The following is a 230,686-nucleotide window of genomic DNA, read 5'->3' as shown; positions in this document are numbered from 1 at the left end:
CGCGCGCGATGGGCTGACCAGTACTCGGCCCGCGGTGGTGTCGACGATGCTCATGCCCACTTCTGTGCTGGCATGCCGGCCGTCGTGGTGAGAGCCGGCCACGATTTCCACGTAGCTGCGCGGTCCGGTGAAGACCGATTCGACCACAGCGCGCGCGGACTTCGGAATGCCAAGGTAGTCAAGGACTTCGGTGAGCGATGCGCCGTTACGCAGTCGCTCGTCGGCCCGCGCGCCGACTTGGGCGGGCAAGCTGAATTCGTCGAACCGGGCCGGTGCGCGCTGCGCCAGCCCGACGCCGAGCACCGGCACCAGGGCGCGGGCGTCGTGGATGTCCATCACCGTGAACGTCACCAGCTGCGCGTTGCGCAGGGCGACAATTGTTTTGCCGCCACGCTGCGCGACGATGCCGCGCAACAGTTCGTCGCTACCGCCGGCGGCAGCCGGCCCCACGAAGCGCAGGTCCAGCCACCGCTCCGGGAAACACACCACCCGGATCCAGTCGGCCACTGCCGCGTTGACCGCGCCGTCGGCCGAGATCATGCCCATCCGAGCCAGTTCGGCGTTCTGGCGATCGAGGAACGCGCCCCGCTCCGCGGCATCACTGTATGGCGTGGTGATCGCCAAAACCCATGGGAACGTTCCCGCTCCCACGGTTTCGGCGATGAACCACGCCTGATCGACAGTGAGCTCGACGGCGTTGGGCTTGGCAGTCATCTAGCGCGAAACAATCCGTCCTGCGACCCATGCCGTGGAGCGAGCTAGCCGCCCCACTTGGCGCCTTCGGCCTGGTCGCGAGCCAGCATCGAGGTGGTGTTGTTCTCGTGCGTGCCGGCCATCGCGCGATACGACAGCACCAACTGCTCCATCGCCTGATTCCACTGCGCCTGCCACGCCTGATAACTCATCCCGGTATCACCCTGCCAACCGGCCTGCAACGCAGCCTGCTCACTGGAGATATCGGCACCCAAACTCTGCAACGTGCCCGCATACCCGGCCATATCGGCCGCATGGGCCATCATCGCCGGATAGTTGTACATGATCTGCGACATCACACAACCCTTTCGTCGAACTCAGAAGCCCGGATAGCTGCTCGCCGCAGCACTGTCGGCAGCCACATACGTGCCCGCCGCATCACCAAGATTGGCCTGCGCGATATCCAACAACGCATTCACCTTCGCCGCCGCCGCCACAAACCGCGCATGCGCAGCCTGAAACGCCGCCGCACCATCACCAGCGAAATACGCCTGCGACGCCATCGCCTCCTGCTCAGCCTGACCGATCGTCGACCGCATCAACCCCGCCTTGGCACCAAACGCCGACTGCGACGCCACCAACTGCGGAATATGCGCATCCAACATGCTCATCCCTGAAATCCTTTCGTCGATTGATTACCGTTGCGACACGAACACACTCAGCTGTCGTCCCCCTCTCCTTCCAGTGCGTCGGGCCCCCATGTGCCCGGCACCATCGGCATCGTCGGTCCACTACCAAAACCGTTGCCGTTCAACGTCGCCAGTCCGGTCGCCGCGGCGACGGCCTCTTTGTCCACCGTGCCGGTGAAGCCCAGCGGCCCCGCGCCGCGATCCGAGGCGACGGCCGCGGCGACCGGCTCTTTGTCGGCCTGCGCGCTCCAATCCGGATCGACCTCGACATTCATGTCGGCGAATTCGTCTGCGTGATCGTGTATTTCGGTGCGGCGCCGTCGCCGAGTCCGCGTCTTGTCGCGGCTCACCGCACTGACCGCGGCCGCTGCGGCGATGGAACTCGCCGGCGCCTTGCTCTCGTCGCGATCGATCAACGTGGGGCCGGGCCCGTCGTCCGGGCCGATGCCACCCACCACATAGCCGAAGCCCGCGGTCGCCGGCGCGGCGGCCGGGGCGGCCGCGGCAGTCCCCACCGGAGAGCTCGACGGTGCCATCGCACCCGATGCGACGGTCGTCGGCGTCACGGCGGCCGCCGGCAGCCCGGCGTTCTGTCCGCCCGGCATGCCGGGCACCGCGACGGCGGGCAGCTCGACAGGTTGCTGCGCCGGGAAAGCCGGAATGCCGAGCGCCAGGCCGAGGATGAGCGGTATCAGCGCCGGGGAACTCAGTAGCACCGACCAGAACGTAGTACCGAACGGGATGAAGAACGCCTCGTAGGCGATAAAGAACAGCAGCGGGAACCACTGCGCCGGGTTGGCCAGGATCGAGCTGATCGTCCCGCTCGGGTCCTGGATGAGTTGCAGCAGTTGGTTGAAGATATCGGTGAGGAAGTTCCCCGACGACGGCGGATTGGCCGCGGCCGCCGCTGCATTGTTCGTCTTGAGCACCGGCGGCGCTGCGTCGGTGCGCGGAGCCGATGCGAGCGCCGTCCCGGACACCACCTGATAGGTGACCATCGTGGTCGCCGCCTGAACCCACATCCGGGCGTAGTCGGCCTCGTTGAGCGCGATCGGAATCGTATTGATGCCGAAGAAGTTCGTCGCGATCAACACCCCGTGGATGGCGTGGTTGGCGACCAGTTCGGCAAGCGTCGGCATCGCGGCGAGCGCGCTGGTGTAGGCGGCCGCCGCAACCTCGTGCTGGGCGGCCGCACTGGCACTGTTTGCGCTGGCTTCGGTCAGCCAAGCCAGATACGGCACGTGTGCGCTCACATATTGCTCGGCACTGGGTCCTTCCCACGCACCTGCCTGCACCGCGCCCAGGAGTGAGGTGAGTTCACTTGCCGCTGAGGCATATACAGCACTCAGCGACGTCCAAGCCCCGGCGGCCGCCAACAGCGACCCGGGTCCAGGACCGCTGCTGAGGAGCACTGAGTGCACCTCAGGCGGCGAAGCCATCCACACCGGCGCGGTCACTGTCAGGAGCCGGCCAGGTAGGTCGATGCGGCGGCCGCGTCACCCGCGGCGTAACTCACGCCGGATTCACCGACACCCACTCCCGCGCGGCCGAGTTCCTCGACCCCTTCGGCGGCCACGGCGGCGTGCTCACTGCCCTGGGCGCTGAAGCCGGCGGCGGTCTGCAGTGAGACCGGGTCGGCTGCCGACGGCACGACGGCGGTGATCGCCGGGGCCGCACTCGCCTGCGCGGCAGCCAACCGCGCGGTGATCGCGTCGACCGCGGCGCTGGCCGAGGCCAGACCTTCGGGGACTACTCGTAGTGTCATGACAGATACCCCTTTCGATGTGACTCACCGACCATCGACAGCCACGCTTTCGTCGACGAGCGGATTGACCAATTGCACGTAAGTCGGTGTGTCGCTGTCGGTGAGCAGGATGGCCCGACCGGCGGGCAGCCGGTCGAAACGCTGACCGCGCACCTTGCCGCCGTCGACCGGATTGCCCGACAACATCAGCGTCGTCGCCTGAAGGTCGTTGAAACGACGCAGCAGTTGGCTGGTCATCAGCGCGTGAGCGGCGCCGGTCGCACGCGCGGTGACGATGACCCGCAAGCCGAGATCACCTGCCTGCGCGAGCAATCCGATGAGCGGAGTCCAGGGACGCTGCCCGACGTACGGGCCCGTCATCGCCGGAGTGTCCGGGATCTGGTCGACGTCGTCGATGATCAGGTAGTGCGTGTGACCCTCGAGTGACCAGCCGCTGAGCTGTGCCGTGGTGAAACCGGCCGGTGGGCGGCGCTGCTCGATGAGTGCCGCCAGCCCGAGCATCGCCGGTGTCACCCGGTCGATGTTGGCGGTGTATTCGTTGTCGGGGAACAGCGGCTCATCCACGAGATGCAGCCTGCGGTCCAGCACGGTGAACGCCACCCGGTCGGGGGTCGAGTTGTCCCGAATGGTCCGGATGATGTGGCGCAACAGCGTGGTCTTGCCGGACCTGGTGTCGCCCAACACCATCAGCAGCGGGTTCTCGGCGAAGTTGAGTTCGACCGCGGCCAAGTCTTCTTCGCGCTGGCCGATGACGATCCGGTCGTCGCCGCCGTAGGCCGGGCCGAGAGCGAGGGGCGCGAGGTTGGTCGGCAGCAGCCGCACCGGCGGTGCGCTGAGCCCCGAGTGGCGCTCGTTGATGGCCGGAATCTGGTCCAGCTCGGGCGCCGCGAACAGGAAGTGTTCGGCCGCCATTGTCAAACCACGACCCGGCTGGTCGGCGGGCACCGCCTCGGCCGGCCGGTGCAGTGCGCCGACCACCCGGACGTTGCTGTCGCGTGCGTCGTGCAGCTTGAGTTCCAGCCGCAGCCCCAGGCCGTCCCGCATCGCGAGCGGGACCTCGAGCCAGCTGGGCGTGGTGACGACGACGTGGATGCCGTAGGCCAGTCCGACGTTCACCAGCTCGGTCACCTTGCTCAGCAACGGGTTCCGGGTGTTGAACTGGTCGGTGTTGTCGCGGCTGAACGCATACAGGTTGTCGATGACCAGGAACACCTGGCCCAACCCGTCGTCGGGCCCCTGCTTGTCGCGGAACACCTCGCGCTGCTGACGAGACCGCAGCAGCTGCTCGAGTTCTCCGAAGGTCCGGCGGATGCGCTCGGGTTCCAGCGACGACGCAACGCTGCCGACGTGCGCCAAGTCTTCCAGCGCCCGCAGCTGCCCACCGCCGTAGTCGAGGCAGTAGAAGCTCACCTCGCGCGGCGAATGCAGGCTCGCCGCGGACAAGATGAACGTCTGCAGGGCAGTCGATTTCCCGGACTTCGCTCCACCGTGGATGACCAGGTTGCCCGCCGCCGACCTCGCGTCGAACACCAGCGAGTCGCGACGCATCTGGAACGGTTTGTCGATTTCACCCAGTGGCCAACGCCATTCGCCGCGCGGCACAGCGGCGCGCGCCAGCGCCTTGCTCAGCGGGATGACCTCGTCGAGCGGCGGCAGCCACAGCTCTGGCGCGCGCGGGCCGTAACGCGCGAGCTGGTCACCGATCGTCGCGATCAGCTTGCGCGAAGGGGCGACCGGTTCGTCGTGACCGTTCTTGGCGATGATCGTGGTCTGGTCGGGCTCGACCCGGGCCGCGCTGAACAGCTTCGGCTCGGGAACCGAATACACCACAAGTGTTTTCGGCGCTTGCGGAGCGTCGTAGATGCCGTCGACGTAGGTGCTGCGGAACTTGATCGGAGCAGCACCGGGAGCTGGTACCAGGAAGCCCACGCCTTTGTGTTCCTTGCCGGCCTCGATGTGGTAGGCATCCTCCACACCGATGATCGAGCGCGACACCGCGGGGCTGGCCACCTTCAGACCGATTCGGTACGAGGTGTTCTTGTCGATGTCCTTGATCTTGCCCACGTCCAGGGTCTGCGAGGCGAACAGGATGTGGATGCGGAACGAGCGGCCTTTACGCGCAACGTAGTCGAACAGCTCCGCGTACTCGGGGTGATCGGCCAGCATCAACGTGAATTCGTCGGCGACGACGAACAGTGTCGGGATCGGCGCCAAGTCGTGCCCCGCGGCGATGGCGTTCTCGTATTCGGTGACCGAGTTGAATGCGCTGCCCTGAACCTGGCGCCCGGCCTCGCGCAGGATCATCTCCCGCCGGGCAACCTCGCCGCGAAGCGTGTCGGCGAACCGGTCGGCCAGCGACTTCTTCTCGGCCATGTTGGAGATCACCGCGACGACCTGCGGGAAGTTGCGGAAGATGTCGGCGCCGGCCTCACCCTTGAAGTCGGCATAGATCACGATCAGCCGCTCGGCGGAGTGAGTTGTCAACAGCGACAGGAGGATCGACATCAACGTCTGCGACTTGCCGGCACCGGTCATACCGATCATCAGGCCGTGCGGCCCCATGCCGCCCTCAGCCTCGTCCTTGAGGTCGAAGATCAGCGGTTCGCCGGTCGCGGTCACACCGATCGGCACCCGCAACTCGTCCTCGCGGCGTCGCGGCGCCCACAACGTCGGGACGTCGAGCCGCGACGCGTCCGGTATTCCCAGCAGCGTGGAGAACGTGGCGCCGCGGGTGGCGGTCGACTGCAGTCCGCTGTGCGTCGGGTTGGAATCCCACCGGGACAGCCGTCGAGCCAGATGCACCGCCTCTTCCGATCGCAACTGATCGGCGCTGTCGATGTAGCGCTGCCAGCCGCCGGTCTGCCACCGGTCGATCGCGCCGTCGGCGATGCGCAGGATCGGTCGCTCAGGGTCGGAATACTGTTCGCGATGCGGCGCGTTGGTCGACCGGTAGATGACCGTGACACCGGCCCGGCCCGCGGCCAGCGGCGAGCCGCCCAGGTCGAAGTCCGGGTCGTCGACGACGATCACCAAGTGCCGCAACGCATCAGAAGGTCCGCCGGTGAATGCGGGCCGATCGGTCAGCGCCGGCCCCAGCAGTGCGATCAGCTCGTCAGGCTTGCTGGACAAGTAGCGAGCCGGTCCAACACCGTCCATCTCGGCCGGGATGTCCACGTGCGGCAGCCATTTCAGCCACGACCAATCGGGCGACTCGAGATTCGGCGTGGCCACCGCCACGCCGAGCACGGTCGGGTCGTGCCAGGTCACCGCCTGAGCGACCCAGGCACGCAAAGCGGGGCGCACCTCTTCGTCGTCGCCGAGCACGGTGATCCGCGACACCTTGGTCAGATCGATACCCGTCGGCACATCGTGAACGGTGCGCTGGGTGTCCAGCAGGCTGCGTAATGCGCTGTGCGACACCGGTTCCAGGTCGACCTCGTCGGCGATGTCATTGACCCGCAGCGCGGTGTCCAGCGTCGCGGTGTGGACGCCCGCCCGCACCACCAGGAAGTCGCCGTCGCGCGGGTCACGCTCCCACTGCCGGCGCGATCCCGGAATCGCGGCCAACTCCGCGGGGTCGGGGTGCGACCATTCGGCCGCGGCGCGTTGCGCGGCTGCCTGGCCGCGAATGTTGTCCCGCACCACCGACAGGTAACGCAGGTAGTCGGCACGTTCGGCGTCGACTTCTTCGGTACGCGACTTGTTGTCTCCGCCGCGGAAGAACGCGGTGGCGGCCAGCAGCAACACGAACGGGAAGAACAGGGTCTGCGGCGAGATCAGTCGCATCCCGGTGGCCACCATCGCGACGATCATTCCGACGATCAGCAAGACGATCACGACCGGCAGCGCCCGCTTCAGCAGCGACGGCGGGATAACCCGGGGCAATTCGGGCGGCGCTTCGATGTTGATGCTGCCCTTGCGGGTCACCGGCGAGGGCAGCCTGCGGCGGGCCTCGAAGATCAAGCGGCTCATCGGGTTTGCCCTTCGGCTGAGGTGCGGCCAGGTCGAGAGTCGGGGGCCAGTCCATCGTGAGCGAGCAGCGCGTCGGCACGCGACAGCGTCGGTCCGGGCGCGTACAGCGACAGGATGGACCACGGAATGGGTGTCGGCGGCGAGCTCAGGCCAAGTGCCTCAACCGTTTTCGACTGCCCGGTGGGCCCGGCCTGCGCGGCTTCGTTGTCGATGCCGTACCGGACCCCGGTATCGGAGACCCAGAACAGCGAGCCGGCGGCCGGTGACGACGAACCCTGCCCGACGGTTTGGGTGAAGTATCCCTGGCCAGGGGTCATCGCGACCCGGCTTGCCGTGCCGCCATTGCCCGCGCCGACGAGGTCCTCGGTGTGCACCGCGTCCGGAATCGGCAGTGCCGAACCCGTCAGCAACGTCAACGAATTCGTGCTTGCTCCGGCCACCTTGTTCCAGTGCGCGCAGGTGACCGGATCGTGCGAGGCGTCGACGAGAGTGATCCGCTGCTCGGGGTACCGGCTGGTGTCCAGCGCCTTCGACACCGGCAGCTTGGCGATTTTGTCTGCGCCGAGCCGCGGTGGCTGGTCCAGGCCGTAGGAGTTCGAATTGCGCAGGATCGCCGCCAGAACGGGCGAGATCGGCTGCAGGCCGTCGGGCAGCACCGCATAGTACAGCGCGCTGTTGCCCGAAACGCTTTCCAGCCCATGAGATTCGACGACTGCACCGATCGGCGCGGGAACGGGGAAGCGAGCGGGGCTGCCGGCGTCCGGGATGACGGGCACGGTCAGCGGCGGCGCCTCCGGGATCGCGTTGAACAAGCCGACGGCGACCGGCCTCGGCGCGGGGATGTTCGAGCCCAGACCCAGCGCGTTGGTCACCGCGTGGTCGGCCAGGTCGATCCGGCTGCGCCGGCCGTCCCACAGCAGCCAGCCGCCGGCGGCGTTGCTGACCAGCACGCCGTTGCCGCCGGCCAGAGTCTTCGCGCGGGCACCGGAGCTGTCGAGGGCGCCGGCGATCACCGTCACACCGCTGGCGGCGGCGTCGCACACCGTCCAGTCGGCGTCCTTGCGGGTGTTCTGCACCATCCGCTGCGGTGCGCCTGGGATGCCGATCAGGTTGCCGAGCGGAAACTTGTCCAGCTCAGCACTTTTCACCGTTGTCGGATTGTCCGGTCGGCCGGCGATCAGTCGGGCCGAGGCCAGGTTCAGCACCGGGTGCAGCTGATCGCCCACCCGTACGTACAGCGCCGAGGTCGAACGGTCGGCCAGCACCGCTTTGCTGGCGGCTGATCCGTTCGGCCGGATCAGCGAGAAGACGAAGCAGCCGACCAGCGCGGTGATCAGCACGATGACGCCCATCAGGATCGCACGCGTCTGGGTGCGCAGCGGGTCGACGAGCATCCGGGTGTCGTGCAACGCGACGCCGGAAGCGATGCGGCGCATGACAAATCGCCATCCGGTCACCTGGTGACGGGTGACGAACCCGCGGCGGTAGACGACCTTGTCGGGGTTGTCGTTGACGGGAGTGCGCGACGCGAACGAGCGGCGGTCGTCGCCTTCGGGGGCGGTCATGCCGGCGTCTCCAGCCGCAGGCCTTCAAGCAGCGGCGGCACCGTGTTGGCGACGTCGGCGGCGGTGATCGTCATGAGCTCCTCGTCGGTGAATTCACCGGTTTTCGCGTGTTCGGAGTGGTCCAACCGGAATTCCCGTTCCTCTTCCGACTTTTCGACGACGTTGCGGACGAATCGACCGTTGCCGGCGATGTCCAGACCGCGCCGTTCGACACCGGTCGAATCGGCTTTGGTCATGCTCGCCAGGTGAGCGAACAGCGATTCCAGGTCGTCGAGTGCCGCCTGCTCGAATGTGCTGTCGCGCCTGGTGGCCATGAAGTTCGCGATCTCGATCAACTCGGGGGGCTGATACGACGGGAAGTCGATGGTGCGGGTGAACCGCGATCGCAGACCTTGGTTGGTGTCCAGGAATCGGTCCAGGTCGGCGCGGTAACCGGCGATGATCACCACCAGCCGATCGCGGTCGTTTTCCATTCGGGCCAGCAGCGTGTCGATGGCCACCAGACCGAAGTCGTTCTTGGCCCCGGTGGCCACCAGCGCGTAGGCCTCGTCGAGGAACAGCACGCCGTCCAGGGCGCTGTCGATGATCGCGTTGGTCTTGGCTTCGGTCTCACCGATGTGCTGACCGATCAAGTCGGCGCGGTGCACCTCTTTGATGTTTTCTTTCTTCAAAAGGCCTAAGCCGCAATAGATTTTGGCCACCACGCGGGCGATGGTGGTTTTGCCGGTTCCGGGCGGACCGGTGAACACCAAGTGGTGGGTCCGCTGTGCGACCTCCAGGCCGCGTTCTCGTCGCACCAACTCCATCGCCACCGCACTCTTCAGCCGGGCAACCTGGTCCTTGACCTTCTCCAGGCCGATGAACTCGTCGAGTTCGCGCTCGGCCTCGGCCAGCAGCACGGCCTTACGTTCCTGGGCGCCGGGATCCACGAAATCACCGGGCTTGGGCTCGGTGGCCGGATCCCACGGGTCGACGCGGGCGTCGATGCGGTCCGCGGTGGTCGGCACGATGCCGAAGCTGGTGTCGGTGAGCGCCTCTTCGACCTCAGCGTGCTCCGGGTTGGCCGCGTAGAGGTCCTGCAGCACCTCGCGGGCGGTGTCTTCGTCGCCGTCGGCACGTAGTGACAGCGCCCTGGCGAGCCCGCCGTCGACCGCGGCGACGGCGATCGGGCCGTCCGGCTCTTCAAGATAGGCCAGCGCCGCAGCAAACATCCCCAGCCGGGCCAGCGACACCCCGAGGGCGATCTTGACGGCGTGCGCGTAGTGGTCGTCGAGGTCGGGGTCGTTGACGATCGGCGACAGCAGCTTGACGACGTCAGCCCATCGCTCTGCGCGGTACTGAACGGTCGCCGCGACCCAACGCGCCTCCCGCGAGCTCGGCCGGCGCTGGCTGACTTCGCTGACCAGTTGGTGGGCCTCAGCAAATCGTCCGTCGGCGGCCAGGGCCGCGGCGTAGGCGAGGTGGAAGTCGTCCGGCTCGCTCGCGCGGAACCGCAGGTACAGGCCGGTGTCGTAGTGGAATCCCAACACGCCCGGCGCCAGTTCCACGTGCCGCTGCAGCAGTCCGGCCGTCGCCGTGTTCTGCGAAATCGCTTCCAGCACACGGGTCGACGTGTCGCCGGCGGCAGCCAGCCCGACCCAGGCGTCGCACTGGTCGTGGGCGATGCGGACCAGGCCGGTGAACCCGGAGCGGGCAGCGGCCAAGTCTGCTGGGCGGGTGCGGTCGTAGACGGTCAGCCCGAGCGCACGGCAGCACGTCGCGAATCGGCTCGCGGTGTCACCGTCCACCCGGACCGCGACCGGCCGGGTGGCGACGATGCCGGTCTCCACGGTTTCCACGCCTCTGACTCCCCTTCGGACGTAGTGTTGCCTAAGCTAACTTCGGGCGAAGTTAGCATTGCACAAGCTAAGTGTCGAGACGCACCTATCGCCGCGACGGACGGCTTCGGTCACACAGGCACGAAAGCCCAACCGTCGCAGGTCAGTCCGCATGACAACCTGTGGGCGACTGCTTTTGGATACGAGGCGACGAACCGGTTTCTCGCAACGCTCACGCCTCGGCTTGTTGAAAATGAATGTCATTAGCGCTTACTCTACGGCATCGGCGCTGCCGCCGACCGCACGACAGAAGATCTCGGCGTAGGGGTCGTCAGCCAGCGGGTCGGGCTTCTGCGCCTCCAATGCTCGGGCGGTGGCCACGAATAACGCGGTCGAACCGACGCTCGTGGTGATGTCCCAGTTGTCGTCATGTGTACGCACAAAAACCGACCCTACGCCCGCTCAACGTTGCCGAATTCCGCCACGGACGGCAGTCAATACGACGTCATGTCGTAGGACAAGACCCGGTTCGGGTAGGGGGTATTCGCTTGCGCCGCTAGACCAATGGCCGGCCGGCCTTGATCCGGCGGTCCAGGTCCCACAGCAGCACGTTGAACGGGAATCGCCGGATGAACCGCGGCATCGCGTTGTTCACCGTCCGCAGCACCGCGATCAGCCGGTCGAAGCGCCGCTGCCTGGCGGCATCCCACTCGAAGTGCATCTCGTCGCGAAAGCGTTGCGGCAGAAAGCCAGTGGTGATCAGCAAGCTCAGACTCTCCGGCAGCCGGCGCAGCCACGCGGGCGCCGGCAGTCCCCGGATGCGGCCGACGGCGATCGGGTAGAGGTACTCGCGAACGGCGTCATCGATGTGAACCTTGTCGAGCTGTTCCTGCCAATAGCGGTCGAACGCGGCTCGATTGGGCGGCCACATCTCCGGGGGCACCTGCAAGGTGGTGCCAAGCACCATGCCTTCGCGGTAGCGCTCCTCGGCGTCCTGCTCATCGATCTCGCCGACGAAGGTGCGATAAAAGTCGACGCCGCCCTTGTAGAGGCAGGCGGCGACCCACAACTGCAGATCGAGGTCGAACGCGTTGTACTGCACCGGGCTGTCCGGGGTCGAGTACACCTGGGCGTGCGCACCGTTGACCGCGCGGCGGAACGCCTCCTTCTGCGTGTCGGTCCCCGCCATCGCCACCGCCAGATAGGTGAACGTAGTACGTGCCCGCTTGATCGGATGCAGGTCGATGCGGCCGCCCTCGACGCGGCTTTCCATCACGCCGTAACCGACACCTGGTAGCGCCAGTTCCATGATCACGTTGGCCGGGCCGAGGAGCAGCGCCATCCCCATCAGCTGATCGTCGAGGCGTCCGCCCGGCCGCGGCCGACGTATCGGCGGATCGCTCAGCGTGCGATCGACATGGCTGATTGGCTCACTGACCGTCATCGCACCCCTGACCCTAAATCTGAGAACGCCTGTTTCCTGATATTGCCAGGCGGCGGCCGCGGGTGTCAAGATGATCTTCATGGCCAATGCCCCGACGACGAGCGCGCGGCCCTATGGCGGCGTCGACGCCGCCGACCGTCTGGCCGCACGCCGGGCACGGCTGCTGGAAGCCGGCCTCGATCTGCTAGGAGCCGACCGGGCGGACGCCGCGGAGCTGACGGTGCGCGGGGTCTGTCGGCAGGCAGGCGTGGCCGCACGCTATTTCTACGAAAGCTTCGCCGACAAAGACGAATTCGTCGCGGCGGTGTTCGACTGGGTGATTGCCGACCTGGCTGCGACGACGCAGGCCGCGGTGGCGGCCGCACCGCCGGCGGAGCAGACCCGTGCCCTCATCACCGACATCCTCCGGACCATCGGCGGGGACCCGCGAGTGGGACGCCTGCTGTTCAGTGCGCACCTGACCAACGCCGTCATCGTCCGCAAGCGCGTCGAATCCAGCGCGCTGTTCGCGATGCTGTCCGGCCGCCACGTCGAAAACGCCCTACGGATGCCGGAGAACGACCGGATCAAGGCCGCCGCGCACTTCGTGGTCGGCGGAGTGGCGCAGACGATCGGGGCCTGGCTGACCGGCGAAGTGCGACTCGACGCCGATCAGCTGGTCGACCAGCTCGCGTCTCTACTTGACGAGCTCGCCGACCCGGGCCTGTATCGCGACTGAGCCGTTGCGCGGCTAGCGGGGGGCCGGGATACGGCGGTCGGCCGATGTCTTCGGCACGGCTCGAGTGTCGCTCTCACCGAATTCTTTTGTCCAGCAAGCGAATTCCAGGGTGATTCCGTCGGGGTCCTGGAAGTAGAACGACCGAACGTAGACACCGGGGTGCACGGCCGCCGCGACCTGCCGCTCGCTCTCATCGTGATTGAGCACCGGGCCGACCCGCACACCCTTTTCCTTGAGCCGCTGACGGTAGGCGTCGAACTTCTCGGCGGGTACGTGAAACGCCAGGTGGTTCATCGTGCTGACCGCGCTGACGATTTCACCGATCCCGGGTATGGCGGCCGGCGACGAAAGGCCGGGCACCCGGTCGGGCGCGTCGGCGAACCAGAAGAACGCCACGCAATCTCCGTTGCCGGCGTCGAAGAAGAAGTGCTGTCCGAGTCCCCCGGGCAGATCCAGCGATTTGATCAACGGCATGCCGAGCACGTTGCTGTAGAAGTCCACCGTCCGCGCCATGTCCGAACAGACCAGCGCGACGTGGTTGATCCCGCCGAGCTCGAACTCGGAATTGCGATTGTGCGGCTTGATCATCCGCGGGCTCTCGTCATGTGCGCCGCTTCTCTTCCTCGCTTCGCTCGGCATCGTCGTCGGCTGCCGTCATGAGCGCCGCTCCTCTTCCTCGCTTCGCTCGGCATCGTCGTCGGCTGCCGTCATGAGCGCCGCTCCTCTTCCTCGCTTCGCTCGGCATCGTCGTCGGCGCGCGTTCCGTGGCGCAGATCAGGATCTGAATCTAACATCAGGTTCAGGTTCGTTCCAGAAAATGCGCCGCTACGAGGGAGGGTCGTCGGTGTCCACGGTGTCCGATCCGCCTGCCCGGCGGGCGCCGCTGCCGACGAACCGTGGCCGCCGTACCCGGGCGGCCATCGACACCGCGGCACGCAGCGTGATCGCCCGCAAAGGCATCCTGGCCGCCACCATCGCCGACATCGCCGCCGAGGCAGGGCGGTCGACGGCGTCGTTCTACAACTACTACGACTCCAAAGAGGCGATGGTCCGCGAGTGGGCGTTGCGGTTCCGCGACGACGTCAACGAGCGGGCGCAAACGGTCACCCGGCACGGGCTGTCGAATCAAGAGCGCGTCCAGTTGGCCGCGGCAGCACATTGGCACACCTATAAGGACCTCTTGGCGGAGATGGTCAGCGTGTCGCAGCTGGCAATGGTCAACGACGACTTTGCCGGGTATTGGGCTGAAATCTGTTCTATACCAACATCGTTCATCACCGAGATGGTGCGGCGCGCACAATCTGACGGGTATTGTCCCAGCGACGACCCGCAGCTGATTGCGGTCGCGATCGTGGCGATGCTGAACCAGTTCTGCTACCTGCAGCTGACCGGCCCCGGAACGCCGGACGACGAAGCCTGCATCACGACGCTGGCCAATATCTTCTACCGAGCCATTTACTACAAGGAGGACCACTGAGTGAGTCGTGCCGCAGGTACCCCCGGGGTTGTCCGTGAATTCATCGGCCTAGCGTCGCCGACCGGGCGGCGCGCCGGTGCGGGCGGCCATCCCTGCCAGGGGCTCTATCACCGCGGAGTGGGGCGCAAACCCAAGGTCGCGGTGATCGCCACGCACTACCAAATCGACTTCTCCGAGCACTATCTCGCGGACTACCTTGCGACTCGCGGCATCGGATTCCTCGGCTGGAACACCCGATTCCGCGGGTTCGAGAACAGCTTTCTGCTCGACCATGCGCTGGTCGACATCGGCGTCGGGGTTCACTGGTTGCGAGACACGCAATCAGTGGAAACCGTTGTGCTGCTGGGTAATTCTGGGGGTGGTTCGTTGATGGCCGCCTACCAGGCACAGGCCGTCGATCCACACGTGACCGCGGTCGCCGGCATGCGGCCCGCGGCGGGGCTCACCGATCTGCTGCCAGCCGACGGCTACGTGGCCAGCGCAGCGCATCCGGGCCGTCCGGACGTGTTGACCGCCTGGATGGACGCCGCCGTCGTCGACGAGAACGATCCGGTCGCCTCCGATCCCGACCTCGACCTGTTCATCGAACGCAACGGGCCGCCGTACTCGCCGGACTTCCTGAAGCGATACCGGGCAGCGCAGGTCGCCCGTAACAACGCCATCACCGATTGGGTCGAAACGGAGTTGAAACGTGTTCGGGCGGCTGGGTTTTCCGATCGCCCATTCTCCGTGATGAGGACGTGGGCCGATCCGCGGATGGTCGATCCGACCATCGAGCCCACCACCCGGCAGCCGAACCTCTGTTACGCGGGTCTGCCGGCCAAGGCCAACCGTTCGGCGCACGGCATCGCCGCAGCCTGCACGCTGCGCAGTTGGCTGGCGATGTGGAGCCTGCGGACCGCCCAGACCCGGGCCGAGCCGCACCTGACCCGAATCACCTGCCCTGCCTTGGTGATCAACGCCGAAGCCGACACCGGTGTGTTCCCGTCGGACGCCCAGCGCATCTACGACGCGCTGGCCTCCACCGACAAATCGCTGTGCTCGATCAACACCGACCACTACTTCACCACCCCGGGTGCGCGCAGCGAGCAGGCTGACACAATCGCCAAATGGATTGCCAAACGGTGGCGCTGAGAGTCCTCGCCCATTTCGTTCCCGGTCCCAAGGTGCTGGATTTTGTTGCAGCCGAATCTGATTGGCTCGATATCCGCTGGTGCGCCGACGACGACACTGTCGAGTCGCAAGACGCATTTCACCGGGAGCTGCCTCAGACCGACGTCATCTGGCATGTGCTGCGGCCCCTTTCCGGCGCCGACCTCGCACGGGCGCCTCGACTGCGGCTGGTCCACAAGTTCGGCGCCGGGGTCAACACCATCGACGTCGACACGGCCACCGAGCGCGGCATCGCCGTCGCCAACATGCCCGGCGCCAACGCGCCGTCGGTGGCCGAAGGGACGGTGCTGCTGATGCTGGCCGCGCTGCGCCGGCTGCCGGCGCTGGACCGCGCCACCCGCGAAGGCCGCGGCTGGCCGTCCGACCCACAACTCGGCGAGACCGTCCGCGACATCGGTGCCTGCACCGTGGGATTGGTCGGCTACGGCAACGTTGCCAAGCACGTCGCGGGCATCGTCGCCGCGATGGGCGCCACGGTGTTGCACACCAGCACACGAGACGACGGCCTGCCCGGCTGGCGGCCGTTGCCGGCACTGCTGGCCGGCAGCGACATCGTGTCGCTGCATCTGCCACTGACCGAGGACACGCACGGGCTGCTCGGTGAGGTCGCGCTGGCCGGCATGAAACCCGGTGCGGTACTCGTCAACACCTCGCGTGGCGCGATCGTCGACGAGGGCGCTCTGGTCGATGCGTTGCGCGCCGGCCGGCTGGCCGCCGCCGGCCTCGACGTGTTCGACGTCGAACCGGTGTCACCGGACAACCCGCTGCTCAGGCTCGACAACGTGGTGCTGACGCCGCACGTCACCTGGTACACCGTCGACACCATGCGGCGCTATCTCGTCGAAGCCGTCGCCAACTGCCGACGGCTCAGGGACGGCGAGTCGCTGGCCCATGTGGTCAACCAACCCACCGGTTATTAGATTGAGGAGATTGGGCCGAACCTGGCCCGAGGCAGAACCAAGGAAGGCGACCAATGCCGATCGCTATCAATTCTGAGCATCAAGACCTGGCCGATTCGGTTCGGTCCCTGGTGGCGCGGGTGGCGCCGTCGGAGGTCCTGCACGCTGCGCTGGAAACACCGATCGACAATCCGCCGCCGTATTGGCGGGCCGCCGCCGAACAGGGTCTGCCTGGTGTGCACCTGGCCGAATCCGTTGGTGGGCAAGGCTTTGGCATCCTCGAGCTCGCCGTCGTGCTCGCTGAATTCGGCTACGGTGCGGTGCCCGGCCCGTTCGTCCCGTCCGCGATCGCCAGTGCGCTGATCTCCGCGCACGACCCCGACACCAAGGTGCTCGCCGAGCTCGCATCGGGTGAGGCCATCGCCGCCTACGCGCTGGACTCCACGCTGACGGCGACGCGGCAAGGTGACGCGTTGGTGGTCCGGGGCGAGGTCCGGGCGGTGCCCGCCGCCGGTGAGGCGTCGCTGCTGGTGTTGCCGGTGGCGATCGACAGCGGCGAAGAGTGGGTCGTGTTGCGCGCCGATCAGCTCGAGATCGAGCCGGTCGTCAGCGTCGACCCGCTGCGACCGATCGCCCATGTGCGGGCCAATGCGATCGAGGTCGCAGACGACGTCGTATTGAGCAACCTCAGCATGGTCAGGGCGCAGGCGTTGATCACCACGCTGTTGTCGGCCGAGGCGATCGGCGTCGCCCGGTGGGCCACCGACACCGCCGCTGACTACGCCAAGATCCGCGAACAGTTCGGCAGGCCGATTGGGCAGTTCCAGGCCGTCAAACACAAGTGTGCCGAGATGATCGCCGACACCGAACGGGCCACCGCCGCCGTGTGGGACGCCGCCCGCGCCATCGACGACGACTGCGAGCACGTCGAATTCGCTGCGGCAGTGGCGGCCACGCTGGCCCCCGCCGCGGCCCAGCGTTGTACCCAGGACTGCATTCAGGTGCACGGTGGTATCGGATTCACCTGGGAGCACGACACGAATGTGTACTACCGCCGCGCGTTGATCCTGGCCGCCGGGTTCGGGCGCGCTTCCGAATACCCGCAGAAGGTGGTGCACACCGCGACCACCACCGGGATGCGCCCGATCGACATCGACCTGGACCCCGACACCGAAAAGCTCAGGGCCGAAATCCGTTCCGAGGTCACCGCACTCAAGGAGATGGACCGCGAGCACCGTACGGTCGCACTCGCCGAAGGCGGATGGGTATTGCCGCACCTGCCGAAGCCGTGGGGCCGGGCCTCCAGCCCGGTCGAGCAGGTGATCATCGCTCAGGAGTTCGCCGGCGGGCGGGTCAAGCGACCGCAGGTCGGCATCGCGGCGTGGATCGTCCCGTCGATCGTGGCGTTCGGCACGGACGAACAGAAACAACGTTTCCTGCCGCCGACGTTCCGCGGCGAGATGATCTGGTGCCAGTTGTTTTCCGAGCCCGGCGCCGGTTCGGACCTCGCCGGCCTGACCACCAAGGCCACCCGCGTGGACGGCGGATGGCGGATCAGCGGGCAGAAGATCTGGACGACGGCCGCGCAGTTCTCCCAATGGGGCGCGCTGCTGGCCCGCACCGACCCGTCCGCGCCGAAACACAATGGGATCACGTACTTCCTGCTCGATATGAAGAGCGAGGGCGTGACGGTCAAGCCGCTACGCGAACTCACCGGGCAGGAGTTCTTCAACACCGTCTACATCGACGACGTGTTCGTGCCCGACGAGTACGTGCTCGGTGAGGTGAACCGTGGCTGGGAGGTCAGCCGCAACACGTTGACGGCAGAACGGGTTTCGATCGGCGGTAGCGATCTGAACTTCCTGGCCAGCCTGCCGCAGCTCGTCGAGTTCGTCCGCGATGGGCACTTCGACCAGGTCGCGCGCCACCGGGCCGGGCAGCTGATCGCCGAAGGACATGCGGCCAAACTGCTGAATCTGCGCTCCACATTGTTGACGCTGGCCGGGGGTGACGCCATGCCATCGGCGGCGATTTCCAAGCTGTTGTCGATGCGGACCGGACAGGGCTACGCCGAGTTCGCGGTGTCCTCGTTCGGGTCCGATGCGGCGATCGGCGACAAGGACACGCCGCCGGGCAAGTGGGACGACTTCCTGCTGTCCAGTCGGGCCACCACCATTTACGGCGGCACGTCAGAGGTACAGCTCAACATCATCGCCGAGCGACTGCTCGGGTTGCCCCGCGATCCGTAGACCTGGCGACAGCACACAAAAATCCACGCCGACCCGGCAGGCTTTCGGATCGGCGTGGATTGCTTTGAGGAGAGGGCGGCTAGCCCCGTCATGCGCAAGAGGCGGGGCTAGCCTGTCCCCTCAGTCGGCTGGGTTCATCGCCACCAGCCGTTTGGACCCCAACCCGGGCCTCCGAAGCCCCAGGGCCGATAACCCAGTCCTGGCGGGCCGAAACCACCATTGCCCCAACCTGGGTGGCCGCCGTAGCCCCACCAACCGCGGTTACCCCCGCCCCAGCCGCCGCGGCCATAGCCCCCGCGGCCCCAGCCGGCGCGGCCGTAGCCGCCAGGGCCCCAGCCCCCTCGGCGGATGCCTCCGCCGTGACCACCGAATCCTCCGTTATGGCCACCAACGCCGCCGCCGTGGCCGCCAGGGCCGCCAGGGCCCGGGCGATCGGGCAGTGGCGCGATGGGGGTGATGGCGGGCGACGCATTGGCCGCAGGGGCCGAAGGAGTGGCACCGAACAGAATTGCGCCGGCCACCGCGCTCGCGCCGATGGCGCCTACGGCGACCCGGCGGGCTGAAGACAGTGAACTCAACATCGTCGAAGCTCCTTCGTCATCTGGTGGCTGAACAACATAAACGCTAAATGGCGATACTTAGCAAATGATAAATTGCCCTGCTGATAACACTGAGAATACCGTATTTCACTAGTCATAGCGAACCCATAGATTTAAATCTATATGTCGACGAGTTGCTTACTCGCGCACCATTTCACGTAATTAAGGATGTCCAAATATACGGATATCAGTAGACACGGAACCTCGATCAATACAGCTTAAAGGTAGTCTCACCGTCTACTGATATCAGTATCTCCGCAGTTACGCAAATAAGGATCAGCGTCTTTCGCCACCGCGCTGATTTACTCGATACGGCGAATGATTGAACGGGCAGAACACCTAGTGTTTCGTGTCGCTTTATCGCACCTATCGGCAACTACGGAAAATCGCCGATCGAGCTGGCCCGCCCCGGCGCGACGCCAACGACGCCGGAAGCCCGAGGACACGCCGTCCGGCAGACACGCGATGCACGAGACGGCGTGGCCGGGACATACTTAAGTCCTGATCTACTGAAACCTCGCCAACCGGAGGTCGTCCAGGCCCATGGAACCAAGCTCGCCGTCGTTCCGGTCCACACCGCCGACGCGCGCCGACGCCTCGGCGGAGACCGAACGCTTCTCGAGCATCCGGCAGAACGTCGAGCACAAGCCGGGAAAGCAGCCGCGCGGCCAACGCATCAGGCGCACCGTCGACCTGTCCCCGGCCACCCACCGGGCCCTCGATATCTGGCAGCGCGAGGCCGCCGACCGGCTCGGATTCGCCCGCGTCACCGGACAAGAAGTCATCTCCGCGCTCATCGAGCTGCTGCTTACCGACCCGAAGCTGTCCGCGGAGATAACCCGGAGCATCCGCAACGGGCGTTGATCGCCCGGAAGGCTCGCGGTGCTAGCTTCGCGGACATGTCAGACACGCAGAGTCCCGATCGTCGCCATCAGCAGCCCTCCGACGAGCGCGCCACCCTGGATGCTTTCCTCGACGACTACCGAGACATCGTGGTGCGCAAGGTATCTGGGCTTTCCGACGCCGATGCCCGTCGTCCGATGGTCGCGTCCGGTACATCGGTGGGCGGGCTGGTCAAGCACATGCGTTGGGCGGAATACGGCTGGTTCTACCAGCTTCTGCAGGGAAAGCGCAACCACAACCATCGCCCGCACGAGCGGTCCTGGGAATTCGCGTTCCTGCCCGACGAATCGCTGTCCACACTGGTCGCCGAGTACCAGAGCCAGTGCGAGGAGTCCCGGCGCATCGCCGCGCGCTATCCACTCGATCACGGGGTGCCGCATGTCAACTTCGGCAGCGTCTCGCTTCGCTGGATCTACGTTCACATGATCGAGGAGACCGCCCGGCACACCGGGCAACTCGACATCCTGCGCGAACAGCTGGACGGCGCAACAGGATTCGACGGGTGAGGGGACACACTTACCGCGAAACAGAAGTCCAGGCTGCGATACTCACCAAACAGCAACCGTGGCTTCTGATTCGCGGGCGCGTGCGCTAGTCGGCGTCGATCTCGCGCAGTTCTCGTTTCAGGATCTTGCCGGTTGGGTTGCGCGGCAGTTCGTCGAGGAAGATCACTTCGCGCGGCACCTTGTACTTGGCCAGTTGGTCTTTCACGTGCTTCTTGACGGTGTCCTCGTCGAGGTCCGTGTTGTCCTTCTTGACGACGAAGGCACGCAGTCGGTGGCCCCACTCCTTGTCCTCGACACCGATCGCGGTGGCTTCGACCACGTCGGGATGTCCGCTGATGCAGTCCTCGACCTCGGCGGGAAAGACGTTCTCGCCACCGGACACGATCATCTCGTCGTCACGGCCGCTGATATAGAGCAGGCCACGATCATCGAAGTATCCGACGTCGCCCGAGGACAGCAACCCGTCGATGATCTGCTTGTTGCCGCCGCCGGTGTACCCCTCGAACGGGAAGCTGGTGCCGACGAAGATCCGGCCCACCTCGCCCTGCGGCAACTCATTGCCGTTGTCGTCGTAGATCCGGACCTTGACGCCTTTGACGACGGGACCCGCAGTCGTCGAGTTGTATTCCAGATGCTCAGGCCCGGCGATGGTGGCGAACGCGATCTCGGTGGAGCCGTACATGTTGTAGACCACCGGACCGAGGTCCTTGAGTGCCCGCTCGGCCACGTCGGCGCCGAGCGCCGAGCCGGACACAAAGATGATCCGCAGGCTGGACAGATCGGGCTTGCTGTCCAGCTTCTCCAGTGCGTCGAGCATCCGCGACAGCATCACCGGAACCACGACAACCGCCGTCACCTTGTGCTTTTCGATGTCTTCGAAGACCTGGGCCGGCTTGAACTTGTTGTGCAGTACCAGCGTCGAGCCCAGGAACATTCCGATGGTGGCGTGCAGGAACCCCAGGGCGTGGAACATCGGCGCCGGCAGGGACGTCACCTCGTTGGCCTTGAACGGCACATGGGCCAGGATCCCGCCGATCGGCGCCAAGGTCGGCGGCAGGCTGCGGTTCGCGCCCTTCGGGGTGCCGGTGGTGCCACTGGTCAGGATGATGATCGAGGAGTGCTTGCTGGCCTTGGGGGCCGGCGATGTGCTGTTGGCCTTGACGACGTCGGCCAGTGTTTCGTCGGTGCTGCCCGAATCCTCGCCATCGGGGTTGGTGCCCAGTGCGCGTAGCTTGCCCAGCTCCGGATCGGCTTTGCTGACGTCGTCGGTGTATTCGTCGTCGTAGATGATCAGCTTGGCGCCTTCGCGCTCGCAGACCTCCTTGATCTGCGGGCCGGAGAACGAACTGTTGAGCAGGATGATGCGGGCACCGACCCGCGCGCACCCGTACTGCGCAACGGCGAACCAGCGATTGTTGCGCGCCAGGATCGCGACGCCGTCGCCGCCGCGCACACCCTTGTCCAGCAGCCCGTGCGCGACAGCGTTCGCGGCGTCGTCGAGTTGCTGGTAGGTGAACGAACCTTCGTCGTCGATGATCGCCGCGCGGTCGGGGGTGCGCCTGGCGTTGAACGCCGGAAGCATCCCGATCTCGCCCCATTTCGCGATGTCAGCGGCCATCGCGGCATAGTTCAGCGGGTTCTCCAACCGGAACGCGCCCGATTCGATGATTTTGCGGAGGTAGTGCAACTCAGATGCGCCGCGCTCGGCATACTGCGCAACCTTGGCCACTGCCTGCCCGGGTAGGTCGAAAAGATTAGGCATGACTTCACCCTATGTGACGGACGTCGCACCGCGGTTGGGAAGTTCTGCGGAATTACCATCGACTCATGGGGCCGGTGTCGCTGGAGGTGGGCGGACGTCAGGTCACGGTCACCCATCCGGACAAGGTGATCTTCCCCGGTCATGACGGCCAATCCGGTCACACCAAGCTGGACCTGATCCGGTACTACCTGGCCGTCGCCGACGGTGCGCTGCGCGGTGTGGCTGGCCGTCCGATGATCCTGAAGCGATTCGTCAAGGGCATCGAGCAGGAAGCGGTCTTCCAGAAGCGTGCGCCGGAGAAGCGGCCCGACTGGGTCGAGGTCGCCGAACTACGCTACGCGCGCGGCACGTCCGCCAAAGAAGCCGTCATCTATGACGCCGCCGGTCTGGCCTGGGCGATCAACCTGGGCTGCGTCGACTTGAACCCGCATCCGGTGCGGGCCGACGATCTCGACCACCCCGACGAGCTACGGGTCGACTTGGACCCGATGCCAGGTGTGACGTGGTCACAGATCCTCGAGGTCGCGCAGGTCGCCCGCGAGGTGCTCGAGGACCACGGGCTGACCGCGTGGCCCAAGACGTCTGGGTCACGCGGGTTCCATATCTACGCGCGAATCGAGCCGAGCTGGTCGTTTCGACAGGTGCGGCTGGCGGCCCAGACGGTGGCGCGGGAGGTGGAGCGACGCGCACCCGAGCTGGCCACCAGCCGGTGGTGGAAGGAAGAACGCGAAGGGGTGTTCGTCGACTTCAACCAGAACGCCAAGGACCGCACGGTCGCGTCGGCGTATTCGGTGCGCGCCACCCCGGATGCGCGGGTGTCGACGCCGCTGCGGTGGGACGAGGTCGCCGGTTGCGACCCCGCCGCGTTCACGGTGACGACGGTGCCGCAGCGATTCGCCGACGTCGGCGACCCGTGGGAGGACATGGACTCCTCGGCAGGCGGGCTCGACCGGCTACTCACGCTCGCCGAGGAACTCGGCCCCGCGGAGAAGGCGCCCACGGGTGCGCGTCGCGGCGACGGCACCGGCCGGCGCCAGTCCGTGATGCCGCTGATCGAGATCGCCCGCACCAAGACCAAGGACGAGGCGATGGCCGCGTTGGACACCTGGCGCACCCGGCATCCCGCCGCTGCCGATCGGCTGCAGCCGGCCGACATTCTGGTCGACGGCATGCGCGGACCGAGCTCGATCTGGTACCGCATCCGGATCAACCTGCAGCATGTGCCCGACGATCAGCGCCCGCCGCAGGAGGAGCTGATCGCCGACTACAGCCCCTGGCAGACCCGCTGAACGCGCTGCACGAAAGCGCTACGCTCACGCGGTGGACCAGCAACGGAGTCGGCGCGCGTTCCTTCGCGCCGGCGCGGCTACCGGCCTGCTCGCGCTGGCGGCCTGCTCGGCACGCAAACCGCCGTCGGCCGCCACCGGCCCCGGTGGGTCGGTCACCATCACCCACGCATTCGGTGAGACGACCATCCCCGGCCCGCCCAAGCGGGTGGTCAGCGCCGGTTTCACCGGGCAGGACGACCTGCTGGCACTCGGAGTCGTCCCGGTCGCGGTGACCAACTGGTTCGGCGATCAGCCGTTCGGTGTGTGGCCGTGGGCCACGGCCAAGCTCGGTAACGCCAAGCCAGTAGTGCTGAACTTGGACAACGGAATTCAGGTTCAGCAAATCGCGGCTCTGAAACCCGATCTGATCGTCGCGACCGACGCCGGACTCGACCAGGACACCTACCAGAAGCTGACCGCGATCGCGCCGACGCTCCCGCAGTCCGGCGGCGACGCGTTCTTCGAGCCGTGGAAAGACCAGGCGACGGCTATCGGGCAGGCCGTGTTCCAGTCCGATCAGATGAAGTCGTTGATCAGCGGCGTCGACAAGGGTTTCGCCGCGGTCGCCGACAAGTATCCGCAGTTCAAGAACAAGCGGGTGCTGTTGCTGCAGGGCACATTTCACGATGACAATGTGGTTGTGACGACGGGTTGGCGCACCGACTTCCTGACGCAGATGGGACTGGCCGTCCCCGAGAGCGTCGTCACCATGGCCGATGGCCAGCAGCGCGCGCTGGTTGCGCACGACAAGATCAGATCGGTGCTCGACGGCGCCGACGTGCTGATCTGGACGACCGAGAGCGACAAGGACCAGGCTGCGCTGCTGGCCAATCCCGATGTGGCATCTGCTCGCTCGCGAAGCGTGTTCACCACAAAGGACCAGGCCGGTGCGATCGCGTACGCCTCGCCGCTGAGCTACCCGCTGGTGACCGATCAGTTGCCGCCGCTGATCGCCAATATCCTGCACTAGTGACGGTCTTGGACTACGGCGACCGTGCGCTGTTGGTGCAATTCGACAGCACCGCTGAGGTTTTGGCGTGGTCAGCTGCGGTGCGCGACGCCGCGATACCCGGGATTGTCGACATCGTTCCGGCCGCCCGCACGGTGTTGCTCACACTCGACGACCCGCAACGGCAGAGCGCCGTACGCCGTCAACTGAGCGCGTTGCGAGTGGTTCCCGACGCGGTGTCGGACGCATCGACCGAGCCGACGGTGATCGACGTCGTCTACGACGGCGCCGATCTGGCCGAGGTGGCGCAGCGCACCGAATTGACCACGGCTCAGGTCATCGAGGCCCACACCGCTCACCCGTGGCAGGTCGGGTTCTGCGGCTTCGCACCGGGTTTCGCCTATCTGGTCGGCGGCGACCCGCGGCTGACGGTGCCGCGGCGGGCCGAGCCGCGGGCCGCCGTACCGGCCGGCGCAGTCGGCCTGGCCGGCGAATTCACCGGGATCTATCCGCGTCGCTCCCCCGGCGGATGGCAGCTGATCGGCCGCACCGATGCGGTGCTGTGGGATATCGACCGGCCGAATCCGGCGCTGCTGACGCCGGGCATCTGGGTCCAGTTCCGGGCCGTGACATGACGACCGTGGAGATCCTGCAAACCGGGCCGCTGGCTCTGATCCAAGATCTCGGCCGGCCCGGACTCGCCCACCTCGGCGTCACCCGCTCGGGTGCCGCCGACCGACGTTCGCACGCGCTGGCCAACCGACTCGTCGCCAACCCCGACGACCGCGCCACCATCGAGGTGACGATGGGCGGGTTCGCCGCGCGAGTCCGCGGCGGCGATGTCGACGTCGCAGTGACAGGCGCCGATCCGAGCTCCCGTATCGATGGAATCGCGTTCGGGTCCAACAGCATTCAACATGTTCGCGACGGTCAGGTGATCTCGTTCGGCATCCCGCGATCCGGGCTGCGCAGCTATCTGGCGGTGCGCGGCGGCATTGAGGTGCCACCGGTGCTGGGCTCGCGCAGCTACGACGTGCTGTCGGCGATCGGTCCGTCGCCGCTGCAACCGGGCGACGTCGTGCCGATCGGAGAGCCCGCCGAGGAGTATCCCGAACTCGATCAGGCGCCGGTGGCGCCGATCTCCGGACAGCCGGTATACCTTCGGGTGATACCCGGCCCGCGTGACGACTGGCTCAGCAAGCCCGATGCCCTCGTACATACCGTGTGGACGGCCTCCGACCGCAGCGACCGAGTCGGCATGCGACTGCAGGGAACGCCGCTGCAACACCGTAGTCCCGATCGGCAACTCCCGAGCGAAGGCGCCGTTCGCGGCGCTATTCAGGTGCCGCCCAACGGTTTACCGGTTGTTCTCGGTCCCGATCACCCGGTGACCGGGGGGTATCCGGTGGTCGGCGTGGTCGCGGACCGCGACATCGATACCCTCGCCCAGCTGCGACCGGGCCAGCAGGTGCGGCTGCACTGGGCGCGGCCCAGTTCGGTAGCGGAAGACCGGCCCAGCTGGTAGACCAACAGTGTGCACACCCAGGTCCACACCGCTCGCCTGGTCCACACCGCCGACCTGGAAAGCGACGCGCGACAGCGCGCCCACGAGATGGTCAACGACGCCTTCGCCGGCGACTTCACCGACACCGACTGGGACCATGCGCTCGGCGGAATGCATGCGATGATCTGGCATCGCGGCGCGATCATCGCGCACGGCGCCGTCATCCAACGACGCCTGCTGTACCGGGGCATCTCGCTGCGCTGCGGATACGTAGAAGCCGTTGCGGTACGCGAAGATTGGCGCGGCCAGGGCTTGGCCATCGCGATACTCGACGCATGCGAGCAAGTGATCCGCGGCAGCTACCAACTCGGCGCGCTCAGTTCGTCGGATCTGGGTAGACGGCTCTACACCACACGCGGTTGGCTGCCCTGGACCGGCCCGACGTCGGTGTTGGCGCCCACCGGCCCCACCCGGACTCCGGACGCCGACGGCTCGGTGTTTGTCTTCCCCCTCGGCCTCGAGTTGGATGCGGCGGCGGGGCTGATGTGCGATTGGCGCGACGGGGACGTCTGGTAACACCTGAGCGCCGTCTGAGCTGCACCTGAGAGAGCAACGACACAGCAATTGGTCGGTAACTCGACTGAAATTTGTCGGGCATAGAAAATTCATATGAATCACCCGACCGCGCCGGCACTGTCCGGCTATCGGGTGGCCGTAACCTCGGCGCGACGGGCCCGCGAGCTGTGCACGCTGCTGACTCGCCACGGCGCCAGCGTCACCAGCGCCGCGGCGATCACCATGGTCGCACTGGCCGACGATGACGAATTGCGCCGCAACACAGAAACATTGGCGGCCCGACCGCCCGACATCGTGATCGCGACGACCGGCATCGGGTTCCGAGGCTGGGTCGACGCCGCCGCAAATTGGGGGCTGAAGGACCTACTGATCGCGGGACTGTCCACCTCCCGCGTGGTGGCCCGCGGACCGAAAGCCGCCGGCGCACTGCGCGCCGCGGGACTGCGTGAAGAGTGGTCACCGGAATCCGAATCGTCGCGGGAGGTCTCGCAATACCTGCGCGAGTCCGACATCAGCGGCTGTCGGATCGCGGTGCAGTTACACGGCGCAAGCGACAACTGGGATCCGTTTCCGGAATTTCTCGACGAGCTCCGTTCAGCCGGCGCCGAGATCATCCCGATCCGGGTGTACCGATGGAAGCCGGCACCGCCCGGCGGCGAGTTCGACCAGCTCATCAAACAGATCGCCCATCGTGAGTTCGACGCCGTGAGCTTCACATCCGCGCCCGCCGTCGCGGCGACCCTGATGCGCGCCGCCGACCTTCGCATCTCCGGCCAGCTGCTTGATGCTCTGCGCTCGGATGTCCAGGCGATGTGTGTCGGCCCTGTGACCGCGCAGCCACTGGTCCGACTGGGAGTTCCGGCCTCGTGGCCGCAGCGGATGCGGTTGGGCGCGCTGGCCCGGCACATCGTCGAGCAGCTGCCGGTGCTGCGGTCGCGGACGATGCAGGCGGCCGGCCACCGGATCGAGATGCGCGGTTCCTGCGTCATGATCGACGACGCGGTGCAGTCGTTGTCGCCGGCAACGATGGCGGTGCTGCGCGCACTGGCCCAGCGCCCGGGCGCCGTCGTCGCCCGCAGCGAACTCCTCCGTGCCTTGCCGGGCGGCGCCAGCGATCCCCATGCAGTCGACACCGCGGTGCTGCGGCTACGAAAATCGCTGGGCGACAGGAAGATCATCGCGACGGTGGTCAAACGCGGTTACCGGCTGGCCATCGACGAGAACTTCGACGCGGCGTTCGCTCGCAGCGAACACCATAGCGGAACTTAAGCGTGGTCGGCTCAAGTTTATAGGTGTAGAGCCGACAGGGCGTCGGAGGATCACCAAGCACCAAAAGAACAAGGAGACAGCAATGAGCAACCTGACACTGTGGTCACGGCCCGCGGACCGCTGGGTACGCGACTTCTTTGGCCCCGCCGCGGCGGCCGACTGGATGAAGCCGGTGGCCAATGGCTTCAGCCCTGCCGCCGAGGTAGTCAAGGACGGCGACGACGCCGTGGTTCGCCTGGAGTTACCGGGGGTGGACGTCGATAAGGACGTCAACGTCGAGATCGAGCACGGCCGTTTGGTCATCCACGGCGAGCGCCGCGACGAGCACGCCGAAGAGAAGGACGGCCGCACGCTGCGCGAGGTCCGCTACGGATCTTTCCGCCGGTCGTTCCAGCTGCCTGCGCACATCACCAGCGAGGCCGTCACGGCGTCCTACGACGCCGGCGTGCTGACCGTGCGGGTTGCCGGCACCTACGCCGGAACGCAGCCGCAGCGCATCGCGATCACGAAGTAAGTCCGCGGAAAGCGTCGATTCCGGTGGGGCTCAACGGCTCCACCGGAACCGTCGCGTCCGATCAGGCGAACGCCTCCTCGACCTCGACCCCCGCGACGCGAAGCAGGTTGACGACCTTACGGTCAAGTCCCTCACCGACTTTGGACACCTCGTCGATGCCCAGACTGTCGAACGCCGGGCCGGGCTGGTCCATGGTGAAGACGGCATTGCCGTCGCCGTCGCTGTGCACCAACATCCGTAGCGGGGCGTACAACAGCGCCTTGGGATCGTGGCGGAACATCGTCTCGGCGATGACGTGGTTGCCGATCAGATACTCGATCGCCCGGGTGTGATGTCCTGCGACGCTGAACAACTCGGTCGCGTCGATCTTGCCGTAGACCATCAATTCGTTCGGTGCGTTCTCGGCTGCGGCCGCCAGAACATCATTCCAGTCGCCGCCAGACTCGGCGATCTTCGCGAAGACCGCTCGGTCGACCGGTGGCGCCGCCTTCTCCAAGGCGGTGACGAATTGATCGAAGGGCACCCCGGTAAAGATGTCGATACGAGTCATCTCGTGCTGCTCACGGTAAAACATCGGATCCGCTTCCTCTTGGTTCGTTGACCGAACTTTCCACTTCGCGAGTATATGGTTCGGTGAACGAACCTGCAAGGGTAGGATGTGTCCGTGGCCCTGCCCCGCCAATACACCGCAGAGAGTTGCCCCATCGCTCGATCGCTCGAGATCGTCGGCGAGCGCTGGACGTTGCTGGTGGTCCGGGACGCGTTCTACGGTGTGCGCCGATTCAGTGACTTCCGCGCCCACCTGGGCATCCCGAAAGCGGTTCTCTCCGATCGGCTTTCACTACTGGTCGACGAGGGTGTGTTCGCAAAGGCTGCCGGCGGCGCCGGCCGCGATGAATATGTGTTGACCCCCAAGGGCCGCAGACTCTGGCCGACGATCTGGTCACTGATCAGCTGGGGCAACGACAACTACGTCGAGCAGTCACGTCGGCGCGGCTATCGGCACGCGGACTGCGGCGGCGCCATCGGGCCCGACCGGGTCTGCGCGGAGTGCGGACAGCTTCCCGACGTCACCGACCTCGTCGTGCACCCGCCCCGGCGGCCGCGCGACCGCGGCACGCGCGACGATGCGGTGAGCGCGACGCTGCGTCGGCCGCACCGGATGCTCGAGCCGATCCGCCCGTGATGGGTCGCGCGTGCGGCCGTGGCGCCGGACAGTGCCGCCGTCGGCTTGTGATCGACGACACCGTCGTTTCGAAAGAGATCTCAACTGCCCGAGCTCAACGGTGGTCGGCGACGGAGTGTGAGTTTGCTCATGTCGCAGTGCGAGAGCACGGCAATGCGTCACACCGTGATCGACGCCGACCCGACATTCGGCGACGCCGAAATAGCTGACACCGATGTTTCCGAATTGGACTTGATGCGCGTTACGGTGCAGCAATCCAGCAAAAAGGTCGCCATTCCCGACACCGATTGCGACCGCGGTTTCTGGCGCGGTGTCGAACATGAACGAGTCGGGGGTCACAGCAGCTCCCGACAATTCAAGCCCCGCTGAGAATCTTTGCGGTGGCTCTGGGTACTCTTCGACCAACAGCCCGTTCGAAGAGGAACATTTGATGAGCGCACCCACGGCGAACCATCCTGCGTCCGGCGTCTTTTCACCTACACGCGCCCACATCCAGCAACGGACGCTACGCACCGACCGGTGGTGGTTGTCACCGCTCCGAATCGACTTGGGCTTCGCTGCATTCGTCATCTACGCGACGGCACGTGCGTTCCAGCAGAACTACTTCTTCGTCCCGCAGTACCACTACCTGACACCGTTCTACTCACCCTGCCTCAGCAAGGCCTGCGGTGAGGCTGGCGACTTCTGGCCGCAGATCCTGCCGGACGTGTGGTGGCTGCCGTACGCGGCGCTGTCGCTGCCGTTCCTGCTGCTGTTCCGGTTGACGTGCTACTACTACCGCGGCGCCTACTACCGCACGGTGTGGCAGTCGCCGACCGCATGCGGGGTGGCCGAGCCGCGTGTCCACTACTCCGGCGAGACCAAGTTCCCGCTGATCGTGCAGAACACCCACCGGTACTTCTTCTACATCGCCGGCATAATCTCGGTGATCAACAGCTACGACGCGATCGTGGCGTTCCACTCCGACCACGGGCCAGGCGGATTCGGCTTCGGCTTGGGCAACGTGATCCTGGTCGGCAACGTGATCATGCTGTGGATCTACACGCTGTCCTGCCACTCGTGCCGCCACGTCACCGGCGGACGACTCAAGCACTTCTCCAAACATCCGGTGCGGTACTGGATCTGGACTCAGGTGAGTCACCTCAACACTCGGCACAAGTTGTACGCCTGGATCACGCTGGGGACGTTGATGTTGACCGACTTCTACATTGCGCTGGTTGCCAGCGGCACCATTTCCGACCTGAGATTTATTGGCTGAAAAGCCATTTGACGAATTTCCGAGATAGCTGAGCGAGGATTTCATGGCTGAGGTCGAACGGCACTCCTACGATGTCGTCGTCATCGGTGCGGGCGGCGCGGGTTTGCGCGCGGTAATCGAGGCGCGGGAACGCGGCCTGAAGGTTGCCGTGGTCTCCAAGTCGCTGTTCGGCAAGGCGCACACGGTGATGGCGGAGGGCGGCTGCGCCGCGGCGATGGGTAACACCAACCCGAAAGACAACTGGAAGACCCACTTCGGCGACACCATGCGTGGTGGCAAGTTCCTGAACAACTGGCGGATGGCCGAGCTGCACGCCAAGGAGGCCCCGGACCGGGTCTGGGAGCTGGAGACCTACGGCGCACTGTTCGACCGTCTCAAGGACGGCAAGATCAGCCAGCGCAACTTCGGTGGGCACACCTACCCGCGGCTGGCGCACGTCGGTGACCGCACCGGCCTGGAGCTGATCCGCACCATGCAGCAGAAGATCGTCTCGCTGCAGCAGGAAGACCACGCCGAGCTGGGTGACTACGAGGCCCGGATCAAGGTGTTCGCCGAGACCACGATCACCGAGTTATTGAAAGACGGCGACGCGATCTCCGGAGCGTTCGGATATATCCGCGAGAGCGGCAAGTTCATCTTGTTCGAGGCCCCCGCGGTGGTGCTGGCCACCGGCGGCATCGGCAAGTCCTTCAAGGTCACCTCGAACTCCTGGGAGTACACCGGTGACGGCCACGCTTTGGCGCTGCGCGCCGGCGCGACGCTGATCAACATGGAGTTCGTCCAATTCCACCCGACCGGCATGGTCTGGCCGCCCAGCGTCAAGGGCATCCTGGTCACCGAGGGCGTACGCGGCGACGGCGGAGTCTTGAAGAACTCCGACAACAACCGGTTCATGTTCGGCTACATCCCGCCGGTGTTCAAAGGCCAGTACGCCGAGAGCGAGGACGAAGCCGACCAGTGGCTCAAGGACAACGACTCGGCTCGTCGCACCCCTGACCTGTTGCCCCGCGACGAGGTCGCGCGCGCGATCAACTCCGAAGTCAAGGCCGGTCGCGGGACTCCGCACGGTGGTGTCTACCTCGACATCGCCTCCCGGCTGACACCCGAGCAGATCAAGAAGCGGCTCCCCTCGATGTACCACCAGTTCAAGGAGCTGGCCGGGGTCGACATCACCAAGGAACCGATGGAAGTCGGACCCACCTGTCACTACGTGATGGGCGGTGTGGAGGTGGACGCCGACACCGGCGCCGCCACCGTGCCCGGGCTGTTCGCCGCCGGCGAATGCTCCGGTGGCATGCACGGCTCCAACCGGCTGGGCGGTAACTCGCTGAGCGACCTGCTGGTGTTCGGCCGTCGGGCCGGACTTGGCGCCGCCGACTACGTGCGGGCGCTGAGCAGCCGTCCGACGGTGGCTGACGACGCCGTCGAGACCGCCGCGAAGCGGGCACTGGCTCCCTTCGAGACACCGACGAACGGCGCCGCCGCGGAGAACCCCTACACGCTGCAGCTGGAGTTGCAGCAGTCGATGAACGACCTGGTGGGCATCATCCGCAAGGAAGAGGAGATCACCGAGGCGCTCGGTCGGCTCGACCAGCTCCGCGAGCGGTTCAAGCACATCCACGTCGAGGGTGACCGGCAGTACAACCCCGGCTGGAACTTGGCCCTCGACCTGCGCAACCTGTTGCTGGTCAGCGAATGTGTCGCCAAGGCGGCGCTGGAACGCACCGAGAGCCGGGGCGGCCACACCCGCGACGATCACCCGGGGATGGACTCGTCTTGGCGCAAGGTGTTGCTGGTCTGTAAGGCCGCCGGCGGCGACGAGATCGTTCCCGACATCTCGGTGACGCGCAAAGACCAGATACCGATGCGGCCCGACCTGCTCGAGGCTTTCGAGATCTCCGAGCTGGAGAAGTACTACACCGACGAAGAGCTGGCCGACCACCCAGGACGGAGAGGCTGATGAGCCGCGTCCACAACGATGCAGAGCGAAGCGATGGGGAGGAGTGGCGCTCATGACATATGACGCGACCTTGCGGGTATGGCGTGGCGACGAGGCCGGCGGTGGATTGCAGGACTTCACCGTGGAGGTCAACGAGGGCGAGGTGGTGCTCGACATCATCCACCGCCTGCAGCAGACCCAGACGCCGGACCTGGCGGTCCGGTGGAACTGTAAAGCCGGCAAGTGCGGATCGTGCTCGGCCGAGGTCAACGGCAAACCGCGGCTGATGTGTATGACGCGGATGTCGACCTTCGCCGAAGACGAGGTCGTCACTGTGACGCCGATCCGGACCTTCCCGGTGATCCGCGACCTGGTGACCGACGTGTCGTTCAACTACGAAAAGGCCCGGGAGATCCCGTCGTTCGCGCCGCCGAAAGACCTCCAGCCCGGTGAGTACCGGATGGCGCAGGAAGATGTGGAGCGCTCCCAGGAGTTCCGTAAGTGCATCGAATGCTTCCTGTGCAACAACGTCTGTCACGTGATCCGTGACCACGAGGACAACAAAGAGGCGTTCGCCGGCCCGCGTTACCTGATGCGGATAGCCGAGTTGGAAATGCATCCGCTCGACACCCGCGACCGGCGCAACGAGGCCCAGGAGGAGCACGGCCTCGGGTACTGCAACATCACCAAGTGCTGCACCGAGGTCTGCCCCGAGAGCATCAAGATCACCGACAACGCGCTGATCCCGATGAAAGAACGCGTCGCCGACCGCAAATACGATCCAGTCGTGTGGTTGGGCAACAAGCTTTTCCGCCGCTGAGCCGATTCGCGCGTAGCCTCGACGCGAGTGGGGTTTTAGTTCACCCCGCCGTTTCAACGGGTAAGGCGGTGATCATGGCCATTCGACGACCTCTGAGCATCAACAACATTCGCACGGCGATTCGCGAGCTCTCGGCGCGTGCGCATCTCGCGCATCAAGAAGGCCGGGAACAGGACGCCACCGAGATCGAGCATCGAGTCGAGGGCTACCGCAAGGAACTGGGCAAGCGGCGCTAAACGCCCAGCCGCCGGAAAACGCTGCGGTGGAACACGATCGGCGCGACATCGGCGTCGACTCGGACATCGTTGACCCTCAGCACGACGATCATGTGATCCCCGGCGGGCACCATCTGCTCGATCGCGGTCTCCAGCCACACCCCGGTGCCCTGGATGAAAACCGCGCCGCTGTCGTAGGACACCGTTTCCAGATCGGCGAACCGGTCGCCTGTCTTGGCGGCCAGAGCACGCGCGGCCGCGTCGTGTGACTCGCCCAAGACGCTGATTCCCAGGGCGCGCGCATCCCTGAGTTTCGGCCACGTCGTCGAGGTGTGCTGCACGCAGAACGACACCAACGGCGGGTCCAGCGAAACCGGTACAAATGTGCTGGCCGCCAACCCCTCACGGACACCGTCGATTTCGGCTGCAATGGCGATCACGCCGGATGGGAAATGGCCAAAGGCTTCGCGGAGGGAAGAAGGCGTCAGCTTCTCAGGGGTGTTCACCGGGCTTCATTCGCGTCGACGGGCTTTTTCGTAAAACGACCCTACTCGCCCGGCGTTACATCTTGCGCGGCACCCGTTACGTAGCCGTGCGCGGCGGCGACGTCGGGATGGGCCCGCAGCCTGCTCTTCCAGGCGTTGCGGCCGTATACCGCGAAGATCGGGTCGGCGGGGTCGGCGCGCGCGCCGGCGTGCTGTGCGAGTTCGGCGGGCAGCGTCAGGGTCGGGATCTGCGCGTCCAGTCGCGGGTTGAAGAAGTACGGCACCGAGATCCGGTCGGCCGAGCGCTGCAGATTGACCCGGTGCTCGGTGGCCCGCAGGTAACCGTTGGTCGCCACCTCCAGCAGCTCGCCGATGTTGACGATGAACGCTCCCTCCCGTCCGGGCACGTCGACCCAGGCGCCGTCGCGGGCGACCCGCACTTGCAGGCCGTCGACGCCCGGCTCGGCCAGCAGCAGCGTCAGCACCCCGGAATCTCGATGCGCTCCCACACCTTGCGAGCTGGCCGCGGTCGACGGATAGTGCACGATCTTGATCAGGGTGGCGGGGGCCTCGGCGAACGCGGCGTCGAAGACATCCGGCGCGCTGCCCAGCGAGGCCGCCCAGTGCCGCAGCAGGGTCCGGCCGACCGCACTGAGCGCGGCGTCCCACTCGCCGATGAGTCGCGGCAGCTCGGGCAGCGCGGCGGGCCACTGGTTGGGGCCCTGCAGCCACAGATAGTCCGGCTTGCCCGGGCCGCCTATTGGGGCGCGCTCCGGGCCGATGTCGATCTGCTCGCGCCAATCCACCGCACCGCGGGTCAGCTCACCGCCGAGCCGGGTGTAGCCACGGAAATGCGGGCTCCGGACCATCGCGACGGCGTCCTTCTCCGACTGCGTCAGGGCGAACAGTCGTCGCGCGGCCGTCATCAGCCGGCGGGTCAGCTCCGCGGGCACACCGTGGCCGATCAGGTAGAAGAAGCCGACCTCGTGGGCGACCTCGCGCAGGCGTTCCCGCAGTTGGCCAGGACTGTTGCGCAGGTCCACTTCTGGGAGCTTCGTGACGCTTGACACAGATGCCACGTACCTATCATTGTCGCAGGTGAACTGGTGTGCCAGGGTCCTGATCAGGGCGAATCCAACTGGTTGGTTGATTAGCCAATGAAATTTAGCTCACAGTCGGTTGCGCCGGGTTTCTGATGGGTATAACTTAAGCGTGTTACTGGTGGGTAACTTAGTCCTAGTACCCAACCTGATGTGGCGTTCTCATCGAGGAGGAACCAAGTGAGCCACTACAAGAGCAATGTCCGCGACCAGGTATTCAACCTGTTTGAAGTGCTGGGCATTGACAAGGCATTCGGCGAAGGCGACTACACCGACCTTGACGCCGACACCGCCCGCGAAATGCTTACCGAAATGAGCCGGCTGGCCGAGGGCCCCGTCGCGGACTCATTCGTCGAAGGTGACCGCAACCCGCCGGTATTTGACCCCGAGACTCACTCCGTGGCTCTGCCCGAGGCGTTCAAGAAGTCCGTGCACGCGGTCATCGAGGGCGGCTGGGACAAGGTAGGCCTGGACGAAGAACTCGGCGGCATGCCGATGCCCAAGGTGTTGCTGTGGGCGTTGCACGAGCACCTGCTCGGCGCCAACCCGGCGGTGTGGATGTACGCCGGCGGCGCGGGCTTCGCGCAGATCTTTTACAACCTGGCGACCGAAGAGCAGAAGAAGTGGGCCATCATCGCCGCCGAGCGTGGCTGGGGTTCCACCATGGTGCTCACCGAGCCGGACGCCGGTTCGGACGTCGGCGCCGGCCGCACCAAGGCCATCCAGCAGGACGACGGCTCCTGGCACATCGACGGCGTGAAGCGGTTCATCACTTCAGGGGACTCGGACGACATGTTCGAGAACATCTTCCACCTGGTGCTGGCCCGCCCCGAGGGTGCCGGACCCGGCACCAAGGGCCTGTCGCTGTTCTTCGTGCCGAAGTTCCTGTTCGACTTCGAGACCGGTGAGCCGGGCGAGCGCAACGGCGTCTTCGTCACCAACGTTGAGCACAAGATGGGCCTGAAGGTCTCCGCGACGTGTGAGCTCACCTTCGGTCAGCACGATGTGCCCGCCAAGGGGTGGCTGGTCGGCGAGGTGCACAACGGCATCGCGCAGATGTTCGAGGTGATCGAAAACGCCCGCATGCTGGTCGGTACCAAGGCCATCGCGACGCTGTCCACCGGCTACCTGAACGCGCTGGCCTACGCCAAGGAGCGTGTGCAGGGCGCCGACCTGACCCAGATGACCGACAAGACCGCGCCGCGGGTGACCATCACGCACCACCCCGACGTGCGTCGCAGCCTGATGACCCAGAAGGCCTACGCCGAGGGACTGCGCGCGCTGTACCTCTACACCGCGACCTACCAGGACGCGGCGGTTGCCAAGGCGCTGCACGATGTGGACGCCGACTTGGCGGTCAGGGTCAACGACCTGATGCTGCCGATCGTCAAGGGTGTCGGCTCGGAGCAGGCATACGCCAAGCTCACCGAGAGCCTGCAGACCTTCGGCGGGTCCGGCTTCTTGCAGGACTACCCGATCGAGCAGTACATCCGTGACGCCAAGATCGACTCGCTCTACGAGGGCACCACTGCCATTCAGGCGCAGGACTTCTTCTTCCGCAAGATCGTCCGCGACAAGGGTGTGGCGTTGGGTCACGTGTCGGGCCAGATCGAGGAGTTCATCAAGAACGAGTCCGGCAACGGTCGCCTCAAGGCCGAGCGGGCGCTGTTATCCACCGCGCTGGCCGACGTGCAGGCGATGGCCGCGACGCTGACCGGTTACCTGATGGCCGCGCAGGACGAGATCTCCAGCATCTACAAGGTCGGCACCGGTTCGGTGCGCTTCCTGATGAGCGTTGGTGACCTGGTCATCGGCTGGCTCCTGCAGCGTCAGGCAGCCGTGGCGCTCGAGGCGCTCGACGCCGGCGGTGTCAGCGAAGCCGATAAGGCCTACTACGAAGGCAAGATCGCCGTGGCCTCGTTCTTCGCGAAGAACTTCCTGCCGCTGTTGACCAGCACCCGCCAGGTGTTGGAGACCATCGACAACGACATCATGGAGCTCGACGAAGCCAGCTTCTGATCCACAGAACAGCGAAATCCCCCGCTCTCCTCGGAGACGGGGGATTTTGCTATGTCCGGTGCCGGGCGCCTCTCCGCGGCACTGTTTTTCAAAGCGACGCGCATGCGATATCACCCACTGGATGTGCCGCGCACGGAGATGTTGCTGCGGTCCGGCTGGGACGCCAGCCAACTCAAGACGAGGGGAGGGGCCGCCGCCGGAATCCCCTCATGCCGTCGGCGGCCCCGGTGATGGCTCGACACCTGTTACCAGGCCGAAGCCGTTTCGGGGACGCTCCGCGTGCCATCGGGTCGGGGCTCGGACGGCAACACGGAGCTATCCAGCCGATGGCTACCCCGCGCTACCGGGTCGCTAAACGCGGGGCCGATGTTGCTTGTTTCACGCCTCCAGAATGGCGGCGACGCCCTGCCCGCCCGCCGCGCAGATGGAAATCAGGCCACGCACCGGCTTCCCGCCGTTCTGGGCCTTGGCCTCGTGCAGCTGCTTGGCCAGCTGGGCGAGAATGCGCCCGCCCGTCGCAGCGAACGGGTGGCCGGCGGCCAACGACGAGCCGTTGACGTTGAGCTTGGACCGGTCGATGGATCCCAGCGCCGCATCGAGGCCGAGCCGCTCCTTGCAGTACTCCTCGGACTCCCAGGCCTGCAAGTGTGCGAGCACCACCGACGCGAACGCCTCGTGGATCTCGTAGAAGTCGAAGTCCTGCAACGTCAGACCGTTGCGGGCCAGCAGGCGCGGCACCGCGTAGGTCGGCGCCATCAGCAGTCCGTCGGCGCCATTGACGTAATCGACCGAAGCCGTCTCGGCGTCCACGAAGAACGCCAGTGGGGTCAGTGAGTGCTCGGCGGCCCACTCTTCGGTGGACAGCAGCGCGACCGACGCGCCGTCGGTCAACGGCGTCGAGTTGCCCGCCGTCATCGTGGCGTCGCCGGCTTTCACGCCGAACACAGGCTTGAGTTTGGCCAGCTTTTCCGCCGACGAGTCGGCGCGCAGGTTGTCGTCGCGGTACAGGCCCAGAAACGGGGTGACCAGGTCGTCGAAGAATCCGCGGTCGTACGCCGCCGCCATGTTGCGGTGGCTGGCGGCGGCCAGCTCATCCTGGTCGACGCGCTTGATGCCCATCTGCTTGGCGGTGATGGCCTGGTGCTCACCCATCGACAGCCCGGTGCGCGGCTCGCTGTTCACCGGGATCTCGACGCCGAGGCTGGCGGGAAGCTTGCCGACCAGCTTCAGCCGCTCGACGTTGGACTTCGACCGGCGCAGCCCGAGCAGGGTGTGACGCAGGTTGTTGCCGAGTGCGATCGGGGCATCGGAGGTGGTGTCCACCCCGCCCGCGGCGGCCGCCTCGTAGCGCCCCGCGGCGATACCGTCGGCCGCGGCAATCGCCGCTTGCAGACCGGTGCCGCAGGCTTGCTGCAGGTCGAACGCCGGCGTGTAGGACGACAGCGCGGATCCGAGCACGCTTTCGCGCATCAGGTTGAAGTCGCGGCTGTGCTTGAGCACCGCGCCGCCGATCACCGCGCCCAACCGCTCGCCCGCCAGGCCGAACCGGTCGACCAGGCCGCCCAGCGCGGCGGTGAACATGTCTTGATTCGACGCCTGGGCGTAGGCGCGATCCGAGCGCGCGAAGGGGATTCGATTGCCGCCCAGCACCGCGACGCGTCGCTTGGGGGCGGTCGCTTGGGCACTTGCAGACGAGCTTTCAGCTGATGTGCTTTGAGAAGGCAACGCTTATCTCCGTCGGTTGATGGTTATCCACGGCTGGGAGCCATACTACTCACTGTTCTTACTCTGGAGTAAGTTAGCTCTCGACTACGGTACTGGTACCCCACAGCATGGAAGGCAACTCAGTGGCACCCGATCTATTCTCCCAAGTCGTCAACTCCGGGCCCGGCTCGTTCCTTGCCAAGCAGCTTGGTATCCCGCAGCCCGAGACGCTGCGGCGCTATCGGGCCGGTGATCCGCCGCTGGCCGGGTCGCTGCTGATCGGCGGCGAGGGACGGGTGGTCGAGCCGCTCCGGGCGGCGCTGGCCGACGACTACGACGTGGTGGGTGCCAATCTCGGTGGCCGCTGGGCGGACTCGTTCGGCGGCCTGGTGTTCGACGCGACCGGCATCACGACGCCGGCCGGGCTGACGGCTCTGCATGAGTTCTTCACGCCGCTGATGCGCAACATCGGCCACTCGGGCCGCGTGGTCGTCGTCGGTACCACGCCCGATGAAGCCAAGAGCGCCGACGAGCGGATCGCACAGCGGGCACTGGAGGGCTTCACCCGCTCGCTGGGCAAGGAACTGCAACACGGCGCCACCGCGGCACTGGTGTACCTGTCCCCCGACGCCAAGCCGGCGGCCACCGGCGCGGAATCCACCCTGCGGTTCATCCTGTCGGCCAAGTCGGCCTACGTGGACGGCCAGGTGTTCTACGTGGGAGCCGCCGACGCCACGCCGCCCGCCGATTGGGACAAGCCGCTGGACGGCAAGGTCGGCATCGTGACTGGTGCCGCCCGAGGCATCGGCGCGACCATCGCCGAGGTCTTCGCCCGCGACGGGGCCCGCGTGGTGGCGATCGACGTCGAGTCCGCCGCCGAGGCTCTGGCCGAGACGGTCACCCGCATCGGTGGCACCGCGCTGGCACTCGACGTGACCGCCGACGACGCCGTCGACCAGATCACCGCGCACCTGAACGAGCACTACGCCAGGCGGGCCGACATCCTGGTCAACAACGCCGGGATCACCCGCGACAAGTTGCTCGCGAACATGGACGACGCGCGGTGGAACTCCGTTTTGGCCGTGAATCTGCTTGCGCCGCAACGCCTCACCGAGGGGCTGGTTGACAACGGCAGCATCGGCGAGGGTGGCCGGGTGATCGGCTTGTCGTCGATGGCCGGCATCTCGGGCAACCGCGGGCAGACCAACTACGCCACCACCAAGGCCGGCATGATCGGGTTGACTCAGGCGCTGGCACCGCAGCTCGCCGAGAAGGGCGTCACGATCAACGCCGTCGCGCCGGGCTTCATCGAAACCAAGATGACCGCGGCCATCCCGTTGGCCACCCGCGAGGTGGGCCGTCGACTCAACTCGCTGTATCAGGGCGGCCAGCCGGTCGACGTGGCCGAGGCCATCGCCTACTTCGCCAGTCCCGCGTCGAATGCGGTGACGGGTAACGTCATCCGCGTCTGCGGCCAAGCGATGCTGGGCGCTTAGTCCGGCTGAGGAGAACCAGTGACGCAACCAAGCGGTCTGAAGAACATGCTGCGCGCGGCGGCCGGCGCGTTGCCGTTCGTGCCACGCAGCGACACTCTGCCCACCCGCACCCTGAACGTCTACGAGTTACCCGTCGATCGGGCCAACGTGGCCGACTACGCCGAGGTCACCGGCCTGCGGTACGGCGACGCGGTGCCGCTGACCTACCCGTTCGCGTTGACCTTCCCGACGGTGATGTCGCTGGTGACCGGATTCGACTTCCCTTTCGCTGCAATGGGATCCGTTCACATCGAGAACCACATCACCCGGTATCGGCCGATCAAGGTGACCGACACCGTCAACATCGCGGTCCACGCGGAGAACCTGCGCGAACACCGCAAAGGCCTGCTGGTCGACCTGATCAGCGATGTCAGCATCGGCAACGAGGTGGCATGGCATCAGGTCACCACCTTTCTGCACCAGCAGCGGACCAGCCTGTCCGACGAGCCCAAGCCGCCGCCGGAGAAGCAGCCCAAATTGCCGGCACCGAAGGCGATCGTGCGGATATCGCCGGGTCAGATCCGCCGCTACGCGTCTATCGGTGGCGACCACAACCCCATCCACACCAACCCGGTCGGAGCCAAGCTGTTCGGCTTCCCGACCGTGATTGCGCACGGGATGTTCAGCGCGGCAGCGGTATTGGCGAACCTGGAAGCTTCACTACCCGATGCGGTGACGTATTCGGTGCGGTTCGGCAAACCGGTGCTGCTGCCTGCGAGCGCCGGACTGTATGTCGAACAGGTGCCAGACGGCTGGGACATCAGCTTGCGCAATATCGCCAAGGGCTACCCGCACCTGACCGGCACGCTACGGGCGCACTAGCCCGCGGAATCGGTTGACCAAGAGCTCCAACCCGTGCGCGCCAAGGGCAGCGACCAGGAAAACCAGCAGCAACCACAGCGGGGGCCTGGCGAGTTCCCAGACGAAGATCGCGGCCCAATATGGCGCACGTTGAGTGATGGCCAACACTCCTGCTGCGCCGGCCATTGAGACTGCCGGAACATGATATTGAGTTCCTGCCAGCGCGTTGACGGTCAGCACCAACAGCGTGCCTGCCGCGGCGCCGGTGGCCAGCGCGGGGGTGAGCATCCCGCCCCTCGCGCCGGCGCGCAAAAACACCGCCGTCAGAACTGGTTTCAGAACCAGAACTACCGCCGCCGTTTCCAGGGTCATGCCGCCGGCGAGGGTTGCGCTCAGGATCGATTTCCCGTTGCCGGGTAGTTCGGGCCACCAGCGTGAGCAGACACCGATCAGCAATCCCGCTCCGGCGAGCGCCGGGATCAGCAGCCACGATCGAGTCAGCGCTGCGTGACGTGCCGATGCCATGAGACGGTTGAAGGCGAGCCCCAAGCCAAGAGTCAGCGGGGCTAACAGCAGTGCATAACCGATCAGCCGATACGACACGTGCAGGCTGGGCCAGTTCAGGATCGGCTGATCATGGGTGGCAAACGAGGAAACCGCGACCGCCAGGCTGGAAGTGATCAATGCGGCACCCAGCGCCCGAGGATGCCAGGTTTTCAACATGATCCGCACTGCGAACAGTGCGCCACCGAGCGGTACCGCATACACCGCACCGAGTCCGGCGCCGGCCGCACAGGCCAGCAGGATCTCGCGATCGTGCGCCGACAGCCGCTTCAGCCACCCTGTGGCGAAATCCCCTAGAGCCATGGCGAATTGGCGAGGGGCGACTTCACGGCCCAGCGACGCACCAGAGCCGACGACCAACACCTGCAGCGCCGCGTCGACACCGAATGGCAGCAAGCGAATGCGCGACCGGTCTGCGATAGCATCGGACAGCGACGGGATATCGGCCCGGCGCCGCAGTCGCCACCACCCCAGCCCCGCAAGAGCTCCGCCGACCATCGGCCCCATGGCGCGACGGACCGGGCTGCTACCAGCGACGCCTTCCAGTAACGATCCGAATGTGTAGTGATAGGTGAGATGTTCAAGGAAGCGCAGCAACAGCATCGTTGACAACCCGGCCACCCCGGCCAGAAGTCCGACAATGATTACCGCACAAAAGAAGTCAGCGTTGCGTCGTCCCATCACCCGTCAACCGGATTCGATCGAGGATTCCGCCGCGTCCTTGTCGACCGGCTTACCTTTGAGGCCACGCCAGAACAGGTTGATCATCACTTCGGCAGCGCCGTCGACGTCGGTGTCACCGGTGCTGAGCCGGGTCGCGATCGCTTCGCCGGCGCCCACCAGCGCGACCGCGATCATCTCGAAGTCGGCGTCGGGTTCGGGATTCCGGGTGCCCGCCTGCAACACCCGCACCACCAGGGCGATGATTCGCTCGCGTCCCTCCCGCACGGTGTGGGCGAATGCCTGCGAGTTGGTGGCCTGCGCGTACATCACGATCCAGGACGCACGGTTGGCGTCGATGTAGCGCATAAACGCGACAATCGTGTTGTGCAGCAAGTCTCTCGGACTCTGGTCGAGGTTGATGTCCTCGCGCACGGCGTCGATGAATCGCGCCAACTCGCGGTCGAGGCACGCGCCGAACAACTCCTCCTTGGACCCGTAATACAGGTACAGCATCGGCTTGGAGATCTCGGCCTTGGCGGCGATCGCATCCATTGAGGTGTCGTGATAGCCGTTGATAGAGAACATTTCCACCGCGGCGTCCAGCATCTGCTGTTCACGGACAGCACGCGGTAACCGCTTGGTACCACCTGCCATGCTGTCTCCCTTTAGCGGACCACTACGCAGATCAGCGTAGGCAATTCGCGCTCCGGACGCCGCATTACGGGCCGCAGTCCGACTTGGGCCCCTTGAACTTCGCGACCCGCCGGACCGAGTCGTCGACGTCGGAGATCTTCAATTCCTTGGCGTCCAAAGCCTTCTGTAACCGGTCGAGAACCGCGGGCACTTCGTCGGTGGTGATCCACAGCGCGACGTCGGTGCCCGCCTGCAGGGTGCGCAACACCGCCTCGGGCACGGTGTAGTGGTCCTTGATCGCCGCCATGCTGGACAGATCGTCGCTGAAGATCGGGCCGTCGAAGGCCGGGCCGTGATAGCCGACGCCGGTCCGCAGCATCTGCACCGCGGCGCGGCTGACGCTCGCCGGCTCGTTGCCGGTGAGTTCGGGCACCTGCAAGTGGCCGACCATCGCGCCCTGCGGTGCGACAGCGTTCAGCAGTTCGCGGTAGGGCACCAAGTCGTCGTTCTGCAACTGCTGCAGCGGCGGCGTGACGATCACGGATCCGGTGTGCGAGTCGCCGGACCCATGTCCGTGGCCGGGGAAATGCTTGAGCACTGGAAGGACACCGGCGTCGTGCAGACCTCGGGCGTACTGCCGGGCGTACTCGACGACCTTCGCCGGGTCGGAGCTGAACGACCGGTCGCCGATGACGGTGTCGTCGGGGGCGTTGGTGACATCCACATCGGGCGCGAAGTCGACGGTGATGCCGAGGCCGCGCATCCGGTGGCCCCGGTCGAGCGCCAGGCCGTAGACCTGGTCGGGGGTGTGAGTCTGCGCCAACTCCCGCGCCGACGGTGCCGGCCCGATCAGCTTGGACAGCCGGGCCACCCGGCCGCCTTCCTCGTCGACGCTGACCGCCACCGGCAGCGCCGTCACGGTCGAGAGGTCCTTGACCAGGTTGGGTCCCAGCATCTTCATGTCAGTCCAGCTGCCGATGAAGATGCCGCCGACGTGAAATTTCGTCACCACCGCTGTGGCGTCGTCGCCGTCGCGGACGCCGACCATCAACAGCTGGGCCAGCTTCTCCCGCACCGGCAGGGCCGCCGGGTCCCCGCACGCCGCCTTCGCCGGGGGTATCGCCTTGGCCGCCGACGAGGTGGCCGGTGCAGATTTCGGTGCTTGTGAGGTGTGGCCGCACCCCGCGATCAGCGCCGTCGCGGCAGCGAGAACGGCCAGAACCCGTGGCAAACCCATCAGGCCATGCTGTCATGGGCTGACCGGCTCGCGGCTACCGGCCGCGACCTCATCCTCTACGTCCTCTGTTAGGTTGCAGCTATGAATCGCTTTGTCGCGCCCGCCGCCGCCAGCGTCGTGGTCGGTCTGCTGCTGGGCGCCGCCGCGATTTTCGGGATCACGTTGATGGTGCAGCAAGACACCAAGCCGCCACTGCCCGGCGGCGACCCGCAGTCCTCGGTGCTCAACCGGGTCGAGTACGGCAACCGCAGCTAACCTGGCGCACCCCACGATGCGGGCCGTGCCGGGGCCCGACGAGGCCGTGCCGCTGTCGCGGCGGTGGCTGTGGCTGGTCGCTGCGGTCGCCCTGGCACTGAGCCTGGCGTCGTCGCCCGGTGAGATCTCGCCGGACACCAAGCTCGACCTCACCGCCAACCCGCTGCGCTTCCTGGCCCGGGCGACCAACCTGTGGAACAGCGACCTGCCGTTCGGCCAGGCCCAGAACCAGGCGTACGGCTACCTGTTCCCGCACGGCGCCTTCTTTGTGGCCGGTCACCTGCTGGGGCTGCCGGGTTGGCTCACCCAGCGGCTGTGGTGGGCGCTGTTGCTGACCGCCGGCTTCTGGGGGCTGCTGCGTGTCGCCGAGGCGCTGGGTATCGGCAGCCCCTCGTCGCGGGTGATCGCCGCGACGGCGTTTGCACTGTCGCCCCGGGTGTTGGCCACGCTGGGGTCGATCTCGTCGGAGACGCTGCCGATCATGCTGGCGCCGTGGGTGCTACTGCCGACGATCCTGGCGCTGCGCGGCGGCGACAGGTCGGTGCGCCGGCTGGCCGGTCAGGCCGGGGTGGCGGTGGCGCTGATGGGGGCGGTCAACGCGATCGCGACGCTGGCCGGCTGCCTGCCCGCGGTGATCTGGTGGGCCAGCCATCGACCCAACCGGCGGTGGTGGCGCTTCACAGCGTGGTGGGCGTTGGCGTTGGCCTTGGCGACGTCGTGGTGGCTGGTGGCGTTGATCCTGATGGCGCGGATCAGCCCACCGTTCCTGGATTTCATCGAATCCTCCGGCGTGACGACGCAGTGGTCGTCGCTGGTCGAGGTGCTGCGCGGCACCGGCAGCTGGACACCGTTCGTCGCACCCAATGCGACCGCGGGCGCACCGCTGGTCACCGGACCGGTCGCCATTCTGGCCACCAGCCTGGTGGCAGCCGCCGGGCTGGCCGGCCTCGCGATGGCCGGCATGGCGGCCCGGGGCCGACTGGTGACGATGCTGCTGGTCGGCGTGGTGCTGCTGGGCGTCGGCTATAGCGGCGGGCTGGGTTCGCCGCTGGCCCACCAGGTGCAGGCTTTCCTGGACGCCGGTGGCGCCCCGCTGCGCAATGTGCACAAGCTGGAGCCCCTGATCCGCATCCCGGTCGTGCTGGGTCTGGCCCAGCTGCTGGGCCGGATTCCGCTGCCGGGCAGCGCGCCCAGATCGGTATGGGTGCACGCTTTCGCCCACCCCGAGCGCGACAGACGGGTCGCGGCCGGGATCGTCGCGCTGACCGCGCTGATCGCCGGGACGTCCTTGGCATGGACGGGCCGGATCGCCCCGCCCGGCACGTTCACCGAGATACCGCGGTATTGGCATGAAACCGCCGACTGGCTCACCGCACACGACACCGGCACGCCGACGCCGGGCCGCGTGCTGGTGGTTCCCGGTGCACCGTTCGCCACCCAACTGTGGGGCACCAGCCACGACGAACCGCTGCAGGTGCTCGGCGACAGCCCGTGGGGCGTTCGTGACTCGATTCCACTGACACCGCCGCAGACCATCCGCGCGCTGGATTCGGTCCAGCGGTTGTTCGCCGCCGGACGGCCCTCTGCTGGGCTCGCCGATACGCTTGCCCGCCAAAGGATTTCGTATGTCGTGGTGCGCAACGATCTGGACCCGGACACCTCACGATCGGCCCGCCCGATCCTGGTGCACCGGGCGATCACCGGGTCGCCGCGACTGCAGAAGGTGGCCCAGTTCGGCGCGCCGGTCGGACCGGGCCCGGTGTCCGGTTTCGTCGCCGACAGCGGGTTGCGGCCCCGGTACCCCGCCGTCGAGATCTACCGCGTCGCCGCAGCTAACCCGGCTGCGCCCTACCTCGCCGACGTCGACCAGCTGGCCCGCGTCGACGGCGGGCCCGAGGTGTTGCTGCGACTCGACGAGCGACGCCGGCTCACCGGGCAGCCCCCGCTGGGTCCGGTGCTGCTGACCGCCGACGCCGAGCGTGCGCGGCTGCCGGTCCCGGTGGTGACGGTGACCGACACACCGCTGGCCCGCGAGACCGACTACGGCCGCGTCGACGACCACTCGTCGGCGATTCGCGCCGACGGCGATGCGCGGCACACGTTCAACCGGGTGCCGGACTATCCGAGCCCGGGCGCGGACACGGTCTACGGCGGATGGAGCGGAGGACGGCTGACGGCATCCAGTTCGTCGTCGGACTCCACCGCGCTGCCCGATGTCGCCACCGCCGCCTCCCCGGCCGCCGCGATCGACGGCGATTCCGCGACGGCGTGGGTGTCGAACAGTCTGCAGTCGGCTGTCGGCCAATGGCTGCGCATCGACTTCGACCATCCGATCACCAACAGCGTCATCGCGATCACCCCCAGCGCCACCACCGTCGGGGCGCAGGTCCGCCGCGTAGAAGTTGAAACTGCTACCGGCACAACGACATTGCGTTTCGACGAGTCCGGTAAACCCGTCACAGCCGCGCTGCCATACGGAGAGACCCCGTGGGTGCGGATCACCGCGATCGGCACCAGCGACGGCTCCCCCGGCGTGCAGTTCGCGATCACCGACCTGTCCATCACTCAGTTCGACGCCGCCGGGTTCGCCCATCCGGTCGACCTGCGACACACCGCGCTGGTCCCCGCTCCGCCAACGAATTCGGTTGTCGCCCAATGGGATCTGGGATCCGAGCCACTGGACAGGCCCGGCTGCGCGATGGGCCCGACCGATGTCCGGTGCGCGCCGTCGATGGCGCTGGCACCGGAATCGCCCGCCACCTTCAGCCGCATGCTGAGTGTGCCGCAGCCCACGCAGGTAAAGCCCATGGTCTGGGTGCGGGCGCGTTCGGGACCACAACTGGCCGACCTGGTCGCCGAACCGGGCGCCGTCCGGGCCCGCGGCGACTCGGATCTGGTCGACGTGCTCGGCTCGGCCTACGCCGCCACGGACGGCGACCCCGCCACCGCCTGGACGGCGCCGCAGCGCGTGGTGCAACACAAGACCGCCCCGACGCTGACCCTCACCCTGCCGGAGCCCACCGAGGTGGGCGGCCTGCGACTGACGCCGAGCGCGTCGCCGCTGCCGGTGCACCCGACCATGGTGGCCATCGACCTCGGTGACGGCCCGCAGGTACGCCGTCTGACCGGATCCGGTCCGCAGAGCGTGCCGCTGCAACCCAGGGTCACCGACACCGTGACGGTCAGCCTGCTCGACTGGGACGACGTGATCGACCGCACCGCACTGGGATTCGACCAACTCAAACCGCCGGGGCTCGCCGAGATCACGGCGCTCGGCAAAGACGGCACACCGATTGCCCCGGCCGATGCCACCCGCAATCGGGCCCGAGACGTCACCGTCGACTGCGACCGCGGGCCGGTCATCGCCATCGCAGGCCGATTCGTGCACACCTCGATTCATGCATCGGCAGGCGCATTGCTGGACGGCACGCCGATCGCTGCGGAACTTTGCGACCCGCAGCCGATCATGTTACCGACCGGACAGCAGGAGTTATTGATCAGCCCGGGACCGCAATTCGTCGTTGACGGCGCGACATTGTCTGGGCCGCAGGCGATTCCGTCGACCGCATCAGTCACTCCGGCATCCACCGAGGCGTGGGGTCCGGCCCGTCGCGAAGTACGCGTCGCGGACTCGCCGGCGCCGCGGGTGTTGGTCGTGCCGGAAAGCATCAATGCGGGCTGGGTGGCGCGAACGGGCACCGGGACTCGGCTGACGCCGATCGTGGTCAACGGGTGGCAGCAGGGTTGGGTGGTGCCGCCGGGAACGTCGGGCACCGTAACGCTGACGTTCGCGCCGAACTCGCTGTACCGCGCCGGCCTGGCCGTTGGTCTGACGCTGCTACCGCTGGTGGCCCTGATGGCGTGGTGGCCGCGGCGCCGAGAACCTTCCGACGATCCGGCGGCGCGCCCGTGGACACCCGGGTCGTGGGCGGTCGGCGCGGTGTTCGCGACGACGGCGGTGATCGCCGGCCTCGCGGGCGTTGCGGTGTTCGCCGCGGCGCTCGGTCTGCGGTGGGTATTGCGCGGTGACCCGCGACGACGCGACGCCGTGACGCTGGGGCTGAGTGCCGGCGGTCTGATCCTGGCCGGCGCGACGCTCGCCCGGCACCCCTGGCGGGCCGTCGACGGTTACGCCGGCCATTCGCCCTGGGTGCAACTACTCGCGCTGATATCGCTTGCGGCAGTGGCGGCCTCGGTGGTGACGCGGCCGTCGGCTGGGCGTTAACGCACAACTGTGCATAGCACACCCGTCGGGCCCCCAGGTGAGTTGCCGGCCATCTGGGCCGCTGTTACGGCTATGGCATGTATCGAGTCGACTTGGCGGCATTGGCCGCCTCGGCAGCGCGCATCGCCGGAGTCGGCGAGGACGTGGCAACCGCCCACCTGACATCGGACAACCGGATTGCCGCAGCCCAGTCGGGCTGGGTGGGCCTCTCCGCCACAGCGCTGAATATCGCAGTGGCGGAATGGTTGCAGGCATCGCGTCGAATGCTCACCCGACTCGGCGATCACGCCTTGGAGTTGACCGACGACGGGATGCGCCTCGCTGCCGAGGAGAACGAGCGCGCCGAAAAGCTGGGTGCGGTCTGACCGGTGTCGTTGACGGTGGCCGACATCGATCGGTGGAGCGTCGACGCGGTCCGCGAGGTGCACCTGGCGGCCGGCGCGCGTGGCCGGGCCACCCTGGACGCAGCGGACGACATGGCGCTGGACGACACCTGGGTCGGCGCCAAAGCTGAAGTCCGCCAACACACCAACGCGATAATCCGCGCCGAACTCGACGCGCACGGCGTCGAGTCGCTGACAGTCGCGCGGGCGGCCGGCGTCGCAGCCGACCGCATCGCACGGCTGCAGGCGAACCTGGCCGCACTGCGCCACGATGCCGACGAGCTCGACATGGCGATCGACCCGCTGACCAACACAGTGCTCCCTGGTAACAATGACCTGCGAAATCGGCTGAATCTGATTGTCGTAGAGGCGAACTCGATCGACCAGGATTTGGCCGCCGCCATCGGCACGGTCGGCCGCGAACGACAGGACCGTCGACCACAGCTCCGACGTGCGCTGTCCGACCCGCTGCCCGACGACCCGAGACAGTTCAACGAGCTGTGGAATCGGCTCACCCCCGACGAGAAAGACGAGCTTTTCCGCAGGGATCACAGCATCGGCAACCGGGACGGGATGCCGTGGGATCCGCCGGACCACTTGGGCAAGGACCACTACAACCGGCTGCACCTGACCGAACTCGAGCAGCGTACCCAGGCCGACCTCGACCGAATGCGGCTCAGCATCGACGAGCTGCTCACCGGACATCTCGTCGACGACGGCATCCTCTACGCGCTGCAGTCGCAATTCGACGCTGCCAGAAAACAACTCGATGCTTACCGGGCCGTCGACGCGCAGTTGAGCCTCGACAATGGGCCGAAGCGCTACCTGGGCCTGCTCGACGAGTTCGGCCACGGCGCATTGTCGATCGGCAATCCGGACACCGCGGCCCGCAACGCGATCTTTCTGCCCGGCACCGGCCAAGACCTGTCTCGGCTGTCGTTCAGCGACCGGATCGCGTCGGCCATGCGCACCGCCGCACTGGCCGCCGGCACCGGCCTGAAACCGGACGACGTCGCGGTGACGACGTGGATGGGCTACGACCGTCCGATGGATCTCAGCCGCGCGGCCCTTCCGGGGCCCGCACAGCGCGGCGCGGATCGTCTGGACGTGTTCGAGAACGGGCTGCGGGCCTCGCACGTCGGGCATCGGTCGATCGACACCGTGATCGGCCACAGCTACGGATCGACCGTGCTCGGGGCGGCGGCTTCCGGCGGACACCACCTCGACGCCGACAACGTCATTGCGGTCGGGAGCCCCGGCATGCTGGTCGAGCGTGCCGACCGCCTGAGCCTGACCCCCGGCGCCCACGTTTATGCGATGCGCGCCGGCAACGACATCATCGGCTTCGGCGGCGTCGTCACCGAATGGACGCTGGGCGCCGAACCGACCGCGCCCGGGTTCGGCGCCACCCGACTGGCCGCCGATCCCGGGCCCACCGGCCCGCTCGGCCTGCCCAGCGTCGACGCGCACAGCAGCTACTGGTCCGACGGCAACACGGCGCTCCGGAATTTCGGTGCTGTCATCGCGGGCATGCCGCCGCCGTACATCGTCGGGCGACGCTAGTTTTCCCGCCAGCCGGAGGGGTACGCGCGACAATGAAACTTTGACTCCTCGCCGGGAGCTGCGGAGATGAACTGGTTGAACGCACCGGAGTATTGGTTGGGCAGACTGATACTCGAGCGTGGCATCGCAGCCGTCTACCTTCTCGCATTCGTCGCGGCAGCACGGCAATTCCGGGCGCTGATCGGTGAGCACGGGCTGCTGCCGGTACCGCGATTTGTGGCCCGTCGGTCCTTCAAACAGTCACCGAGCATCTTCCACGTGCACTACTCCGATCGGTTCTTCGCGGCGGTCGCATGGTCGGGGGCGGCGCTGTCGGCGGCCATGGCGGGTGGCCTGTCCGGTGTGGTGCCGCTCGGGTTGACGGTGCTGCTGTGGTCGCTGCTGTGGGTGCTGTACTTGTCGATCGTCAACGTCGGCCAGGCGTGGTACTCGTTCGGCTGGGAATCGCTACTCCTCGAAGTAGGTTTCCTGGCAATCTTTCTCGGCAACGACCACGTCGCGCCGCCGGTGCTGGCGATGTGGTTGGCGCGGTTGCTGCTGTTCCGGCTGGAATTCGGAGCGGGGCTGATCAAGCTGCGCGGCGACTCCTGCTGGCGCGATCTGACCTGCCTGTACTACCACCACGAGACGCAGCCGATGCCCGGACCGTTGAGCTGGTTCTTCCACCATCTGCCCAAGCCTCTGCACCGAATCGAGGCTGCGGGCAACCATTTTGCGCAGCTCATCGTCCCGTTCGGCCTGCTCGCACCGCAGCCGGTGGCGGGCGTCGCCGGCGCGATCATCGTCGTCACGCAGCTCTGGCTGGTGCTGTCCGGTAACTTCGCCTGGCTCAACTGGTTGACAATCCTGCTGGGCTGCAGCGTCATTGAACTACCTACGCCACGAAGGCCACAGCTCGTCGAAGCGCCACGCTGGTTCGCCGCGCTGGTGATCGCGTTCGCCGTGCTGACGCTGCTGCTCAGCTATTGGCCGGTGCGCAACATGATCTCGCGACGCCAACGGATGAACATGTCCTTCAACCCTTTTCATCTGGTCAACACTTACGGGGCGTTCGGCAGCGTCGGCCGTATCCGACGGGAAGTGGTAATCGAGGGGACCGACGAAGCGAGTATCACCGACCAGACGGTCTGGAAGGAATACGAGTTCAAAGGCAAGCCCGGACCGGTGCGACGGCTGCCGCGGCAGTGGGCGCCATATCACCTGCGGCTGGATTGGCTGATGTGGTTCGCCGCCATCTCCCCGCAGTATGCCCAATCATGGTTTAGGCCATTCATGCTGCGGCTCTTGCGAAATGATCCGGCGACGCTGCGCCTGCTACACGGCAATCCCTTCCCGGACGGCCCGCCGCACTATGTGCGGGCCCAGCTCTACCGTTACCGCTTCACCAGTCCGGCTGAACTGCGGCGAGAGCACGCCTGGTGGCATCGCACGCTGGAAGCCAGCTATCTGCGGCCGATCTCACTACCCGACTAGACGGCGCTAGAGCGTCTCGTCGAGTTCACCAAGCCGGTCGGTCAACCGCAGGTTGTCGGAGTAGTCGACCGGGCAGCAGATCAACGACACCCCGTCATCGTCCAAGGCGGCCTGCAGCGTCGGCAGCAGTTCGTCGGCGCTGTTGATGCGATATCCCTTGGCCCCAAAGCTTTCCGCGAACTTCACGATGTCCGGGTTGCCGAACTTCACGTAGTGGTGTTCGCCGAGCTCGAGGTCCATCTTCCACTCGATGAGGCCGTAGCCGCCGTCTTCCCAGATCAGCACGACCAGCGGGATCTTCTCCCGGACAGCGGTTTCGATCTCCTGGGCGTTCATCAGGAACGCCCCGTCACCCGCCACGGCCAACACCTTCGCCTCGGGTTTCGCCAACTTGACCCCGAGGGCACCGGGCAGCGCAAAGCTCATGGTGGACAGTCCATTTGAGATCAGACAGGTGTTCGGCTCATACGTCGGGTAGAGCCGGGCCATCCACATCTTCGTGGCACCGGTGTCGACCAGCACAACGTCAGCGCGGTCCAGCGCCGCCCTGGTGTCGGCGACCACCCGCGCGGGTGCGAGCGGGAAGCGCGAATCCTGTTGTCCGCGTTCGAATTCTTCGGCGAGCAGACCTGACCCGGGGATCTCCGGGTCGGCGGTGAAGACGTGGTCGTCGAGCGCCTCAGTGAGCGCGTCCAGCGACTCGCTGATGTCGCCGATGATCCCGACGTCGACCGAGTAATGCGCGTCGACCTCGGCGGGGAACCGGTGAATGTGGATGATCTTCTTGTCGGCTTGGGGATTGATCCGAACGGGATCGAACTCCTGCAACTCGTAACCCACAGCGATGACGGCGTCGGCGTTGTCGAAACCGAAGTTGACGTAGTCGTGCCGCATGAACCCGAGCGCCCCGATGCTGTTGGGGTGATCGTCGGGCATCACGCCTTTGCCGTGGAAGGTGTTGGCCACCGGAATGCCGAACTTCTCGGAGAACCGCACCAGGGCAGCGGTCGCGCCGGAGCGCGCCGCGCCGTGTCCGGCCAGCACCACCGGGCGCTTGGCCTTACGCAGGATATCGACCGCGCGCGCCACTTGCCGAACCGCGGGCGCGTCCGCGCGAACAACGTTGCGCGGCAATGGCCCCAGGTCGGGATAGTCGTCGGCATCGGCGTCGATGTGCTCAGGCACCGCCAGGTACACCGCGGCCGGTCGTTCGGTCTCGGCGAGCTTGAACGCTTTGCGGACCATCTCCGGTATGGCATGCGCGGTCGGAATATCGGCGGACCACCGGGTGATCGGCGCGAACATCGACACCAGGTCCACGTACTGGTGCGACTCCTTGTACTCGCGGTCCTGGCCGACCTGAGCGGAGATCGCCACCAACGGCGTGCTGTTGGTGGTGGCATCCGCGACGCCCAGCTGCATGTTGATCGCCCCCGGGCCGAGCGTTGCGGACACCACCGCCGCGCGGCCGGTGACCCGGCCGTACATCTCGGCCATGAACGATGCGCCCTGCTCGTGCCGAGTCAGCACGTAACGAATGCTGGACGACGCGAGAGCCTGCACGAAGCGGATGTTCTCCTCACCCGGCAGCCCGAAGACCACCTCGACGCCTTCGTTTTCCAGGCACTTGACTATCAGCTCGGCGGCTTTGCTCATCGGCCCTCCCTTGTTGGGAACGTTAGTGGCAGGCTAGGTGTTGAAATTTTCAACAACTATCGCAATCGAAGGATGTCAGCGTGCCCATCGCCACCATCAACCCGGCCACCGGCGAGACGGTCAAAACCTTCACCGCCGCCACGGACAGCGAAGTCGACGCCGCAATCGCCCGCGCTCACGAGCGCTTCCTCGATTACCACCATTCCACTACCTTTGCCCAGCGCGCCGAGTGGGCAAACGCCACCGCCGACCTTCTCGAGAAGGAAGCCGACGAAGTCGGCGCGATGATGACCCTTGAGATGGGCAAGACCCTCAAGTCCGCCAAGGGTGAAGCGCTCAAGTGCGCCAAGGGTTTTCGCTACTACGCCGAGAACGCCGAGAAGCTGCTGGCCGACGAGCCGGCCGAGGCGTCCAAGGTCGGAGCGAAAAGGGCGTACACCCGCTGGCAGCCGCTCGGCGTGGTGCTAGCGGTGATGCCGTGGAACTTCCCGCTCTGGCAGGCCGTCCGGTTCGCCGCCCCTGCGCTGATGGCCGGCAACGTCGGGCTGCTCAAGCACGCCTCCAACGTTCCGCAGTCAGCGCTGTACCTGTCCGACGTCATCGCACGGGGCGGATTCCCCGCGGACTGTTTCCAGACGTTGCTGGTGTCGTCCAGCGCCGTCGAGGCCATCCTGCGCGATCCGCGGGTCAAAGCAGCCACGCTGACCGGCAGCGAACCGGCCGGGCAGTCGGTCGCCGCGATCTGCGGCGACGAGATCAAACCCACCGTGATGGAACTGGGAGGCAGCGACCCGTTCATCGTGATGCCGTCAGTCGACCTCGACGAGGCCGTCAAAACGGCGGTCACCGCCCGGGTGCAGAACAACGGCCAATCCTGTATCGCCGCCAAGCGATTCATCGTGCACACCGACATCTACGACGCGTTCGTCGACAAGTTCGTCGAGAAGATGCAGGCGTTGAAGGTGGGCGACCCGACCGACCCGGACACCGATGTGGGTCCGCTGGCCACCGAGTCCGGCCGTGACGAGATCGCCAAGCAGGTCGACGATGCCGTCGCCGCGGGCGCGAAGGTTCGCCTCGGCGGCAAGAAGCCCGATCAGCCCGGCTGGTTCTACCCGCCGACCGTGGTCACCGACATCACCAAGGACATGGCGCTGTACACCGAAGAGGTTTTCGGTCCGGTCGCCTCGATGTACCGCGCCGCCGACATCGACGAAGCCATCGAGATCGCGAACGCGACCACGTTCGGGTTGGGGTCCAACGCCTGGACCAACGACGAAGCCGAGCAGGAGCGCTTCATCGCCGACATCGAGGCCGGGCAGGTCTTCATCAACGGGATGACGGTGTCCTACCCCGAGCTCGGGTTCGGCGGCGTCAAGCGATCCGGCTACGGTCGCGAGCTCGCCGGCCTCGGCATCCGGGCGTTCTGCAACGCCAAGACCGTCTGGGTGGGCTAGCGGCGAGTGCCGAAATCGACGCCAGCGTGGATGCTTCTCGACCTTTCCCGCGCTAGTGTCGATCTCGACGAATGTCGGGCTGGCTGAATTCTCTTGTCGTCGAGTGTGTTTCAGCAAACGCTGCGGCCAACACGGCGACGAGTCTGCGTACCGCTAGTGCCGGCTGCTCTGGGGTGGGTTCGTCGAGGCCCAGTACCGGGTCCATGCCGCGCATGTAGGGGGCCAGTGCCAGATGCGGAAAGATCAGCATCAGCAGCGACAACATCGCCTCGATGTCGGCGTCTGTGCGGAAGTCGCCGCGAACTTGCGCATCGCGGACCAACGGCCGCAGCACTTCCAGGTAGTGGCGGTGGATGACGCTGCGCACGCTGATGCGGGCGTCGGTGTCGACCTCCAGGGTCGCCGCCGCGTGCAGGGCGCGCTCGTGCGGATGGTCGGCGAAGTAGGCCACCCACACGTCCAGCCAGTCGGTCAGGAAGTCGAAGAAGGGGCGGCTCGGATCGAGCTGGCGGATCCGCTCTTCCATGTACGTCCGCACCCGCTGGCTGACCACGTCGGCGATGAAGCCGTAGAGGTCGCGCTTGTCGGCAAAGTATTGAAACAGACTGCCTTTGGCGACGCCTGCACGCCGCGCGATCACGTTCAGGCTGCCGCCCGAGAAGCCGTGCGCCCCGAATTCCGCCTCGGCGGCCTCGATCACCGCCGCGCGCCGCGCCGGGTCGACGCGGGCCCATGTCACCGTTGGCATCAGGCCTCCTCCGCTGGATGACCACGGGTCACCTTAGTGTGAGCCACATCACTTCTCAAGGGATTGAGGTTACCGAATCCGAACGAACTCACACCTTCGGAGTCATAGCATCGGCTACGTGTCGTTACTGAATACCGCTCAGGGACCTATCAATACCGCTGACATCGGCGTCACGCTCATGCATGAGCACGTGTTCATCATGACCACCGAGATCGCGCTGAACTACCCAGAGGCGTGGGGCGACGAAGACAAGCGGGTCAACGACGCCATCGCCCGGCTCAACGAGCTGAAGTCGCGCGGCGTGGACACCATCGTCGACCTCACCGTGATCGGGTTGGGCCGCTACATCCCGCGCATCGCCCGCGTCGCCGCGGGAACCGACCTGAAGATCGTCGTCGCCACCGGGCTCTACACCTACAATGACGTGCCGTTCGCTTTCCACTACCTCGGCCCCGGCGCGGAGCTGGGTGGCCCGGAAGTGATGACCGACATGTTCGTCCGCGACATCGAAGAAGGCATCGCCGACACCGGCATCAAGGCCGGGATCCTCAAGTGCGCCACCGACGCTCCCGGCGTCACGCCGGGAGTCGAGCGGGTGCTGCGGGCGGTCGCCCAGGCGCATAAGCGCACCGGCGTACCGATCTCGACGCACACCCACGCCGGTTTGCGGCGCGGGCTGGAGCAGCAGCGCATCTTCGAAGAGGAGGGTGTCGACCTCAGCCGGGTGGTCATCGGGCACTCCGGCGACAGCACCGACATCGGCTACCTCGAGGAGCTCATCGCCGCCGGCTCCTACCTCGGGATGGATCGGTTCGGCATCGACGCGATCTCGCCGTTCGAAGACCGGGTGAACATCGTCGCGCAGATGTGTGAGCGCGGGCACGCCGACAAGATGGTGTTGTCCCACGACGCCAACTGTTATTTCGACGCGCTGCCCGACGAGTTGGTGTCGCAGGTCATGCCGAACTGGAATTACCTGCACATCCACAACGACGTCATCCCCGCGCTCAAGCAGCGCGGCGTGACCGACGAGCAGCTGCACACCATGCTGGTCGACAACCCGCGCCGCATCTTCGAGCGACAGGGCGCCTACTCGTGACCGAACCGATTCCACCGATCGGCACTCAGATCTCCGCGCTGGCCGCGCTCGCGCCCGACGAGCCCGCGGTCACATGCGACGGACGCACGCTGACCCGCGCCGAACTCGACCGGTCCACCAACCGGCTGGCGCGGGCCTACGCCGCGCTCGGCGTGGGCGTCGGCGACTACGTCACCATGGTGCTGCCGAATTCGATTGAATGGATCCAGGCCGCGGTTGCGTGCTGGAAACTGGGCGCGGTGCCCCAGCCGCTGTCCGCGCGGCTGCCCGACGCGGAGTTGCAGGGCCTGCTTGATCTACGGCCGCCAGCCTTGCTGGTGGGGCGTCAGCATGCCGAAATACCCGCCGTGCCTGCTGGTTTCATTCCCGATCCGGAGTTGTCCGACGAGCCGTTGCCCGAGGCGGTGTCGCCGGTGTGGAAAGCGATGGGCTCCGGCGGCAGCACCGGCAGGCCCAAGCTGATCGAGTCCGGTGGCGACAGCCGCATCCCCGCCGCGATCGGCTATCCGCTGGGGGCCCAAGAGGGTGACACCACCTTGATGCCGGTTCCGCTGTCGCACAACACCGGCTTCACCACCGCGACCATCGCGCTGCTGATGCGCCACCACCTGGTGTTGATGAGCCGATTCGACCCGCACCAGTTTCTCCGCTTGATCACCGAGCACGGCGTCACCTTCTTGACGACGGTGCCGACCATCATGCAGCGGACGCTGCCGGTCTATCACGCCGAGCCGGATTCCTATGATCTGTCGTCGATTCGGCGGTTCTGGCACCTCGGCGCGCCGTGCCCGCCCGCCGTCAAGCAAGCCTGGATCGACCTGCTGGGCCCCGAGGTGGTGTGGGAGCTGTACGGCGGCACCGAATTACAGGCGTTGACGTTCATCTCCGGCGACCAGTGGCTGGCCCACCGTGGGTCGGTCGGCATCGTGGTCGCCGGCGAGATGAAGGTGCTCGACGATGACGGCAACCCGTGCGAACCCGGTGAGGTCGGCGAGATCTACATGCGGCCCAGCCCGGGTAGTGCGCCGACGTATCGCTACGTCGGCGCCACCGCGAAGTCGCGCGACGGCTGGGATTCGCTGGGTGATCTCGGCTACTTCGACGCCGACGGATTTCTGTACATCTCCGACCGCCGGGTCGACATGTTCACTGTCGGCGGCCGCAACGTGTACCCGGCCGAAATCGAGAGCGCCCTGGCTGAGCATCCGGATGTGTTGTCCTGCTTGGTTGTTGGGGTGCCCCACGAGGATTTGGGGCAGGTGCCGTACGCCCTCGTGCACGCCGGATCGCCGCTGGACGAGCAGGCGGTGCAGGATTTCCTGCGCGGCCGCATCGCCGGCTACAAGGTGCCGGTCACCGTCGAGTTCGTCGACACCCCGCTGCGCGATGACGCCGGTAAGGCGCGCCGCTCAGCGGTCCGCGAGGAGATCATGGCGCGATTGCGTCTTCTTGACGCAGGGTAGCGGCGGGCTGTTTCTTCTCGCGTTTTTCCCAGCGCCGCAACGCTTCCCGGCATGGTGATTCGACGAGTGCGTAGCTGACCGCGGCGATCGCGATGCTGAAGAGCACCGTCAACGTCAGAACCTCGACCATGTGTCCGTTGAACGAGAACTGGCCGATCACCGGGAACACCATCGTCATTGCGGCAAGATGCCAGATGAAGATCCCGTAGGACCAGCGTCCCAACGTCACCATCGGGGCACTGCCCAACAGCCGGTAGCTGCTGTCGGGGCGGTCCAACACCAGCGGGGCGACCAGGCCCAGCGCCACCAGAGCGCCCATCGCGGTCTTGACGGTGAACTGAGCGGCGCTGCTGGGCACCAGACCGGGCGGCCCGGCCAGCGGTGAAGCGGCCACCAGATATGCCGCCACCACGACCACGGCCATCAAGACCCGGTGTCGCGCCAACCGATGCGGCCAACCGATCGGGCTGTGCACCCATTCGGCCAGCAGCATCCCTGCTGCGAACCAGGAGAAGAACGCCGGCGGCCAGGTCAGCGGATTCAACCCGGGCGGTGCGCCGAACGGAATCCAGCCCCACAACAAGCTCGCGACAGCCAGCGCGGCGATCGCCGGCACTCGGCCGCGTACCGGCAGCCGGGTGGCCAGCATCGCCAGGATCGGCAACGCGAGATAGAAACTGACCTCCACCGACAGGCTCCACATCTGCGTCAGGCCCGCGGTCAACGTCAGCGGCACGTACACCTGGGTGAGCGTCAGATTCGCCAGCCACACCGTCAGACTCGCGTGATTGCCGTCGGGCAGCAGGGTCAGGATCACCACGACCGCCACCAGGTAGGCCGGCATGATGCGGACCACCCGGGAACGCAGATAATGTCCGGTGGCCGGCCGCGGAGCCAGGCCGCGCGCCGCCGCCGCGTGGCTGCGCCACAACAGGAAGCCCGACAGCGCGAAGAACACCGCAACGGCCAGATCGAACCGGCCGAACAACCGGCCGTCGACGCCGGCGGAGTGCCCGGTCTCGAAAGCCACGTGGGTGACCACGACCCCGAGGGCCGCGCAGGCCCGCATACCTTCCACGGCGGGCAGGAAGCTACGTGTCCCTCCCACCTGCTCGTCCATCCCAAACAGTCTGCCCGTCACGGGCGGTCCGGCAAATCGGGTACGGCCGATTTGCCCACCCGAGGACATAAAACGCGACCTTAAATAATGCTGTTAGGGTCGAACGAGTTTTGCTTCGCTGCGGCATCGCGGTGGCTAGAACCGCAGGTCGCGACGGTTCGGAGCGGAACGGGGTCGGTGGCCTGAACCGAAAGAGACCAGAAGGAGGTCACGGCAACGTGAACCGAGCAGTCATGTTGCGGATGGCCGCGTGCGGGATCATGGGGCTCGGAGCTGCGTTGTTGATCGCCGCGCTGCTGTTGTGGACCTACACCGGCAGCAGGATCACCAAGATTCCGCTCAATCTGGACTCCACACTGATCAGTGAGGGCACCGGCACCGCGATGGACCCCGGTTCGATGGCCACCATGAAATTGGTGGTCAACAAGAACGTGCCGCTGGTGTCTCAGCAGCAGATCGACGTCGAGTCCCCCGCCAACGCAGACGTCGTCACCCTTCAGGTAGGCACCTCGGTTCGGCGCAGCGACAAGCAGAAGGACTCCGGCCTGCTGCTGGCGCTGGTGGACACCGTCTCCCTGAACCGCAAAACGGCATCGGCGGTGTCCGACGACACCCATCCGGGCGGCGCCGTGCAGAAGCCGCGCACATTCAACGACGAGAACCCGGCCACCAACATCGCGCTGCCACACGACGGGCTGTCCTATCGGTTCCCGTTCCACGCCGAGAAGCGCAGCTATCCCTACTTCGACCCGATCGCGCAAAAAGCCTTCGACGCCAACTACACCGGTGAGGAAGACGTCAACGGACTGACCGCGTACAAGTTCACCCAGGACGTGGGCTACGACGCCGACGGCAAGCTGACCGAGCCGATCAGATACCCGTCGCTGTACGCCAACGACGAGGACAGCAAGGTCACCGAAACCGCGTCGAAGTGGGATGTGCCGGGCGATCCGGAAGAGAAGATCACCATGACCCGCTACTACGCGGCGCAACGGACGTTCTGGGTCGACCCGGAATCGGGCACGATCGTCAAGCAGCAAGAGCGGGTCAACCAGTACTTCGCCCGCGATGCGCTGAAGCCCGAGGTGACGGTGGTCGACTACAAGATCACCTCCAATGAGGAGAGTGTCGAATCGCAGGTGAACGCGGCGCGCAACGAGCGCGACCGGTTGGCGTTGTGGTCGCGGGTGCTGCCGATCACGTTCACCGCGGCCGGCGTGGTCGCGCTGATCGGCGGCCTGCTGCTCGGCTCGTTCAGTCTGCGCACCGAGACGGCGTTGTCCGAACCGGGCTCGGTGGACGGCGACCACGGTTTCTTCGGTCGCGGTGAGCCACCGGTCGAGCGTGAGCGGGTGCCCGGCGCCGAAGCCGTCACCGAGAAACTTCCGACACCGCCCAAGGACGTTCAACGCGAGTCCGGCGAGGGCTCGTCGGGTTCAGAGTCTTAGCTAGCCAGTCACGTGCGGTGGTCCCGCCCCGGCTACGCGCTGGCGCTGGCGCTGCTGGTGATCGGGCCATTGCTCGCGCCCGGTTATCTGTTGCTGCGCGACGCGGTGTCGACGCCGCGGTCGTACCTCTCAGATAGCGCCCTCGGGCTGATTTCGGCTCCCCGGGCCACACCACAGGATTTCGCGGTAGCGGTGGCTTCGCGCTGCATCGACGGCGGCATCGTGGTGAAAGCCCTGCTCGTCGCCGGGCTGTGGCTGGCCGGTTGGGGCGCGGCCCGGCTGGTCGCGACGGTCGTACCGGAATCCGGCGTGGGCGGCCAGTTGGTGGCGACCACGCTGGCGGTCTGGAATCCCTATGTCGGCGAACGCCTGCTGCAGGGACATTGGAGTCTGCTGCTCGGCTACGGCTGCCTGCCGTGGGTGGCGACGACGATGCTGACGTTGCGATCGGCTGAAAGTGGCTCCTGGAGTGGCTTTTTCGGTTTGGCGTTCTGGATCGCACTGGCCGGGCTGACACCGACGGGGTTACTCCTGGCCGCGACCGTCGCGGTGGTGTGCGTAGCGGTGCCGGGTGACGGGGTTTCGCGTCGGATGTGCGCCATTGCCGCGTCGGGTATCGCCGTCGCGGCGGCGCTGCCGTGGCTGACCTCGGCGATGCTGGGCTTGTCGTCGGTCGATCACATCTGGGCGCACGTTCCGGACGTCGCCGCATTCGCGGCCCGCGCCGAGCCCGGCCTGGGCACGCTGGGCAGCCTGGCCAGCCTCGGTGGAATCTGGAACGGCGATGCCGTACTGGGTTCGCGGGCAACGCTTTTCGCCGTCATGTCAGCTTCGGTGCTACTGACCGCGGTCTTTCTTGGGGCATTTCCGCTATCGCGGTATCGGGCGGCCTGGCCGTTGTTGGCGCTGGCGGGCGTGTCCGTCGTGCTCACCGCCGCGATGGCGACCGGCCCCGGATTGGCCGTCCTGCATGCTGCTGTGCATGCCGCGCCCGGTCTGGGCGTGCTTCGCGACGGGCAGAAGTGGGTGGCCCTGGCGATGCCCGGTTATGCCCTGGCCGGCGCCGGTGCGGTGCTGATGCTACGGCGCTGGTTGCGGCCCGCGGCAGCAGCGGCGGTGTGCTGCGTCGCGTTGATACTGTCGCTTCCCGACTTGGCTTGGGGCGCAGCGGGAAAGGTCGAGCCGGTGCGTTATCCGGCGGACTGGGCGACGGTGGCGGCGGCGATCAATCGCGACCCCGCTGAGGTTGCGGTGCTGCCGGCCGACACCATGCGGCGCTTTGCTTGGTCGGGGCCGGCACCGGTGCTGGACCCGCTGCCGCGATGGCTGCGCGCCGACGTGCTGAGCACCGGTGACTTGACGATCGCAGGCACCACCGTTCTCGGCGAGGGCAACCACGCCCGCGCCGTGCAGCGGCTGCTGCTGACGGGCGCTGAGCCGCAGGCCGTTCGGGACGCGGGCGTGGGTTGGGTGGTGGTCGAGCTGGGCACTCCCGGCGAGATGGGTATGGCCGCAACGACATTGGACCGTCTCCCGGTCGCCTCTCGCGGTCGGGACCTGGCGCTGTACCGGGTCGGCGGCGCGACGGCGGGGGCGACGGCCGGTAAGCGGCGGGCTGCCGTCATCGCGCATCTGACGTGGCTGACCATGCTGGCCGGCGGCGCCGTGGGCATGGCCGTCGCCGTTAGGCGTCAGCGTGGCGTCCACTCGGGAGAGCGGCCAAGATGAGTCAGGATTCGATCGAAGTCGGCACCCGATTCCGTCGCCTGGATCGCCTGGTCGAAGAAGCCCGTACGGAAATCTCCGTCGGGCACCGCGAAGGCCAGCGGTAGCGCGGCGGCGATCACGTCGTCTGGAAGATCGACGGGCCGGCCCACCGTGCGTGCGACATCCCAGGTGTGCACCACGTAATCGATGAAGTGGAAGCCGATCGCCATCGACCCCGGGAAGGTCGCTCCCGGCCCGAAATCCGGCAGCGCGAAGTTCGCGTCGAGCACACCGTCGTGGGCGAACGCCTCGAGCACGGCAGCGGCGGCCGCGGCATAGGTTGCCGCGGGATCCGAGGCGACGGCGGCGGCGACGGTAACGGGTTGCCACACCGCCAGATCGGCGCCCTGACCGCGTGCGGCGGCGGTGAAGCCGCGGTGCTGCGCCGTCATGTGGGCGAGCAGGTCGGCGAGATTCCAGCCGGCACAAGGCGTCGACCTGGACAGATCGTCGGGCGTGACGGACGAGACCACGTCCACGGAAGTGAGTACGGCAATTCGATGATGGGCGCGAAGGTCTATATTAGTATGCATGAGCGTATCATCTGCATACGCATACGATATGTCAAGCACTATTATCGCGACATGGCGCGGAGGCCCCGAAGACCGGATCTCGCGGCGATGCTTGCGCAGCTGACCCGGGAGACGGTGGCCGCCGAGCAGCCGGTGCTGGACGCGCACGGGCTGTCGATGTGGGCCTACATCGTGTTGAGCGCCCTCGACAATTCGCCGATTCGCACCCAGGCGACCCTGGCCGAATCGATCGGCGCCGACAAGACGCGCATCATCCCCGTCCTCGACGAGTTGCAGAAGCACCGCTACATCGAACGGGTTCCCGATCCCGACGACCGTCGGGCACGCTTGCTGACGATCACCGAGTCGGGTCGTTCGATCAAAAACGCGGTGCAGGCCGATATCCAGCGCGGCGAGGAGCGTTGGCTCGCCCATTTGTCCACCGAGGACCGAAGCGTCTTCCTGCGGGTGCTGCAGCAGCTGACGTTCGGTTGAGCGCTACACCACTCCGCTCACGCGCTCGCCGGTCATCACCGACTCCAACACGGTCCGCATCGCTTCCGCCGTTTGCCGCCAAGAGAATTCGGCGCTGCGCGCTTGCGCTTTCGTGCCGAGTTGTTCGCGCAGCACCGGATCGGCCAGCAACTGCCGCAGCCGATTCACCAAGTCATCGCGGCTGTCGACCAGCACACCGGTCACGCCGTCGATGATCGAATCGGCCAGCCCGCCAGAGGACCGGTAACCGATGGTGGGCACCGCGTGCTGCGCGGCCTCGATGACGGCCAGACCCCAGCCCTCTTTGCGCGATGGCAGCACGTGCACCCAAGCCTGTTGCACGACACGGTGTTTGGCGGCGTCATCGATATGACCGTGGAAAGCCACCGCATCGCTGATGCCGAGCCGCGCCGCGTGATCGAGCAGGCGTTGACGCCACCATCCGCCACCGACGACGTCGAGGTGCACATCGGGAATTTCCGGCCGGAGTTGCGCCACTGCCGTCAGCGCGTCCTCGATCTGCTTGTGCGGCACCAGCCGGGACAACACCAGCACCCGCGGCGAAGCCGATCGCGGACCTGCCAGCGACGGCGCGGGAACCTCGTCGAGGCCGTTGCGCACCACCGCAATTCGCTCGTTGTCGACACCGAGGCAGTCCAGGTCGCGGGCTGACGGCAGCGACACCGTCACATATTGACTGCCGCGATGCAGCCGCGGCGACAACCAGGATTCGATGAACCAGCCAATCCGGCTCAACACCGGGCCGGCCACCGGCCACTGCTCACGGTGACAGTGGTGTACCAGCAGCACGGCTCGGGCGCCGTAGATCAGCCTGGCCAGAAAGGGGATGCCGTTTTGGGTGTCGACCACCACATCCGGCCGAACGCTCCGCAGCGGTCCGATACCCAGGCGAGCGGCCGTCATCGCCAGCATCGCCCAGACATAGACCGAGTAGCGTCCGCCCGCGCGCATGATCTGCACACCGTCGACGACTTCGCGGCGCGCAGCACCGGGGTAGCGCGCCGTGCGCAAGGTGACCTCGACGCCGGATGCGGCCAGTTGGGCGCCGATGCGTTGCAGGTAGGTCTCGCTGCCGCCGCCCTGGGGGTGGCCGGTGTCGCGCCAGCACAGCAGCAGCACCGAGCGCAGACCAGGCATCGTGACAGCCTAGCGATGCCCCCGCTTTAGGGTTGGCCGGTGGCCGTGACGGAAGTGTTCGCGCAGCGGGCAACGCTGTCCCGTTCGCTGCGGCTGCTGTGGGAGTTCCGCTACGAGCAGCCTGATCCGACCCGGTTCTACAGCGGGCTGGCGTCCGACACTGCCGCGATGGTCGGCGACCTGTGGCGAGGAATCCACGGCGACTCGATGGCCGGCCGCGCCGTGCTCGATGTCGGCGGCGGGCCGGGATACTTCGCGACCGCATTCGCCGACGCCGGCGTGCACTATCTGGGGGTCGAACCGGATCCGGCCGAAATGCACAGCAGCGGAGTTGTTTTCGAGCGGAATGCCGGGACGTTCGTTCGAGCCTCGGGCATGGCACTGCCGTTCGCCGACGACAGTGTGGACATCTGCCTGTCCTCCAACGTCGCCGAGCATGTGCCGCGACCCTGGCGGCTCGGTGCCGAAATGTTGCGGGTCACCCGGCCCGGCGGCTTGGTGGTGTTGTCCTACACGGTGTGGCTGGGCCCGTTCGGCGGCCACGAGATGGGGCTGACCCACTATCTCGGCGGGGCCCGCGCCGCCGACCGTTACGCCCGCAGGCACGGCCACCGGGCGAAAAACGACTACGGCTCGTCGTTGTTCGCGGTGTCGGTGGCCGAGGGCCTGGACTGGGCCGCCAGCACCGGCGCGCTGGTCGACGCGTTTCCCCGCTACCACCCGCGATGGGCGTGGTGGCTGACGTCAGTGCCGGTGCTACGCGAGTTTTTGGTGAGCAATCTGGTGCTGGTGCTACGGCCTTAGTCCGACGCCGTCAGCTCTTGACTGAAACGTGTTCTCGTTCTGCGATTGCTTGGGTAGGGTGGCGGCCATGACCGCCGGCGACGATGCAGAGCGGAGCGATGAGGAGGAGCGGCGCTTATGAGCGATGAGGCCAAGACCGAATACGACAAGCTTTTCATCGGCGGCAAGTGGACCGAGCCGTCGACGTCCGACGTCATCGAGGTGCACTGCCCGGCCACCGGCGAGTACGTCGGCAAGGTGCCCCTGGCGGCGCCGGCCGACGTCAACGCCGCGGTCGCCGCGGCCCGCGCGGCATTCGACAACGGCCCGTGGCCCTCGACACCGCCGAAGGAGCGGGCGGCCGTCATCGGCAACGCGCTCAAGCTGCTGGAAGAGCGTAAGGACGCATTCGTCAAGCTGCTCGGACTCGAGACCGGCCAGCCGCCGCTCAGCGTCGAGACGATGCAGTGGATGAGCGGAATCGGGTGCCTGAACTTCTTCGCCGGCCCGGCCGTCGACCAGGTCAAGTGGCAGGAGATCCGGACCGGCGGCTACGGGCAGACCATCGTTCATCGTGAGCCGATCGGTGTGGTCGGCGCGATAGTTGCGTGGAACGTGCCGCTGTTCCTGGCGATCAACAAGCTGGGCCCGGCGCTGCTGGCCGGTTGCACGGTGGTGCTCAAGCCGGCTGCCGAAACACCGCTGAGCGCAAACGCTTTGGCGGAGGCGTTCGCCGAGGCCGGCCTGCCCGAAGGTGTGCTGTCGATCGTCCCGGGCGGCGTCGAGACCGGGCAGGCACTGACCTCCAACCCCGACATCGACATCTTCTCGTTCACCGGCAGCTCGGCCGTCGGCAAGGAGATCGGCAAGCGCGCCGCGGACATGCTCAAGCCGTGCACCTTGGAGCTGGGCGGCAAGTCGGCGGCCATCCTGCTCGACGACGTCGACTTGGCCGCCTCGGTCCCGATGCTGGTGTTCTCCGGGATCATGAACACCGGCCAGGCATGTGTCGCGCAGACCCGCATCCTGGCGCCCCGCTCGCGCTACGACGAAATCGTCGATGCCATCAGCGCTTTCGCCCAGTCGTTGCCGGTGGGGCTGCCGTCGGACCCGGGCGCCCAGGTCGGGTCGCTGATCTCGGCGAAGCAGCGGGAGCGGGTCGAGGGCTACATCGCCAAAGGCGTCGAGGAGGGCGCTCGGCTGGTGTGCGGCGGCGGACGCCCCGAAGGACTGGACTCCGGTTTCTTCGTGCAGCCGACGGTGTTCGCCGACGTCGACAACAAGATGACGATCGCCCAGGAGGAGATCTTCGGGCCGGTGCTCAGCGTCATTCCCTACGACACCGAAGACGAGGCGATCAAGATCGCCAACGACTCGGCGTACGGCCTGGCCGGCAGTGTGTGGACCGCCGACGTGCCGCGCGGCATCAAGGTGTCCGAGCAGATCCGCACCGGCACGTACGGCATCAACTGGTACGCCTTCGACCCGTGCTGTCCGTTCGGCGGCTACAAGAACTCCGGGATCGGCCGCGAGAACGGGCCGGAGGGCGTCGAGCACTTCACTCAGCAGAAGAGCGTGCTAATGCCGATGGGCTACACCCTGGATGCGTAAGCGCTAGAAGGCTTCTTCGCGCAGCTGCATGACCGCGAGATCGACATTGGCCGCGATCTCGCGGTCGGCGCTCAGTCGTGGCAGCACGTTCTTGACGAAAAAGTTTGCGGTAGCGACCTTTCCGGCATAAAACGCGCTATCGGCGGGCCCGGGATTGTTGTCGAGCGCTGTCAGCGCGATCTCCGCCTGCCGCAGCAGCAGCCAGCCGATGAGCAGGTCGCCGACCGCGAGCAGGAATGCCACCGACTCGAGACCGACCCGGTAGAGTTCCCGGGCGTCTTCCTGCGAAGCGAACAGGTAACCGGTCATCGTGGCGACCCAGGCTTGCAGATCGTCGACGGCGGTGGCGAGTTGCTTTCGGGCGTCGGCGAGTTCGGGCCGGGCCTCGGTGCTGTCGATGAACGACTCGATCTGAGTGACCAAATGGTTCAGTGCGACGCCGTGGTCGCGGATGATCTTGCGAAAGAAGAAGTCCTGCGCCTGAATTGCGGTAGTGCCTTCATAGAGGCTGTCGATCTTGGCGTCGCGGATGTACTGCTCCATCGGATAGTCCTGCAGGAAGCCGGACCCGCCCAGGGTCTGCAGCGACTCGGTCAGACATTGGTAAGCCCGTTCGGAGCCAACCCCTTTGACGATCGGCAACAGCAGATCGTTGACCTTGTCCGCCAGTTCGGCGTCGGCACCGGACACGACGGAGGCGACCGACGGGTCCTGGTGTGCCGCGGTGTACAGATACAGCGCGCGCAGACCTTCGGCGTAAGCCTTCTGGGTCACCAGGGCACGGCGCACGTCGGGATGATGGATGATGGTGACCCGCGGCGCGGTCTTGTCGGTCATCTGAGTCAGGTCGGCACCCTGGACGCGGGTCTTCGCGTAGTCCAATGCGTTCAGGTAACCCGTCGACAGTGTCCCGATGGCCTTGGTGCCCACCATCATTCGCGCATACTCGATGATCTTGAACATCTGCGCGATGCCGTTGTGGCGGTCGCCGACCAGCCAGCCCGTCGCCGGGACGCCGTGCTGACCGAAGGTCAATTCGCACGTGGCCGAGACCTTGAGGCCCATCTTGTGCTCTACCCCAGTGACGAAGACCCCGTTGCGCTCCCCCGGCTCGCCGGTCTCGGGATCGAGCAGGAACTTCGGCACCAGAAACAGGCTCAGCCCCTTGGTGCCCGGACCTGCGCCCTCCGGCCGGGCCAGCACCATGTGCAGGATGTTCTCGAACACGTCGTCGCTGTCGCCACTGGTGATGAACCGCTTGACGCCGTCGATGTGCCAGGTGCCGTCGCCCTGATCGATCGCCTTGGTCCGTCCGGCGCCAACGTCGGAGCCGGCGTCGGGTTCGGTGAGCACCATGGTGGCGCCCCAGTTGCGGTCGATCGCCATGGCTGCCCAATGCCGTTGCTGCTCATTGCCGATCCCATAGAGGATGTTCGCGAGAATCGGCCCCGCCATGTACATGAACACCGCGGGGTTCGCGCCGAGCACCAACTCGTTGACGGCCCACTGCACCATCGACGGCGCGGGCACACCGCCGACATCCTCGGCGAGCCCGACGCGGAACCACTCGCCCTCCCGCCATGCCTGCAGCGACTTCTTAAACGGGTCCGGCAGAGTCACGACATGGGTGTCGGGATCAAACGTCGGCGGGTGACGATCGCTTTCGGCGAACGACTCGGCTACCGGCCCCTCGGCCAACCGGGCGGCCTCGGCGAGCATCTGCTGCACCGATTCACCGTCCAAGTCGCCGAATGCGTCGTCGGCGAGCACCTCGTCCAAAGCCAGCACCTCGAACAGGTTGAACTCCAGATCGCGGACATTGCTGCGGTAATGGCCCATGGCTACGCCTCCCGATCGGCTCCGTCGGAAAAGCGTAACGCGGTTCAGCGCCCTTGGAATTGTGCTTGGCGGCGCTCGATGAACGACTGCACTCCTTCGGCGGCATCGGCGGTCGCGAACAGCGCAGCGACGTCGGGGCGTAACCGCTCGATCGCCGCCGCATCGCCGCGTTCGCGGGCCAGGTGAGCCGACGCCAGCGTGGCCTGCACGCCCAGCGGCGCCGACCGCTCGGCGATGGTGCGGGCGATCCCGCGGGCGCGCGCCAGCCCGGCGTCGGCGTCGTCGGCGACTTCTTGCACCAGACCGATTCGGTGCGCCTCGACGGCGTCGAACTCATCACCGGTGAGCAGCCAGCGCATCGCGTTACCCCAACCGCCCTCCCGGGGCAGCCGTAAGGTCGCGCCGCCGAACGGATAGATGCCGCGCCGCACCTCGAGTTGAGCGAACCGGGTTCCCGTCGCCGCGATGCGGATGTCGGCGGCCAGCAGCAGCTCGATTCCCAACGTCATGCACCAGCCGTGCGCGACCGCGACCAGCGGCGTGATCCACGAACCGTCGAGCCGCCACGGGTCCCGCCCGTCGGACGGCAACGAAAAGTCACCGGATGCGATGTTGGGTCCTACGTCGACGAGGTCAAGCCCGCCGGTGAAATGGTCTCCGTGCGCGAACAACACGCCCGCGCGCACCGATGGGTCCGACTCCAGCAACCCGTAGGCGCTGGACAGATCGGTGAGCATCGCTCGGTTGAAGGCGTTGCGCTTGTCCGGCCGGTTCAGGCCGATCAGCAGGACGTGACCGTCGCGCTCGAGGGTCACGGTGTCCAGCGCGGGTAGTGCACGTGAAATGCCAGTCATTCCGCGAGTGAAGCGCATATCAAGAGAATATGCAATAGGGCATAATTCAGATTCCCACCACGCCTACTAATGGGCCGAGATTGATTAGCTGTGCGATACGTCACTCTTGACGTGCTGGGAGGCCGCACCGGTTGCGTGCTAGACGCGAGTCTTATATGTTCTCATACATAATCCTCAGCTCAGGAGCTAATCATGCTGGTAGTCGAGCTCAATGTCGCCGGATTCCGGTTCAGCGGGCGGATGTTCGAACTGCGCCGCAAGCCGCTGCGTTCCATGCGGTTCAATCCGCGAGCGATGCATTGGTGGATGCCGCAGCCCCGTGACACGCGCGCGGCCTGACACCCGGGCTCGACGCTTATGACGGTGACGACGCATGCCCGCAAGAAGCGGAGCGATACCCGAATCAAGATGCTGATCAGTGCCGCCGAGGTGATGCGGGAACGCGGCGCCGCCGGCGTCACCATCGACGAGGTCCTGGCCCGCAGCGGCGCACCCCGCGGCTCGGTTTACTACCACTTCCCGGACGGTCGCAATCAGATCCTCGCCGAGGCGCTGCACTACGCCGGCGAGGCGATCACCGCTGACATCGACAAAGCCGCCGCTCGGGGCGCGAAGGTGCTGATGCGGCAATTCGTCGAATTCTGGGAACGCGTCCTCGCCGACAGCGATTTCAGCGCCGGCTGTCCGGTGGTGGCTGCGGCGATCGGTTCGGCCGAGGACGACGTCCCCCTGGCCGCCGAGGCGGCGCGGATCTTCGCGCACTGGCGCACCGCGATGACGCGGGCCTTCGTGGCAGACGGGTTCCCGGAGCCCGACGCCGATTCGCTGGCGGTGATGTCGATCGCGGCGCTGGAAGGCGCCGTGGTGCTGTGCCGGTCAAGCCGGAGCAGCGACCCGCTGCACAAGGTCTACGGCCAGCTTGAATTCCTGGTCAAGGCAAGGGAATTCGTCTGCCGTAACGACCTGACCAAGGGTTAGTCGCTGGCCGGCAGCGGCTTGGCCTCTTTGAGGCTCAGCGCGGTCTGACCCACGGCCAAAGTCCCGGCGCCGGCCTTGGTCACCAACACCTCGGCACCGGTCTCGTCCACGTACCGCTTGCCCATCACGCTGCCGTCGGCGAATGCCGGATCGAGTTCACCCGAACGCTCGGCGTCCAACTCCACCATCGGGGCGCCTCCGCAGCGCAGGTCGTCAAGGCTGTCCGCGCTGCGCACGACGATGACTTGGGTGTCGCACACCTGGCTGGCCAGACGGGTTCCGTTCTTGATCATGATTTCGGTCCTCGGTTCGATCACTGCTCGGCCGGTGCGGCGCGAAGCTCTTCGACGATGTCGCGGCGAAGCACTTTGCCCGTCGCGTTGGTGGGCAGCTCGTCGCGAAAGACTACCCGGTCGGGGGTGCGTGACCCCCGCAAACTCTTGCGCACGTGTTCGCGCAATTCCTCGGGGTCGGGGTCGATTCCGGCTGCCGGCACAATCACCGCGACGATCGCCTGTCCCCATTGCGGATCCTCGACGCCGACCACGGCGACGTCACGCACATGAGAGTGCTCGATCAGCACGTCCTCCAACTCGGCGGGCGCGATGTTCTCGCCACCCCGGATGATGGTGTCGTCGCTGCGGCCGCCGATGAACAGATAGCCGTCGTGGTCGAGCATGGCGATGTCCCGGGTGGGGAACCAACCGTTCTCGTCGAGCACGGAGCCGATACCGGTGTAGCGGCCAGAGACCTGCTCGCCGCGAACGAACAATTCGCCGGTCTCCCCCGGCCCGAGCACCGCGCCGTTCTCGTCGCGGACCTGGACCTCGATGCTGGGCACCGGCTGACCGACCGAAGCCAACCGTTTGACCACGGCCGGATCCGAAGCGGCATGGGCGTCGCGGTGGTCGTCCGGGGTGAGCACGGCGATGGTCGAACTGGTTTCGGTCAGGCCGTAGGCGTTGACGAAACCGACGTGCGGTAGCAACTCGAGCGCAGCGCGCACCAGCGGCAACGGCACCTTCGATCCGCCGTAGGCCAGGTTGCGCAGCGACGGCAGCTGGTGACCGCCCTGCTGCAGCACGGTGACGATGCGGTCGAGCATGGTCGGCACCACGGTCGCGCTGGTCACGTGCTCGCTGTCGACCAGGGCGACCCATTCTTCGGGATCGAAGACGGGCAGGTAGACCATCTTGCGTCCGGCGTACAGGTTGGACAGCGCCGCGCTGACCCCGGCGATGTGGTACGGCGGCACGCAGATCAGCGCCGCATCGGTCGGCTCGGCCGACGCGAATTCGACGGTGCCGGTGACATAGCTGGTCAGGTTGTTGTGGGTGAGTTCGACGGCCTTCGGTTGCGACGTCGTGCCAGAGGTGAACAAGACGATGCCGACCGAGTCCGGGTCGGCGAACTCCGCGGCCGGCTCGGCGTCGCGGGCCTGCGCCAGGAAGTCGTCGGACACCAGGACCTGCTTGGTGATACCGGCCAGACCGTCCGGTCCGCCCAGCTCATCGAGGTATCGGCTATCCACCACCACCAGCGGGTCGGGCAGCCGGGCGATCAGCGCCGTGATGCCGTCGGCGGACAGCCGGTAGTTGATCGGCGTGAAGGCCACTCCGGCGCGCGCCGAGGCGAAGATCAGCAGCGGCAGCATCGCGCCGCCGAGGCCGACGTAAGCGACGTGAGACGCCTCCGAGCGGGCGATGAGCCCGGCGCCGCCGTCGGCGAGATCGCTGAGCTGCTGAGTCGTCAGCCGGACGTCCCCCGAGACGACGGCGGTCCGGTCGGGATCGTTCGACGTCGCCATCTCGAGAAGAAGCGAAATACTCACGCTCGCACTTTCTGTGGGGTCAATACGTTACAAAGCTTGCCAAAAGTGTCATGCCGCGCCAAGGCCCATAGTTTAGATGATGCAACTATCCCACCGCTGGGCGTGGTGGACGCCACACCCGCTTGGGCGTTTACCTGAAAATCGATCGGCTACCCGGACGCGAGGCCGCAAGAAGTAGACCAACCAACTACAAATGAGTTCGGGGATCCCACCTTGACGACCTTCACAGTTCAAACGCCCTTCACCGCTACCAGACTGACCAGGATGCGTGCCGGCATCGCAGGCGCGATGCTGGCCGAGTTCTTCGGCACCTTCGTGTTGTTGCTACTCGGCCTGGGAACCTGCGCGGTCAACGTCGTCGGCCTGCCCGGTTCCGGCAGGCAGACCGTCCCGTTCGGCCCAGATAACTGGCTGATCAACATCTTCGGCTGGGCGTTCGCCGTAATGCTGGCCGCATATGTCTCCGGCGGTATCAGCGGTGCACATTTCAATCCCGCGGTGACGCTGGCCTTCGCAGTGGCACGGAAGTTCGAGTGGCGCAACGTGATTCCCTATTGGGTGTCGCAGCTCGCGGGCGCCTTCTGCGGTGCCGCCATGGTTTACGTCGTCTACCGGCCTGCGATAGACAGCTTCAACGCCGCCAGCCATCTGTCGCGGGCTGATTCGATGGACACCTATGGGATTTTCGCCACCTCCCCCGCCTCGTATTTCCACGGCGGCTACCTCGGACCGGTCGTCGACCAACTTGTCGGTACGGCGATTCTCGTGCTGCTGATCGCGGCGTTGATCGACAACCGCAACCAGGCGCCGGCCGGCAACTTGGCGCCATTGCTCATCGGCTTCATCATCGCGGTGATCGGCTGCTCCTACGGAACCAATGCCGGCTACGCGCTCAACCCGGCCCGCGAACTCGGTCCGCGGCTGTTCGCGTGGTTAGAGGGTTGGGGGAAGCTGGCGTTGCCGGGCGACTACGGGCCGACGACCAACTACTGGTGGATTCCGGTGTTCGTACCGCTGTTCGGCGCGGTCGCCGGCATCCTGCTCTACGACTTCTTCATCGGCAACGTGCTGGAAGCCCGAGCCGCGATGATGCGCACCCCGGAACCGGGTCTGGCGCCGGTACCCACCACCGACGCGTCGGCGGGGGTGGCCGGTCCGGTCACCGCCGAGGACAGCGCCGAGGCCGAGCAACTCGAGGACGATCGGGCCGCCTGAGATCAGGTGCCGGTCCACTGGGCCGGCCGCTTCTCGGCGAACGCGATGGCGCCCTCCTTGGCGTCATTCGACGAGAACACCGGCATCAGGATCTTGTTCTGCTCGGCGAACTGCGTGTCGGGACTCCAACCGCGGGATTCGACGATGATCCGCTTGGTGGCGGCCACGGCCAGCGGACCGTTGACGGTGATCCGCTCGGCCAAGTCGATCGCAGCGTCCAGCGCACCGCCGGGCTCGGCCAGCACGTTGACCATGCCGAGCGCGTGCGCGCGCTCGGCGGTGAAGGCCTCGCCCGTGAGCGCCAACTCCATCGCGATCGCGGGCGGGATGCGCTGCGGCAGTCGCAGCAGTCCCCCGCCGCCGGCCACCAGGCCGCGCTTGACCTCGGGGATACCGAACGACGCGTCCTTGGACGCCACGATCAGGTCGGTGGCCAGCGCCAACTCGGTGCCGCCGGCCAGTGCGTAGCCCTCGACCGCGGCGATCAGCGGCTTGTCCGGTCCGCGCTCGGTGAAGCCCATGCCACGGCCTTCGACGATGGGCACCTCGCCGCGGGCGAACGCCTTGAGATCCATGCCCGCGCAGAATGTTCCGCCCGCCCCGGTCACGATGCCGACCGAAAGCCCGGGGTCGCGGTCGAGCCTGTCGACCGCGTCGGCCAAACCATGGGCGACCGCGGAGTTGACCGCGTTCTTGGCCTTGGGCCGGTTGATGGTGATGATCAGGATCCGGTCCCGCTGCTCGACGAGGACTTCGGGTTCGGTGGCTTCTTCAGTGCTCACGACGGCGTGACGCTCCTTGTTCGATGTGTAACGGGCTTTCGAGGAGATGGTATCCAGCCTCTGCGGCTCGGCTAGCATCACAGCCAAACCCGCGCTGAAACCCCAGGGGAATGCGTTGACCGCAACCGATATCGAATCCAGCGAGCTGTCCAAATGGGATCCCGGGCTCACCGAACGTGTGATGGGCTGGATCCGCCCGATCATCAAGGGCTATCACCGAGCCGAGATACGTGGCCTGGAGTCTTTCCCGCCGGGTGGCGCGCTGGTGGTGTCGAACCATTCCGGCGGGCTCTTCGCCATGGACGTACCGGTGTTCGCCACCGGGTTCTACGAGCAGTTCGGCTACGGCCGGCCGGTCTACACGCTCAGCCACGACATCATCTTCACCGGACCGACCGGCGAGTTCTTCCGCCGCACCGGCTTCATCCGTGCCAACCACGAGAACGCCGACGAGGCACTGCGATCCGGCGGAGTCGTCGTGGTGTTCCCGGGCGGTGACTACGACGTCTATCGACCGACGCTGTCGGAGAACACCATCGACTTCGACGGCCGCACCGGGTACGTGCGGGCGGCGCTGAACGCCGGCGTTCCGATCGTGCCGGCGGTGTCCATCGGCGGTCAGGAAAGTCAGCTCTATCTGACCCGCGGCATGGGACTGGCCAAGGCGTTGCGACTGGACAAGCTGATGCGGGTGAAGATCCTGCCCATCTCGGTGGGCTTCCCGTTCGGCCTGTCCGCAGTTCTGCCGGTGAACATGCCGCTGCCGACCAAGATCGTGATGCAGGTGCTCGAGCCGATCGACATCACGGCGCAGTTCGGCGAGGAGCCCGATATCGCCGCGGTCGACGCCCATGTCCGTCGCGTCATGCAGAAAGCGCTCGACGGGTTGGCCAAGCAGCGCCGGCTTCCGGTCATCGGCTAGTGGCTTTCGGTCTGCTCGGTACCCTGGTCCGCGCGGGAATCATCGCCCCCCTGCGGCCCGACAAATACGTCCGGATGGCGGCCGCGATTCGTCGCGAAGGTCTGTCGTTCACCATGGGATTCGCGTTGGCGGCGCAACGCTGCCCGAATCGTGCCGCACTGATCGACGAGCTCGGCTCGCTGACGTTCCGCGAGCTCGACCAGCGTGCAGACGCGTTGGCTTCAGCGCTGCAGAGCCTGCCCGGTGGCACCCCGACGGTGGTGGCGATCATGTGCCGCAATCATCGCGGGTTCGTCGAAGCGTTGATCGCCGCCAACCGGATCGGCGCCGACGTGCTGCTGCTGAACACCTCGTTCGCCGGGCCGGCGCTGGCCGACGTGGTCGAACGCGAGGGCGCCGACGCGGTGATCTACGACGAGGAATTCACCGAATCGGTGGACCGCGCGCTGGCCGACAGACCCGAAACCACCCGCGTCGTCGCATGGACCGACCATCCGGACAGCCACGCGACCACCGTCGAGAAGCTGATCACCAGCCACCGTGGCGAGCGGCCAGCCCGCACCGAACACACCGGCAGGTTGATTCTGCTGACCTCTGGCACCACCGGTAATCCCAAGGGCGCCAAGCATTCCGGCGGCGGTGCAACCGAACTGAAGGCGATCCTCGACCGCGTCCCGTGGCACACCGAGGAGACGACGGTGGTGGTGGCGCCGATGTTTCACGCCTGGGGCTTTTCCCAACTGGTGTTCGCCGCGTCGCTGGGCTGCACGATCGCGACCAGGCGCAAGTTCGACCCGGAAGCCACCCTCGACCTCGTCGACCGGTATCAGGCCACCGGGCTGTGCGTCGTCCCGGTGATGTTCGACCGGATCATGGATCTGCCCGACGACGTGCGCCGCCGCTACAGCGGTCGGTCGCTGAAATTCGCCACCGCATCGGGATCCCGGATGCGCCCCGACGTCGTCACGCGTTTCATGGACGAATTCGGCGACATCATCTACAACAACTACAACGCCACCGAGGCCGGCATGATCGCCACCGCGACGCCGGAAGACCTGCGGGCCGCGCCCGACACCGCCGGAAAACCCGCTGTCGGCACCGAGATTCGCATCCTGGATGGCGATCACCGACCGGTGCCCACCGGCGAGGTCGGCCAGATCTTCGTGCGCAACTCCAACCGTTTCGACGGCTACACCTCGGGGGCGGGCAAGGATTTTCACGACGGCTTCATGGCATCCGGTGACGTCGGCCGCCTCGACGAGGCCGGCCGACTGTACGTGGTCGGACGTGATGACGAGATGATCGTCTCCGGCGGCGAGAACGTCTACCCGATCGAGGTGGAGAAAACACTGGCCTTGCACCCGGGCGTCGCCGAGGCCACCGTGATGGGCGTCGACGACGAGCAGTACGGGCAGCGGTTGGCGGCCTTCGTCGTTCTGACGCAAGGTGATTCGGCCACGGTTGACGACCTCAAGCAACACGTCCGGGAAAACCTGGCCAACTACAAGGTGCCTCGCGAGATCATTGTCCTCGACGAGTTGCCGCGCGGCAGCACCGGCAAGATCTCCCGCCGCGACTTGTTGAGCCACATCGACACTCAGGCCTGAGCCATCGCGCCTTCGACAACCGTCAACGTGTCGGAAAGCCCTGCAGCACGGCGTATTTCGACGAACTCGTCGATGATCGCTGAGGTCACCTCGTGCGGGTCGTCGACAGTGGCGCCGTCGGCGAGCACCGAAACATTCAGCTGGTCAACGTAACTCCACACCGTGATGTTCAAGCCGCTGCCGGTGGTGAGCGGACCGACAGAGTAGATCTCGGTCACCAGCGCTCCGCCGACCCGGCCATGCTCACGAGGACCCGGAACGTTGGAGATCGGCAGGTTGAGTACCTTGTTCTGACCGTCGCGGCTGGCCAGCCAACGGAAAAGCGACTCCGACGGGCCCGGCGGAAAGTAGGCCGCCCACCGGCTGACCAACTCCGGGCCGAGCAAGTGGTGGCTCTCCTTGGCCTCGACGGCGTAGTCGTGTGCGCGCCGTACCCGCTCCACCGGATCGTCGACGTCGGCGGGCAGCGCGACCATCATTCCGGTGAACAGGTTTCCCGACACCCGATCCGGCGAGAAGTCGAAGCTCACCGGCACCGACGCCAGCAGCGGGTGATCGGAGTCGCCGTCGTAGCGCAGTCGCAGCTTGCGTAACGCGCCCGCGGACAGCGCCAACACCATGTCGTTGATCGTGACGCCGAGCGCCTTGCTGGTTTCCTTGATGTCGCTCAACGCCAAAGTTGCTGTCGCGAAGCGTCGTTCGGGCGTGAGCATGTGGTTCATGAAGGTCGGCGGTGGGGTGAACGGCATCGTCAACTCCGGCGACAGCTTGCGGCTGCTGCGTCGCACCCGGTTGAGGCCCTTCGCGGTGTAGCCGATGGTCGCGGGGATCCGGCCGATATGCCGCATGTGATCGGCGAACGCCGACCGCACCAGCTCGCCGGTCGACGGCGCCGGGTCGGGTGCGTGCCGGACCTCCCCACTCTGCGGCCCGGGCGCCAGATCCATTCCGCGGGCCAGGAGATTCGCCGCCGCGACTCCGTCGGCCAGCGCATGGTGGATCTTGCCGACCACCGCGATTCGGTTGTCGGCCAGCCCCTCGACGAAATACATCTCCCACAGCGGATAATCGCGGTCCAGCGGCGTGCTGGCGATCTCGCCGATCGCCTCGTCCAGTTCACGACGGCCACCCGGCGCGGGCAGCCGCCACGGCCGCACGTGATACGTCAGATCGACGTCGACGTTCTCCCGCCACATTGGGTGGTGCATTTTGAGCGGGACGTCAATCAGCTGATAGCAGAACGGCTCCAGCTTGTACAACCGGCTGTGGATCACCCGGCGGAATGCGTCGATGTCGAAGTCACGACGGTCTTCGGCCAACTCGATCACCGCGACCTTGAGCGTGTGCATGTGCACATTCGGTGTTTCGCTGTACAGCAGTACCGCGTCCCAACCGCTCAGCCGTTTCATGGGAGGGACCCTACAGTCGGCCGGCGGCTAAATAACTTCTTTGGCAGCGATCATCCGATTGCGATGAATCTGCCCGAGAAACAGCCCGATCGCCGTCGACATCGCGCCGGTGCGTGCACCGTCGATCATGTCGAATCCGTGTCCGGCGCCGGGCAACTCCACGTAGCTCACCAACGAACGGGATACCGACCTGAGCCGCTCGACGAAGCTGCGCGCCTGCTCGACCGGGATGACTTTGTCGCTGCTGCCGTGAATGACCAAGAACGGCGGCGCATCCGGGTGTATCCGGGCGATCGGCGAGGCGTCGCGGAAAACGTGTGGGTGGCGACTAATCCTGCGCTTGACCACCACGCGCTCGAGGAAATCGACGAACTGCTCACGCTCGGGGGTCGACCGGTCCTCCCAGTCGTACCGTCCGTAGATACCCACCACGGCGTCCACCGAGGTGTCCGAGCCGGCCGGCAGGTCGGTCTGCATCTCCGGGTCGTTGGCGGTGAGCCCGGCCAGCGCCGACAGATGGCCGCCGGCCGAACACCCCGCCACCGCAATGAAATTGCGGTCGCCGCCGAACTTGTCCACGTTGGCCCGCGCCCACGCGATCGCGGTCTTGACGTCGGTGATGTGCGATGGCCAGCGGTGGTGCGGCGACACCCGGTATTGGGCCGACAGGCACACCCATCCCATTTCGGCCAGGTGCGACATCAGCGCATAGCCCTGAAGTTGGCGGCCACCGTGCACCCATGCGCCGCCCGGGACAAAGATCAGCACGGGCGCCGGCCGGACCGGCAGGTCCCTGCGACGCCACACGTCCAGCAACTGCGCCGGTTGCCGGCCGTACCTGACCGACGTGCGGTGCAAATGGCGACGGTGATGCTTGGCGCGCCAGAACGGCGGCGTCCGCTCCGGTGCCGGCCACTCGATGTCCAGGTCTTTCGCCGACACCACGCCGCGCAGCGCCGCGTCGGACACCGCCTGAGTTTGGTCGCGTTCGGCTTTCTTGAGCTCGCCGATGCCCGGGGTTAGCCACGACTTTGCCGACGACGACATCATCGCGGGCGCCAACCGGGAACCCCAGATGCCCATCGCGGTGACTCCGCCCAGCGGTTCCAGGTGCCGACCGATCACCGGTAGCGACGCGATCGCGTCGCTGGCTGCCAGCATGTAGTCCCCGGGACGGGCCCGTAGCAACCATTTGGCCCTGGAGATCATGGTGCGCCCAGGGAAGCGCGGTGCCGGTCGTACCGTCATCGGGGGAGCGTACCCCGCGGTCCGGCGGCCAAACCGGAAACTCGTTGAGTTCGTTCATGGCAGCGCCAGCCGCGCCTATCGACGCGAATCGGCGTACCGTCGAGGTATCGGGCAGCTCAGTTACGGGCAAAATGCCCGCTTGAAAAGGACAAACCGATGGCTTCACCGACCACGTTCCGCTCGCCCTATGTCATTCGTCTCGAACTGGTCAGAGACACGATCAAAGCTCACTCCAAGCTCAAGGACGAGGACGCCGCCGAATTGGCGAAACATGTTCTGCACGCGTTGAATTCGATTCCGGAGAAGATGCGCTGAGTTCGGGTCCACGGCGATCCCCACTTCCCGACCACACGGTCTCGGCCAAACGAGGCCCCGGGGCCGATTCACTTGCGAGACAGACGGTTTGAGTCGTGAACTCGTCCTGATCCGATCACCGAAGGTCTGCAGACGACTAGAGTCCACGAAGGCCGATGCCAAGCAGAACACGCCGCAGCAGAGGGTCCTCATCGGCGGTGCGCTGCTCGGGATTGTTGGTGCGCTGGTGGCCATTCCGATCGCAGCGGCCCTGCTGTTACTCACCCAGGAAGTGCTGTATCCGCGACTCGACGAGGTCTGAGGGCATCTGACGAGCCCGGAGGGTGTGCTAGCCAGGCAGATCCACCCGCAACGCCAGGTGCTCGTCCAGAATCCGGCGCAGCGCGGCGTCCATTGGATGGGCGGATGCAAGGTCGCGGTCAAATTGGCTGTCTACCACGACTACCGCGCCCTCACGCAGTTCGACGCTGTCCACCTGGTCGACGAACGGTTCGAACAACGCGGACGGCGTGGCCAAGTAACACAGCGCCCGACGCGACTCGTTCGACCCGGCGGCATACATCAGTCCGTGCTGGGTGATCACAAAGATTTCCGAGGTGATCCTGGCGTTCGGAGTCTCGGCTTCGGCCCACGCCGTTGCGGCGCACCGAGTCTGTGCCAATTTGTCGGGGATGTCGTCCGTCAGCGTGAGTAACCGGTCGACGAGTGCGCCACCCATTCGCGGATACGCGTCGATGGCCGGTCCGAAGTACCGCCGGAAGATCTCGCCGAAGAAGTCGTACCTTTGCTCGCTCATCGCAGCTCCCCGGGTTTCAGGCGGACACATCAATTGTGCGCCTGCACCGTCGGCTTAGCACGAATTTGGCCAGGACGGCCGCCTCTCCGAGCGCCAACACGGCGTCCAGCACGTCGGTCTCCGGCCTGACGGGTTGCAATGATGGGTACATGCGGTCGGCAGCGAGCTTCACGGCGCGGGTGCTGGGGGCGCGGTCGATGCTGTTGTCCTCACTGCACGGCTACCGATCGTCGTGGGTGATTGGCGACCTGGTCGCAGCGCTGACGTTGCTGGCGATCGCGGTGCCTGAGCAATTAGCCACCGCCCGGCTGGCCGGCATGCCGCCGATCACCGGCTTCTACGCGTTTGTCGCGGGCAGCGTGATGTTCGCGCTGTTGGGCTCCAACCCGCAGATGTCGGTCGGCGCCGATTCGACCATCGCCCCGCTATTTGCCGTCGGCATCGCCGCCGTGGTGTCGGCCGTCGCCCCTGGCTACGTGTGGTTGATCGGAATCCTCGCGGTGACAGTCGGTGTGGTGGTGGCTCTGGTTGGACTACTGCGGCTCGGGTGGGTCGCCGAGTTTCTGTCGGCGCCGATCATCAGCGGATTCCTTGGCGGGGTTGCGATCATCATCGTGGTACACCAGCTACCTGATCTGCTCGGCCTGCCCGGCGCCAGCGGCAGCACACTGCACCGGGTGGGTGTCACGCTCAGCGGCCTGCATTCGATCAACGGGTGGGCGCTGGGCATCGGGGTCGGCGTGTTCATCATCGTGGTCGTCGCCGAACGCATCGATCGCCGGCTTCCGGGGGCGTTCGTCGGGCTGATCGGCTCGACGATCCTCGTCGCCGCGATGAAGCTGCACGCCCATGGGGTAATGGTGTTGGGTGCGGTGGCCCACGGCGCGCCGCACCTCGGGCTGCACGGGCTGTCCTGGTCGGCGTTGGGTCCGGTGGCGCCGATCGCCGGCGTGGTCGCCCTGGTGATTGTCAGCCAGACGGCGGCGACGACCCGCGCGTTCGCCGACCAGGGTGCATATGAGGTGGACGTCAATCGCGACTTCCTCGGCGTCGGAGCCGGCAATATCGTCGCCGGCCTGGTCGGCGCCTTTCCCGTGAACGCAAGCCCGCCGCGAACCGCCGCCGTGGTCTCGGCCGCCGGGCGGACCCAGGTGGCCGAACTGGCTGCTGCCGGGGCCCTGGTCCTGTTGATCCCTGCCGTCGCGCTGCTCGAGGACCTGCCCTTGGCCACTCTGGCGGCGATCCTGATCTTCATCGCAACCCGCATCGTGCCCATTCGCGATCTCGTCGACATCGCCCGCTACGACCGTTTCGAATTCGGACTGGCTCTGATCACTCTGCTCACGGTCGCACTCGTCGGCGTCGAGCAGGGCATCACCGTCGCGGTCGCGCTGGCCATCCTCGACCGCACCCGCCTCACCGCCCGCCCGCACCTGCACGTGCTGGGCCGCATCCCCTCGACCACCAGTTGGGCCCCGCTCGACGGCAGCGAACACGCCATCGCGATTCCCGGGGTCCTCGTGGTGCTGTTCTCGACACCCCTCTGGTATGCCAACGCCGGTCGTTTCAGAACCGACTTGACTGCAGCGGTCGACCACGCAGGTCACTCACTTGGGCTCGTCGTACTCGACGCGATGGGAATGACTGACCTCGATTACACCGGAGCCCGGACATTACGCGAGATGCTCGAACACCTGGACCACAGTGAGGTGTCTTTTGCGATGGCAAGGACCAATAAGACGGTCCGCGCCGCCTTGGCTCGGAGCGGCCTGCTGGCGCGGATCGGCGAGGACCACTTGTTCGCCTCCGTCGGCGAAGCAGTCAACGCTTTGCACCCCTGAGCCGCCAGCGCTAACGCGGTACCGACAAGAACTCCAGCGATCGGCTGAGGTTGTGTTGCGCAGGGCTGGTCAGTCCCAGCTGGAGTTCCCACTCGTAGCCGCGGATCGCCAGCAGGTAGGCCTCCGGAAGGTGTTCGAAGCACTGCTGGGTGGTCGCGAGGATCGCCGGCACTGAGAGTGCGTGCGAGGTGAAGCTGAAGTCCAGTCTCGGCTCCGGAAGGCTCAGGTTAAACGATTCGACCCCAGGGTCTTTGGTGGCATCCACGAACAGAACTCGGGTGTATCGGCTGATCAGATCCGCGTCTTCGAGACTCAGCTGATAGGTACGGCGCAGGCGTGCGCGAGGCCGAGGATGGATCTGCTCGAGCCGGTCGATGAAGGCCCAGCCCAATCCGTCGTCCTGACGTCCGTCGTTACCGATGCCATAGATCAGCGACGTGGAGTTGTCGAAGAGCCCGAACGTGACACGGTGCGGTTCAGCGCGCACGCTCATCGAGCACCCGCCCCTTTGCGTCCACAACGGTAACTATCAACGGCATCTGCCCGAGGGCGTGGGTGGCGCAGCTCAGGCAGGGATCATAGGCGCGGATGCCCACCTCGATGGCGTTCATCATGCCCTCGGTGATCTCAGCCTGGCCGCCGAGATAGTCCTCGGCGACGCTGCGTACCGTCCGGTTGAGCACCTGGTTGTTCTGCGTAGTCGCCACGATCAGGTTGGCAAAGGTGATATTGCCTTCGCGATCGGCGCGATAGTGGTGCAGAAGGGTCCCCCGGGGGGCTTCCACCACACCGACCCCGTCCCCGGTCCAGGCATCGGCGCCGGGCGACACCACCAGGTCATCCTTTTGCAGGTCGGGGTCGTTGAGTAGATCCCTGACAACCTCTGCGGCGTGGATGATTTCGATGGTGCGCGCCCAATTGGTGTGCAGCGTAATGTTATTGGCGCGCCCGCCGGTGTAAGCGTGGAACTTCTCCAGCGCTTCGGCGGCGATGGGAGTGGACAGGCTCCGGGTGACGTTGAGGCGGGCCAGTGGGCCGACCCGCACCGAGCCCGCGTCGCGGCCAAGATCGGTGAGGAACGGGAACTTCATATAGGTCCACTTCTCGACCCCCTCGGAGAAGTGGTCGAGATAGTCGCGGTAGTCGAACTCGCGTACGAGCTTCTTCTGCTCGTCGACGACCCTGAGTCGCCCGTCGTAATAATCGACGTTGCCGTCATCGTCCACCAGACACATGTTCAGCGCCGACACGTTGGCGAAGCCGTCGACTTGGGCACGATGCTCGTCGTGGAAGTCGTAGAACATCTGCAGACCCAACTGAGCGTCGTCGATGACCTCGTCGATGGAGGACAATCCGTCATCGCCGCGCAGGAATCGGTCGACGTCGGCGGCCGTGAGGCTTTTGTTGACACCGCCGGGCACCGCGGAGAGGCCGTGCATGCGTTTTCCGAAGACGGCGGCGATGACCTCTTGGCCCCACTTACGCAGCCGGACAACGCGTTTGACGAGACCAGGATTGGCCTCGATCAGTCCGATGAAGTTGCGCTGCTCGGGTGCGGCGTCGATCCCGAACATCATCTCCGGCACCACCAAGTAGAAGTAGGCGGTGACGTGTGATTGCAGCATTTGTGCGTAGTGACCCAGCCGGCGCATCTTGATTGCGGTCGGGGTGAGATAAGTGCCCGACGCCGGCCCGACGCCGATCATCTCGTCGAGGGCCTTGGCCCCGCCAAGGTGGTGGCTGACGAAGCAGATCCCGCAGATCCGCTGCATGAGAACTGGCGCTTCCCAGTACGGGTGGCCCTGGATGAACTTCTCATAGCCGCGGAACTCCACCACGTGCAGCTTGGCGTCGATCACGTTGCGGTCGTCGTCAAGTTCGATGACCACCTTTCCGTGTCCTTCGATTCGGGTGACCGGATCGATCACGAGCGTTGTTGCCACAGCGGCCATTCCCCGATCAGTCGAAATGGTTGAGAGACTTGGGCAGATTCACCGGACGCCCGTTGACAAGGTCTTCCAAAACGTCGAGGATCGCGTCCGCCCCCGGGGGGCAGCCCGGGATGAAGTAGTCCATCTGCACGACCTCGTGGCACGGGTACACGTTGTTGGTGAGGACGGGGATCCGATTGTGATAGGGGACAACCGGGCTCGCGGCAGGCGGCGCCGTCGGGGAGTTTGTATAAGCCTCCGCTAGACAATCCTTGAGCCCCACCAGATTACGCAACGCCGGGACACCACCCCAAATCGCGCAGGCGCCGACCGAGATCAGAACATCGCAGTTGTCCCTGAAATGCCGCAGCGTCTCGATATTGTCCTCGTTGGCGACCCCGCCCTCGATGAATCCGATCGCGCACCGCTCCGGAATGCGCTTGATGTCGGTGAACGACGACCGCAGGATGGTGATCTTGTCCAACAGGGCGATCATCCGCTCGTCGATGTCGAGCAACGACAAGCTACATCCCCAACAGCCGCACAGGCTGATCATCGAGACCTTGATCTTCCCGGCGCGCTTGGCGGCCAGTTCCGGGTCGAGCGGGGTGGCCGGAAGTTCGTGCGAGGCAAACTCGTTGGGGTTCGACGAGGTCACGTTTCATGCCTCCGCGATGGTTCGAGCGCTCGGTCTTTCACCGATTCGACGTCGTAGCGCCGCTCGCCGATAGGCTCGTCATACCCCACCCCTTTTTCGAGAATCGTTCCAACCGGGCAGATGTCGACCGCCTCACGGACCTGCTCGGGGGGCATCTGGTTGGCCAGTTCGACGTCGATCTCAATGCGGGCATCAGCTCCGCGACCGCTGATGCTGAAGATCTTCTTGCCTGTCGCGCGATCCCGGACGAACTCCACGCAACGCTGGCAGAAGATGCAGCGGTCGCGCTCCAGCCAGATCCTGTCCGCCGCATGGTCGGCAACCCGCTCGGGGAACTGGTATGGGAAGCGGGACACCATCATGTCCACCTCGTAGCCGACCGCCTGCAGCGTGCACCGGCCGGCCTTTTCACAGCTGGGGCAGTTGTGGTTGCCCTCGGAGAACAGCAACTCCACCAACGCTTTACGCGCATCGGTGGTCTCCGGGTCGTTGACCTCCACCCGCATCCCATCGCTGACCTGGACCGCACAGGCGGGGGCGACCGCGCCGTTGACCTTGACCGAGCACACTCGGCAGGTGCCCAGGACAGGATGCTCGGGCAGATAGCACAAGGTCGGGATGTAGACGCCCGCCTCCGCGGCGACGTCGACGAGCGTCCTGCCCTCCTCGCAGGTGACGGTCTTGCCGTCGATCTCGATCCGGATGGTCACGGCGACTCCCGGGGTGCCAGCGCGGCAACAGCTTGGGCGTAGCCAGTCAGCTCAGCCTCTGGGTCGAAGGACGGCAGCAGGTCGCCGTTGCGCTCACGAAGTCGGGCCGAATAGATTTCCGGGAACTTGTTCAGCGTGCTCAGGATGGGGTTGGGCGAGGTGGCGCCGAGCCCGCACCGGCTGGTGTGCGCGACGATCCCACCCCAGGCAACCATGTCGTCGAGATCAGATCGGACCGCCCGACCCGCGGCCACCAGCCCGATCTTCTGCCGCAGCATCACGTTGCCCGCACGACACGGCACACAGATGCCGCAGGACTCGTCGACGAAGAACTGCATGAAGTCCCCGACGATGTCGATCAGATCGCGGTCGTGATTGAACACCATGAAAGAGCCGTTGCAGGACAGATCGTCGTAGGCAAGCCTGCGGTCAGCGTCGGCGGCCACCGAGAGCATCTCCCCAGACGGGCCGCTGATCTGTACGGCCCGCGGGTTGTCGGCGCCGACCATGTCGAGCACCTGACGCAACGTCACCCCCCACTCCGCCTCGTAGATCCCGGGAGCGGCGCAGTCGCCGGCGACGCTGAGCAGCCGGGTGCCGGTTGATCCCGGCACACCCATTGCCGCGAACCACTCGGCACCCTCCTGCATGATCCGGGTCACCGCGGCGAAGGTCTCGACGTTGTTCACCACCGTTGGCTTGCCCAGGAACCCGTGCTCGACCGGGAAAGGCGGCTTGAGTCGCGGCGTTCCCCGCTTACCCTCGCAGGACTCGAGGAGCGCGGTCTCGTCGCCGCAGATGTAGGCACCGGCACCCAACTGGATGCGGATCTCGAACCCGTCGCCGAGCACTCCATCCTCGCGTAGTTCCACCAGCTGCCGGGCGAGGTAATCGCGCAGATACGCATACTCTGCGCGAAGGTAGAGGATGCCGTTGCGGGCCCCAACGCCGTGGGCCGCGATCGCCATGCCCACGAATACCTGCTTGGGCGCATACGTCAGCAGCGCCCGGTCCTTGAAGGTCCCGGGCTCGCCTTCGTCGGCGTTGCAGATGATGTATTTCTCGTCGCCGGTGGCCGCACGGCAGAACTTCCACTTGGTGCCGGTCGGGAAACCCGCGCCGCCCAGCCCCCGCAGGCCGGACTCGGCGACGGTGGCGATCACGCGCTCGGGGGTCATCGCCAGGCAGCGGTGTCGCAAAGCGCTGTAATCGGTGTCGCCGCAGAAGAACACCGGCCCCGCGGTATGCACGGTGGTGCGTGTCAGCGCGTCGACGTATGCCACATCGTCGCGTGACAGCCCAGCCGGATTGGCGATCTGCGCCGCAGACTCACCTCTCTTCAGTCCCTCGATGATCTCGCCGACCGAAGCCGGTGACAGGTCTGTGAAGGCGACACCGTCGATGAGCATCGCCGGTTCGTGGTCGCTCAACCCGATGCACGCGGTTTCGAACAACCCGAAGTCGTCCGACCCGGGGCCGCCGAATCGTGTCCCGGTCTCGACTTCCAGGGCCTGATACACCTCGCGGTGGCCCTGCATCTTCGCAATGACGTTGTTGCTCAGATAAATTCGGTGACGGCCCGACGGCGTGGTGTGGAAGAAATGGTAGAACGTCGCAGTCTCCAGAACATCCTCGACGGACAGCCCGAGCCAATCGGCGATCCCGGCGGCGGATTCGCCTGAGATGTAGCCGGATTCGCGTTGCACATCCCACAAGATGTCGATGAGCCCAGCACGGTCACGGACGTGCCGATTGAGAATCGTCGCGATACCGGAAGTCATCGTTGCTGCACCACCCTGTCACTCAGAGTATCGGGCTGCCGGTGCTGTTGGCTTGTTGTAGCGCGCTGACGTAGTCCCAGCGTTCGCGGGAGCTTTCGTCGGCGTCAAGGGATACCGCGACCAGCCCACGCAGTTCCTCGACGGTGGTGTATCCCTTGCGCCTCATCCAGTCACGCAAGCCGTCGAGCAGTACCGCCGCGTGTTCCGGTCCGTGGCGCAGCAGTGCCGACGCGGTCATCACCACATCCGCACCGGCGAGCAGGTACTTGATCAGCTCCGTGGCGCTCTCGACGCCGGTGGTCGCGGCCAGCGACGCACCGACCCGTCCACGCAGTAACGCAATCCAGGTCAGCGGCAATCGAATCTCTGCCGGAGTCGACAATGACACCGCGCGCACCACGGTGAGAGTCTCGGGGTCGATGTCGGGCTGCAGGAATCGATTGAACAGAACGAGCGCGTCCGCACCGGCCTCGTCCAGGCGCCGTGCCATTTCCCCGGTCGCGCTGAAGTACGGGCTGAGCTTCACCGCCACCGGGACGGTCACCGCGTCCTTGACCCGCGCCAAGATGTCGAGGTGACGCTGCTCGACATCGCGGCCCTGGACGTGCGGATCGCCGGGCAGGTAGTAGATGTTCAATTCGATTGCGGCCGCACCACAATCCTGCATTGACCGGGCGTACCGGGCCCAACTGCCGGGCGTGCTGCCGTTGAGGCTGCCGATCACCGGAACCGAGACCGTGCCGGCCGCGCGTTCGAGCAGGCTCAGGTAGCGGCGCGGACCGTGGTCCTCGTCAGCGGCCTGCGGGAAGTAGCTCAGCGCTTCGGCGAAGCCTTCTGCGCCTGCATTGGCAAGACGTGAGTTCTGCTCGGCCTCGCGGCGCAGTTGCTCTTCGAACAGCGAGTAGAGCACGACCGCACCGACACCGGCGTCGTCGAGGCGCCGGATGCCGTCCACGGTCTGCGACAGCGGAGATGCCGCCGCCACCAAGGGATTACGCAATATCAAGCCCATGTAGCGAGTCGACAGGTCCATCAGCGTTCCCTGCGGGCGTCGGCGTGGAAGCGTTCGGGACCGCGGGAGGCCATCTCCTCGTAGACATTCCAGCGCTGGGAGTTGGCCTGTTCGGCTAGGCTCAGCAGCCGGTCATACTCGGCCGGATCAGCGTTGGCCAGTGAGCGGTACCGCAGTTCCCGGGTGCGGTAGTCGGCGAGCGGGATCCGCGGCCGGTGCGAATCGAGCAGGAACGGGTTCGCTCCGGCCGCCCGCAGCACCGGGTCATAGCGGAACAGCGGCCAGTGCCCGCTGGCCACGGCACGGTACTGCTGATCCATCCCCTGACGCATTTCGATGCCGTGCGCAATGCACTGGCTGTAGGCGATCACCAGCGAAGGTCCGTCGTACGCCTCCGCTTCGCGGAATGCCTGCAACGTCTGTTGCGGATCGGCGCCCATCGCGACCCTGGCGACGTAGATGTTTCCGTAGGCGATCGCCTGGAGAGCGAGATCCTTCAACGGCACTGTCTTGCCGGCGGCGGCAAACTTGGCCACCGCGCCCAGGGGGGTCGCCTTCGACATCTGGCCGCCGGTGTTGGAATACACCTCGGTGTCGAGCACCAGCACGTTGACGTTGCGCCCGCTGGCCAGGACGTGGTCGAGCCCGCCGGACCCGATGTCATACGCCCAGCCGTCACCGCCGACGATCCACACGCTGCGCCGGACCAGGTGATCGACCACGCTGCGCAGGTCACTGGTGATGGCGGGATCGAGGCTGTCCAGGCGACGCTGTAGCTCGGCCAACCGCTGCCGCTGCGCGTGCAACTCGGACTCCCGCAGCTGTGGGGCTTCGAGGATGGCGTCGACGAGTTCGGCGCCGACGGCGTCGCGCAATTCGGACAGCCGCCGTGCAGCCAGCCGCGTGTGCACGTCGGTGGCCAACCGGAAGCCGAGCCCGAATTCCGCGTTGTCCTCGAACAGCGAGTTGGACCACGCCGGCCCCCGGCCGTCGGCGTTGGTGGTCCACGGCGTGGTGGGCAGGTTGCCGCCGTAGATCGACGAGCAGCCGGTCGCGTTGGCAATCATCAGGCGGTCGCCGAAGAGCTGGGAGAGCAGCTTTAGGTAGGGCGTCTCGCCGCACCCCGCGCAGGCGCCGGAGAACTCGAATAGCGGCTCGAGGAACTGCGATCCGCGCACGGTGCCGAAGTCCACCCGGGACCGGTCGTTGGTCGGCAGGGTCTCGAAGAAGGCGATGTTGTCTCGCTCGGTGGCCAACCGCGGCTCGCCGGGAGCGAGATTGATCGCCTTGGTTCCGGTGGTGCCTGGAATGACCACCGGGCAAGCCTCCACACACAGCCCGCACCCCGTGCAGTCCTCGACGTACACCTGCAGCGAGTACCGGGCGTTGGGCAGCCCGACGGCGTCCAGCGGCGCCGAGTCGAATGTCTCTGGCGCGCTCGCCAGTTGGGACTGGTCGTAGTACTTCGACCGGATCACGCTGTGCGGGCAGACGAAGCTGCAGTTGCCGCACTGAATACAGCTCCCGGCATCCCAGACCGCGACCAGCTCGGAAATGTTGCGCTTCTCGTATGCGGTCGTGCCACTCGGGTAGCTGCCATCTACCGGAAGTGCGCTGACCGGCAGAGCATTTCCGCGTCCAGCCATCATCTCCGCGGTAACACTGCGGACGAATTCCGGCGCCGAGTCGGGCACGGTCGGTGCCGGTGTGCGCGTGGAGGTCACCTGGGCCGGCAACTCGATCCGGTGCAACCCGTCCAGCGCGGCGTCCACCGCGGCCAGCTCGCGCCGCAGCACGTCGGCGCCGCGGTCGCCGTACATCTTTTCGACCGATTCCTTGATGCGGGCGATGGCCTGCTCGCGGGGGAGCACCGCAGAGATCGCGAAGAAGCACGTCTGCAGCACGATGTTGATGCGTCCGGCAAGCCCGACATCCCGGGCGATCCGGCCGGCGTCGACGATGTACAGCGTCATTCGCTTGTCCAGGAGCTGTTGCTGGATGCTGCGCGGCAGTGCGTCCCATACCTTGTCCGGCTGATGCCGGCAGTTCAGCAGCAGTGTTGCGCCCGGCGCGGCTCGGCCCAGCACGTCGACCGTGTCGAGAAACCGGAATTGGTGGCAGCCAATGACATTGGCGCGAGTCACCAGATAAGGGGCCCGGATCGGGGCCGGCCCGAAGCGGAGATGCGACTCGGTCTGGGAACCCGACTTCTTCGAGTCGTAGACGAAATAGCCCTGGGCGTTCAACCCCTCTTCGGAACCCAGAATCTTGATCGTGTTCTTATTCGCGCTGACGGTTCCGTCCGAACCCAACCCGAAGAAGATCGCCCGCACTGTGTCAGGCGATTCGATGTCGAACGATGGGTCATAGTCGACACTCGTACCCGAGACGTCGTCGTCGATTCCGACGGTGAATCGTGGGCGCGGCTGCTCACGAGCGAGTTCGGCGAACACCCCGGCGACCATGGCGGGCGTGAATTCCTTGGAGGACAGTCCGTAACGTCCTCCCGTCACGCGCGGCATGACCAGACGCTCCCCGTCGGCACACGCCTCGGCCAGCGCCGCGAGAACGTCCAGATACAACGGCTCGCCGATCGACCCCGGCTCCTTGGTGCGGTCCAGAACGCCGACTGTACGCACCGTCGTCGGCAGCGCATCGAGGAACGCGCGGGTGGGAAACGGGCGATACAGCCGCATTTGCACCACCCCGACGCGCTCGCCACGTTCGGCGAGAGCGGCTACGGTTTGCACGACGGTCTGTCCGCCCGAGCCCATCACCACCAGCACCCGCTGCGCCTCCGGGTGCCCGGTGTAGTCGACGATGTGCGTCGTTCTGCCGGTGCGTTCGCCCAGACGCACCATCAGGTCCTCGACCACACCGGGAACCCTTGCGTAGAAGGGATTTACCGTTTCACGTGCCTGAAAGTAGATGTCCGGGTTCTGCGCGGTGCCGCGAATGAACGGGCGCTCCGGAGACAGCGCCCGTCCGCGATGTGCCCAGACCAACTCTTCGGGCACCAGCGCCCGCAGGTCGTCGTCCGACAGCGTCTCGATCGTGTTGAGTTCGTGCGAGGTTCGGAATCCGTCGAAGAAGTGCACGAACGGTACCCGGGTCATCAGCGTGGCCGCCTGCGCCACGAGGGCCAGGTCGTGTGCTTCCTGCACAGAGGCCGATGCGAGCAGCGCGAATCCGGTCTGCCGAACGGCCATCACGTCAGAATGGTCGCCGAAGATTGACAATCCCTGGGCGGCAATCGATCTGGCTGCCACGTTGATGACGGCTGCCGTCAGTTCACCGGCGATCTTGTACATGTTCGGGATCATCAGCAGTAGACCCTGCGACGAGGTGAAGGTCGTGGTCAACGCGCCGCTCTGCAGGGCGCCGTGCAGAGCGCCGGCCGCTCCGCCCTCGCTTTGCATCTCGACCACCGTCGGAACGGCGCCCCACACATTGGCCCGCCCCGCGCTGGACCATTGGTCGGCCAACTCGGCCATCGGCGATGACGGTGTGATCGGGTAGATGCAACACACTTCGTTGAGTCGGTAGGCGACCGAAACGGCGGCCTCGTTGCCATCCACCGTGGCGCGTGTCATTTCGGCTCCGGGAACATCTCGATGGCATGCACCGGGCACTGATCGAAGCAGACGGCGCAGCCCGTGCACCGGTCGTAGTCGAACTTGTAGCGGTGCCCGACGCCGAGTTTGATTACCGCGTCCTCCGGGCAGGCGCCCAGGCAGCCGTCGCATTCGAAGCAGTTGCCGCACGAAAGGCAACGTCCCGCCTCGTAGGTCGCCTCGCCGGCGGACAAACCGCCGACAACTTCCTCGAAAGTCTTTACGCGCCTATCGGGCTCGAGTTCGGGCTGCTGACGCCGCGCGGCATCGCCGAAGAACCAGAGGTGCAGCGAGTCGAACGTCGCCGTCGGGTGTTTGGCCGAGGGTGCGCCCGTCGCGTTGTGCAACCAGGCGTCGATGTGGTGCGCCGCCTTCTTCCCATGCCCGACACCGACTGTGACGGTGCGCTCACTGGGCACCATGTCGCCGCCGGCGAACACGCCCGGGCAGCCCGTCATCAATGATTCCGAGACGCGCACGCTGCCGTCGTTGTCGAACTCAACTCCCGGCAATGTCCGCATGAACGCCGATTCCGTCTCCTGGCCGAGCGCCATGATCAGTGTGTCGGCGGCCAGCGTCTCGAAGCGTCCGGTCGGTCGTGGATAGCCCGAGGCGTCGAGTTCCATTACCTCAACTTGTAATTCGGGACCGTCGAAGGCGCTGATGGTGCGCAGCCAGTTGATGCGAACGCCCTCGCGTTCGGCGTCCTGGGCTTCTTCCTCGTGGGCGGGCATCTGCTCGCGAGTGCGGCGGTAGACGATGACCGCGTCCTCGGCACCGAGGCGGCGGGCCACGCGGGCGGCGTCCATCGCGGTGTTGCCGCCGCCGTAGACGGCCACGTGGCGGCCGATCGCCGGCTTCTCCCCGGAGGCGACGTTGCGCAGAAAGGACACCGCGTCCACCATCGTGCCGGCGTCGCGGGCGGGAATGTCGACCCGTTTGGCCAGATGCGCACCGACGGCGACGAACACCGCGTCGAAGCCGCCCTCGTCCCGTTCGGCCGCAAGGTCATCGACCCGGTGATCGCTGGTCAACCGGACACCCATCGCCGCGATCCGGTTCAACTCGATATCCAGCACGTCACGGGGCAGTCGGTAGCCCGGGATGCCGTAGCGCATCATGCCGCCGGGCGCGGCACCGGCGTCGCGGATCTCCACCTCGTGGCCGAGGCGGGTCAGATGGTAGGCGGCGGACAGTCCGCTGGGCCCCGCGCCGATGACCAGGACTCGCCGGCCGGTGCGGGCAGCCGGCGGTTCGAAGGTCCAACCGCGCTCGGCAGCAAGGTCACCGAGGAACCGCTCTACCGAATGGATCGATACGGAGCTGTCGAGATGGGCACGGTTGCAGACGGTTTCACACGGGTGGTAGCACACCCGTCCGTGGATCGCCGCGAATGGGTTGTCCGCGACGAGTTGACGCCAAGCCTGCTCGTGCCGGCCGGCGGTGGCGTGGGCAAGCCAAGCTTGGATGTTCTCGCCGGCAGGACAACCGGCATTGCAGGGGGGTAGCAAATCGACGTAAACAGGTCGGCGCTGGCGCACCGGTCCGGCCCGAGGCTGGCCGTGCGCCAAGTCCGCAAGCGGCGTGAGGTCACCGGAGGTCGCCGCCGCGGGCCAATGGAATCCGCCGCTCGTCATTGCGCTGATACGAGCTGTTTCTCCACTTGGAGGACCTGACGGGTGGTCTTGATCACCGTGTCGGGGTTGAGGCTCATCGACTCGATGCCGACCCGGACCAAGAACTCGGCCATGTCCGGGTAGTCCGAAGGCGCTTGTCCACACAGGCCCGAGTGAATTCCGTTGCGGCGACAGCCCTCAACGGCCATGCGAATCATCTCCTTGACGCCCTCGTCGCGTTCGTCGTAGTCGAACGCCACGATCTCGCTGTCACGATCGACGCCCAGGGTGAGCTGAGTCAGATCGTTGGAGCCGATGGAGAAGCCGTCGAAACGCTTGGCGAATTCGTCGATGAGGATCACGTTGTTGGGTATCTCGCACATCGCGTACACCTTGAGTCCGTTCTCGCCACGGCGCAGACCGAGGTCGGCCATCGTCTGCAGGACGAGGTCCGCCTCAGCGATTCGGCGCACGAACGGGAGCATGAGGATGACGTTCGTCAGACCCATGTCTTCGCGTACCCGCCGCATCGCGCGGCATTCCAGCGCGAAGCCCTCGGCGTAGGCGGGATGCGCGTAACGCGACGCGCCTCGGAAACCGAGCATCGGGTTGCTTTCGGTCGGCTCGAAGGCCGCTCCGCCGACCAGGCTTGCGTACTCGTTGGTCTTGAAGTCCGACATCCGTACCACCACGGGCTTGGGCCAGAAGGCGGCAGCGATGGTGCCGATTCCTTCCGATAGACGCTGCACGAAAAAGGCGCTCCCGTCGGGATAGTCGCGCGTGAGCCGATCGATCGTCTTGCGCGCCTCGGGGTCGTCAACCTTCTCGGGGTGCAGCAGGGCCTGCGGGTGGACGCGGATGTCCTCGCTGATGATGAACTCCATCCGGGCCAGTCCCACGCCGTCGTTCGGCAGGAACGACGTCTTGAAGGCCAGCGCGGGGTTCCCGAGGTTGATCATGATCTGGGTGCGCGGGCGCGCCAGATCCGCCACCTCACTGCGGTCCACGTGGAAGCCGAGTTCGCCCCGGTACACGCGACCCGATTCGCCGTCGGCACAGGACACCGTCACGGTTTCGCCGTCGGGCACGCACGTGGTTCCGTCGCCGGTGCCGACCACGGCGGGGATGCCGAGCTCGCGAGCGATGATCGACGCGTGGCAGGTGCGACCGCCGCGGTTGGTGATGATCGCCGCGGCCGACTTCATGATCGGCTCCCAGTCGGGGGTGGTGGTGTCGGCGACGAGTACCTCGCCGGGCCTGAACTCGGATAGGTGCTCGGGGTTATGGATTCGTCTTGCGACGCCCGTGGCGATCCGGTCGCCGACCGCGCGGCCCTCAGTGATCAGCTCACCGCGACCCTCGAGCACGTAGGTTTCCAGCGTCGTTGCGGTGTGCTGGGAGGCCACCGTCTCAGGGCGGGCTTGAACGATGTAGAGCTTTCCGTCCAGACCGTCCTTGGCCCACTCCATGTCCATCGGCCGCCCGTAGTGCGCCTCGATGGTGCACGCGTAGCCGGCCAGTTCCAGGACGTCCTCATCGGTGATGCAGAACCGGGCACGGTCGGACTTCGGTGTCGGGACGTTTCGCACCGTGCTCTTCGTGTCACCCTCGACGAGGATCATCTTCACCGCCTTGTCGCCGACGCGACGGCGCAACACGGCGCGGTGGCCGGCTAGATAGGTCGGCTTGTGGACGTAGAACTCGTCGGGGTCGACGGCGCCCTGAACCACATTCTCGCCGAGGCCGTAGTCGCCCGTCACCAAGACTGCATCGCGAAACCCCGACTCGGTGTCGATGGAGAACATCACGCCGGACGAAGCGATATCGGAGCGCACCATCTTCATCACGCCGATCGACAGGGACACCTTGAATTGATCGAAGCCCTGATCGAGTCGGTAATGGATGGCGCGATCGGTGAACAGGCTGGCGAAACAACGCCGACACGTGTCGAGCAGACTCTGCTCGCCTTTGATGTTGAGATACGAATCCTGTTGGCCGGCGAAGCTCGCCGTCGGCAGGTCCTCAGCGGTCGCCGAGCTCCGCACAGCGAGGCTCACCTCCTCGCCGTACTCCTCTTGGAGCTTGCGATAGGCATCCAGAATCTCGGCGGCCAGATCGTCGGGGAGCCCGGCGCCGTAGACGATCTCACGCGCGCGCTTGCCTTTACGCGCCAGCGCGGCGACGTCGGCGGGGTCCAGCTCGTCGAGCTCGGCATGCAAGCGGTCCCAGGCGCCGGCCTCGTCCAACATGTAGCGATAAGCCTCGGCGGTGATCGCGAATCCGTGCGGGACGCGGACGCCCTGCCCGGACAGCTTCTGGAACATCTCGCCCAGCGACGCGTTCTTTCCGCCGACGAGCGGCACGTCGTCGATGCCGAACTCCTCAAAAAAGCGGACGTACCGGGATGTGGTCATGACTTGTCCTCTCGTAGCGCATTAAGCTTTCGTCCGCATTCGTTGCCCGACAACGCCATTCGTCGTGGCGGCACAGAAACGATCGATACGTTCGGTGTGGCGGTTCGTTGCCGTATGGCCGATAACGCCACAACTGCCAAGCTCCCACGACGGCACGTGCCATGCCAGGGCCGAAGGTCACTGGACTGGGTAACCGCGCTGCGGCAGCTGGCATTGGACATCCGGTCAGCCTGGAAATCGGACCGTGGTCCCGGGCATGAGTCGCACCACCCGACCATGGCATTCCACGTCGACGCCGGCAGCATCGCGCGGATCGACACTGATCATCACGCCCTTCCCGCTGACGCGCAGGTGCAGGTGCAGACCGCGGTAGTGGATCGGGAATGCCAGCACGCCAAGCGTTTCCGGCCAGTACGGGGAGAGGATGATGCGGCCGGACCGGGTCTCCATTCCGGTGAAGCATCGCTGCATGAGGTCGACGGTGCCCGCCATGGCCGCCAGGTGGATGCCTTCGGACGTGGTGCCGCCCTGGATGTCGGAGACGTCGGATTTGAGCGCTTGCTGGAAGAACTCCATGGCACGATCACGATTGGCCCGGGCGAGCACCCAGGTGTGCACCACACCGCTCAGCGTCGACCCATGCGATGTGCGAGCCAGGTAGTAGTCCACCATTTCCGGGATCTTGTCGGGCATGAAGCGGTAGCCGAGCCGTTCGAGCAACTCACACAACTCCGTTGCCGACATCAGGTAGAGCAGCATGAGGACGTCGGCCTGCTTGGAAGCCTTGTATCGGTTCACGTCGTCGTTCTCCGCCTCGAGGATGCGGTCGAGGCGCTGGATATTGCCGTACCGCTGCCGGTAAGCGTCCCAATCCAGGTCTTCCAGGTTGCTGTATCCCTCGAACTGGCTGATGAGTCCGTCGTGGAACGGGACGAACATCCGTCGACTCACTTCTTCCCAGTGCGCCAGTTCGTCATTGCGCAGTCCGAGCGTCTCCATCAAGTCGAGTCGGTTCGGCAGCGGTAGCAGTTTCAGTGCGTCGAGGGCACGCATGATCACCCAGACCGCCATCACATTCGTGTATGCGTTGTTGTCGATGCCGTCGTAAGGAGCGTCGGGGTAGCCCGAGTGGAATTCGTCGGGCCCGATGACGCCTCGGATGCTGTAGCGTTCGCGTTCCTCGTCGTAGCTCGCCCTGCTCACCCAGAAGCGCGCGATCTCGGCCAGCATCTCCGCGCCGTAGTCGATCAGGTAGGCAAGGTCGCCGGTGACCTGATAGAACTTCCACGAGCTGTAGGCGACGGCAATGCCGATGTGGTGCGCCCGCGCACTCGAGTCGGGATTCCACCGGCCGCTGCGCGGATTGAGGTGCAGGCGTTGGCTTTCCTCGCGTCCGTCGCTGCCGGATTGCCAGGGGTACATCGCACCGCGGTAGCCCGCCGCCTTGGCGGCCTGACGCGCCTCGGCCAGACGGCGGTAGCGGTATCCCAGGAGCGACCGGGTGACCATGGGCAGCCGCAAGTTGAGGACCGGGAAGATGAACAACTCGTCCCAGAAGATGTGCCCGCGATACGCCTCACCGTGCAGTCCGCGCGCGGGCACCCCGACATCGAGGTCTGCACTGTTGGGTGAGACCGTTTGCAGCAGGTGCAGGAGATGCAATCGCAGGATGCGCGATTCGTCGGTGAAATCCTCGAACTCGATGGACAGGCGCTCCCACAGATGTGCCCATTCATTCAGGTGCCCATCGCGCAACTCGGCGAACCGACCGAGCCGGCTCAGCCAACGCTGGGCATCGACAGCGGGTTCGGACGTTGCGACATCGCGCCCGGTGAACAGGGTCACGATCTTCTCCACCGTCACCGCGTCCCCGATTGAGAGCCGGACTGCGATGTCGTGACCGATTTCCGTGTCCTGGTCGAATAGGCGATAAGTCGCCGGGACTGGGGAGCCGTCGCGCCACGCGGTGCTGCGCGCCGCCATCGCAATGGGAATGCGCGACTGAGTCGTCTGTACCAACAGCAGTACAGAGTGGTCATCGATCTCCCGCTTTTCCTCTAACCGAAGATGATCGTTGGCCAAATCGCGATACCGCTCGACGAGCGAGTTCGTGACGTTGCCGTCGAGCGTCGATCGAATCTCGATCGTCCCCGACCAATCCTCGGCGACGATCGTCGTCTGCAGTGCAGCGACGTGGGGCATGTGCATCGCGGCGAATCGTTGCTGGGTAAGTGAACTGGTGCGTCCGGCGTCATCACGGAAACGCACCTGTCTCGTCAGTACCGCGCCGCGAAGGTCGAAGCTCTGCCGGTAGGACAGCACGCTGACCGCGTCGATGTCGAACCAGCTCCCGCCGTCGACCCGGAAGGTCAGGGCAAGCCAGTTAGGCAGGTTGACCAAACTCTCGTTGTCGATTGCCGTGCCCGATACGTCGTCGACGAGTCGGTTGTAAACCCCCGCCGCATAGGTGCCCGGATAGTGCACCTGGTCGGCCTTCGATTCGGGCGCCGCGCCCCGAGTGGCGAAGTAGCCATTTCCCACCGTGCACAACGACTCATGAAGTTTCTCGCTCTGCGGGTCATACCCGTCAAGGGTGAAATCCCAGGCCTTGTTCGACGTCTGATGCTTGTTCGCCAGCCAATTCGACCCGCGCTGGACGAACTCGCGCACCTGATCGGGACTCTGCAGAGCGAAACGGGCGGCCGTCTTGCGGTCGCTGTCCTCGTCGTGGCGTACGACAATCCCGATGCCGTCGAATTGAACTGCGTCGAAAGCGTCTTCGTCGGTGAGGTCGTCGCCGATGTAGATCGGCAGCAGGCAACCCTCGGCGTCGATGCGATCCCGAATCCAGGCCAGCGTGGTTCCCTTGTCCCAGTCGATGTCGGGCCGCAACTCGACGAGCATGCGCCCGTTGGTCACGCGCAGGCCATCGCGCTGTCCGAGTTTATGTGTGGCAGAGACGATCTCGCTGATGTTCTCCGGTGCGACCTGGCGGTAGTGAACCGCGACCGCGAAGCGCTTGTGTTCCACGCGTACTCCGGGAATATCCGCCAGGATCTGGCTCAACTCGGCCGCCGCGCACTCGAGGACGTCGATGGCGGCAGCGGCGGCTTCGTTTCGGTGATACGTGCCGTCCGGTCCCGTCAACTCAAAGCCGTGGCTGCCTGCGTACCAGATGCCCGGTATCGCTACCCGAGCTTGGATGTCGGCGAGGTCGCGACCGCTCAGGATCGCGACGGGGCACTGCGACGCCAGACTCTGCAGCGCTTCGGCCGCTCCGTCGACGAGGGTGGCGGCGTCGGGTTCGGCGACGATGGGTGACAGCGTTCCGTCGTAGTCGAGAAACAACATCGGCTCACGGGCGCCCAGCACACCGATGATCTGGCCGTATGACTCCACCGCATCGGGCAGCGCAGAGATCCGTCTGTCGCCCACCCGCACAGCGACGTCCTCCAGGTCAGCAACCACCACGTCGGCGCCGCATCCGAGTAGTCGGTCGCGATTCCCGGCGCTGTCGACACCGATCACAAGCGCGAAACCGTCGTGCTGGGCCGCCGCTATCCCGGCACCGGCGCCGTCGACGACGACAGACCGTTGCGGCCGCACACCGAGTTGGCGTGCGGCTGTTACGAGGGCGGCGGCAGCGATGTCGTCGACGAAGACACCGAAAAGGTCATCAATCCCTGCGGATTTCACCAGCTGCCGACCGTCCGGGCGCGCCGCGTAGCCGGCCGTCGCAACGCCGACGTCAAGCAACTTTCGCACCAGGTTGACCGTCGACTCGAGCAGAGCACCATCAGTCTCGGTCAACACAGCGTCGAGGTTGAAGATGACGGCGTCGTGGTAGCGCGGGTCGACGGTGACCGGCAGCGTCATGGCGATGTCTTTCCTTGAACGGACAACCGCTTATCGCGGTCGAGATCTATAGGGTCGGCGACGATCTCGAAGAACCGCTCGACGTCTTCCCGGGCGCAGTGCGCGGTGCCGGGAGTCAGCAACATGGCCGAACCCGCAGCGATGCCCAGTCGCACCGCCTTGTCGAGTGGCCAGCCGCGCTTCAGGCCGACGGTGATGCCGGCGGTCATGGCGTCCCCGGCGCCCACACCGCTGCCGGACGGTACCTGCACTGCCGAATAACGTTGGCCGCCATGCGGTGTGGCGAGTAAAGCGCCGTCGGCGCCAAGTGACACGACGACGAATTGAGCGCAGCCGCGGTCAATGAGTTCGTGCGCCGCGGCGAGTTGTTCCGACTCGCTGATGAGCTCTCGTCCGACACACTCGCGCAGTTCTCGCACGCTGGGCTTGAGCAGAAAGACGCCCGAGGAGATATGTCGCAGTCCACCGCCGGACGTGTCGAGGATCAGCGGCGCACCGCGCTCGCGACAGATGTCGGCGACCCGCTGGTAGAAGTCGGAAGGCACCCCGGGCGGCAGGCTACCGCTCGCGACGACGAAGTCCGCGGATCCTGCTGCGGCACTGAGAGTCTCGAGGCACGCAGCCTGCTCGGCATCAGTGAGCCGCGGGCCCGGCAGCACGAACCGGTACTGCTTGCCGGTACAGCGCTCATCGACGGTGAAGCTTTCCCTGGTGGAGTGGGCCACAGGTATGCGCTGCACCGGAACCCCTGAGTCAGCGACAAGATCCGTCACCTTGTCGCCGGCGTGGCCGCCGGCGGGAAAGAGCGCCGATACCGACTCGCCGAGCACATGCACGATTCGCGCGACGTTGATCCCGCCGCCGCCGGGATCGTAGCGGGGCAGCCCGCATCGCATTTTGTCGGTGGGGATGACCTGATCGGTGTCCGTGGTGATGTCGAGCGCCGGATTCATCGTCAGGGTGACGATTGTGGATGCCGTCGGTGTTTTCATCTCTGCGACACCAGATTCGGCGCTTGGCGGTATAGGGCGGCACCTGCGGTGACACCGGCGCCGACGGCGACGAGCAGAATGCGGGCGCCGGGCGAGAGTTCTTCGGCCGCACCACTCAGTGCCGACACCAGCGAGGCGGTGTGCATGCGCTCGTCGTCGGCGACGGTGATCCGTTCCACCGGGATTCCGAGTTTGGCGGCCAGTGCCGCGCGATAGCCGGGCCGGGCCGGCGAGGCGACGATCATGTCGACGTCGGAAAGGCCGAGGGAGGCCTCCGCAAGGCAGCGTTGCGCGACTTGGGCGCCGGCGGCGGCGAACTGCACGTCCATCGCTGCCGACTCACTGAACCGAAGCACATTGCGCGCGTCGTCGAGTCCGACAGTGGCGCGGAAGTTTTCACCGTCGTCGGGGATGTTCAACCAGTGCACACGGCCGAGCCCGAAGTCGTCCTCGGTCCAGTCGCACAACAATGCCGCCCCGACGGGCGAGAAGGGAAAGTGCTCGCTCATCCCCCGTCCCGGGTCGGCGTCACTGGTGACGACCAGGGCGCAATCGATGGTGTGTGACCGCAGAAAGCCGTCGACGATCTGCAGAGCGGTGAGGATTCCGCAGGTTCCGTTCGCTATGTCGAACGAGAATGTGCCGTGAGCGTCCTCGTGCGGATCCTCGGGGTTGGCCCCGACGTCCTCCTGGATGAGCGCCGCGAGGGCCGGCTCGGCGAGATTCTTGTCGCGGTAGATGCCGGTGTTGATCAGAAGATCGACGTCGTCGGGCTCCCGGCCGGCACGGTGCAGACAGGTCTTGGCGGCCGAGACCGCCAGATGCAGTGCGCTGTGCCGGGTCCGCCAGCCTGCTCGGGTGACGTCGAGTTGCTCAATTACTGTGCCCATAGCGGCCCACCAAATCCTCGTCCACGGTCAGGAGAACGACACCGATCTCCAGACCTGATGCCAGAGCAATCAAGGCGATGGTTTCGCCCGGCCGGATCCGCCCGGCTTCAAGTTCTTCGACCAAGGCGACCGTGTGGGTCGTCGACGCCGTGTTCCCGTACCGATCCACCGTTATCACCGCGTCGTGCCGTGGGCTGTCACCGAACGACGCGGACATCGCGGCCATCCCCTTGCGTATCGCGCGGGCCGAGGTCTGATGCGTGATCACGTGATCGATGTCGTGAATCTCGATGCCGGCTGCTTCGAGGACCTCGTGCAGCAAAAGCGGGGTGTCGGCGATGGCTGCCCGCTGGATCCCGCGAGAATCGGTGAACATCCGCGCACCCGGGTCATGCCCCTTCGGGTAGGCGAGGCACAGCCGGCTGTGGTCGGCCACCGTGGTGAAACCGGCGAGGCTGATCCCACCGGACCCGGGGGTGGCACGGTCGAGCAGGAGTGCCGCACCCGCGTCGCCGAGTGTCAGGCAGGCGAGTTCTTTGCTCATGATGTTGCGGATGTGCTTGGCCGCATTCTGGCCTAGTTGCGAGATGTATTCGCCGCTGACCACCAAACCGCGTTCGACGATGCCTTGCCGGATCCAATCGTTGAGCACCGTGACACCCGTCAGCATTCCGGCACATGCGTTGGACAGGTCGAACGTCGCTGCCTTCTCAGCCCCGATCGCACGGGCGACGGCGCTACTCATCGTCGGCTCTACCCACTGCGTCAGGCCGCCACGGAACTTCGTGATGCTGCAACTGATCACCACATCGAGCGACGCCGCCTGCTGCTGCGCCTTGTCCAGGCAATCCAGCGCCGCGGCCGTTGCAAGGCTGTAAGAGTCCTCGTCGCCGATCGAGACGCGGCGTTCGTAGATGCCGGTCAGTCGTTCCAGATCGATGTGGGTGTGATGACGCGTGCTCGCCATCAACTCGTCAGTCGTGAGCACAGTGGCGGGCAGGTGTCGCCCCGCCCCGGCCAATCGGGTGCGGAAGGGCGCTGCGGGTCCGTTACCCTCCATCACCAACCAGTTCTTGGGCATCGTCGCCCTCCCTTCGCTTTCACAGGATGTATCGCGACGGCATCGGCCAACAGAGCATTGCGACCCTAGTGGGGAGCCGATTGACCTCCGCCGCCTGAAGACATCTGGCGACCAGATCAGTGACTTACGGCCCTCCGGATCACCGCTTCGGTGATGGACGCTGGCGAAGTGACCAAACCGCATACGCGCCTCTCGGCGAAAAGCGGCGACTCGGTTGAGCGACTTCAGCGACCGCTCTTGCTGGAAGCAGCACGACGCTCCTAGACCACAGAATCACGAGGAGACCACGATGGCTATTCGGGTGGGCGTCAACGGCTTTGGTCGTGTCGGCCGAAACTTCTTTCGTGCGGTGGACGTACAACGCGCGGCAGGCACCACCGACATCGAGATCGTCGCGGTGAATGACCTCACGGACAACAAGACGCTGGCACACCTGCTGAAATACGACTCTGTCCTCGGACGCTTCCGGCACGACGTATCGGTCGACGGCGAGGACTTCGTGGTGGGAGACCAGCGGATCAAGGCGTGGTCGATCGCCGACGGGCCGGCGGCCGTGCCGTGGGGAGATCTCGGCGTGGATGTCGTCATCGAGTCGACCGGTCGGTTCACCGCCGCGGAGCAGGCCCGCGGTCACTTGCACGGCGGAGCGAAGAAGGTGGTGGTATCCGCGACGTCGAAGGGGGCAGACCTCACCGTCGTGATGGGTGTCAACCACCGCGACTACGACGGCACGCAGACCGTCGTCTCCAATGCCTCGTGTACCACCAACTGCCTGGCGCCGATGGCGAAGGTGCTCGACGAGGTATTCGGGATCGAGCGCGGGCTCATGACCACCATCCACGCCTACACCCCCGACCAGAACCTGCAGGATGGTCCGCACCGCGATCTTCGTCGGGCCCGCGCCGCGGCAATCAACGTGGTGCCCACGTCCACCGGGGCCGCCCGCGCTATCAGCGTGGTGTTGCCCCAACTCGAGGGACGGCTCGACGGGTACGCGCTGCGGGTGCCGGTGCCCACAGGTTCGGCTACCGATCTCACCGTCGTCGTCCGAGAGCCGGCGACCGTTGAGGCGGTCAACGCCGCGTTTGCGGCCGCCGCCGACGGCGAGCTGAAGGGCTTCCTCACCTACACCGAGGATCCCATCGTCTCCTCCGACATCGTGACCGACCCGGCGTCGTGCATCTTCGACTCCGGGCTCACCAAAGTCACTGGCGATCTGGTGAAGATCGTCGGCTGGTACGACAACGAGTGGGGCTACTCGCACCGCCTCGCCGATCTGACCGACCTGGTGGCATCGACCCTGTGAGCTGCTTGCCTCGCGTGGTGCCCCACGACTCGGCAGGGGCACCTACGCGAGGTGAATAGTGTTTGAAAGAAACAACTTTGGAGGCCCCCGTGGAGCACCTGACGACTCTTGACGCGGGCTTCCTCGAGGCGGAGGATTCCGACCGGCATGTGAGTCTGGCGATCGGCGGCCTGGCCGTCATGGAGGGGCCAGCTCCCGACCACGCATCGCTCGTCTCCGTGCTCGCCGAGCGGGTGTCTGAGATCCCCCGGTTCACCCAGGTGGTCCGCACACATCCGCTCGACCTCGCGGCGCCGGAATGGGTCGATGACCCTCAGTTCGATCTCGCCCATCATGTACATCGAATTGCGTTGCCGCAGCCTGGAAATGACGCAGCGTTGTACCGGGTCGTCGCCGACATCATGGAGCGACGCCTCGATCGAGATCGACCGCTGTGGGAAAGCTGGACCATCGAAGGGCTGGCCGAGGACCGCTGGGCGGTCCTGACCAAGCTGCACCACTGCATCGCCGACGGAATCTCCGCGACGCGCCTGCTCGCGGGGCTGTGCGACGGTCCGGATGCAGAGACGTTCGCCAACCGGATACGTGCCGCCGCCGAGTCGTCGGCACCTCGTCCGTCTGGGCCGAGCCTGAATCCGTTGGACTGGGCCGGCGGCATCTGGCACCTTTCCACCGCCGTCACGAGTGCCGCCGCTCGCATAGCTACCGGGGCGGCTCAAATCGTCGCAGGCGTCCTGAATCCGACGGATTCCTCACTGATCGGCTCGGTCAGCAACCTGCGGCGCTACAGCGCAGCCGAAGTGCTCCTCAGCGACGTGGCCCTGATCTGCCATAAGTTCGACGTCACGATCAACGATGTCGCACTGGCAGCGATTACCGATAGCTTCCGGGCCATGCTGATGCACCGAGGCGAACAGCCGCAACGAAATTCGCTGCGCACACTGGTGCCGGTGTCGGTGCGGTCGGCCGACGCATCGAACCAACTGGACAATCGCGTCTCCCTGATGCTGCCGTACCTCCCCATCGAGCTCGACGATCCCGTCGAACGGCTGCACGCGGTGCACCGCCGATTGACGAGAGTCAAGTCCGGCGGGCAACGACAAGCCGGGTCGGCATTCTTCTCGGCAGCCAACTACATCCCCTTCGCCTTGACGGCCTGGGCGGTTCGATTGTTGACCCGGCTTCCCCAACTCGGGATCGTCGCATTGGCCACCAACGTGCCGGGCCCCCGCCGTCGGCTGCGCATGATGGGTCGAAATGTGCTGCGACTACTGCCTATCCCGCCGATCGCGCTGCACCTCCGCACGGGCATCGCCATGCTCAGCTACGGCGACGATCTGGTGTTCGGTATCACCGCCGACTACGACGCGGTACCCGATGTCGACGAGCTCGCCGACGGTATCGAACGTGCGGTGGCCCGATTGGTTGCGATCAGCGAAGGGGCCGGGTGATCAGGGCAGCGGTGCTGACCAGCGCAGTACGGTCCCTCCCCCGGGAGCATCCGTGATGCTGAACGCGCCGCCGGCCTGCTGCGCGCGGTGATGCAAGCCCGACAAGCCCCTGCCGCTGACGCCACAGGAGAAGCCTCGACCGTTGTCGATAACCTCGATGCACACGTCGTCCTCAACCGTGACCGTCACCGCAAGTCTGGTCGCGCTGGCGTGCCTCACAACGTTGCCGACCGCTTCGCGCACAACGGCTTCGGCGTGATCGGCAAGTGCAGCATCGACAACCGACAACGGTCCCACGAACTGGACCGTGGTACCCCGCTCGGATCCGCAGAACTGCGCGACTGCGTCGTCGAGTCGCTGTCGCAGCCGGGTGACGTGCGGCGGTACGCCATGCAGGTCGAAAATTGCGGTGCGGATCTCGCGGATAACGCCTTGAAGATCGTCGATGCTGCCGGACAGTCTCTGCTGCAACTCAATTGATCGCGTCCGCGAAATAGTCGCCTGCAGAGTCAGTTCGACCGCGAAGATCTGCTGGATCACGTGGTGGTGCAGGTCGTGGGCGATCCTGTCGCGGTCAGCGAGAATGTTGAGTTCACGCGTCCAGCGCTGTGCGCACCCCAGCTGCCAGGCGAGTACCGCCTGGTCGGTGAATGCGGCCATCATGTCGAGTTGCTCGTCGCCGAACGTCCGCGCGCCGTCATGACGCAGCGCGACCAACACCCCGGCCACCGAGTCGGTGGTGCGCAGCGGAAGCATCAGCGCAGGGCCGGCATGCTGGACGCCGTCGATGGCGACGTCGAAGTTATTCAGCCGTAGCGGGGTCCGCTCCACGAAGGCCTGCTCGATCGAGGTACCGGCGAGCGGGACGGCATTGGTCGGCGCCAAGGTCACTGCCGCACAGGCGGTTTCCACGATCACCAGATCGGCTACCTGCGACGTGGCTAGGTCGCGGTTCATTGCTATGGCGACCAGAGTGATTTCTGCGCCCGTCAGCTTCAGCACTTGTTCGGCGATGGGCCGATACACCGTTGCGGGCATCGGCACCGAAGAATAAGTCGGTTCCGATGTCGCGCATCGCTTCTCCGCTTCAACAGCAGATATGGTCATTCCGATCGCCTCAGCTGTCGTCATGGCGCAGTTTCACGTCCGCGAACCCGCCAGTCGGCGTCGATCTTGCGCAGGGTCATCATTGTGTTGCTCCCGTGGCCAATTCGCATCTACCCGCTTGCCGTTGACGTGTCGGCCCCGTTCGCGGTGGTGACCGGTCGGGGTGGGGACGCGGCGGCCGCACTTTCTCTGGCGAGGAAGCCGCTCAGTTCACCGATCGCACTCATGAGCGGTGCCGGGAACACGATGGTGGTGTTCTTCTCGACCCCGAGTTCGACAAGGGTTTGCAGGTTGCGCAGCTGCAACGCCAACGGGTGCCTCATCATTGTGTCCGATGCCTCACCCAGCGCGGCTGCGGCCATCGATTCACCCTCTGCCGCAATAATTTTGGCTCGCTTCTCGCGCTCAGCCTCGGCCTGCCGAGCCATCGCGCGCTTCATGCTGTCGGGCAACTGGATGTCTTTGAGCTCCACCAGCGTCACTTCGACACCCCACTCGAGTGTTGCGACGTCAAGAATTTTTCGGATATCTGCGTTGATCGAGTCGGTCTCCGACAGCGCCTGGTCAAGGGTGTGCTGGCCGACAACATTACGCAGCGTGGTTTGTGCGATCTGGTTGATCGCGGCGTCGATGTTCTCGATCGCGATCACCGACTTCACCGGGTCGACAACCCGGAAGTAGGCGACCGCCGAAATATCGACGCTGACGTTGTCGCGGGTGATGATGCCCTGGGACTGGATCGGCATCGTCACAATCCGCAGTGAGACCTTCAACAGCCGATCGATGACCGGGATGATCGCAGTCAGTCCCGGGCCCTTCACACCCACCACCTTGCCGAGGCGGAACAAGACACCGTTCTCGTACTGAGTCACCACTCTGAGCGACAGCGACAACGCGATCAGCGCGACAACGAGGAGCACCGCGAACGCAATGATCAGAACTTTCATGACATGTCTTTCGTAGGTCGCGAAGAATCTAGGGTGCGGTCCGCAGCCGGCGTCGGGATCTGTTGCGCCAGAAGTCGGATGAATTCATAGCCGCGTACCGTGGGCTCGTTCGCGAGATCGACGGGCAGGTAACGGCCGGTGTTGGGGTAGAGAATGATCGAGACGGCCATGCTGACCTCAGGTGCATTGGATCACCGGTTGCGAGGGTGCGGAGCCAATGCTCCTTGAGTCAAGCGGCGGACAGCTGAACTCATCCCAGGGCCAGCTGAAATTCTCAGCAGTCTCGACGCTACACCCATTGGACGGCTCGCGGGTGACCACGCAGCAGACGACCGACGCGACAATGTGTTTCCGCTCCGTCTCGGCCGGCGTATCATCGCTTTGACAACTATCTCGTGACGATCGCGCCACGGGTAGGGCGCTGGATTTCGGTGTCGATTCCCAGCTCCGCCAAGATAATTGAGCCCAGGTATGACCGAGTTCACCGAGGATGTCGCCGACTTACCGTTGGCCTCGCTGAGTACGCAGCAAGCTAGCGATGATCTTGCCGACTTGCGTGCCGCGATCGGCGATCTGGCGGGCTTGGTGGCCGGTTTGCCTGAGTTGCTCGCCGAGGTCTCGACGTTCGCGGTGCGCGCGATACCGGGCGCCGACGGTGCGGGCGTGACCTTGTTGCAGGTCGACCGGCTGGACAACATGGTGGAGGCATTAGCCGCGAGTGCCCCGTTTGTCGCCGAGATTGACGAGATTCAGTACGTGACCCTCAAGGAGGGACCCTGCATCACGGCGGCACTGGAGCGGCGCACCGTGCGGTCTGGGTCGTTGGGTGGGGAGAAGATGTGGCCGCGGTTCGGTCCGCGAGTGGGCCGTTTAGGTGTGCACAGCGCGCTGTCGCTGCCGCTCCTGCTGTCGGATCGAGTGATCGGCGCGATCAACGTCTACGCCCACGGCAAAGACGTCTTCGATGAGCATGCCGCCGAACTAGGTGAATTGTTCGCGAAACCGGCGGCGGTGGCGGTGCATAACGCACAGGTCCTCTCGCACGCGATAGCGCTGACCACCCAGTTGCAGAAGGCGCTGAAGACGCGCTCGGTGATCGATCAGGCGATCGGTCTGATCCGGGGACGCAGCGGGCGCACCGCCGAGGAGGCGTTTACTCAGCTGCGCGCAATCAGCCAGACCGAGCACCGCAAATTGGCCGAGGTGGCGCAACAGATCGTCGATGAGGCTGTGCGCCGCGCGCACGCCCGACGCAACCCGACCTGAGCCCTAGCGCTGCCGCGAGACTTCCGACGGGGTGTAGTCTTGATGTTGCTGAGACTTACAGCCGGTACGGAATGGGTCTGGCTGTTATGCCGCCGGACCCATCGAGCGTTCGCTCGCGCCGCACACCCTGAATCAACCGATTGGGCCGCGAAACCTACTGCCGCAAATCCCCGGCCGCGCAACGCGAGATCCACCGATCAAGCGAGGCGACACCACACCGCTTGAGCGACACACTAATTGACCTCTCCCACCACTGAGCCGACCTCCCCTCACTCATATCCGCAGAAACCAGGTACATGTCATGATCGCCCCCGGAGTGGTCCTCCTCGTTGTCGGCGCAGTACTGGCCGTACTGGGACGAACGGGACACGCCGTCGGCGGCCGCCGACACTACTACTGATCGGCCGCATGAACTCCCCGGCTCGGCCAGCGAGCAATGAGCGGCCGAGCCGGGTGCTTTCGTCGGCGGACAAGGCCGGCAGCCCCCTCACATACACACCAAAGAAAGGCGGATAACGATGGCGATCACCGACGTTCCGGCCTTCGCTCACTTGACCGATGCCGACATCGACAACCTCGCCGTTGAGCTGGATGCGATCCGGCTGGATATCGAGGACTCCCTCGGCGCGCGCGACGCGCGCTACATCCGTCACACCATCGCCGCGCAACGCGCTCTGGACATCGCCGGCCGACTCATCCTCGCTGGTAGCTCGAGACGCTCCGCTTGGTGGGCGGGAACAGCGACGCTGAGCCTGGCCAAGATCATCGAGAACATGGAGATCGGCCACAACGTCATGCACGGCCAGTGGGATTGGATGAACGACCCCGAGATCCATTCCTCGACGTGGGAATGGGACATGAGCGGGGTGTCGAAACACTGGAAAACGACCCATAACTTTCAGCATCACAAGTACACCAACATCCTTGGCATGGACGACGACGTGGGTTATAGCACCCTGCGGGTCACCCGTGACCAGCCTTGGAAGGGCTACAACCTCGGCAACCTGCTCTTCAACGCCATCCTCGCTGTCGGTTTTGAGTGGGGAATCGCGTTGCAGCCCATCGAATTCGGCAAAGTTCTCGAAGATGGCCCGGAACGCGAGAAGACGCTTCGGCAGATCCGCGAATTCGTCACCAAAGCCGGACGGCAGTTGATCAAGGACTACGTCGCGTTCCCGGCGGTGACATCGTTGTCGCCGGCGGCGACCTTCACATCGACGCTGAAGGCCAACATTGTCGCCAACGTGATCCGCAACATCTGGACCGATGCCGTGATCTTCTGTGGCCATTTCCCCGATGGCGCTGAAAAATTCACGAAGACCGACATGATCGGCGAAACCCGGGGGCACTGGTACCTGCGCCAGATGCTGGGCAGTGCCAACTTCGAGGCCGGCCCGGCGATGCGATTCATGAGCGGCAACCTGTGCTACCAGATCGAGCATCACCTGTACCCCGACATACCGAGTAATCGGCTACACGAGATCTCGCTGCGCGTGCGCGAGGTATGCGACAAATACGACTTGCCCTACACGACCGGCTCATTCCTCGTACAGAATGCCAAGACGTGGCGGACCATCGCCAAGCTGTCGCTGCCGGACCGATTCTTGCGCGACACCGCGGATAACGCCCCGGAGACCCGCAGCGAGTTGATGTTCAGCGAACTAAGGCCCGGTGTCGCCAAAAGCAACCCCGCGACGGGACGTCGCAGTGGTCTGAAGACGGCGATCGCAGCGGTCCGCCGGCCCGCGCGCCGGGTAAAGCGCAGACAGCGTCGGTAAAGCTACTGGCCGGTAGCCTACGGTACCGTAGGTTGCGGTAAGCTGTCAGGAACCAACACGGAGGCCGGTTCAAGTGAGCGAGATGCGTTATCTCGACCTGCACGGCGAGCGGGTTGCCTATCGCGACGCCGGGAGCGGCGAAGCATTGCTGCTGATCCATGGCATGGCGGGAAGCTCGGCGACGTGGCGGGCGGTGATTCCCGAGCTGTCGAAGAAGTACCGGGTACTGGCGCCGGACCTGCTGGGCCACGGCGAATCGACCAAGCCCCGCGGTGACTATTCCCTAGGCGCATTCGCTGCGTCGCTGCGCGATCTGCTCGATGCGCTGGACATCAGCCGGGCGACAGTGGTCGGGCAGTCACTCGGTGGCGGTGTGGCCATGCAGTTCACCTACCAACATCGCGAATACTGCCAGCGATTGGCCCTGATCAGCAGCGGTGGCCTCGGTCCCGACCTGAACTGGATTCTGCGGTTCTTGTCGGCACCCGGCGCCGAACTGTTGCTGCCGGTGGTCGCGCCCAAGCCGGTACTCACCGTCGGCAACAAGCTGGGCTCATGGCTCAAGTCAGCCGGCGTGGAGGCGCCGCGCGCCACCGAGATGTGGAGCGCCTATTCCTCGTTGGCGGATCAGCAGACACGGCAAGCGTTCCTACGTACGTTGCGCTCGGTGGTGGACTATCGCGGCCAGGCCGTCAGCGCGCTCGGCAAGATCCACGTCAGTCATGGATTGCCCACGCTGTTGATCTGGGGCGAAGAGGACAAGATCATTCCCGTCGCCCACGGCCACGCGGCCCACGACGCCGTGCCGGGCAGCCGACTCGAGGTGCTCGCCGGTGTCGGGCACTTCCCCCACGTCGAATCCCCTATCGCGGTAGTGGACATCCTCGACGACTTCATCACCACCACGGGGCAGGACGTCGATCAGATGCCGCGCCAACTGCGGAGCCCGTAGCGGGCACTCGGTTGGCGTTGGCGATACTGGACCGATGCCGAGCACTGAGTTCCACCCTGAACTGCGCAGAGTCGCCCGTTTCGCGCCGAAATCGCCACTCGGTCCCGGCACGCTGCGGGTGATCCGCAAACTGTCGTCGGTCGTGCCGCGCGGCAAAGACCCCGAAGGCGTGGAGGCCCTGATCCTGGGCTCCGGTGTCGGGGTGCGGTTGCACCGCCCGGTCGGCGTCGAGCAGCCAGGTCCTGCACTGCTGTGGATTCACGGCGGCGGTTACGTGATTGGCACGGCAAAGCAAGACGACCGGCTGTGTCGTCGATTCGCTCGCGAGCTGGGGGTGACCGTCGCGGCGGTGGACTACCGGCTGGCGCCCGAGCACCCCTACCCCGCGCCGCTGGAGGACTGCTACGCCGCGCTGACTTGGCTGGCCAAGCTGCCCGCGGTCGACCCGGCGCGAATCGCGATCGGTGGAGCCAGCGCGGGTGGTGGGTTGACGGCGGCGCTGGCACTGCTGGCGCGCGACCGTGGCGAGATCAAGCCGAGGCTGCAACTGCTGGCCTACCCGATGCTCGATGACCGCAGCGCATCAGGCCCGGAAAGCCCGCACTACCGGCTGTGGAGCCCGAGGAGCAACCGCTTCGGCTGGGCGGCTTATCTCGGCGATGCCGACCCGAACATCGCGGTGCCGGCGCGACATGAGGACCTGAGCGGGCTGCCGCCGGCGTGGATCGGCGTCGGCACACACGACATGTTTCACGACGAGAACCTTGTCTACGCCGAGCGTCTCACCGCGGCCGGTGTGCCCTGCCAAGTCGAGGTGGTGCCCGGAGCGTTTCACGGCTTCGACCTCGTGGTGCCGAAAGCCGGTGTGTCGCGGTCGTTTTTCGCCAGCGAGTGCGCGAGTCTGCGATCCGCTCTGGCCGCGACGAGCTGATGTCTGCCGGCGTCCCGTTCGCGGTGACCGACGAGCAGCGCGCGCTGCGCGAGGCGGTCGCCGACGTGCTCGCACGACATTGTGATGAGGCGCAGGTGCGGGCGCTGATGGCCACCGACACGGGTTACGACCCGGCGGTGTGGCGCGAACTCGCGGCCATGGGTCTGACCGGACTGCTGATCGCCGAGCAGTACGGGGGTTCGGACGCCGGCCCGGTGGAGATGGGCATCGCGATGGAAGAGATGGGCCGAGCGCTGCTGGTCGGCCCGTTCCTGTCGACGGCGGTGCTGGTGCCGAGCCTGCTGGCGGAGAGCGGCGACACCGCCGAGTGCGCCGCGGTGCTACCCCGGATCGCGGCCGGTGAGCTGATCGCCTCTGTTGCCTTCGCCGAGAACGGCTCCGCCCGGTTGCCTGCGGCCATCTCGACGTCAGCGCGTGCCGTCGACGATGCCTGGATTATCAACGGCGACAAGCACTTCGTGCTCGACGGACTTTCGGCCGACGTGTTGTACGTGCTGGCCGACACCGGCGCGGGAGCTGCCGTGTTCGCCGTCGACGCGGGTACCGCCGGCTTGGTCGTGACGCCGCTGACCACGGTGGACCCGACCCGCAAGCTGTGTCGCGTGCGATTGGCTGACACCCCGGCCCGTCTCGTCGGGCAGCTGGGCGCCGGCGTCGAGGTCGTCGCCGCGGCGCTGGATCGCTCGGCGGTCGCGCTGCTCAGCGAACAGGCCGGCGGTGCACGGCGAGTGGTCGAGATGGCCACCGACTACGCCAAGACCCGTTACCAGTTCGGCCGCGCGATCGGCAGCTTTCAGGCGGTCAAGCACATGTGCGCCGATATGCTGCTGGAGGCCGAGTCCGCGGTGTCGGCGGCGCGCTTCGTGGCGGCGGCGTTCGCCGAGAATGCGCCCTCGCGCATCGCGGATCTTGCTCTGGCACAGGCGTATTGCTCAGATGCGTTCGTTCACGTCGCCGCGACCAGCATCCAGGTGCACGGCGGTATCGGCTTCACCTGGGAGCATCCGGCGCACCTATATCTGCGACGGGCCCGCTGCGACGCCCAGCTGCTGGGCAGCCCGTCGTGGCACCGCGAACGCTATCTGCAGCAGATCGGGGCCTGAGCTGTGGCCGACATCGTGGACGAAGTGCGTGCATGGTTGGCAGCCAACTGGACTTCCGGCATCGATCGCGCGAGTTGGGCGCAACTCGTTTTCGACGCTGGCTGGGCGGTGCCGAGCTGGGAGCCGGAGTGGTACGGCCGCGGCCTCTCGGACACGCAATCCCGGCTTGTCGCAGCAGAATTCGCTGCGGCAGACGCGCCGGGCACCGGCCACGACCGCGCGAACCTGTTCGCCTGCACCCTGCACGACGCCGGGACCGACGAGCAGAAGCGACGGCTGATTCCGCCGTCGATCCGCGGCGAGAGCAAATGGTGTCTGCTCTACAGCGAGCCCGCTGCCGGATCCGACCTGGCCGGGCTGCGCACCCGCGCCGAGCGCGACGGCGACGAATGGGTGATCAACGGGCAGAAGGTCTGGACGTCCTTCGCCACCACCGCTGACTACGGCATGCTGGTGGCCAGGACCAACTGGGATGTACCGAAACACCAAGGCATCAGCTTCTTCATGCTGCCGATGAAGCAGCGCGGCATCGACATTCGGCCGATCCATCAGATCACTGACGAGTCGGAGTTCAACGAGATCTTCATCGACAACGCCCGCGTGCCCGCCGAGAACCTGGTCGGCGAACTGAACGGCGGCTGGTCGGTACTGCAGACCGCGCTCGCCTACGAGCGTCGCTTCATGGGCGATCTGGCCCGCACTGCCAAAAAGAACAAGCGGCCCAAAGCCGAGAAGTCCAATGTCCTGGTCGAATTGGCACGGGACGCCGGTCGGCTCAGCGACCCCTACATCCGTCAGCAGATAGCCCGGGTCGACGCCTTGGTCACGGTCAATCGGTGGAACACCCAACGCTCGAGGACCGCTGCCGACCGCGCCGAAGCGGCGACGCTGATGGCCCTCGGCAAGATTGCGATGTCAGGGATCTTGCATGAGACCGCGCGAGTGGAGACCGAAATCGTCGGCGCCGAAGCCATGCTCGCCGGACCGGAGAACCCGGTCGGTGACGCGGTGACATTTCGGACGATGAACGCCTATTTCACCTCGATCGGTGGCGGCACCGACCAGATCCAACGCAACATCATCGGCGAGCGCGTGCTGGGGCTGCCGAAAGAGCCTGAGCCGTACCGCGACACACCGTTCCGCGACTTGCCGCACTGATTCGCACCGTGCCATCCTTGGCAGCGTGGCCCCTCGTGAAAACCCCCTCCGCGGGATTCTCGACCCGGTGGCGCGCAAGCTGCAACTGCCGTTCGGTACGAAAGAGTTCATCGACCGGATCGTCCGCGGCGGCGTGAACCAGGCCGGCCGACGAACGCTGCACATGCTGATCACCACCTGGGACGCCACGGGTGGCGGCCCGTTCGCCGCCAGCGCGATCGCCACCGCGGGCCTGGCCAAAACGGTTGACATCGCGCAGGGTCTGTTCATCGGCCCGGTGTTCAACCCACTGCTCAAGGCGCTCGGTGCCGACCACGTCAAGTTCCGCGCCTCGCTGTGCGCCTCGGCGGTCGTCGGTCTGGGCATCATGCGTTACGGGGTCCGGGTCGAGCCGATTCACTCGATGGATGTCGACACCCTGGTCAATGCGGTGGCACCCACGTTGCAGCGCTACCTCATCGGTGAACTATCCTGAATCACCTTGCAGTGTAGGCAATCTTGCCGTCGACAATCGTGGCGGCCACCATTGTGGCGGCCAGTTCGGCCAGGGCGGTGACGGGCGGCACGTTCAGCAGACACAGGTCGGCGGGCTCGCCCGGTGCGACGGTGCGCGGCCGGGTGGGCTCGTCAGGCCGACCCTGGAACAGGGTTAAAGCTGTTCTCGCCGAGATGCATTCATGACCGCCCAGAGTTCTCCCGCTGGGTGTGGTGCGGTGTACCGCAGCGCGCATCGCTGCCCACGGGTCGCCGTCGCCGAACGGCATATCGGTGGACAGCGCCACCGGTACGCCGGCCCGCAGCAGCGACGCCACCCGCCAGAGTTGATCGTGGTCGGCAGTGGGGATCTCGTCGAGGTACTGATCACCGCGCTCGGCAACGAAATTCGGCTGCGTCACGACGGTGACCGCAAGATCGGCCAGATCGGCCAGGCAATCCGGCGGGACGACGGCGGCGTGTTCGATACGGTCACCCGGCCGGGTGCCGGCGTCGCGCAGCGCTGCGATCGTCACCAGCAGTTGCGCGGCGGTGACGCAGTGCACCGCGACCGGACCGCCGTCGCGGTGCCGCTGCGCGATAAAGCCGGCGAGCCGGTCGAGGTCCAGGTCGTCGTCGTGCAGGATCCGCTTACCCGGCGCCAGGCAGTGGACGTGCTGATGGAAATCGCCGTGCCGATGCAACTCTTCGAGACGGACGATATCGACGATGTCGAGATCCGGTGTGGCGTCACTGATTCCGGTGACTCCGTAGCTGCTGAGCCGGTCGCTGAGGTCGGTCAGGTTGGTTTCGCGACGGGTCAGCGCATCCGACCACGACTCGGTGCTGCGTAGCCTGCCATCCGGGTGGTCGGCCAGACCGACGCGGGCCAGCCCCGCCGAGTTGAGAATCCACAGCACACCGCTGCGATGCTGGACGCGCAGGGGCACCGCCGGGAGCACGGCGTCAAGCACGTCGCGATCCAGCGGGCCGGCCACCGAATCGTGGTATCCCACTGCACGGATCCAACCGTCGTCGCCCGCTTCGGCGTCCGCCAGCGTCGCCGCCAGTCCGGCGCGATCGCGCACCCGTGGCGGGCCCACCCGGATCGAGTGCTCCGCGGCGGCTGTGGCATGCAGATGAACATGGTGGTCGTGCAGGCCGGGCAGTACGGTGCCGCCTGCGGCATCGAAGACGTCCTCACCGGGTCGCGCGGTCAGGGTGTCGGCGACCTCGTCGATCAGCGCGCCCACCCGAACATCGACGACCTGGCCGTCGATCGTCGTTGCCCGCTGAATCAGCATGCCGCGCAGTGCCTCTCAGCGACCAAACGCTCCACGGCGACATTGTCCGCCCCTAGCGGCGACGCGGGCCGGCCGACCGGCGGCGCGCCAGCGTGCGTCGCAGAGCCTGTCGAGTTCGGCAATGCCGCATAGCGCGCGGCGACCTGGGCCATCGACACGTCGATCACCTCGCCGCCGCCGCGGCGCAGCGACTCCCCCACCGCGCGGGCTGCCTCCAGTCCGCTCAGCGGGTCTGCGATCGCGTCGCCGAGGAACATCGGTCCGTCAGCGGCCATGTCGACCAGCCCGCCGGCAACCGCGGCATCGTCGCCGAATGCCGGCCGGTCCGGTCGATCGCGATAGCCGTTGATGCGCAACCAGATCCGGCCGGGGCGAGCCGGTAGGTCGTCGGCACTCAACGCGTGTCGCCGCAGCGCTGCCGGTCGGGAGCCCTCGATGACGATGTCGGCTGCGGTCAACAGCCGCCGCAGCGCATCCCCGTCGCTGTCGAAATCGACCGCATAGCAGAGCTTTCCGACGTTCATCCAGTCGAAGAACGCCGGATCGCCGCTGCGGGTGCCATCCGGCCGCTTCGGGCTTTCCACCTTGACGACGACGGCACCCGCGCGGGCCAGCAGTTGACCGCACAACGGCCCGGCCCACAGCGACGACAAGTCCGCGACCAGCAACCCGTCCACCCGCCGCGGCGCTGTCGATCCACACGCTCGCACCACCGGCGGCGCGGCGGCGGCTTCGCCCAGCGCCGCGGCGGCGATGTCGAGCAACTGAGCGCGGGTGATCACGGCATCCGTCGAACACGTTGCTGCCCAACGGGTCAGCGCAGCCCAGTGATCGCCGACGACGTCGTCGACCTCCATCAGCGCGGGCAGCGCAGCGATATCGTCGTCGCGCGGCAGTGCGACCGCGCACCAGCCGTCGGTGGTCGCCAGCAGCCGGGTGGCGCCGCCCGCCGAGATACGGCCGGGCCGGCTCAGGTTCACGATCGCCGCGCGGCCGGCCACGATGGTGGCGGCGTCGACGTCGACACCGAGAAGCCCGCCGATATCGGCGGCCACGCGGCGGGCTTCGTCCAGCATCAGAACTGCAGCGCGGTGAAACGCCAGTCGAGTACTTGCCGCTGTTCGTCTGGGTCCTCGCTGAACGCGTAGACCACCGATCGCAAACCGAGTAACCCGCCGTCGTCGGTCGGCTCCGCGGACTCGACGTGCAATTCGCTGTAGACGGTGTCACCCTCGTAGACCGGCGCGGTGTGATCACAGGATTGCCAGCCGAGCACCGTCGCCACATTCGGTAACAGTCGACTGGCCTGCGCCAATGCCAGCCCGATGGTGTGCCCGCCATACACCAGGCGACGTCCACCGAGACGGGAATCATGATGCACACCAGCGATATTCAAGGTGAGACGAACCAATTCCGGTGCGCTGCTGACGACGTCGGCGCTGCTGTGCAGTACCGAACCGGCCAGGCCGGCATCGAAATGCGGGCCGGGGACTCGCTCGCGGAACACGTCGCCATTCCACTCGGCGGCAGCCGACGGCGGTGGCACCAGGTCGGCGCCGATCGTCGACAGGTCGTCGGCATGGTCGGCGGCGTCCGGGTCGGCACCGGGGCTCAGCGGCAGCATCGCGCAGCGGTAGAAGTCCAGGATCAGCCGGTCGGCCTGGTCGATGGTGGTCATCCGCAGCGCCATCAGCCCGGTCGGCGCCCGGCCCGGCTTGGCTGCGTTCTTCTTCAGCCCGACGATCTCGGTGCGGGTGAACAGGGTGTCGCCGATCGAGGGAAAGCGGAAAAACGTCAGCCCGCGGTAGAACAGGTTCGCCTTGACGTGCTGGGTGGCCAGCGTCGACTGGCCGATCGCGACGTCGCAGACCAGACCTGGATGTGCCAGCGGCGCGGGCAGCATGGTGACGGCGGCCGACAGCTCGGCGTCAAGCGGTAGCCGCAGCCGATCGCCCAGGATGCTCTGGTGCACGGCGGCCAGTCCCGGGGTCAGCGTCATCGACGGTGCGCCGGCGAAGACCTGCCCGGTGTGCACCTGGTCGAAGTACGGGCCGACGGTCATCGTGCCCCGCCTGACGGGCATGCCACCATTGCCGGATGGGTCTGAATGACGACGCCGCCGACGACGATGCAGAGCGCAGCGATGCGGAGGAGCGGCGCAGGGACGAAGCCGACGACGATGCAGAGCGCAGCGATGCGGAGGAGCGGCGCAGGGACGAAGCCGACGACGATGCAGAGCGCAGCGATGCGGAGGAGCGGCGCAGGGACGAGGCGATGCTGGTCGCGACGGTGCGCGAGTTCGTCGATAAGGATGTCAGGCCGACGGTGCGCGAAGTCGAGCATGCCAATGAGTATCCCGAAGCGTGGATCGAGCAGATGAAGCGCATCGGCATCTACGGCCTCGCCGTCCCCGACGAGTACGGCGGCACGCCGGTGTCCATGCCGTGCTATGTGCTGGTCACCCAAGAACTGGCCCGCGGCTGGATGAGCCTGGCCGGCGCGATGGGCGGCCACACGGTGGTGGCCAAGCTGCTCACGCTGTTCGGCACCGCGGAGCAGAAGCAACGCTACCTGCCGCCGATGGCTACCGGTGAGCTGCGCGCGACGATGGCGCTCACCGAGCCGGGCGGCGGCAGCGATCTGCAGAACATGACGACCACCGCGGTGGTCGACGGGGACGAGCTGGTGGTCAGCGGATCCAAGACGTGGATTTCCAACGCGCGACGGTCGGGGCTGATCGCGTTGCTGTGCAAGACCGACCCGAAAGCGACGCCGCGCCATCAAGGCATCTCGGTGCTGCTTGTCGAGCACGGCCCTGGGCTGACGGTGTCGCGGGATCTGCCCAAGCTCGGCTACAAGGGCGTGGAGAGCTGCGAACTGTCCTTCGACGGCTATCGCGCACCGCGGTCGGCGATACTGGGCGGCCGAGCGGGCCAAGGCTTTTCGCAGATGATGAAGGGGCTGGAGACCGGCCGCATCCAGGTCGCGTCGCGCGCCCTTGGGGTGGCGACTGCGGCCCTCGAGGATGCGCTGGCCTACGCGCAGCAACGAGAGAGCTTCGGCCAGCCGATCTGGAAGCACCAGTCGGTCGGCAACTATCTGGCCGACATGGCGACCAAGCTGACCGCGGCCCGCCAGCTGACCCGTTATGCCGCCGAACGCTACGACAGCGGTGAGCGCTGCGACATGGAAGCCGGGATGGCCAAGCTGTTCGCCTCCGAGGTGGCGATGGAAATCGCGCTGAACGCAGTCCGGATACACGGCGGCTACGGGTATTCCACCGAATACGACGTCGAGCGCTACTTCCGCGACGCCCCGCTGATGATCGTCGGCGAAGGCACCAACGAGATCCAGCGCAACGTCATCGCCGCCCAGTTGGTGTCCCGCGGCGGAATCTAGTGCACCGCGTCGATCAGCCCCCAAGGTCGAAGGCGGCGCACCACACAAGTCGGTAGCGTGAGAACGCGTCCAGCTATGGCGTTCGCGCTGCCGACCAGTGAATGATGTTGTCCTACAAGGGTCTTGGTACCGCAAGAAGCCGTCCGCTGCTGATGGCCTCAGCGATCCGTAAGCGCCCGATGTTCGATCAGGTCGCGCACGCCGCCGAGGCCCAGCTGCTGGCGGAACGCCTGCACCGTGTAGCCGATCACGGTTGCCTCGGTGCGCGCTCGCACGGTCGCCGATCGGGGAAGGCCGAACAGCGTGCCGATCTCGCCGAAGTAGTCGCCCTGGGTGGCGACCTTGAGCAATTCTTCACCGCCACCGGACAGTTCGCGCACGATCTCGAGCTCACCGTCGGCGACGAGGTAGATCAGATCACCCATCGCACCCTGCTCGAACACCACCGAGCCCGGCGTCAGCTGCAAGGTTTCGGGTGTCCGGTTCGTAGACGCCAACTGCGGCACCAACTCCACGACGCGATCGGCGAGCGGCAGCATTCGGGTGTCGTGGGTGGCAACGACAACCACGCGATCGCCACGTGCGAGCTCGCGGATCAGCCGAAGCACTTCCTCGACCTGGATGAAGTCGAGATGCGCGGTTGGTTCGTCGGCCAGTATCAGCGGCGGGTCGAGTGCGATCGCGCGCGCAATAGCGACACGCTGTTGCTGTCCGCCGCTTAGATCACCCGGTCGGTGCCTCATGCGATCTTTCAGACCGACACGCGTCAGCAGTTCCCCGGCCCGTTGGCGCGCGGCGGCGGCGGAGATTCCTGCCGCGCGCATCGGCACCATCACATTCTCGATCGCGTTGAGGCTGGGCACCAGATTGAACGCCTGGAATACGATGCCGACGGTGCTCCGCCGGTACTTCGACAGCCCTCGGGCGTCCAACGCGGTGACGTTGAGGTCGCCGAACGTGATGCGACCCGACGTCGGCTTCAGGATTCCTCCCAGACACGACAGCAACGTCGTCTTACCGCAGCCACTCGGTCCGAGCAGGATCACCAGCGAGCCCGCCTCCGCCTCGAGATTCAGCTGGTCGATCGGACGGATCGCGTACCCACCGCTGGAGTACTCGACTGTCAGATCCTCGATGCCCAGATCGGCCACGGCTCAGGGACCTCCGAACGCCAGCGCGGGATCGACGGTTACCGCGCGCCGCAGCCCTGCGGCGCTTGCGAGCAGCCCGATCACGATCGCGACCGCGGGCAACAGCAGGAATGCCGACAGCGGAACGACCACGCGCATCGGGAACAGCGGTGCGAGCGCGACCGATAGCACGGCACCCAACGCCGCCGAGACGATAGCCACCAGGACTGCCTGCAAAGCCATACCGCCCAGGACCGAACGCGTCGATACGCCGACCGCCTTGAACACCGCGAAGTCACGCGTGCGCTCCAGCGCGGACAGGTAGATCATCGACCCCACGATTAATGCGGCGACAATCCACAACAGGACCGCGATGATCGTGAGCGTTTGATACGCAGGCTTCAGGGGCCGCAACAGGTCGTCCACCGCGCCGTCCCGGCCGACCGCACGGTAGCCATCGGGAACCCGGGCGGGCGGGCCCCGTAGACCGATTGACGAGATCAAGGGTTGGCCGGAGAAGGCAACCTGCTGTGCCCCCGCGACCGTGACGAACACATTGGGCTGATTGACCAACGCGGTCGAGTTGTCGACGATCCCGACGATGCGCAACGTCTTGGAACCGACCTCCAGATCGTCACCGACGGCGCGACCGAGGGTGCTCGACACCGCGATCTCGCCGGGGCCCGAAGGCGGCCGGCCCTTCGTCACGGGCGGGGCGGGCGCGCCAAACAAGTTCACGTTGCGGGTCGAAGTGCCGTCCTTTGCCGTCGTGGGCGAGTACACCAAGCCAACCGCATCGGTAACGCCAGCGACTTTGGCGACCACGCCGACCTGCTCGGCCGCGAACGGGGATGCTCCGAGGAACGGACCGGTCGCACCGGATTTCATGACAAACGTGTCTATGCCCAAGGATTCGACGGTCTGCCGAGCCTCGATACGGAATCCGTTGGAGACGCCAGTGAGGACGAGCGTCATGGCGAACACCACGCCTGTGCCGAGGATAGCGATGATGAAGCGTCGCCGTCGCCATTGCAGATCGCGCAACGCCGCGATCAGCACTGGCGACCGCACCCACCGTTCATGCCCAGACATTACCAACCCGGCCCAGGCTACCGACGGGAGTTCGAGATCATCCCTGTACACGGATCTTCCGGCGGACAACTCTAGGCGTCGATCAGCCCCCAGGCCAGCGCGGCGTCGGCATTCAGGGTGCGACCGGACAGCACCAAATACGCTGTGCGCCAGCGTCCTATCCGTCGGGTGACGCTGACGGTGCCCCCGGCACCGGGAATCAGGCCGAGGCTCAACTCCGGCAGGCCGAACACCGCGTCGGGCACGGCCTCGATCCGTCCGCAGAACGCGGCCATCTCCAGTCCGCTGCCCAACACCCGACCGTGCACCTCGGCCCGGCAGGCCCGCCCGAGTCGGGTGGCGATCTCGTCGAGCGCCAGCGCTGGGCTGTAGCGGGTGCGGGCCAGATGCGCGCTGGCCGGGTCGCGGAACGTACCGAACTCGGCGAGGTCACCGCCGCTGCAGAACGACGGGCCGTTGCCGGTGAGCACGACCTCGTCGACCGATGAATCGAGTTGCGCCACAGTCAATGCCTCGAGCAGCGCGGCGCGGGCATCGGTGGAGAACGCGTTGTGGCGTTGCGGCCGGTTGAACGCGATGCGCAGCGTGTCGCCGTCGCGATGCGCCTGTACCGGGTCGGCGATGACGGGCATCGCGGCCGGGCCCCGTTCGGACAGCCAGCGGGCGAATTCCGGACCGGCCTGCAGCGTGGAGTAGGCCAGCGACTCGGTCATCACGCCGGGCAGCGCCGGGCCGGTCGGATCGACCGACCGCAGCACGTCGTCACACACGGCCGCGGCGATCGGCCAACGCTCGGCGCGAGCGGCCAGGTCGCCGAGCGTCGCGTCGATCGACGCGACGGTGATCGCCCTATGGTCGTCGGTCTCGTCCTCGGTGAGGGTGAATGTTGCTCGCTGCAGCCAGAATTCGGATGCGCCGTCCAGTGAGCCGACAGCAACCAACGGCACGTTGCAGACGTCGACCTCGGACGCCGGGTCCGAGACGTCGACGATGCGCAGCGTCACACCGAATACTTCTCGATCAGCTCGTGTTTGAACAGCTTGCCGGTGTCGGTCCGGGGCAGTTGCGCCTCGAAGGAGATCGACCGCGGACACTTGTAGTGCGCCAACCGTTCTCGCATCCAGCTGAGCAATTCGTCACCGAATTCGTCGGTGGCGTCGGCCGGGTCGACGGTCTGCACCGCGGCCTTGACGCTTTGGCCCATCTCGTCGTCGGGAATGCCGAAGACCGCGGCGTCGAGCACTTTGGGATGGGTGACGAGCATGTTCTCCGCTTCTTGCGGATAGATGTTCACCCCACCGGAGATGATCATGTGATGGCGACGGTCGGTCAGGAACAAATAGCCGTCGTCGTCGACGTAGCCGACGTCGCCGACGGTCGTCCAGCCGTGCCTGTCGCGGGACTTCGCGGTCTTCTCGGCATCGTTGAGGTATTCGAAGGAAAAGCCACCCTCGAAATAGATTTCGCCGGGCTGGCCCGGTGGCAACTCGTTGCCGTCCTCGTCGAGGATGTGGATCTGGCACATCATCGGCTTGCCCACTGAACCGGGGTGGGCCAGCCACTCCTCGGCGCTGATCAACGTCGATCCGATCGCCTCCGAAGAGGCGTAATACTCGTCGACGATCGGGCCCCACCAGTCGATCATCTGCTTCTTGATCTCGACCGGACACGGCGCCGCCGCGTGCATCACCCGCTGCAGGCTGGACACATCGTACGAATTACGGTTCGCTTCAGGCAGTTTCAGCATCCGGGTGAACATGGCCGGGACGAATTGTGCGTGGGTGACGTGGTGCCGCTGGATGGCGTCGAGACAACCTTCGGGTTCGAACTTCTCCAGGACGACCGTCGTGATGCCACCGGCCTGCACGGTCATCGACCACACCGACGGCGCGGTGTGATACAGCGGCGCGGGGCTCAGATACACCGCGTCCGGGTGCATCCAGAACCCGACCAGCGCCGACATCATGCCCGGTGCGTCGGCGGGCGCGACGTGCGGGAGCTGGCGTTTGATCCCTTTGGGTCGGCCAGTTGTCCCGGAGGAGTACTGCAGTAGATCGCCCTCCCACTCGTCGTCGATCGGCGTATCCGGTTGATCGGCAACGCATTCCGGGTAACGCGCCCATCCGCGCAGGTCGTCGTCGGCGATCAGCAGCACGTTCGGCAGGCCGCCGGGCAAGTGCTCGCCGAGGTTCTCGCACGTCTTGCGCAGCGCCGCCGATCCGACAATTGCCTTGGCGGCGCTGTTGTCGATGATGTAAGCCGCCTCGGGCGCCGTCAGATGAGTGTTGATCGGCACGTAGTACAAGCCGCTGCGCCGCGCCGCCCACATCACCGCGTGGATGTGTTCGTTGTTCTCCATCAGGATCGCGACGGCGTCGCCTTCGACCAGCCCGGCTTGGCGGAAGTAATGCGCCAGCCGATTGGCGCGGGCTTCGAGCTCGTCGAAGCTGATCACCGTGCCGGACGGGTGAAGGATGATGGCGGGCTTGTTGGCGCCTCCCTGGCCGGAGGTGTGCTCGCGAATCTGCATGGGCAGACTGTACCGCCGTCAAACTTGACAGCTGTCAAGAGGCCTGGATCTGTTCGGCGTGCGGGTGCGGGGGCCCGCCGTGCCGCTTGGCGCGACCCGCGAAAGGCGCGGCCAACGTCGGCAATATCGCACGGCGATTGCGTACCAATGCGACGGCGGCGATGGCCCCGTACACCGCGCTCAGGATGAGGCGCCCGTCGGTCGTGGTGAGCGGGAATTGCACGAGGAACAAGCCCAGCAGCGCCCACGCCGTCCAGCGGCGGAACCGCAGACCCAGCAACAGCGTCACGCCCATCAAGGTCTGGGCGGCAGTGAGGACGACCTCCTCGATCTGCCGGCCGTCCAAATGCATTGCGGCGCTTCCGCCGCCGAGCATGTACGCGACCGGCAACGATCCGATGAGCAGGGTCCACTGGTTGACCTTGGCCGAGATCAGCGTCGCGATCGCGTCGTCACCCTTGCCGCGGGCGGCGAAGATCGTCGCGATGATGAACTCCGGCGCCTCCGAGGCCAGCGGGGCGAGCCACTGCACCAGCAGGAAGCGGTCGATGCCCAGTTTGGTTCCGGCGCCGATCAGGTTGTCGGCAAAGGGTTTTGCGCACGTCACGATCACCGCGGCGGCGAGGATGAACAGCATGGACACCACGATGCGGCGCACTCGGTCAGGTAAGGCACCCAATGCTGCGGCGGTGCCGACCAACTCGGGTTCTTCGACCTCGCCGCGAGTCAACTTGAACAGGTAGTAGCCGAACCAGCCCAGCAAGGCCAGCCCGAACCCGATGTGAATACGGCCGGTGACGGGAATGGCGAAGACGGCGACTCCGGCGATCATCAGGAAGCCGATCTCCACCCGGTTGCTCGTCTCGAGCTCCAGCCCATCGATCCTGCGTCCGGACCGCCGACGCGCCACCAGCACGCTGACCAGGACGACGACCGGCCACCCGAGCCCCATCAGCAGCCGATTCGACCCGGTCATGTTCGCCGCCGCGTATTGGGTGTATTCCGGCACGTGCCCGGCGGTATAGGCGTAGTAGAGGTCGACGGCGTACTCGGGCAGCACCGCGATCACGGCCAGCACCGCCACGGCGAGGCTGCCGGACACGTCGACCTGCGCCGCTTCGGCGGCCCAGGCAAGCACGAAGCTCGCCCCCACCACCGCGGCGCCGTAAACGATCAAGCCGACGACGGGATCGACCTGGATGTCGAGAACGCGGAGCACCAACGCCGGCATGATCACGGCGGCGACAATCGCCAGTGAGCGGAACAGGGTGTGCGACGGCGCGACGGACCTCACTGCAGCGCGGACGGCAGCCGGCACGTCTACCTCGTCCCCTCGTCGAAGAGAGGCCTACGCTTGACCCCCGGTCGCTAAGCTACCGGGCGAGCGCGCGCCCAGCAACATAGCGCGGCTACAGAAGGCATGCTGGGCGCGCCGGGAATTTGCTGCTCAGAGGGTCAGAACCGCAAAGTTCGGTTAACCGATACTTCAGATGTGGCTACCCTGCCGTCGATGCAGCGGAGCGCTAGTCGGCCTCCGCCAACCGCTGCTTGAGCGCCTCGAACTCGTCCTTGACGCCGGTAGGCAGCTTGTCGCCGACGAACTCGAACCACTCTTCGATCAGCGGCAGCTCCGCACGCCACTCGTCGGCGTTGACCGCCAGCGCGCGATCCACGTCAGCGGCATCGACGTCGAGGTCGCTCAGGTCGAGATCGTCCGCACTGGGCACGACGCCGATCGGCGTTTCCTGGCCGCCGGCCCGGTGCTCGATGCGGTCGACGATCCACTTCAGCACCCGGCTGTTCTCGCCGAAGCCCGGCCACAGGAACTGGCCTTCGTCGCCCCGGCGGAACCAGTTGACGAAGAAGACCTTGGGCAGCTTGGACTCGTCGGCGTTCTTGCCGAGGTCGATCCAGTGCTGGAAGTAGTCGCCGACGTTGTAGCCGAGGAAGGGCAGCATGGCCATCGGGTCGCGGCGCACGGCGCCGACCTTGCCCTCGGCGGCCGCGGTCTGCTCGCTGCCCATGGTGGCGCCCATGAACACGCCGTGCTGCCAATCCCGCGCCTCGGTCACCAGGGGCACCGTGGTCTTGCGGCGGGCGCCGAACAGGATGCCCGAGATCGGCACGCCCTGCGGGTCGTCCCACTCCGGCGCCAGGATGGGGCACTGCGACATCGGTGTGCAGTACCGCGAGTTCGGGTGCGCCGGCTCGGTTTCCGTCTCGCGGAAGTACCAGTCGTTGCCCTTCCAATCGATCAGGTGCTGCGGGTCGCCCTCCAGGCCTTCCCACCACACATCGCCGTCGTCGGTCAGTGCGACGTTGGTGAAGACGGTGTTGCCGCCCTCGATGGTGCGCATCGCGTTGGGGTTGGACTTCCAGTTGGTGCCGGGAGCCACGCCGAAGAAACCGAACTCGGGGTTGACCGCGTACAGCCGCCCGTCCTTGCCGAACCGCATCCAGGCGATGTCGTCACCGAGGGTCTCGGCGCGCCAACCCGGGATCGTGGGCTGCAGCATCGCCAGGTTGGTCTTGCCGCAGGCCGACGGGAAGGCGGCGGCGAAGTAGTACGCCTTATTCTCTGGCGAGATCAGCTTGAGGATCAGCATGTGCTCGGCGAGCCAGCCCTCGTCGTGGGCCATCGCCGAGGCGATCCGCAGCGAATAGCACTTCTTGCCCAGCAGCGCGTTACCGCCATAACCGGACCCGTAGCTCCAGATTTCACGCGTCTCGGGAAAGTGCGTGATGTATTTCGTGTCGTTGCAGGGCCACGGGACGTCTTTTTGCCCGGGCTCCAGCGGAGCACCGATCGAGTGCAATGCCTTCACGAAAAAGCCGTCGTCGCCGAGCTTTTCCAGTGCGGCCTTACCCATCCGCGTCATCACCTTCATCGAGGCGACGACGTACTCGGAGTCGGTGATCTCCACACCGAGCTTCGGGTCGTCCGCTCCCAGCGGGCCCATGCAGAACGGGACCACCCACATGGTGCGTCCGCGCATGCAGCCGCGGTACAGCTCGGTCATGGTGGCCCGCATCTCGGCCGGGGGCTTCCAGTTGTTGGTGGGACCGGCGTCGACTTCACGCTCTGAGCAGATGAACGTCCGCGACTCCACCCGCGCGACGTCGGACGGGTCCGACAGCGCCAGGTAGGAGTTTTTGTGCTTCTTCTCGTTGAGCTTCGTGAAGGTGCCGGCCTCGACGAGCTGGTCGGCGAGGCGCTGCCACTCTTCGTCAGAGCCGTCAGCGAAGACCACCCGGTCGGGCTGAGTCAGCTCGGCGACCTCCTCCACCCAGGACAGCAGCCCCTTGTGGTTCGTCGGGGCGGTATCCAGACCGGGAACGGTCGCTGAAGTCATCAAAATCTCCTGCACTCGATTTTGCACGTGTTGCACGGCTCGTATTGCGCGGCAGCCTGAACCCAGGTTATCCCGAGCTGGACGTTCCTAAAAAGTCGAGGGTGTATTGACTAACTCACACGAACGATTCAGTACACGTTATCGGCGGTATTCGTCGGCGATTCGTCGTCAATTTGCTCGCCGTCAACGTTCGCGGATGCCGAGGTCTCGGACTCTATGGCCATAGATTCGGAGCCTTCGTCGGAGGGCGGCGGAGGTTCACCAAGCTCGGCGCGCACCGCCTCCAGCGCGGCCTGCAGGGTCGGCATCTCCCGTCCCCGCAGCGCCGCGGCCCTGGCTCCGACGACGGAGTGCTCACGAAGTTCGGTGTCGATCGCGCTGACCTGCTCGGCGACGCGGGTGCTCTCACTTTCGTCCTGCTCGCTCAGGGCGGCGGTGAGCGCGGACTCCGCCGTCAGCACCCGGGTCGCGACCAACTCCTCGGCCGCCGATTGCGCCAGCCCGGTCGCCTCGCCGGCCCACCGGTCCAGGAGCCCGCGGTCGCGGAGCAGCCCGCGGGTGCCGACCACCCAGACGGTGACCCCGAGACCGATCGCCGCGCACGCGACGGCTCCGGCGACCGTCAGCCCGGGGGCCAGGTGGGCCACCAGCCGACTGAGTGTCAGCGCGACGCCCAGACCGAAGCCGGCGCCCACCAGCATCATCAGCCGGGATTCCAGCTTGCGTGACTTCAGCTGCGGGGCGGGCGGGTCGATCGTGGGCAGCGGGGCCGGCGGCGGCGCCTCGATCGCCAGGCCCAGGCCGTGCGCGACGTCGGCCAGATGGGTGGTCGTGCCGTCGTCCACCTCGGCGACCACCTCGTTGAGCCGGGCGCCGGCGTAGGACGCGAACTCCGGCAGCTTCGCCCGGGTCAAGCCGGCCGCATCCTCTTGCAACTCGGAGCGCACCGAGGCGCAGCGGTTGCGCGCGAAGTACGACAGCTGGACCCGAGCCTGCTGAGTCTGGCTGCGTAACGCGATCGTGCGCTCGGACTTGGCGAGCCGTCGCTGCCGCAGGACGCCGCTGCGCTCCTCACGCAGCGCCTCCACCCGCGCGCGCCGGCCGGCGCCATCGGCTTCCCGGTCGTATCGGTCGGCGACGGTCTGCAGCCGGGATTCCCACGCGCGCAACCTGTTTCGTCGTGGCAGCTCCTCGTTTGCGAGTACGTCGGACACCGCGGCGACCAGGTCGTCGACCTGCGGCTCGCCGACCTCGGGAGTGGCGGCGGCGCCCACCCACGGCGCGTCGCGGTAGCGCGGCGCGTGCGCCGCCAACGCCGCACGGTTGGCCGCGAGCACCGCCTCCCAGTTGTGGTGCACGTCGATCTTGGAGACCACGCCGATCACCGCGTCCGTTTCGGCCATCGCCGCGTCTAGCAACGCGCAGTCGGAATCGGTCAGCGCTGCCGCGGCCGAGACGACGAACACCACCGCGCTCGGGGCCTCGCCGGCGGCCAGATCGGTTGGCTCGACGAACCGCCGCTCGGGCAGCCGTTCGGTCAGCGCGGCGACCACGCCGGTCACCCCAGACAGCCACGGCCCGGTCACCAGGACTGCGTCGACGCGGGTCGTGCTCGGCGCGCCGAGTTGCGACCCGATCGCCGTCACCATGGCGTCCACGTCGGCGACCGCGTCGTTGTCCGGCTGGTCGGTCACACCGTTCCCCCGACCTCGGCCCACAGCCGCAGCGAACCCCGGACGATATCGGAGCCCGCCAGTGATTTGTCCTGTCGCCACTGCATCGCGCGGCGCAGATGCGCGTCCGCGGTGTCGCCGCGGTACACCGGGATGCCGCGCGCCTCGACGATGTCCACCGCGGCCATCATCCGGGCGACCACAGTGTCGTCGCTGCACAGGAATTCGCCGACCCGCGGGTCGGTGACGGCCAGCGTCTCCAGGTCGGCGACGGCGTCGAGCACGCGCTGGTAGCGCACCTGCGCCCCGAGCACCTCGATCGCGTGGACCACGTCGTCGATGCAGCTCAGCCGCCGCAGCAGCGCGATGACCTCGGTGCGAGTGGCGCCGAGCCGGATCGCGGCCGTCGCCTGCGCGATGCCGAACAGGTCGAGCTCCTGGACAAGCCGTTCCTGTACCTCGGTGACGCGTCCGTCGGCCAGCGCCCGTAGGCCCGTCCACAGCTCGTCGTCGAGCGTGGCGACCGCGAGTATCCCCACCAACGGTTCGATGGACAGCCCGGTGCGGTCCGACAGCTGCCTGCAGCGGGTCCTCGCGGCGCTGGTCGGCCCCTGCGGATAGCGGCCGGCTTCGGTGGTGGCGATCAGATCCGCCTTGGTCAGAACCGTCAGCACCGGCCGCGTGACGGCCCCGATCGCGACACGGTCCTCAGGCTTGACCACCTCGGCGATCACGTAGACATGCAGGTCGGCGTCCGATCCCGTCGTCACGGCCAATGATCCCGCACGCGCCAGCGCTTTTGCGACGGTGCTGCGGCCGACGCCGGCGCGACCGGATACCGCTACCCGCAGCGGGGTCGCCAACCGCTCGGCGATCGCGGCGCAGCGCGGGTCGCGCATGTCGACCGCGAACCGCTCCAGCTCATCGACGAAAATCGGATGCCCCTATCCGCTCATGTTCGCCTCGTTGGTGCTGCTACCGCCTCATTCTTGCGGAGCAACTACCGATAATTGGTTAGCACCACCGGTTTGTCGGTCGAATGGTGACATCTGCGCGGGCCCGAAGCGAGTCACCTGATACCAGTCAAAGGCAACTGTTGGGTATCAATCTGGCCCGCGGGCGGCGACATCATGGGTTCATGGGCGACGATGAACGGATGCGCGCGCAGCCCTCGGCGGACGCGGCCTCACCGCCCACGCCTTCCCCGGCCCTGCCCGCGACGCGTCTGTCCGGTTACCGCCGCAACACCAGCTTCCGGTCGCGGCGCTCTCAGTTGTCACACGCCCAGCAGCGGACCTGGGAGCGGCTGTGGCCCGAGCTCGGCTACGTCGCGAGGCCACCCGGCGAATCCGAACTCTCCGCCGAACCGCTGGACACCGAGGCCTGGTTCGGGCGCAGTGCGCCACTTGTTCTCGAAATCGGTTGCGGCACAGGAACTTCGACGATCGCAATGGCGCAGTCGGAGCCGGACGTCGACGTCATCGCCGTCGAGGTCTACCGACGCGGGCTGGCGCAGCTGCTGTCGGCGATCGACCGCGAAGGCGTCACCAACATCCGGTTGATCCGCGGGGACGCCATTGACGTGCTGGAACAGCTGCTCGAGCCCGGCTCGCTGAGCGGGGTTCGGGTGTTCTTCCCCGACCCCTGGCCCAAGGCCCGCCACCACAAGCGCCGGCTGCTGCAGCCCGAAACGGTCGCGCTGATCGCCGACCGGCTGCGTCCCGGCGGGATCCTGCACGCCGCCACCGATCACCCCGGCTACGCCGAGCAGATCGCCGAGGTCGGCGACGCCGACCCGCGACTGTCCCGGCTGGATTCCAACACGCAACCGCCGATCTCCGTCGTGCGCCCGACCACCAAGTACGAGAACAAGGCGCAGGATGCCGGCAGCGCCGTCACCGAATTGCTCTGGGAGAGACGTCAACCATGAGCCTGACTGACCAGACGCTGGCCGGGCCGTTGTCCGGGAGCCCGTTACCCGACTCGGCGCCCGCCATCCGACGCGTCCTGCTGGTCTGGGACGCACCCAACCTGGACATGGGCCTTGGATCGATCCTCGGCCGTCGGCCGACGGCCCTGGAACGCCCCCGCTTCGATGCGCTCGGCCGCTGGTTGCTGGCCCGCACCGCCGAGGTCGCAGCCAACCTGGACGGCGTTTTGGCCGAGCCCGAGGCCACGGTGTTCACCAATATCGCCTCGGGCAGCGCCGATGTGGTGCGCCCGTGGGTCGATGCATTGCGCAACGTGGGTTTCGCGGTGTTCGCCAAGCCGAAGCTCGATGAGGACAGCGATGTCGACAGCGACATGCTCGAGCACATCGCCCAGCGATCGCAGGAGGGATTGGCGGCGCTGATGGTGGCGTCGGCCGACGGTCAGGCTTTTCGCATGCCGTTGGAGGAAATCGCCCGCGACGGGGTACCCGTCCAGGTGCTTGGATTTCGCGAACATGCGAGTTGGGCACTAGCGTCGGATACCTTGGAGTTTGTCGACCTGGAAGACATCGCAGGTGTGTTCCGGGAGCCATTGCCGCGAATCGGCCTCGATTCGCTGCCTGAGAAGGGGGCGTGGCTACAACCGTTCCGGCCGCTATCTTCGTTGCTGACCTCGCGTGTGGCGACAACTTAAAACTATGCGCGGGTCCTCGCAGATCCAGTAAGGAGCTTACGTGTTCGCCTGGTGGGGTCGAACTGTATATCGCTTCAGGTACATCGTGATCGCAATCACGGTGGGGCTGTCCCTGTTCGGCGGCATCTTCGGGATAAGCCTCGGCAAACACGTCACGCAGAGCGGTTTCTACGACGACGGCAGCCAGTCCGTCAAGGCATCGGTGCTCGGCGACGACACCTACGGCCGCGATCGCACCAGCCACATCGTCGCCACCTTTACCGCGCCGAAAAGTCTCAGCGACCCGGCGTGGCAGCACCAGATGGTCGACGAGCTCAACGCATTCAAGAAGAACCACTCCGACCAGGTCGTCGGCTGGGCGGGCTGGCTGGCCGCGCCGACCAGCACCGATCCGGTCATCAAGGGGATGGCCAGCGATGACGGCAAGCACACGTTCGTCAGCATCCCGCTGAAGGGCAACGACGACGACACGATCCTGACGAACTACAAGACGATCGAGCCGGACCTGCAGAAGCTGAACGGCGGCAAGGTTCAGCTCGCCGGCCTGGAGCCGATCGCCAGCGCGCTGACCGGGACCATCGCGACCGACCAGAAACGCATGGAAGTGCTGGCGCTGCCGCTGGTGGCGGTGGTGCTGTTCCTGGTCTTCGGCGGCGTGGTCGCGGCGGCCCTGCCGGTCATGGTGGGTGGCTTGAGCATCGCCGGCTCGTTGGGCGTGCTGCGGTTCCTCACGATGTTCGGGCCCATGCACTTCTTCGCCCAACCAGTTGTGTCCATGATGGGGTTCGGCATCGCGATCGACTACGGGCTGTTCGTCGTCAGTCGTTTCCGTGAGGAGATCGCCGAGGGGTACGACACCGAGGCCGCGGTACGGCGCACGGTGATGACGGCCGGTCGCACGGTGGTGTTCTCCGCAGTCCTGATCGCCGTGTCTGCGGCCAGCCTCTTCCTGTTGCCGCAGGGCTTCGTGAAGTCGCTGACCTACGCGGTGATCATCTCGGTGTCGCTGGCCGCGGTGCTGTCGATCACGCTGCTGCCGGCCTGCCTGGCCGTGCTGGGTCGCAACGTCGACGCGCTGGGTGTGCGCACCTTGTTCCGCATCCCCTTCCTGGCCAACTGGACGCCGTCGCGCGTCTACCTGAATTGGCTGGCCGACCGGCTGCAGAAGACCAAGACCCGCGAAGAGGTCGAGGCCGGATTCTGGGGCAAGCTGGTCAACGTCGTGATGAGGCGGCCGCTGGTCTTCGCAATTCCCATCGTCATCGGGATGATCGCGCTGGTCATCCCGCTGCACAACCTGTCCTTCGGCGGTATGAGCGAGAAGTATCTGCCGCCGAACAACTCCGTCCGGTTGGCGCAGGAGAACTTCGACAAGCTCTTTCCCGGCTACCGCACGAACCAGTTGACGCTGGTCATCAAGAGCAACAACGGCAGCAAGGTCACCGACCAGCAGATCGCCGAGATCCGCAGCGACGCCGCCTCGATCACCGGGTTCACCGACAAGACCTGGCAGGAGCGGGCCTGCCCCGCGATCGAGGGCAACCCGTGCGTCGCGGGACCCAACGGGACCACCAAACCCAAGGACGACTCGGTTCGGGTGATCCAGAATGGCCTCTCGCACGCCAGCGACGCGGCCAAGAAGCTCACTGAGCTGCGATCGATCACACCGCCCAAGGGATTGACCGTGCTGGTCGGCGGCGTCCCGGCGCTCGAGCAAGACAGCATCCACAGCCTGTTCGACAAGGCTCCGCTGATGCTGGTGGTGCTGCTCAGCACGACGATGCTGTTGATGTTCCTGGCGTTCGGGTCCGTGGTGCTGCCGATCAAGGCCGCGGTGATGAGTGCCCTGACCCTGGGTTCCACGCTGGGGATCCTGACCTGGATCTTCGTCGACGGGCACCTGGCGTCGCTGCTGAATTTCACACCGACACCGCTGATGGTCGTCCTGATCGCGTTGGTGATCGCGGTCGGTTTCGGCCTGGCCACCGACTACGAGGTTTTCCTGGTGTCGCGGATGGTGGAGGCCCGCGCACGCGGCATGTCCACCGCCGAGGCGATCCGGATCGGTACGGCGACGACGGGTCGGCTGATCACCGCCGCCGCACTGGTGCTCGCGGTGGTGGCCGGTTCGTTCGTGTTCTCCGACCTGGTGATGATGAAGTATCTGGCGTTCGGCCTGATGGCGGCGCTGTTGCTGGACGCCACCGTGGTCCGGATGTTCCTGGTCCCCTCGGTGATGAAGTTGCTCGGCGACGACTGCTGGTGGGCGCCGATGTGGATGAAGCGTCTGCAGAACCGGTTGGGGCTCGGCGAGATTCACCTGCCCGACGAGCGCAAGCGGCCGGTCCCGCGGACCGGGCCCGAGCGTCCGGCGGTCGCCGCGCAGACCGCCGCCAGCACCGCCGCGAAACCGCGTCCGCCGCACGACCCCACCCACCCGGGCGCGGACGGCCAATCGCCACGGCCCAGCAGGCCGGCCGGGCCGGCGCCGCGGCCGGAGTTCCGGCCGCCCGCCCAGGAGACTCCGTCGGCCGCCGGCACTACCAAAATGCCGGCCGCCGGTCGCGGGGATGCGAAAGAGGCACCGACGACCCGCTTTTCGGCTCAGCCGAGCGCTGCGGCGGCACCCGTGCCCAGCCACGAACGGCCACCGACGCCGGCCGGACCTGCGCCACGCGACGACCGCGAAATCGAGTCGTGGCTCAGCGACCTGCGCGGCCCCGGGTCAGGCGACCGTCCGACGCCGGCTCAGCCGTCCGCCGATCAGACCCGGGCCATGCAGATTCCGCGGGAACAGCCGTCGGCACAGCAGCCCGCCGGACCGGAGGATGCCACCACCGCGATACCCACAGCTCCGCAGGATGACAAGGACTCCGACACGGCCACCGAAAAACTCAACGCTCGGGGCGAGAACCCACCGCGTCGCCGCGGCGGCGGGCTCAGCGCGGCCGACCTGCTACGCCGCGAAGGGCGGATGTAGCGGCCGAGTTCGTTAGGACCTGGCGGCTTTCAGCTCATCCGGTTCGACTTGCATGATCGACGCGTCGCCGTCTTCTTCGGTCTCCTCGACTGCGGCCTCGGGATCCTTCGCGAGCAGCACCTTGAACGCGTTGTTGAAGAACGCCACGGTCGGCACCGACAGCAACGCGCCCACGATCCCGGCCAGCACGCTGCCGGTCGAGATCGCGACGACGATCGCGAGCGGATGGATCGACACCGCCCGGCCCATCACCAACGGCTGCAGGATGTGGGCCTCGAGCTGATTCACCCCGATGAGCACACCGAGCGTAATGAGTGCGTACACGAATCCCTTTGCCAGCAGCGCCACGATCACCGCCAGGAAGCCGCTGATCACGGCACCGACTAGCGGTATGAAGGCACCGAGGAACACCAGCGACGCCAGCGGTAGCGCCAGCGGCACCGCCATGATCGCCAAACCGGTGCCAACGCCGGCGGCATCGACGAGTGCGACCAGGAATGTGGCCCGCACGTAGCCGATCAGCGAGCCGTATCCGGCGCGGCCGGCGGCCCGCACCCGCTCCCGCGCGTCGGCGGGAACGATCTTGGTGACGTACTCCCAGATGTTGCGGCCGCCGTACAGGAAAAAGATCAGCGTGAAGAACATCAGCAGTGCCGCGGTGATGATCTCGGTGATGGTGGTCGCGGTCGCCAGGGCGCCGCTGGTCAGCTTCTCCTGGTTGTTCTGCAGTGCCTGGACCGCCGCGTTGCCGGCGTGGTCGATCTGCTGGCGGCTCAGGTGCAACGGCCCGTCGATCAACCACTTCTTGGTGGTGTCGATGCTGCGGGTGACCTGATTGACCAGGTCGGGAACCCCGATCACGAATTGGCTGATGACGAAGGTCAGGATGCCGCCCAGGATCGCAAAACCGCCCAGGATCACCAGCGCGACACCGCCGCCGCGCGGCGCGCCGCGGCGGTCCAGCCAGTCCACGACGGGGACCAGCAGCGCGCTCACCATCAACGCGAGAAGCAGTGGGACGACGATGATTTCGAGTTTCGCGATCACCCACAGCAGTGCGACCAGCGCCGCCAGGATGACCAGCAACCGCCAAGACCAGGCTGCGGCCTTGCGCACGATCGGTTCCACCGACTCTGCGGAGTCGTTTGCGGCCTTGTCCGGCATACCGCCAAGACTAGCCGCCGGAGGTCCGGTCAAAACCCATGCCGAACACCAGCGTCGCGCAACGATCCTGGCGCGACCTGCGCGGTTACGCTGAACGCGTGTCGCACGACGCAGCGGCCAGGCGTGTCGACGGGCAGCAGGACGAGCGGGCCCGCGGTCGTTATTGGTGGCTGCGTTGGGTCGCTCTGACCGTTGTCTCGATCGTGCTGGCGGTCGAGGTGGCGTTGGCCTGGGATCAATTGGCCAAGGCCGCCCGAAGTCTCTACACCGCGAAATGGTGGTGGTTGCTGGCCTCCACCCTGGCGGCCGTGCTGTTGATGCACAGCTTCGCCGAGGTGCAACGGACGCTGCTGACGTCGGCAGGCGTGCGGGTCAGGGAATGGCGTTCCGAGGCGGCCTACTACGCGGCCAACTCCCTGAGCACCACGCTGCCCGGCGGTCCGGTGCTGGCGGCGACGTTCTTGCTTCGGCAGCAACGGATTTGGGGTGCGTCGACGCTGGTGGCGTCATGGCAGCTGGTGATGTCGGGTGTGCTGCAGGCCGTCGGGCTGGCTCTGCTCGGGCTGGGCGGGGCGTTCTTCCTCGGCGCGAAGAACAACCCGTTCTCGCTGGTGTTCACCCTGGGCGGCTTCGTTGCCCTACTGCTGCTGGCCCAAGCGGTGGCCTCGCGGCCCGAACTGATCGACGGCATCGGGTGCCGGGTGCTGGCGTCGTTCAACTCGATTCGCGGCAGGCCCGCCGACACCGGCCTGGCCAAGTGGCGCGAGATGCTCTGCCAACTCGAGTCGGTCAGCCTCAGCCGGCGCGACATGGCGGCCGCTTTCAGTTGGTCACTGGTCAACCGGTTCGCCGACGTCGCATGTCTGGGCTTCGCCGCCTACGCGGCAGGCGCGCACGCCTCGCTGGGTGGTTTGACCGTCGCCTGCGCGGCCGCCCGCGCGGCCGGCACGATCCCGCTGATGCCCGGCGGCCTGTTGGTGGTCGAGGCGGTGCTGGTGCCCGGTTTGCTTTCCAGCGGGATGTCGTTGCCCGGCGCGGTATCGACGATGTTGATCTACCGGCTGATCAGCTGGTTACTTTTGGCCGCGATCGGCTGGGTGGTGTTCTTCTTCATGTTCCGGAAGCAGAACGCCGACGCCGACGCCGCAGCCTTACCGCCACCGCCCGAGGACGACAGCGCTACTTGAATGCGCTGATTCCCGGCAGCGCCGTGGCACCGGGCACCGCGTTCTGCGCGCCGGAGACGGCCTGCGCTGCACCACCGGGCAGTCCACCCGGGATCGCTCCCTGCGCGTTCTGCATGAAGCCGAGCACCTGAGGCAGGCTGATCGGCATCTTGCATCGGCTGGACAGGCCCGCCAACGGCAGCGCGATGGTCTGCATGTCGCTGGCCGCCTTCGGGTTCGTGTCGAAGTAGCTCTTCAGCGAATTGACCGAATTGGTGCCCGCGGGCTCCTGCAACACTGTTGTCATCGCCTGGTTGGTCTCCGGGTGCCCGTCGAGGTAGTCGCCCGCGGACCGCGCGACGTTGCTGATCGTCCTGGCCATTTCGCTGGCCGCACAGGGGTCGGTCGCGCTCACCGCAGTCGGCGCGGACAGCAGCACCACCGCCGCGGAACCGCCGAGACCTGTCGCGGTCAGCGCTCCGAGCAGCCGACGGCGCAACGTCACATTGCTCCCAGTCAGGGACGTCATAGATCGCTCCTTGTGGCTTGCGAGCAGCGGTTCGTCTCGCAGACGGCTGGTGGCGGACCGGCCGGCGCCGGTGTCAGCCCGATCGTCATCCTGCCATCGAATCCGGCGCCGCCGCCAACCCAGCCGAAGGGAAACTGGTCACACCGCCCGGGAATCGGCGTCGTTGTGGAGTCGTTGCAGCTCAGCGACTCATAAGCGACGTTGCCAGATAGCTCGCTCGGGTAGGCTGGCCTGCACCCAACCTAATGCGGGGAGATCGAAATCCAGCACTTCATGATGCGCCTAAGCAGCAACCTGCGCAGGTTCCGCTGGCTGGTCTTCACGGGTTGGTTGCTGGCGATGATTGCCGCCGTCTACCTGGTGGTGACCCAGTCGGGTCACCTCACCGGTGGCGGTTTCGACGTGCCCGGATCCCAGTCGCTGCACGTCCACGACGACCTGGAAGCCCACTACCCCGACCAGGGCACGTCGCCGTTGGCGCTGGTGGCCGCGCCGCGCGCGGACGCCGGCTATCAAGACATGAACTCCGCGGCCAACTTCCTGCAGCAGGTCGCCAAGCAGGTTCCCGATGTGGCGGTGGTGAACAACCCCGCTCAGCCGTCGCCGCAGCCCGACCGGCCCTACGTGGTGTCGCTGCGGCTGGACTCCACCAACAACGCCAGCGCCAGCGATGCCGCCAAGAAGCTGCGGGCCAAGGTCGGCGTGCAGGGCACCCGGCCGGGACAGATGGCGGACGGCCGAGTCCGGCTGTACGTCATCGGCCAGGGCGCACTCAGCACGGCGGCGGCGGCCAACACCAAGCACGACATCGCCAAGGCCGAGCAGTGGAACTTTCCGATCATCCTGATCGTGTTGCTGGCGGTGTTCGGATCGCTTGCCGCCGCCGCGATTCCGCTGGCGCTGGGCATCTGCACGGTCGCCATCACGATGGGGCTGGTCTACCTGCTGTCGGCCTACACCACGATGTCGGTCTTCGTCACCTCGACGGTGTCGATGTTCGGTATCGCGCTGGCGGTGGACTATTCGCTATTCATCTTGATGCGTTACCGCGAGGAACTGCGGGCCGGGCGCCAGCCGCAAGAGGCGGTGGACGCGGCGATGGCCACATCGGGTCTGGCGGTGGCGCTGTCCGGGATGACCGTCGTCGCGTCGCTGACCGGTATCTACCTGATCAACACCCCCGCGTTGACGTCGATGGCCACCGGGGCGATTCTCGCGGTCGCGGTGGCGATGCTGACGTCGACGACGATGACGCCGGCGGTGCTGGCGACGTTCGGTCGGTCCGCCGCCAAGCGGTCGGCGGCGCTGCACTGGTCGCGGCGACCCGAAACCACCCAGTCGCGGTTCTGGAGCCAGTGGATCGGTTGGGTGATGCGCCGTCCCTGGGCATCGGCGGCGGCGGCGGCGACCGTGCTGCTCGTGATGGCGGGTCCGGCGCTGTCGATGGTGATGGGCAATAGCCTGCTCCGCCAGTTCAACTCATCACACGAGATCCGCGCCGGAGTGTCGGCGGCGGCCGAGGCGCTGGGCCCGGGTGCCCTGGGCCCGGTGCAGGTGATGGTCACCTTCCCCGACGGCGACGCGTCCTCGCCGTCGCACACCCCGACGCTCGACGCGATCCGGCACGAGATGGGCCAGGCCCCCAACATCATCTCGGTGGCCCCGTCGACGTTCGCCGACAACAACAGCAGCGCTGTGCTCTCCGGGGTGCTGTCGGTCGACCCCGAGGACCTCGGCGCCCGTCGGACCATCGCTTGGCTGCGGGGCCACCTCCCGCAGGCCGGCGGCGCGTCGGCGCAGGTCGCCGTCGGTGGACCGACCGCGCTGATCAAAGACTTCGACGACCAGGTGTCCAGAACTGAGCCGTGGGTGCTGGTCTTCGTCGCCCTGATCGCCTTCGTCATGCTGCTGCTGTCGATCCAGTCGGTGTTCCTGGCCTTCAAGGGCGTGCTGATGACGGTGTTGTCGGTGGCGGCGGCCTACGGCAGCCTGGTCATGGTCTTCCAGTGGGGCTGGCTGGAAAAGCTCGGCTTCGGCCAGATCAGCTCTATCGACAGCACCGTCCCGCCGCTGGTGCTGGCCATGACTTTCGGCTTGTCGATGGACTACGAGATCTTCTTGCTGACCCGCATCCGGGAACGGTTCCTGCAATCGGGCAACACCCACGACGCGGTGGCGTACGGCGTGAGCACCAGCGCCCGCACGATCACCAGTGCCGCGTTGATCATGATCGCGGTGTTCATCGGCTTTGCGTTCGCCGGCATGCCGCTGGTGGCCGAGATCGGGGTGGCGTGCGCGGTCGCGATCGCAGTGGACGCCACCGTGGTGCGTCTGGTGATGGTGCCGGCGCTGATGGCGATGTTCGCCGAGTGGAACTGGTGGCTACCCGCCTGGCTGGAACGCATCCTGCCGTCGGTGGACTTCGAAAAGCCTTTGCCTGCAGTGGATCTCGGCGACATCTTGATGATTCCCGACGACATCTCGGCACCCGCGGTGTCCGGCGCCGACCTGAGGATCGTGCTCAAGTCGGCGGCGCGGCTCAAGGATTTGGCGCCCGACGCGATCACCGTGGCCGACCCACTGGCCTTCACCGGATGCAGCCGGAGCCGGGGTCCGGGGACACGGATCAAGGGCAGCGAGTATGTCGCCAGTTCGACCACCCGGCAGTTGGCGGTGATCGGCGCGCCGACCGGGACTAACGGCCATTCGGGGGCCAAGAAGTTGGTCGGCGGGCGGTCGCACCGCAACGGCGGTAGCCCGGAACGTGCCGCTCCGCGTGCGGTGCGGCCGGTGCACCCGGTCACGTTGTGGCGTGGCCGGCTGTCGGTCGCACTGGATGCATTGGAGACCGAAGCCCGGATCGAGCAGCCGGAGTTCGAACGCTGCAGCCCGATGGAAACCACCCACGTCCAGTTGGCCACCGGTGACCGGCTGCAGATCCCGACCGGCGCCGAGACGCTGCGACTCAAGGGCTACCTGATCATGAGCCGCAACAGCAGCCGCGACTACGCGGATTTCGCCGAGCTCGTCGACACGATGGAAGCCGAGACCGCAGCAGTCGTGCTGGCCAGCATGGACAGGTATTACTGTTGTCGAACACCCAGGCAGCAGTGGATCGCGAGCCAGTTGGTCCGCCGACTCGCCGACCCGTATCCGTCGGATGTTGATAACGATGGTTGGCCCGAGTCCGATACAAAGGCAGACTGGGAAACGGTCAGGCAACGATGCCTGTCCGTGGCCGTGGCGATGCTGGAGGAGGCGAGGTGACGTTGGCAGCGGACCGACGCCATGGGGCGCCGCACCGGCCGGCCGCCCGTGCTCGCAACGGCGACCGTCCGGTCGAGTTCTGGCCGACCTCGGCGATTCGTTCGGCGCTGGAGGGCGGCGACATCGCCACTTGGAAGCAGATCGCCGTCGCGATCAAACGCGACCCGTTCGGGCGCACTGCCCGTCAGGTCGAGGAGGTGCTGGAAACCTCGCGGCCCTACGGCATCTCCAAGGCCCTGGCTGAGGTTCTGGACCGGGCCCGAGCCCACCTCGAGGCCAACGAACGCACCGAAGTGGCCCGCCACGTACAGGTGCTGATCGAACGATCAGGCCTCAAGTTGCCCGAGTTCGCCTCTCGGATCGGCGTGCCCGCAGACGAGTTGAGCGATTACCTCAACGCCACCACGAGCCCGTCGGCGTCGTTGATGATCCGCATGCGCCGGCTGTCCGACCGCTTCGCCAAGGCCCGGTCTCATCAGCCGCCACCGCCGCAGGAGCAGCGTGCTCCGCAGCGGCCGCCTCGCGGCCACTGATGCTCGGTCGGCCCGACGATCTGACGCTGCGCCGAATCCTGGGCGAGACTCGAACCATCGCGGTCGTCGGGGCGTCGCAGAACCCGGCCCGGCCCAGCCACGAGATCTACTCCTACCTGCTGTCGACCGGCCAATATCAGGTGTTTCCGGTCAACCCGACGATCACCGAGATCGACGGCGCGCCAGTATATCCACGGTTGGCCGACCTGCTGGTGACGCCGGATCTGGTCGACGTGTTCCGCCGGTTCGACGAGCTGCCGTCGGTGCTGGCCGACACGCTCGCCCTGGAGCAGCGTCCGAAAACCCTGTGGCTGCAGGAAGGCTTGTGGCATGAGCAGGTCGGCCGCGACGCCGACGCGGCCGGTCTGCAGGTGGTGATGGACCGCTGCCTGATGGTCGAGCACGCCCGGCTGCGTTGATCAGCGTGGGTTGAGCGGCCCGACCCCGAGAACCAGCCAGTGACCGCCCTGCTTGGTCAACGTCACGCGCAGCGCCAGCACTGCGTTGTCGGTCGGCTGACCCGGTTCGTTCTGGGTAGCCCGCATGACGACCGCGACGCTGGCCGCCGCGGGCCCGATCGCCTCGAGGCCGGCCTCCATCGTCGAGGCGGTGGCGGTGACGTTGCGATGCGACAAATCGTTTGTGGCCTTGCCGAATTGATCCCTGAACGTGGTCGCCTGTTCGGGCACCATCATGGCGGCGGCCTTATCGATGGCCGCCATCGGCTCCTGCGGCGAGAAGGTCGCCGTCGCCTCGGCCATGCCGACCGCGATCCGAACCACCTCCGCCGAGTCGACTTTCAGGTCGTGGTCGGGCCTCGCCCAGTGCGTGTAGCCGGTCAGCACCGCGGCGACCACTGCGACCGTGCACAGCGCGACCACCGCCAACCGGAGCGCGGGCGCGTCATCGTCGGTGCCGACCGTCACCGAATCACGGCGCAGCAGCCAGACATTCACCGCCACGCCTTCGACGATCAACAGGATCAGCACCGAACACAGCGACACCCACCACAGCGGCCATGCCAGCACGTAACCGATCGCCAGCAGCGCGGCGATCGCGGCCAGGGGCGCCGCGACGTCGAAAGCAAACACGCGCCAGGCGTTCCTCATCGGATCGACTCCAGCCGCGAGATCATCAACTTGCCATCGACGTCGGAGATCCCGAGCCGCAAGTTCCAGTGCACGGTCTGCGGCTTGCCGCCGGCGTTCTCGCTGACCGACGTGGCCACCACCATGACCGTGTCGGTGCGACGGGCGATGGAGGTCGGCAACTGCTCCGCCGGCGCGGGCCGACCGGGCTGGGCGTCCAGATCATGGTGCACCGTCTCGAACGCCACCGCTTCCACCTCGCCCCGGCTGCGGGACTGCAGCCGCTGGACGACCTGTTGGTAGGGCTGGATCGCGGAGTCGAAATCGGCGTTGAGTTCGCCGACCGTCCCGTCGTGCAGCTTCTGCAAGCTGGCCTGGACATTGTCGGTGTTCATGTTGATCAGCACGCCGGTCCAGTCGGCAGCGGCCTGCATCGCCCGAGTTTCATAGCCACGCTCGTCGACGTCGGTGCGGTGCGCCGACCAGATGAACCAGCCCAGCACTATCGCGGCCACCGACAGCACTCCCAGCACGGCCGAGGCGATGCCGTAAGACGTGATGGCCGGGCCGTCGGCTTCCTCGGGTTCGTCGGGCTCTTGGGGCTTCGGCTCCTCGGCCGTGGTCTGCTCGGCTTGCTCGTCGTCGGGCATGGGCGTGAGCCTAGCCGGGCGACGATGCAGAGCCCGAAGGGCGATGCGGAGGAGCCCGGCCGTCGGACCTAGCCGGGCGACGATGCAGAGCCCGAAGGGCGATGCGGACCGGTACTAAGCCCACGTCGTCAGCGGCAACTCCGGCAGCCACAGCACGCTCTGCGTCGCCGGGTACGCGGTTGCCGCCCGGAAACCGGGAGCCACCCCGAGCTGCCCGGCCCGGTCGAGCCACTCCTCGACCAGTACGTGCAACACCTGCCGGACGATGTGGCCGCCCCGGCAACGCATCGACCCTTTACCCAACGTCCAATGCCGGTGCGCCCTGACGCCAATCACAAGATCATCACTGGACATGGGGTCGCTGCCGTCTCGCTGCACCGCACCGATACACAAGTTCAGCACCATGTCGGCCGGCAGCTCTACCCCACCGACGGTCGTTGGCTGGGTGGTGAATCGCTGGCAACTCGGCACCATCGGCTCCAACCGTAGGAGCTCTTCAATAAATTCACGCATGAGCTCAGGCTGACTTCGAAGCACGTCGCACAATTCGGGGTTGCGGGCCAACTCGAGTACGTGCCAGCCGGCGTGTTTGAACAAGTTGCGGCACGCCTCCAAGAAGACATGGCCGGACCGCCCATTGAGGTGCTCGACAGGCAGTAGTTGCAGGCGCGCCACGCAATCGAACAGGGCGTCGGCCATCGGCGCGGTCACATCGGCCACCGCGTCACCGCCGCCGGCAGCGACGAAACGATCGATCAGCGCGACGGCGGTCGGACGGAACTCCGCCGCGACGTCATGGGCTGCTTTCGGGGCGAACAGCTCCCGGTGAGCCTCGAGATCGCTCTCGGGAAGCGCGCGAGCGCTATCCAAGCTCGCGTCGTCTAGATGCGCCAGCACCTCGTCGCGCCCGACCACGAACACCCAGTTTGCGAACATCCCTTGTGTCGCTGGATGCCGCAACACCGGGCCGGCCTGTCGTGCCAGGCGCCAACCCAGGCCGCGGTCCGTGCTCAGGGCAGTTCCCGCCTCGGCGGGAAAGACCGGACAGTCGGCAAGGTTCACGTGATTACCTAAGCAGCAGTGCTGGCCTGGTAACAATGGTGGCGTGACGGTAGAAGCTATTCGCTCGGGCCTCGACCTGAGCTTTGTCGACGACGCTGCCCGCCCGCAAGACGACTTGTTCGGCTACGTCAACGGCCGCTGGCTGGCGGACCATCAGATGCCGGCCGACCGAGCCACCGACGGCGCTTTCCGGCTGCTTGCCGACCGCGCCGAGGAGCAGGTACGCGACATCATCACCGAGGCTGCGGCGTCGAACGCCCCCGAGGGCACCGACCCGCAACGCATCGGCGACCTCTACGCCAGCTTCATGGACACCGAGACCATCGCGGCCCTGGGCGTGCGCCCACTGCTCGACGAGCTCGCGGGTATCGACGCGACGCAGACGCCCACCGAGCTGGCCGCCCGGCTCGGCGAGCTGCAGCGCACCGGCATCGGCGGTGGCACCAGCATCTACGTCGACACCGATTCGAAGGACTCCACCCGCTATCTGCTGCACCTGTCGCAATCGGGGCTCGGATTGCCTGACGAGTCGTACTACCGCGACCCGCAGCACGCGGCGATCCTCGCGGAGTACCCGAAGCACATCGCGCGGATGTTCGCGCTCGTCTATGGCGGGGACCACGATGACACCGCTGCGCGCATCGTCGCGTTGGAGACCAAAATCGCTGCCGCACACTGGGATGTGGTGAAGCGCCGCGACGCCGACCTGACCTACAACCTGCGGACATTCGACCAATTGCGCTTGGAGGCAACCGGTTTCGATTGGGCCGGGTGGCTGCGCGGGTTGGGCGCCTCGGAAGCGCAAGCAGCAGAGGTTGTCGTCCGGCAGCCCGACGCACTGTCCGTGTTCGCCGCGCTCTGGGAGAGCGAGGACCCCGAGGACTGGAAGCGCTGGCTGCGTTGGCGGGTGATCAGCGGACGGGCGTCGCTGCTCAGCGACGAGATCGTCGACGAAAACTTCGCGTTCTACGGTCGCACCCTGTCGGGCACCGAACAGCTACGTGACCGGTGGAAGCGTGGCGTCTCGCTGGTCGAGAGCCTGATGGGCGATGCTGTCGGAAAACTCTACGTCGAACGGCATTTCCCGCCGGACGCCAAGGCGCGGATGGACGAGTTGGTGGCCAATCTGCGCGAGGCCTACCGCGTCAGCATCACCGATCTGGAGTGGATGACGCCCCGGACCCGCGAGCGGGCGCTGGAGAAGCTCGACAAATTCACCCCGAAGATCGGCTACCCCGCGAAATGGCGTGACTACTCGTCGCTGGTCATCGCCCGTGACGACCTGTACGGCAACTACCGGCGCAGCTATGCGCTGGAGTACGACCGCGACCTGGCCAAACTCGGCGGCCCGGTCGACCGCGACGAGTGGTTCATGACGCCGCAGACCGTCAACGCCTATTACAACCCCGGCATGAACGAGATCGTGTTCCCTGCCGCGATTCTGCAGCCGCCGTTCTTCGACGCCGAGGCCGACGACGCCGCCAACTACGGCGGTATCGGCGCCGTCATCGGCCACGAGATCGGCCACGGCTTCGATGACCAGGGCGCCAAGTACGACGGCGACGGCAACCTGGTCGACTGGTGGACCGATGACGACCGCGCCGAGTTCGGTTCTCGCACAAAGGCTCTCATCGAGCAGTACGATGTCTACACGCCGCGCGGGCTGGAGAACGGCCACCACGTCAACGGTGCATTCACCGTCGGGGAGAACATCGGCGACCTGGGCGGCCTGTCGATCGCGCTGCTGGCGTACCAGCTCTCACTGAAGGGCGCGGACGCGCCCGTCATCGACGGCCTGACCGGCGTTCAGCGGGTGTTCTTCGGCTGGGCGCAGGTGTGGCGCACCAAATCCCGTGACGCCGAAGCGATTCGCCGGCTGGCGATCGACCCGCACTCGCCGCCGGAGTTCCGGTGCAACGGCGTCATCCGCAACATCGACAGCTTCTACGACGCCTTCGAGGTCAGCGAGAAGGACGCGCTGTACCTGGACCCGCAACGGCGAGTGAGGATCTGGAACTAGCCCTCTACATCTGCCAGTCGTTGGAGCCGTCGTTCTTGCTGTACGTCCCGACGGAGTTCTTCACGACGATGGGGTCGCCGGCGCCGAAGTTGGCGAAGAACCACTTCGCGTTCGTCGGGCTGATGTTGATGCAGCCGTGGCTGACGTCGCGCTTGCCCTGGTCGGCCACCGACCATGGTGCGCTGTGCACGTAGTCGCCGCTGTTGTCGAACTGCACCGCGTCCGTGACGTCCACCTTGTAGCCGTAGGTCGAGTTGACCGGCACACCGTAGGTGGACGAATCCATCACGACCTTGGCCTTCTTGTCGAGCACGTAGTAGGTGCCGTTCGGCGTCTGGTGACCGCCCGCCGCCATACCCATCGACATCGGGAAGGTCTGCTCGACCGTCCCGTTGCGGCTGACGACCAGCTGGTGGGTGGCGTCGTCGGCGGTCGCGATCAGCGAGTCGCCGGTGACGAAGTTCTCCTGGGTGCCGGCCGCGTCGACGTGCACCGCGGTGTGGGCGGGCCAGAAGCTGAGCGGACGCCAGCGCACCTGGCTGGAGGTCAGCCAGTAGAACTTGCCGGATACCGGCGGAGTCGACGACACGTGGATCGCCTGTTCGGCCATGTGCTGATCTGCGATCGGCCGTGCGAAGTTGATGATGATCGGCTCGCCTACACCGACCGTTGAGCCGTTGACCGGATTGAAGGTCGGCGGCACGAACGGCGGCGGGCCGGTGAACGGCTCCGGGTTCTGGCCGACGACGGGACCCGAGGGCACAGCGGCCGGGGTGGCTGCGGGCGGTGCGCCGGCCGGGACAGCCGGCGGCGGCGCAAGCGGATCCACCGGAGGCGGGGTCGGCGCCAGCGGGTTGGGCGGCGGCGGCGCGGCCAGCGGGTCGCCGGGCGGCGGCGGTGGCACTGCGGGAGCGTCCACGCCGGGCGGCGGTGGCGGTGGTGCCGGCTCGGGGTCGGCCAGTGCCGAACCCGACCCCAAAGTGAGCACAACGGTCACCCCCACTGCACTGAATGCAGCGGCCAGCGGACCCTTGGTCCATCGCGACATTTGTATCCCTCCAGTCACGGTCTCAGCCCAGTATGCAGTAGCGGAGGGCCCGCCCCTTAATCCGGCGATCGCCACGCCGTCGACAATCCGGCCGGTGACAGGCCGTTGAACTGCGGTTTTACCGGGCTGGTTGAGTGACGGGAGTGTCGAACAAGTGCCGCTCCGCGGCCATCCCGGCGGCCCCGGCACCGATCAGAGTCGCCGACGCGGCGAACATCACCAGCACGCCGTGCTCGTAGAACAGTCCGCCGGTGAACGACCCCGCCATGATGCCGATCTGGAACGCCGCCATGTACAGGCCCGACGCGCCGTCGGGATCGTCGGCGCCGGCGCGCATCGCCGCGGATTGCAGCATCGGCGACACCGCGTTCGCGAAGGCTCCCCACAGCGCGATCGCCGTGACGCCGATCAGGGCGGTCGCCACCGCCGGTAGTCGATGCAACGCCAGGACGGTCAGCACCAGAAGCGTCACGTACAGGCCGACCATGCAGCTGATCGCCGCGGCCCTGGGGCGGTGGTCCATCGGCCGGGCCACCAGCGGCATCGCCAGCAGACCGGCGATGCCGTAGATCGACAGCAACCAGGCGATGTCCGGGCCGCGCACCCCGACGACGTCGCGGATGATCAGCGTGATGAACGTGAACGCGATGTAGTGACCGGTCACCGCGACCATGGTGAGCACGCTGACGATGACCAGCCTGCGATTGCGGTGATGCCCGGCGGCCCGCCCGACGCGGGTGAGCTGCTCATCGGTCAACGACATCGCCGGAAGCACCGCGGCGGCCGCGACGGTGACCACGGCGGCGATGACGGCCACGGCAGCCACCGCCATCCGCCAGCCCCACAGCAGGCTGATCGCCGCGGTGGCCGGGCTGCCGACCACTACGGCCAGACTGATGCCGACATAGATCGATGTGGTGGCGCGTCCGGAGTGACTGGCCGGAACCAGCCGGGTGGCGATCGGCGCCACCACCGAGAGCATCAGGCCGTGGGTGACGGCCGACAGTGCGCGTCCACAGGCCAGCACGACGAAATTGGGCGCCATTGCCGAAATCAGCTGCGAGGCGGTCAGGCACATCAACGACAGCAACAACGCCCGCCGTCGCGGCCAGTGCGCGGTCCAACGGACCAACGGAATCGTGGTCACCGCGGCCACCAGGGCGTACCAGGCCAGCAGCGTCCCGACGACCGGGACGCTGACGTGCAGGCCGCGCGCGATCGCGGGCAGTGCGCCGACCGGCAACAGCTCGGCGGTGACGTAGGTAAAGGAAGCCGCGGCCAGGATCGTCAGCTGAGCCGCGATGCGCGGCGTCCACGGCCCGCTCGCGATGGTTCGGCCTCCGGCGGCACGGGCTGGCCCCACGGCCACTACTCAACCACGCATTGCGCTCAGGAACTAACGATCAGGAACGGACGAGTCGCGCGATGGCGGCCGACGCCTCGGCAAGCTTCTGGTCGGCCTCCGAACCACCCTCGGCCACCGCGCGGGTGACGCAGTGCCCGAGGTGCTCGTCGAGCAGGTTCAGGGCCACTGACTGCAGCGCGTTGTTGGCGGCGCTGATCTGGGTGAGCACGTCGATGCAGTACTTGTCGTCTTCGATCATCTTCGCGATGCCACGTACCTGGCCTTCGATGCGCCGCAGCCGTTTGGCGTAGTTGTCTTTCTGCGACGCGTATCCGTGTGCCATTGCACCCCTCCGGCAATTCGATCTGATCGTGCTCGGGCCATCGCGACGGCACCGGTATTGCCACCATTGTCACCGTCTGGCGGCGCCGTCGCCACAGCACCCCTGCTGAACGGGCGTTTCATCGCCGGATCGGCAATACCCGGTGGGGGTATCTAAATGATTTTGGCCGCCATGCCCGGACCCGCATACTTGAGCGGTGAGCCACAGCAAGGATTCATCGTCCGCCGTCGACATCAAGCCACGCAGCCGCGAGGTCACCGACGGACTGGAGAAGGCCGCGTCGCGGGGGATGCTGCGCGCGGTAGGGATGGACGACGACGACTTCGCCAAACCCCAGATCGGCGTCGCCTCGTCGTGGAACGAGATCACGCCCTGCAACCTGTCGTTGGACCGACTGGCCAAGGCCGTGAAAGAAGGGGTGTTCGCCGCGGGCGGCTATCCCCTGGAATTCGGCACGATCTCGGTGTCCGACGGCATCTCGATGGGCCACGAGGGCATGCACTTCTCGTTGGTGTCCCGCGAGGTGATCGCCGACAGCGTGGAAGTCGTCATGCAGGCCGAGCGCCTGGACGGATCGGTGCTGCTGGCCGGCTGCGACAAGTCGCTGCCCGGGATGCTGATGGCCGCCGCGCGACTCGACCTCGCGTCGGTGTTTCTCTATGCCGGCTCGATCCTGCCGGGCCGGGCGAAGCTGTCCGACGGTAGCGAGCGTGACGTCACGATCATCGACGCGTTCGAGGCGGTCGGCGCCTGTGCCCGCGGATTGATGTCGCGGGAGGACGTCGACATCATCGAGCGGGCCATCTGCCCCGGCGAAGGCGCGTGCGGCGGCATGTTCACCGCCAACACGATGGCCAGTGCGGCCGAGGCACTCGGCATGTCGCTGCCGGGCAGCGCGGCGCCGCCGGCCACCGATCGCCGTCGCGACGGGTTCGCGCGGCGCAGCGGCGAGGCTGTTGTCGGATTACTGCGGCGAGGCATCACCGCCCGCGACATCCTGACCAAAGAAGCGTTCGAGAACGCGATCGCGGTGGTGATGGCATTCGGCGGCTCGACCAACGCGGTGCTGCACCTGTTGGCCATCGCCCACGAGGCCGACGTCAAGTTGTCGCTCGAGGATTTCCGCCGGGTCGGCGCGCAGGTGCCACACCTGGCCGATGTCAAGCCGTTCGGTCGCCATGTGATGTTCGACGTCGACCGGATCGGCGGCGTTCCCGTCATCATGAAGGCACTGCTCGATGCCGGGCTGCTGCACGGTGACTGTTTGACGGTCACCGGCAAGACGATGGCCGAGAACCTGGCGCACATCGCGCCGCCCGACCCGGACGGCAAGGTGCTGCGGGCGTTGGACAACCCGATCCACCCGACCGGCGGCATCACGATCCTGGGCGGATCACTGGCACCCGACGGCGCGGTGGTGAAGTCTGCCGGTTTCGACTCGGACGTTTTTGAAGGCACCGCAAGGGTTTTCGAGCGTGAGCGGGCGGCGCTGGACGCCCTCGAGGATGGCACCATCACCCACGGCGACGCGGTGGTGATCCGCTACGAAGGCCCCAAGGGCGGGCCGGGAATGCGGGAGATGCTCGCGATCACCGGTGCCATCAAGGGCGCCGGCCTCGGCAAGGACGTGCTGCTGTTGACCGACGGCCGGTTCTCCGGGGGCACCACCGGCCTGTGCGTCGGGCACATCGCGCCCGAGGCCGTCGACGGTGGACCGATCGCCTTCCTGCGCGACGGCGACCGGATCCGGCTCGACGTCGCCAAGGCGACGCTGGACGTACTGGTCGATCCCGACGAGTTCGCTTCCCGCCGTGAGGGTTTCACTCCGCTGCCGCCGCGCTACAACTCCGGCGTGCTGGCCAAGTACGTCAAGCTGGTGGGCTCGGCCGCGACCGGAGCGGTCTGCGGCTAGCCCGGTGACGGCGAGCGCCGGAAGGCGCGAGTGAGGAGCCGGGCAATCCGGCGCTAGCCCGGTGACGGCGAGCGCCGGAAGGCGCGAGTGAGGAGCCGGGCAATCCGGCGCTAGCCCGGCGACGGCTAGCGCACCACGGCGATCGCGAAGCCGTCCCAGTGCTTGGCGCCCACCGTCTGCAGCACCGCGGTGTCGAGCCGGGGATGCTCGCCCATGATCTCCAACGCCCGCCGGGTGCCCTGCACGACCGCGTCGCCGCTTTCCGGCGACAGGATCGATCCTTCGCGAATCACGTTGTCCACGATCACAACTGAACCCGGGCGGGTCAGCTTGACGGCCCACTCCAGGTAACCGGGGTTGTTTTCTTTGTCGGCGTCGATGAACACCAGATCGAAGGGCCCGCCGCTGACGTTCGGTAGCGAATCCAGGGCGGCGCCGACCAGGATCTCCACCTGGTCGCCCACACCGGCGCGATCGAGATTTGCCCGGGCGACCTCGGCGTGCTTCTGCTCGTATTCCAGCGTGACCACCCGCCCGTCGGGACCGGCGCCGCGAGCCAGCCAGATCGTGCTGAACCCACCCAGAGTGCCGATTTCCAGGATGCGACGGGCCCCGATGGCGCCTGCCAACAGGCTCAGAAACTTGCCCTGCTGAGCCGACACAGCGATCTTGGGCAACCCGGCCGCGTCACTGGCTTCGAGGGCGGCAGCCAGCGCAGGATCGTCGTCCAAGACGATCGAGTCCAGGAAATCGTCGACGGCGGCAGGAGTCGGCTGTGAGGTCATGAGTCAACGCTAGCCGCCCGCCGATAACGGCCGCCACCGCATTTCGCTGTCCTTGCTATATACCCCCTGGGGGTATAACGTGGATGGTGTCCAGGTCCGAGCAAGCAGAGGTAGAACTATGTCGTATGAAGCGGGAACGTTGTTGAGCTGTGGTCACGATGGTTGTGGCTGTCGGGTTCGTATCGAGGTCGCATGTCACTGCGCCGGTGACCACGCTTACGTGTGCAAGTGCGGCGACGAGCTGGTCGAAGTCAGCTAGCGCACACCTTCTTTCGTGTAGACGACCCGCAGTACGTGGCCGATTTCGGGTCCCATCACCAGCTCGGCCAACGTGCACAGCGTGGCGACAAACTGCGGTCCGTGCGGCGGTGCCGCGTGACACAGATGGTGGGCAATTTCATGCAGCACCACCAATTCACGCATCGCCCAGTCCGCGGTGGCCAGATCGGGAACGGCGATAACGCCTGTGCCGTCGCGGTTTTCGTAGTGCGCCGCGCTCGCGGCCCGTCGCGCCCGTACCGTCACCGGCGCCACTGCCGGCCACTCGCGTCGCACAGCGGGCAACGTCAACACGTCGTCGACGTATCGCTGCACCGAAGCCACCGAGCCGAACCGCGCCTCGGGCGGCAGCGTCAACTGCGCGCCGAAGAACTCGATGCCGCGCGATCCGTGTTCGGCAGCGCGGTCGAACAGTGTCCGCACGAATTCCTCGGCGGCATAGACCTTTGCGCGCTGCCAATCCCGGGCAGGCGGTTCCTGCGCGCTCACCGCTCGAGCGCGCTCCGCGCCCCCGAGAGTTCTGAAGCGGACCCGAGCCTGGCCCGCCGGCCCGCGCGGTCTCCCGCTCGGCGGGCCGCTGACGAATATCCCGCGGTGGCCCGGCTTGCCTGCCAGGTGCCCCGCGCCCGAGACGCGCTGCGGTAGTAATCGCGAAGTTCAAGGTCCTTGTTGCGCAACGCAATAGCGGTTCCCGGCGCTCGCCGACGGTCTTTCTTCGCTTCGCGCTGGGTTTGGTCGCGGGCCTCGGTGAGCCGATGGCCGACCCGTGCGCCGAAGGCCAGCTGGAAGTTCAGCCGCGCGGTGATCGTCGGGGTGGGCCGGTGCGCACCCGAGGAGATGTAGCCGTCGGACGCGCGGACCATCTGCACCACCAGGCTGGCGTAGAGCGCGTGGGTGGCGTCGATGTCCTCGCTGAATCCGTAGGCGTACACGAACGTCGAGTTCGATGCGACATCGCAGCGCACGTCGTTGGCCGACGCAATAACCACGAACAGCTGCACGTAGGTTCGTAATCCTTTGGTGCCGGCCGCGCCGATGGTGATGGTGCGCTGAATCGGCATCTGCGCGGGTGTGCGCTTGTCGGCGTGCGACCGGGCGACGGCCAAGTCGATGGACGTCGCGGTGGCCAGCCGTTGGGCGGCCGCCATGAACGCCTCGGCCTCATGCGCGTTGTCGGTGCCTTCGGCCTGACGTAACAGTGCTGCGATCCGCGCCAACATCTTGTCGTCACTCACAGCGCTCCCCATCGCTCAATACCCGGCTCATCACACCAAAGTAGAGGACCCGTAGGACTTTCCGTCGCAGCAATTCACAGTCGCGCGTTGACCCACGAGACGACGTCGTCGAGCACCTGGTCCTGCTCCGGCTCGTTGAAGACCTCGTGATACAGCCCCGGATAAACCTTGAGTTCGACATCGGAGCTGCCGACGGCCTCGACCAATTGATGACTGCCGATCTCCGGGATCAGTCGGTCCTCTGATCCGTGCACGACCAGCAGCGGCGCGGTAATCGACGCGGCGCGCTGCGGCATCGTCTCGCCGACCAGCAGCAGCGTGCGGGCGATGCCGCCCGGGACCTTGCCGTGATAGACCAGCGGGTCGGTGTTGTAGGCATCCACCACGGCGGGGTCGCGGGAGACCGCGCTCGCGTCGAGTTCCTGCAGCGGCAGACCCGGCGCGATCGCCCCGATGGTCTTGGCGAACCAGGCCAGCAGCGGCGAGATCGCGGTCTGCGCCGCGACCGCCGGCCCGGACAGCACCATCAGGTGGTAGTCGTCGGGATGTTCGACGCCGTAAGCGAATACGATCCCGCCGCCCATGCTGTGACCGAGGACGGTGCGCGGAAGATCCGGATGCTCCTTGGTGGCGATACCGACCAGGGTGTCGAAGTCGCCGGTGAACTCGGAGATGTCTTTGACCAGCACCCGCTTGCCGCCCGAGCGGCCGTGTCCGCGGTGATCGAGCGCATAGGTGATCAACCCGTCGCGGCCGAACCGTTCGGCGACGTGGTCATAGCGGCGGGCATGTTCGCCCAGGCCGTGCGCGAGAATCACCACGCCCCGCGGTTCGGCGTCCGGGGTCCACACGTCGTAGACAATGCGCACACCGCCGACGCCGTCGAAGGTGTGTTCGGTGCGCGTGGTTGCCATCAGGGGCAGCGTAGACCCACGCGTCCGCCATAGCCCGCCACTGGCCGGGGCGTCCAGCGGTTCGGATGTCGTCGTCGATCCGTAAGCTCGGTCCGGTGAGCGTCCTCGCCCGGGAGTTGGCCGACGACGGCCAGGCCGATTTCTCTGCTACCGCCGAGCCTTACCGGCGCGAACTGCTAGCGCACTGCTACCGGATGACGGGGTCGTTGCACGATTCCGAGGACCTGGTGCAAGAGACCCTGCTACGGGCCTGGAAGGCGTACGACCGGTTCGAGGGCAAGTCCTCGGTGCGCACCTGGCTGCACCGCATCGCCACCAATACCTGCCTGACCGCTCTGGAAAGCCGGCGCCGACGGCCGCTGCCGACTGGGCTGGGCGCGCCGAGTTCGGATCCGACCGCGGATCTGGTCGAGGGTGCCGACGTGCCATGGCTCGAGCCTTTTCCCGAGTCGGCGAGCGATCCCGCCGACCCCGCGTCGATCGTCGGGTCGCGCGAATCGGTCCGGTTGGCGTTCGTGGCAGCCCTGCAACATCTCTCGCCCCGCCAGCGCGCCGTGCTCGTGCTGCGTGACGTGCTGCAGTGGAAGGCCGCCGAGGTCGCCGACGCGATCGGCACCAGCACGGCCGCCGTCAACAGCTTGCTGCAGCGTGCGCGTTCTCAACTCGACGCCGCCCAGCCGAGCGCCGACGATCCGGTGACGGCACCGGATTCGCCGGACGCCCAGGATCGATTGGCGCGCTATATCGCCGCCTTCGAGGACTATGACATCGAGCGGCTGACGGAGTTGTTGACCAGCGAGGCGATCTGGGAGATGCCGCCGTACCTCGGCTGGTATCAGGGCGCGCAGGCGATCATCACGCTGATTCACCAGCAGTGCCCGGCCGAATCCCCCGGCGACATGCGGCTCATCCCGATGATCGCCAACGGGCAGCCCGCCGCCGCGATGTATATGCGGGACGGCGACGGCCACGTCCCGTTTCAGCTGCATGTGCTGGACATGCACGCCCACGGCGTGTCCCGGGTGGTGGCATTCCTCGACACCAGCCTGTTCGCAAAATTCGGCCTGCCCGAACGGCTTTAAGTTTTCGTTGCGGCCGCGGACACTCCGGCGACGACAACCTCCGGACGGTAGCGCTGCAGGTCGCTGCTCACGCGGACGATCCGCCAGTCCAGCGCGCCAAGTTCGGCGTAGCGGTCAAGACGAGTTGGCGCTCGCCGACCTCGACGCCGCGCTCCGGCACGCTCAGGCGCTGCTGAGCCCCGGGCTGGCGTGAGGTCTGCGTTCATGAACGGTGCCTGAACGAAAAACCAAGAGCGATCTTCTTTGCGATCACGACGATCTTGACGCTTCTACACAGCTCACGGCGCTGCATACCGTTCACCGGTGGCAACGACTGTCGAGAGCATTCCGGCCTCCGCGGCCCCGGCAACCTCCGCGACGTTCAAGCAGGCGCTGTTCGTCGCGGTGACCGCCGGACTGGGTTACGGCTTCGACTCTTACGCGGTCAACATCTACGGCCTGGTGCTGCCCGAGATCAAGAAGACGTTGCACATCAACGAAGCCCAAGCCGGATACATCGGCTCGATCTTCCTGCTCGGCTACACCATCGGCACCATCGGATTCGGATTCGCCGCCGACCGGTGGGGACGTAAGAACACGCTCGGGGCGTCGATCCTGTTGTACGGGATCACGACGTCGTTGGCCGGACTCACGACCAATATCGCGGCCTTCGCCGGACTGAGGTTCCTGACCGGCGTCGGCGGTGCGGGAGAACTCGCGGTCGGCGCGCCGTACACCGCAGAGGTGTGGCCGGCAAAGACGCGGGCGATCGGCGTTGGCGGCGTTATCTTCTCGCTGTTCTCACTCGGCTACGTGCTGGCCGCCGGCGTCGCGCTCGCTCTGGTCCCGCACTACGGTTGGCAATCGGCGTTCATCGTCGCGATCGTCCCCGCTGTCCTGTTGTTTCTCATCCGGCGCGGTATCACCGAGTCGCATCGCTACGTCGCGGTGCAGAACAGCGCGGCGATCAAGCCGAGACTCTGGCATCTGGCCGGTGTGCGCCGGCGCCTCGTCTCGGGCTGGCTCATCTACACCGCCAACGCTGTCGGTTATTGGGGCATGACGATGTTCTTGACCACGGTCATCGTCAAGAGATTCCATGCCGCACCCATCGAGGCAATCCGTTATGCCTTGGTCTTCTTCCTGCTGCAAGCCGTCTTCGCCTTCCTGGGGACCGCGCTCGCAGACTGGATAGGGCGACGACCGTCGGCGATTATCGCCGCAGTCATCGAGATCGTGTCGACGGTATTGGCGGCTACCTCCGACTCATTGGCCCACTACCGGATCTTCGGCGCCATCGCGATAGCCACACTCGGCTGGCTGTGGGGCGTCGGTGACACCTACATCTCGGAACTCTTCCCGACGGTGTTGCGCGGCACAGGATTTGGAATTGCCGTCGGTGGTGGCCGCGTCGTCTCCATCGCCGCACCGACCGTCATCGGCTGGGCCATCATGCATTACGGGCTGCAGACGCCGTATCTGGCGCTCGGGGGCCTGTGGGTCCTCACCGTGATCGGCTACCTACTCGGGCCGGAAACCAAAGGTAAAGAGCTTGAGGCGCTCACCGATGAGGCGCTGAAGGACGATCGAACGCCGGGGTAGCCTGGCGTTTGTGTCCGCCACCGTCCAGATTCGGCGAGCCGCGGACCGGGCGGTCACCACGACGCCATGGCTGACGTCGCGGCATTCGTTCTCCTTCGGCGACCACTACGACCCGGCCAACACCCACCACGGCTTGCTGCTGGTCAGCAACGACGACGTGGTGGCGCCTGCTGCCGGCTTTGACACCCATCCGCACCGCGACATGGAGATCGTGACCTGGGTGCTCGACGGCGCGCTGGAGCATCGCGACTCCGAAGGCAACAGCGGTGTGGTGTATCCGGGCCTCGCGCAGCGCATGTCGGCTGGAACCGGCATCTCGCACTCCGAGAAGAACGCGTCGGACACCGAACCGGTGCGATTCGTGCAGATGTGGGTGCAACCCGACGTGTCGGGCATCGCGCCGGGCTACCAGCACCACGAGATCAGCGGCGATGAACTCGACGGGAAACTCGTAGCGGTCGCCTCGGGAATTCCCGGGCACGACGCCGCGATCACCATCCACAACCGATCCGCTGCATTGCATGTCGCGAGGCTGCGGTCCGGCGACGAGCTCGCCCTGCCATCGGCGCCCTACGTCCATCTGTTCGTCGCCCGCGGGCGACTGACCATGAACGGCGCTGAACTGGCCGAAGGTGACGCGGTGCGGATGACCGCGTCGATCGGTGCACAGGTCGCGGCGCGCGAACGCGCCGAAATACTGGTCTGGGAGATGCACGCGGCGCTCGGAGACTAGGGTTGGCGCCGACGAACAGGAGCCGCAATGTCCGAAACGCAACCCCGTCACGCGACCCCCGATACCCCGTCGCCTGATCTGGCCAGTCCGAAAGCGATGCGTACGGTGCGGTTCTGGGCCCTGCCGGTGCTCATCGCGCTGGCCGTGTTCGGACTGCTGGCGACATTCTTTCTCAGCGGGATCCTTCGGCCGATGACCAACCTGAGACACTTCCCGATCGCATTGTTGAACGAGGACGCAGGCCCCACGGGCGCACAGGTCGTCAAGGGCATGATGGCCGGTTTCGACAATGACGCCTATGACGTTCGTGTGCTCAACAAAGACCAGGCCAAGCAGCAGATGGACAACGCCCAGATCTATGGCATCGCGGTGATACCACCGAACTTCTCGTCCAAGCTGCAGGCCTACGCGAAGTCTGCACTGACTCCCGGACGGGTCGAGCGACCCACCGTCATCATCTCGACGAACCCGCGTGCGGGCGCGCTGGGCGCCAGCATCGCCGGCCAGACGCTGCAACGCGCCGTCGCCATGGTTGATCACATGGTGGGAGAACGGCTTTCGCAAGAAGTGGCGCAGCAGACGGGCCAGAAGCCGGAGTCGGGTGCGGCCACGCTGCTGCTCGCCAACCCGATCGAAGGCAAGGCGACCGTGCACAATCCGTTGCCGGACGGCACCGGCAATGGACTGTCCGCCTTCATCTATGGGCTGCTGCTGCTGATCGCGGGGTACGTCGGCAGCGTCGTGATCAACATGTCGGTGAATTCGATGCTCGGCCAAGCTGGTCAGCGCTCCCGGTTGAAGACGCTGCTGAGCAAATGGGCGTTGAACCTGGTGCTGGCGCTGCTGACATCGGCCGGCTACCTCCTGATCGCCACAAACCTGGGTATGCCGGTTCAAAACAGCCTGTTGCTATGGCTTTTCGGGGTCCTGGTGATCACCGCGGTCGGCATCTCGTCCACGTCGTTCATCGCCGCGTGGGGCGGGGTCGGCGCATTGGTTAGCTTGTTCCTGTTCGTCATACTCGGGCTGCAGTCCTCGGGCGAGACCGTGCCCATCGAAGCCACCCCGGCATTTTTCGCCTGGCTTTCGAAGTTCGAGCCGATGCACCAGACCTTCCTGGGCGCGCGGGCTTTGCTCTACCTCGACGGCCGCGCGGATGCGGGTCTGTCGCATTCATTGCTGATGACCGGGATCGGACTGGTGATCGGACTGTTGTTCGGCCTCATCGTCACTCGGATCTATGACCGTCGTGACGATCGCGCTCGTCCGGCCGAAGCCGTGGCGGCCAGCGCACCGGCCGAGCCCGTGCCGGTCGACGCGCCGGTGGCACCGCCGGAGGCCACTACGGTCACCGCGGAGACGTACCCGGAGCCCTAAACCCGTTCGGCCAAACCGTCACTCGACTGTTATCGAAGTTTGCTGTGTAAATCCTGAGGTTGATGCTGTGCTGGTTGCACGTGTTTGTGCGCCGAAAGGGCAACCGTGTCGTACCTCGCCACCGCCTTCCGGCGCTTCGCAGCCTGCTGCGCCGGGACATCGCTGTGCCTGACGCTGGCAACCAGCACCGGGCAACCCGTCGCGCGCGCCGAGTCGCGCGAACTGCTGGCCAGCGCTATCGCCAATACTCAGGGCTCGTACCTGGTCTACAACTTCGGCGGCGGCCACCCGGCACCGATGCTGGACGCCGCGGGCAAGTGGTACGACGGGACCAGCGGTGGCCATTTGATGATCATCAAGGCCGCGTCGCAACGTCTACAGCCACACCTGCTGGTCGACAGCCACCACGGTTATCAGGCGCGCTGCGAACGTGATCCACGGGCACGCACCGGCGACGGGCTGATGCAGGCCTCGGAGACCTACACCGCGGTGCAAGCCTGGCAAGCACTGGGACAGCCGACGATCGCGATCAACGCCAACTTCTTCGATATCCGCGGGCAGAAGGGCGGCTCCTGGCGGTCCACCGGTTGCAGCTCACCCCTGGGCACCTACGTCGACAACACCCACGGCCAGGGCCGGGCCAATCAGGCGGTCACCGGGACCATTCCATACGCCGGCAAGCAGGGACTGTCCGGCGGCAACGAGAACTGGAGTGCGTTGGCCACGATGATCCTGCCGACCCGCGGCGCGCCGTCGGTGTTGTGGCCGCACGGCGGACGCGACGGTCACGACTACGACGCCGCCACCGGACCCGTTACCGCCATGGTCGACCGCGGTGACCAGTTCGTCGGGGTCAGCGGGCTTGGCCTGTTATCCCCCGGCTTCACAGGCCAACTCAACGACGGCGGTCCCAGCGCCGCCCGTACGGCGTTGGCATATTCCAAGCCGCGCGACGAGATGTATGTCTTCCAGGGCGGAAGCTATACACCGGACAACATCCAGGACCTGTTCCGCGGCCTGGGCAGCGACACCGCGGTCCTGCTCGACGGCGGCACCTCGTCGGCGATCGTCCTGCGCCGCGATACCGGCGGCATGTGGGCGGGAGCCGGTGTGCCCAAGGGCAATTGCGATACCCGCGAGGTACTGTGCGATTCGCACGAGCGCTCCCTGCCGGGGTGGCTCGCGTTCAACTAGAACTTGGGCGTCAGGTCCAGCGAGGTCACGGTCGTCATCTTGGTCACCAGCCAGCGCGCTCCATTACGTTGCATGCTAAGGCGATACGACAGGTATTTCAGCGAGGGGACGTCCTTGGTTGACGGGCTGGTCGACGTCGTGTTGGTGTACACGATCGCTGTTGCCTCCGGACCGTTCAGGGATTCCACTGCCGCGCCGGTGACTTGAGTGTTGTTGGTGATCTGGGCCTGCTTGTTCGGCGCGACGATCGCGTCGATGTATTTGCGGTACGCGGCTTCGAAATCACCGCTGAGGTATTGCGACGCACGGTCAGCCAGCTTGTCGATGTTGTCCGGCGTGTAGGTCCACAGCGTGGTGATCGCGTTGGCTGCGGTACGCGCGACCCGCTGCTTGATGTCCACGGTGGCGCGGTCGATCAGATAGGGCTGCACGGTCGCACCGGCGAATGCGGCGGACCCGACGAACAGCACGGCCGCCACGGCCGCCGCAATCAGCGACCATTTGCCGGCCGGCCGCCGCTCCCGGAAACCGAGGACGGGTTCCTCGGATTCGGTTGACTCGTCGGCGGTTCCGTCGGCGGCGGTCTCGTCGCTGTCGAGCTCCGAGTCGGGCGTTTCCGCGTCCGACGTTTCCGCGTCCGCTGAGTCCGCAGTGTCTGATTCGGCGACGTCTCCGGTGTCGGGAGACTCGTCGGTCAGATCACCTGCTGCATGCTGCTGATCTTCCACTGATTGCCTTCCCGCTGAGCAGTGACCACCCAACGATTTGTGTTGTCGAACTTTTGCTTGCCGTCGGGAGATTTGAAGGTGACGTCGGTGGCCACCATGACATTGGCGCTGCCGTCGTCGTTCCACCGTTCCACTCCGACGGCCAGGGTGTTGCCCTTGGTCGGCTCGGCCCTGGCGATCTGGACGAGGATCTCGTTCTGCTTGTCGTGATATTGCTTCGCGAAATCACCTGTCGCATTGGCCATTACCCGGTCGAAGTAGGCATTGGCGTGAAACGGGTCCAGCGTCGTGAAGCCGGTCATGAACGCCCGGACGAAGCCCAGAACGTCGACGTCCCTCATCGCTTCGTTGTGCTGCGACTTGTGCTCGACCAGCACCAGTGATGACGTCGTGACGGCACCCGCGGCGAGCAGCGTTGAGACGACCGCCATCGCGGGCACGGCCCACCTCCGCGACGGCTTCCACCACTGTCGCGGCAGCGACGGCAGCCGGGACCAGAGCGTCGACTTCGGCAACTGCTCGACGTACAGCGGCTCTTCGCCAGGCGGGATCTGTCGGCGGGGACTCATTTTTGGCCTTGCGCCGGTTTGGGTTTCGTGACAACGGTGAGGTCATCGACGAGCCAACTGCCCTTCGCGCCTTTGACGAAGGCCACCTGCACGGTGGCCGTGATGAACCGTTGCTCGTTCGCTGCACCGCGATGACCCTGCATGAACAACAGCATCGTCGCCTTGTCCGGAGTCGCCGACAGCACGGTGCTGTCGGTCACCCAGTACTCGTTGACGCCGGGGTGACCCTTCTGCACCGACTCCTGCTGCTTGACCAGCTCGGGTCGATACCTGTCCGACGTCAGCGACTGAGCACGGGCGAAGTCCGCTTTGAGCGACTTGGCGTCATACGTCAGGAGCTGCGCGACGATCTTGGGTCCCTGCGCGTTGACCTCATTGCGGGACCGCTCGGATGCGCGATCGGGCAGATAGATCGCCAGGATGCTCATCCCGGCGCCGGCGACGCAGAGCAGTACCGCCGCCGACACCACACGCGCGGCGTTGCGCCTGATACCTACCGGTCGCCGAACTGGTTGTGCCCACTGCACTTCGGTGCGCAGGAGCAGGTCGGCGAAGGTGCGCCGGCGGGAATCCCACAGCGGCCACAGCCATCCCACCAACATCGACAGGGTGTCGAGCAGATGCGCGACCTCCCGTGCCATCAACCGCCCGACTCCGACCGGCGATCCGTCCGGTCCCACAACCTCGATCCCAAGCAGAGCGCGTCCCAAGCTCCAGCCGATGAGCGGCGGGAATACCACCCGGTTGGCCATGGTCAGCAGCGCGGCGACGACGAGGATCGAAACCGAGACCCACCACCAGATGCTGCGCGGCGGCACCGCCAACCAGACCAAGGCCATCGTCGCCACCACGGCGACGCCGGGTAGCACGTCGAGGGCGAGTGCCGCTGCGCGAATATGCCAGGGCGCCAGGTTGTTCGGCGCTTCGTCTTCGACTACCGGTGCGGCTTCGGTCTTTTCGACCAGCAACGTCACCTCGCCACCTGGTCGAGCTTGGAGATCCGGTACTTGCCTTCATCGGACACCATCGTCACCCGCAAGCGGTAACCCGCTTCCTGGTTCTGCGTCTCGCTGTTGGTCACCTTGACCCGCATAGGCACGAGGACCTCAATCGAACCGTCGGCGTTGTTGCGTTCCACTGCCGCACGAAGATCCGACACCTCGACATGAGCGTTTGCGGCTTGATACGCCTCCACGAGCAAGCTGCTGTACAGGATCGCCTGCGACCGGAATGCGCCCGTGCCACATTCGATGATCTTCTGGGCGCTGGCTGCCATCGTTGCGGTGTCAGGTGCCTGGGTGGCGGCGACACAGGTCTTCGCGGCCTCAACGGCAGCGGCATCGTTACGCGCAGTTACCACGCTGTCGTGATGCGATCGCAAAGCCAGATAGCCGCCCGCTCCAATGCCGCCGGCCAGTACGACCAGCGTCGCCGCGATGCCGACGAGCCAACCACGCCCCAGCCGTGACGCGGCGCGCGCATCGTCGGAAGCCTCAGGTGACTCTTCAGAATCCTCAGCGTCCGACTCGGTTCCCTCGACGGATTCTGGCGAATCCTCGGCCGTCACCTCCGGGCTGGTCTGGTCGGTTCCGTCTGCGAATTCTGACGGATCCGCAGCCTCCACCTTCGAAGACGACGAATCGTCTGGGTCGTTCGGGGTCAGCCGGCTGGCGCCAGCATCTCCTTCCATCCGTCATCTCCTGTATTGCGTGAGTTGTTGACGGAGTATTTAGAACCGTCGGGGCCCGTCACCTCGCCACTCATCGGACTATAGACGGCTGCTGGAGGTCCACCCGGAGTGTAGATGCAGGGGTTGGGTTGCTGACCGTTGCACTGGACGGAGCCCGAGCCTGGTCGCTGCAGCGGATCACTCTTCGGCGGCGGCGTCTGGCCACCCGGCGGTAGCCGATCGGCGGGCAGCGGATTCAGCCCGTTGTTGACCGACGGCGCCGGGATGACAAAGCCCGGTTTCACCGCCTGGTCGCAGCGCCCCCCAGGGGCGGGGCAGTTCAGGATCTGGTTGGGGTCGCCAAACCACGGGTTGGTCCCCAGCGGCTCATACGGTTTTCCGCTGCGGCAGTCTTGCGGTGTCGGCGCGCGCTTACCCGGGACATCCATGCACGGTATGTTGCGTGCACCGCGTACCGCGTTAGCCTGAAAATCCTGCGGGATCCTGCAGTAATTGTTCTCCCGCAGGGGAGCGATACTGGTGTCCGACGGCGATCGCCACTCCGGCGCAGGGCGGAACCCGGTCAAACAGGGGGCCGGATAGTTGATCGCCAGCGTGAGGTCCAGCGCAGCCATCCGGTCCTTTTCGTAGGGTGCCGAGATCGCCTGCACAATCGACCCGAGCTGCGGCAGCATCACCAGCGTCTGCTCGAGACCGGGGTGGTAGCGCTTGAGCATGTCGATCACGATCTCGAGGTTCGCCAGCGTCTGCGGCAGCGCTTCGCGGACGTCGCTGAACACCGAGTTGAGCTGATCGGCCGTCGGAGCCGCTTGCGTCAGAACGCTTTTCACGTGTGAGTCGTTCTGGGCGGTCTGCCTACCCAGAACGTTGAGGTTGTGCGCCCACCGCTCGATCGCGTTGCTCGAGACGGCCTGGCTGTCCAGGATCGGCGAGGAGTTCTGGATGATGTCGTCGACCTGGTTGATGTTGGTCTTGAAGTCGCCGACGATCGCCTGGGTGGAATCGACCAGCCGCTGCAGGGCAGGACCCAAGCCACCGACCGCGTCGGCCGTCTCGTCCAGCAGCTGACCGATCTTGTCCTTCGGCAGCACGACCAACCCACGGTTGGCGGTGTCCAGCGCCGGCCCGATCTCACTCGGGACCGTGCCTTTCGTCATGGTCTGCCCCGGCGAGAAGAATCCGTGCGCCTTGCCCTCCGACACCAGGTCGAGGTACTGCTCACCGACCGCCGACACCGAGTGCACGTTCGCCACGGCGTCGAGCGGAATCTTGTACTGGCTGGAGACGCTCATCGTCGCCTCGGCGCCCTTTTCGGTGGGCTCGACGGCGGTGACTTTGCCGATGGTGATTCCGCGATAGGTCACGTTCGACGTCGGGTACAGACCGCCGGAGGCCGGCAGTTCGGCCTTCAGCTGGTACTGGCCGATACCCGCCAGTGTCGGGAGCCGGAGGTAATAGATCCCCAGCACCAGCAGGGCCACCGCGGTCAGGATCCCGAAGATGACCAGCTGACGTTTGATGAAACGAGTCAGCATTGCCGGTCCGCCCTCTCCACAAGTGGTCCGCCCGGCGCGTCGTTCGGGTTCGGCGTGTACCGCACGTCAGGAATCATCGTTGCGGGATCCCGACCGTACGACTGCTCCAAGGCCCGCAACGCTCCGGAGAACCCGGTCCCGGTGAGGAACGCGTTGTCGACTGCGGACAACGTCGTGTCGACCTCGAGCGAGGAGTTCATGAAGTCACCGCGGATCAGCTTCGGGGCGGTGTCGAGGTCGAACGGTGCGGTGAAGATCAACTTCAGTGCACCGAGCAGATACGGCGAGGCACGGCCCAGCTCCTTCAACGGGCACTGCAGCGACTGCAGATTCTGGTGCAGCGGACCCTGCGCCTCGCCCAGGTACTGGGCGGCAGCCTGGCTCAGCGCACCCACCGATTCGACCGCGTCGACCAGATGCTTCTGATACTCCGGACCCGCCAAATACTTGATCAGCGGCGGGAATTCGGTCAGCGCGCGATCCAGTACATCGGACCGGTTACCGACGTAGGCCAGCAGCCGGTTGGTCGAGTCGATGGCGTGGGTGATGTCGTCGCGCTGCTCGTTGAGCTGACGCGTGAAAGTGTCGAGTTTGCCGAGGAACGCGCGGATCTGTGGGCCCCGGCCGGTCAGGATCTTGCTGACCTCGTTCTGCAGGACTTCCAGGTTCGGCAGTCCGCCGCCGCGCACAACCATCGCCAGGCTGGCCAGCGTCTGCTCGGTGCTGGGGAAGGCCGACGAGTTCTTGAGCGGGATGGTGTCGCCGTTCTTCAGCATCTGCGACGACGGATCGGCCGGCGCGGCCAACTCGACGTGTTGCGAACCCAGAAGGCTGGTCTGCCCGATCTTGGCGGTGGCGTTTTTCGGCAGCTTGACGTTCTTGTTCAAGCCCAACGTGAGGGTGGCGATCCAGTTCTTCAGTTCGATCTTCCGGATCGAACCGACAAAGACGTCGGCAACCATGACCCTGCTGTTGCCGTCGATGGCCAGGGTGTCCGGCATCTGCACGTACACGGTGTAGGAGCCGGACCCGCTGCCCGGACCGCCGGGCAGCGAGACATTCGATATGCCGTGCCAGCTGCAGGAACTCAGCACCGTCGCGGCCACCAGCAGCACCAGAGCCTGCCAGCTCCGGCGGCGCGCTTGGGTCAGCAGTCTTACCCTCACTGGCCGCCTCCTGCTGGTGCGGATGCCGCCTCGGCAGGCAGCGGAGCTCCGGGTGCTACCGCTGGCGGCGGCCCGGACACGGGCGCCGGTGCGACAGGGCCGGGAATCACCTCGGGTCCCGGCGGTGGCGGCGGTATCGGCGCCGGGTTTCCCGGCAATCCGATATATGGCGCCGGCCCGAGCGGCTGCTCATCGTACGCATTCTGGTATCCCGGCGGGGTCTGCAGGTTGGACTGCACCGGTGCGATGTCGGGCCCGCCCATGAGTTCGGCCAGCGAGTCAGGGGTCAGCAAGCCCGCCGTGACCGGCCCCACCTTGACGCCCTGCATGCCGGGCGCAGTGATCCACCCGTGCTGGGTGTTGCGGTGCGATGTTGGTGTGTCGGGCACCCAGATACCCGGCACGGTGGTGTCCTTGTAGCCGTTCGGCGGATGCAGCCGGTCCTCGGAGTAGGCGACTTCCTTCGGCAACGTTGCCGCAAGGCTGAACGGGTTGATGCCGAACGGCAGATAGTTGAACTTGATCGCATCGAGAATCGGCGCCAGGTACTGCGCACACAGCTCGGCGGATTCCTGGTAACCCAGCCGGCTGCCAGCTTGGATGGCGCTGCAAAGGAATTCCATCGGGTTCGCGAAGCCCATCGTGCCGACTGTGCCCGCCGGTTGGCCGACGAGGGCACTGTGCGCCGGGTGGTAGATGAGGTTGGCGTTCGACAGCGCTGTCGGCAGGATGTGCAGGGCGGTTTCGAGGCCCGTCAACGGCTCCGGTTGGACCAGGGCATTGGTCGTATCAGCGAGGTTGTTGATGTCGTGCGTCAGCACCTCGGCGTTTTTGTCCAGGAACGGCCGCACTGTCGTCAGCAGTCCATCGAACTGCTGGATCGCGTTGGCCAGGTCGCGATCGGAGCCGGTCAGGCTGTTGGTGAACTGCGCCAGGTTCTTGTTCAGCGCCACGAACTTCTGGTCGTCGGCGTGCAGCGCGTTCACGAACAGCGCCAGGCTGCGCACCACCGCGAAGAAATCACCGCGACCCTGGTTGAGCGCGGTCAGCGCTCGCGACAGGTCGTTGAAGGTGGTGTTGATCTGCTTGCCCTTGCCGGCCAGACCGTCGGCGAAGGATTCGATGACATCGCCGAACGGACCCTTGGGCTGCTCCTTCGTCGGTCCGAGTTTGGAGATGACGTTGGTGATGGTGTTGCGCAACTCATCCCACTCGGTGGGCACCTGGGTGCGCTCCTCCGGGATCACCGCGTTGTCGGCCAGCACGGGTCCGCCCTTGTACGGGGGCTCCAGCTGAAGCAGTCGCGACGCCACCAGCGTCGGGTTGAGGATCACCGCCTGCGCGTCGGCGGGCACCTTGTACTTGTTCGAGTAGTGGAAGGTGACCTTCATCTTGTCGCCGGCCGGTTCGATCTTGTCGATAGCGCCGACCTTGACACCCATGATCTCGACCCGGTCGCCGTTGTACAGGGCGTTGGCCACCGGGAAGTAGGCCACCACGGTGTTGTTGGTCAGCTTCCTGTAGAGCTGAAGTCCGAGGTACGCCAGCACAATTGCGGCCACCAGCACGAGGGCCGAAATGATCAGCGAGGCCCGCGACACCTTCGGCATCCGGGCATTGCGGAAATCAAAGATGGTGCTCAATTCTGGTTACCTCCCTGCGCGCCGCTGCCGCCGGCTCCACCCGTGTTGCCGATGTAGGGCGCAGGCAAGTTGTTGCCGGGCCCGGGAGGTGCCGCCGGCGCGGGGGGCAACGGTCCAGGTGGTGGCGCCGCCGCGGGATTGGCCGGGGCCGGGCCCGGCAGCGGTCCCAGCGGCTCGGTGCGCGCCCCGGGCGGCCCAGGTGCGATCGGCACCGGTGTGCCCGGCACGTCGGGCTGCACCTGCCCCGGTTGCCCGGCGATCGGAATTCCCGGGGTCGGCGGCAGACCGGCGGGGTTCGGCGGCGAGGAGGCCACATTGGGCAAGGCCGGATACGGTCCGTTCGGCCCGAACGGCCCCTGGTTCTGGTCGATACCCGCGCACGGCATCGGGTTGCCCGGCCGCGGGAACAGTTCCGGCGTCGGCGTGTACGAGCACGGCGACCCAGGCGCCACCGCCGGGAACGGATGATCGGGAGTACCTTCCAGCACCGGCGGTGCGGGCGGCGGAGCACCGTTGGGGAACCGGGTGCCGTTGGGGTCTGGGAACCGGAATGCCGGCAATCCCGCACTGCGCCAGAAGTTCTCCGGGTCGATTCCGCGCTTCTTGAACGCCGCGTCCACCCAGGGCTGCAGGATCCAGTACGGCAGCAGGTTGGTCAGCTGCACCTTGAAATACGGTCCCGATGCCACGGCTTCGTTCAGGCCCCCGGCGGTTTTGCCGAGCGTCTTGACTATTCCAGCCAGGTCGTCTTTGCGGGCGTCCAACAGGTCGCTGACAGTGCGCAGCTGCTCCAGGACGTGATTGAGGTTCGGGTTGTCGTTGATGAGGTTTTCCACCTGAGCCGAGAACGTGGCGACGTTGCTCAGCAGCGCGCTGATCGCCCGGCTGCGTTCGTTGAACGCGGCCAACAGGTTGTTGGAGTTGACGAACAGCCGGTCGATCTGTTGGCTTCGGTCACCCAAGATGCTGGCGATCTTGTTGGCCTGTGCGAGCAGATGAGTGATCTGATCGTCGCGCTTGCCGATGGTGTCGGAGAACTTGGCCACCCCGTCGAGAGCCGCACTCAGGTGCGGATACGTCTGATCGATGGTCTCTGACAGCACATTGAGCGACTGTTTGACGGTGTCGATGTTCCAGCCGGCGGCGGCCTTGGTGACGTCGAAGAACGCGTCATAGATCTGGTAGGGGGTAGTGCTCTGCCCAATCGGCAGCGTGCCATTGGGCCGCAACGTCTGCGCGCCGCGCGGCTCGATCTCGAGCACCTTTTTACCCAGGATGGTGTCGGTTTTGATCGCCAGCCGGCTCTCGGTGCCGATCGTGTTACCTCCGGTGGAGAACTTCATCACGACGTGGTCGCCGTCGATCTTGATGGCCTCGACGTCACCGACGTCAACCCCGGCGATACGCACTTTGTCGCCCTTGTTGAGCTGACCTGAGTCGGTGAACTGCCCGAAGTAGGTGGGCTCAGCGAACAACTGCGGGGTGCTGGTCAGGGTTTGACCGACACCGACGACCATCACCGTGACGACCAAGCCCATTAGGCCGATCCGCTTCCGATTGGCGGGTTCCAGCGTTCTCATTACGGCGTGCACCTACCCGTCGGTTGCGACCAGATCTTGACCGTGCGGACCGGCCCGCCGGCCTGCAGTCCGTTGGTCTTCAGGGTGAGGTCGCACAAGTAGAAGTTGACCCAGTCGCCGTAGTTGCCGACAGCGTTACCTACGATGTTCATCCCGATCGGCGTGCGCTTGAGCTGGTCGTCCCATAAGTCGCGCTGGTCGATGATCGGCTGCTGAATGGGCTCGAGGTAGTTCAGCGTCTTGTGCAGCAGGGTCCGGTTATCGGCGAGCAGGTCGCCGACCGTCCCGGCCCCGTTGCTGATGTTCGCGATGCCGGCCGCGAACGGTTCGGCGTGGTCGTTCAGGCCGCTGATCAGCTTCTCGAAGTTGTCGACGGTCTGGTCGAAGTCCTGGCGGTGCTTGACCGTGGTGTCCAGCACGATGTTGAGGTTCTTGACCACCTCGCCGATCGCTTGGTCCCGCTCGGCGATGCGGGACGTCAGTTGCGCGGTCTGGTCGAGGATGTCGTTGATGGTGCCGCCTTGGCCCTGGAACACGGTGATGATGGCCGTCGCGATGTTGTTCACCTTCTCCGGGTCGAGCGCGCGGAACAGCGGCTTGAAACCGCCGATCAGCGCGTCCAGATCCAGCGCAGGCTGAGTGTGCGACAGCGGGATGAATCCGTGCGCTGGGAGCACCCGGTCGGAGCCCTCGCCGTCGCCGCGCTTGAGCTCCAGGTAGCGGTCACCGATCAAGTTGAGGTAACGCACCTGTGCAGTCGTGGACTGATACAGCGGGACGGAGTGGTCGACGGCGATGTCGACCCGCACTCGATGGCCACCATCAACCAGCTGGATGTCTTTGACCTTGCCGATCTCCACCCCGGAGGCCCGGACGAATTGGCCTGACCGGAGCCCGCTGATGTTGTTGAACTCCGCGGTGTACGTGGTGGTCCGGTCGAAGCGCATCTGACCGAACACGACGGTGATCAGCGCAGTGAAGAAGATCAGCACCAGCGAGACGATGCCGAGCTTGACAAGGGTTCCGGTCATTTTCATGGGTTGATCGTGTGGTCCCCCACTTGGCGGCCCCACACATACTCGACGGCGTACGGGGAGCCGGTATCGACATGGTTGTAGGGAGCGAGGCTGTTACCGGTATCCATGATCAGCGTGGGCGCGGGCCACAGCTCGCGGGTGATGGTCTGCCAGCAACCCGGCGCGCCCCCCGGCCCGCCGTGCGCATTGATCCGGGGCAGGTTTTCGGGGTAGATGTACGGGTTCGGCGCTCCGCCGATAAGCCCGGTCAGCGCTGAGAGGCCCAACGTGGCGGCCGTGATTCCGAGCCCTGGGAGGCTAAGAGCCAACCCCAGCCCGGAGAAGAGTTCGGTTTCAGACCGCAGCGAGTAGGGGCTGGTGAACGCGGCGACCTTCGGTTCGCCGTCGTGCAGATTGCGGACGGTGCAGAACAATTCGGGGCTGTAGGTGTCCAGCAGCTTCGACGTCGGCACCAGGTCCTTGGCCCCGCGAGCCAGGTACGGCCCGCCGCGGTTGAAAATGTCGGCGCCGGTGGCCCCGAACCCCGCGGCCGCTAGCAGCGCGCGGTCCAGATCCTTCTCCTGCGCGTGGATCGTGTGGGCCGTGGTCGCCGCGTTGTTGAGGAAGTCGAACAAGTCGGGTGAGGCGTTGGCATAGGTGTCGCCCAGCGTGGCCAGTTGCTGAATATCGTGGCGGATGATCGGCATTCGCGGGTTGACCTCGTCGAGCGCGGCGTTGCCGTTGATGATCGACTGACCGAACTTGTCACCCAGCCCGCTCAACGCCTGCGCCGCAGCGCTCAGCGTCAGGTTGACCTTGACCGGGTCCACCTTCTCGGCGATCGAGGTGATCGTCTGGAACAGCGTGTTGATCTCGGTCGTCACCGACCGGGCGTCGATCACATCCTTGGGCGTGATCCGTTGCGGCAGTGGGTTTTCCGGCGCCGTCATCGACACGTACTTTTCACCGAAGACGGTGGTGGCCACGATTTTCGTATCCACGTTGGCCGGGATCAGGTGCAAATACTTGGGATAGACGTCCAAGGTGAACTTGACCGCGGGCTTGCCGTCACGTTCGATCTCGTCGATCTGGGCCACCCGGCCGATCTGCACGCCGTTGTAAGTGACCTTCGAGCCCGGGTCCATGACCAGGCCGGCCCGGTCGGACAGCATCGTCAGCTTGGTCTTGTCGACGAATTCGCCGCTGTATTGCAGGTAGACCAACCAGAGCACAAGCGCGCCAATAAGAAAGACCACGACGCCGGCGATCCGGAAAGGCTGCGCCGGCATCTTGTTGATTTTCCCGCGTGGATGCGTCATGGCCCGCCTACACCGTGAAGTTGAAGTTGGGATTGACGCCGTAGAGCGCCATTTCGGCCAACAGGATCACGACAGGGGTGGCAACCAGTGAAAACCGCATCGACCGGCCCACCGCTTCGCCGACGCCGACCGGTCCGCCGCTGGCGTTGTATCCGTAGTAGCAATGCGACAGCATCACGACCGCGGCGATGATGATGACGTCGACGAACGACCAGAACACGTCGTCGGGCCGAAGGAACGTCCGGAAATAGTGCTCGTAGGTGCCGGACGTCTGGCCGTACAGGAACGTCGTAACGATTTGCGGCGACAGGAAAGACAGGATCAGGCCGACGGAGTAGAGCGGGATGATCACCACCAGACCGGCCAGCATCCGGGTCGACACCAGGTAGGCGTTGGACTTGACGCCCATCACCTCGAGCGCGTCGATCTCCTCGCTGATCCGCATGGCACCCAACTCGGCGGTGGCGCCGGCGCCGACCGTCGCGGCCAGCGCGATGCCGGTGACGATGGGTGCGACCAGGCGCACGTTGATGAAGGCCGAGACGAACCCCAGCAGGGTCTCGAGTCCGACGTGGCCCAACGACGCCAGGCCCTGAATGGCCACCAGCGAACCGGCGGAAAGCGTCACGAAACCGATGATCACCGCGGTGCCGCCGACCACGGCCATGGCTCCGGTGCCCATGCCGACTTCGGCGATCAGTCGCAGGATTTCCTTGCGGTACCGGGTCAGCGCCCAGGCCATGTCGCGGATACCGATAACCGTGAACCAGCCCAGCTTCCCGGCTTCGTCGAGCGGTTTGGTCGCGGTGTCGCCGATGCGACGAATGTCAGCCGATACCCGCGGGAAGCGGGAGCGCAATACCTGGGCAGTCGACATCTCAGCGCCCCGTTCCGAATCGCACACCGATGGTGGTCAGCACCACGTTGACCGCGAACAGCGCGACGACGCACAGCACCACGGTCTCGTTTACGGCGGTGCCAAGACCCTTGGAACCACCGCTGACGGTGAGCCCGCGGTAGCAGCCGACCAGACCGGCGATCAGCCCGAAGGACAGCGCCTTGACCGTCGCGATCACCACTTCAGGCAGGCCGGTGAGCTGGGTCAGCGTAGCGAGGTAGGCCCCGGCCGACACGTGCTGGAGATAGACCCCGAAGACGAATCCACCGACCAGCCCGACCATGCTCACCAGAGCGTTGAGCAGCATCCCCACCAACGAGCAGGCCAGCACGCGCGGCACCACCAGTCGGTGAATGGGGTCGATGCCGAGCACCTCCATCGCATCGATCTCTTCGCGGATGGTGCGCGCGCCCAGGTCAGCGCAGATGGCCGTCGAGGCGGCGCCGGCGATCACCAGCACGGTGTTGAGCGGGCCGATCTGGGTGATGACGGCGATACCCGCGCCGGCGCCGGACAGGTCGGCGGCGCCGACCTGGATCAGCAGGATGTTGAACGTGAAAATGAAGAGGGCCGTGATGGGTACCGAGATCGCCATGGTCGGCAGGATGGCGACCCGCAAGATGAACCAGCACTGGATGATGAATTCTTTCCACTGGAACGGCGTGCGGAACAACGCTTTTCCGGTAAGCACGCACATCCGGAAGAAGCCCCCGACGAGCACCAGGGGCGGCCCCAGTTGGTCGCGGATGTAGTCGGTGACCCGTGGCTGCGTCGTCGTCACTGGCACCCCCTTCCGACCCCGTCGTTCACCTCGCGGAAAAGCGGCGAATGGTGTCGCACAACTCCTCCTCGCCCCGCCCCTGGGGCTGTGACCTCCGTCTCACTACCCGTTGGTAGTAAGGCGGACCACAGGACTGTACCCGATGGCCTCATCGGCGTGCACAGCATCGGCATTATTGACCTTTCGTCAATTTGACCTGCGGGTTCTTCGTTATGTCAGCCTCGCCCGTCCGTCCCTAGATACGTTGACGCGTAAGCACTTTAGGGGACGTCCGTCGCGTCGGACGCGGCCCCGTAGCGGGTCCGTAATTCGGTCTTCAGCACCTTGCCGGCGGGGTTACGCGGAAGCGCGTCAACGATCTCCAGCCCCTTCGGGTGCTTATAGCGCGCGAGGCGCTCGCCGAGGAATTCGCCGAGATGCTCGATGCGCAGGTCGCTTTGGGTGACAGCGGCTACCGCGATCGGCACCTCGCCCCATTTCTCGTGCGGGCGACCGATGACGGCGACCTCGACGATCGACGGGTGGGCGGCGAGGACGTTTTCCACCTCGGCGCAGTAGATGTTCTCCCCGCCCGAGATGATCATGTCCTTTTTGCGGTCGACGACCCAGACGTAACCTTCCTCGTCCATGCGGACCAGGTCGCCGGAGTGAAACCAACCGCCCGCGAACGCCTCCGCGGTCGCCTCCGGATTGTTCCAGTACCCGCTCATCAATGTGGGTGCGCGATAGACGATTTCACCGACCTCGCCGATCGGCACGTCGTTCATGTTCTCGTCGACGACCCGCGCGGTGACGGTCGGGATCACCTTGCCGACCGAGCCGAGCTTTCTGATCGCGTCTTCACCGAGCAGCATGCAGGTCACCGGCGACATCTCAGTCTGGCCGAATGCGGCCAGGATCTGTGCGCCGGGAAAGGTTTCCGCCATCTGCCGCAGCAAGGTGTCCGATGCGGGTGCGGCGCCCCAAGAGATCACCCGCAGCTTCGTCTCGCGCGGATTCGCTTGCTGCGCACTGCATACCGCCTGCCACTGCGCGGGAACCAGGAAGATCCCGGTGACCTGCTCGGCGGCCAGCACATCGAGCAGGTGTCCGGGGTCGAAGGCACCCAGCGGATGAATCACGGTCGGCAGGCCCATCAGAAGTCCGGTCAACAGGTTGCCTATTCCGGCTATATGGAAGAAAGGGACGCCGATGAAACCGACGTCGTGCGGGTCGACGCCGTGGGTGAACAGGTTGGACATCGTCTGTCCGGCGAGGTTCGTGTGCGTCAACACCGCGCCCTTGGGTCGGCCGGTGGTGCCCGAGGTGTACATGATCAGCGCCGGTGAGTCGTTGGGCACGTCGACCAGCTGAGCCGGTTCACCCGGCTCGTTCACCAGGTCCTCGTAGCTCAGCAGACTGTCTTCACTCGCGTCGCCCGCGACGATGATCGTGTTCAGCACCGACGTCACGTTGCGGACGGCGGCGGCCACCGGAGCCAGCACCGATTCGGTGACCATCACCCGCGCTTCGCAGTCCTCGACCAGGAACGCGATTTCGGGTGGGGTGAGCCGGAAGTTGATCGGCACTGCGATGGCACCGATCATGTTGGCCGCCAGCACCGACTCGACGAACTCAGTCCGGTTCAGCATCAGGACCATCACCCGGTCACCGGCGCTGACCCCGCGCCGACTCAGCGCTCCGGCCAGCGCCCCGACGCGGTGCCGAAGGTCGGCCCACGTGAAGGTCTTGCCCATGAATCTCAGCGCGGTCGCGCCCGGTTGCATCAGGGCGTGCCGTTCGAGTTGATTGACCCAATTCTGCCGTCGAGCCATATACGGCTGTTCGGTGACGGCGTGCTCGGCCTGATTGGTCCCGTGGCCGGTCAACTGCGCGGTCAACTCGTTTTCCCCTTGTCGTCGCCAACTCGTGGTCCGAGTTGATATTTGATAAAACTTCGTGTTGTCTGGGTCACACTATGGTCTTGGCCTCACGAAGACAACCCCGGTGACGTCCCTGGGCGCACCCGCGGTCAGGCGTCTTCCGCTGCGCCGCGCGCAGCTGTCCGACGAGGTGGCAGGCCACTTGCGGGCCTCGATCATGTCGGGCGCACTGCGACCGGGCACCTACATTCGCCTCGACGAGACCGCAGCCAAACTCGGCGTCAGCGCGACCCCGGTACGCGAAGCACTGTTGAAGCTGCGCGGTGAAGGCATGGTGCAACTCGAGCCGCACCGCGGCCACGTCGTCTTGCCGCTCAGCCGACAGGACATCGACGACATCTTCTGGGTGCAGGCGACCATCGCCAAGGAGCTCGCCGCCACCGCCGCCCAGAACATCACCGACGACGAGATCGCCGAACTCGAGCGCATCACCGACGGGATGGCCGCCGCGGTCGCGGCCGGCGACACCGAGGCGATCGCTGCAGGCGAATTCGCGTTTCATCGCGCCTTCAACCACGCCACCGGGCGCATCAAGCTGGCGTGGTTCCTGCTGCACGCGGCGCGCTACATGCCGCTGATGGTGTACGCCGCCGATCCGGAGTGGGGCGCAACCGCGGTCGCAAATCACCGCGAGCTGGTCGCGGCGTTGCGTCGTCGCGACACCGCGGCCGTTGTCGAACACACCAACTGGCAGTTCTTCGACGGCGCCCGCCGGCTCATCGAAAAGCTGGACGGCAGCGGCATCTGGGATTAGCCGGCCTGAAGTTCCTCGGCGCGCTTCTTCAGGGCGTCGGCCAGATAATCCAGGACGTTGTTGGCCAACTGCTTGACCATCGGCGCCGGTATCGGCAGCGACGGCTCGACGTCCAGGTCCACCGTCAGCAGCGACGACCCACCCGTGTCCACCACGCTGAAGAGCTGCTCTTGCTTCTTGAACAGGTTGCCCTGTTGCAGCACGGTCTGAATCTGGTTGGGGTTCGGGTAGTAGACGGCCTGGATCAACGAGTCCTCGATCGCCTCGTACTTCGCATCGAGACGCAACTGGCTGGGGCGCCCGTCGTCGTAGCGGGCCAGCACCCACAGCCCCTTCACCCCGTCGTTCCACTGCGGGTAGGCCTCGAAGTCGGCGACGATGGCCAGGATCGAGGCGGCGTCGACGGAAACCTCAACGGTCTTGCTCACGAATGGCATTGGGCGAGCATAACCAGTCCGCTAACTCACGCACGCCGTCGACAGCAGCGCCCGGATGGCATCGGGAATCGGTACCGGCCGCCGGCTGGTGCGGTCGATGTAGACGTGGACCCAATGGCCGACCGCCGCGACCGGTTGCGGCTCGTCGGCACCGCGGAAGACGCCGAGCCGATAGGTCACGCTGCTGTTGCCGAGCCTGCTCACCGACACACCGACGACGAGCCGTTCGGGGAAGTGCAGTTCGGAGTAGTAGCGACAACCCGATTCGGCGACGATGCCCTGGGCTGTCGCCGTCACCGGGTCGAGGGTGACGTTGGTCTGGATCCAGCCGTTGATCGCGGTGTCGAAAAGTTGGTAATAGACCGCGTTGTTGAGGTGGCCGAACATGTCGTTGTCGGCCCATCTGGTCAGTACCGGCCAGTGCACGGGGAAGTCGTGGCTGGTGAGCCCGTCGGGGTGCGGCGGCACCGCAGAGAACGGAGGCATGGATGTGTGACTACCAGTAGCGCATCGCGCGCCGAAACAGGTCCGCCAGAACAGGTTTGCTCATCTCACGCGGAGCGTTCTGGAGGAGACGCTGCTGCGGGTGAGCGCCCTCGGTCAGCGCGACCACGTCGTCTTCGCTGTAGCCCACGCCCCCGAGGCCGTTCGGGATGCCAACGGCTCGCATGAAGCGGATGAGCTCGTTGGCCAGCACCTCGCCCGCATCCTTCGCGCCGGCGCCTTGCGTGTCAGCGCCGAGCAGTCGTGCGCCCTCCAAGTGCCGCTCCGGACTCGCCTCGGCGGTGTAGCGGAACGACGACGGCGCATTGAGGATGACGGCCATGCCGTGCGGCACCAGCGGCTCATGGGCCGGGTAGCCCGACGGACGGAAGTCCCGCACCAGCCCTGCCACCGCGTAGGCCATGCCGTGCGGCGCATGAACGCCCGCGTTGCCGAACGCGATGCCCGCAAGCGTTGCCGCCCACATCATTTGCTCGCGGGCCTCGCTATCGGAAGCGTCGTGCACCGCGCGCTCCAAGTACTGCCCCAGCAGACGCAACGCCTCGCGGCAGCCCAGATCGCTCCATGGGTTAGCGCCCTGACTCATGGGCCGCAGGCTGGGCCGTTCGGGAGCGCGCCGCCGGACGTAGGGCCGCGCGGTGTAGGACTCCAGAGCGTGTGACAGCACATCGAGCCCCGCCGATGCGACGACCTCGGGCGGCAGGCTCGCGGTGCAGTCCGGGTCGACGAGCGCCTCGGTGGGACGCAGCGCGTGAGAAGCGATTCCGGTCTTAGCCTTTCGCGACAAAAGGTCGAAGATCGTGATGCCGGTGACCTCGCTGCCGGTGCCTGCCGTGGTCGGGCACGCGATATGCGGCTTGAGCGGGCCGGGTACGGGTTTGCCTTCGCCGATCGGCGCGTTGACGTAGGTCAGAAAGTCGGCGGGATAGGTGGTGTACAGATTGGCGGCCTTGCACGTGTCGATGACAGAGCCGCCGCCCAGCGACACGTAGCCATCGGGGTCCACCTCTTGCGCGAAACGCGCTCCGTCTTGAAAAGACGCGTCGGTGGGTTCCACGTGTGTGTCGGTGTAGGTGACGACGTCGATTCCGGCCGCGATCAGCGAGTCGCGCGTTTTCGCGAAGATGGGCAGTTTGGCCACGCCGGCATCGGAGAACAACGCCACCCGCCGTAGCCCGAGCGCGCCGGCCCGGTCACCTACTTCCGCTAGGCAACCGCGCCCGAACGTGACCCGCGACGAGTCGACAGTGAAGGCTCCGTCGCAATCCTCAGCAGCAATTGGGACTTCGCAGCACGCCATAGTGCTCACAGTAGAGCGCACGTCTCCCCCGCATTAGGTGTCGTCCCACATATGGCTCAACGCCTCACCCTGCAGCTCGAACAACCGCTGCGACGCCGACCATTCGGGCAACAGCGAGTCGAAGCCGTGGCAGGTGCGCGCAAACACGTGCAGCTCGGTGGAAACCCCGGCGCGAAGCAGCCGAAGCGCATGGTCGACCGCTTCGTCGCGAAAGGGATCGATTTCGGCGCACGTGATCAAAGTAGTTGGCAAACCGGCCAATCGGTCTCGCCGGGCGGGCACGGCGGCCGCCGATCCGGTGTCGGGGCCTAGGTAGTGACGCCACATCAGTTCCGCTGCTTCGCTGTCGAAAGCGGGGCTGCTGCGGAACTCGGCCTTCGACGGGGTTTCCCGATCGTCCAGCACCGGCTGGTGCAAGAGCTGGAAGCCGACCGCCGGCAGTGTCCCGTCGGCGCTACCGTGCGCCAGGCCCGCCGCCAGGGTCGCCCCGGCACTGCTGCCTGCAACGGCGATCCGGGCCGGGTCGACGCCGAGTTCGGTCGCACTGGCGGCGACCCATCGCAGCGCGGTGGTGGCGTCGTCGAGCGCGGCTGGATACGGGTGTTCCGGGGACAGCCGGTAGTCGACGGACACGACCGTGCAGCGGCCGCGGCGGGCCAGCTCCACGCACTGGCGGTGATCGGTGTCGAGGTTTCCCAACGCGAATCCGCCTGCATGGCAATACACCGCCACCGGCGCCTGCTCTGTCTGGCCGCCGCGGTAGACACGCACCGGCACACGGGCCGCCCCGGCCTGCGCCGTATGGTCGGCGATCTGCAAGCCGGACACGTCGATCAGTGCGGCCGCTTCGCGGCGGCGGTCGTTGAACGGCTCGCGCATGAGCTTGACCGCACGCCGCGAGAAATTCGTCCGTGTCGTTGCGACGGGACGCAGCGCAGGATCGAGCCGCTCCCAACCATCCAAGCCGTCGGTCATCGCCGTCGCCCATCGAGCACACCCGGATGGACCGCGGGCACCGGTTCGAAGGTGAAGTCGGAGGCCTTGAACCGCCGCGTCATTCCCCAGAATGCGCGGGCGCTGCGCGGCGACTGTGTGACGACGCGCCCATTGGCGGCACGGAAGTAGTTGCTGCACTGGGTAGTCCACGCGGCGCCCCGCATCCACTGGTCGATCTTGGCCAGGAAACGCGCCATCGCTGCGGGGTTCACAGCGCGATCCCACCGGGCCCGGCGCCGATGATGCCGATCGTCAGATCTGCAGGCATTGGCCACCGTCGACGACGAGTTCTGAGCCGGTGATGAACGACGCCTTATCGGACAACAGAAAGGCAACGGCATCTGCGACTTCGATCGGCTGCCCGATCCGGCCGAACGCCGACGTCGCGGCGAGCCGCGCCTGGGTGTCGTCGTCCAGCATGGGCGTCGCGATCGGTCCGGGGAACACCGCGTTGACCCGGATGCCCGAGGCGGCGAGTTCAGCAGCCGCGACCTGGGTGAGGCCGCGCAGCGCCCACTTCGCCGAGCCGTAGGCGATGTGCCGCGGGAAGGGGCGGATCGCTCCGGTGCTGCAGGTGTTGACGACAGCGGCGCCGTCGGCGGCGCGAAGCTGGTCGAGTGTCGCCTGGATGCCGAGGAATGCGCCCAGACAGTTGACCCGCCAAGCTTTTTCGAATCCCTCGATCGACTCTTCGTCGAGCGAGGCGCGGTGCAGCAGGCCGGCGTTGTTGACCAGCGCGGTCAACGAGCCGAACCGGTCGACGGTCGCCGCCACGGCCTGCTGCCATTCCCATTCCAACGTCACGTCCAGCGGGATGCCGATCACCGTGTCGTCGCCGAGGCCGTCGACGGCGGCGCGCAGCTCGGCCGCGTTGACATCCGACGCGGCGACCGAAAACCCCTCGGCGCGAAGGCGTTGCACGATCGCCCAGCCCTGTCCACCGGCGGCGCCGGTCACCAGGGCGACCCGGTCGGTCACCGCTCACCCTTCGCTTCGCGCAGGCCCGCGGCCGCCCCGCGCCGCAGCGCCTGAGATTCCGCCGCCAGCGTGATCATCCGAAAACCCACTTCTGCCATGGCATGTCCGACGGTTCCGTTTCCGGCGTGGATCGCGGGCACGATACCCGCAGCGGTTGCGGCACGGTGTATCCCGACGATCGCGTCACGCACCGCCGGATCGTCGTTGGCCTTGGTGACGTCGACACCCATCGAGATCGCCAGGTCGGCGGGCCCGACGTACACGCCGGCCAGACCGGGCACCGCGCAGATCGCGTCCACATCGGCCAGGGCGGCGGCGGTTTCGATCATCGCGAACACGCTGACCCGCGATTCCAGGCCGGCCGTGTCGACGCCGAGACTGGCCCGCAGCGGGCCGAAACTCCGCACACCGTGCGGCGGGTACCGGGTTGCCGCGACAGCGGCGGCGGCCTCGTCGGCGGATTCGATCATTGCGACGATGACCGCGTCGGCGCCGGCGTCGACCACCCGCCCGATGGGCGCCGCGTCGACCGACGGCAGTCGCACGGCCGTCCCGATGGGCACGTGCTCGAGGCGCCGCAGCATGCGCGCGATATCGGTGTCGTCGATGTATCCGTGTTGCGCGTCGAAGCCGACGTAGTCGTAGCCGGCCCGGGCGAACTCCTCGGGTCCGATCGCCGTCGGCCCGGTGATCCAGCCGCCCCACACCGGCGCGCCCCGGGAAAGCGCTTGCTGCAGATGACTTTCCGTCATGACGTGATCGCGATCTTCACCCGTCCGGGGACGGGTCGGCTGGCCAGCTCGAATGCCCCCTGGACGTCGTCGACGCCGAAGGTGTGCGTGAGGTATCGGGCCAGCAGGCCGGGGTGCTCGGCAGCGAACGCATTGGCCCGGTCCAGCACGCGTCGACGGTCCAGGGCGATACCGGATTTCAGGGTCAGGTTGTGCCGCAGCATGGTTCGCATGCTGATCGGATAGCTGTCGTCGTCGGGCACCCCGAAGTAGAACACCGTCCCGCCGGGCGCGGTGGCTTCGATTGCGTGGTTGAGCGTCGCCACCTGGTGACCGACGGTTTCGATCACAACATCCGGCCGGTCGGCCCGGGCGAGTTGACTCACCCAGCGGTCGCTGGTGGCCCGTACCGCGGTGTCGACACCGAACTTCTCGGCGATGTCGGTGCGATCGACCGGGTCGACGCCGGTGACATGTTGGGCGCCAGCCGCTTTCGCGGCACACGAGAACAGCAGCCCGATCGAGCCCTGCCCGACCACCCCGACGTGGCGACCGTGTAGGTCGGGCAACTGTTCGATGGCGTAGAGCACGCAGGCCAGCGGTTGCAGTCCGACGGCCTCGGCGGGGTTCAGTGCCGGATCGTATGGTGCGACCTGGTTTCCGTCGGTGACCACGCGCTCCATCAGGCCGTCGAAGCCCGACGCCCATCCCACCACGCGGTCGCCGGCTTGATGCTGGGGATGGCGGCTGGCGATCACTTCTCCGACGACTTCGTGAACCGGGAAGCCGTCTTTCTCTGCGCCGCTGCGGCCGTTGTCGCCGGGCAGCACGCCGCGCACGCCGCGAAAAGCTGGCATGTCGCTGCCGCATACGCCGGCGGCCAGGAAGCGCAACAACACCTGCCCGTCACTCAGATCGTCCGCTGTTTTGTCGGCGATCGAGGTGCATTCGAATTGGTAGGGCGCGACGATCCGATAGGACCACACGTCACACCTCCACGGGCAGACTGCTCCAGCCCCACTGGAAGCTGGACGGCGGCCGCAATGCCGCTTCGTCGATGATGCGGTAGTCCTGCACGCGCCGCAGCCATTCGGCCACCAGGATCGAGATTTCCAGGCGGGCCAGGTGATAGCCGAGGCAGAAGTGTTGTCCGCGTCCGAACGCCAACGAACGGGCGATGGTCCGGTTCCAGATGAACTCGTCGGGTTGCGGGTATTCGCGCTCGTCGCGGTTGGCCGACGCGAGCAGCGTGATGATTCGCTGGCCGGGTTCGATCGTGGTGTCGTGGATCGTGAACGGCTTACGCGCGGTCCGGGCGAACCACTGCGCCGGCGCGCAGTACCGGATCATCTCCTCGCGGGCGACGGGGACGTTGGCCGTCGGGTCGTCGCGCACCGCGGCCAGTTGGGCGGGATGCCGCAGCAGTTCCCACAGTCCGTGCGCGACGACCTTGGGCACCGTTTCGGTGCCGCCGATGAACACGCACAGCATCTGGGTGGCGACTTCGACGTCGTCGAGCGCTCTGCCGTCGGGCAGTCGGTAGCCGAGCAGGCCGTCCACCACCGGCAGCGCTCCCGCGCCTGCATCGGCCCGTCGCCGCCGGACCGCGGGGATGAGGTGTTCGAGGTAGTTCGGTCGGGCCTGCGCGGTATCGACTCCGCTGCCGGGTTCGGCGAGGCTGCCCGCATTGACCGCCGCCAGTACATCTACCGCGAAATCAACTGGAACGCCGAGTAATTCGCAGACCACCGACGCGGCGACGATCCCGCCGTATTCCTGAGTGAGGTCGAACGTGCCGCGCGGCAGCAATTCGTCGAGCCGCTCGTTGGCCAGCTCGCGGATCCGGGCTTCCCAGCCCGCGGCCGCCTTCGGCCGAAACGGCTGACTGTGCGCCTTGCGGACACCGTCGTAGATCGGCGCGTCGAAGTTCGCGTGGAACGGCAACGGTTTCAACGGCGGATCTGCCACCGGGCCGTCGTTGTGGTGAGCCAGCACCGTCGCAGCCGGCAACGTGCCCTCCGAGGCCACGAACGTTCCGTCGTTGACCGCCAACACATTCCAGATGTCGTCGAATCGCGACAACGCGAAGGTGTCCCACTTCGGCAGGTAGTAGACCGGGTGCCGCTCACGCAGGACTCGGTAATACGGCAGCGGGTCGGCCATCACTGCCGGGTCGAACGGATCGTAAGCGAAGTCGGTCATTGCAGCGGTGACGGTGGAAGTGCCTGCAGGATCGAGTCTTCCCAGCCGTCACGCAGCGCCGGCGCCACGCTCATCCAGGTGACGATCTCGGCCGGCGGGCTGTCCTTCCACGACGGGTAGTGCTCGGCGAAGCACTCCCATCCGCCCTCGAGGGCCCAGTAATGGATGACCTCGTTGTAACGAAAGGTGGTGGTGAACGAACCCAGCCAGTGCTTGCCGGTGCTCTCTGACCACGGCACGTACAGACGTTCCAATTCCCGGATGTAGTCGTCCTGACGGCCAGGCTTGGTCTGCATGATTTCCTGAATCACCACGGCTGCACTGAAATTCGCCTCGCTCAGCTGCGCCAGCGTCTTGTTACTCGGTCCGGGGTACATGATCCGGCCCTCACCCGATGCCCCGATATCGGACAGGAACGCCGACCATTTGACGGCGGCCGCCTGGTGGCTCCCGCCACGGTTCTGCGCCGCGCCGATGCGGGCGTAGTCGGCGAACGCGTCGATCTCCCAGATGACAGTCACCTGCGGCCAATGCCCGTTGTAGGGCGTCGTCTCCCACAGCGCGAACAGTCGCGCACCCAACTCGGTCATCATGGGCTGGTAGATGTCGACGAACATCTCGGTGAACCGGTCGCTGGATCCCTTCCCCAGCGCGATCGTCTCGTGCAGGTAGAGCAGCGTGTGGCTGTGGTACTTCCGCATCAACCGACCGGGATCAGCTCGGAATCAACCGGCAGCGAGGCTTTCATGTCGCTGAGCAGCGCCTCGGTCGGGCCGACGATTCCAGGAATGCCGGCCGCGGCCAGCGCGTGGCGTTTGAACGCACGCGCGGCACCGCTCAGCACGTGCTGCACCCGGGTCGTCCGGTGCCCGACGACCAGCGGCCAATCGTCGTGCCAGAGTGTGACTTCGGTCATCCAGCGATCCAGCGCGCAGAGCACCGCCTGCTTGATCCGCGCGTCGGCGGCGTACATGTCCGCGCTGACCGCCAGACCGCGGATCGGGTGATCGGTGTCCGCCAGCGGGGTCTGCGCGTCGAGGTCGACGGCCCGCATACCGAGGATCTGTAGTGGCCGGCTGTCACAACCCCGCGGCAACAGCACGTTGACATCCCAGCCGGCCCGGACCCGATCGTAGAGCCAACCACCGACGGAGCCGACCACGTCGGCGGAGCTGGAGGCGATCACGTCGAGCCGATATTTGACCGATCCACCGGATGCGCGCGGTCGCCGTTTTTCGTAGTCCACGTCGAAGGTCTCCATCGCGTCCCTTCAGCAGATCGTCGTCAATGACCCGGCCGACCCAGCGTGACACTTCTACGTCAATCTGTAAAGTTTCGATTGAGTCAAGACTGGCGTCGCGCCGTGAGCTCGGCGAGAACGTCATCGGTGTGCTGACCGAGTTGCGGCGCAGGCGAGCGCGGCGCCCAGGGTGTGCCGTGGAAGTCCGCCGGCGTCGCGACCATCGGCAGGCTGGCCGGCCCGTCCGGCACGTCGACGATTCCGCCGGCGGCGTGGAACTGCTCGTCAGCGATGACGTCCTCGATCGTGTTCACCGGCGACCAGAAGAAGTCCGGCTCGCCCGCGAAGATCTCCGCCCACTCGTCGAGTGGCTTGGTGACGAAGATCTGATCCAGTTCGCCGATCAACTCGACCGCGTTGACGGCCCGCGACCGGGCATCGATGAACCGCGGGTCGTCCAGCCACTCGACCTTGCCCACGGCGCGGCACAGCGGCGGCCAGTGCCGGTCGACCTCCAGCCCGACGATCCAGAACCGCCGCCCGTCGCCGGCGGCGTAGTTGTTCATGCACGGGTTGAACATTTTCTCGCGTTGCCCGATCGCGATCAGCTGACCCGACATCAGGTAGGTGTTCAGGTCAAAACTCACGACGTAGGCGCCCTGGCGATACAGCGACGTGCTGACCAGCTGACCGGATCCGGTGCGGGCCCGGGCCACCAGCGCCGCGCAGACCGCTGCGGCCAACGTCATGCCCGTGGAGTGGTCACCCATCCCGCCGCGCTGGAACGGCGGAGTCTCACCGGGCCGGGTCAGCAGGTGCGCCAACCCGCTCCGGGCCCAGAACGCGGCGACGTCGTAGGCGGCCCGGTCGGCGTCCGGCCCGGTTTCGCCGTAGCCGGTGATCAGCCCGTAGACCAGCCGGGGGTGGTCCGGGGCCAGCGACTCGTAGTCGAGCCCGAGTCGCCGCAATGCCCCGGGCCGGACGTTGGTGATGAAAACGTCAGCGCTGCTGATCAATTCGAGTGCGGTGTCGCGGCCATCCTCGGTCGTCAGGTCGAGGACGACGCTGCGCTTGGACCGGTTGTCCATCTCGAACGGCGGGCTGACGTCGACGTCGAGCCCGAGCATGCGGCCGAACATCCGCGCCGGGTCGCCGGTCGGCGGTTCGATCTTGATGACGTCCGCGCCCCAGTCGGCGAGGATGCCGCCGGTCGCGGGTCCGGCCACCCAGACCCCGAGCTCGACGACGTTGACGCCCTCCATCGGTCCGGCCATGCCACACACCATGCCACGCTCTTTCGTCGGCGTACCCTCTGGATCCATGAGCATGGTCACCGGACACGGGCCGCTTAGCAGTGCTCCCGCCGGATGGTTCTCGCCGGAGGTGCCCTCGGGCGTGGTCTATGTCGAGCCGCATCCCCGCCGCGTGCAGGCGATCAAAGACGAGCACACCGTGATCGACACCGAGCGGGCGCTTTTGGTGCACCGGCCAGATCGCCCACTCAGCTTCGCCTTTCGCGCCGAAGAGGTGGCCGACCTACCTGGCGAGCCGGTTGCCGAGGCGCCGGGATACGTGCAGGTGCCGTGGGATGCCGTCGACGCGTGGGTCGAAGAGGGACGCACGCTGGTGCACTATCCGCCCAATCCGTACCACCGCGTCGACTGTCGACCCACCCGACGGCGTCTTCGTGTGACGGCGGCCGGAATCACGTTGGTGGACACCGACGACACCGTGATCGTGTTCGAGACAGCGCTCAAGCCACGCCTCTATGTCGATCCGGCTCACGTGCGGACCGACGTTCTGCGCCAATCGAATACGTCGAGCTATTGCAACTACAAGGGCCCGGCGACGTACTGGTCGACGGCCGAGATCGACGACGTCGCGTGGAGCTACCTCGATCCGCTGCCGGAGAGCGCGCCGATCCGCGGCTTCTTCAGTTTCGACGACGGCCGCGCCGACGTCTTCGCGGAACTGCCCAGGCCTCAGGACTTCGGCGGCGAGTAGGCCGGCCGGCCCAGCCTGAGCGCATGCTGGGCAATCATGTTGCGGAACACCTCGAGGGTGCCGCCGTAGATTCCGACCGGCGAGGCGAGCCGGAAGATGTACTCCGCCCCACCGTCATCGGCCGCCCCGGTCGTGTCGATGGGCAGCGCCGACGCGCTGCCCAGCAGGTCCATCAGGTCCGGCGCGACGTCGCGCATGGTCTGCGCGTTGGCCACCCGGCCGAACATCCCCGGCGTACTCAGCGCCGCCTCGGTGCGAGCGACGCTGCGGCCCAACCGATATGCCACCGACGTGTCGTCGACCAGGCGACGGCCGTCGGCGCCGGGTCGAGTGACCAACTCCGCGATCGCGTCGATCGCCTCGGCCATCAGCGTCAGATGCTCACTCATCACCGCGACCCGTTGCAGGCCGTCGTCTTCTTTTTCGGCGGTGCCGTGCTCCTCGTCGAGCGCACCGCGCAGCACTCCCCAGCCGCCGTTGACCGCACCGATGCGGTACCGGTCGTCGACCCGCACGTCGCTGTAGAAGACGATGTTGGTGCGGTCGCCGTCGATGGTGCGAATGGGTTGGATGTCGACGCCGGGCGTGTCCAGTGGGACCAGGAACATGGTCAGGTTCTTGTGTTTCGGTGCGTCCGGGTCGGTGTTGGTCAGCAGGAAGACGTACCTGGCGTTATGCGCGTTGGACGTGAACATCTTGGAGCCGTTAATGATCCAGCCGTCGCCGTCGCGGACCGCGCGGGTTTTGCACGTCGCCACATCCGAGCCACCCTCCGGTTCGGTGTAGCCCAGGCACAGCCTGGTCTCGCCGGACAGTACGCCCGGCAGCACCTCGTCGGTGAGTTCGGATGGGCCGAAGTCGCGCATCATCTTCGCCACCACGGCGGTGGTGCCCCAGTGGAACCACGGCGTGTGGGCCCGGCCGATCTCCAGATCCCAGATGCGTCGGCGCAAAGCGCTGAAGCCGCCGTCGGATTCGTCGTGCCAGTCCGAGGCCAGATACCCTTTGGCCCCCAGCGCCAGATGCACGCCTTCGTCGAAGTTCTCCCCCGTTTCGCGGTCGCGGCGACGGACCTCATCGGTGACGATGTCGGCCAGGAACGCCCGCAGTTCGTCGCGGAATTCCGCGTCTTCCGGGGAGAGCTCAACGCTGGCGAAGTCCACGAGTGTTACAGCCGCGCTTCGGTTTTGATCGCGTTGTCGGTGGTGCGCAGCGGGCGGATCAACGCGTCCTGAGCGAACGACGCGATCAGCTCGCCCTCCTCGGTGTGCACCGCGCCGCGGACGTACGACATGCCCGCACCCACCTGGGTGCTCTCGTGCGTGTAGAGCAGCCAGCCCGTCCACGTCACCGGCTCGTGGAAGCTGACCGACACCGTCATCGGCGCGGTCGACACCGTCAGGTGCGACTGGGCGGTACCGATACCCTCATGGGCGCGCATCGTCGTCGAAATACCAAGGTGGCCGGTGAAATACGCGATCAAGGCCTTGGCCAGATCGTCGCGGGCCGGGATCGGGTCGTAGTGCAGCCAGGCGTACAGCTCCGGCGGACCGACCTCGTCGGGGCTGTTCACATCGACCACGTCGACCAGCCGCAGTTCGCGGCCGGCCATCGGCATGCCCCCGTCGTTGGCGTCGGCCGGCGCGGTCACCTCGGGGCGAGGCAGGTGGTGGCGGATGACGTCGTGGGACGGCACGTCCAGCAGCGTGGTGACGGTGATGGCGCGGCGGCCGTTCTGCGTCACGCTCACCAACGCGGTCGCCGTCGAGCGTCCTTCGGCCACGACGTCGATGTCGAACTCGACGGGCGGGCCGACCAGGACGGCGCGGGCGAACACCGCGTGCGCGGAGCGGACCGACTTCTCCGGGAACCGCTTGGCCACTGCGACGATGACCTGCGCGAGCACCTGGGTGCCCTCCACCACCTGACGTTCGTCTTCGGCGGCGATCCCGGTGTCGGCGACGAAATGGTTCTCGCCGTCCGGTCGCGCGTCGAACAAGTCCAGCAGGCCGGCGACCGACCAGTGCGTCTGCTCAGATTCCGTTGTCACCTAGCGAGAATGACATTCTCACTAAATCTTGTAAAGCCTTGCGCTCGTCATGCGACGTCGATCACCAGCGTCTTAAACCGGTCGATGACTTCCAGTGCGTGCGCCAGGCTGTCGCCCGGCAACCCGACCTGCACCCAGTTCACGCCCAGCTTGGCTAGCCGTTCCAGCCCGGTCAGGTAGGCGTCGGCGTTGAAGTCGTCGTCGGCGGGACTGCCGCCGTCGAAGTTGCCGAAGACGATGTCGATCGTCGATGGGTCCCGGCCGGCTTTGTCTAGTCGGCGACGCAGGTCGTCAATGCCCTCGGCGAGGGCCTCGATGGAATCCATCGCCGCGGTGCGCGCGGTCTGGGCCAATTGGGGCGGCGCGGCGAAGGGGCACCAGCCATCGCCCTTCTCAGCGACCCGGCCGCGGGCGGCCCCGGTGTTGCCGCCGATCCAGATTGGCGGATGCGGATCGCTGACCGGACGTGGATGCGCGGTGATCCCGCGTGCGCTGAAGTGGGCGCCCTCGAAAGTGACGTCATCTGAGGTCCAGATCGCCCGGATGGCGTCGAGTGCCTCGTCGAACAGTGCGGCGCGCTCCTCGAAGTCGACGCCGAGTGCGGCGAATTCGCGCTTGAGGTAGCCGACCCCGACCGCGAGCGTGAATCTGCCGCCGGACAACAGATCGAGCGTGGCGCCAGATTTGGCGACCACAAAGGGATTTCGGTACGGCAGCACCACGATGTTCGGTATCAGCCGCAGTGTGGTGGTGTGCGCGGCGGCATAGCCCATCGCGACGAACGGGTCCAGGGCGTCGTGCCCGCCGGCCTCGAGCCAGCGCTGGGACGGCGCCGGGTGATCGGTGAAGCCGAAGCCGTGGATACCGGCCGCTTCGGCGGCCGCGGCCACCGTGGCGATGCCCTCGCCGGTGACCAATTCCGGGTTGTAGGGATGGCTGTGCATCGGGTGGGTGATGGTGAAATGCATCTGCCGTTCTCCTTAGCTGAGCGCCGACGAAGTCCCTGCAAACTACCGCGTGACATTTGTACGATAATCTGTAAAGCCGGCCGGGTGACCGGCCGGTTCGATTTGCCGCCGCGAAGGAGCGACGCAGTTGGGTATCGTGACCACCAGCTCGGAGACGACCTTCGCCCGAGCGCCCGAGGCCATCTACGACTTCGTCACCAACCCGGCGAACTGGACGAAGACGTATCCGGGTAGCGCGCACATCACCAACCTTCCCGATGCGCTCCCGCTTCAGGTCGGCGACATCTGGGAAGAGTCCGGACCCGACGGCGACCGGATTTTCACCTGGCAGCTGGCGATCGCCATGCGGCCCAAGCTGTGGATGTTCAATTCCGTTGGGGCACTTGGCCATGACCGCGACGGCAACGGCGGCATGGCGGGCCGGATCACGGTGCAGTACCACCTCACCCGGCCGGGTCACGACGTCACGCTGTTCACTCGCACGATGACGATCGAGGCCTACCAGCACGCGCCGCTGCCCGACGCCTTGTTTCAGCAGGTCAACCCCGCCAAGATCGACGCGTATCACGCGGCGATCGCACGAGAATTGGATGCACTCGATGACGGCAATGGTTGACGGGCTGACGCCGCTGGCGACGGGCTTCTGCTTCGGCGAGGGCCCGCGCTGGTTCGAGGGTCTGCTGTGGTTCTCCGACATGCTCGGCGAGGCCGTGCACACCGTCACCATGGGCGGGGCGATGACCACCTTGCCGATGCCCGGGCATGCTCCGTCCGGCCTTGGATTCCGGCCGGACGGCTCGTTGCTGATCGTGTCCACCGAACGCCGCCAGATCTTGCGCTACGACGGCGAGACCGTCGATGTCGTCGCCGATGTGAGCGACCTGGTGCCGGCCGACCTCGGTGACATGGTCATCGACGACTCCGGGCGTGCGTACATCGGATCGCAAGCCCGCCAGGGCGGCGTGATCGTGCGCGTCGACCCGGACAACTCCGCACATGTGGTGGCACGGGATCTGGACTTCCCCAACGGTATGGCGATCACGCCCGACAACCGGACGCTGATCGTCGCCGAGTCGATCGGCCGGCGTCTTACCGCGTTCAGCATCGGCGTGAACGGTGACCTGTCCGATCGACGGGTCTTCGCCGACGGCTTGGACGGGCCGCCGGACGGCATCTGCCTCGACGCCGCAGGCGGGGTGTGGACGGCGATGACGCTGGCTCATCAGTTCGAACGCATTGAACCGGGCGGTGACGTGACCCATCGCATCGATATCGGCGATCGCGTCGCGATCGCCTGCATGCTCGGCGGACCCGCGGGCCGCACGCTGTTCATGGTGTCGAGCACCGACGCCTATCCCCAGCGGCTGGTGGGCACCCGGCTGTCGCGGGTTGACGCGGTGATCGTGGACACTCCCGGTGCCGGCCTGCCGTGACCGACTCCTACTACGAACTGATCGACGCCGCCGATCCGATCGGCGAAAAGTTCTGTGCCACAGACTTGGTCAGGAGCACGTGGACGGCGGCTATTCAGCACGCGGCACCGGTGTCGGCGTTGTTGGTCCGCGCACTGGAACGCTGCGCCGCCCGCGACGACACCCGGTTGAGCCGGGTCGCCATCGACCTGCTTGGCCCAGTGCCCGCCGACGGCGACATGTGGGTCAGCTCGAAGGTCGAGCGCCCCGGCAAGCAGATCGAGTTGCTCACCGCCGAGACGCTGGCCCTGGGCCCCGACGGTCAGCCCCGTCCGACGGCGCGGGCCACCGGGTGGCGACTGCAGATGCTCGACACCGCCGAGCTGCTGCACGCCGCGGCGCCGCTGCCGCGTCCCCTCAATGAGGCCCACAGCCGCGATCTCGCCAAGAACTTCGACCGCAACTACGTGCACAGCCTGGACTGGCGCTGGTTGACCGAGCCGCTCAGCGAGGGGCCCGGCGAGTCGTGGATCAAGCCGACGACAAACCTGGTCGACGGCGAGACGATGACCCCGCTGGAGCGGCTGTTCGCGGTCGCCGACTGCGCCAACGGCATCGGCTCCAAGATCGACATCACCAAGTGGACGTTCCTGAACAACGACCTCGTCGTGCACGTGCACCGGATTCCCGACGGCGAGTGGGTCGGCATCCGCGCCGAGACGAACTACGGGCCGGACGGCATCGGCACCACGGTGGGCACGCTGTTCGACGAGACCGGGGCGGTGGGCAGCATTCAGCAGTCGGTATTGGTGCGACGACGGCCCGGCAAGTGACCGGTTGATCTCGAAATCGACGCTAGCGCGTGGTTTTACGGGTCGGTCCCACGCTTACGTCGATCTCGACGTTGACTTCGAGCTCATCGGCACCGGCGGGATGATGTCGACGACACGCATGTGCGTCCGCTCCGCCGAGTTGATCACCGAGGCGATCAGACAGCTGACGTCGTCTGCCGGCACCAGCCCGGTCGATCGCACGATCGAGGCTCGCATGCCGGTCCCGATGAATTCGGCGTCCAGGCCGCGTGCCCACGCGTCGAGCATCCGATGCCCGCCGGGCGGTGACGCGCCCACCAGTTCAGGGCTGAGCAACACCACATCGCCGTGCCGGTTGTCGATCATCGGTTGAACGAGTTGTGCGACAAGGTGTTGCGCGCCCACCCACGAACCATCGGCCAAACCCGCCGCACTCACCAGAACGTCGGGGATCCCGACCAGGTAATCGGCGGTCTCGACGAAGCGGTCAACGGAGGCCAAGTCGGCAAGGTCCAAGTGGGCGGCGAAGACCTCGGCGCCACGGGTTTGCAGGCGGGCGGCGAACTCCTCGCACACATGAGTCCGCCGGCTACCCACCAACACCAGATCGCCACCTGCGGCGAACCGTGCCGCAGTCGCCAGTGCGACGGGCGACGATGCCTCGGTGATGACCACCGCCCTGGCGTGGCTCACGGCAGACGCCCGTCAACCTGGGCCTGCCCGGCTAAGCTCTGGTGGTCAACTACCTCGGGTGGGGCCGAAAAGACCCTGGCCAGGGAACATGGCAGTGGCACGAAAACAGCGTGACACTTCGGGCTAATTTTGTAAAGTTACGGGTATGGACCAGACGTCGACGATCGAGGGCGACACCTCGACGCAGTTGCGGATCCTCGCTGCCACCGCCGAGGTCCTCGGCCGCAACGGCAAACGCAAGCTGAGCTTGTCCGACGTCGCTGTTCAGGCCGGGGTGTCGAGACCGACCCTGTATCGCTGGTTCGCTTCGAAAGAGGACCTGCTCTCGGCGTTCTCCAAGTACGAACGCCAGACCTTCGAAAGCGGGCTGGGCCGGGCGACCGCCGGACTCAAAGGGGCCGACAAGCTCGACGCGGCGTTGCGCTTCATCGTCGACTATCAGCATTCCTATACCGGTGTCCGCATGGTCGATATCGAACCCGAGCATGTCATCAGCCAGTTCTCGAATGTGATCCCGCAGATGCGCGATGGCCTGCAGCGGCTGATACCCGGCCCCAACGCCGCAGTCAAGGCGGCGACGGCTATTCGAGTGGCGTTCTCGCACTACATGATTCGCAGCGACGATGCGGAGCAATTTCTGGCCCAACTACGTCACGCGGTGGGCATCAAGGGTGCCGACTAGTCGAACAGCACCGCGGCATTGAGGTAGCCGGTCGGGTCGAACGCCGTCTTCAGCGTGCGCATCGCGGCAATGTCGGCGTCGTCGCGGGACATGCCGAGATAGCGGCGTTTGCGGCTGCCGACGCCGTGCTCGGAGCTGACATTGCCACCCGAGTCGGCGATCAGGTCCATCATCGCCGCATACAGGTCGCGCTCCTGTTCGTCGTTGCAGCGCAGCACGTTCAGATGCAGGTTGCCCTCGCCGATATGCCCGAACAACACGGCGATCGCGTCGGCCGCGTGCCGCTGGATCAACGCTGCGGCATCGCGGGCGAACGCGGCGATGACGGACAGCGGCAGCGACACGTCGAATTTCAGCGGCGGCCCGAACAGGCCGACCACCTCGGCGATCGATTCGCGTATCCGCCAAAGCCGTTGTTGGGCAGCCAGGTCGACTCCCACCGCGGGCTCGCCACTGGCACGTACGCCCTCCAGTGCGTCGGCCAGTCGTTCGGATTGGTCGTGGTCGGACGCCAACTCCACCAACAGCAGCCAGTCGCCGCGTACCGCCGGCGCCACGCCAAGATGTTCGTCGGCCAGCGCGCAGGCCCGTCCGTCGATCAGCTCAAGGGCGGCAATGCCGTCGAGGTCGCGGAACAGCCGACCGGCGTCGACCAGCGCGCCCAGGTCGTCGAACCCGCACACCGCGGTCACCCGATGCGCTGGATTGGAATGCAGGCGCAGATCGAGCGCGGTGATCACACCCAGCGTGCCCTCGGCGCCGACGAACAGCGCGGGCAGGTCGTAGCCGGTGTTGTCGGCCCGCACTCGGGAATGCCGCCGTACCACCGACCCGTCCGGCAGCGCGACGTCGAGGCCGATGACCTGGTTGCCCATGTTGCCGTACCGCACGGTGCGCAACCCGCCGGCATTGGTCGAGGCCATGCCGCCGACGGTCGCGGTATCGCGAGCGGCCAGATCGACGCCGAACACCAGGCCGGCCGCGGCGGCGGCGCGCTGCACCGCGGCCAGGGTGGCGCCTGCCCCGGCCTCGACGCGGCGCTCGATGGTGTCGACTTCGCCTATCGCGCAGAGTCTTTCGGTCGACAGCAAGATGTCGTCGTGTTCGGGGACGGTGCCGGCCACCAGTGACGTCCGGCCGCCCTGGATAGTCACGTGGGTCCCGGCGTCGCGGCACAGCCTCAGCACCTCGGCCACCTCGCCGGCCGAGCCCGGACGAACCAGCGCGCTCGCCCGGCCGCGATAACGGCCGGTGTGATCGACGCTACGGCCGGCCAACACGTCGGGATCGGTGCTCACGTGACTGGGCCCCACCAGCGAAGACACCTTTTGCAGCACGCTCGAGACCATGGCGACGGTCTACCACACCGCTGAAACACCGTGCAGGATGAGATCCGTGAACACCCCTCGTGACGATGTCTGGTTCAACTCCGGCAGCGACCGGATCAGCGCGTGGCTGTACCGACCGGAGGGTAACGATCATGCCCCGCTGCTGGTGATGGCGCACGGACTCGGCGCGGTGCGCACGATGCGCTTGGACGCCTACGCCGAACGCTTCCGCGCGGCGGGCTACGCCTGCCTGGTGTTCGACTACCGCAACTTCGGCGACAGCGAAGGGGCACCCCGGCAGTTGCTCGACATCCGGATGCAACTGCAGGACTGGACGGCTGCCGTGGCCTATGCGCGCACCCTACCCGGCATCGATCCGGATCGAATTGGCTTGTGGGGCACATCTTTCAGTGGCGGGCACGTGATCGCGACGGCGGCGCGGCTGCCGGGCATCGCGGCCGTCGTCTCGCAGTGCCCGTTCACCGACAGCATCGCCTCGTTGGGCGCGATGAACCCGTTGGTCAGCGCCCGCATCACGGCGTTGGCAACACGCGACCTCGTCGGCGCACGCTTCGGCGCGTCACCGGTGATGGTGCCGACGGCGGGCAATCCCGGCGAGATCGCACTGATGACCGCGCCCGACGCCTATCCGGGGTTTCTCAAGCTGGTGCCCGACGGCACTGAGCTACGCAACGAGGTTGCTGCGCGGATCGGGGTGAAGATCCTGCCTTACCGTCCGGGCCGGCTCGCGGCCAAGGTGCCCTGCCCGATTTTGTTCTGCGTGTGCGAGAACGATTCCGTCGCACCGTCGGGACCGACCCGTCGTTACGCCGCGACGGCGCCGCGCGGAGAGGTGAAGCTGTATCCAGAGGGTCATTTCGAAATTTATGTCGGTGACGCCTTCGAACGTGTCATTGCCGACCAACTCGAATTCTTGGCCCGCGTACTGCCCACCGGATGACGCCGACACTTTCCACCGGGACGCGGCAGAGTGGGCTGTCGTGAGCATCCACTACGGTGACTCCACTCGGAGCCTCAAGGCCGCACAGTCTCCGGCTATCCCCGGTTCGCCGGTCGCGCCGCAATCGGTGCTGGCGTCCAGCTATCACCTGTCGCCCGACGAAACCGCCGACCTGGACACCTACGGGCGCGGCTCCAATCCGACGTGGCGGCAACTGGAATCAGCGCTCGCTGATCTCGAAGGCGCGACCACCGCGCTGGTGTACAGCTCCGGAATGGCCGCCATCAGCGCCGCGTTGCGCTCGCTGGCCAGACCCGAGTCGGTGGTCGTCGTGCCCGCCGACGGCTACTACCAGGTGCGCCGGTACGCCGCGGAATGCCTGAGCCCGTTGGGCGTCAACGTCATTCAGGCCGACAGTTCGCAGATCTACGACGCCGCCGCGCATGCCGACGTTGTGTTGGCCGAAACACCCACCAATCCGAAGCTGGACGTGGTCGATCTGCGCCGACTGGCGGAGGTCTGCCATGCCCACCGTGCGCTGTTGATCGTCGACAACACCGCCGCCACACCGCTGGGTCAGCAGCCACTGTCGCTGGGCGCTGACCTGGTGGTGGCCAGCGCCACCAAGATGCTGTCCGGTCACGGCGACCTGCTCGCCGGCTACGTCGCCACAAACGATTCCGAGCTGTCCACCGCGCTGGAACGCGAACGACTGTTGGCCGGAGCGATCCTCGGTGGATTCGAAGCGTGGCTGCTGATCCGCAGCCTGGGCAGCGCGGGACTGCGATTCGAGCGGCAATGCGCCAACGCGCAGGCGCTGGCGACAATGCTGACTAGTCACCCCGCCGTGCGGGCGGTGCGCTATCCCGGGCTGCCCGACGACCCGGCTCACGCTGTCGCCGCAATGCAGATGCGTCGATTCGGCGCTCTGGTCTCCGTCGAGTTGGCCGACGCCGCAGCGGTGAACGATCTTATGCAGCGCAGCGACCTGTTGACCTCGTCGACGAGTTTCGGAAGCATTCACACCCTGCTGGATCGCCGTGCGCGGTGGGGCGATCCGGTGCCGGACGGGTTCGCGCGTATCTCGGCGGGAATCGAGGACACCGCGGACTTACTGGCCGACGTGGAGAGCGCACTGCAGTGAACGGCAAGGTCGACTTCTCCGGCGTGCGGTGGGGCTCGGTGGAATGGACGAACCTGTGCACACTATATCTGCGTGCCTACGAAAGTCGCTTAGCTACACCGATTCTCGACGACCATGCGGCAGCCGAGGCGGTCGGGCGGATCGACTACGACTTCGCCCGCCTGGACCGGGCCGTCAAGCCGTGGGCCAACCAGTTCCTGGTTGCGTTGCGCGCCAAGCAACTTGACACCTGGGCCGAGGAGTTCCTCGGCCGTCATGCGGACGCCGTCGTGCTGCACCTGGGTTGCGGTTTGGACAGTCGGGCATTCCGGATCGAGGTGCCGTCGGGCGTGCACTGGGTCGACGTCGACGTGCCGGAGGTCATCGCGCTGCGGCGCAAGCTGTATACCGATCGGCCCGGCTACACGACGATCGGGTCGTCAGTCACCGACCCGGGCTGGCTGGATCAGATACCGGCGGATCGTCCCGCGTTGATCGTCGCCGAGGGTCTGCTGATGTATCTCACCGAGCCGCAGATCCGCGAGCTGCTGCGGCGGCTGACGGACCGGTTCGGCACTGGCGAACTGCTGGCTGACCTGCTCTCGCCGTGGGGGCCGCGGTTTTCCAATTCGCCGCTGCTCGCCCGGGCCGCCACGTCGGGAATCACCAAGTGGGGCACCCGAGACGGCCACGAACTACCGGCGTGGAACCCGCGACTGCGTCTCGTCGACACCCGCATGTTCCTCGACCCTGCGAAGATTCCGCTGAAGCCGCAGCGACTGGTCTACCGACTGCTGACCGCGGTCCCGTTCATCGCGAATTATGACCGGCTGTACCGATTTCAGTTCTGACGCCCAACGGCGACTCCACCCGGACCGTCTCGTCGCGGATCAACCCGCGCAGCAGCGCCGTGCTGAACTCGGCGGCGATCTCCTTGGCGGTGCGGCGTCCGCTCGGCCGCAGCCAGCGATACGCACCCAACGTCATACCGATGTAGCCCAGCGCCAGGACGTGTGAGTCGCACTCGTAGAACTCGCCGCTGGTGATACCCCGGTCGATGAGGCCGTGCACGTGCTCGTAGACCTGGGTTTCCTTCTCGCGGACCTCCTCGACCTGCTCCTCGGTGAACCACTCGGTGATGTAGGGCTGCTCCTGGAAGTACACCGCCGCACCCTCGGGGTTGGCAGCGATCTGATCGAGCAGTCGCACCGTGTACTGATACAGCGCCTCGCGCGCCGACAACTTGGGATCGTCATGCACGGCGGCCAGGGTCCGTTGTGCCGCCCGCTGGTAGATGTCGTAGAGGATCAGCGACTTGCTGGCGTAGTAGTGGTAGACGGTGGCCTTGTTCAACCCGACCACGTCGGCGACGTCGTCCATCCGGGTGCCGTGGTAGCCGCGAGCGGCGAACAACTTGGTGGCAACGGCCAGCAACTCCTCGCGGCGGGAGAGCCCGTTCTCGGATGGCATGTAAACCCACTATCGGCAGGCCGGGACGGGCCCGGTGTCAATCAACTAGTTGGGTAGTCTAGGCAACACGGCTGTTCACTGTTGCGCGTTGCCCGACGCGACTAGACTCCTACGAGAACAGCGTGCCCACTCGAGAGGTAGTCAGATGCAACCGGATCCCGATCCCAGCTACGACTTTTCCGATGAGCTCGAGTTCTATTTCAAGTACCTGCCGTGGGGCCTGCGCGGAGTCACCGACGGCCAAGGTTACCCGCCGCCGGCTTATCCGCCCGTCTAACCTGCGCTTATCGCCCTCGAGATCGACGCCAGCGCGGAGTTGTGCGAGTACGCGCAACGCCAGCGTCGATCTCGATGCTTTTACAGCGCCTTCAACTCCTCGGCGACCGCGGTCACCGACTTCTTGGCGTCGCCGAACAACATCGTGGTGCCCTCGCCGTAGAACAGCGGGTTGTCGATACCGGCGAATCCTGAGTTCATCGACCGCTTGAGCACGATCACCGACTTGGCTTTGTCGACGTTGAGGATCGGCATGCCGAAGATCGGGCTGGACGCGTCGTTGCGGGCCGCCGGGTTGGTGACGTCGTTGGCGCCGATGACGATCGCGACATCCGTCCGGGCGAACTCGTCGTTGATGTCGTCCATGTCCTTCATCGCGTCGTAGTCGACCTCGGCCTCGGCCAACAGCACGTTCATGTGTCCGGGCATCCGGCCGGCCACCGGGTGGATCGCGTACTTCACCTCGACACCCTTGCCCTCCAGCAGCGCCGCCATGTCCTTGACGGCGTGCTGGGCCTGCGCCACGGCCAAGCCGTAGCCCGGCACCACGATCACCTGGTTGGCGTAGGCCATCTGGATCGCGGCGTCGGCGGCCGAGGTCGCCTTGACGGTCTTGTCGCCGGCGTCGCCGCCGCCGACCGCCACGCCACCGCCGCCGAATCCCCCCGCGACGATCGCCGGGATCGAGCGGTTCATCGCCTTGGCCATCAGGTTGGTCAGGATCGACCCCGACGCACCGACGATCATGCCCGCGACGATCATCGCGGTGTTGTTCAGCGCCAGGCCCGCCGCGGCCGCCGACAACCCGGTCATCGCGTTGAGCAGCGAGATCACCACGGGCATGTCGGCGCCGCCGATCGGCAGCACCACCATCAGGCCCAGCACACCCGCAGCGGCCAGCAGACCGACCATCCACCACAGCGACACCCCGCCGCTGCCCGGATGCGCGTCGAGCCCGATCACCACTGCGGCGCCGATCGCTCCCACGAGCAGCAAAAGGTTGATCGGCTGCTGCAGTCTGCCGAAGCCGATCGGCGAGCCGGAGATGATCTCCTGCAGCTTGCCGAACGCGATGATCGAACCCCAGAACGAGATCGACCCGATGATCGCGGCGAACAACGACGCCACCACGATGTGCACCGTCGGCGACTCACCGTGCTGGAACGCCGAGAAGCCATGCGTGTCAATGAATTCCGCGAGCGCGATCAGCGCCACGGTGCCGCCGCCGACGCCGTTGAAGAATGCCACCAGCTGCGGCATCGCGGTCATCTTCGTCAGCCGCGCCGGCGGCACACCCAGCACCACACCGACGACAAGCCCGGCGACGATCAGCAACCACGACTCGGTGTGCCGGACCTTCACCAGCGTCGCGGCGACCGCCAGCGTCATACCGACCGCGGCGATCAGGTTGCCGCGCACCGCGGTCTTCGGCCCGGTCAACCCCATCAGGCCGTAGATGAACAGCGCGAACGAGACGATGTAGAGACCGGTCACCAGATAGGTCATTTGGCGGCCGCCTCCTCGGTCTTAGCGGGCAGCTTCTTCTTGCCCTTGAACATCCCGAGCATCCGGTCGGTGACGATGAATCCGCCGATGACGTTCAGCGTCCCGAACACGGTGGCGACGAACAGGATGATCTGCACCGCCAGCGACGGGTGCTCGACCTCCCCGAACACCACCAGCGCGCCGAGCACGACGATGCCGTGGATGGCGTTGGTCCCCGACATCAGCGGGGTGTGCAATGTGTTGGGCACTTTGGAGATCACCGCGAACCCGACGAACCCGGACAACACCAGGATCGCCAAGTTGGCGAGTAGTTCGTTGTACATCGTCTAGGAGCCTTCCCCGCGGGTAACGCATGAGTCCGCGATGACCTCGTCGTCAAAGTCGGGCGCCAATGCGCCGTCTTTGATCAGCAGGTCCAGCAACGCGGTGATGTTCTTGCTGTACAGCTCGCTGGCATGCTCGGGCATGGTGGCCGGCAGGTTCAGCGGCGAGGCGATCGTGACGTCGTGCTTGACCACGGTCTGGCCCGGCTCGGTCAGTTCGCAGTTGCCGCCGGTCTCCCCCGCGAGGTCGACGACGACGCTGCCGGGCTTCATCGCCTCGACCGCCGCGGCCGTCACCAGGCGCGGCGCGGGGCGGCCGGGGACGAGCGCCGTGGTGATCACGACGTCGAATCCGCTGATGGCGTCTTCCAGCGCCTTCTGCTGCTGGGCGCGCTCCTCGTCAGTGAGCTCACGGGCGTATCCGCCCTTGCCGGCCGCATCGATTCCAAGGTCGAGCCACTGTGCCCCCACCGAGCGGACCTGGTCGGCCACCTCGGGACGCACGTCATAACCGGTGGTCCGCCCGCCCAGCCGCCTGGCCGTCGCCAGCGCCTGCAGCCCTGCGACCCCGACGCCGAGCACCAACACGGTCGCCGGCTTCACGGTGCCGGCCGCGGTGGTCAGCATCGGGAAGAACCTGGTGGACTCCGAGGCGGCCAGCAGCACGGCCTTGTATCCGGAGACGTTGCCCTGCGACGACAGCGCATCCATGGCCTGCGCCCGCGAGATACGCGGGATCGCCTCCAAGGCGAACGCCTGCACGCCGGCCGACTTCAACGCGCCGATCGAGTTCTCGGCGTTGCGCGGCGCCAGGAAGCCGATCAACGTCTGGCCGCTGTGCAGCTTGCCGACCTCGGAGGCGGTCGGCGGCGCGACCTTCACCACCACGTCGGCTGACCAGGCGTCCCCGATGGTTGCACCGGCCTCGGTGTAGAGCTCGTCGGGCAGCAGGGCGCGCTTGCCCGCACCCGACTCCACGACGACCGCGATCCCGCTTTTCACCAGCGGCGCGATTGCCTTCGGGACCAGCGCGACCCGTCGCTCGTCGGCTCCCGACTCGGCGACCACCCCCACCGTCGTCTGCGTATCTGTCATGGCGTTCGCATCTACTTCCCTGTACTCCCAACCCCGCTTAGATCGGCAACAACCCTAACCTGACGCTCCGGTAGGTCACCAAAGTGGAAAGTCTTGGCCGTGCTCCTCAGTTGAGCGCGGACCGAAGAAGCGGCGTAGGGACTCCTCGATCGCGACGTCGTTGATGCTGGCTTCCCGCCGGGCCATCAGACCGGCGTCGTCGAACTCCCACAACTCGTTGCCGTAGCTGCGCCACCACTGGCCAGAAGCGTCGCGGCTTTCATATTGAAAGCGGACGGCGATGTGGTTGCCGTGGAAGCTCCACAGGCTCTTGCGAAGGACATAGTCGAGTTCGTGCTGCCACTTGCGGGTGAGGAACGCCACGATCGCCTCGCGGCCGACGATGTGCTCGCCGCGATTTCGCCACTGCGAGTCGACGGTGTAGGCCCGGCTGACGCGTTCTGGGTCGCGGGTGTTCCAGGCGTCCTCGGCGGCTTGCACCTTCTGGATCGCCGTCGCCAATGTGAAGGGCGGTAACGGCGGGTTGACGTCGGTCATGACCTTCATCCTGCGCCCCCGGTGTGCCCTCGTCGCGGGTGGCTTATCGTGACGGTCATGGACTTCGCAATGTCAGCCAAAGCCAGTGACTACCACAAGCGATTGAGCGAGTTCATCACCGACTACGTCTTCCCCGCCGAAGCCGAATACGACAAGTACCGCGAGGAAGCCGGGCCGCACGATCACACCGTGCCGCCGGTCATCGAAGAACTGAAGATCAAGGCCAAAGCCGCCGGGCTGTGGAACCTGTTCCTGCCCGCAGAATCCGGCCTGACCAATCTGGACTACGCGCCGCTCGCCGAGCTGACCGGATGGAGCCTCGAGATCGCGCCCGAGGCGATCAACTGCGCGGCACCCGACACCGGCAACATGGAAACCCTGCACCTGTTCGCCACCGAGGAGCAGCGCAAGCAGTGGCTGGAGCCGTTGCTGGCCGGCGAGATCCGCAGCGGGTTCTCGATGACCGAGCCGGCGGTCGCCAGCAGCGACGCCCGCAACATCGAAACCTCGATCGTGCGCGACGGCGGCGACTACGTGATCAACGGTCGTAAGTGGTGGACGTCTGGGGCTTCCGACCCACGCTGCAAGATCCTGATCGTGATGGGCCGCACCAACCCGGAGGCGGCCAGCCACCAACAGCAGTCGATGGTGCTGGTTCCGATCGACACCCCCGGCGTGACGGTAGTGCGTTCCACATCGGTCTTCGGCTACCAGGACCAGCCCGGCCACTGCGAGATCATCTACGACAACGTCCGGGTGCCGGTGACCAACCTGCTCGGCGAAGAGGGCTCCGGTTTCGCGATCGCCCAGGCCAGGCTCGGACCGGGACGCATCCACCACTGCATGCGCGCGCTGGGCGGGGCCGAGCGCGCACTCGCCCTCATGGTGAACCGCGCGAACACCCGCATCGCCTTCGGCCGGCCGCTGGCCGACCAGGGCATGGTGCAGAACGCGATTGCGAAGTCCCGCAACGAAATCGATCAAGCAAGGCTGCTGTGCGAGAAGGCCGCGTGGACCATCGACCAGCACGGCAACAAAGCCGCACATCTGCTGGTCTCGCAGATCAAGGCGGTCGCTCCGCAGATGGCATGCAATGTCATCGACCGCGCCATTCAGGTACACGGCGCGGCCGGCGTCAGCGAAGACACTGTGCTGGCCCGGATGTACTCGTGGCAGCGCGCGATGCGCATCTTCGACGGCCCCGACGAGGTGCACCTGCGCTCGATCGCGCGCGCCGAGCTCGGCCGGGAGAAAAGCGTTTTCGCTGCGGCGGTCACCTAACGTGGCCACGGATGTACGGAATCTGCAGGGCGCCTGGAACTTTCGCGATGTCGCCGACAGCACCGGTGTACTGCGCCCCGGGCGGCTGTTCCGTTCCGGCGAGCTGAGCGAACTCGGTGACGACGGCCGAAGTGAGTTGCGCCGGTTGGGTGTCACCGACGTCGCCGATCTGCGGTCGCGTCGCGAAGTCGAGCGGCACGGGCCGGGTCTGGTGCCCGACGGCGTGGAGATCCACCTGCTGCCGATCCCCGATCTGGAACCGAGCGACGACAATCCGGACGGCGAAGCTCCGCATGAGCACGCGTTCCGGCGGCTGTTCGAAGAAAAGACCGACGACGAATCGGTCAGCATGGCATCCAGCCGCTACATGGTCGACGAGTACAGCAGGTTTCCGACCTACCCCGGTGCGCAGGAAGCCGTGCACCGTCTGGTGGTGCTGCTCGCCGGCGGACGCACAGTGCTCGCACATTGCTTCGCCGGCAAGGACCGCACCGGCTTCACGGTGGCATTGGTGCTGGAAGCCGCAGGCGTGCACCGTGATGCGATCGAAGCGGACTTCCTGAGCAGCAACCAAGCCGTCCCGCTCCTGCGGGAGCGGATCATGCAAACCGTCCGGCAGCGCTCAGATGTCGAGATGACGCCGGACTTGCTCTCACTCACCGAGGCTCGGTTGTCCGAAGAGGTGCTCGGCGTTCGGCCGGAATACCTGGACGCCGCGCGGCGAACCATCGACGACAACTTCGGCTCGCTCGACGGTTACCTGCGCAGTGCCGGTATCACGACGGCCGACGTGACACGGCTACGCGACGCACTCCTGGGCTAGTCACACCAGCACCAAGCTCTCACCATGATGTGCTGCTTGGAAACGGCGGCGTATGCGATATCACCGCATCGAGCTGATATCGCATAGGTGTTCACAACCGAAACCACTGCTATGCCTACGGTCAGAGCAGAGACGCCCTCGGCAGCTTAATTTTTGTTAGTAAAAACCTGTGTATTTCTCAGACATCTGACTCGACGGGGAGTAGACATACGTTCAATACTCGTGCCGCTGGGGCTGCGCCGTGCCCTGACGGCTCCGCCGCAGTTTCCGTGGAGGCCCGTAAATGTCTAACCGCAATCTTCGTTGGCTGGGTTTAGGGCTGGCGGCAACTGCCGGCGCGGGTGCCTTGGGACTTAGCGCGATGATGAACTCCGCGGCCGCCCATGCCGACGACATCGGGTTGGTCATGGGCGGCAGCGGCGTACCCATCCCGGGAGCGGATTACGTGGCGGCGGCTGACGCTCTCTACCTCGACAACCCGGGCACCATGCTTTACCCCGACCTCACCTTCTACCAAGCCACGCCAACTAACCCCTTCGGCGAGGGCCTATTCACCCCCGAGGGGTTCTATCCGCTGACCGGCGTGCATACCCTGCCGCTCAACTATCCCTTCGGAACTGATGGCCTTCCCTCTGACAGCACGTCGGTGGGCCAAGGTATGACCATCCTCGAGAGCACCATCGCCGCCGAAACCGCAGCCGGCAACACCTCGATTGTGCGCGGCTTTTCGCAAAGCGCCACGATAGCCAGCCTGGTCATGCGGCAGCTCGACCCTTCCGGCACGCCGGAGGGTCCGGGCGCCCCGCAATTTATGCTGACCGGTGACCCCAGCAATCCCAACGGCGGGCTGCTTGAACGCTTCAACGGCTTCGAAACAACCACTGGTGACGTCCACTCGCTGCCGCTGAACCTCCCGAGCCTGGGTGTGGCGTTCGACGGCGCCACTCCATCGGATGACTTCGTCACCAACATCTATTCGCTGGAATATGACGGATTCACCGACTTCCCGCGATACCCACTGAATTTTCTGTCCGACCTCAATGCCTTCTTGGGTATCGAAGCAATCCACGGCACGTACCTGGACGGGGGCGTGGACGGCAGCGGCCCCACGGCCGAGCAGATCGCCGACGCGCTTCTCTTGCCAGGGTCCGCGCTCGACGGCACCGCGAACAGCCTGACCAATTACTACATGATGGACGAGACTCCACCACTGGTGTCGCTGCTACCGAAGTCGCTGCAAGACTTGCTGGGGCCCGACCTGACCTACCTGATCAACTTGGGCTACGGCGACGGCAGTCTCGGGTACTCGGTGACCGCTGATGCACCGGCGAACGTGCCCACCCCGTTCGGTCTGTTCCCCGACGTCAGCGTGTCAACAATGCTCAGCACACTAGCCACCGACACCCAGCAAGGCATCGCGGCGTTCGAGAACGACCTCGCGAATCCCGCCGCGATGTTGGCGTCGCTGGAGCCGGGCTCGTCGGGGCAGAGCTTCACCGATCTGCTGTCGGCACTGTCGGCGGACGCCGCTAATCCCGCGGCCAGCCTCACCGATTTCGTCAACGCGATCGCGACCGCGTCGTCGGCCGCCTACTCCACGCTGCTGCCCACGGCCGACATCGTCAACGCACTGGTGACCAGCATGCCCGCCTACGACCTCTCGCTGTTCTCCACGAACCTGGCCAGCGGCGACCTGCTCGACGCTATCGGCCTGCCATTGGCAGCCGACACAGCGCTGATCACACTGGCGGCCGGTTTCGAGGTCACGGTCCTGCAGGATGCGGCGACCGAGATCAGCAACGCCTTCTCGGGTCTGTTCTAGAAGCGGCCGACGCTGAGTGTTGGGCTGATGGCTGTTCACCTGCTTCCGTTGGCCGACACCGACCCAGCGAGCGATCGATGCGGTTGCCGGGTCTGGCGAGCCCAAGGGAGCTGAGGTTTCCGCAAGGAAAACCTGTGTATTTCTTAGACATCGCGCTTAAAGCGGAGTAGAACATATGTCGAATACCCTCGCCGCTGGAGCCGTTTCGCGCCCTGGCGACCAACCGCCGGAAAGGTCGCATAATGTCGAGTCGCACGCTTCGCCTCATGGGTCTGGGTATGGTCGCAACGGCCGGCGCCGGTGTCATAGGGCTGTCGGCTCTGATGAACCCGACGTCCGCCCATGCAGACGACATTGGGCTGGTCATCGGCGGCAGCGCGGACCCCATCCCGGGCCCCGAATATGTGGCGGCCGCTGATGGCCTCTATCTCAACAATCCGCTCACCGGGCTCTACCCCGACTTGACCTTCTACCAAGCCACCGCGGCCAACCCGTTCGGCAACGGGCTCTTCACACCCGAGGGGGCCTATCCGCTGTTCGGCCAAGGCGTCCAGCAGCTCTATTTCAACTACCCACTCGATTCCTCTGGCCTCGCGGGCCCCAGCACCTCGGTGGGCCAGGGCGCCGCCATCCTGGAAAGCACGATCCTGGCCAACCAGGCGGCCGGAAACGGCTCAACGGTGTTGGGTTACTCGCAGAGCTCCACGCTCTCCGGCGTCACGATGCAGCTGCTCGACCCGACCGGCAAGCCGGAAACGGGACCCCTTGACCCGCAATTCCTTCTGCTCGCCGACCCCAACAATCCCAACGGCGGGCTGTTTGAGCGTTTCAACGGCTTCGAAACGCTGACCGGCCACACCACCGTCGACCAGCTGAACCTGGCGAGTCTGGGTATCGCGTTCAATGGCGCGACGCCGTCCGATGACTTTCTGACCAACGTCTACTCGCTCGAATACGACGGCTTCACGGACTTTCCTCGCTACCCGATCAATCTGCTGTCCGACCTCAATGCCTTTTTGGGCATCGAAACCCTCCACGGCACGTATCTGAACGGGGGCGTCGACGGTAGCGGTCCCACGGCCGAACAGATCGCCAACGCGACTCTGCTGCCGGGCTCGATGGCCTCCGGCACCGCAGACAGCCTGACCAACTACTACATGATCAACGAGACTGCGCCACTGGTGGCGTTGCTGCCGAAACAGCTCCAAGAATTGCTAGGGCCCGACCTGACGTATCTGATCAACCTGGGCTACGGCGACGGCAGCCTCGGTTACGCCGTGACGGCTGATTCACCTGCGAACGTGCCCACCCCGTTCGGGCTGTTCCCCGACGTCAGCGGGTCGCAGGTATTGAGCACGCTGGTCAGCGACACCCAGCAAGGCTTCCAGAACTTGATGAGCGGCACAGACCCCTACGCGGCGGCGCTGGTGCCCGCGACCTCGTCGGCGACGAACTTCACCGATTTCTTGTCGGCGCTGTCGGCGGACGCCGCTAACCCCGCCGCGACGTTCACTGATTTCGTCAACGCATTGTCGAGCGCGGCCTCCACGGCCTACTCCCTGTTGCTGCCGACGGCGGACATCTTCAACATGCTGGTGACCAGCCTCCCCGCGTGGGAAACCTCGATTTTCACGGACACCTTGAGCAACGGTGACGTCCTTGACGCTCTCGGCCTGCCGGTCGCCGGTACCTTTGCGATCGGCACCCTGGCAGCCGGATTCGAGATCTCGATCATCCAAGACGCGGCGGCGCAGATCGCTGCCGACTTCTCGGGGCTGTTCTAGCAGAGCTAAGAGAAAGGCGCCGCAGACCAGTGAGGGGTGCGGCGCCTTTCTCTATGCGCGACGTCCCTAAGGCTCCAGCACCAGCTTGCCGAACACCCCGCCGTCGGCCAGGGCCTGCAGCGCGGCCGGCCCTTCTGACAGCGGATACCGTTGCGGCGGCGGAGGTTTCAGCCCGGCTGCGACAAGCTGATTGAGACCGAAGGAGAACAGCGCCGCCGATCCGGGGACCTGATGCAGGTATTCACCCCAGGCGACACCGAGGACGCCGGCGTTGCGCAGCAGCAACCGGTTGACCTTGACCGTCGGGATCGAGCCCGCGGCGAATCCGATCACCAGCAGCTTGCCGTCGATGGCCAGCACCCGGACGGCGTCGTCGAAGGCCTGGCCGCCGACCGGATCCACGACGATGTCGACGCCGCGGCCGTCGGTGTGTTCGCGGACCGCCTGCGCCCAGCCGTCGGCCAGCGGCAGCACCACGTCAGCACCCAGCGACTCGACGAATTCCGTTGCGCCCGTGCGATGTACCACGGCGATGACCTTGCTCGCGCCCATCGCCTTGGCCACCTGGATCGCCGCGGTACCCACACCACCGGCCGAGCCCAACACCAGCACGCTCTCGTGTGGGCGCATCGCGGCCCGACGGGCCAGCGCGAAATACATGGTGTTGTAGTTCACCAGCAGCGACACCGCTTCGGCGTCGTCGAGTTCAGCGGGGCTGCGGGTCACGTTCGCCATCGGGGCGAGCACTTGTTCGGCCCAGCCGCCCAGGATTCCGAACGCCGAAACCCGGTCGCCGACTTTGAATTCGGACTCTTCCGGCGCCCAGTCGACCACGCCGGCGGCTTCCATGCCCGGAATGAACGGCGGCGGCAGCTTCAGCTGGTATTCGCCCTTGCTCATCAACAGGTCCGGAAAGCACACTCCCGCGGCGCGGACACCGATGACCAGCGTGTCGGCATGCCCGGCAACGTCGTCGACGTCGGTGTAAGCGAGACCGTCTGGACCTGAAAGCTTCTGTACGACACAGGCTTTCATGGATTATCGATCAGCGGATCGAGAAGTTCGCTGCCTTCGCGGCCGACAGGTCGTCGATCTCGCCCCAGTGCGAGGCGATGTCGTCGACCGACGGCGGCTCCTTGAAGGTGACGCCCTCGTTCTGGAACAGCGCAGTGCGCTGCACCTTTCCGCCGCCCACGATGAAGATCGAACCGGTGTCGGGGACTTCCTCGGTAACCAGGTAGGCCACCACCGGCGCCACGAATTCCGGCGTCAGGTTCTTCAGCACCTCCGGCGGCAGGATGTCCTCGGTCATCCGGGTGGCGGCGATCGGCGCCAGCGCGTTGGCCTTGATGTTGTACTTGGCGCCTTCCTGGGCCAGCGTGTTGATCAACCCGACCAGACCCAACTTGGCGGCACCGTAGTTGGCCTGGCCGAAGTTCCCGAACAGCCCACTGGTGGACGTGGCGACCAGGACGCGACCGTAACTCTGCTCGCGGAAGTGTGGCCAGGCGGCACGAATCACGTTGTAGCCGCCGTAGAGATGCACCTTGAGCACCGAGTCCCAGTTCTCGAACGACATCTTGTGGAACGTGCCGTCACGCAGGATGCCGGCATTGCTCACCACGCCGTCGACCTTGCCGAACTCGTCGATCGCGGTCTTGATGATGTTCTCCGCGCCTGCGGCGTCGGCGACGCTGTCGTAGTTGGCGACGCCACGACCGCCGGCGTCCTTGATCTCCTTGACGACCTCGTCGGCCATGTTGTGTCCGGAACCGCTGCCGTCGCGGGCGCCACCGAGGTCATTGACGACGACGCTGGCGCCTTCTTTGGCCAGGGTCAACGCGTACTCGCGGCCCAAGCCGCCGCCTGCTCCGGTGACGACGATGACGCGATCCTGCACTCCGGGCATGAACTTCCTATCTCTCGATCCTCAGTGACCAGTGAATACAAACGGGACGGCAAAACTCAGAACAGCCGGCGCGCCAATTTCCACGCCTTTTCCGTGTACGGCGGGTAGATGAAGGCAGCAATGTCGGGTCGGGTCGGCTTGGTCAGCACCGACTTGCGGTGGCTGAACTCCTCGAACCCGAACTTGCCGTGGTAGGCGCCCAGGCCGGACGGCCCGACGCCGCCGAACGGCAGCTTGTGCGTGGCGAAGTGGAACAGCAGGTGGTTGACCACCATGCCGCCCGCGGGCACTTCCTTGATCACGCGTTCCCGCACAGCCTTGGCTTTGGTGAACAGGTACGCGGCCAGCGGCTTGGGCCGTGCGTTCACGAATCTGATTGCCTCGTCCAGGTTTTGGACGGTCACCACCGGAAGAATCGGGCCGAAGATCTCGTCGGTCATCAGCGGCTCGTCGGTCGAGGGGTCGACCACCACGGTCGGCTGGATGTTTAGATTCGCCGCGTCGGAGCCGCCGCCGATGGCGATCTTGCCCTTTGTCGCGGCGAGCGCGGTGGTGAGCCGGTTGAAGTGCCGCTCGTTGACGATGCGCTTACCGCCGCTGGCGTTCTTCGCCTCGAAAGCGGTGACCGCCTTCTGGATCTCGTCGACGAGCTGGTCCCGGATCGACGCCTCGGCCAGGACATAGTCGGGCGCGATGCAGATCTGGCCCGAGTTGATCAGCTTGGTCCACGCGATCCGCTTCGCCGCGACCTTGATGTCGGCGTCTGCCGACACGATGACCGGGCTCTTGCCGCCGAGCTCGAGGGTCACCGGCGTCAGATGCGACGCCGCGCCCTCGTACACCTTGCGGCCAATCTCGGTGCCGCCGGTGAACAACAGATGGTCGAAGCCCTGCGCGATCAGCTCCTGGCTGACCACGCCGTCGCCCTCGATGACGGCGATCGCGTCGTTGTCGAGGTACTGCGGCACTAGTTCGGCCATCAAGGCCGACGAGGCCGGCGCGACCTCGGACGGTTTGAGCAGCACAGTGTTACCCGCGGCGATCGCACCGACAGCGGGGCCCAGCGTCAGCGCGAACGGGAAATTCCACGCACCGATGATCAGCACGGTGCCGTACGGCTCGTACTCCACCCAGCCGCGGCCGGGCAGCTGCGACATCTCGAGCCGGCTGTGGCGGCGCTTCGCCCACTTGCCCACGTTCTTCGCGGCGTACGCGGCCTCACCGCTGGTGCTGGCGACGTCGGCGAGCCACGCTTCGAACGGCGACCGCCCGAGGTCCTTTTCCAAGGCGTCGGCGATCTTGGTTTCGTTCTCTTCGATCAGTCGCTTGAGCGCGAGCAACTGCTCCTTGCGCCACTCCAGGTTGCGGGTGCGACCGGTGGCGAACGTCTGGCGAAGCCGCGCGACCGTCGTGGCGACGTCAGAGCTCGGGGCCGGCGCCGCGGATGCGGCTGGTGCACTGACTTCGGTGGCATGCGTGGTCATAGGGATTCCCTTCCTCGACCGGAGAAAGCCCAATCCTAATCAACCGGCCGGTTGGGCAACAGGTCCCCTCAGCTAACCGCCGCGCGCACCGTCAGGGCTTCTCCGCCGAGATCCAGACAGCCCGGAAGGTCGCCGTCGAAGCGACTGGTGCTCATTGCCGTTCGGCGGTCACGAATTGCGAGAACGCGTCTTTGTCGTCGCCCATCGGCACGCCGTCCACCCAGCGGTTCAGCCGGCGCATTTCGTCCCGGGAGTTCTGCGAGACGGCCCGCCACCCGTGGTCGTTGAGCCAGTCGACCACCTCCGCGCGGTTCTCGTCGTGGTAGATCAGGTCCTGGATGTCGGGGCCCCGCTCGATGCCGAGTTCGGTGGCCACCCGCTCCATGCGTGCCCGCATCTCCTGGCGCCGCTCGTCCGCGTGGTTGGCCGCGGTTTCCGCTGCGACCCGGCTGCCGGCGGCGCTCAGTTGGGTGATCTGGGTGAACAGCTTGTCCTGGGCGTCGGCGGGCAGGTACATCAGCAATCCTTCGGCCAGCCAGGCCGTCGGGGTCGTCGGGTCGAAGCCCGCGCCGATCAATGCGGTCGGCCAGTCCTGCCGCAGGTCGATCGCCACCTCGCGACGGTCGGCAGACGGCGCGGCGCCGTGCGACGCGAGCGTCGCGGCTTTGTACTCGAGCACCTTGGGCTGGTCGATCTCGTACACCGTGGTGCCGGCCGGCCAATCGAGCCGGAAGGCCCGCGAATCCAGCCCGGACGCCAAGATCACCACCTGGCGGATGCCCGCGGCCACCGCCGCGGCGAAGTGCGCGTCGAAGAAGTGTGTCCGGACCGCCTGGTAGCTGCGCATGTGCTGGAACACCGCGGCGGCTTCTGGGTCGAACGACTCCACCTTGGCGACCAGTGAGTCGTCGAGCAAGTTCTCCCAGACGCCGGTGCCGGCCTGAGTGACCAGCACCTTCGCAAACGGATCGCGGATCAGTGGGTCGGTCTTATCGGTCTCGACCGCCCGCGCGGCGGCGACCATCACGGCCGTGGTGCCGACGCTGGTGGCGATGTCCCAGCTGTCGTCGTGTGTGCGCAAAGCGCTCATCGTTGTGCTCCTACTCGATCTGAATGTTCTTGTCGGTCAACCAGTTTCGCCGAGCTGCGCGCTCAGCAGCCTGGTGGTGAAAGCCTCGTCGACCAGGTCCGCCGGGATCGGCCGGCCCAGCCGCGCCATCTCATCGGTATTGCTGACCGCGCTGACCTGCCAGCCGTGCTCGGTCAGCCACTCCACCGCGTCCGCCCGGTCGCTTTCCTGATAGGTCAGCGTCTCGACGTTGATGTCCAGGCCCAGGCGTTGGCGCATCCGGTCGAAACGGGCTCGTCGCGCCGCGCGGCGGCGGTCGTTGTCGGCCGCACCGAGGCTGAACGCTTCGACGGCGACCCGGCTGCCGGGCGCGCTCAGCGACGTCAGGATCTCGAACAGCCGGTCCTGAGCTTCGGCCGGCAGATACGGCAGCAGACCCTCGGCCAGCCAGGCGGTCGGCTGGCCGGGGTCGAAACCCGTGGCCGTCAACGCGGCCGCCCAATCGTCGCGAAGGTCGACGGGAACCGTGCGCCGGTCGGCGGCCGGAGCCGCTCCCGCCGATTCCAGCGTGGTCGTCTTGTAGCTGATCACCTGCGGTTGATCGATCTCGAAGACGGTGGTTCCGGCGGGCCAGTCCAGCCGGAACGCCCGCGAGTCCAGGCCCGCGGCCAGGATCACCACCTGCCGGATGCCCGCGACGGCGGCGTCGGCGAAGTAGGAGTCGAAGTAGTGCGTGCGCACCGCCTGGTAGTCGACCGCCAGCCGATGTGCGCGGCGCCCGTGGTCGTCGTCGCCGATCCATTCCAGGTCGCTGGCCAGCCGGGCCCACGGCGTACCCGCCGATGAGACCAACAGGTAAGCGAACTTGTCCCGGATCAGTGGATCGTCGGCCGCCGTCTCGACGGCACGGGCCGCGGCGACGCTCAATGCGGTGGCGCCGACGCTTTCGGTGATGCGCCAACTGTCCCCGTCGGAACGAACGGAACTTACGTCGTATACATCAGTCATAGCGCGGACCATGCTACCCAATAACTTAGGTAAGCTATATGGTTCTGTGCGCTACATCACTTGTGCTGGTGGCTGAGACTGCTGGCCAGCAGCTGTTTGAGCTGCTCGGTGATCTTGTCGAATGCGTCACGACTGTCGACGTAACCGGCGTAGAAACCGACACCCAGCAACACCGAGAGCAGCATTGCGGCCAGCGGACCGGCGTCGGTGTCCGGCTTAAGCTCGCCTCGCGCTATCGCGTCGCCGATCGCCCATGACAGAAATTCGCGGGTGCGACTCACCGGGTCGGCCTCGGGCCGGCTCAGCTCGGGATGACGCTGTGCCTCCAGCGTTGCAGTGATCAGAAAAGCCGACGCCGTTCGATTCTTGGCCTCGGCATCGATTGTGCCCTCGATGAATTCGGACACCCGTCCCGCCAAGCTCGTTTGGCGCCGGGCCCGCTGGATGCTGGCGGCAATGAGGGCGTCGACGGTCTCGTCCAGCACCTCCCAATACAACACACGCTTATTTGCGAAGTAGTGATTGATGGCCGGGCGCGTCAAGTCGGCACGGACCGCTATCGCCTGGAAAGTCGCTGCGCCATAACCGCGTTCGCTGAACACCTCGCGAGCCGCGCGCAGAATGCGCTGACGCGTCTCAGCCGCCTTCGCTGCAGGTGGGCGGCCGGGACCACGGCTCGCGGGCTGAACCACACATGAATTGTGCCACAGATCACACTTTCGGAGCTCGCACTGGCTGAAACGATTGTTAGCTAGCCGGACTGGACGTCCTGCGGTGCGGCATCAAGCCGTCGGGTGGGACGTGGCCGAATTTGCCGGCCTGGAAGTCGTCGAGCGCCTGGATCAATTCGGCTTTGGTGTTCATCACGAACGGGCCGTAGTGGACCACAGGTTCGCGGATCGGTTCACCGCCGAGGATCAGCACTTCCAGCGCGGACACCCGCGACTCTTGCGTCGCCTCAGCGCTTATCGTGATCCGGTCGCCGGGACCGAGGACCGCCAACTGACGCGGGAGGATCGGATGGGCGACCGATCCGACCGATCCGCGTCCAGCGAGGACGTAAACCAGTGCGTTGTAGGTGCGGTTCCACGGGATGTTGATCCGCGCCCCTGGTTGAATCGTGGCGTGCGCCATCGTGATTGGCGTGTGCGTGACGCCGGGCCCGCGGTGGCCGTCGAGTTGCCCCGCGATGACGCGGATGAGCGCGCCGCCGTCGTCGGACGACAGCAGAGCGACGTCGGTGCCCTCGATCGCCTGGTACCGGGGAGTGACGAATTTGTCCTTCTTCGGGAGGTTGACCCAGAGCTGAACGCCGTGGAACAACCCTCCGCTCTCGACGAGTTCGACTGGGGGAGTTTCGATGTGCAGGATGCCGGACCCTGCCGTCATCCACTGGGTCGCGCCGTCGCCGATGAGCCCGCCGCCGCCGTGGGAGTCCTGGTGCTGGAACCGGCCGTCGATCATGTATGTGACGGTCTCGAATCCGCGGTGTGGGTGCCAGTCGGTGCCTTTGGGTTCACCAGGCTGATACTCCACCTCGCCCATCTGGTCCATGTGCACGAACGGGTCCAACGAGGCGGCGCTGACGCCGGCGAACGCGCGGACCACGGGGAATCCCTCGCCCTCGTGGCCGCGCGGCCCGGTTGTGACCGAGCGGATCGGACGCTCGGTGTCGGTCGGATGAGCCGCGGACACCCGCGGCAGGGTCAACGTGTCTGCGGTTACCGCGGGCATCTCGGGCCTCCTCGTAGCTGGAATTACCCGATATAACCGGACTACGGTCCGTTTATTCCGGGCATGCTGTCCGCGCTTTGAGGCGCCTGGGACTCAGCTCTTCTGCTTGACCGCTTTCGCCGCGCCTTGCTCGCTCGACGAGCCCTCGTGCGACAGCTGCCCGCCGGCGTTCTCCAGGTGTGCACGCACGAACCACTGGAACTTCTCCAGCTCCGCGGAGTGGCCGATCAGGATGTCCTGAGTCACCGGATCGAGCTTGTCGGTCACTGCGATGCCCTTGCGGGTGTCCTCGATCACGCCGTTGTAGACCAGGTCGAGCGCGGCAAGGTGGGCCTGCACGGTGTCACGGCCGACCGAATAGTCGTCCCAGGTGCGGTCTTTGAGAATCGACCCCGGTGTTCCTTGCGGTGATCCGCCCAGTGTCGCGATTCGTTCGGCGACCTCGTCGGCGTACCCGCGCACCAATTCCACTTGCGGGTCGATCATTTCGTGCACGCCAATGAAGTTGGGGCCGACCACATTCCAGTGAACGTGCTTCAACGTCAGGTGGAGGTCGTTGTAGGTGCTCAGCTGCTTCTGCAGCAGGTCGGCGACCTTGATTGCCTGCTGGTCGGTCAAACCGGGAACGGTGAACTGCGTCATGGTGATCTTCCTTAAGTATCTGAACGGTCTACGGCCGCATACCCCAACACCGCGGAGTCATAACCTCGGGACGATCAGAGCGCGCGAATGTCCTGCAGCGGCAATCGCGCGCCGCGTCGCGGCTCGTAGGCCAGTCCGCTCGCCTCCAGTAATCGGACCACCCGATGCCGGTGCGGCCGCATCGGTTCGAGGAGTTCGACCATCTCGGCGTCGTCGATCGGCCGGCCCAGCAATGTCCAGCCGATCATCTTCGGGACGTGGTAGTCGCCGACCGAGAGTGCGTCGGGGTCGCCGAAGGCGCGCTGCGCTGTCTCGGCCGCCGTCCAGATCCCGACGCCGGGCAGCGACATCAATGCCTCGCGGGCCTGTTCGGCCGGGCGCGAGGTGAGCCGTTGCAATGACGATGCCCGCTGCGCGCAGCCGACCACGGTGCGGGCCCGTCCTGGATCGACGTTGGCGCGGTGGAACTCCCACGACGGGATGTATCGCCACACTTCGCCGGGCGGCGGGACCCGCATTCGGGCCGGCACGGGTCCGGGTGCGGGAGTGCCGAATTTGGTCACCAGCAGACGCCAGGCACGGAACGCATCCTTGCCCTGCACCCGTTGCTCGAGGATCGCCGGGATCAACGCCTCCAGCACGTGACCGGTGCGCCCGAGTCGCAGGTGCGGCACCCGCCGGTGCGCGTCGACGACGATCGGGTGGACCGGCGTGAAATCCGACGGATCGTCGTCGGCGCCGAGCAGCGCGGGAAGGGCGTCGAGGAACTCGTCGGCGCCGCTTCCCCAGGCGGTGCACTCCACCGCGTTGGCCGCGGCGCGGGTGATGCGCGCCGTGACAGATCCGCTGTACAGGAGGCTGGTTCGCCAGATCGCGCCGTCGCCGTCGACCTGGAAGCACGGGTCACCGGGGCCTCGGCGCAACGGGAACAGGGTGGTCCTGGGACTGACCGCGCTGGGGAAGGTCACCGTGCGAGCGCTACTCACTATGTGCTCCCGCCGGACGCCGCAGCCGCTTGTACAGGTCGATCATAGGTCGGGCAAGGCGATTGACCACTTGCGGTTTGTGCGCGCAGGATGACCTGGTGAACGCGCCAGCCGACGATGCAGAGCGCAGCGATGCGGAGGAGCGGCGCCGGTGAACACGCCGTTCGACGATCCGCAGGCCGAGCTGGCGTGGATGTTCCTGCAGTGCCTGTGCGACGGCGGCGACATCGACGAGTGCTTCGAGCTGCTCAGTGACGACTTCACCTACTGGAGCATCGCGACGCGGCATCCGGTCGGCAAAGCGGCGTGGCGCGATGAGGTCGATCGGCGCAAAAGCCGCGTCGAGCTGAGCTTGGACTTCATCCAGTGCTTCAACGACGGCGACTGTGTGGTGATCGAAGCCGAAATCGACGGCCGGACCGCCGACGGCCTGCGCTACGACACCCCCGCCGTCTTCATCTTCGAAACGCACGACGGACTGATCGTGTCGCTGCGCGAGTACAGCGACACCGAGCTCGCTGCCCGGGTGTTCGGTCCGGCGATCGCTTAGCCGCGCTCGATGCTGACGTCGGCCTTGTCGGGGTAGAACGCCACGTGGCCGGCGATCGCGGCCACCGCCGGGTACGGCTGCTCGTAGGTCCATATCGCGTCGTCGACGGTCTCGCCCGCGGCGGTCGTCACGCTGTAGTAGCCGGCCTCGCCCTTATACGGGCAGTACGTGCTGGTGTCGGTTCGCGCGAGGCGGTCTTGCACGACATCGTCGAGCGGAATGTATTGCACGGCAGGGTAAGTGGATTCCTGCAGTTGCAGGGCGGCACGGGTATCAGCGACGACTTCGCCGTTGACCCGAACCACCACCCGCGCTCCGGTCGGGTTGATCGTGATCGGATGCTCGGCGGTGGGTTCTAGAACGGGCCGACTGGTCATGGTGAGATCTCCTTGGGTGGCAATAGCAGGTTCAACGCTCGGGGGCCGTCAAGATTCCCGCGCAGTGACCTCAGCCTGCCGGCGCGAGCATGTCCTTCCATCCGCCGTCGCCGGTATGGCGCGAATCTTCCAGCGAGTACTTCGCGCCGTCGGGACCCACGATCTCGCCGCTGGACGGTAGGTAGATCGCCGACGGAGCGGCCGGGGTGTAGATGCACGGGTTCGGCTGCTGCCCGTTGCACTGCACGTGGCCCGATCCGGGCCGCTGGAGTGGATCGTTGGTCAGCGACGGTGGCACCGCCAGCCGATCTGCCGGTATCGGATTCATGCCGTTGTTGACCGACGGTGCGGGTATCACCCTCCCTGGGTCGACGGGTTGGTCGCATCGGGCACCGGGCGCCGGGCAGTTACGGATCTGGTTCGGATCGCCGTACCAAGGGTTGGTGCCCAACGGCACATAGGGCTTGTTGTCGCGGCATTCCTTCGGCGTCGCTCTGCGCTTACCGGGAACGTCGACGCATGGATAGTTGCGGGCGCCACGCACGTCATTGGCCTGAGTGTCTTGCGGGATCTTGCAGTAGGTTCCGGCGGGAAGCGGCGCCACGCTGGTCTCCGCTGGCGAACGCCATTCCGATGCCGGCAGGAATCCGGTCAGACACGGCGGCGGATTGTTCAGTGACAGGTCAAGATTCATCAGCACCGACCCCGGCGCCGAGGCGACCAACGTCTGCGCGACCGAGCCGATTTCCGGCAGGAAGACCAGCAACTGCTCGAGGCCTTTGTTGTAGCGCTTGAGCATGTCGCCGACGATCTCCAGATTGGCGATCGTCTGCGGCAGCGATTCGCGGACGTCGCCGAACACCCTGTTGACCTGATCGGCGGTCGGCGCGGCCTTGGCCAGGACGCTCTGCACATGTTGGTCGTTGTCCGCGATCTCGGCGGTGAGGACTTTGAGGTTGCGCGACCATTGCGCGATCGAATCGCCCGAGTTCACCTGGCTGTCGATGATCGGTGCCGCATTGGCTATGACGTCGTCGACGTCGGAGAGGTTGGCCTCGAAGTCACCGACGATGGACTGTGTCGAGTCGACGAGCCGCTCCAACGCCGGCCCCAATCCCCCTACCGCAAGCGATGTTTCCTCGAGCAGCGATGCGATCTTGTGTTTGGGCAGCACCGACAGGCCGCGGTTGGCGGCGTCGAGGGCGGGGCCTATCTCGCTGGGCACACTGCCATTGGTGATGGTCTGGCCCGGCGCGAAGAACTTTCCCGGATCGCCGGTCGACACCAAGTCCACGTACTGCTCGCCGATCGCCGACACCGAATGCACGTTGGCGGACGCGTCGATCGGAATCTTGTAGCGGTCGTCGATGCTGAGGATCGCCCTGACACCGTGGGCCGTGGGCTCGACCTTGGTGACCCGGCCGATCTGGATTCCCCGGTAGGTCACGTTCGATGTGCGATACAGACCGCCCGACGCGGGCAACTCGACGACGAGGCGGTACTGACCGATACCGAGCTGGCTCGGTATACGCAGGTAGAACCAGCCGAGCGCGACGATCGCCGCTAACGTCAAGACAGCGAACACAATTAGCTGATTGCGGATGAAACGGGTCAGCATGTCACTCGCCTCGCTCCACCGGCGCATCGGCCGGATTCGGCGTGAAACGGACGTCGGGGACCATCGTGTTGAGGTCACGGCCCCAGGACTGCTCCAAGGCGCGCAGCGCGCCGGAAAATCCGGTCCCGGTGAAGATCGCGTTGTCGACGGTGCTCAGCGTGAGGTCCAGTGCACCAGAGACATTGATGTAGTCGCCGCGAACGATTTTCGGAACGCTGTCGACACTGAACGGCGGTGATAGCAGCAGTGTCAGCGCATCCACCAAATACGGTGCGGAGCGGCCGAGTTGCTTGAGCGGTCGCTGCAAATCCTGCAGATCCTGGTGGAGGTCGCCGCGCGAGGTCTTGAATGTCTGGTCGGTGACGTTACTGATCCGGCCCATCGCTTCCACCGTGTCAGCGAACAGATCTCGTTGTTTGGCGAAATGATCGACCAGCGGCGGGAATTCGGTGAGTGCGCGATCCAGTGTGTCGGCTCGCTTCGCCGCAACGCCCAGCAGCCGGTCGGTGGAGTCGATCGCCTGGCGAATGTCGTCGCGCTGCTGGTTCAACTGGCTGGCGAAGGTGTCGAGTTTGCCGAGGAAGTCTCTGATCTGGTGGGCTCGCCCGGCCAGGATCTTGTAGACCTCGTTCTGGATGACCTCGAGGTTGGGTATCCCGCCGCCGCGCAACACCATTGCCAGGCTGGCCAGGGTCTGTTCAGTCGACGGGTAGGTAGAGGAGTTGCTCAACGCGATCGTGTCGCCGGCTTTCAGCGGTGCGGGCGACGGGTCGGGCGGTGCGGCCAATTCGATGTGTTGCGATCCCAGCAGGCTGGTCTGACCGATCTTCGCCGTCGCATTCCTCGGGAGCCGCACACCCTTGTTCAGGTCGACCGTCAGCGTGGCGACCCAATTCTTCAGGTCGATCGACCGCACGGACCCGACGAAGACGTCGGCGACCAGGACTCGGCTATTCCCGTTCAACGCCATGGTATTTGGCATCTGGACGTAGATCTTGTAGGAACCCGGACCGCTGCCCGGCCCACCGGGCAGTGGGAGGTTGGCAATGCCGCGCCAGTTGCCGCACGATGTCAGCACCACCGCCGCGGTCAGCACCGCCAGAACGCGCGTCACGATGTGCCTCATGGGTGTGCCTCGGCTGCACCGAGCGGCGGACCGGGCGGCGGTGGCGGTGGACCCGGTGACGGCAGCGGTTGGGGGTACCACGGTGGTGGCAGCGGATTGTTCTCGTCGTAGGCGTTCGGCGGCCCGGTCATGGTGTGTCCGGCCGGCGGCGGCGGAATGTCGGGCCCGCCCATCAACTCAGCGAGCGACGCCGCGGTCAACAGGTTCCTCGTGGCCGGCTGCACCTGCACACCCTGCATGCCGGGAGCGACAATCCAGCCCGGCTCCGAATTGCGATGCGACCATTGAGTATCCGGCGAAAAGATGCCCGGGACGGTGGTGTCTTTGAAGCCGGGCGGTGGCTGCAGGCGCGGCTCGGAGTAGGCGACGTTCTTCGGCAGAACATCCGCGACGCTGAACAAGTTGATCCCGTACGGGAAGTAGTTGAATTTGATCGCATCCAGGATCGGCGCCAGGTATTGCGCGCAGAGTTCCGCCGAGTCTTGATAGCCGAGTCGACTACCGGCCTGAATCACGCTGCAGATGAACTCCATTGGGTTGGCAAAGTTGGTGAAGGCGGCAACACCGCTGAGACTTCCATGGGCGGGCTCATAGATGGCCAGCACGTTGGCGGCCATGTTCGGCAGGATGTGTAGCGCGGTCTCCAGGCCATCGCGCGGTTCCGGCTGCATGATGGTGGTAGTCAGGTCGTTCAAGTTGTCGACGTCGTGGGCCAGCGCGTCGCGGTTCTCGGTCAGGAATTGCTGTGCGGTCGACAGCAGGCTGTCGGTGTCCCGAATCGCATTGGCGGCAGCCTGATCTGAGCTGGTCAGATTGTCGGACAGCTGGGCCAGGTCGGTGTTCAGCTCGACGAACTGCTGGTCGTCCTGGTGCAGCGCGTTGACGAACATCGCCAAACTCTTCAGTACACCGAAAAAGTCGCCGCGGCCTTCATCGAGAGTGCTGAGCGCGTTGGACAGGCTGTTCAGCGTGGTGTTGATCTGTTCGCCCTTGCCGGCCAATCCATCGGCGAAGGCCTCGATGACGTCACCGAAGGGTCCCTTGGGTTGGTCTTTGGTCGGACCGAGCTTGTCGATGATGTGAGTGACGCTGTTACGCAATTCATCCCACTCCACCGGAACCTGAGTTCGCTCGATGGGGATGACCGCGCGGTCGGCCATCACCGGACCGCCCTTGTAGGGCGGCTCCAACTGGATGCTGCGCGAGGCGACCAGCGTCGGGTTCAGCACGACCGCTGACGCATTGGCGGGAACCTTGTACTTGTTGCGGTAGTGGAACGTCACCTTCATCCGGTCCCCGGTCGGCTCGATCTTGTCGATCGAACCCACCCGGATACCCATGATTTGAACCTTGTCCCCGACATAGAGGGCATTGACCGCAGGGAAATAGACGACAACCGTGTTGTTGATCAGCTTGTCGTAGAGCTGCCAACCGATCCCCGCGGCAACAAGACCCAACGTCACGACCAGCGACCCGATGATTGCCGCGGTCTTGGAGACACGCGGCAACCGCAATTTTTGGATGTCGAAAATTGTGCTCATCTGCTGCTATCCCCCGTCCCCGCCGGGCGTGAGGAAAGGCGCCGGAAGCTGCGGGCCCGGGCCTGGCGGTGCGGCAGGGGCCGGTGCGGCAGGCGGCCCCGGCGGCGGGCCGGCCGGGACGAAGCCTTCCCGTCGCGCTCCCGGCGGTGCGTTCGGCGGCAGCGGTACGGCCGTACCAGGCGCGTTCGGCACGGGATCTCCGGGCAAAGCTGCATCGGGAACACCCGGTGACGGCGCCGGACCATTGGGGTTTGGCGGCAGCGAAAGGACGTCGCGCAGCGCCGGATACGGACCGTTGGGGCCGAACGGGCCCTGGCTCTGGTCGAGACCGGCACACGGCATCGGATTGCCCGGTCGCGGGGACATCTCCGCCGGCGGCGAATACGAACACGGCGAACCGGGTGCCACCGCGGGCCCAGGGTGATCCGGAGTGCCCTCGAGCACCGGCGGCGCCGGCGGCGGTGCTCCGTTGGCGAATCTCTTGCCGTTCGGGTCGGGGTATCGGAACGCCGGCAATCCGGCACTACGCCAGAAGTTCTCGGGATCGATGCCACGCTTCTTGAAAGCGGCATCGACCCACGGCTGCAGGATCTGATATGGCAGCAGGTTGCCGACCATCACTTTGAAGTACGGCCCCGATCCGACGGCTTCACTAAGCGCCGCGGTGTAGTTGCGCAGTGTGCCCAACACGGAAGCAAGGTCGTTCTTGTGTGCGGCGAGAACATCTGTGACACCGCGCAGCTGTTCGAGCAGGTGGTGCAGGTTCGGGTTGTCGTTGATCAACCCTTGCACCTGTGCCGAGAACGCCGACACGTTAGTCAGCAGCGCGGCAATGGCTTTCCCGCGTTCATTGAACGCGGCGAGTAGCGTCTGGGTGTTGCGCAGCAAGGCGTTGATCTGCTTGCTGCGATCACCGAGTACGGCGGCTACTTTCCTGGCCTCGCGCAGCAGGTGTTTGAGTTCGTCGTCGCGTTTGCCGATGATGTCGGAGAACTTGGCCACGCCGTCAAGGGCCGCGCTGAGGTGAGGATAGGTCTGGTTGATGGTGCGGGACAGCACATTCAGCGACTCTTTGACCGTGTCGATGTTCCATCCCGCGGCGGCCTTGGTGACATCGAAGAACGCGTCGTACACCTGGTACGGAGTGGTGCTCTGACGCAGTGGCAGCACGTCGTTGGGTCGCATCCGCTTGGCGCCGCGTGGCTCGATCTCGAGCACCTTCTTGCCCAGCAGCGTGTCGGTGCGGATGGACACCCGGCTCTCGGTGCCGATGGTGTGGGTGCCGGCGGTGAACTTCATCAGGATGTGATCGCCGTCGATCGACATATCCTGCACGCTGCCGACGTCCAGACCCATGATGCGAACCTTGTCGCCCTTGCTGACGCCTCCGGAATCGGTGAACTGGGCATAATAGTTCGCGGTCGCAAACAACACCGGCAGGCTGCTGAAGCTTTGTCCCACACCGACAACGAGGACCACGATGGCGATGGCCAGCACTCCGACTCGGACCCGGTTGGCGGGCTGCAGCGTTCTCATTGCAGCGTGCACCTCCCGGTCGGCTGGGTGAGAAGTTTGACTGACCGGACAGGTCCGCCGGGTTGCAGCCCGTTGACTTTCAGCGACAGGTCGCAGAGGTAGAAGTTGAAGAAGTCGCCGTAGATTCCGCTGGCGCGGCCGATGATGTTGAACGCGGCGGGCACCTTACCCACCAGATCCCCGACCCGGTCGCGTTGGTCGTTGAGAGGTCCGGCGAGGACCTCCAGGTGCGTGACCGCACCGCGGACCAGGGCTCGGTTGTCGGAGAGCAGGTCGGCCACCGTTCCGGCTGCATTGCTGATGTGCGCGGTCCCGTCGGCCAGCGGAACGGCGCGGTCCTTCAGACCGGTGATCAGTCCTTCGAATTTGTCGATGGTGGAATCGAGTTGGTCGTGGTGACGCTCCGTGGTGTCCAGCACAGCGTTCAGGTTGTGGATCACACTGCCGACGGCCTGGTCACTTTCGGCGAGCCGATCGGTCAGCTGCGCGGTTTGGTCGAGGATGTCGTTGATGGTTCCGCCTTCGCCCTGGAACACCGTGATGATCGACGACGCGATGGTGTTGACCTTCTGTGGATCCAGCGCACGGAACAGCGGCTTGAAGCCACCGATCAGCGCATCGAGGTCGAGTGCGGGCTGGGTCCGCGCCAGGGGGATGAATCCGCCTGGTGGCAAAACTCTTTCGGCATTCTCACCTGATCCGCGGCCGATCTCCAGGTAGCGGTTGCCGATGAGGTCTTGATAGCGGATCTGTGCGGTCGTCGACTGGTAGAGCTGCACCGAGCGGTCCACCGAGAATTCCACCAGGATCCGCTTGTCGCCCTCGACGAGCTTCACTTTCTTGACCTTGCCTACTTCCACGCCGGAAGCCCGGACGAACTGTCCCGCCCGCACGCCGCTGGCATTGCTGAACTCCGCCGAATAGGTGTTGGTGCGGTCGAAGCGTATTTGGCCGAAAACCACGACAATGACTGCGGTGAAGAACAATTGGACAGACACGACCGCAGCGAGCCGGGTGACGATGCCGGAGATTTTCATGGGTTGATCGTGTACTCCCCGTACTGCCGGCCCCACACGTATTCATTGACCAGTGGCTGGGCGAGTTCGAAGTGGTTGTATGGCGCAATACTGTTGCCGGAGTCCATCACCAAGTACGGCGCCGGCCATAGGTCGCGGGTGATTGGCTGCCAGCAGCCCGGTTTGCCGTAAGGTCCACCTCTGGCGTTGACCCTCGGCAAGTTGTCCGGGTAGACATACGGGTTCTCCGAGCCGGTGATCGCTACCCCGAGCTGTGCCGCGTAATGGTTGCCGCTTTCGAGCTGAGCAACCTTGGGTGCGATGTCGGCGAAATTGCGGATCGTGCAGAACGCCTGTGGGCTGTAGGTGTCGAGCAGGTGCGCAGTCGGTTTCAGGTCGGCGGTAAGGCGTTCCAGGTAGGGCCTGCTTCGGGTGAAGATGTCGTTTCCGGTGTTGGCGAAGCCGACTGCCGCGAGCAGCGCCGCATCGAGTTCGGCCTGGTGATGGTTGAGTGTGCGCGCCGTCGTCACGGCATTGTCAAGTGCGTCAAAGAGATCCGGGGCCGCCTTGGCGTATTTATCGCCAAGCGCCGCGAGCTGGTGGATGTCGTGGCGAATGATCGGCATCCGGGGGTTCACGTGGTCGAGGATCTTGTTGCCGTTGACGATCGACTGCCCGAATTTGTCACCCAGCCCGGTCAGCGCCTGGGCCGCCGCGCTCAGCGTCAGGTTCACCTTCACCGGATCGACGTTGTCGGCGAGCTCGACGAGCGTCTCGAACACGGTGTTGAACTCCGTTGTCACCGACGTCGCATCGATCACGTTCGACGGTGTGATCCGCTGCGGTGCAGCCTCTTTAGGAGAAGTCAGGCTGACGTACTTGTTGCCGAACACCGTGGTCGCCTGAATTTTGGCGATCACGTTGGCCGGGATGAGGTCGACGTACTCCGGGTCGACGTCGAGGGTGAACTTCGCTGCCGGGCTGCCGCGATGCTCGACCTCGGAGATGCCGGCCACCCGTCCGATGCTCACGCCGTTGAAGGTGACCTTCGAGCCTTTGTCCATCACCAGACCGGCCCGCGCGGCCAACATCGTCAGCTTGGTCTTCGGGGTGAATTCGCCACGAAACTGCGCGTATATCAAGCCAAGCAGCAGCGCGCAGGCCAGCACCAGACCGATGCCGGCCACGGTGTCGGGCCAGGTTCGGGACTTCCGCTCCTTCTTGGGGATCGTCACCATGGGCGGCTACACCGTGAGGTTGAAGTTCGGGTCGACCCCGTAGAGCGCCAGCGAGGTCAACAGGACGACGATCACCGTGGACACCAACGAGAATCGCATCGACCGGCCGACGGCCTCCCCCACACCGACCGGTCCGCCGCTCGCGTTGTAGCCGTAGTAGCAGTGCGTGATCATCACGATCACGGCCATAACGATGACTTCCCCGCCCGACCAGAACACATCCTCGGTCCGCAGGAAGGTGCGGAAGTAGTGCTCGTAGGTGCCCACCGACTGTCCGTAGAACAGCGTCGTCACGACCTGTCCGGACAGAAACGACATCACCAGCGCCATCGCGTACAACGGGACGACCACCACCAGTCCCGCCATCAACCGGGTCGACACCAGGAACGCGACCGACTTGATGCCCATCACCTCGAGCGCGTCGATCTCCTCACTGATCCGCATCGCGCCAAGCTCCGCGGTGGCTCCCGCACCGACGGTGGCCGCCAGCGCGACGCCCGTCACCACCGCGGTGACCACCCGGACGTTGGCCAGGGCCGCGAAAAACCCGGTGAAGGCCTCGACGCCGATGTTGCCCAGCGACGCGAAACCCTGGATGGCGATCAGCGATCCGCCGGACAGCGTCACGAAGCCAACGATCGCCGCGGTGCCACCGACGACGGCCATTGCCCCGGTGCCCATTCCGATTTGGGCGATCAGTCGTAGCGTCTCCCTGCGGTAGCGGTGCACCGCCCAGCCGACCGACCAGCCGCTGGTGATGGCGAACCGGGTGAGGTGACCGGCCTTGTTGAGACCCCGGATCGCGCCGCCGCCGTACTGGTTGACGTTGGCGACGGTGCGCGGAAAACGCGCGCGGACGACGGCCGCGGTCGACATGTCAGCGGCCCGTCCCGAACCGGACGCCGATGGTGGTCAGGACGACGTTGACGGCGAACAGTGCGAGGACACACAGCACCAGCGTTTCGTTGACCGCGACACCGACGCCTTTCGGACCGCCTTTGGTGGTCAGGCCGCGATAGCAGCCGACCAGCCCGGCGATTGTCCCGAAAATCGCGGCCTTGATCGTCGCGATGACGACCTCGGGCAGCCCGGTCACCAGGGTCAGCGTGGCGAGATACGCACCGCCCGAGACGTTTTGGAGGTTGACGCCGAACAGGAAGCCGCCGACCAGCCCGATGGTGATGACGGTTCCGTTGAGCAGCGTTGCGACGACCGTCGCCGCCACCACCCGGGGCACCACCAGCCGGTGGATCGGGTCGATACCCAGCACCTCCATCGCGTCGATTTCTTCGCGAATGGTGCGTGCGCCCAGATCGGCGCAGATCGCCGTGGATCCGGCGCCGGCCACAACCAAGACGGTGGTCAGCGGTCCGAGTTGGGTGACCGCCCCCAACGCGGCGCCCGCACCTGAGATGTCGGCGGCGCCGAAGGCGGCCAGCAAGGTGTTAAGGGTGAAGACGATCAGCACAGTCAGTGGGATCGAGACGGCGATCGTGGGCAGCAGGGCGACGCGGGTGATGAACCAGGTTTGGACGATGAATTCGCCCCAGTGAAATGGCCGTCTGAACAACGCTTTTCCGGTCAGCACGCACATCCGGGCGAACCCGCCGACGGTAGCCAGCGGCGGCTCGAGCTGGTCGCGGACATAGCCGACGAGCCCGGTCGGCGTCGCCGTGGTCATCGTTGTCTCCGGAGACATGCGTCAGCGCGATGGCGCGCCGAGTTCACCATGCGTCACACTATCTAACAAAAATCACTTCAGCTACATCAGACACGCGGGTAACGTGCAGCGCCCTTAATCGGCCGGAGCGGACCTACTGTCCCGCTTGGCGTTCTTCAGGTTGGCCCAGAACCTCGCCGCCTCGCGGATCGACTCTTCGGTCGGCCTTGGCTGCCAACCCAATTCACGCACGGCCTTGCTGTGGTCGACCGGCGCTTCGGCCCGCATCATGCGCACTGACTCGAGGCTGAGCTCGGCATCTTTGCCGGTCAGTTTGGCTCGCAGGCTGCCCAGCGCGCCCAGGGCGTACAGCACCGGCACCGAGATCGCCCGCTGCGGCGCCCGCACCCCGGCCTCATCGGCCGCGATCCTGACGACCTCCTTCAGCGGCATCATCCGTTCGGAGATCAGGTACTTCTCGCCGTCGCGGCCACGCTCGGCGGCCAAGATCATCGCGCGGGCCGCATCGTCGACACCGACGACCTCTAACTGGATGCCATTCATCAGGAACGGCAGCTTGCCGTAGACCGCGCCGGCGATGAACGCGCCGTGCGGGGTCCTGCCCCAGTCGCCGGTGCCGTACGTCGTCGAGACGCACATGGCGACGGCGGGCAGGCCGTGGTCGGCGACGTAGCGCATGACCAGATCCTCGGCCTGCACCCGAGACTGGACGTAGGGGCTGACCCGCCGGTTACCGATCCGGTCCGCTTCGGTCGCGATGTGGCCGTGCCGGCGGTCGACCGTCGCGTAGGTGCTGGTGAAGACGAAGCGTTGCAGACCAGCATCTTTCGCGATGTCCAGCACGTTGCGTAGTCCCTCGACGTTGGTGTGGAACAGTGGCGCCGGGTCCTGTAGCCAGGCGCGGGTGTCGACCACGCAGTAGTACACCTGGTCGCAGCCGTCCATCGCCTCGCGCACGGTGGCGGTGTCGAAGACGTCGCCGTGGAAGCGGGTGACGTCCAGGTCGTCGATGCTGCGGGTGTTGGCGCCCTCGCGCACCATCACGCGCACGTCGGCGCCGTCGGCGACGAGCTGTCGGGTGACGTGCGAACCCAGAAAGCCGTTGGCCCCGATGACGAGCTTGGGCGCGCTCACTGTGTTCCTCCAAAAGACCTGCCGTATGTCTGCATCCAGCGGGCGGCGTCGTCGTCGAGCGTGCCCAGCTTCTCGGCCTTCTTGCACCACTTCACGGCCGCCTGCACGAAGCGCAGCGGGTTGTAGATGTCTTCCTGCCGGGACCATTGGCCGTCGCCGGCGTAGGTGATGATCGAGATATTGGTGGCGCTGATGATGGTGCCGTCACCCGGGTCGACCATCGGGTTGTCCAGTTCGCAGATGATCCGACCGGTGGGTTCGTCGATCACGGACCACAGCGACGGAAACGCGGTCATGTGGCTGCCCGGAAAGGTCGTCATCGTCTTGCGGATCCAGGCGCGCACCTCGTCGCGGCCCTTCATGGTGCCGGCGGCGTGTTCGATGTAGTCGACGTCCGGGGTGTAGTGCTGCACCCAGTCGTCCCAGTTCTTGGCCTGCGCGGCCGCGTCGACGGTCTGCTCGAAACGCGCGAACGCGGCGGCGAGTTCGTCGCGGCTGAAAACCTGGCTCACGCAGGAAACTAGAACACGTTCTACTGCGGTTTGTCGAGCACGTGGATAATCGACAAGATGACGGACTACAAGAAGGCAATACTGGCCGGCGGCTGCTTCTGGGGGATGCAGGACCTGATCCGCAAGCAGCCCGGCGTCGTCTCGACCAGGGTCGGCTACACCGGCGACCCGAGCGTGCCCCACGCGACGTATCGCAATCACGGAAACCACGCCGAGGCCATCGAGATCGTCTACGACCCGGCGATCACCGACTATCGGACCATGCTGGAGTTCTTCTTCCAGATTCACGACCCGACCACGAAGAACCGTCAGGGCAACGACCTCGGGCCCAGCTACCGCTCGGCGATCTTCTACCTCGACGAAGACCAGAAGCGCGTCGCCGAGGACACCATCGCCGACGTCGAAGCGTCCGGGCTGTGGCCCGGCAAGGTGGTCACCGAAGTCAGCCCGGCCGGCGACTTCTGGCAAGCCGAACCCGAGCACCAGGACTACCTGCTGCACTACCCGAACGGGTACACCTGCCACTTCATCCGGCCTGGCTGGAAGTTGCCGCGACGGGCCGCCGCCGACCGCTAGTTTCGTGAGGCGGCGGGTGCCAGCCCGGGATCTGCCGCCAACTGAAACGCCGTGCGCATCGCCTGCACGGCGGTGTCGTCGCCATCGAAAGTGCAGCGCCGCAGCGCGGCCTTCCGCTCGGCGGCGGTTCCACCGAGACGCGCGGTGATCAGATCGCCCGCGGTC

The 230,686-nt window shown here is 66.1% G+C and carries 210 protein-coding genes and 3 pseudogenes (2 of these 213 running past the window's edge); 86 read left to right on the top strand and 127 right to left on the bottom strand.

Annotated features, from left to right (window positions below; translation table 11 throughout):
• From G6N27_RS18305 to G6N27_RS18260, 10 genes and pseudogenes are all read right to left on the bottom strand, one after another.
• Positions 1 to 714, bottom strand: the 5' portion of a protein-coding gene (locus tag G6N27_RS18305) for an ESX secretion-associated protein EspG (RefSeq protein ID WP_163778654.1). Its footprint begins 159 nt before the window's first position; 714 of the gene's 873 nt are visible here — the first part of the coding sequence; the start codon lies at positions 712 to 714; its stop codon lies beyond the left edge, outside the window.
• A 44-nt stretch (positions 715 to 758) separates the two neighbouring features.
• A complete protein-coding gene (locus tag G6N27_RS18300; RefSeq protein WP_163778650.1) occupies positions 759 to 1,049 on the bottom strand; it encodes a WXG100 family type VII secretion target in 291 nt (96 codons plus the stop codon).
• A 21-nt stretch (positions 1,050 to 1,070) separates the two neighbouring features.
• Entirely contained in the window at positions 1,071 to 1,364 is a 294-nt protein-coding gene (locus G6N27_RS18295; RefSeq protein ID WP_163774934.1) for a WXG100 family type VII secretion target, read from the bottom strand.
• 47 nt (positions 1,365 to 1,411) lie between these two features.
• Entirely contained in the window at positions 1,412 to 2,839 is a 1,428-nt protein-coding gene (locus G6N27_RS18290) for a PPE family protein (RefSeq protein ID WP_179963299.1), read from the bottom strand.
• A 2-nt stretch (positions 2,840 to 2,841) separates the two neighbouring features.
• Entirely contained in the window at positions 2,842 to 3,147 is a 306-nt protein-coding gene (locus G6N27_RS18285; RefSeq protein ID WP_163778643.1) for a PE family protein, read from the bottom strand.
• A 24-nt stretch (positions 3,148 to 3,171) separates the two neighbouring features.
• Positions 3,172 to 7,119 (bottom strand): type VII secretion protein EccCa, encoded by a 3,948-nt coding sequence (eccCa, locus tag G6N27_RS18280; protein ID WP_163778639.1) that lies wholly within the window; start codon positions 7,117 to 7,119, stop codon positions 3,172 to 3,174.
• Complete coding sequence (gene eccB, locus G6N27_RS18275; protein ID WP_163778636.1) at positions 7,116 to 8,684, bottom strand: type VII secretion protein EccB; 1,569 nt, start codon at positions 8,682 to 8,684, stop codon at positions 7,116 to 7,118. Before eccB ends, eccCa begins: the two co-directional genes overlap by 4 nt.
• The gene (gene eccA, locus G6N27_RS18270; RefSeq protein WP_163778632.1) at positions 8,681 to 10,522 is read right to left on the bottom strand and encodes a type VII secretion AAA-ATPase EccA; all 1,842 of its coding nucleotides are present in this window, start codon (positions 10,520 to 10,522) and stop codon (positions 8,681 to 8,683) included. Before eccA ends, eccB begins: the two co-directional genes overlap by 4 nt.
• 252 nt (positions 10,523 to 10,774) lie before the next feature.
• Positions 10,775 to 10,942, bottom strand: a pseudogene (locus tag G6N27_RS18265) (class I SAM-dependent methyltransferase); the annotation flags it as partial.
• A 115-nt stretch (positions 10,943 to 11,057) separates the two neighbouring features.
• On the bottom strand, positions 11,058 to 11,945 hold the full coding sequence (locus G6N27_RS18260; RefSeq protein ID WP_163778629.1) for an oxygenase MpaB family protein: 888 nt from the start codon (positions 11,943 to 11,945) through the stop codon (positions 11,058 to 11,060).
• A gap of 79 nt (positions 11,946 to 12,024) precedes the next feature.
• Between G6N27_RS18260 and G6N27_RS18255 the strand changes: the two genes are divergently transcribed.
• Positions 12,025 to 12,663, top strand: coding sequence for a TetR/AcrR family transcriptional regulator (locus G6N27_RS18255; protein WP_372512975.1), 639 nt, complete (start codon positions 12,025 to 12,027; stop codon positions 12,661 to 12,663).
• Positions 12,664 to 12,675: 12 nt separating this feature from the next.
• Here the strand turns inward: G6N27_RS18255 and G6N27_RS18250 are convergent, their stop codons facing one another.
• Positions 12,676 to 13,251, bottom strand: a complete 576-nt coding sequence (locus G6N27_RS18250) for a VOC family protein (RefSeq protein WP_163778623.1) — start codon at positions 13,249 to 13,251, stop codon at positions 12,676 to 12,678.
• A 229-nt stretch (positions 13,252 to 13,480) separates the two neighbouring features.
• Between G6N27_RS18250 and G6N27_RS18245 the strand changes: the two genes are divergently transcribed.
• From G6N27_RS18245 to G6N27_RS18230, 4 genes are read left to right on the top strand one after another with little or no spacing between them, the layout of a single operon-like run.
• A complete protein-coding gene (locus G6N27_RS18245) occupies positions 13,481 to 14,140 on the top strand; it encodes a TetR/AcrR family transcriptional regulator (protein ID WP_163778619.1) in 660 nt (219 codons plus the stop codon).
• Complete coding sequence (locus tag G6N27_RS18240) at positions 14,141 to 15,274, top strand: alpha/beta hydrolase (protein WP_163778616.1); 1,134 nt, start codon at positions 14,141 to 14,143, stop codon at positions 15,272 to 15,274.
• On the top strand, positions 15,265 to 16,233 hold the full coding sequence (locus tag G6N27_RS18235; protein WP_232064666.1) for an NAD(P)-dependent oxidoreductase: 969 nt from the start codon (positions 15,265 to 15,267) through the stop codon (positions 16,231 to 16,233). The genes G6N27_RS18240 and G6N27_RS18235 overlap by 10 nt, the downstream gene beginning before the upstream one ends.
• A 53-nt stretch (positions 16,234 to 16,286) precedes the next feature.
• On the top strand, positions 16,287 to 18,461 hold the full coding sequence (locus tag G6N27_RS18230; protein WP_163778610.1) for an acyl-CoA dehydrogenase: 2,175 nt from the start codon (positions 16,287 to 16,289) through the stop codon (positions 18,459 to 18,461).
• A 134-nt stretch (positions 18,462 to 18,595) separates the two neighbouring features.
• Here the strand turns inward: G6N27_RS18230 and G6N27_RS25550 are convergent, their stop codons facing one another.
• Complete coding sequence (locus tag G6N27_RS25550) at positions 18,596 to 19,042, bottom strand: RNA-binding protein (RefSeq protein ID WP_163778608.1); 447 nt, start codon at positions 19,040 to 19,042, stop codon at positions 18,596 to 18,598.
• A gap of 561 nt (positions 19,043 to 19,603) precedes the next feature.
• Between G6N27_RS25550 and G6N27_RS18220 the strand changes: the two genes are divergently transcribed.
• Positions 19,604 to 19,924: a hypothetical protein gene (locus tag G6N27_RS18220; protein WP_163778605.1), complete on the top strand. Its 321-nt coding sequence runs from the start codon at positions 19,604 to 19,606 to the stop codon at positions 19,922 to 19,924.
• Positions 19,925 to 19,959: 35 nt separating this feature from the next.
• Positions 19,960 to 20,469, top strand: a complete 510-nt coding sequence (locus tag G6N27_RS18215) for a DinB family protein (protein WP_163778602.1) — start codon at positions 19,960 to 19,962, stop codon at positions 20,467 to 20,469.
• Between the two features lie 85 nt (positions 20,470 to 20,554).
• Here G6N27_RS18215 and fadD2 read toward each other — a convergent pair whose 3' ends face one another.
• Positions 20,555 to 22,231, bottom strand: a complete 1,677-nt coding sequence (fadD2, locus tag G6N27_RS18210; protein WP_163778598.1) for a long-chain-fatty-acid--CoA ligase FadD2 — start codon at positions 22,229 to 22,231, stop codon at positions 20,555 to 20,557.
• Positions 22,232 to 22,296: 65 nt separating this feature from the next.
• Here fadD2 and ligD point away from each other — a divergent pair, with 65 nt between their 5' ends.
• The 7 genes from ligD (at position 22,297) to G6N27_RS18175 (ending at position 28,371) form a co-directional block, all read left to right on the top strand.
• Positions 22,297 to 23,520, top strand: coding sequence for a non-homologous end-joining DNA ligase (gene ligD / locus G6N27_RS18205; protein ID WP_163778595.1), 1,224 nt, complete (start codon positions 22,297 to 22,299; stop codon positions 23,518 to 23,520).
• Positions 23,521 to 23,551: 31 nt separating this feature from the next.
• Positions 23,552 to 24,529, top strand: coding sequence for an ABC transporter substrate-binding protein (locus tag G6N27_RS18200; protein ID WP_163778592.1), 978 nt, complete (start codon positions 23,552 to 23,554; stop codon positions 24,527 to 24,529).
• Complete coding sequence (locus G6N27_RS18195) at positions 24,529 to 25,143, top strand: 5-oxoprolinase subunit B family protein (protein WP_163778589.1); 615 nt, start codon at positions 24,529 to 24,531, stop codon at positions 25,141 to 25,143. The genes G6N27_RS18200 and G6N27_RS18195 overlap by 1 nt, the downstream gene beginning before the upstream one ends.
• On the top strand, positions 25,140 to 26,033 hold the full coding sequence (locus tag G6N27_RS18190; RefSeq protein WP_163778587.1) for a 5-oxoprolinase/urea amidolyase family protein: 894 nt from the start codon (positions 25,140 to 25,142) through the stop codon (positions 26,031 to 26,033). Before G6N27_RS18195 ends, G6N27_RS18190 begins: the two co-directional genes overlap by 4 nt.
• Before the next feature lie 9 nt (positions 26,034 to 26,042).
• Positions 26,043 to 26,588, top strand: a complete 546-nt coding sequence (locus G6N27_RS18185; RefSeq protein WP_163778584.1) for a GNAT family N-acetyltransferase — start codon at positions 26,043 to 26,045, stop codon at positions 26,586 to 26,588.
• Positions 26,589 to 26,681: 93 nt separating this feature from the next.
• Positions 26,682 to 27,857: a uroporphyrinogen-III synthase gene (locus G6N27_RS18180; RefSeq protein WP_163778581.1), complete on the top strand. Its 1,176-nt coding sequence runs from the start codon at positions 26,682 to 26,684 to the stop codon at positions 27,855 to 27,857.
• Between the two features lie 82 nt (positions 27,858 to 27,939).
• The gene (locus G6N27_RS18175; RefSeq protein WP_163778578.1) at positions 27,940 to 28,371 is read left to right on the top strand and encodes an Hsp20/alpha crystallin family protein; all 432 of its coding nucleotides are present in this window, start codon (positions 27,940 to 27,942) and stop codon (positions 28,369 to 28,371) included.
• A gap of 61 nt (positions 28,372 to 28,432) precedes the next feature.
• On the opposite strand, the gene G6N27_RS18170 is transcribed toward G6N27_RS18175, so the two are convergent.
• A complete protein-coding gene (locus tag G6N27_RS18170) occupies positions 28,433 to 28,945 on the bottom strand; it encodes a DUF302 domain-containing protein (RefSeq protein WP_163778575.1) in 513 nt (170 codons plus the stop codon).
• Between the two features lie 90 nt (positions 28,946 to 29,035).
• On the opposite strand from G6N27_RS18170, the gene G6N27_RS18165 reads away from it, so the two are divergent.
• The 6 genes from G6N27_RS18165 (at position 29,036) to G6N27_RS25110 (ending at position 33,810) form a co-directional block, all read left to right on the top strand.
• Positions 29,036 to 29,557 carry a winged helix-turn-helix transcriptional regulator gene (locus tag G6N27_RS18165; protein ID WP_232064664.1) on the top strand — a complete coding sequence of 174 codons (522 nt, stop codon included), beginning with the start codon at positions 29,036 to 29,038 and terminating at the stop codon, positions 29,555 to 29,557.
• A gap of 84 nt (positions 29,558 to 29,641) precedes the next feature.
• Positions 29,642 to 29,926 carry a hypothetical protein gene (locus tag G6N27_RS18160; protein WP_163781980.1) on the top strand — a complete coding sequence of 95 codons (285 nt, stop codon included), beginning with the start codon at positions 29,642 to 29,644 and terminating at the stop codon, positions 29,924 to 29,926.
• Between the two features lie 61 nt (positions 29,927 to 29,987).
• A complete protein-coding gene (locus G6N27_RS18155; RefSeq protein ID WP_163778569.1) occupies positions 29,988 to 30,815 on the top strand; it encodes a hypothetical protein in 828 nt (275 codons plus the stop codon).
• Between the two features lie 43 nt (positions 30,816 to 30,858).
• Entirely contained in the window at positions 30,859 to 32,775 is a 1,917-nt protein-coding gene (locus G6N27_RS18150; RefSeq protein WP_163778566.1) for a fumarate reductase/succinate dehydrogenase flavoprotein subunit, read from the top strand.
• Between the two features lie 52 nt (positions 32,776 to 32,827).
• Positions 32,828 to 33,574: a succinate dehydrogenase/fumarate reductase iron-sulfur subunit gene (locus G6N27_RS18145; RefSeq protein WP_163778563.1), complete on the top strand. Its 747-nt coding sequence runs from the start codon at positions 32,828 to 32,830 to the stop codon at positions 33,572 to 33,574.
• Positions 33,575 to 33,648: 74 nt separating this feature from the next.
• Complete coding sequence (locus G6N27_RS25110) at positions 33,649 to 33,810, top strand: hypothetical protein (RefSeq protein ID WP_170308180.1); 162 nt, start codon at positions 33,649 to 33,651, stop codon at positions 33,808 to 33,810.
• On the opposite strand, the gene G6N27_RS18140 is transcribed toward G6N27_RS25110, so the two are convergent.
• Both G6N27_RS18140 and G6N27_RS18135 read right to left on the bottom strand, forming a co-directional pair.
• Entirely contained in the window at positions 33,807 to 34,295 is a 489-nt protein-coding gene (locus G6N27_RS18140; RefSeq protein WP_163778560.1) for a flavin reductase family protein, read from the bottom strand. The two genes, G6N27_RS25110 and G6N27_RS18140, sit on opposite strands and share 4 nt — an antisense overlap.
• Positions 34,296 to 34,336: 41 nt before the next feature.
• Positions 34,337 to 35,353 carry an isopenicillin N synthase family dioxygenase gene (locus G6N27_RS18135; RefSeq protein WP_372512977.1) on the bottom strand — a complete coding sequence of 339 codons (1,017 nt, stop codon included), beginning with the start codon at positions 35,351 to 35,353 and terminating at the stop codon, positions 34,337 to 34,339.
• 201 nt (positions 35,354 to 35,554) lie between these two features.
• Between G6N27_RS18135 and G6N27_RS18130 the strand changes: the two genes are divergently transcribed.
• Positions 35,555 to 37,393: an acyl-CoA dehydrogenase gene (locus G6N27_RS18130; protein ID WP_163778557.1), complete on the top strand. Its 1,839-nt coding sequence runs from the start codon at positions 35,555 to 35,557 to the stop codon at positions 37,391 to 37,393.
• 378 nt (positions 37,394 to 37,771) lie between these two features.
• Here the strand turns inward: G6N27_RS18130 and G6N27_RS18125 are convergent, their stop codons facing one another.
• Positions 37,772 to 39,118 carry an acetyl-CoA C-acetyltransferase gene (locus tag G6N27_RS18125; protein ID WP_163778555.1) on the bottom strand — a complete coding sequence of 449 codons (1,347 nt, stop codon included), beginning with the start codon at positions 39,116 to 39,118 and terminating at the stop codon, positions 37,772 to 37,774.
• A 122-nt stretch (positions 39,119 to 39,240) separates the two neighbouring features.
• On the opposite strand from G6N27_RS18125, the gene G6N27_RS18120 reads away from it, so the two are divergent.
• Together G6N27_RS18120 and G6N27_RS18115 are read left to right on the top strand one after the other, a co-directional pair.
• Positions 39,241 to 40,593: a 3-oxoacyl-ACP reductase gene (locus G6N27_RS18120; RefSeq protein ID WP_232064662.1), complete on the top strand. Its 1,353-nt coding sequence runs from the start codon at positions 39,241 to 39,243 to the stop codon at positions 40,591 to 40,593.
• An 18-nt stretch (positions 40,594 to 40,611) separates the two neighbouring features.
• A complete protein-coding gene (locus G6N27_RS18115) occupies positions 40,612 to 41,454 on the top strand; it encodes a MaoC/PaaZ C-terminal domain-containing protein (protein WP_163778551.1) in 843 nt (280 codons plus the stop codon).
• Here the strand turns inward: G6N27_RS18115 and G6N27_RS18110 are convergent.
• The 3 genes from G6N27_RS18110 to G6N27_RS18100 all read right to left on the bottom strand — a co-directional run bounded on the left by G6N27_RS18110 (position 41,440) and on the right by G6N27_RS18100 (position 44,530).
• Positions 41,440 to 42,678, bottom strand: coding sequence for a chloride channel protein (locus G6N27_RS18110; protein ID WP_163778549.1), 1,239 nt, complete (start codon positions 42,676 to 42,678; stop codon positions 41,440 to 41,442). The two genes, G6N27_RS18115 and G6N27_RS18110, sit on opposite strands and share 15 nt — an antisense overlap.
• Before the next feature lie 6 nt (positions 42,679 to 42,684).
• On the bottom strand, positions 42,685 to 43,314 hold the full coding sequence (locus G6N27_RS18105) for a TetR/AcrR family transcriptional regulator (protein ID WP_163778547.1): 630 nt from the start codon (positions 43,312 to 43,314) through the stop codon (positions 42,685 to 42,687).
• 64 nt (positions 43,315 to 43,378) lie between these two features.
• A complete protein-coding gene (locus G6N27_RS18100; RefSeq protein ID WP_163778544.1) occupies positions 43,379 to 44,530 on the bottom strand; it encodes a glycoside hydrolase family 3 N-terminal domain-containing protein in 1,152 nt (383 codons plus the stop codon).
• 81 nt (positions 44,531 to 44,611) lie between these two features.
• Here G6N27_RS18100 and G6N27_RS18095 point away from each other — a divergent pair, with 81 nt between their 5' ends.
• The 5 genes from G6N27_RS18095 to G6N27_RS18075 all read left to right on the top strand — a co-directional run bounded on the left by G6N27_RS18095 (position 44,612) and on the right by G6N27_RS18075 (position 52,429).
• Positions 44,612 to 44,785, top strand: a complete 174-nt coding sequence (locus G6N27_RS18095; RefSeq protein ID WP_067342410.1) for a DUF2613 domain-containing protein — start codon at positions 44,612 to 44,614, stop codon at positions 44,783 to 44,785.
• 16 nt (positions 44,786 to 44,801) lie between these two features.
• Positions 44,802 to 49,010: a DUF3367 domain-containing protein gene (locus G6N27_RS18090; protein WP_163778541.1), complete on the top strand. Its 4,209-nt coding sequence runs from the start codon at positions 44,802 to 44,804 to the stop codon at positions 49,008 to 49,010.
• Between the two features lie 77 nt (positions 49,011 to 49,087).
• Positions 49,088 to 49,375: a WXG100 family type VII secretion target gene (locus G6N27_RS18085; RefSeq protein WP_163778538.1), complete on the top strand. Its 288-nt coding sequence runs from the start codon at positions 49,088 to 49,090 to the stop codon at positions 49,373 to 49,375.
• 3 nt (positions 49,376 to 49,378) lie between these two features.
• Positions 49,379 to 50,956 (top strand): alpha/beta hydrolase, encoded by a 1,578-nt coding sequence (locus G6N27_RS18080; RefSeq protein ID WP_163778535.1) that lies wholly within the window; start codon positions 49,379 to 49,381, stop codon positions 50,954 to 50,956.
• 66 nt (positions 50,957 to 51,022) lie between these two features.
• Positions 51,023 to 52,429, top strand: coding sequence for a lipase maturation factor family protein (locus G6N27_RS18075; protein WP_163778532.1), 1,407 nt, complete (start codon positions 51,023 to 51,025; stop codon positions 52,427 to 52,429).
• Positions 52,430 to 52,435: 6 nt separating this feature from the next.
• Here the strand turns inward: G6N27_RS18075 and G6N27_RS18070 are convergent, their stop codons facing one another.
• A complete protein-coding gene (locus G6N27_RS18070; protein ID WP_163778529.1) occupies positions 52,436 to 54,085 on the bottom strand; it encodes an acetolactate synthase large subunit in 1,650 nt (549 codons plus the stop codon).
• 80 nt (positions 54,086 to 54,165) lie between these two features.
• Between G6N27_RS18070 and G6N27_RS18065 the strand changes: the two genes are divergently transcribed.
• Positions 54,166 to 55,542: an NADP-dependent succinic semialdehyde dehydrogenase gene (locus G6N27_RS18065; protein ID WP_163778526.1), complete on the top strand. Its 1,377-nt coding sequence runs from the start codon at positions 54,166 to 54,168 to the stop codon at positions 55,540 to 55,542.
• Positions 55,543 to 55,594: 52 nt separating this feature from the next.
• On the opposite strand, the gene G6N27_RS18060 is transcribed toward G6N27_RS18065, so the two are convergent.
• Positions 55,595 to 56,290: a TetR/AcrR family transcriptional regulator gene (locus tag G6N27_RS18060; RefSeq protein WP_163778523.1), complete on the bottom strand. Its 696-nt coding sequence runs from the start codon at positions 56,288 to 56,290 to the stop codon at positions 55,595 to 55,597.
• 118 nt (positions 56,291 to 56,408) lie between these two features.
• Here G6N27_RS18060 and G6N27_RS18055 point away from each other — a divergent pair, with 118 nt between their 5' ends.
• Both G6N27_RS18055 and G6N27_RS18050 read left to right on the top strand, forming a co-directional pair.
• Complete coding sequence (locus G6N27_RS18055; RefSeq protein WP_163778520.1) at positions 56,409 to 57,389, top strand: phosphotriesterase family protein; 981 nt, start codon at positions 56,409 to 56,411, stop codon at positions 57,387 to 57,389.
• The gene (locus tag G6N27_RS18050; protein WP_163778517.1) at positions 57,386 to 58,852 is read left to right on the top strand and encodes an AMP-binding protein; all 1,467 of its coding nucleotides are present in this window, start codon (positions 57,386 to 57,388) and stop codon (positions 58,850 to 58,852) included. Before G6N27_RS18055 ends, G6N27_RS18050 begins: the two co-directional genes overlap by 4 nt.
• Here G6N27_RS18050 and G6N27_RS18045 read toward each other — a convergent pair.
• Positions 58,818 to 59,972 (bottom strand): acyltransferase family protein, encoded by a 1,155-nt coding sequence (locus G6N27_RS18045; RefSeq protein ID WP_232064657.1) that lies wholly within the window; start codon positions 59,970 to 59,972, stop codon positions 58,818 to 58,820. The genes G6N27_RS18050 and G6N27_RS18045 overlap by 35 nt on opposite strands.
• A 218-nt stretch (positions 59,973 to 60,190) precedes the next feature.
• Between G6N27_RS18045 and G6N27_RS18040 the strand changes: the two genes are divergently transcribed.
• On the top strand, positions 60,191 to 61,420 hold the full coding sequence (locus G6N27_RS18040) for a DUF3068 domain-containing protein (RefSeq protein ID WP_163778512.1): 1,230 nt from the start codon (positions 60,191 to 60,193) through the stop codon (positions 61,418 to 61,420).
• A 12-nt stretch (positions 61,421 to 61,432) separates the two neighbouring features.
• Positions 61,433 to 63,148, top strand: a complete 1,716-nt coding sequence (locus tag G6N27_RS18035) for a hypothetical protein (RefSeq protein ID WP_163778510.1) — start codon at positions 61,433 to 61,435, stop codon at positions 63,146 to 63,148.
• On the opposite strand, the gene G6N27_RS18030 is transcribed toward G6N27_RS18035, so the two are convergent.
• Positions 63,112 to 63,720 carry a TIGR03086 family metal-binding protein gene (locus G6N27_RS18030; RefSeq protein WP_163778508.1) on the bottom strand — a complete coding sequence of 203 codons (609 nt, stop codon included), beginning with the start codon at positions 63,718 to 63,720 and terminating at the stop codon, positions 63,112 to 63,114. The two genes, G6N27_RS18035 and G6N27_RS18030, sit on opposite strands and share 37 nt — an antisense overlap.
• A 51-nt stretch (positions 63,721 to 63,771) precedes the next feature.
• Between G6N27_RS18030 and G6N27_RS18025 the strand changes: the two genes are divergently transcribed.
• The gene (locus G6N27_RS18025; RefSeq protein WP_163778506.1) at positions 63,772 to 64,194 is read left to right on the top strand and encodes a MarR family winged helix-turn-helix transcriptional regulator; all 423 of its coding nucleotides are present in this window, start codon (positions 63,772 to 63,774) and stop codon (positions 64,192 to 64,194) included.
• A gap of 3 nt (positions 64,195 to 64,197) precedes the next feature.
• On the opposite strand, the gene G6N27_RS18020 is transcribed toward G6N27_RS18025, so the two are convergent.
• The gene (locus tag G6N27_RS18020; protein WP_163778504.1) at positions 64,198 to 65,352 is read right to left on the bottom strand and encodes a glycosyltransferase family 4 protein; all 1,155 of its coding nucleotides are present in this window, start codon (positions 65,350 to 65,352) and stop codon (positions 64,198 to 64,200) included.
• Positions 65,353 to 65,391: 39 nt separating this feature from the next.
• Between G6N27_RS18020 and G6N27_RS18015 the strand changes: the two genes are divergently transcribed.
• Together G6N27_RS18015 and G6N27_RS18010 are read left to right on the top strand one after the other, a co-directional pair.
• Positions 65,392 to 66,156, top strand: coding sequence for a class I SAM-dependent methyltransferase (locus tag G6N27_RS18015; RefSeq protein WP_163778502.1), 765 nt, complete (start codon positions 65,392 to 65,394; stop codon positions 66,154 to 66,156).
• A gap of 117 nt (positions 66,157 to 66,273) precedes the next feature.
• Complete coding sequence (locus G6N27_RS18010) at positions 66,274 to 67,746, top strand: aldehyde dehydrogenase (protein ID WP_163778501.1); 1,473 nt, start codon at positions 66,274 to 66,276, stop codon at positions 67,744 to 67,746.
• A gap of 3 nt (positions 67,747 to 67,749) precedes the next feature.
• Here the strand turns inward: G6N27_RS18010 and G6N27_RS18005 are convergent, their stop codons facing one another.
• Both G6N27_RS18005 and G6N27_RS18000 read right to left on the bottom strand, forming a co-directional pair.
• On the bottom strand, positions 67,750 to 69,585 hold the full coding sequence (locus G6N27_RS18005; RefSeq protein WP_163778497.1) for an acyl-CoA dehydrogenase: 1,836 nt from the start codon (positions 69,583 to 69,585) through the stop codon (positions 67,750 to 67,752).
• Between the two features lie 44 nt (positions 69,586 to 69,629).
• Positions 69,630 to 70,439 (bottom strand): crotonase/enoyl-CoA hydratase family protein, encoded by an 810-nt coding sequence (locus tag G6N27_RS18000; RefSeq protein WP_163778495.1) that lies wholly within the window; start codon positions 70,437 to 70,439, stop codon positions 69,630 to 69,632.
• A gap of 192 nt (positions 70,440 to 70,631) precedes the next feature.
• On the opposite strand from G6N27_RS18000, the gene G6N27_RS25105 reads away from it, so the two are divergent.
• Entirely contained in the window at positions 70,632 to 70,778 is a 147-nt protein-coding gene (locus G6N27_RS25105; protein WP_170308179.1) for a hypothetical protein, read from the top strand.
• Positions 70,779 to 70,796: 18 nt separating this feature from the next.
• Complete coding sequence (locus tag G6N27_RS17995) at positions 70,797 to 71,417, top strand: TetR/AcrR family transcriptional regulator (protein ID WP_372512979.1); 621 nt, start codon at positions 70,797 to 70,799, stop codon at positions 71,415 to 71,417.
• Here the strand turns inward: G6N27_RS17995 and G6N27_RS17990 are convergent.
• Positions 71,414 to 71,710 carry a hypothetical protein gene (locus tag G6N27_RS17990; RefSeq protein ID WP_163778492.1) on the bottom strand — a complete coding sequence of 99 codons (297 nt, stop codon included), beginning with the start codon at positions 71,708 to 71,710 and terminating at the stop codon, positions 71,414 to 71,416. The genes G6N27_RS17995 and G6N27_RS17990 overlap by 4 nt on opposite strands.
• A gap of 20 nt (positions 71,711 to 71,730) precedes the next feature.
• Positions 71,731 to 73,248, bottom strand: coding sequence for a class I adenylate-forming enzyme family protein (locus G6N27_RS17985; protein WP_163778487.1), 1,518 nt, complete (start codon positions 73,246 to 73,248; stop codon positions 71,731 to 71,733).
• A gap of 264 nt (positions 73,249 to 73,512) precedes the next feature.
• Here G6N27_RS17985 and G6N27_RS17980 point away from each other — a divergent pair, with 264 nt between their 5' ends.
• Entirely contained in the window at positions 73,513 to 74,463 is a 951-nt protein-coding gene (locus G6N27_RS17980; protein ID WP_197746508.1) for an MIP/aquaporin family protein, read from the top strand.
• A 2-nt stretch (positions 74,464 to 74,465) separates the two neighbouring features.
• On the opposite strand, the gene G6N27_RS17975 is transcribed toward G6N27_RS17980, so the two are convergent.
• A complete protein-coding gene (locus G6N27_RS17975) occupies positions 74,466 to 75,245 on the bottom strand; it encodes a crotonase/enoyl-CoA hydratase family protein (RefSeq protein WP_232064656.1) in 780 nt (259 codons plus the stop codon).
• Positions 75,246 to 75,360: 115 nt separating this feature from the next.
• Between G6N27_RS17975 and G6N27_RS17970 the strand changes: the two genes are divergently transcribed.
• The gene (locus G6N27_RS17970; RefSeq protein ID WP_163778484.1) at positions 75,361 to 76,167 is read left to right on the top strand and encodes a 1-acyl-sn-glycerol-3-phosphate acyltransferase; all 807 of its coding nucleotides are present in this window, start codon (positions 75,361 to 75,363) and stop codon (positions 76,165 to 76,167) included.
• Positions 76,167 to 77,774, top strand: a complete 1,608-nt coding sequence (gene fadD12 / locus G6N27_RS17965; protein ID WP_163778481.1) for an acyl-CoA ligase FadD12 — start codon at positions 76,167 to 76,169, stop codon at positions 77,772 to 77,774. Before G6N27_RS17970 ends, fadD12 begins: the two co-directional genes overlap by 1 nt.
• Here the strand turns inward: fadD12 and G6N27_RS17960 are convergent.
• Both G6N27_RS17960 and G6N27_RS17955 read right to left on the bottom strand, forming a co-directional pair.
• Entirely contained in the window at positions 77,765 to 79,183 is a 1,419-nt protein-coding gene (locus tag G6N27_RS17960) for a WS/DGAT/MGAT family O-acyltransferase (protein WP_163778479.1), read from the bottom strand. The two genes, fadD12 and G6N27_RS17960, sit on opposite strands and share 10 nt — an antisense overlap.
• A 27-nt stretch (positions 79,184 to 79,210) precedes the next feature.
• Positions 79,211 to 80,431: an alpha/beta hydrolase gene (locus G6N27_RS17955; RefSeq protein ID WP_163778474.1), complete on the bottom strand. Its 1,221-nt coding sequence runs from the start codon at positions 80,429 to 80,431 to the stop codon at positions 79,211 to 79,213.
• A 156-nt stretch (positions 80,432 to 80,587) separates the two neighbouring features.
• On the opposite strand from G6N27_RS17955, the gene G6N27_RS25100 reads away from it, so the two are divergent.
• Positions 80,588 to 80,746, top strand: a complete 159-nt coding sequence (locus G6N27_RS25100; protein ID WP_170308178.1) for a DUF6307 family protein — start codon at positions 80,588 to 80,590, stop codon at positions 80,744 to 80,746.
• 88 nt (positions 80,747 to 80,834) lie between these two features.
• Positions 80,835 to 81,047: a hypothetical protein gene (locus G6N27_RS17950; RefSeq protein WP_163774190.1), complete on the top strand. Its 213-nt coding sequence runs from the start codon at positions 80,835 to 80,837 to the stop codon at positions 81,045 to 81,047.
• A 27-nt stretch (positions 81,048 to 81,074) separates the two neighbouring features.
• Here G6N27_RS17950 and G6N27_RS17945 read toward each other — a convergent pair whose 3' ends face one another.
• On the bottom strand, positions 81,075 to 81,542 hold the full coding sequence (locus G6N27_RS17945; protein ID WP_163778471.1) for a glucose-6-phosphate dehydrogenase: 468 nt from the start codon (positions 81,540 to 81,542) through the stop codon (positions 81,075 to 81,077).
• 149 nt (positions 81,543 to 81,691) lie between these two features.
• On the opposite strand from G6N27_RS17945, the gene G6N27_RS17940 reads away from it, so the two are divergent.
• Positions 81,692 to 83,383, top strand: coding sequence for a SulP family inorganic anion transporter (locus tag G6N27_RS17940; RefSeq protein WP_163778468.1), 1,692 nt, complete (start codon positions 81,692 to 81,694; stop codon positions 83,381 to 83,383).
• A 10-nt stretch (positions 83,384 to 83,393) separates the two neighbouring features.
• Here the strand turns inward: G6N27_RS17940 and G6N27_RS17935 are convergent, their stop codons facing one another.
• From G6N27_RS17935 to G6N27_RS17875, 13 genes are all read right to left on the bottom strand, one after another.
• The gene (locus G6N27_RS17935) at positions 83,394 to 83,876 is read right to left on the bottom strand and encodes a hydrogenase maturation protease (RefSeq protein WP_163778464.1); all 483 of its coding nucleotides are present in this window, start codon (positions 83,874 to 83,876) and stop codon (positions 83,394 to 83,396) included.
• The gene (locus G6N27_RS17930; RefSeq protein WP_269474218.1) at positions 83,860 to 85,335 is read right to left on the bottom strand and encodes a Ni/Fe hydrogenase subunit alpha; all 1,476 of its coding nucleotides are present in this window, start codon (positions 85,333 to 85,335) and stop codon (positions 83,860 to 83,862) included. Before G6N27_RS17930 ends, G6N27_RS17935 begins: the two co-directional genes overlap by 17 nt.
• A gap of 7 nt (positions 85,336 to 85,342) precedes the next feature.
• Entirely contained in the window at positions 85,343 to 85,972 is a 630-nt protein-coding gene (locus tag G6N27_RS17925) for an NADH-quinone oxidoreductase subunit B family protein (protein WP_163778458.1), read from the bottom strand.
• Positions 85,969 to 86,682 carry a 2Fe-2S iron-sulfur cluster-binding protein gene (locus G6N27_RS17920; protein WP_163778454.1) on the bottom strand — a complete coding sequence of 238 codons (714 nt, stop codon included), beginning with the start codon at positions 86,680 to 86,682 and terminating at the stop codon, positions 85,969 to 85,971. The genes G6N27_RS17925 and G6N27_RS17920 overlap by 4 nt, the downstream gene beginning before the upstream one ends.
• On the bottom strand, positions 86,679 to 88,463 hold the full coding sequence (locus G6N27_RS17915; protein ID WP_163778451.1) for an NAD(P)H-dependent oxidoreductase subunit E: 1,785 nt from the start codon (positions 88,461 to 88,463) through the stop codon (positions 86,679 to 86,681). The genes G6N27_RS17920 and G6N27_RS17915 overlap by 4 nt, the downstream gene beginning before the upstream one ends.
• A 22-nt stretch (positions 88,464 to 88,485) precedes the next feature.
• Positions 88,486 to 89,496: a dihydroorotate dehydrogenase-like protein gene (locus G6N27_RS17910; RefSeq protein ID WP_163778448.1), complete on the bottom strand. Its 1,011-nt coding sequence runs from the start codon at positions 89,494 to 89,496 to the stop codon at positions 88,486 to 88,488.
• Positions 89,496 to 93,068 (bottom strand): pyruvate:ferredoxin (flavodoxin) oxidoreductase, encoded by a 3,573-nt coding sequence (nifJ, locus tag G6N27_RS17905; RefSeq protein ID WP_163778445.1) that lies wholly within the window; start codon positions 93,066 to 93,068, stop codon positions 89,496 to 89,498. Before nifJ ends, G6N27_RS17910 begins: the two co-directional genes overlap by 1 nt.
• Complete coding sequence (locus tag G6N27_RS17900; RefSeq protein ID WP_163778441.1) at positions 93,065 to 94,726, bottom strand: NAD(P)-binding protein; 1,662 nt, start codon at positions 94,724 to 94,726, stop codon at positions 93,065 to 93,067. The genes nifJ and G6N27_RS17900 overlap by 4 nt, the downstream gene beginning before the upstream one ends.
• Positions 94,723 to 97,119: a phosphoenolpyruvate synthase gene (gene ppsA, locus G6N27_RS17895; protein ID WP_163778438.1), complete on the bottom strand. Its 2,397-nt coding sequence runs from the start codon at positions 97,117 to 97,119 to the stop codon at positions 94,723 to 94,725. The genes G6N27_RS17900 and ppsA overlap by 4 nt, the downstream gene beginning before the upstream one ends.
• A 225-nt stretch (positions 97,120 to 97,344) precedes the next feature.
• Entirely contained in the window at positions 97,345 to 100,995 is a 3,651-nt protein-coding gene (otsB, locus tag G6N27_RS17890) for a trehalose-phosphatase (RefSeq protein ID WP_163778435.1), read from the bottom strand.
• Entirely contained in the window at positions 100,992 to 101,987 is a 996-nt protein-coding gene (locus G6N27_RS17885; protein ID WP_179963298.1) for a 1-phosphofructokinase family hexose kinase, read from the bottom strand. The genes otsB and G6N27_RS17885 overlap by 4 nt, the downstream gene beginning before the upstream one ends.
• Complete coding sequence (locus G6N27_RS17880; protein WP_163778431.1) at positions 101,984 to 102,877, bottom strand: 3-oxoacyl-ACP synthase III family protein; 894 nt, start codon at positions 102,875 to 102,877, stop codon at positions 101,984 to 101,986. The genes G6N27_RS17885 and G6N27_RS17880 overlap by 4 nt, the downstream gene beginning before the upstream one ends.
• Positions 102,861 to 103,958 carry a 3-oxoacyl-ACP synthase III family protein gene (locus tag G6N27_RS17875; RefSeq protein ID WP_163778428.1) on the bottom strand — a complete coding sequence of 366 codons (1,098 nt, stop codon included), beginning with the start codon at positions 103,956 to 103,958 and terminating at the stop codon, positions 102,861 to 102,863. Before G6N27_RS17875 ends, G6N27_RS17880 begins: the two co-directional genes overlap by 17 nt.
• 289 nt (positions 103,959 to 104,247) lie before the next feature.
• On the opposite strand from G6N27_RS17875, the gene gap reads away from it, so the two are divergent.
• On the top strand, positions 104,248 to 105,264 hold the full coding sequence (gap, locus tag G6N27_RS17870) for a type I glyceraldehyde-3-phosphate dehydrogenase (protein ID WP_163778425.1): 1,017 nt from the start codon (positions 104,248 to 104,250) through the stop codon (positions 105,262 to 105,264).
• 89 nt (positions 105,265 to 105,353) lie between these two features.
• Complete coding sequence (locus G6N27_RS17865; RefSeq protein ID WP_163778422.1) at positions 105,354 to 106,715, top strand: WS/DGAT/MGAT family O-acyltransferase; 1,362 nt, start codon at positions 105,354 to 105,356, stop codon at positions 106,713 to 106,715.
• On the opposite strand, the gene G6N27_RS17860 is transcribed toward G6N27_RS17865, so the two are convergent.
• Both G6N27_RS17860 and G6N27_RS17855 read right to left on the bottom strand, forming a co-directional pair.
• Complete coding sequence (locus G6N27_RS17860) at positions 106,716 to 107,753, bottom strand: GAF domain-containing sensor histidine kinase (protein ID WP_232064655.1); 1,038 nt, start codon at positions 107,751 to 107,753, stop codon at positions 106,716 to 106,718. It abuts the gene before it with no gap.
• Between the two features lie 179 nt (positions 107,754 to 107,932).
• Positions 107,933 to 108,769, bottom strand: coding sequence for a slipin family protein (locus G6N27_RS17855; RefSeq protein ID WP_163778420.1), 837 nt, complete (start codon positions 108,767 to 108,769; stop codon positions 107,933 to 107,935).
• Positions 108,770 to 109,240: 471 nt separating this feature from the next.
• Here G6N27_RS17855 and G6N27_RS17850 point away from each other — a divergent pair, with 471 nt between their 5' ends.
• From G6N27_RS17850 to G6N27_RS17820, 8 genes are all read left to right on the top strand, one after another.
• Positions 109,241 to 110,035 carry a GAF and ANTAR domain-containing protein gene (locus G6N27_RS17850; RefSeq protein ID WP_163778418.1) on the top strand — a complete coding sequence of 265 codons (795 nt, stop codon included), beginning with the start codon at positions 109,241 to 109,243 and terminating at the stop codon, positions 110,033 to 110,035.
• Positions 110,036 to 110,312: 277 nt separating this feature from the next.
• Complete coding sequence (locus G6N27_RS25370; protein WP_232065122.1) at positions 110,313 to 110,435, top strand: DUF6131 family protein; 123 nt, start codon at positions 110,313 to 110,315, stop codon at positions 110,433 to 110,435.
• Between the two features lie 118 nt (positions 110,436 to 110,553).
• Positions 110,554 to 111,813 carry a fatty acid desaturase family protein gene (locus G6N27_RS17845; RefSeq protein ID WP_163778415.1) on the top strand — a complete coding sequence of 420 codons (1,260 nt, stop codon included), beginning with the start codon at positions 110,554 to 110,556 and terminating at the stop codon, positions 111,811 to 111,813.
• 82 nt (positions 111,814 to 111,895) lie between these two features.
• Positions 111,896 to 112,765 carry an alpha/beta fold hydrolase gene (locus G6N27_RS17840; RefSeq protein ID WP_276044643.1) on the top strand — a complete coding sequence of 290 codons (870 nt, stop codon included), beginning with the start codon at positions 111,896 to 111,898 and terminating at the stop codon, positions 112,763 to 112,765.
• A gap of 34 nt (positions 112,766 to 112,799) precedes the next feature.
• A complete protein-coding gene (locus tag G6N27_RS17835) occupies positions 112,800 to 113,696 on the top strand; it encodes an alpha/beta hydrolase (protein WP_163778410.1) in 897 nt (298 codons plus the stop codon).
• On the top strand, positions 113,696 to 114,820 hold the full coding sequence (locus G6N27_RS17830) for an acyl-CoA dehydrogenase family protein (protein WP_163778406.1): 1,125 nt from the start codon (positions 113,696 to 113,698) through the stop codon (positions 114,818 to 114,820). Before G6N27_RS17835 ends, G6N27_RS17830 begins: the two co-directional genes overlap by 1 nt.
• 3 nt (positions 114,821 to 114,823) lie before the next feature.
• Positions 114,824 to 115,978 carry an acyl-CoA dehydrogenase family protein gene (locus G6N27_RS17825; RefSeq protein ID WP_163778403.1) on the top strand — a complete coding sequence of 385 codons (1,155 nt, stop codon included), beginning with the start codon at positions 114,824 to 114,826 and terminating at the stop codon, positions 115,976 to 115,978.
• A 25-nt stretch (positions 115,979 to 116,003) separates the two neighbouring features.
• On the top strand, positions 116,004 to 116,453 hold the full coding sequence (locus tag G6N27_RS17820; RefSeq protein ID WP_163778399.1) for a TetR/AcrR family transcriptional regulator: 450 nt from the start codon (positions 116,004 to 116,006) through the stop codon (positions 116,451 to 116,453).
• Position 116,454: 1 nt separating this feature from the next.
• Here the strand turns inward: G6N27_RS17820 and G6N27_RS17815 are convergent, their stop codons facing one another.
• Genes G6N27_RS17815 through G6N27_RS17805 form a run of 3 tightly spaced genes read right to left on the bottom strand, consistent with a single transcriptional unit; the run spans position 116,455 to position 119,818 of the window.
• A complete protein-coding gene (locus G6N27_RS17815; RefSeq protein ID WP_163778396.1) occupies positions 116,455 to 117,756 on the bottom strand; it encodes an amidohydrolase family protein in 1,302 nt (433 codons plus the stop codon).
• On the bottom strand, positions 117,750 to 118,913 hold the full coding sequence (locus G6N27_RS17810; RefSeq protein WP_372512985.1) for a CoA transferase: 1,164 nt from the start codon (positions 118,911 to 118,913) through the stop codon (positions 117,750 to 117,752). Before G6N27_RS17810 ends, G6N27_RS17815 begins: the two co-directional genes overlap by 7 nt.
• Positions 118,832 to 119,818, bottom strand: a complete 987-nt coding sequence (locus G6N27_RS17805; RefSeq protein WP_179963297.1) for a MaoC family dehydratase — start codon at positions 119,816 to 119,818, stop codon at positions 118,832 to 118,834. Before G6N27_RS17805 ends, G6N27_RS17810 begins: the two co-directional genes overlap by 82 nt.
• Before the next feature lie 212 nt (positions 119,819 to 120,030).
• On the opposite strand from G6N27_RS17805, the gene G6N27_RS17800 reads away from it, so the two are divergent.
• A complete protein-coding gene (locus G6N27_RS17800; RefSeq protein WP_163781968.1) occupies positions 120,031 to 121,155 on the top strand; it encodes an acyl-CoA dehydrogenase family protein in 1,125 nt (374 codons plus the stop codon).
• 158 nt (positions 121,156 to 121,313) lie between these two features.
• Here the strand turns inward: G6N27_RS17800 and G6N27_RS17795 are convergent, their stop codons facing one another.
• The 8 genes from G6N27_RS17795 to G6N27_RS17760 all read right to left on the bottom strand — a co-directional run bounded on the left by G6N27_RS17795 (position 121,314) and on the right by G6N27_RS17760 (position 131,832).
• Positions 121,314 to 122,306 (bottom strand): ABC transporter ATP-binding protein, encoded by a 993-nt coding sequence (locus G6N27_RS17795; RefSeq protein WP_163778388.1) that lies wholly within the window; start codon positions 122,304 to 122,306, stop codon positions 121,314 to 121,316.
• Positions 122,307 to 122,309: 3 nt separating this feature from the next.
• Positions 122,310 to 123,344: an ABC transporter permease gene (locus G6N27_RS17790; protein WP_163781966.1), complete on the bottom strand. Its 1,035-nt coding sequence runs from the start codon at positions 123,342 to 123,344 to the stop codon at positions 122,310 to 122,312.
• A 104-nt stretch (positions 123,345 to 123,448) separates the two neighbouring features.
• Positions 123,449 to 124,324: an enoyl-CoA hydratase/isomerase family protein gene (locus tag G6N27_RS17785; protein ID WP_232065121.1), complete on the bottom strand. Its 876-nt coding sequence runs from the start codon at positions 124,322 to 124,324 to the stop codon at positions 123,449 to 123,451.
• A gap of 53 nt (positions 124,325 to 124,377) precedes the next feature.
• Positions 124,378 to 125,907, bottom strand: coding sequence for a fatty-acid--CoA ligase FadD4 (gene fadD4, locus G6N27_RS17780; protein ID WP_163778384.1), 1,530 nt, complete (start codon positions 125,905 to 125,907; stop codon positions 124,378 to 124,380).
• A gap of 34 nt (positions 125,908 to 125,941) precedes the next feature.
• Positions 125,942 to 127,138 carry a sodium:proton exchanger gene (locus G6N27_RS17775; protein WP_163781963.1) on the bottom strand — a complete coding sequence of 399 codons (1,197 nt, stop codon included), beginning with the start codon at positions 127,136 to 127,138 and terminating at the stop codon, positions 125,942 to 125,944.
• Between the two features lie 292 nt (positions 127,139 to 127,430).
• Positions 127,431 to 129,260 carry a phosphoenolpyruvate carboxykinase (GTP) gene (locus G6N27_RS17770; protein ID WP_163778381.1) on the bottom strand — a complete coding sequence of 610 codons (1,830 nt, stop codon included), beginning with the start codon at positions 129,258 to 129,260 and terminating at the stop codon, positions 127,431 to 127,433.
• Between the two features lie 128 nt (positions 129,261 to 129,388).
• On the bottom strand, positions 129,389 to 130,909 hold the full coding sequence (locus G6N27_RS17765) for a hypothetical protein (protein WP_163781961.1): 1,521 nt from the start codon (positions 130,907 to 130,909) through the stop codon (positions 129,389 to 129,391).
• 41 nt (positions 130,910 to 130,950) lie between these two features.
• Positions 130,951 to 131,832 (bottom strand): hypothetical protein, encoded by an 882-nt coding sequence (locus tag G6N27_RS17760; RefSeq protein WP_232064654.1) that lies wholly within the window; start codon positions 131,830 to 131,832, stop codon positions 130,951 to 130,953.
• Positions 131,833 to 132,071: 239 nt separating this feature from the next.
• Between G6N27_RS17760 and trmB the strand changes: the two genes are divergently transcribed.
• Genes trmB through G6N27_RS17745 form a run of 3 tightly spaced genes read left to right on the top strand, consistent with a single transcriptional unit; the run spans position 132,072 to position 136,538 of the window.
• On the top strand, positions 132,072 to 132,863 hold the full coding sequence (trmB, locus tag G6N27_RS17755) for a tRNA (guanosine(46)-N7)-methyltransferase TrmB (RefSeq protein ID WP_232064653.1): 792 nt from the start codon (positions 132,072 to 132,074) through the stop codon (positions 132,861 to 132,863).
• Positions 132,860 to 133,558: an NYN domain-containing protein gene (locus G6N27_RS17750; protein ID WP_163778379.1), complete on the top strand. Its 699-nt coding sequence runs from the start codon at positions 132,860 to 132,862 to the stop codon at positions 133,556 to 133,558. Before trmB ends, G6N27_RS17750 begins: the two co-directional genes overlap by 4 nt.
• A 40-nt stretch (positions 133,559 to 133,598) precedes the next feature.
• Positions 133,599 to 136,538, top strand: coding sequence for an MMPL family transporter (locus tag G6N27_RS17745; RefSeq protein WP_163778376.1), 2,940 nt, complete (start codon positions 133,599 to 133,601; stop codon positions 136,536 to 136,538).
• Between the two features lie 12 nt (positions 136,539 to 136,550).
• On the opposite strand, the gene G6N27_RS17740 is transcribed toward G6N27_RS17745, so the two are convergent.
• Entirely contained in the window at positions 136,551 to 137,702 is a 1,152-nt protein-coding gene (locus G6N27_RS17740) for an AI-2E family transporter (RefSeq protein ID WP_163778373.1), read from the bottom strand.
• Positions 137,703 to 137,800: 98 nt separating this feature from the next.
• Here G6N27_RS17740 and G6N27_RS17735 point away from each other — a divergent pair, with 98 nt between their 5' ends.
• Positions 137,801 to 138,889 carry a lysylphosphatidylglycerol synthase transmembrane domain-containing protein gene (locus G6N27_RS17735; protein ID WP_232064650.1) on the top strand — a complete coding sequence of 363 codons (1,089 nt, stop codon included), beginning with the start codon at positions 137,801 to 137,803 and terminating at the stop codon, positions 138,887 to 138,889.
• Here the strand turns inward: G6N27_RS17735 and G6N27_RS17730 are convergent.
• Complete coding sequence (locus G6N27_RS17730; protein WP_163778367.1) at positions 138,882 to 139,397, bottom strand: hemophore; 516 nt, start codon at positions 139,395 to 139,397, stop codon at positions 138,882 to 138,884. The genes G6N27_RS17735 and G6N27_RS17730 overlap by 8 nt on opposite strands.
• Positions 139,398 to 139,670: 273 nt before the next feature.
• Between G6N27_RS17730 and G6N27_RS17725 the strand changes: the two genes are divergently transcribed.
• The 3 genes from G6N27_RS17725 to G6N27_RS17715 are packed head-to-tail and all read left to right on the top strand — an operon-like array spanning position 139,671 to position 143,616.
• Positions 139,671 to 142,664: an MMPL family transporter gene (locus tag G6N27_RS17725; protein WP_163778364.1), complete on the top strand. Its 2,994-nt coding sequence runs from the start codon at positions 139,671 to 139,673 to the stop codon at positions 142,662 to 142,664.
• Complete coding sequence (locus G6N27_RS17720; RefSeq protein WP_163778360.1) at positions 142,661 to 143,197, top strand: helix-turn-helix domain-containing protein; 537 nt, start codon at positions 142,661 to 142,663, stop codon at positions 143,195 to 143,197. The genes G6N27_RS17725 and G6N27_RS17720 overlap by 4 nt, the downstream gene beginning before the upstream one ends.
• Entirely contained in the window at positions 143,197 to 143,616 is a 420-nt protein-coding gene (locus G6N27_RS17715; RefSeq protein ID WP_163778357.1) for a CoA-binding protein, read from the top strand. The genes G6N27_RS17720 and G6N27_RS17715 overlap by 1 nt, the downstream gene beginning before the upstream one ends.
• Here the strand turns inward: G6N27_RS17715 and G6N27_RS17710 are convergent, their stop codons facing one another.
• From G6N27_RS17710 to G6N27_RS17700, 3 genes are all read right to left on the bottom strand, one after another.
• A complete protein-coding gene (locus G6N27_RS17710; RefSeq protein WP_163778354.1) occupies positions 143,617 to 144,306 on the bottom strand; it encodes a hypothetical protein in 690 nt (229 codons plus the stop codon).
• The gene (locus G6N27_RS17705) at positions 144,303 to 144,935 is read right to left on the bottom strand and encodes a hypothetical protein (protein WP_163778350.1); all 633 of its coding nucleotides are present in this window, start codon (positions 144,933 to 144,935) and stop codon (positions 144,303 to 144,305) included. Before G6N27_RS17705 ends, G6N27_RS17710 begins: the two co-directional genes overlap by 4 nt.
• Before the next feature lie 114 nt (positions 144,936 to 145,049).
• The gene (locus tag G6N27_RS17700) at positions 145,050 to 145,997 is read right to left on the bottom strand and encodes a cytochrome P450 (RefSeq protein WP_163778348.1); all 948 of its coding nucleotides are present in this window, start codon (positions 145,995 to 145,997) and stop codon (positions 145,050 to 145,052) included.
• Between the two features lie 43 nt (positions 145,998 to 146,040).
• Here G6N27_RS17700 and G6N27_RS17695 point away from each other — a divergent pair, with 43 nt between their 5' ends.
• Positions 146,041 to 148,017 carry a M13 family metallopeptidase gene (locus tag G6N27_RS17695; protein ID WP_163778345.1) on the top strand — a complete coding sequence of 659 codons (1,977 nt, stop codon included), beginning with the start codon at positions 146,041 to 146,043 and terminating at the stop codon, positions 148,015 to 148,017.
• A 4-nt stretch (positions 148,018 to 148,021) separates the two neighbouring features.
• On the opposite strand, the gene G6N27_RS17690 is transcribed toward G6N27_RS17695, so the two are convergent.
• The 3 genes from G6N27_RS17690 to ricR all read right to left on the bottom strand — a co-directional run bounded on the left by G6N27_RS17690 (position 148,022) and on the right by ricR (position 150,753).
• Positions 148,022 to 149,065, bottom strand: coding sequence for a L,D-transpeptidase (locus G6N27_RS17690; RefSeq protein ID WP_163778342.1), 1,044 nt, complete (start codon positions 149,063 to 149,065; stop codon positions 148,022 to 148,024).
• Between the two features lie 118 nt (positions 149,066 to 149,183).
• Complete coding sequence (locus G6N27_RS17685) at positions 149,184 to 150,428, bottom strand: MFS transporter (RefSeq protein ID WP_269474270.1); 1,245 nt, start codon at positions 150,426 to 150,428, stop codon at positions 149,184 to 149,186.
• A gap of 40 nt (positions 150,429 to 150,468) precedes the next feature.
• On the bottom strand, positions 150,469 to 150,753 hold the full coding sequence (gene ricR, locus G6N27_RS17680) for a copper-sensing transcriptional repressor RicR (protein ID WP_163778339.1): 285 nt from the start codon (positions 150,751 to 150,753) through the stop codon (positions 150,469 to 150,471).
• A gap of 196 nt (positions 150,754 to 150,949) precedes the next feature.
• Between ricR and ilvD the strand changes: the two genes are divergently transcribed.
• Positions 150,950 to 152,665, top strand: a complete 1,716-nt coding sequence (ilvD, locus tag G6N27_RS17675) for a dihydroxy-acid dehydratase (RefSeq protein WP_163778336.1) — start codon at positions 150,950 to 150,952, stop codon at positions 152,663 to 152,665.
• Positions 152,666 to 152,790: 125 nt separating this feature from the next.
• Here the strand turns inward: ilvD and G6N27_RS17670 are convergent, their stop codons facing one another.
• Positions 152,791 to 153,450, bottom strand: coding sequence for an O-methyltransferase (locus G6N27_RS17670; protein ID WP_163778333.1), 660 nt, complete (start codon positions 153,448 to 153,450; stop codon positions 152,791 to 152,793).
• Positions 153,451 to 153,568: 118 nt separating this feature from the next.
• Between G6N27_RS17670 and G6N27_RS17665 the strand changes: the two genes are divergently transcribed.
• The gene (locus G6N27_RS17665) at positions 153,569 to 153,709 is read left to right on the top strand and encodes a metallothionein (protein WP_163778330.1); all 141 of its coding nucleotides are present in this window, start codon (positions 153,569 to 153,571) and stop codon (positions 153,707 to 153,709) included.
• Here G6N27_RS17665 and G6N27_RS17660 read toward each other — a convergent pair.
• The 3 genes from G6N27_RS17660 to G6N27_RS17650 form a co-directional block, all read right to left on the bottom strand.
• On the bottom strand, positions 153,706 to 154,218 hold the full coding sequence (locus G6N27_RS17660; protein ID WP_163778326.1) for a TIGR04338 family metallohydrolase: 513 nt from the start codon (positions 154,216 to 154,218) through the stop codon (positions 153,706 to 153,708). The genes G6N27_RS17665 and G6N27_RS17660 overlap by 4 nt on opposite strands.
• Positions 154,215 to 154,964: a DUF2786 domain-containing protein gene (locus tag G6N27_RS17655; RefSeq protein WP_163778322.1), complete on the bottom strand. Its 750-nt coding sequence runs from the start codon at positions 154,962 to 154,964 to the stop codon at positions 154,215 to 154,217. Before G6N27_RS17655 ends, G6N27_RS17660 begins: the two co-directional genes overlap by 4 nt.
• Before the next feature lie 74 nt (positions 154,965 to 155,038).
• Positions 155,039 to 155,878 carry an alpha/beta hydrolase gene (locus G6N27_RS17650; RefSeq protein WP_163778319.1) on the bottom strand — a complete coding sequence of 280 codons (840 nt, stop codon included), beginning with the start codon at positions 155,876 to 155,878 and terminating at the stop codon, positions 155,039 to 155,041.
• Here G6N27_RS17650 and G6N27_RS17645 point away from each other — a divergent pair.
• The 5 genes and pseudogenes from G6N27_RS17645 to G6N27_RS17625 all read left to right on the top strand — a co-directional run bounded on the left by G6N27_RS17645 (position 155,826) and on the right by G6N27_RS17625 (position 161,845).
• Positions 155,826 to 156,960, top strand: a pseudogene (locus tag G6N27_RS17645) (sigma-70 family RNA polymerase sigma factor). The gene G6N27_RS17650 and the pseudogene G6N27_RS17645 overlap by 53 nt on opposite strands.
• A gap of 303 nt (positions 156,961 to 157,263) precedes the next feature.
• Positions 157,264 to 158,541, top strand: coding sequence for an MFS transporter (locus G6N27_RS17640; protein WP_163778315.1), 1,278 nt, complete (start codon positions 157,264 to 157,266; stop codon positions 158,539 to 158,541).
• Positions 158,542 to 158,551: 10 nt separating this feature from the next.
• Positions 158,552 to 159,274: a pirin family protein gene (locus tag G6N27_RS17635; RefSeq protein ID WP_163778312.1), complete on the top strand. Its 723-nt coding sequence runs from the start codon at positions 158,552 to 158,554 to the stop codon at positions 159,272 to 159,274.
• A gap of 27 nt (positions 159,275 to 159,301) precedes the next feature.
• A complete protein-coding gene (locus G6N27_RS17630) occupies positions 159,302 to 160,651 on the top strand; it encodes a YhgE/Pip domain-containing protein (protein WP_179963296.1) in 1,350 nt (449 codons plus the stop codon).
• Positions 160,652 to 160,735: 84 nt separating this feature from the next.
• Entirely contained in the window at positions 160,736 to 161,845 is a 1,110-nt protein-coding gene (locus tag G6N27_RS17625) for a phosphodiester glycosidase family protein (protein WP_372512981.1), read from the top strand.
• On the opposite strand, the gene G6N27_RS17620 is transcribed toward G6N27_RS17625, so the two are convergent.
• The 13 genes from G6N27_RS17620 to fadD5 form a co-directional block, all read right to left on the bottom strand.
• Positions 161,842 to 162,573, bottom strand: coding sequence for a mammalian cell entry protein (locus G6N27_RS17620; protein ID WP_163778306.1), 732 nt, complete (start codon positions 162,571 to 162,573; stop codon positions 161,842 to 161,844). The two genes, G6N27_RS17625 and G6N27_RS17620, sit on opposite strands and share 4 nt — an antisense overlap.
• Positions 162,540 to 163,142, bottom strand: a complete 603-nt coding sequence (locus tag G6N27_RS17615; protein WP_163778303.1) for a mammalian cell entry protein — start codon at positions 163,140 to 163,142, stop codon at positions 162,540 to 162,542. Before G6N27_RS17615 ends, G6N27_RS17620 begins: the two co-directional genes overlap by 34 nt.
• Positions 163,139 to 164,116: an RDD family protein gene (locus G6N27_RS17610; RefSeq protein ID WP_163778300.1), complete on the bottom strand. Its 978-nt coding sequence runs from the start codon at positions 164,114 to 164,116 to the stop codon at positions 163,139 to 163,141. Before G6N27_RS17610 ends, G6N27_RS17615 begins: the two co-directional genes overlap by 4 nt.
• Positions 164,113 to 164,832: a hypothetical protein gene (locus G6N27_RS17605; protein WP_163778298.1), complete on the bottom strand. Its 720-nt coding sequence runs from the start codon at positions 164,830 to 164,832 to the stop codon at positions 164,113 to 164,115. The genes G6N27_RS17610 and G6N27_RS17605 overlap by 4 nt, the downstream gene beginning before the upstream one ends.
• Entirely contained in the window at positions 164,802 to 166,367 is a 1,566-nt protein-coding gene (locus G6N27_RS17600) for an MCE family protein (protein ID WP_163778295.1), read from the bottom strand. The genes G6N27_RS17605 and G6N27_RS17600 overlap by 31 nt, the downstream gene beginning before the upstream one ends.
• Entirely contained in the window at positions 166,361 to 167,533 is a 1,173-nt protein-coding gene (locus G6N27_RS17595) for a virulence factor Mce family protein (protein ID WP_163778294.1), read from the bottom strand. Before G6N27_RS17595 ends, G6N27_RS17600 begins: the two co-directional genes overlap by 7 nt.
• Entirely contained in the window at positions 167,530 to 169,176 is a 1,647-nt protein-coding gene (locus G6N27_RS17590) for a virulence factor Mce family protein (protein WP_163778291.1), read from the bottom strand. The genes G6N27_RS17595 and G6N27_RS17590 overlap by 4 nt, the downstream gene beginning before the upstream one ends.
• Positions 169,173 to 170,756, bottom strand: a complete 1,584-nt coding sequence (locus G6N27_RS17585) for a virulence factor Mce family protein (RefSeq protein ID WP_163778288.1) — start codon at positions 170,754 to 170,756, stop codon at positions 169,173 to 169,175. The genes G6N27_RS17590 and G6N27_RS17585 overlap by 4 nt, the downstream gene beginning before the upstream one ends.
• On the bottom strand, positions 170,756 to 171,793 hold the full coding sequence (locus G6N27_RS17580; RefSeq protein ID WP_163778286.1) for a virulence factor Mce family protein: 1,038 nt from the start codon (positions 171,791 to 171,793) through the stop codon (positions 170,756 to 170,758). The genes G6N27_RS17585 and G6N27_RS17580 overlap by 1 nt, the downstream gene beginning before the upstream one ends.
• Positions 171,790 to 173,091, bottom strand: a complete 1,302-nt coding sequence (locus G6N27_RS17575; protein ID WP_163778281.1) for an MCE family protein — start codon at positions 173,089 to 173,091, stop codon at positions 171,790 to 171,792. Before G6N27_RS17575 ends, G6N27_RS17580 begins: the two co-directional genes overlap by 4 nt.
• A gap of 7 nt (positions 173,092 to 173,098) precedes the next feature.
• The gene (locus G6N27_RS17570) at positions 173,099 to 173,968 is read right to left on the bottom strand and encodes an ABC transporter permease (RefSeq protein WP_163778278.1); all 870 of its coding nucleotides are present in this window, start codon (positions 173,966 to 173,968) and stop codon (positions 173,099 to 173,101) included.
• Between the two features lies 1 nt (position 173,969).
• Positions 173,970 to 174,686, bottom strand: a complete 717-nt coding sequence (locus G6N27_RS17565) for an MlaE family ABC transporter permease (protein ID WP_163781953.1) — start codon at positions 174,684 to 174,686, stop codon at positions 173,970 to 173,972.
• A gap of 344 nt (positions 174,687 to 175,030) precedes the next feature.
• Positions 175,031 to 176,650, bottom strand: a complete 1,620-nt coding sequence (gene fadD5 / locus G6N27_RS17560; protein ID WP_163778275.1) for a fatty-acid--CoA ligase FadD5 — start codon at positions 176,648 to 176,650, stop codon at positions 175,031 to 175,033.
• A gap of 106 nt (positions 176,651 to 176,756) precedes the next feature.
• Between fadD5 and G6N27_RS17555 the strand changes: the two genes are divergently transcribed.
• Complete coding sequence (locus tag G6N27_RS17555; protein ID WP_232064648.1) at positions 176,757 to 177,446, top strand: GntR family transcriptional regulator; 690 nt, start codon at positions 176,757 to 176,759, stop codon at positions 177,444 to 177,446.
• On the opposite strand, the gene G6N27_RS17550 is transcribed toward G6N27_RS17555, so the two are convergent.
• The 12 genes and pseudogenes from G6N27_RS17550 to G6N27_RS17495 form a co-directional block, all read right to left on the bottom strand.
• Complete coding sequence (locus G6N27_RS17550; protein WP_163778270.1) at positions 177,443 to 177,883, bottom strand: SRPBCC family protein; 441 nt, start codon at positions 177,881 to 177,883, stop codon at positions 177,443 to 177,445. The genes G6N27_RS17555 and G6N27_RS17550 overlap by 4 nt on opposite strands.
• Before the next feature lie 21 nt (positions 177,884 to 177,904).
• Positions 177,905 to 178,369, bottom strand: a complete 465-nt coding sequence (locus tag G6N27_RS17545; RefSeq protein ID WP_163778268.1) for an acyl-CoA thioesterase — start codon at positions 178,367 to 178,369, stop codon at positions 177,905 to 177,907.
• Between the two features lie 10 nt (positions 178,370 to 178,379).
• The gene (locus G6N27_RS17540) at positions 178,380 to 179,687 is read right to left on the bottom strand and encodes a hydroxyacid-oxoacid transhydrogenase (RefSeq protein WP_163778264.1); all 1,308 of its coding nucleotides are present in this window, start codon (positions 179,685 to 179,687) and stop codon (positions 178,380 to 178,382) included.
• 33 nt (positions 179,688 to 179,720) lie between these two features.
• Positions 179,721 to 180,662, bottom strand: coding sequence for an alpha/beta hydrolase (locus tag G6N27_RS17535; protein ID WP_163778261.1), 942 nt, complete (start codon positions 180,660 to 180,662; stop codon positions 179,721 to 179,723).
• Positions 180,659 to 180,931 (bottom strand): annotated as a pseudogene (locus tag G6N27_RS17530) (NAD(P)/FAD-dependent oxidoreductase); the annotation flags it as partial. The gene G6N27_RS17535 and the pseudogene G6N27_RS17530, both read right to left, overlap by 4 nt.
• A 4-nt stretch (positions 180,932 to 180,935) precedes the next feature.
• Entirely contained in the window at positions 180,936 to 181,661 is a 726-nt protein-coding gene (locus G6N27_RS17525) for an SDR family NAD(P)-dependent oxidoreductase (RefSeq protein ID WP_163778257.1), read from the bottom strand.
• Positions 181,658 to 182,413 carry an HpcH/HpaI aldolase family protein gene (locus tag G6N27_RS17520; protein WP_163778253.1) on the bottom strand — a complete coding sequence of 252 codons (756 nt, stop codon included), beginning with the start codon at positions 182,411 to 182,413 and terminating at the stop codon, positions 181,658 to 181,660. Before G6N27_RS17520 ends, G6N27_RS17525 begins: the two co-directional genes overlap by 4 nt.
• Complete coding sequence (locus G6N27_RS17515; RefSeq protein ID WP_163778251.1) at positions 182,410 to 183,378, bottom strand: zinc-binding dehydrogenase; 969 nt, start codon at positions 183,376 to 183,378, stop codon at positions 182,410 to 182,412. Before G6N27_RS17515 ends, G6N27_RS17520 begins: the two co-directional genes overlap by 4 nt.
• A 1-nt stretch (position 183,379) precedes the next feature.
• The gene (locus tag G6N27_RS17510) at positions 183,380 to 184,594 is read right to left on the bottom strand and encodes a cytochrome P450 (RefSeq protein ID WP_163778248.1); all 1,215 of its coding nucleotides are present in this window, start codon (positions 184,592 to 184,594) and stop codon (positions 183,380 to 183,382) included.
• Positions 184,591 to 185,295 carry an NIPSNAP family protein gene (locus G6N27_RS17505; RefSeq protein ID WP_163778245.1) on the bottom strand — a complete coding sequence of 235 codons (705 nt, stop codon included), beginning with the start codon at positions 185,293 to 185,295 and terminating at the stop codon, positions 184,591 to 184,593. Before G6N27_RS17505 ends, G6N27_RS17510 begins: the two co-directional genes overlap by 4 nt.
• Positions 185,295 to 185,855 carry a hypothetical protein gene (locus tag G6N27_RS17500; RefSeq protein ID WP_163778242.1) on the bottom strand — a complete coding sequence of 187 codons (561 nt, stop codon included), beginning with the start codon at positions 185,853 to 185,855 and terminating at the stop codon, positions 185,295 to 185,297. The genes G6N27_RS17505 and G6N27_RS17500 overlap by 1 nt, the downstream gene beginning before the upstream one ends.
• Before the next feature lie 83 nt (positions 185,856 to 185,938).
• A complete protein-coding gene (locus G6N27_RS17495; RefSeq protein WP_163778239.1) occupies positions 185,939 to 187,108 on the bottom strand; it encodes a CaiB/BaiF CoA transferase family protein in 1,170 nt (389 codons plus the stop codon).
• Positions 187,109 to 187,154: 46 nt separating this feature from the next.
• Between G6N27_RS17495 and G6N27_RS17490 the strand changes: the two genes are divergently transcribed.
• A complete protein-coding gene (locus G6N27_RS17490; RefSeq protein WP_163778236.1) occupies positions 187,155 to 187,838 on the top strand; it encodes a DUF427 domain-containing protein in 684 nt (227 codons plus the stop codon).
• On the opposite strand, the gene G6N27_RS17485 is transcribed toward G6N27_RS17490, so the two are convergent.
• From G6N27_RS17485 to G6N27_RS17475, 3 genes are read right to left on the bottom strand one after another with little or no spacing between them, the layout of a single operon-like run.
• Entirely contained in the window at positions 187,817 to 189,001 is a 1,185-nt protein-coding gene (locus G6N27_RS17485; RefSeq protein WP_163778233.1) for an acyl-CoA dehydrogenase family protein, read from the bottom strand. The two genes, G6N27_RS17490 and G6N27_RS17485, sit on opposite strands and share 22 nt — an antisense overlap.
• A gap of 5 nt (positions 189,002 to 189,006) precedes the next feature.
• Complete coding sequence (locus tag G6N27_RS17480; protein ID WP_163778230.1) at positions 189,007 to 189,888, bottom strand: acyl-CoA thioesterase; 882 nt, start codon at positions 189,886 to 189,888, stop codon at positions 189,007 to 189,009.
• A 47-nt stretch (positions 189,889 to 189,935) separates the two neighbouring features.
• Positions 189,936 to 190,856, bottom strand: a complete 921-nt coding sequence (locus G6N27_RS17475) for an LLM class F420-dependent oxidoreductase (protein ID WP_163778228.1) — start codon at positions 190,854 to 190,856, stop codon at positions 189,936 to 189,938.
• Between the two features lie 127 nt (positions 190,857 to 190,983).
• Between G6N27_RS17475 and G6N27_RS17470 the strand changes: the two genes are divergently transcribed.
• From G6N27_RS17470 to G6N27_RS17460, 3 genes are read left to right on the top strand one after another with little or no spacing between them, the layout of a single operon-like run.
• On the top strand, positions 190,984 to 191,472 hold the full coding sequence (locus tag G6N27_RS17470; RefSeq protein WP_163778225.1) for an SRPBCC family protein: 489 nt from the start codon (positions 190,984 to 190,986) through the stop codon (positions 191,470 to 191,472).
• Positions 191,465 to 192,289 (top strand): SMP-30/gluconolactonase/LRE family protein, encoded by an 825-nt coding sequence (locus G6N27_RS17465; protein ID WP_163781948.1) that lies wholly within the window; start codon positions 191,465 to 191,467, stop codon positions 192,287 to 192,289. The genes G6N27_RS17470 and G6N27_RS17465 overlap by 8 nt, the downstream gene beginning before the upstream one ends.
• The gene (locus tag G6N27_RS17460) at positions 192,286 to 193,101 is read left to right on the top strand and encodes a thioesterase family protein (protein ID WP_163778221.1); all 816 of its coding nucleotides are present in this window, start codon (positions 192,286 to 192,288) and stop codon (positions 193,099 to 193,101) included. The genes G6N27_RS17465 and G6N27_RS17460 overlap by 4 nt, the downstream gene beginning before the upstream one ends.
• 54 nt (positions 193,102 to 193,155) lie before the next feature.
• Here the strand turns inward: G6N27_RS17460 and G6N27_RS17455 are convergent, their stop codons facing one another.
• Positions 193,156 to 193,773, bottom strand: coding sequence for an SDR family NAD(P)-dependent oxidoreductase (locus tag G6N27_RS17455; RefSeq protein ID WP_163778218.1), 618 nt, complete (start codon positions 193,771 to 193,773; stop codon positions 193,156 to 193,158).
• Positions 193,774 to 193,918: 145 nt separating this feature from the next.
• Between G6N27_RS17455 and G6N27_RS17450 the strand changes: the two genes are divergently transcribed.
• Positions 193,919 to 194,455 (top strand): TetR/AcrR family transcriptional regulator, encoded by a 537-nt coding sequence (locus G6N27_RS17450; protein ID WP_163778215.1) that lies wholly within the window; start codon positions 193,919 to 193,921, stop codon positions 194,453 to 194,455.
• On the opposite strand, the gene G6N27_RS17445 is transcribed toward G6N27_RS17450, so the two are convergent.
• Positions 194,452 to 195,804: an FAD-binding oxidoreductase gene (locus G6N27_RS17445; protein WP_276044610.1), complete on the bottom strand. Its 1,353-nt coding sequence runs from the start codon at positions 195,802 to 195,804 to the stop codon at positions 194,452 to 194,454. The genes G6N27_RS17450 and G6N27_RS17445 overlap by 4 nt on opposite strands.
• Positions 195,805 to 195,850: 46 nt before the next feature.
• On the opposite strand from G6N27_RS17445, the gene G6N27_RS17440 reads away from it, so the two are divergent.
• From G6N27_RS17440 to G6N27_RS17430, 3 genes are read left to right on the top strand one after another with little or no spacing between them, the layout of a single operon-like run.
• Positions 195,851 to 196,744, top strand: a complete 894-nt coding sequence (locus tag G6N27_RS17440; protein WP_232064645.1) for an alpha/beta hydrolase — start codon at positions 195,851 to 195,853, stop codon at positions 196,742 to 196,744.
• A gap of 40 nt (positions 196,745 to 196,784) precedes the next feature.
• Positions 196,785 to 197,888 carry a cystathionine gamma-lyase gene (locus G6N27_RS17435; RefSeq protein ID WP_163778213.1) on the top strand — a complete coding sequence of 368 codons (1,104 nt, stop codon included), beginning with the start codon at positions 196,785 to 196,787 and terminating at the stop codon, positions 197,886 to 197,888.
• Positions 197,885 to 198,718, top strand: coding sequence for a class I SAM-dependent methyltransferase (locus G6N27_RS17430; RefSeq protein WP_163778210.1), 834 nt, complete (start codon positions 197,885 to 197,887; stop codon positions 198,716 to 198,718). The genes G6N27_RS17435 and G6N27_RS17430 overlap by 4 nt, the downstream gene beginning before the upstream one ends.
• Here the strand turns inward: G6N27_RS17430 and G6N27_RS17425 are convergent.
• Positions 198,678 to 199,337: a TetR/AcrR family transcriptional regulator gene (locus G6N27_RS17425; RefSeq protein WP_163778208.1), complete on the bottom strand. Its 660-nt coding sequence runs from the start codon at positions 199,335 to 199,337 to the stop codon at positions 198,678 to 198,680. The two genes, G6N27_RS17430 and G6N27_RS17425, sit on opposite strands and share 41 nt — an antisense overlap.
• Positions 199,338 to 199,482: 145 nt before the next feature.
• Between G6N27_RS17425 and G6N27_RS17420 the strand changes: the two genes are divergently transcribed.
• Positions 199,483 to 199,614: a hypothetical protein gene (locus G6N27_RS17420; protein WP_156751530.1), complete on the top strand. Its 132-nt coding sequence runs from the start codon at positions 199,483 to 199,485 to the stop codon at positions 199,612 to 199,614.
• An 80-nt stretch (positions 199,615 to 199,694) separates the two neighbouring features.
• Here the strand turns inward: G6N27_RS17420 and G6N27_RS17415 are convergent, their stop codons facing one another.
• The 4 genes from G6N27_RS17415 to G6N27_RS17400 form a co-directional block, all read right to left on the bottom strand.
• On the bottom strand, positions 199,695 to 201,119 hold the full coding sequence (locus G6N27_RS17415) for an NAD(P)(+) transhydrogenase (Re/Si-specific) subunit beta (protein ID WP_163778205.1): 1,425 nt from the start codon (positions 201,117 to 201,119) through the stop codon (positions 199,695 to 199,697).
• Positions 201,116 to 201,442 carry an NAD(P) transhydrogenase subunit alpha gene (locus G6N27_RS17410; protein ID WP_163778202.1) on the bottom strand — a complete coding sequence of 109 codons (327 nt, stop codon included), beginning with the start codon at positions 201,440 to 201,442 and terminating at the stop codon, positions 201,116 to 201,118. Before G6N27_RS17410 ends, G6N27_RS17415 begins: the two co-directional genes overlap by 4 nt.
• Positions 201,443 to 201,445: 3 nt before the next feature.
• Complete coding sequence (locus G6N27_RS17405; RefSeq protein ID WP_163778199.1) at positions 201,446 to 202,537, bottom strand: Re/Si-specific NAD(P)(+) transhydrogenase subunit alpha; 1,092 nt, start codon at positions 202,535 to 202,537, stop codon at positions 201,446 to 201,448.
• A gap of 75 nt (positions 202,538 to 202,612) precedes the next feature.
• Positions 202,613 to 203,074, bottom strand: a complete 462-nt coding sequence (locus G6N27_RS17400; RefSeq protein WP_163778196.1) for a nuclear transport factor 2 family protein — start codon at positions 203,072 to 203,074, stop codon at positions 202,613 to 202,615.
• A 69-nt stretch (positions 203,075 to 203,143) separates the two neighbouring features.
• Here G6N27_RS17400 and G6N27_RS17395 point away from each other — a divergent pair, with 69 nt between their 5' ends.
• From G6N27_RS17395 to G6N27_RS17380, 4 genes are all read left to right on the top strand, one after another.
• Positions 203,144 to 204,355 carry an acyl-CoA dehydrogenase family protein gene (locus G6N27_RS17395; protein WP_163781942.1) on the top strand — a complete coding sequence of 404 codons (1,212 nt, stop codon included), beginning with the start codon at positions 203,144 to 203,146 and terminating at the stop codon, positions 204,353 to 204,355.
• A gap of 1 nt (position 204,356) precedes the next feature.
• Positions 204,357 to 205,178 carry a tyrosine-protein phosphatase gene (locus tag G6N27_RS17390; protein ID WP_163778193.1) on the top strand — a complete coding sequence of 274 codons (822 nt, stop codon included), beginning with the start codon at positions 204,357 to 204,359 and terminating at the stop codon, positions 205,176 to 205,178.
• A 283-nt stretch (positions 205,179 to 205,461) separates the two neighbouring features.
• The gene (locus G6N27_RS17385) at positions 205,462 to 207,000 is read left to right on the top strand and encodes a PE-PPE domain-containing protein (RefSeq protein ID WP_163778190.1); all 1,539 of its coding nucleotides are present in this window, start codon (positions 205,462 to 205,464) and stop codon (positions 206,998 to 207,000) included.
• Between the two features lie 266 nt (positions 207,001 to 207,266).
• Positions 207,267 to 208,784 (top strand): PE-PPE domain-containing protein, encoded by a 1,518-nt coding sequence (locus G6N27_RS17380; protein WP_163778187.1) that lies wholly within the window; start codon positions 207,267 to 207,269, stop codon positions 208,782 to 208,784.
• A gap of 66 nt (positions 208,785 to 208,850) precedes the next feature.
• Here G6N27_RS17380 and G6N27_RS17375 read toward each other — a convergent pair whose 3' ends face one another.
• The 9 genes from G6N27_RS17375 to G6N27_RS17335 form a co-directional block, all read right to left on the bottom strand.
• Entirely contained in the window at positions 208,851 to 209,819 is a 969-nt protein-coding gene (locus G6N27_RS17375; protein ID WP_163778185.1) for an NADPH:quinone oxidoreductase family protein, read from the bottom strand.
• Positions 209,820 to 209,829: 10 nt separating this feature from the next.
• Positions 209,830 to 210,693, bottom strand: coding sequence for an SDR family oxidoreductase (locus G6N27_RS17370; RefSeq protein ID WP_163778182.1), 864 nt, complete (start codon positions 210,691 to 210,693; stop codon positions 209,830 to 209,832).
• A 56-nt stretch (positions 210,694 to 210,749) separates the two neighbouring features.
• On the bottom strand, positions 210,750 to 212,177 hold the full coding sequence (locus G6N27_RS17365) for an aldehyde dehydrogenase family protein (RefSeq protein ID WP_163778179.1): 1,428 nt from the start codon (positions 212,175 to 212,177) through the stop codon (positions 210,750 to 210,752).
• 151 nt (positions 212,178 to 212,328) lie between these two features.
• Positions 212,329 to 213,267, bottom strand: coding sequence for a class I SAM-dependent methyltransferase (locus tag G6N27_RS17360; protein WP_163778174.1), 939 nt, complete (start codon positions 213,265 to 213,267; stop codon positions 212,329 to 212,331).
• Between the two features lie 36 nt (positions 213,268 to 213,303).
• Positions 213,304 to 214,254 carry a class I SAM-dependent methyltransferase gene (locus G6N27_RS17355; RefSeq protein WP_163778171.1) on the bottom strand — a complete coding sequence of 317 codons (951 nt, stop codon included), beginning with the start codon at positions 214,252 to 214,254 and terminating at the stop codon, positions 213,304 to 213,306.
• A 56-nt stretch (positions 214,255 to 214,310) separates the two neighbouring features.
• Positions 214,311 to 214,946, bottom strand: a complete 636-nt coding sequence (locus tag G6N27_RS17350) for a TetR/AcrR family transcriptional regulator (RefSeq protein ID WP_163778168.1) — start codon at positions 214,944 to 214,946, stop codon at positions 214,311 to 214,313.
• 55 nt (positions 214,947 to 215,001) lie between these two features.
• Positions 215,002 to 215,988 (bottom strand): pirin family protein, encoded by a 987-nt coding sequence (locus tag G6N27_RS17345; protein ID WP_163778165.1) that lies wholly within the window; start codon positions 215,986 to 215,988, stop codon positions 215,002 to 215,004.
• Positions 215,989 to 216,081: 93 nt separating this feature from the next.
• A complete protein-coding gene (locus tag G6N27_RS17340; RefSeq protein ID WP_163778162.1) occupies positions 216,082 to 216,630 on the bottom strand; it encodes a Dps family protein in 549 nt (182 codons plus the stop codon).
• A gap of 74 nt (positions 216,631 to 216,704) precedes the next feature.
• The gene (locus G6N27_RS17335; protein ID WP_179963406.1) at positions 216,705 to 217,619 is read right to left on the bottom strand and encodes a DNA-3-methyladenine glycosylase family protein; all 915 of its coding nucleotides are present in this window, start codon (positions 217,617 to 217,619) and stop codon (positions 216,705 to 216,707) included.
• A 190-nt stretch (positions 217,620 to 217,809) separates the two neighbouring features.
• Between G6N27_RS17335 and G6N27_RS17330 the strand changes: the two genes are divergently transcribed.
• Positions 217,810 to 218,166 (top strand): nuclear transport factor 2 family protein, encoded by a 357-nt coding sequence (locus tag G6N27_RS17330; RefSeq protein ID WP_163781940.1) that lies wholly within the window; start codon positions 217,810 to 217,812, stop codon positions 218,164 to 218,166.
• Here G6N27_RS17330 and G6N27_RS17325 read toward each other — a convergent pair.
• From G6N27_RS17325 to G6N27_RS17275, 11 genes are all read right to left on the bottom strand, one after another.
• Complete coding sequence (locus tag G6N27_RS17325; protein WP_163778155.1) at positions 218,163 to 218,543, bottom strand: DUF427 domain-containing protein; 381 nt, start codon at positions 218,541 to 218,543, stop codon at positions 218,163 to 218,165. The genes G6N27_RS17330 and G6N27_RS17325 overlap by 4 nt on opposite strands.
• Positions 218,544 to 218,613: 70 nt before the next feature.
• The gene (locus tag G6N27_RS17320; protein WP_163778152.1) at positions 218,614 to 220,161 is read right to left on the bottom strand and encodes an MCE family protein; all 1,548 of its coding nucleotides are present in this window, start codon (positions 220,159 to 220,161) and stop codon (positions 218,614 to 218,616) included.
• Position 220,162: 1 nt separating this feature from the next.
• Positions 220,163 to 221,287 (bottom strand): MCE family protein, encoded by a 1,125-nt coding sequence (locus tag G6N27_RS17315; protein WP_163778150.1) that lies wholly within the window; start codon positions 221,285 to 221,287, stop codon positions 220,163 to 220,165.
• A complete protein-coding gene (locus G6N27_RS17310; RefSeq protein WP_163778149.1) occupies positions 221,284 to 222,828 on the bottom strand; it encodes a virulence factor Mce family protein in 1,545 nt (514 codons plus the stop codon). The genes G6N27_RS17315 and G6N27_RS17310 overlap by 4 nt, the downstream gene beginning before the upstream one ends.
• 6 nt (positions 222,829 to 222,834) lie before the next feature.
• Positions 222,835 to 224,364 (bottom strand): virulence factor Mce family protein, encoded by a 1,530-nt coding sequence (locus tag G6N27_RS17305; RefSeq protein WP_163778147.1) that lies wholly within the window; start codon positions 224,362 to 224,364, stop codon positions 222,835 to 222,837.
• A complete protein-coding gene (locus G6N27_RS17300) occupies positions 224,361 to 225,401 on the bottom strand; it encodes an MCE family protein (protein WP_163778144.1) in 1,041 nt (346 codons plus the stop codon). Before G6N27_RS17300 ends, G6N27_RS17305 begins: the two co-directional genes overlap by 4 nt.
• A complete protein-coding gene (locus tag G6N27_RS17295) occupies positions 225,398 to 226,615 on the bottom strand; it encodes an MCE family protein (protein ID WP_372512982.1) in 1,218 nt (405 codons plus the stop codon). The genes G6N27_RS17300 and G6N27_RS17295 overlap by 4 nt, the downstream gene beginning before the upstream one ends.
• A gap of 9 nt (positions 226,616 to 226,624) precedes the next feature.
• Positions 226,625 to 227,494 carry an ABC transporter permease gene (locus tag G6N27_RS17290; RefSeq protein ID WP_163778139.1) on the bottom strand — a complete coding sequence of 290 codons (870 nt, stop codon included), beginning with the start codon at positions 227,492 to 227,494 and terminating at the stop codon, positions 226,625 to 226,627.
• Position 227,495: 1 nt separating this feature from the next.
• Positions 227,496 to 228,299: an MlaE family ABC transporter permease gene (locus tag G6N27_RS17285; protein ID WP_163778137.1), complete on the bottom strand. Its 804-nt coding sequence runs from the start codon at positions 228,297 to 228,299 to the stop codon at positions 227,496 to 227,498.
• A 114-nt stretch (positions 228,300 to 228,413) separates the two neighbouring features.
• Positions 228,414 to 229,433 carry an NAD-dependent epimerase/dehydratase family protein gene (locus G6N27_RS17280; RefSeq protein WP_163778134.1) on the bottom strand — a complete coding sequence of 340 codons (1,020 nt, stop codon included), beginning with the start codon at positions 229,431 to 229,433 and terminating at the stop codon, positions 228,414 to 228,416.
• Entirely contained in the window at positions 229,430 to 229,945 is a 516-nt protein-coding gene (locus G6N27_RS17275; RefSeq protein WP_163778131.1) for a nuclear transport factor 2 family protein, read from the bottom strand. Before G6N27_RS17275 ends, G6N27_RS17280 begins: the two co-directional genes overlap by 4 nt.
• Before the next feature lie 57 nt (positions 229,946 to 230,002).
• Here G6N27_RS17275 and msrA point away from each other — a divergent pair, with 57 nt between their 5' ends.
• Entirely contained in the window at positions 230,003 to 230,521 is a 519-nt protein-coding gene (msrA, locus tag G6N27_RS17270; protein ID WP_163778128.1) for a peptide-methionine (S)-S-oxide reductase MsrA, read from the top strand.
• Here the strand turns inward: msrA and G6N27_RS17265 are convergent.
• On the bottom strand, positions 230,518 to 230,686 hold the final stretch of the coding sequence (locus G6N27_RS17265; RefSeq protein ID WP_232064644.1) for a winged helix-turn-helix transcriptional regulator. 509 nt of this gene lie beyond the right edge of the window; only the last 169 of its 678 coding nucleotides appear in the window; the start codon falls outside the window, past its right edge — the gene reads right to left on this strand; its stop codon occupies positions 230,518 to 230,520. The two genes, msrA and G6N27_RS17265, sit on opposite strands and share 4 nt — an antisense overlap.

This window comes from Mycobacterium cookii (genome assembly GCF_010727945.1).
Classification (GTDB): domain Bacteria; phylum Actinomycetota; class Actinomycetes; order Mycobacteriales; family Mycobacteriaceae; genus Mycobacterium; species Mycobacterium cookii.
Note: the sequence above shows the minus strand (reverse complement) of the source record. Positions and strands in the feature narration are given on the sequence as shown.

Excerpts from the sequence above, each read along its gene's own strand:
- G6N27_RS18300 (WP_163778650.1), bottom strand. The coding sequence starts at position 1,049 with ATGTCGCAGATCATGTACAACTATCCGGCGATGATGGCCCATGCGGCC.
- G6N27_RS18295 (WP_163774934.1), bottom strand. The coding sequence starts at position 1,364 with ATGAGCATGTTGGATGCGCATATTCCGCAGTTGGTGGCGTCGCAGTCG.
- G6N27_RS18285 (WP_163778643.1), bottom strand. The coding sequence starts at position 3,147 with ATGACACTACGAGTAGTCCCCGAAGGTCTGGCCTCGGCCAGCGCCGCG.
- eccCa (WP_163778639.1), bottom strand. The coding sequence starts at position 7,119 with ATGAGCCGCTTGATCTTCGAGGCCCGCCGCAGGCTGCCCTCGCCGGTG.
- eccB (WP_163778636.1), bottom strand. The coding sequence starts at position 8,684 with ATGACCGCCCCCGAAGGCGACGACCGCCGCTCGTTCGCGTCGCGCACT.
- G6N27_RS18260 (WP_163778629.1), bottom strand. The coding sequence starts at position 11,945 with ATGACGGTCAGTGAGCCAATCAGCCATGTCGATCGCACGCTGAGCGAT.
- G6N27_RS18255 (WP_372512975.1), top strand. The coding sequence starts at position 12,025 with ATGGCCAATGCCCCGACGACGAGCGCGCGGCCCTATGGCGGCGTCGAC.
- G6N27_RS18250 (WP_163778623.1), bottom strand. The coding sequence starts at position 13,251 with ATGATCAAGCCGCACAATCGCAATTCCGAGTTCGAGCTCGGCGGGATC.
- G6N27_RS18245 (WP_163778619.1), top strand. The coding sequence starts at position 13,481 with ATGCGCCGCTACGAGGGAGGGTCGTCGGTGTCCACGGTGTCCGATCCG.
- G6N27_RS18230 (WP_163778610.1), top strand. The coding sequence starts at position 16,287 with ATGCCGATCGCTATCAATTCTGAGCATCAAGACCTGGCCGATTCGGTT.
- G6N27_RS25550 (WP_163778608.1), bottom strand. The coding sequence starts at position 19,042 with ATGTTGAGTTCACTGTCTTCAGCCCGCCGGGTCGCCGTAGGCGCCATC.
- G6N27_RS18220 (WP_163778605.1), top strand. The coding sequence starts at position 19,604 with ATGGAACCAAGCTCGCCGTCGTTCCGGTCCACACCGCCGACGCGCGCC.
- G6N27_RS18215 (WP_163778602.1), top strand. The coding sequence starts at position 19,960 with ATGTCAGACACGCAGAGTCCCGATCGTCGCCATCAGCAGCCCTCCGAC.
- fadD2 (WP_163778598.1), bottom strand. The coding sequence starts at position 22,231 with ATGCCTAATCTTTTCGACCTACCCGGGCAGGCAGTGGCCAAGGTTGCG.
- ligD (WP_163778595.1), top strand. The coding sequence starts at position 22,297 with ATGGGGCCGGTGTCGCTGGAGGTGGGCGGACGTCAGGTCACGGTCACC.
- G6N27_RS18190 (WP_163778587.1), top strand. The coding sequence starts at position 25,140 with ATGACGACCGTGGAGATCCTGCAAACCGGGCCGCTGGCTCTGATCCAA.
- G6N27_RS18180 (WP_163778581.1), top strand. The coding sequence starts at position 26,682 with ATGAATCACCCGACCGCGCCGGCACTGTCCGGCTATCGGGTGGCCGTA.
- G6N27_RS18175 (WP_163778578.1), top strand. The coding sequence starts at position 27,940 with ATGAGCAACCTGACACTGTGGTCACGGCCCGCGGACCGCTGGGTACGC.
- G6N27_RS18170 (WP_163778575.1), bottom strand. The coding sequence starts at position 28,945 with ATGTTTTACCGTGAGCAGCACGAGATGACTCGTATCGACATCTTTACC.
- G6N27_RS18155 (WP_163778569.1), top strand. The coding sequence starts at position 29,988 with ATGAGCGCACCCACGGCGAACCATCCTGCGTCCGGCGTCTTTTCACCT.
- G6N27_RS18150 (WP_163778566.1), top strand. The coding sequence starts at position 30,859 with ATGGCTGAGGTCGAACGGCACTCCTACGATGTCGTCGTCATCGGTGCG.
- G6N27_RS18145 (WP_163778563.1), top strand. The coding sequence starts at position 32,828 with ATGACATATGACGCGACCTTGCGGGTATGGCGTGGCGACGAGGCCGGC.
- G6N27_RS25110 (WP_170308180.1), top strand. The coding sequence starts at position 33,649 with ATGGCCATTCGACGACCTCTGAGCATCAACAACATTCGCACGGCGATT.
- G6N27_RS18110 (WP_163778549.1), bottom strand. The coding sequence starts at position 42,678 with ATGGGACGACGCAACGCTGACTTCTTTTGTGCGGTAATCATTGTCGGA.
- G6N27_RS18105 (WP_163778547.1), bottom strand. The coding sequence starts at position 43,314 with ATGGCAGGTGGTACCAAGCGGTTACCGCGTGCTGTCCGTGAACAGCAG.
- G6N27_RS18100 (WP_163778544.1), bottom strand. The coding sequence starts at position 44,530 with ATGGGTTTGCCACGGGTTCTGGCCGTTCTCGCTGCCGCGACGGCGCTG.
- G6N27_RS18095 (WP_067342410.1), top strand. The coding sequence starts at position 44,612 with ATGAATCGCTTTGTCGCGCCCGCCGCCGCCAGCGTCGTGGTCGGTCTG.
- G6N27_RS18090 (WP_163778541.1), top strand. The coding sequence starts at position 44,802 with ATGCGGGCCGTGCCGGGGCCCGACGAGGCCGTGCCGCTGTCGCGGCGG.
- G6N27_RS18085 (WP_163778538.1), top strand. The coding sequence starts at position 49,088 with ATGTATCGAGTCGACTTGGCGGCATTGGCCGCCTCGGCAGCGCGCATC.
- G6N27_RS18075 (WP_163778532.1), top strand. The coding sequence starts at position 51,023 with ATGAACTGGTTGAACGCACCGGAGTATTGGTTGGGCAGACTGATACTC.
- G6N27_RS18070 (WP_163778529.1), bottom strand. The coding sequence starts at position 54,085 with ATGAGCAAAGCCGCCGAGCTGATAGTCAAGTGCCTGGAAAACGAAGGC.
- G6N27_RS18060 (WP_163778523.1), bottom strand. The coding sequence starts at position 56,290 with ATGCCAACGGTGACATGGGCCCGCGTCGACCCGGCGCGGCGCGCGGCG.
- G6N27_RS18045 (WP_232064657.1), bottom strand. The coding sequence starts at position 59,972 with ATGGACGAGCAGGTGGGAGGGACACGTAGCTTCCTGCCCGCCGTGGAA.
- G6N27_RS18030 (WP_163778508.1), bottom strand. The coding sequence starts at position 63,720 with ATGCATACTAATATAGACCTTCGCGCCCATCATCGAATTGCCGTACTC.
- G6N27_RS18025 (WP_163778506.1), top strand. The coding sequence starts at position 63,772 with ATGGCGCGGAGGCCCCGAAGACCGGATCTCGCGGCGATGCTTGCGCAG.
- G6N27_RS18020 (WP_163778504.1), bottom strand. The coding sequence starts at position 65,352 with ATGCCTGGTCTGCGCTCGGTGCTGCTGCTGTGCTGGCGCGACACCGGC.
- G6N27_RS18010 (WP_163778501.1), top strand. The coding sequence starts at position 66,274 with ATGAGCGATGAGGCCAAGACCGAATACGACAAGCTTTTCATCGGCGGC.
- G6N27_RS18005 (WP_163778497.1), bottom strand. The coding sequence starts at position 69,585 with ATGGGCCATTACCGCAGCAATGTCCGCGATCTGGAGTTCAACCTGTTC.
- G6N27_RS18000 (WP_163778495.1), bottom strand. The coding sequence starts at position 70,439 with ATGACTGGCATTTCACGTGCACTACCCGCGCTGGACACCGTGACCCTC.
- G6N27_RS25105 (WP_170308179.1), top strand. The coding sequence starts at position 70,632 with ATGCTGGTAGTCGAGCTCAATGTCGCCGGATTCCGGTTCAGCGGGCGG.
- G6N27_RS17995 (WP_372512979.1), top strand. The coding sequence starts at position 70,797 with ATGACGGTGACGACGCATGCCCGCAAGAAGCGGAGCGATACCCGAATC.
- G6N27_RS17990 (WP_163778492.1), bottom strand. The coding sequence starts at position 71,710 with ATGATCAAGAACGGAACCCGTCTGGCCAGCCAGGTGTGCGACACCCAA.
- G6N27_RS17980 (WP_197746508.1), top strand. The coding sequence starts at position 73,513 with ATGCGTGCCGGCATCGCAGGCGCGATGCTGGCCGAGTTCTTCGGCACC.
- G6N27_RS17960 (WP_163778479.1), bottom strand. The coding sequence starts at position 79,183 with ATGAAACGGCTGAGCGGTTGGGACGCGGTACTGCTGTACAGCGAAACA.
- G6N27_RS17955 (WP_163778474.1), bottom strand. The coding sequence starts at position 80,431 with ATGACGGTACGACCGGCACCGCGCTTCCCTGGGCGCACCATGATCTCC.
- G6N27_RS25100 (WP_170308178.1), top strand. The coding sequence starts at position 80,588 with ATGGCTTCACCGACCACGTTCCGCTCGCCCTATGTCATTCGTCTCGAA.
- G6N27_RS17945 (WP_163778471.1), bottom strand. The coding sequence starts at position 81,542 with ATGAGCGAGCAAAGGTACGACTTCTTCGGCGAGATCTTCCGGCGGTAC.
- G6N27_RS17940 (WP_163778468.1), top strand. The coding sequence starts at position 81,692 with ATGCGGTCGGCAGCGAGCTTCACGGCGCGGGTGCTGGGGGCGCGGTCG.
- G6N27_RS17935 (WP_163778464.1), bottom strand. The coding sequence starts at position 83,876 with ATGAGCGTGCGCGCTGAACCGCACCGTGTCACGTTCGGGCTCTTCGAC.
- G6N27_RS17930 (WP_269474218.1), bottom strand. The coding sequence starts at position 85,335 with ATGGCCGCTGTGGCAACAACGCTCGTGATCGATCCGGTCACCCGAATC.
- G6N27_RS17915 (WP_163778451.1), bottom strand. The coding sequence starts at position 88,463 with ATGACTTCCGGTATCGCGACGATTCTCAATCGGCACGTCCGTGACCGT.
- G6N27_RS17910 (WP_163778448.1), bottom strand. The coding sequence starts at position 89,496 with ATGGACCTGTCGACTCGCTACATGGGCTTGATATTGCGTAATCCCTTG.
- nifJ (WP_163778445.1), bottom strand. The coding sequence starts at position 93,068 with ATGACACGCGCCACGGTGGATGGCAACGAGGCCGCCGTTTCGGTCGCC.
- G6N27_RS17900 (WP_163778441.1), bottom strand. The coding sequence starts at position 94,726 with ATGACGAGCGGCGGATTCCATTGGCCCGCGGCGGCGACCTCCGGTGAC.
- ppsA (WP_163778438.1), bottom strand. The coding sequence starts at position 97,119 with ATGACCACATCCCGGTACGTCCGCTTTTTTGAGGAGTTCGGCATCGAC.
- otsB (WP_163778435.1), bottom strand. The coding sequence starts at position 100,995 with ATGACGCTGCCGGTCACCGTCGACCCGCGCTACCACGACGCCGTCATC.
- G6N27_RS17885 (WP_179963298.1), bottom strand. The coding sequence starts at position 101,987 with ATGAAAACACCGACGGCATCCACAATCGTCACCCTGACGATGAATCCG.
- G6N27_RS17880 (WP_163778431.1), bottom strand. The coding sequence starts at position 102,877 with ATGGGCACAGTAATTGAGCAACTCGACGTCACCCGAGCAGGCTGGCGG.
- G6N27_RS17875 (WP_163778428.1), bottom strand. The coding sequence starts at position 103,958 with ATGCCCAAGAACTGGTTGGTGATGGAGGGTAACGGACCCGCAGCGCCC.
- gap (WP_163778425.1), top strand. The coding sequence starts at position 104,248 with ATGGCTATTCGGGTGGGCGTCAACGGCTTTGGTCGTGTCGGCCGAAAC.
- G6N27_RS17860 (WP_232064655.1), bottom strand. The coding sequence starts at position 107,753 with ATGCCCGCAACGGTGTATCGGCCCATCGCCGAACAAGTGCTGAAGCTG.
- G6N27_RS17855 (WP_163778420.1), bottom strand. The coding sequence starts at position 108,769 with ATGAAAGTTCTGATCATTGCGTTCGCGGTGCTCCTCGTTGTCGCGCTG.
- G6N27_RS17850 (WP_163778418.1), top strand. The coding sequence starts at position 109,241 with ATGACCGAGTTCACCGAGGATGTCGCCGACTTACCGTTGGCCTCGCTG.
- G6N27_RS17845 (WP_163778415.1), top strand. The coding sequence starts at position 110,554 with ATGGCGATCACCGACGTTCCGGCCTTCGCTCACTTGACCGATGCCGAC.
- G6N27_RS17840 (WP_276044643.1), top strand. The coding sequence starts at position 111,896 with ATGCGTTATCTCGACCTGCACGGCGAGCGGGTTGCCTATCGCGACGCC.
- G6N27_RS17835 (WP_163778410.1), top strand. The coding sequence starts at position 112,800 with ATGCCGAGCACTGAGTTCCACCCTGAACTGCGCAGAGTCGCCCGTTTC.
- G6N27_RS17830 (WP_163778406.1), top strand. The coding sequence starts at position 113,696 with ATGTCTGCCGGCGTCCCGTTCGCGGTGACCGACGAGCAGCGCGCGCTG.
- G6N27_RS17815 (WP_163778396.1), bottom strand. The coding sequence starts at position 117,756 with ATGCTGATTCAGCGGGCAACGACGATCGACGGCCAGGTCGTCGATGTT.
- G6N27_RS17805 (WP_179963297.1), bottom strand. The coding sequence starts at position 119,818 with ATGACCGTCGGCCCGTACTTCGACCAGGTGCACACCGGGCAGGTCTTC.
- G6N27_RS17800 (WP_163781968.1), top strand. The coding sequence starts at position 120,031 with ATGCTGGTCGCGACGGTGCGCGAGTTCGTCGATAAGGATGTCAGGCCG.
- fadD4 (WP_163778384.1), bottom strand. The coding sequence starts at position 125,907 with ATGCAGATTCGCGAGCACACCTCCGGCCAGGGAGGCGCCAACAAGCCC.
- G6N27_RS17775 (WP_163781963.1), bottom strand. The coding sequence starts at position 127,138 with ATGCCGGCGTTGGTGCTCCGCGTTCTCGACATCCAGGTCGATCCCGTC.
- G6N27_RS17770 (WP_163778381.1), bottom strand. The coding sequence starts at position 129,260 with ATGACTTCAGCGACCGTTCCCGGTCTGGATACCGCCCCGACGAACCAC.
- G6N27_RS17765 (WP_163781961.1), bottom strand. The coding sequence starts at position 130,909 with ATGGTGACGGCGATCGGGTCGCAACTCGGCGCGCCGAGCACGACCCGC.
- G6N27_RS17760 (WP_232064654.1), bottom strand. The coding sequence starts at position 131,832 with ATGCGCGACCCGCGCTGCGCCGCGATCGCCGAGCGGTTGGCGACCCCG.
- trmB (WP_232064653.1), top strand. The coding sequence starts at position 132,072 with ATGGGCGACGATGAACGGATGCGCGCGCAGCCCTCGGCGGACGCGGCC.
- G6N27_RS17750 (WP_163778379.1), top strand. The coding sequence starts at position 132,860 with ATGAGCCTGACTGACCAGACGCTGGCCGGGCCGTTGTCCGGGAGCCCG.
- G6N27_RS17740 (WP_163778373.1), bottom strand. The coding sequence starts at position 137,702 with ATGCCGGACAAGGCCGCAAACGACTCCGCAGAGTCGGTGGAACCGATC.
- G6N27_RS17730 (WP_163778367.1), bottom strand. The coding sequence starts at position 139,397 with ATGACGTCCCTGACTGGGAGCAATGTGACGTTGCGCCGTCGGCTGCTC.
- G6N27_RS17725 (WP_163778364.1), top strand. The coding sequence starts at position 139,671 with ATGATGCGCCTAAGCAGCAACCTGCGCAGGTTCCGCTGGCTGGTCTTC.
- G6N27_RS17715 (WP_163778357.1), top strand. The coding sequence starts at position 143,197 with ATGCTCGGTCGGCCCGACGATCTGACGCTGCGCCGAATCCTGGGCGAG.
- G6N27_RS17710 (WP_163778354.1), bottom strand. The coding sequence starts at position 144,306 with ATGAGGAACGCCTGGCGCGTGTTTGCTTTCGACGTCGCGGCGCCCCTG.
- G6N27_RS17705 (WP_163778350.1), bottom strand. The coding sequence starts at position 144,935 with ATGCCCGACGACGAGCAAGCCGAGCAGACCACGGCCGAGGAGCCGAAG.
- G6N27_RS17690 (WP_163778342.1), bottom strand. The coding sequence starts at position 149,065 with ATGTCGCGATGGACCAAGGGTCCGCTGGCCGCTGCATTCAGTGCAGTG.
- ricR (WP_163778339.1), bottom strand. The coding sequence starts at position 150,753 with ATGGCACACGGATACGCGTCGCAGAAAGACAACTACGCCAAACGGCTG.
- G6N27_RS17670 (WP_163778333.1), bottom strand. The coding sequence starts at position 153,450 with ATGACCTCACAGCCGACTCCTGCCGCCGTCGACGATTTCCTGGACTCG.
- G6N27_RS17665 (WP_163778330.1), top strand. The coding sequence starts at position 153,569 with ATGTCGTATGAAGCGGGAACGTTGTTGAGCTGTGGTCACGATGGTTGT.
- G6N27_RS17650 (WP_163778319.1), bottom strand. The coding sequence starts at position 155,878 with ATGGCAACCACGCGCACCGAACACACCTTCGACGGCGTCGGCGGTGTG.
- G6N27_RS17630 (WP_179963296.1), top strand. The coding sequence starts at position 159,302 with ATGTCCGAAACGCAACCCCGTCACGCGACCCCCGATACCCCGTCGCCT.
- G6N27_RS17615 (WP_163778303.1), bottom strand. The coding sequence starts at position 163,142 with ATGAGTCCCCGCCGACAGATCCCGCCTGGCGAAGAGCCGCTGTACGTC.
- G6N27_RS17605 (WP_163778298.1), bottom strand. The coding sequence starts at position 164,832 with ATGGAAGGAGATGCTGGCGCCAGCCGGCTGACCCCGAACGACCCAGAC.
- G6N27_RS17600 (WP_163778295.1), bottom strand. The coding sequence starts at position 166,367 with ATGCTGACTCGTTTCATCAAACGTCAGCTGGTCATCTTCGGGATCCTG.
- G6N27_RS17585 (WP_163778288.1), bottom strand. The coding sequence starts at position 170,756 with ATGAGAACGCTGGAACCCGCCAATCGGAAGCGGATCGGCCTAATGGGC.
- G6N27_RS17580 (WP_163778286.1), bottom strand. The coding sequence starts at position 171,793 with ATGAAAATGACCGGAACCCTTGTCAAGCTCGGCATCGTCTCGCTGGTG.
- G6N27_RS17575 (WP_163778281.1), bottom strand. The coding sequence starts at position 173,091 with ATGACGCATCCACGCGGGAAAATCAACAAGATGCCGGCGCAGCCTTTC.
- G6N27_RS17570 (WP_163778278.1), bottom strand. The coding sequence starts at position 173,968 with ATGTCGACTGCCCAGGTATTGCGCTCCCGCTTCCCGCGGGTATCGGCT.
- G6N27_RS17565 (WP_163781953.1), bottom strand. The coding sequence starts at position 174,686 with ATGTGCGTGCTTACCGGAAAAGCGTTGTTCCGCACGCCGTTCCAGTGG.
- G6N27_RS17550 (WP_163778270.1), bottom strand. The coding sequence starts at position 177,883 with ATGCCATTCGTGAGCAAGACCGTTGAGGTTTCCGTCGACGCCGCCTCG.
- G6N27_RS17545 (WP_163778268.1), bottom strand. The coding sequence starts at position 178,369 with ATGCCTCCGTTCTCTGCGGTGCCGCCGCACCCCGACGGGCTCACCAGC.
- G6N27_RS17540 (WP_163778264.1), bottom strand. The coding sequence starts at position 179,687 with ATGGCGTGCTGCGAAGTCCCAATTGCTGCTGAGGATTGCGACGGAGCC.
- G6N27_RS17535 (WP_163778261.1), bottom strand. The coding sequence starts at position 180,662 with ATGACCGACGGCTTGGATGGTTGGGAGCGGCTCGATCCTGCGCTGCGT.
- G6N27_RS17520 (WP_163778253.1), bottom strand. The coding sequence starts at position 182,413 with ATGACGGAAAGTCATCTGCAGCAAGCGCTTTCCCGGGGCGCGCCGGTG.
- G6N27_RS17510 (WP_163778248.1), bottom strand. The coding sequence starts at position 184,594 with ATGACCGACTTCGCTTACGATCCGTTCGACCCGGCAGTGATGGCCGAC.
- G6N27_RS17505 (WP_163778245.1), bottom strand. The coding sequence starts at position 185,295 with ATGCGGAAGTACCACAGCCACACGCTGCTCTACCTGCACGAGACGATC.
- G6N27_RS17500 (WP_163778242.1), bottom strand. The coding sequence starts at position 185,855 with ATGGAGACCTTCGACGTGGACTACGAAAAACGGCGACCGCGCGCATCC.
- G6N27_RS17495 (WP_163778239.1), bottom strand. The coding sequence starts at position 187,108 with ATGGCCGGACCGATGGAGGGCGTCAACGTCGTCGAGCTCGGGGTCTGG.
- G6N27_RS17490 (WP_163778236.1), top strand. The coding sequence starts at position 187,155 with ATGAGCATGGTCACCGGACACGGGCCGCTTAGCAGTGCTCCCGCCGGA.
- G6N27_RS17475 (WP_163778228.1), bottom strand. The coding sequence starts at position 190,856 with ATGCATTTCACCATCACCCACCCGATGCACAGCCATCCCTACAACCCG.
- G6N27_RS17465 (WP_163781948.1), top strand. The coding sequence starts at position 191,465 with ATGGTTGACGGGCTGACGCCGCTGGCGACGGGCTTCTGCTTCGGCGAG.
- G6N27_RS17450 (WP_163778215.1), top strand. The coding sequence starts at position 193,919 with ATGGACCAGACGTCGACGATCGAGGGCGACACCTCGACGCAGTTGCGG.
- G6N27_RS17445 (WP_276044610.1), bottom strand. The coding sequence starts at position 195,804 with ATGGTCTCGAGCGTGCTGCAAAAGGTGTCTTCGCTGGTGGGGCCCAGT.
- G6N27_RS17425 (WP_163778208.1), bottom strand. The coding sequence starts at position 199,337 with ATGCCATCCGAGAACGGGCTCTCCCGCCGCGAGGAGTTGCTGGCCGTT.
- G6N27_RS17420 (WP_156751530.1), top strand. The coding sequence starts at position 199,483 with ATGCAACCGGATCCCGATCCCAGCTACGACTTTTCCGATGAGCTCGAG.
- G6N27_RS17415 (WP_163778205.1), bottom strand. The coding sequence starts at position 201,119 with ATGACCTATCTGGTGACCGGTCTCTACATCGTCTCGTTCGCGCTGTTC.
- G6N27_RS17410 (WP_163778202.1), bottom strand. The coding sequence starts at position 201,442 with ATGTACAACGAACTACTCGCCAACTTGGCGATCCTGGTGTTGTCCGGG.
- G6N27_RS17405 (WP_163778199.1), bottom strand. The coding sequence starts at position 202,537 with ATGACAGATACGCAGACGACGGTGGGGGTGGTCGCCGAGTCGGGAGCC.
- G6N27_RS17400 (WP_163778196.1), bottom strand. The coding sequence starts at position 203,074 with ATGACCGACGTCAACCCGCCGTTACCGCCCTTCACATTGGCGACGGCG.
- G6N27_RS17395 (WP_163781942.1), top strand. The coding sequence starts at position 203,144 with ATGTCAGCCAAAGCCAGTGACTACCACAAGCGATTGAGCGAGTTCATC.
- G6N27_RS17385 (WP_163778190.1), top strand. The coding sequence starts at position 205,462 with ATGTCTAACCGCAATCTTCGTTGGCTGGGTTTAGGGCTGGCGGCAACT.
- G6N27_RS17380 (WP_163778187.1), top strand. The coding sequence starts at position 207,267 with ATGGGTCTGGGTATGGTCGCAACGGCCGGCGCCGGTGTCATAGGGCTG.
- G6N27_RS17375 (WP_163778185.1), bottom strand. The coding sequence starts at position 209,819 with ATGAAAGCCTGTGTCGTACAGAAGCTTTCAGGTCCAGACGGTCTCGCT.
- G6N27_RS17370 (WP_163778182.1), bottom strand. The coding sequence starts at position 210,693 with ATGCCCGGAGTGCAGGATCGCGTCATCGTCGTCACCGGAGCAGGCGGC.
- G6N27_RS17365 (WP_163778179.1), bottom strand. The coding sequence starts at position 212,177 with ATGACCACGCATGCCACCGAAGTCAGTGCACCAGCCGCATCCGCGGCG.
- G6N27_RS17360 (WP_163778174.1), bottom strand. The coding sequence starts at position 213,267 with ATGAGCGCTTTGCGCACACACGACGACAGCTGGGACATCGCCACCAGC.
- G6N27_RS17355 (WP_163778171.1), bottom strand. The coding sequence starts at position 214,254 with ATGACTGATGTATACGACGTAAGTTCCGTTCGTTCCGACGGGGACAGT.
- G6N27_RS17345 (WP_163778165.1), bottom strand. The coding sequence starts at position 215,988 with ATGCCCGCGGTAACCGCAGACACGTTGACCCTGCCGCGGGTGTCCGCG.
- G6N27_RS17340 (WP_163778162.1), bottom strand. The coding sequence starts at position 216,630 with ATGACGCAGTTCACCGTTCCCGGTTTGACCGACCAGCAGGCAATCAAG.
- G6N27_RS17330 (WP_163781940.1), top strand. The coding sequence starts at position 217,810 with ATGTTCCTGCAGTGCCTGTGCGACGGCGGCGACATCGACGAGTGCTTC.
- G6N27_RS17325 (WP_163778155.1), bottom strand. The coding sequence starts at position 218,543 with ATGACCAGTCGGCCCGTTCTAGAACCCACCGCCGAGCATCCGATCACG.
- G6N27_RS17320 (WP_163778152.1), bottom strand. The coding sequence starts at position 220,161 with ATGCTGACCCGTTTCATCCGCAATCAGCTAATTGTGTTCGCTGTCTTG.
- G6N27_RS17315 (WP_163778150.1), bottom strand. The coding sequence starts at position 221,287 with ATGAGGCACATCGTGACGCGCGTTCTGGCGGTGCTGACCGCGGCGGTG.
- G6N27_RS17310 (WP_163778149.1), bottom strand. The coding sequence starts at position 222,828 with ATGAGCACAATTTTCGACATCCAAAAATTGCGGTTGCCGCGTGTCTCC.
- G6N27_RS17305 (WP_163778147.1), bottom strand. The coding sequence starts at position 224,364 with ATGAGAACGCTGCAGCCCGCCAACCGGGTCCGAGTCGGAGTGCTGGCC.
- G6N27_RS17300 (WP_163778144.1), bottom strand. The coding sequence starts at position 225,401 with ATGAAAATCTCCGGCATCGTCACCCGGCTCGCTGCGGTCGTGTCTGTC.
- G6N27_RS17290 (WP_163778139.1), bottom strand. The coding sequence starts at position 227,494 with ATGTCGACCGCGGCCGTCGTCCGCGCGCGTTTTCCGCGCACCGTCGCC.
- G6N27_RS17285 (WP_163778137.1), bottom strand. The coding sequence starts at position 228,299 with ATGACCACGGCGACGCCGACCGGGCTCGTCGGCTATGTCCGCGACCAG.
- msrA (WP_163778128.1), top strand. The coding sequence starts at position 230,003 with ATGACGGACTACAAGAAGGCAATACTGGCCGGCGGCTGCTTCTGGGGG.